At 60.9% G+C, this 208,162-nt stretch carries 193 protein-coding genes, 1 pseudogene and 1 riboswitch; of the genes and pseudogenes, 62 read left to right on the top strand and 132 right to left on the bottom strand.

All coding sequences use genetic code 11. The annotated features are described in order from the left end of the window. The 3 genes from HMPREF3147_RS05720 to HMPREF3147_RS05710 all read left to right on the top strand — a co-directional run. Positions 1-437 (top strand): HNH endonuclease signature motif containing protein (locus HMPREF3147_RS05720; protein ID WP_141740719.1); only part of this gene is annotated, 437 nt, incomplete at its 5' end. Between the two features lie 179 nt (positions 438-616). Beyond that, complete coding sequence (locus HMPREF3147_RS05715) at positions 617-1,006, top strand: VOC family protein (protein WP_070445691.1); 390 nt, start codon at positions 617-619, stop codon at positions 1,004-1,006. A 67-nt stretch (positions 1,007-1,073) separates the two neighbouring features. Continuing rightward, positions 1,074-1,676, top strand: coding sequence for an AMIN domain-containing protein (locus HMPREF3147_RS05710; protein ID WP_246815732.1), 603 nt, complete (start codon positions 1,074-1,076; stop codon positions 1,674-1,676). 96 nt (positions 1,677-1,772) lie between these two features. On the opposite strand, the gene HMPREF3147_RS05705 is transcribed toward HMPREF3147_RS05710, so the two are convergent. The 4 genes from HMPREF3147_RS05705 to HMPREF3147_RS05690 form a co-directional block, all read right to left on the bottom strand. Beyond that, complete coding sequence (locus tag HMPREF3147_RS05705) at positions 1,773-4,043, bottom strand: polyribonucleotide nucleotidyltransferase (protein WP_070445685.1); 2,271 nt, start codon at positions 4,041-4,043, stop codon at positions 1,773-1,775. A 140-nt stretch (positions 4,044-4,183) separates the two neighbouring features. Next, complete coding sequence (gene rpsO, locus HMPREF3147_RS05700; protein ID WP_010190317.1) at positions 4,184-4,453, bottom strand: 30S ribosomal protein S15; 270 nt, start codon at positions 4,451-4,453, stop codon at positions 4,184-4,186. Between the two features lie 78 nt (positions 4,454-4,531). Continuing rightward, complete coding sequence (locus HMPREF3147_RS05695) at positions 4,532-5,449, bottom strand: nucleoside hydrolase (RefSeq protein WP_070445680.1); 918 nt, start codon at positions 5,447-5,449, stop codon at positions 4,532-4,534. Continuing rightward, positions 5,450-6,430 carry a bifunctional riboflavin kinase/FAD synthetase gene (locus tag HMPREF3147_RS05690; protein WP_070445677.1) on the bottom strand — a complete coding sequence of 327 codons (981 nt, stop codon included), beginning with the start codon at positions 6,428-6,430 and terminating at the stop codon, positions 5,450-5,452. Between the two features lie 37 nt (positions 6,431-6,467). Here HMPREF3147_RS05690 and truB point away from each other — a divergent pair, with 37 nt between their 5' ends. Further along, positions 6,468-7,361, top strand: a complete 894-nt coding sequence (truB, locus tag HMPREF3147_RS05685; RefSeq protein WP_070445674.1) for a tRNA pseudouridine(55) synthase TruB — start codon at positions 6,468-6,470, stop codon at positions 7,359-7,361. Between the two features lie 9 nt (positions 7,362-7,370). On the opposite strand, the gene HMPREF3147_RS05680 is transcribed toward truB, so the two are convergent. The 9 genes from HMPREF3147_RS05680 to rimP all read right to left on the bottom strand — a co-directional run bounded on the left by HMPREF3147_RS05680 (position 7,371) and on the right by rimP (position 16,573). Further along, positions 7,371-8,045: a 4'-phosphopantetheinyl transferase family protein gene (locus tag HMPREF3147_RS05680; RefSeq protein WP_070445671.1), complete on the bottom strand. Its 675-nt coding sequence runs from the start codon at positions 8,043-8,045 to the stop codon at positions 7,371-7,373. Then, positions 8,038-8,859, bottom strand: a complete 822-nt coding sequence (locus HMPREF3147_RS05675) for a metallophosphoesterase family protein (RefSeq protein WP_070445668.1) — start codon at positions 8,857-8,859, stop codon at positions 8,038-8,040. The genes HMPREF3147_RS05680 and HMPREF3147_RS05675 overlap by 8 nt, the downstream gene beginning before the upstream one ends. 44 nt (positions 8,860-8,903) lie before the next feature. Continuing rightward, positions 8,904-10,202, bottom strand: a complete 1,299-nt coding sequence (locus HMPREF3147_RS05670) for an MATE family efflux transporter (RefSeq protein ID WP_070445665.1) — start codon at positions 10,200-10,202, stop codon at positions 8,904-8,906. Beyond that, complete coding sequence (locus HMPREF3147_RS05665; RefSeq protein WP_070445659.1) at positions 10,203-11,165, bottom strand: DHH family phosphoesterase; 963 nt, start codon at positions 11,163-11,165, stop codon at positions 10,203-10,205. It abuts the gene before it with no gap. Further along, the gene (rbfA, locus tag HMPREF3147_RS05660) at positions 11,166-11,609 is read right to left on the bottom strand and encodes a 30S ribosome-binding factor RbfA (RefSeq protein ID WP_070445656.1); all 444 of its coding nucleotides are present in this window, start codon (positions 11,607-11,609) and stop codon (positions 11,166-11,168) included. It lies immediately after the preceding gene. A 130-nt stretch (positions 11,610-11,739) separates the two neighbouring features. Beyond that, positions 11,740-14,421 (bottom strand): translation initiation factor IF-2, encoded by a 2,682-nt coding sequence (gene infB, locus HMPREF3147_RS05655; RefSeq protein WP_070445653.1) that lies wholly within the window; start codon positions 14,419-14,421, stop codon positions 11,740-11,742. A gap of 109 nt (positions 14,422-14,530) precedes the next feature. Beyond that, complete coding sequence (locus tag HMPREF3147_RS12560) at positions 14,531-14,866, bottom strand: YlxR family protein (RefSeq protein ID WP_083276446.1); 336 nt, start codon at positions 14,864-14,866, stop codon at positions 14,531-14,533. 120 nt (positions 14,867-14,986) lie between these two features. Next, on the bottom strand, positions 14,987-16,003 hold the full coding sequence (gene nusA, locus HMPREF3147_RS05650; protein WP_070445649.1) for a transcription termination factor NusA: 1,017 nt from the start codon (positions 16,001-16,003) through the stop codon (positions 14,987-14,989). Between the two features lie 3 nt (positions 16,004-16,006). Continuing rightward, positions 16,007-16,573 (bottom strand): ribosome maturation factor RimP, encoded by a 567-nt coding sequence (rimP, locus tag HMPREF3147_RS05645; protein ID WP_070445646.1) that lies wholly within the window; start codon positions 16,571-16,573, stop codon positions 16,007-16,009. Positions 16,574-16,610: 37 nt separating this feature from the next. On the opposite strand from rimP, the gene HMPREF3147_RS05640 reads away from it, so the two are divergent. Next, positions 16,611-17,450, top strand: coding sequence for a hypothetical protein (locus tag HMPREF3147_RS05640; protein WP_070445643.1), 840 nt, complete (start codon positions 16,611-16,613; stop codon positions 17,448-17,450). Here the strand turns inward: HMPREF3147_RS05640 and HMPREF3147_RS05635 are convergent. Further along, a complete protein-coding gene (locus HMPREF3147_RS05635; protein WP_070445637.1) occupies positions 17,447-19,216 on the bottom strand; it encodes a proline--tRNA ligase in 1,770 nt (589 codons plus the stop codon). The genes HMPREF3147_RS05640 and HMPREF3147_RS05635 overlap by 4 nt on opposite strands. A 32-nt stretch (positions 19,217-19,248) precedes the next feature. Here HMPREF3147_RS05635 and yaaA point away from each other — a divergent pair, with 32 nt between their 5' ends. Then, positions 19,249-19,971 carry a peroxide stress protein YaaA gene (gene yaaA / locus HMPREF3147_RS05630; RefSeq protein WP_070445634.1) on the top strand — a complete coding sequence of 241 codons (723 nt, stop codon included), beginning with the start codon at positions 19,249-19,251 and terminating at the stop codon, positions 19,969-19,971. 79 nt (positions 19,972-20,050) lie between these two features. Here the strand turns inward: yaaA and HMPREF3147_RS05625 are convergent, their stop codons facing one another. Further along, positions 20,051-21,364 carry a DUF4921 family protein gene (locus HMPREF3147_RS05625; protein WP_210384570.1) on the bottom strand — a complete coding sequence of 438 codons (1,314 nt, stop codon included), beginning with the start codon at positions 21,362-21,364 and terminating at the stop codon, positions 20,051-20,053. A gap of 51 nt (positions 21,365-21,415) precedes the next feature. Here HMPREF3147_RS05625 and HMPREF3147_RS05620 point away from each other — a divergent pair, with 51 nt between their 5' ends. After that, positions 21,416-22,231: a PhzF family phenazine biosynthesis protein gene (locus HMPREF3147_RS05620; RefSeq protein WP_070445631.1), complete on the top strand. Its 816-nt coding sequence runs from the start codon at positions 21,416-21,418 to the stop codon at positions 22,229-22,231. Then, positions 22,224-23,612: a protein adenylyltransferase SelO family protein gene (locus HMPREF3147_RS05615; RefSeq protein WP_070445629.1), complete on the top strand. Its 1,389-nt coding sequence runs from the start codon at positions 22,224-22,226 to the stop codon at positions 23,610-23,612. Before HMPREF3147_RS05620 ends, HMPREF3147_RS05615 begins: the two co-directional genes overlap by 8 nt. A 299-nt stretch (positions 23,613-23,911) precedes the next feature. Here HMPREF3147_RS05615 and mqo read toward each other — a convergent pair whose 3' ends face one another. After that, a complete protein-coding gene (gene mqo, locus HMPREF3147_RS05610) occupies positions 23,912-25,414 on the bottom strand; it encodes a malate dehydrogenase (quinone) (protein WP_070445626.1) in 1,503 nt (500 codons plus the stop codon). A 301-nt stretch (positions 25,415-25,715) separates the two neighbouring features. Here mqo and HMPREF3147_RS05605 point away from each other — a divergent pair, with 301 nt between their 5' ends. From HMPREF3147_RS05605 to HMPREF3147_RS13000, 6 genes are all read left to right on the top strand, one after another. Further along, complete coding sequence (locus HMPREF3147_RS05605) at positions 25,716-26,717, top strand: alpha/beta hydrolase (protein WP_070445624.1); 1,002 nt, start codon at positions 25,716-25,718, stop codon at positions 26,715-26,717. Positions 26,718-26,773: 56 nt separating this feature from the next. Next, positions 26,774-28,159 carry a mycothione reductase gene (mtr, locus tag HMPREF3147_RS05600; protein ID WP_070445623.1) on the top strand — a complete coding sequence of 462 codons (1,386 nt, stop codon included), beginning with the start codon at positions 26,774-26,776 and terminating at the stop codon, positions 28,157-28,159. Between the two features lie 341 nt (positions 28,160-28,500). Further along, a complete protein-coding gene (locus HMPREF3147_RS05595; protein ID WP_070445621.1) occupies positions 28,501-28,938 on the top strand; it encodes a hypothetical protein in 438 nt (145 codons plus the stop codon). 41 nt (positions 28,939-28,979) lie between these two features. Next, positions 28,980-29,378 (top strand): hypothetical protein, encoded by a 399-nt coding sequence (locus tag HMPREF3147_RS05590; RefSeq protein ID WP_070445619.1) that lies wholly within the window; start codon positions 28,980-28,982, stop codon positions 29,376-29,378. A 304-nt stretch (positions 29,379-29,682) separates the two neighbouring features. After that, complete coding sequence (locus HMPREF3147_RS05585; RefSeq protein ID WP_070445616.1) at positions 29,683-30,036, top strand: hypothetical protein; 354 nt, start codon at positions 29,683-29,685, stop codon at positions 30,034-30,036. 47 nt (positions 30,037-30,083) lie between these two features. Further along, entirely contained in the window at positions 30,084-30,518 is a 435-nt protein-coding gene (locus tag HMPREF3147_RS13000; RefSeq protein WP_246815731.1) for a hypothetical protein, read from the top strand. Positions 30,519-30,629: 111 nt separating this feature from the next. Here HMPREF3147_RS13000 and map read toward each other — a convergent pair whose 3' ends face one another. The 5 genes from map to dxr form a co-directional block, all read right to left on the bottom strand. Then, positions 30,630-31,499, bottom strand: a complete 870-nt coding sequence (map, locus tag HMPREF3147_RS05575; RefSeq protein ID WP_070445613.1) for a type I methionyl aminopeptidase — start codon at positions 31,497-31,499, stop codon at positions 30,630-30,632. Between the two features lie 69 nt (positions 31,500-31,568). Then, positions 31,569-33,419 carry a penicillin-binding transpeptidase domain-containing protein gene (locus tag HMPREF3147_RS05570; RefSeq protein WP_070445610.1) on the bottom strand — a complete coding sequence of 617 codons (1,851 nt, stop codon included), beginning with the start codon at positions 33,417-33,419 and terminating at the stop codon, positions 31,569-31,571. 57 nt (positions 33,420-33,476) lie between these two features. Then, positions 33,477-34,640 carry a flavodoxin-dependent (E)-4-hydroxy-3-methylbut-2-enyl-diphosphate synthase gene (gene ispG, locus HMPREF3147_RS05565; protein ID WP_070445607.1) on the bottom strand — a complete coding sequence of 388 codons (1,164 nt, stop codon included), beginning with the start codon at positions 34,638-34,640 and terminating at the stop codon, positions 33,477-33,479. 77 nt (positions 34,641-34,717) lie between these two features. After that, positions 34,718-35,926 carry a M50 family metallopeptidase gene (locus tag HMPREF3147_RS05560; protein WP_070445602.1) on the bottom strand — a complete coding sequence of 403 codons (1,209 nt, stop codon included), beginning with the start codon at positions 35,924-35,926 and terminating at the stop codon, positions 34,718-34,720. 15 nt (positions 35,927-35,941) lie between these two features. Next, a complete protein-coding gene (gene dxr, locus HMPREF3147_RS05555; RefSeq protein WP_070445599.1) occupies positions 35,942-37,108 on the bottom strand; it encodes a 1-deoxy-D-xylulose-5-phosphate reductoisomerase in 1,167 nt (388 codons plus the stop codon). Between the two features lie 192 nt (positions 37,109-37,300). On the opposite strand from dxr, the gene HMPREF3147_RS05550 reads away from it, so the two are divergent. After that, complete coding sequence (locus HMPREF3147_RS05550; RefSeq protein ID WP_070445597.1) at positions 37,301-37,750, top strand: DUF2631 domain-containing protein; 450 nt, start codon at positions 37,301-37,303, stop codon at positions 37,748-37,750. Positions 37,751-37,839: 89 nt separating this feature from the next. Here HMPREF3147_RS05550 and HMPREF3147_RS05545 read toward each other — a convergent pair whose 3' ends face one another. The 3 genes from HMPREF3147_RS05545 to rlmN all read right to left on the bottom strand — a co-directional run bounded on the left by HMPREF3147_RS05545 (position 37,840) and on the right by rlmN (position 41,425). After that, on the bottom strand, positions 37,840-39,429 hold the full coding sequence (locus tag HMPREF3147_RS05545) for an ABC transporter permease (protein WP_070445594.1): 1,590 nt from the start codon (positions 39,427-39,429) through the stop codon (positions 37,840-37,842). After that, complete coding sequence (locus HMPREF3147_RS05540) at positions 39,426-40,247, bottom strand: ABC transporter ATP-binding protein (RefSeq protein ID WP_070445575.1); 822 nt, start codon at positions 40,245-40,247, stop codon at positions 39,426-39,428. Before HMPREF3147_RS05540 ends, HMPREF3147_RS05545 begins: the two co-directional genes overlap by 4 nt. A 71-nt stretch (positions 40,248-40,318) precedes the next feature. Then, a complete protein-coding gene (rlmN, locus tag HMPREF3147_RS05535; RefSeq protein ID WP_070445738.1) occupies positions 40,319-41,425 on the bottom strand; it encodes a dual-specificity RNA methyltransferase RlmN in 1,107 nt (368 codons plus the stop codon). Between the two features lie 93 nt (positions 41,426-41,518). Here rlmN and HMPREF3147_RS05530 point away from each other — a divergent pair, with 93 nt between their 5' ends. Then, on the top strand, positions 41,519-41,923 hold the full coding sequence (locus HMPREF3147_RS05530) for a LapA family protein (protein ID WP_070445571.1): 405 nt from the start codon (positions 41,519-41,521) through the stop codon (positions 41,921-41,923). Positions 41,924-41,926: 3 nt separating this feature from the next. On the opposite strand, the gene HMPREF3147_RS05525 is transcribed toward HMPREF3147_RS05530, so the two are convergent. The 5 genes from HMPREF3147_RS05525 to rpsB all read right to left on the bottom strand — a co-directional run bounded on the left by HMPREF3147_RS05525 (position 41,927) and on the right by rpsB (position 46,412). Next, entirely contained in the window at positions 41,927-42,781 is an 855-nt protein-coding gene (locus tag HMPREF3147_RS05525) for a phosphatidate cytidylyltransferase (protein WP_174878629.1), read from the bottom strand. A gap of 131 nt (positions 42,782-42,912) precedes the next feature. Further along, positions 42,913-43,470, bottom strand: a complete 558-nt coding sequence (gene frr / locus HMPREF3147_RS05520; protein WP_010190379.1) for a ribosome recycling factor — start codon at positions 43,468-43,470, stop codon at positions 42,913-42,915. Positions 43,471-43,540: 70 nt separating this feature from the next. Further along, positions 43,541-44,278, bottom strand: coding sequence for a UMP kinase (pyrH, locus tag HMPREF3147_RS05515; protein ID WP_010190380.1), 738 nt, complete (start codon positions 44,276-44,278; stop codon positions 43,541-43,543). Positions 44,279-44,523: 245 nt separating this feature from the next. After that, positions 44,524-45,336 carry a translation elongation factor Ts gene (gene tsf, locus HMPREF3147_RS05510; protein ID WP_070445567.1) on the bottom strand — a complete coding sequence of 271 codons (813 nt, stop codon included), beginning with the start codon at positions 45,334-45,336 and terminating at the stop codon, positions 44,524-44,526. A 248-nt stretch (positions 45,337-45,584) separates the two neighbouring features. Continuing rightward, positions 45,585-46,412 carry a 30S ribosomal protein S2 gene (gene rpsB / locus HMPREF3147_RS05505; protein WP_010190382.1) on the bottom strand — a complete coding sequence of 276 codons (828 nt, stop codon included), beginning with the start codon at positions 46,410-46,412 and terminating at the stop codon, positions 45,585-45,587. Positions 46,413-46,806: 394 nt separating this feature from the next. On the opposite strand from rpsB, the gene HMPREF3147_RS05500 reads away from it, so the two are divergent. Then, a complete protein-coding gene (locus HMPREF3147_RS05500) occupies positions 46,807-47,313 on the top strand; it encodes a M23 family metallopeptidase (RefSeq protein ID WP_070445564.1) in 507 nt (168 codons plus the stop codon). On the opposite strand, the gene HMPREF3147_RS05495 is transcribed toward HMPREF3147_RS05500, so the two are convergent. The 9 genes from HMPREF3147_RS05495 to rplS form a co-directional block, all read right to left on the bottom strand. Continuing rightward, entirely contained in the window at positions 47,276-48,187 is a 912-nt protein-coding gene (locus tag HMPREF3147_RS05495) for a tyrosine recombinase XerC (protein ID WP_070445561.1), read from the bottom strand. The genes HMPREF3147_RS05500 and HMPREF3147_RS05495 overlap by 38 nt on opposite strands. A 15-nt stretch (positions 48,188-48,202) precedes the next feature. Continuing rightward, a complete protein-coding gene (gene dprA, locus HMPREF3147_RS05490) occupies positions 48,203-49,381 on the bottom strand; it encodes a DNA-processing protein DprA (protein WP_070445558.1) in 1,179 nt (392 codons plus the stop codon). After that, complete coding sequence (locus HMPREF3147_RS05485) at positions 49,378-50,901, bottom strand: YifB family Mg chelatase-like AAA ATPase (RefSeq protein WP_070445555.1); 1,524 nt, start codon at positions 50,899-50,901, stop codon at positions 49,378-49,380. The genes dprA and HMPREF3147_RS05485 overlap by 4 nt, the downstream gene beginning before the upstream one ends. Continuing rightward, a complete protein-coding gene (locus HMPREF3147_RS05480; RefSeq protein WP_070445552.1) occupies positions 50,888-51,325 on the bottom strand; it encodes a YraN family protein in 438 nt (145 codons plus the stop codon). Before HMPREF3147_RS05480 ends, HMPREF3147_RS05485 begins: the two co-directional genes overlap by 14 nt. Before the next feature lie 209 nt (positions 51,326-51,534). After that, the gene (locus HMPREF3147_RS05475) at positions 51,535-51,840 is read right to left on the bottom strand and encodes a DUF2469 domain-containing protein (RefSeq protein ID WP_005528899.1); all 306 of its coding nucleotides are present in this window, start codon (positions 51,838-51,840) and stop codon (positions 51,535-51,537) included. Between the two features lie 87 nt (positions 51,841-51,927). Further along, a complete protein-coding gene (locus tag HMPREF3147_RS05470; protein WP_070445549.1) occupies positions 51,928-52,569 on the bottom strand; it encodes a ribonuclease HII in 642 nt (213 codons plus the stop codon). Between the two features lie 5 nt (positions 52,570-52,574). After that, a complete protein-coding gene (gene lepB / locus HMPREF3147_RS05465; protein ID WP_070445546.1) occupies positions 52,575-53,276 on the bottom strand; it encodes a signal peptidase I in 702 nt (233 codons plus the stop codon). Then, positions 53,254-53,949 carry a signal peptidase I gene (gene lepB / locus HMPREF3147_RS05460; RefSeq protein WP_236659254.1) on the bottom strand — a complete coding sequence of 232 codons (696 nt, stop codon included), beginning with the start codon at positions 53,947-53,949 and terminating at the stop codon, positions 53,254-53,256. The genes lepB (HMPREF3147_RS05465) and lepB (HMPREF3147_RS05460) overlap by 23 nt, the downstream gene beginning before the upstream one ends. 234 nt (positions 53,950-54,183) lie before the next feature. Beyond that, positions 54,184-54,528 (bottom strand): 50S ribosomal protein L19, encoded by a 345-nt coding sequence (gene rplS, locus HMPREF3147_RS05455; RefSeq protein WP_010190405.1) that lies wholly within the window; start codon positions 54,526-54,528, stop codon positions 54,184-54,186. 173 nt (positions 54,529-54,701) lie between these two features. Then, a riboswitch (TPP riboswitch) is annotated at positions 54,702-54,816 on the top strand. Between rplS and thiC the strand changes: the two genes are divergently transcribed. The 6 genes from thiC to HMPREF3147_RS05425 all read left to right on the top strand — a co-directional run bounded on the left by thiC (position 54,812) and on the right by HMPREF3147_RS05425 (position 60,467). Beyond that, positions 54,812-56,614 (top strand): phosphomethylpyrimidine synthase ThiC, encoded by a 1,803-nt coding sequence (gene thiC / locus HMPREF3147_RS05450; RefSeq protein WP_070445541.1) that lies wholly within the window; start codon positions 54,812-54,814, stop codon positions 56,612-56,614. (Overlaps the previous riboswitch by 5 nt.) Next, entirely contained in the window at positions 56,607-57,257 is a 651-nt protein-coding gene (locus tag HMPREF3147_RS05445; RefSeq protein ID WP_070445538.1) for a thiamine phosphate synthase, read from the top strand. Before thiC ends, HMPREF3147_RS05445 begins: the two co-directional genes overlap by 8 nt. Further along, positions 57,254-58,399 (top strand): glycine oxidase ThiO, encoded by a 1,146-nt coding sequence (gene thiO / locus HMPREF3147_RS05440; protein WP_070445535.1) that lies wholly within the window; start codon positions 57,254-57,256, stop codon positions 58,397-58,399. The genes HMPREF3147_RS05445 and thiO overlap by 4 nt, the downstream gene beginning before the upstream one ends. Next, positions 58,396-58,593: a sulfur carrier protein ThiS gene (gene thiS / locus HMPREF3147_RS05435; RefSeq protein WP_070445530.1), complete on the top strand. Its 198-nt coding sequence runs from the start codon at positions 58,396-58,398 to the stop codon at positions 58,591-58,593. The genes thiO and thiS overlap by 4 nt, the downstream gene beginning before the upstream one ends. Continuing rightward, a complete protein-coding gene (locus HMPREF3147_RS05430) occupies positions 58,594-59,373 on the top strand; it encodes a thiazole synthase (protein ID WP_070445527.1) in 780 nt (259 codons plus the stop codon). A 35-nt stretch (positions 59,374-59,408) separates the two neighbouring features. Next, entirely contained in the window at positions 59,409-60,467 is a 1,059-nt protein-coding gene (locus tag HMPREF3147_RS05425) for a ThiF family adenylyltransferase (protein ID WP_070445524.1), read from the top strand. Here the strand turns inward: HMPREF3147_RS05425 and HMPREF3147_RS05420 are convergent. Next, a complete protein-coding gene (locus HMPREF3147_RS05420) occupies positions 60,464-62,629 on the bottom strand; it encodes a YhgE/Pip domain-containing protein (protein ID WP_070445522.1) in 2,166 nt (721 codons plus the stop codon). The two genes, HMPREF3147_RS05425 and HMPREF3147_RS05420, sit on opposite strands and share 4 nt — an antisense overlap. A 328-nt stretch (positions 62,630-62,957) precedes the next feature. On the opposite strand from HMPREF3147_RS05420, the gene HMPREF3147_RS05415 reads away from it, so the two are divergent. Continuing rightward, positions 62,958-64,097: an HNH endonuclease signature motif containing protein gene (locus HMPREF3147_RS05415; RefSeq protein ID WP_070445519.1), complete on the top strand. Its 1,140-nt coding sequence runs from the start codon at positions 62,958-62,960 to the stop codon at positions 64,095-64,097. Positions 64,098-64,355: 258 nt separating this feature from the next. Here the strand turns inward: HMPREF3147_RS05415 and HMPREF3147_RS05410 are convergent, their stop codons facing one another. From HMPREF3147_RS05410 to rimM, 4 genes are read right to left on the bottom strand one after another with little or no spacing between them, the layout of a single operon-like run. Then, positions 64,356-66,647 (bottom strand): Tex family protein, encoded by a 2,292-nt coding sequence (locus HMPREF3147_RS05410; RefSeq protein WP_070445517.1) that lies wholly within the window; start codon positions 66,645-66,647, stop codon positions 64,356-64,358. A 40-nt stretch (positions 66,648-66,687) separates the two neighbouring features. Continuing rightward, on the bottom strand, positions 66,688-67,056 hold the full coding sequence (locus HMPREF3147_RS05405) for a hypothetical protein (RefSeq protein ID WP_070445512.1): 369 nt from the start codon (positions 67,054-67,056) through the stop codon (positions 66,688-66,690). A gap of 1 nt (position 67,057) precedes the next feature. Beyond that, positions 67,058-67,900 (bottom strand): tRNA (guanosine(37)-N1)-methyltransferase TrmD, encoded by an 843-nt coding sequence (gene trmD / locus HMPREF3147_RS05400; protein ID WP_070445510.1) that lies wholly within the window; start codon positions 67,898-67,900, stop codon positions 67,058-67,060. Next, positions 67,897-68,397: a ribosome maturation factor RimM gene (gene rimM, locus HMPREF3147_RS05395; protein ID WP_070445508.1), complete on the bottom strand. Its 501-nt coding sequence runs from the start codon at positions 68,395-68,397 to the stop codon at positions 67,897-67,899. Before rimM ends, trmD begins: the two co-directional genes overlap by 4 nt. 33 nt (positions 68,398-68,430) lie before the next feature. Here rimM and HMPREF3147_RS05390 point away from each other — a divergent pair, with 33 nt between their 5' ends. Then, positions 68,431-68,829, top strand: coding sequence for a cupin domain-containing protein (locus tag HMPREF3147_RS05390; protein ID WP_070445506.1), 399 nt, complete (start codon positions 68,431-68,433; stop codon positions 68,827-68,829). A 23-nt stretch (positions 68,830-68,852) separates the two neighbouring features. Beyond that, positions 68,853-69,518 (top strand): TetR/AcrR family transcriptional regulator, encoded by a 666-nt coding sequence (locus HMPREF3147_RS05385; protein WP_070445504.1) that lies wholly within the window; start codon positions 68,853-68,855, stop codon positions 69,516-69,518. Positions 69,519-69,577: 59 nt separating this feature from the next. Here the strand turns inward: HMPREF3147_RS05385 and rpsP are convergent, their stop codons facing one another. Then, a complete protein-coding gene (gene rpsP / locus HMPREF3147_RS05380; protein ID WP_070445501.1) occupies positions 69,578-70,102 on the bottom strand; it encodes a 30S ribosomal protein S16 in 525 nt (174 codons plus the stop codon). 294 nt (positions 70,103-70,396) lie between these two features. Between rpsP and HMPREF3147_RS05375 the strand changes: the two genes are divergently transcribed. Next, on the top strand, positions 70,397-72,649 hold the full coding sequence (locus HMPREF3147_RS05375; RefSeq protein WP_070445498.1) for an acyltransferase family protein: 2,253 nt from the start codon (positions 70,397-70,399) through the stop codon (positions 72,647-72,649). 65 nt (positions 72,650-72,714) lie between these two features. Here the strand turns inward: HMPREF3147_RS05375 and ffh are convergent, their stop codons facing one another. From ffh to gdhA, 18 genes are all read right to left on the bottom strand, one after another. Further along, a complete protein-coding gene (ffh, locus tag HMPREF3147_RS05370; protein ID WP_070445495.1) occupies positions 72,715-74,319 on the bottom strand; it encodes a signal recognition particle protein in 1,605 nt (534 codons plus the stop codon). 50 nt (positions 74,320-74,369) lie between these two features. Further along, complete coding sequence (locus HMPREF3147_RS05365) at positions 74,370-76,469, bottom strand: [protein-PII] uridylyltransferase (protein WP_070445492.1); 2,100 nt, start codon at positions 76,467-76,469, stop codon at positions 74,370-74,372. Positions 76,470-76,471: 2 nt separating this feature from the next. Further along, complete coding sequence (locus HMPREF3147_RS05360; RefSeq protein ID WP_070445489.1) at positions 76,472-76,810, bottom strand: P-II family nitrogen regulator; 339 nt, start codon at positions 76,808-76,810, stop codon at positions 76,472-76,474. A 127-nt stretch (positions 76,811-76,937) separates the two neighbouring features. After that, positions 76,938-77,306: a Na+/H+ antiporter subunit G gene (locus HMPREF3147_RS05355; protein WP_070445486.1), complete on the bottom strand. Its 369-nt coding sequence runs from the start codon at positions 77,304-77,306 to the stop codon at positions 76,938-76,940. A 4-nt stretch (positions 77,307-77,310) separates the two neighbouring features. Further along, positions 77,311-77,601 carry a cation:proton antiporter gene (locus tag HMPREF3147_RS05350; RefSeq protein WP_070445483.1) on the bottom strand — a complete coding sequence of 97 codons (291 nt, stop codon included), beginning with the start codon at positions 77,599-77,601 and terminating at the stop codon, positions 77,311-77,313. Continuing rightward, positions 77,598-78,152, bottom strand: a complete 555-nt coding sequence (locus HMPREF3147_RS05345; protein ID WP_070445479.1) for a monovalent cation/H+ antiporter subunit E — start codon at positions 78,150-78,152, stop codon at positions 77,598-77,600. Before HMPREF3147_RS05345 ends, HMPREF3147_RS05350 begins: the two co-directional genes overlap by 4 nt. Beyond that, positions 78,153-79,694, bottom strand: a complete 1,542-nt coding sequence (locus HMPREF3147_RS05340) for a monovalent cation/H+ antiporter subunit D family protein (protein WP_070445477.1) — start codon at positions 79,692-79,694, stop codon at positions 78,153-78,155. Next, the gene (locus tag HMPREF3147_RS05335) at positions 79,695-80,132 is read right to left on the bottom strand and encodes a cation:proton antiporter subunit C (RefSeq protein ID WP_010190439.1); all 438 of its coding nucleotides are present in this window, start codon (positions 80,130-80,132) and stop codon (positions 79,695-79,697) included. Further along, the gene (locus HMPREF3147_RS05330) at positions 80,129-83,110 is read right to left on the bottom strand and encodes a DUF4040 family protein (protein ID WP_070445474.1); all 2,982 of its coding nucleotides are present in this window, start codon (positions 83,108-83,110) and stop codon (positions 80,129-80,131) included. The genes HMPREF3147_RS05335 and HMPREF3147_RS05330 overlap by 4 nt, the downstream gene beginning before the upstream one ends. A 188-nt stretch (positions 83,111-83,298) precedes the next feature. Then, on the bottom strand, positions 83,299-85,161 hold the full coding sequence (ftsY, locus tag HMPREF3147_RS05325) for a signal recognition particle-docking protein FtsY (protein WP_070445734.1): 1,863 nt from the start codon (positions 85,159-85,161) through the stop codon (positions 83,299-83,301). A 74-nt stretch (positions 85,162-85,235) separates the two neighbouring features. Continuing rightward, positions 85,236-88,739 (bottom strand): chromosome segregation protein SMC, encoded by a 3,504-nt coding sequence (gene smc, locus HMPREF3147_RS05320; protein WP_070445469.1) that lies wholly within the window; start codon positions 88,737-88,739, stop codon positions 85,236-85,238. A 10-nt stretch (positions 88,740-88,749) separates the two neighbouring features. Next, a complete protein-coding gene (locus HMPREF3147_RS05315) occupies positions 88,750-89,058 on the bottom strand; it encodes an acylphosphatase (protein ID WP_070445466.1) in 309 nt (102 codons plus the stop codon). Then, entirely contained in the window at positions 89,059-90,585 is a 1,527-nt protein-coding gene (locus HMPREF3147_RS05310; RefSeq protein ID WP_070445463.1) for an alanine/glycine:cation symporter family protein, read from the bottom strand. A 34-nt stretch (positions 90,586-90,619) separates the two neighbouring features. Then, the gene (gene mutM / locus HMPREF3147_RS05305; RefSeq protein ID WP_070445459.1) at positions 90,620-91,468 is read right to left on the bottom strand and encodes a bifunctional DNA-formamidopyrimidine glycosylase/DNA-(apurinic or apyrimidinic site) lyase; all 849 of its coding nucleotides are present in this window, start codon (positions 91,466-91,468) and stop codon (positions 90,620-90,622) included. A 14-nt stretch (positions 91,469-91,482) separates the two neighbouring features. Continuing rightward, entirely contained in the window at positions 91,483-92,253 is a 771-nt protein-coding gene (gene rnc / locus HMPREF3147_RS05300) for a ribonuclease III (protein ID WP_070445456.1), read from the bottom strand. After that, on the bottom strand, positions 92,250-92,789 hold the full coding sequence (locus HMPREF3147_RS05295) for a YceD family protein (protein ID WP_070445452.1): 540 nt from the start codon (positions 92,787-92,789) through the stop codon (positions 92,250-92,252). The genes rnc and HMPREF3147_RS05295 overlap by 4 nt, the downstream gene beginning before the upstream one ends. Positions 92,790-92,964: 175 nt before the next feature. Beyond that, a complete protein-coding gene (locus HMPREF3147_RS05290) occupies positions 92,965-93,711 on the bottom strand; it encodes a DivIVA domain-containing protein (RefSeq protein WP_070445450.1) in 747 nt (248 codons plus the stop codon). 124 nt (positions 93,712-93,835) lie between these two features. After that, a complete protein-coding gene (gene gdhA, locus HMPREF3147_RS05285) occupies positions 93,836-95,182 on the bottom strand; it encodes an NADP-specific glutamate dehydrogenase (protein ID WP_070445447.1) in 1,347 nt (448 codons plus the stop codon). A gap of 171 nt (positions 95,183-95,353) precedes the next feature. Here gdhA and HMPREF3147_RS05280 point away from each other — a divergent pair, with 171 nt between their 5' ends. Continuing rightward, a complete protein-coding gene (locus tag HMPREF3147_RS05280; RefSeq protein WP_070445731.1) occupies positions 95,354-96,472 on the top strand; it encodes a glycerate kinase in 1,119 nt (372 codons plus the stop codon). Positions 96,473-96,518: 46 nt separating this feature from the next. Here HMPREF3147_RS05280 and HMPREF3147_RS05275 read toward each other — a convergent pair whose 3' ends face one another. Continuing rightward, positions 96,519-96,917 (bottom strand): hypothetical protein, encoded by a 399-nt coding sequence (locus HMPREF3147_RS05275; RefSeq protein WP_070445443.1) that lies wholly within the window; start codon positions 96,915-96,917, stop codon positions 96,519-96,521. 36 nt (positions 96,918-96,953) lie between these two features. Here HMPREF3147_RS05275 and HMPREF3147_RS05270 point away from each other — a divergent pair, with 36 nt between their 5' ends. Further along, positions 96,954-98,162, top strand: coding sequence for an amidohydrolase (locus HMPREF3147_RS05270; protein ID WP_070445440.1), 1,209 nt, complete (start codon positions 96,954-96,956; stop codon positions 98,160-98,162). Between the two features lie 144 nt (positions 98,163-98,306). Next, positions 98,307-100,697: a glycogen/starch/alpha-glucan phosphorylase gene (locus tag HMPREF3147_RS05265; protein ID WP_070445437.1), complete on the top strand. Its 2,391-nt coding sequence runs from the start codon at positions 98,307-98,309 to the stop codon at positions 100,695-100,697. A 152-nt stretch (positions 100,698-100,849) separates the two neighbouring features. Here the strand turns inward: HMPREF3147_RS05265 and pyk are convergent, their stop codons facing one another. The 14 genes from pyk to hisD all read right to left on the bottom strand — a co-directional run bounded on the left by pyk (position 100,850) and on the right by hisD (position 113,356). After that, positions 100,850-102,271, bottom strand: a complete 1,422-nt coding sequence (pyk, locus tag HMPREF3147_RS05260; protein ID WP_070445728.1) for a pyruvate kinase — start codon at positions 102,269-102,271, stop codon at positions 100,850-100,852. 300 nt (positions 102,272-102,571) lie between these two features. Continuing rightward, on the bottom strand, positions 102,572-103,480 hold the full coding sequence (gene lgt / locus HMPREF3147_RS05255) for a prolipoprotein diacylglyceryl transferase (RefSeq protein ID WP_070445434.1): 909 nt from the start codon (positions 103,478-103,480) through the stop codon (positions 102,572-102,574). A gap of 41 nt (positions 103,481-103,521) precedes the next feature. Continuing rightward, positions 103,522-104,349, bottom strand: coding sequence for an indole-3-glycerol phosphate synthase TrpC (locus HMPREF3147_RS05250; protein ID WP_070445431.1), 828 nt, complete (start codon positions 104,347-104,349; stop codon positions 103,522-103,524). Positions 104,350-104,519: 170 nt separating this feature from the next. Beyond that, complete coding sequence (locus HMPREF3147_RS05245) at positions 104,520-105,122, bottom strand: TIGR02234 family membrane protein (protein WP_070445720.1); 603 nt, start codon at positions 105,120-105,122, stop codon at positions 104,520-104,522. Between the two features lie 79 nt (positions 105,123-105,201). Continuing rightward, the gene (hisI, locus tag HMPREF3147_RS05240; RefSeq protein WP_070445428.1) at positions 105,202-105,612 is read right to left on the bottom strand and encodes a phosphoribosyl-AMP cyclohydrolase; all 411 of its coding nucleotides are present in this window, start codon (positions 105,610-105,612) and stop codon (positions 105,202-105,204) included. Further along, the gene (gene hisF, locus HMPREF3147_RS05235) at positions 105,609-106,373 is read right to left on the bottom strand and encodes an imidazole glycerol phosphate synthase subunit HisF (RefSeq protein ID WP_070445717.1); all 765 of its coding nucleotides are present in this window, start codon (positions 106,371-106,373) and stop codon (positions 105,609-105,611) included. The genes hisI and hisF overlap by 4 nt, the downstream gene beginning before the upstream one ends. Positions 106,374-106,494: 121 nt before the next feature. Next, positions 106,495-107,298: an inositol monophosphatase family protein gene (locus HMPREF3147_RS05230; protein WP_070445425.1), complete on the bottom strand. Its 804-nt coding sequence runs from the start codon at positions 107,296-107,298 to the stop codon at positions 106,495-106,497. 4 nt (positions 107,299-107,302) lie between these two features. After that, positions 107,303-108,085 (bottom strand): bifunctional 1-(5-phosphoribosyl)-5-((5-phosphoribosylamino)methylideneamino)imidazole-4-carboxamide isomerase/phosphoribosylanthranilate isomerase PriA, encoded by a 783-nt coding sequence (gene priA, locus HMPREF3147_RS05225; protein WP_070445422.1) that lies wholly within the window; start codon positions 108,083-108,085, stop codon positions 107,303-107,305. Between the two features lie 30 nt (positions 108,086-108,115). Further along, the gene (gene hisH, locus HMPREF3147_RS05220) at positions 108,116-108,751 is read right to left on the bottom strand and encodes an imidazole glycerol phosphate synthase subunit HisH (protein WP_070445419.1); all 636 of its coding nucleotides are present in this window, start codon (positions 108,749-108,751) and stop codon (positions 108,116-108,118) included. Beyond that, the gene (locus HMPREF3147_RS05215; RefSeq protein WP_070445416.1) at positions 108,748-109,968 is read right to left on the bottom strand and encodes an MFS transporter; all 1,221 of its coding nucleotides are present in this window, start codon (positions 109,966-109,968) and stop codon (positions 108,748-108,750) included. Before HMPREF3147_RS05215 ends, hisH begins: the two co-directional genes overlap by 4 nt. Before the next feature lie 50 nt (positions 109,969-110,018). Then, positions 110,019-110,201, bottom strand: coding sequence for a hypothetical protein (locus HMPREF3147_RS05210; RefSeq protein WP_070445412.1), 183 nt, complete (start codon positions 110,199-110,201; stop codon positions 110,019-110,021). A 5-nt stretch (positions 110,202-110,206) separates the two neighbouring features. Then, positions 110,207-110,839, bottom strand: a complete 633-nt coding sequence (gene hisB / locus HMPREF3147_RS05205; RefSeq protein ID WP_070445409.1) for an imidazoleglycerol-phosphate dehydratase HisB — start codon at positions 110,837-110,839, stop codon at positions 110,207-110,209. A gap of 60 nt (positions 110,840-110,899) precedes the next feature. Continuing rightward, positions 110,900-112,003, bottom strand: coding sequence for a histidinol-phosphate transaminase (locus HMPREF3147_RS05200; protein ID WP_070445405.1), 1,104 nt, complete (start codon positions 112,001-112,003; stop codon positions 110,900-110,902). 3 nt (positions 112,004-112,006) lie between these two features. Continuing rightward, the gene (hisD, locus tag HMPREF3147_RS05195; RefSeq protein WP_070445402.1) at positions 112,007-113,356 is read right to left on the bottom strand and encodes a histidinol dehydrogenase; all 1,350 of its coding nucleotides are present in this window, start codon (positions 113,354-113,356) and stop codon (positions 112,007-112,009) included. Between the two features lie 151 nt (positions 113,357-113,507). Between hisD and HMPREF3147_RS05190 the strand changes: the two genes are divergently transcribed. Then, entirely contained in the window at positions 113,508-114,431 is a 924-nt protein-coding gene (locus HMPREF3147_RS05190) for a YbjN domain-containing protein (RefSeq protein WP_070445399.1), read from the top strand. Here HMPREF3147_RS05190 and HMPREF3147_RS05185 read toward each other — a convergent pair. Then, positions 114,390-114,974 carry a hypothetical protein gene (locus HMPREF3147_RS05185; RefSeq protein WP_246815730.1) on the bottom strand — a complete coding sequence of 195 codons (585 nt, stop codon included), beginning with the start codon at positions 114,972-114,974 and terminating at the stop codon, positions 114,390-114,392. The two genes, HMPREF3147_RS05190 and HMPREF3147_RS05185, sit on opposite strands and share 42 nt — an antisense overlap. Positions 114,975-114,982: 8 nt before the next feature. Beyond that, complete coding sequence (locus HMPREF3147_RS05180) at positions 114,983-115,729, bottom strand: hypothetical protein (protein WP_070445396.1); 747 nt, start codon at positions 115,727-115,729, stop codon at positions 114,983-114,985. 176 nt (positions 115,730-115,905) lie between these two features. On the opposite strand from HMPREF3147_RS05180, the gene HMPREF3147_RS05175 reads away from it, so the two are divergent. The 5 genes from HMPREF3147_RS05175 to HMPREF3147_RS05155 all read left to right on the top strand — a co-directional run bounded on the left by HMPREF3147_RS05175 (position 115,906) and on the right by HMPREF3147_RS05155 (position 121,992). Further along, entirely contained in the window at positions 115,906-116,493 is a 588-nt protein-coding gene (locus tag HMPREF3147_RS05175; RefSeq protein ID WP_070445392.1) for a TetR family transcriptional regulator, read from the top strand. 14 nt (positions 116,494-116,507) lie between these two features. Continuing rightward, entirely contained in the window at positions 116,508-118,733 is a 2,226-nt protein-coding gene (gene glgX, locus HMPREF3147_RS05170; RefSeq protein ID WP_070445389.1) for a glycogen debranching protein GlgX, read from the top strand. Between the two features lie 57 nt (positions 118,734-118,790). Beyond that, positions 118,791-120,176, top strand: coding sequence for a 3'-5' exonuclease (locus tag HMPREF3147_RS05165; RefSeq protein WP_070445385.1), 1,386 nt, complete (start codon positions 118,791-118,793; stop codon positions 120,174-120,176). Positions 120,177-120,300: 124 nt separating this feature from the next. Then, positions 120,301-120,936, top strand: coding sequence for a hypothetical protein (locus HMPREF3147_RS05160; protein WP_246815729.1), 636 nt, complete (start codon positions 120,301-120,303; stop codon positions 120,934-120,936). Positions 120,937-120,987: 51 nt separating this feature from the next. Next, positions 120,988-121,992: a GTP pyrophosphokinase gene (locus HMPREF3147_RS05155; RefSeq protein ID WP_070445378.1), complete on the top strand. Its 1,005-nt coding sequence runs from the start codon at positions 120,988-120,990 to the stop codon at positions 121,990-121,992. On the opposite strand, the gene HMPREF3147_RS05150 is transcribed toward HMPREF3147_RS05155, so the two are convergent. Genes HMPREF3147_RS05150 through ilvA form a run of 4 tightly spaced genes read right to left on the bottom strand, consistent with a single transcriptional unit; the run spans position 121,989 to position 124,585 of the window. Further along, complete coding sequence (locus HMPREF3147_RS05150; protein WP_010190494.1) at positions 121,989-122,375, bottom strand: RNA-binding S4 domain-containing protein; 387 nt, start codon at positions 122,373-122,375, stop codon at positions 121,989-121,991. The two genes, HMPREF3147_RS05155 and HMPREF3147_RS05150, sit on opposite strands and share 4 nt — an antisense overlap. A 6-nt stretch (positions 122,376-122,381) precedes the next feature. Beyond that, a complete protein-coding gene (locus tag HMPREF3147_RS05145; RefSeq protein ID WP_070445375.1) occupies positions 122,382-122,618 on the bottom strand; it encodes a hypothetical protein in 237 nt (78 codons plus the stop codon). A 45-nt stretch (positions 122,619-122,663) separates the two neighbouring features. Continuing rightward, a complete protein-coding gene (locus HMPREF3147_RS05140) occupies positions 122,664-123,302 on the bottom strand; it encodes a YigZ family protein (RefSeq protein WP_070445372.1) in 639 nt (212 codons plus the stop codon). Next, positions 123,302-124,585 carry a threonine ammonia-lyase IlvA gene (gene ilvA, locus HMPREF3147_RS05135; RefSeq protein ID WP_070445369.1) on the bottom strand — a complete coding sequence of 428 codons (1,284 nt, stop codon included), beginning with the start codon at positions 124,583-124,585 and terminating at the stop codon, positions 123,302-123,304. The genes HMPREF3147_RS05140 and ilvA overlap by 1 nt, the downstream gene beginning before the upstream one ends. A gap of 178 nt (positions 124,586-124,763) precedes the next feature. Here ilvA and HMPREF3147_RS05130 point away from each other — a divergent pair, with 178 nt between their 5' ends. Both HMPREF3147_RS05130 and HMPREF3147_RS05125 read left to right on the top strand, forming a co-directional pair. Further along, positions 124,764-126,689, top strand: a complete 1,926-nt coding sequence (locus tag HMPREF3147_RS05130; protein WP_141740718.1) for a choice-of-anchor I family protein — start codon at positions 124,764-124,766, stop codon at positions 126,687-126,689. 111 nt (positions 126,690-126,800) lie between these two features. Continuing rightward, positions 126,801-127,427, top strand: a complete 627-nt coding sequence (locus tag HMPREF3147_RS05125) for a hypothetical protein (RefSeq protein ID WP_070445366.1) — start codon at positions 126,801-126,803, stop codon at positions 127,425-127,427. A gap of 107 nt (positions 127,428-127,534) precedes the next feature. On the opposite strand, the gene HMPREF3147_RS05120 is transcribed toward HMPREF3147_RS05125, so the two are convergent. Both HMPREF3147_RS05120 and dnaE read right to left on the bottom strand, forming a co-directional pair. After that, a complete protein-coding gene (locus tag HMPREF3147_RS05120) occupies positions 127,535-128,731 on the bottom strand; it encodes a cobalamin-independent methionine synthase II family protein (protein ID WP_070445363.1) in 1,197 nt (398 codons plus the stop codon). 112 nt (positions 128,732-128,843) lie between these two features. Continuing rightward, positions 128,844-132,419 (bottom strand): DNA polymerase III subunit alpha, encoded by a 3,576-nt coding sequence (gene dnaE, locus HMPREF3147_RS05115; protein ID WP_070445704.1) that lies wholly within the window; start codon positions 132,417-132,419, stop codon positions 128,844-128,846. A gap of 65 nt (positions 132,420-132,484) precedes the next feature. Between dnaE and rarD the strand changes: the two genes are divergently transcribed. Then, positions 132,485-133,387 (top strand): EamA family transporter RarD, encoded by a 903-nt coding sequence (gene rarD, locus HMPREF3147_RS05110; RefSeq protein ID WP_070445360.1) that lies wholly within the window; start codon positions 132,485-132,487, stop codon positions 133,385-133,387. Here the strand turns inward: rarD and HMPREF3147_RS05105 are convergent. The 4 genes from HMPREF3147_RS05105 to lspA are packed head-to-tail and all read right to left on the bottom strand — an operon-like array spanning position 133,384 to position 135,720. Then, positions 133,384-133,653, bottom strand: a complete 270-nt coding sequence (locus HMPREF3147_RS05105; protein WP_070445357.1) for a permease — start codon at positions 133,651-133,653, stop codon at positions 133,384-133,386. The genes rarD and HMPREF3147_RS05105 overlap by 4 nt on opposite strands. Positions 133,654-133,686: 33 nt before the next feature. Then, a complete protein-coding gene (locus HMPREF3147_RS05100) occupies positions 133,687-134,286 on the bottom strand; it encodes a hypothetical protein (protein WP_070445354.1) in 600 nt (199 codons plus the stop codon). Further along, positions 134,283-135,206 (bottom strand): RluA family pseudouridine synthase, encoded by a 924-nt coding sequence (locus HMPREF3147_RS05095; RefSeq protein WP_070445351.1) that lies wholly within the window; start codon positions 135,204-135,206, stop codon positions 134,283-134,285. The genes HMPREF3147_RS05100 and HMPREF3147_RS05095 overlap by 4 nt, the downstream gene beginning before the upstream one ends. Beyond that, positions 135,190-135,720, bottom strand: coding sequence for a signal peptidase II (gene lspA, locus HMPREF3147_RS05090; RefSeq protein WP_070445348.1), 531 nt, complete (start codon positions 135,718-135,720; stop codon positions 135,190-135,192). Before lspA ends, HMPREF3147_RS05095 begins: the two co-directional genes overlap by 17 nt. A gap of 32 nt (positions 135,721-135,752) precedes the next feature. Between lspA and HMPREF3147_RS05085 the strand changes: the two genes are divergently transcribed. Beyond that, on the top strand, positions 135,753-136,700 hold the full coding sequence (locus HMPREF3147_RS05085) for a DUF6263 family protein (RefSeq protein WP_070445345.1): 948 nt from the start codon (positions 135,753-135,755) through the stop codon (positions 136,698-136,700). Between the two features lie 130 nt (positions 136,701-136,830). Here HMPREF3147_RS05085 and HMPREF3147_RS05080 read toward each other — a convergent pair whose 3' ends face one another. Further along, positions 136,831-137,475 carry a WKL family lipoprotein gene (locus HMPREF3147_RS05080; protein ID WP_070445342.1) on the bottom strand — a complete coding sequence of 215 codons (645 nt, stop codon included), beginning with the start codon at positions 137,473-137,475 and terminating at the stop codon, positions 136,831-136,833. Positions 137,476-137,581: 106 nt separating this feature from the next. Here HMPREF3147_RS05080 and HMPREF3147_RS05075 point away from each other — a divergent pair, with 106 nt between their 5' ends. After that, the gene (locus tag HMPREF3147_RS05075) at positions 137,582-138,517 is read left to right on the top strand and encodes an asparaginase (RefSeq protein ID WP_070445339.1); all 936 of its coding nucleotides are present in this window, start codon (positions 137,582-137,584) and stop codon (positions 138,515-138,517) included. On the opposite strand, the gene HMPREF3147_RS05070 is transcribed toward HMPREF3147_RS05075, so the two are convergent. Beyond that, positions 138,514-139,977 carry a DNA polymerase IV gene (locus tag HMPREF3147_RS05070; RefSeq protein ID WP_070445336.1) on the bottom strand — a complete coding sequence of 488 codons (1,464 nt, stop codon included), beginning with the start codon at positions 139,975-139,977 and terminating at the stop codon, positions 138,514-138,516. The two genes, HMPREF3147_RS05075 and HMPREF3147_RS05070, sit on opposite strands and share 4 nt — an antisense overlap. 111 nt (positions 139,978-140,088) lie before the next feature. Here HMPREF3147_RS05070 and HMPREF3147_RS05065 point away from each other — a divergent pair, with 111 nt between their 5' ends. From HMPREF3147_RS05065 to HMPREF3147_RS05040, 6 genes are all read left to right on the top strand, one after another. Next, the gene (locus tag HMPREF3147_RS05065; RefSeq protein ID WP_070445333.1) at positions 140,089-141,081 is read left to right on the top strand and encodes an ABC transporter ATP-binding protein; all 993 of its coding nucleotides are present in this window, start codon (positions 140,089-140,091) and stop codon (positions 141,079-141,081) included. Positions 141,082-141,113: 32 nt separating this feature from the next. Then, positions 141,114-142,190 carry an ABC transporter substrate-binding protein gene (locus HMPREF3147_RS05060; protein WP_070445330.1) on the top strand — a complete coding sequence of 359 codons (1,077 nt, stop codon included), beginning with the start codon at positions 141,114-141,116 and terminating at the stop codon, positions 142,188-142,190. Positions 142,191-142,224: 34 nt separating this feature from the next. Beyond that, positions 142,225-143,886 carry an ABC transporter permease gene (locus HMPREF3147_RS05055; protein ID WP_070445327.1) on the top strand — a complete coding sequence of 554 codons (1,662 nt, stop codon included), beginning with the start codon at positions 142,225-142,227 and terminating at the stop codon, positions 143,884-143,886. Beyond that, entirely contained in the window at positions 143,879-144,484 is a 606-nt protein-coding gene (locus HMPREF3147_RS05050) for a metallophosphoesterase family protein (protein WP_083276442.1), read from the top strand. The genes HMPREF3147_RS05055 and HMPREF3147_RS05050 overlap by 8 nt, the downstream gene beginning before the upstream one ends. A 126-nt stretch (positions 144,485-144,610) precedes the next feature. Next, positions 144,611-145,252: a GntR family transcriptional regulator gene (locus HMPREF3147_RS05045; protein ID WP_070445324.1), complete on the top strand. Its 642-nt coding sequence runs from the start codon at positions 144,611-144,613 to the stop codon at positions 145,250-145,252. Positions 145,253-145,434: 182 nt separating this feature from the next. Further along, the gene (locus HMPREF3147_RS05040; RefSeq protein WP_209167776.1) at positions 145,435-146,619 is read left to right on the top strand and encodes an MFS transporter; all 1,185 of its coding nucleotides are present in this window, start codon (positions 145,435-145,437) and stop codon (positions 146,617-146,619) included. Positions 146,620-146,809: 190 nt separating this feature from the next. Here HMPREF3147_RS05040 and ileS read toward each other — a convergent pair whose 3' ends face one another. Then, positions 146,810-150,007 (bottom strand): isoleucine--tRNA ligase, encoded by a 3,198-nt coding sequence (ileS, locus tag HMPREF3147_RS05035; RefSeq protein ID WP_070445317.1) that lies wholly within the window; start codon positions 150,005-150,007, stop codon positions 146,810-146,812. A gap of 363 nt (positions 150,008-150,370) precedes the next feature. Between ileS and HMPREF3147_RS05030 the strand changes: the two genes are divergently transcribed. Next, a complete protein-coding gene (locus HMPREF3147_RS05030; protein ID WP_070445314.1) occupies positions 150,371-151,444 on the top strand; it encodes an HNH endonuclease signature motif containing protein in 1,074 nt (357 codons plus the stop codon). Between the two features lie 116 nt (positions 151,445-151,560). On the opposite strand, the gene HMPREF3147_RS12845 is transcribed toward HMPREF3147_RS05030, so the two are convergent. From HMPREF3147_RS12845 to mraZ, 19 genes are all read right to left on the bottom strand, one after another. Beyond that, entirely contained in the window at positions 151,561-151,731 is a 171-nt protein-coding gene (locus HMPREF3147_RS12845) for a hypothetical protein (protein ID WP_167595650.1), read from the bottom strand. Positions 151,732-151,854: 123 nt separating this feature from the next. After that, positions 151,855-152,985, bottom strand: coding sequence for a DivIVA domain-containing protein (locus HMPREF3147_RS05025; RefSeq protein WP_070445311.1), 1,131 nt, complete (start codon positions 152,983-152,985; stop codon positions 151,855-151,857). A gap of 168 nt (positions 152,986-153,153) precedes the next feature. Next, on the bottom strand, positions 153,154-153,465 hold the full coding sequence (locus HMPREF3147_RS05020) for a YggT family protein (RefSeq protein WP_070445308.1): 312 nt from the start codon (positions 153,463-153,465) through the stop codon (positions 153,154-153,156). A 227-nt stretch (positions 153,466-153,692) separates the two neighbouring features. Next, positions 153,693-154,115, bottom strand: coding sequence for a cell division protein SepF (locus tag HMPREF3147_RS05015; RefSeq protein ID WP_012715146.1), 423 nt, complete (start codon positions 154,113-154,115; stop codon positions 153,693-153,695). A 67-nt stretch (positions 154,116-154,182) separates the two neighbouring features. Then, positions 154,183-154,893: a YggS family pyridoxal phosphate-dependent enzyme gene (locus HMPREF3147_RS05010; RefSeq protein ID WP_070445305.1), complete on the bottom strand. Its 711-nt coding sequence runs from the start codon at positions 154,891-154,893 to the stop codon at positions 154,183-154,185. Further along, positions 154,893-155,633 (bottom strand): peptidoglycan editing factor PgeF, encoded by a 741-nt coding sequence (pgeF, locus tag HMPREF3147_RS05005; protein WP_070445302.1) that lies wholly within the window; start codon positions 155,631-155,633, stop codon positions 154,893-154,895. The genes HMPREF3147_RS05010 and pgeF overlap by 1 nt, the downstream gene beginning before the upstream one ends. Positions 155,634-155,657: 24 nt before the next feature. After that, positions 155,658-157,022, bottom strand: a complete 1,365-nt coding sequence (gene ftsZ, locus HMPREF3147_RS05000) for a cell division protein FtsZ (RefSeq protein ID WP_070445299.1) — start codon at positions 157,020-157,022, stop codon at positions 155,658-155,660. A 206-nt stretch (positions 157,023-157,228) separates the two neighbouring features. Further along, a complete protein-coding gene (locus HMPREF3147_RS04995; protein ID WP_083276441.1) occupies positions 157,229-157,888 on the bottom strand; it encodes a cell division protein FtsQ/DivIB in 660 nt (219 codons plus the stop codon). After that, positions 157,881-159,371, bottom strand: coding sequence for a UDP-N-acetylmuramate--L-alanine ligase (gene murC, locus HMPREF3147_RS04990; RefSeq protein ID WP_070445293.1), 1,491 nt, complete (start codon positions 159,369-159,371; stop codon positions 157,881-157,883). Before murC ends, HMPREF3147_RS04995 begins: the two co-directional genes overlap by 8 nt. A gap of 38 nt (positions 159,372-159,409) precedes the next feature. Continuing rightward, positions 159,410-160,495 (bottom strand): undecaprenyldiphospho-muramoylpentapeptide beta-N-acetylglucosaminyltransferase, encoded by a 1,086-nt coding sequence (gene murG, locus HMPREF3147_RS04985; RefSeq protein ID WP_070445291.1) that lies wholly within the window; start codon positions 160,493-160,495, stop codon positions 159,410-159,412. A gap of 29 nt (positions 160,496-160,524) precedes the next feature. Continuing rightward, a complete protein-coding gene (locus HMPREF3147_RS04980) occupies positions 160,525-162,006 on the bottom strand; it encodes an FtsW/RodA/SpoVE family cell cycle protein (protein WP_070445288.1) in 1,482 nt (493 codons plus the stop codon). Positions 162,007-162,020: 14 nt separating this feature from the next. Next, positions 162,021-163,412 carry a UDP-N-acetylmuramoyl-L-alanine--D-glutamate ligase gene (gene murD / locus HMPREF3147_RS04975; RefSeq protein WP_070445285.1) on the bottom strand — a complete coding sequence of 464 codons (1,392 nt, stop codon included), beginning with the start codon at positions 163,410-163,412 and terminating at the stop codon, positions 162,021-162,023. Then, positions 163,409-164,521, bottom strand: a complete 1,113-nt coding sequence (gene mraY, locus HMPREF3147_RS04970) for a phospho-N-acetylmuramoyl-pentapeptide-transferase (protein WP_070445282.1) — start codon at positions 164,519-164,521, stop codon at positions 163,409-163,411. The genes murD and mraY overlap by 4 nt, the downstream gene beginning before the upstream one ends. 23 nt (positions 164,522-164,544) lie before the next feature. Further along, entirely contained in the window at positions 164,545-166,080 is a 1,536-nt protein-coding gene (murF, locus tag HMPREF3147_RS04965; protein WP_070445279.1) for a UDP-N-acetylmuramoyl-tripeptide--D-alanyl-D-alanine ligase, read from the bottom strand. After that, entirely contained in the window at positions 166,077-167,630 is a 1,554-nt protein-coding gene (locus tag HMPREF3147_RS04960) for a UDP-N-acetylmuramoyl-L-alanyl-D-glutamate--2,6-diaminopimelate ligase (RefSeq protein ID WP_070445276.1), read from the bottom strand. Before HMPREF3147_RS04960 ends, murF begins: the two co-directional genes overlap by 4 nt. Positions 167,631-167,697: 67 nt before the next feature. After that, on the bottom strand, positions 167,698-169,566 hold the full coding sequence (locus HMPREF3147_RS04955; protein WP_070445273.1) for a peptidoglycan D,D-transpeptidase FtsI family protein: 1,869 nt from the start codon (positions 169,564-169,566) through the stop codon (positions 167,698-167,700). Between the two features lie 328 nt (positions 169,567-169,894). After that, a complete protein-coding gene (locus HMPREF3147_RS04950; RefSeq protein ID WP_070445269.1) occupies positions 169,895-170,731 on the bottom strand; it encodes a cell division protein FtsL in 837 nt (278 codons plus the stop codon). After that, a complete protein-coding gene (rsmH, locus tag HMPREF3147_RS04945; RefSeq protein ID WP_070445266.1) occupies positions 170,728-171,771 on the bottom strand; it encodes a 16S rRNA (cytosine(1402)-N(4))-methyltransferase RsmH in 1,044 nt (347 codons plus the stop codon). Before rsmH ends, HMPREF3147_RS04950 begins: the two co-directional genes overlap by 4 nt. A 173-nt stretch (positions 171,772-171,944) precedes the next feature. Beyond that, positions 171,945-172,379 carry a division/cell wall cluster transcriptional repressor MraZ gene (mraZ, locus tag HMPREF3147_RS04940; RefSeq protein WP_010190539.1) on the bottom strand — a complete coding sequence of 145 codons (435 nt, stop codon included), beginning with the start codon at positions 172,377-172,379 and terminating at the stop codon, positions 171,945-171,947. Between the two features lie 525 nt (positions 172,380-172,904). Between mraZ and HMPREF3147_RS04935 the strand changes: the two genes are divergently transcribed. From HMPREF3147_RS04935 to HMPREF3147_RS04925, 3 genes are read left to right on the top strand one after another with little or no spacing between them, the layout of a single operon-like run. Next, positions 172,905-174,053, top strand: a complete 1,149-nt coding sequence (locus HMPREF3147_RS04935; RefSeq protein WP_070445264.1) for an ABC transporter permease — start codon at positions 172,905-172,907, stop codon at positions 174,051-174,053. After that, on the top strand, positions 174,050-174,739 hold the full coding sequence (locus HMPREF3147_RS04930; protein ID WP_070445261.1) for an ABC transporter ATP-binding protein: 690 nt from the start codon (positions 174,050-174,052) through the stop codon (positions 174,737-174,739). The genes HMPREF3147_RS04935 and HMPREF3147_RS04930 overlap by 4 nt, the downstream gene beginning before the upstream one ends. 35 nt (positions 174,740-174,774) lie before the next feature. Continuing rightward, the gene (locus HMPREF3147_RS04925) at positions 174,775-175,377 is read left to right on the top strand and encodes a TetR/AcrR family transcriptional regulator (protein ID WP_070445258.1); all 603 of its coding nucleotides are present in this window, start codon (positions 174,775-174,777) and stop codon (positions 175,375-175,377) included. Positions 175,378-175,488: 111 nt separating this feature from the next. Here HMPREF3147_RS04925 and HMPREF3147_RS04920 read toward each other — a convergent pair whose 3' ends face one another. Next, a complete protein-coding gene (locus HMPREF3147_RS04920; RefSeq protein WP_070445255.1) occupies positions 175,489-175,896 on the bottom strand; it encodes a DUF3040 domain-containing protein in 408 nt (135 codons plus the stop codon). Between the two features lie 153 nt (positions 175,897-176,049). Further along, a complete protein-coding gene (locus HMPREF3147_RS04915; protein ID WP_070445252.1) occupies positions 176,050-176,493 on the bottom strand; it encodes an SAV_6107 family HEPN domain-containing protein in 444 nt (147 codons plus the stop codon). Positions 176,494-176,756: 263 nt separating this feature from the next. On the opposite strand from HMPREF3147_RS04915, the gene HMPREF3147_RS04910 reads away from it, so the two are divergent. The 3 genes from HMPREF3147_RS04910 to HMPREF3147_RS04900 are packed head-to-tail and all read left to right on the top strand — an operon-like array spanning position 176,757 to position 180,004. Then, positions 176,757-177,329 (top strand): GNAT family N-acetyltransferase, encoded by a 573-nt coding sequence (locus tag HMPREF3147_RS04910; RefSeq protein ID WP_070445249.1) that lies wholly within the window; start codon positions 176,757-176,759, stop codon positions 177,327-177,329. A gap of 43 nt (positions 177,330-177,372) precedes the next feature. Continuing rightward, entirely contained in the window at positions 177,373-178,464 is a 1,092-nt protein-coding gene (locus HMPREF3147_RS04905) for a polyprenyl synthetase family protein (RefSeq protein ID WP_070445246.1), read from the top strand. Position 178,465: 1 nt separating this feature from the next. After that, a complete protein-coding gene (locus HMPREF3147_RS04900; RefSeq protein WP_070445243.1) occupies positions 178,466-180,004 on the top strand; it encodes an alpha-(1->6)-mannopyranosyltransferase A in 1,539 nt (512 codons plus the stop codon). Here the strand turns inward: HMPREF3147_RS04900 and HMPREF3147_RS04895 are convergent. Then, positions 179,973-180,371 carry an Rv2175c family DNA-binding protein gene (locus HMPREF3147_RS04895; protein ID WP_070445241.1) on the bottom strand — a complete coding sequence of 133 codons (399 nt, stop codon included), beginning with the start codon at positions 180,369-180,371 and terminating at the stop codon, positions 179,973-179,975. The two genes, HMPREF3147_RS04900 and HMPREF3147_RS04895, sit on opposite strands and share 32 nt — an antisense overlap. A 50-nt stretch (positions 180,372-180,421) precedes the next feature. On the opposite strand from HMPREF3147_RS04895, the gene HMPREF3147_RS04890 reads away from it, so the two are divergent. Further along, positions 180,422-181,672: a protein kinase domain-containing protein gene (locus tag HMPREF3147_RS04890; protein ID WP_070445237.1), complete on the top strand. Its 1,251-nt coding sequence runs from the start codon at positions 180,422-180,424 to the stop codon at positions 181,670-181,672. A gap of 12 nt (positions 181,673-181,684) precedes the next feature. Here the strand turns inward: HMPREF3147_RS04890 and HMPREF3147_RS04885 are convergent, their stop codons facing one another. Together HMPREF3147_RS04885 and HMPREF3147_RS04880 are read right to left on the bottom strand one after the other, a co-directional pair. Further along, complete coding sequence (locus HMPREF3147_RS04885; protein ID WP_070445234.1) at positions 181,685-183,073, bottom strand: class II 3-deoxy-7-phosphoheptulonate synthase; 1,389 nt, start codon at positions 183,071-183,073, stop codon at positions 181,685-181,687. Between the two features lie 73 nt (positions 183,074-183,146). Further along, entirely contained in the window at positions 183,147-183,653 is a 507-nt protein-coding gene (locus HMPREF3147_RS04880) for a polyadenylate-specific 3'-exoribonuclease AS (protein ID WP_070445233.1), read from the bottom strand. 61 nt (positions 183,654-183,714) lie between these two features. Between HMPREF3147_RS04880 and HMPREF3147_RS12995 the strand changes: the two genes are divergently transcribed. Continuing rightward, positions 183,715-184,977, top strand: a complete 1,263-nt coding sequence (locus tag HMPREF3147_RS12995; protein WP_141740717.1) for a glycosyltransferase 87 family protein — start codon at positions 183,715-183,717, stop codon at positions 184,975-184,977. Positions 184,978-185,236: 259 nt separating this feature from the next. Here HMPREF3147_RS12995 and HMPREF3147_RS12990 read toward each other — a convergent pair. From HMPREF3147_RS12990 to HMPREF3147_RS04810, 12 genes and pseudogenes are all read right to left on the bottom strand, one after another. Next, positions 185,237-185,422 (bottom strand): annotated as a pseudogene (locus HMPREF3147_RS12990) (hypothetical protein); the annotation flags it as partial. A 54-nt stretch (positions 185,423-185,476) separates the two neighbouring features. Beyond that, positions 185,477-186,223 carry a lysophospholipid acyltransferase family protein gene (locus HMPREF3147_RS04860; RefSeq protein WP_070445224.1) on the bottom strand — a complete coding sequence of 249 codons (747 nt, stop codon included), beginning with the start codon at positions 186,221-186,223 and terminating at the stop codon, positions 185,477-185,479. A 66-nt stretch (positions 186,224-186,289) separates the two neighbouring features. Further along, entirely contained in the window at positions 186,290-187,246 is a 957-nt protein-coding gene (locus HMPREF3147_RS04855) for an ROK family protein (RefSeq protein ID WP_070445221.1), read from the bottom strand. Continuing rightward, positions 187,239-188,402, bottom strand: coding sequence for a glycosyltransferase family 4 protein (locus HMPREF3147_RS04850; protein WP_070445219.1), 1,164 nt, complete (start codon positions 188,400-188,402; stop codon positions 187,239-187,241). The genes HMPREF3147_RS04855 and HMPREF3147_RS04850 overlap by 8 nt, the downstream gene beginning before the upstream one ends. Before the next feature lie 3 nt (positions 188,403-188,405). Further along, positions 188,406-189,479: a C40 family peptidase gene (locus tag HMPREF3147_RS04845; protein ID WP_070445216.1), complete on the bottom strand. Its 1,074-nt coding sequence runs from the start codon at positions 189,477-189,479 to the stop codon at positions 188,406-188,408. 158 nt (positions 189,480-189,637) lie between these two features. Beyond that, on the bottom strand, positions 189,638-190,273 hold the full coding sequence (locus HMPREF3147_RS04840) for a C40 family peptidase (protein WP_070445698.1): 636 nt from the start codon (positions 190,271-190,273) through the stop codon (positions 189,638-189,640). Positions 190,274-191,553: 1,280 nt separating this feature from the next. After that, a complete protein-coding gene (locus tag HMPREF3147_RS04835) occupies positions 191,554-193,176 on the bottom strand; it encodes a cytochrome bc1 complex cytochrome b subunit (protein WP_070445213.1) in 1,623 nt (540 codons plus the stop codon). Continuing rightward, positions 193,176-194,396 (bottom strand): cytochrome bc1 complex Rieske iron-sulfur subunit, encoded by a 1,221-nt coding sequence (locus HMPREF3147_RS04830; RefSeq protein WP_070445210.1) that lies wholly within the window; start codon positions 194,394-194,396, stop codon positions 193,176-193,178. Before HMPREF3147_RS04830 ends, HMPREF3147_RS04835 begins: the two co-directional genes overlap by 1 nt. Beyond that, positions 194,393-195,280, bottom strand: a complete 888-nt coding sequence (locus HMPREF3147_RS04825; protein WP_029159009.1) for a cytochrome bc1 complex diheme cytochrome c subunit — start codon at positions 195,278-195,280, stop codon at positions 194,393-194,395. The genes HMPREF3147_RS04830 and HMPREF3147_RS04825 overlap by 4 nt, the downstream gene beginning before the upstream one ends. 67 nt (positions 195,281-195,347) lie before the next feature. Then, the gene (locus tag HMPREF3147_RS04820) at positions 195,348-195,932 is read right to left on the bottom strand and encodes an aa3-type cytochrome oxidase subunit III (RefSeq protein WP_010190575.1); all 585 of its coding nucleotides are present in this window, start codon (positions 195,930-195,932) and stop codon (positions 195,348-195,350) included. Positions 195,933-196,517: 585 nt separating this feature from the next. After that, positions 196,518-196,949, bottom strand: a complete 432-nt coding sequence (locus HMPREF3147_RS04815; RefSeq protein ID WP_070445207.1) for an aa3-type cytochrome oxidase subunit IV — start codon at positions 196,947-196,949, stop codon at positions 196,518-196,520. A 19-nt stretch (positions 196,950-196,968) separates the two neighbouring features. Beyond that, positions 196,969-198,048 carry an aa3-type cytochrome oxidase subunit II gene (locus HMPREF3147_RS04810; protein WP_070445204.1) on the bottom strand — a complete coding sequence of 360 codons (1,080 nt, stop codon included), beginning with the start codon at positions 198,046-198,048 and terminating at the stop codon, positions 196,969-196,971. A 354-nt stretch (positions 198,049-198,402) separates the two neighbouring features. On the opposite strand from HMPREF3147_RS04810, the gene asnB reads away from it, so the two are divergent. Further along, entirely contained in the window at positions 198,403-200,325 is a 1,923-nt protein-coding gene (gene asnB, locus HMPREF3147_RS04805) for an asparagine synthase (glutamine-hydrolyzing) (RefSeq protein WP_070445200.1), read from the top strand. 68 nt (positions 200,326-200,393) lie between these two features. Here the strand turns inward: asnB and HMPREF3147_RS04800 are convergent, their stop codons facing one another. Continuing rightward, positions 200,394-200,738 carry a HesB/IscA family protein gene (locus HMPREF3147_RS04800; protein WP_010190580.1) on the bottom strand — a complete coding sequence of 115 codons (345 nt, stop codon included), beginning with the start codon at positions 200,736-200,738 and terminating at the stop codon, positions 200,394-200,396. Between the two features lie 180 nt (positions 200,739-200,918). Here HMPREF3147_RS04800 and HMPREF3147_RS04795 point away from each other — a divergent pair, with 180 nt between their 5' ends. Both HMPREF3147_RS04795 and HMPREF3147_RS04790 read left to right on the top strand, forming a co-directional pair. Then, positions 200,919-201,611, top strand: coding sequence for a DUF3043 domain-containing protein (locus tag HMPREF3147_RS04795; protein WP_070445198.1), 693 nt, complete (start codon positions 200,919-200,921; stop codon positions 201,609-201,611). 12 nt (positions 201,612-201,623) lie between these two features. Beyond that, positions 201,624-202,541, top strand: a complete 918-nt coding sequence (locus HMPREF3147_RS04790) for a nicotinate-nucleotide--dimethylbenzimidazole phosphoribosyltransferase (protein WP_070445194.1) — start codon at positions 201,624-201,626, stop codon at positions 202,539-202,541. A 9-nt stretch (positions 202,542-202,550) separates the two neighbouring features. Here the strand turns inward: HMPREF3147_RS04790 and HMPREF3147_RS04785 are convergent, their stop codons facing one another. Then, a complete protein-coding gene (locus HMPREF3147_RS04785) occupies positions 202,551-203,654 on the bottom strand; it encodes a branched-chain amino acid aminotransferase (RefSeq protein WP_070445191.1) in 1,104 nt (367 codons plus the stop codon). 165 nt (positions 203,655-203,819) lie between these two features. On the opposite strand from HMPREF3147_RS04785, the gene HMPREF3147_RS04780 reads away from it, so the two are divergent. Continuing rightward, positions 203,820-205,319, top strand: a complete 1,500-nt coding sequence (locus HMPREF3147_RS04780; protein ID WP_070445188.1) for a leucyl aminopeptidase — start codon at positions 203,820-203,822, stop codon at positions 205,317-205,319. Between the two features lie 48 nt (positions 205,320-205,367). On the opposite strand, the gene HMPREF3147_RS04775 is transcribed toward HMPREF3147_RS04780, so the two are convergent. Continuing rightward, a complete protein-coding gene (locus HMPREF3147_RS04775) occupies positions 205,368-206,642 on the bottom strand; it encodes a glutaminase (RefSeq protein WP_070445185.1) in 1,275 nt (424 codons plus the stop codon). A 28-nt stretch (positions 206,643-206,670) separates the two neighbouring features. On the opposite strand from HMPREF3147_RS04775, the gene HMPREF3147_RS04770 reads away from it, so the two are divergent. Further along, positions 206,671-207,213: an isochorismatase family protein gene (locus HMPREF3147_RS04770; protein ID WP_070445182.1), complete on the top strand. Its 543-nt coding sequence runs from the start codon at positions 206,671-206,673 to the stop codon at positions 207,211-207,213. 20 nt (positions 207,214-207,233) lie between these two features. Here HMPREF3147_RS04770 and HMPREF3147_RS04765 read toward each other — a convergent pair whose 3' ends face one another. Continuing rightward, positions 207,234-207,641, bottom strand: coding sequence for an oxidoreductase (locus tag HMPREF3147_RS04765; RefSeq protein ID WP_070445179.1), 408 nt, complete (start codon positions 207,639-207,641; stop codon positions 207,234-207,236). A 148-nt stretch (positions 207,642-207,789) separates the two neighbouring features. Between HMPREF3147_RS04765 and HMPREF3147_RS04760 the strand changes: the two genes are divergently transcribed. Beyond that, the coding region (locus tag HMPREF3147_RS04760; protein ID WP_305764417.1) for a biotin/lipoyl-containing protein at positions 207,790-208,162 on the top strand (373 nt) is incomplete at its 3' end.

Below are 208,162 nucleotides of genomic sequence, written 5' to 3'. Positions count from 1 at the left end.
TCGAAGGACGCGACGGTACCTGCCGGGTCGGCGGCTGTGGCGAGCCTGCTTTCCTTAGCCAGTTGGATCACCGACACAACTGGGCCGAAGGCGGGCCAACCCACCCGAAGAACCTAGCGTGTTTATGCCAAAGCCATCACAACATGAAAACCGATGGCACCCTTAAATACCTGCTCGACCCCTACAGCGGGGATGTCATCTGGCTATATGAAGACGGCACCTGGACTATTACCGAAGCCGACGGGCCGCTAGCACCAAAACAGAAACGCTGGGCACAAACAGTCGCCCAACACATCACCGCCACCAGGAAACGCATCCGCGAGGAAGCCCAACATTTAAAACAAGAACTCGACGACTACGCACAACAAGCCAAAACCAAAGCCGAAGCCGAGGACAACACCGACACAGATGCCAGCACCGACGACATCCCCTTCTAAACCCCGCCGTCGAATAAAACGACGACACCAATCCAGCAGAAAGGAAAGAACCCAAGAAACCAGGAACACAACCACCGTCGTCACAGACGACGACTGCACTGCCGAAGCCCAGTCAGGCTCGCCCCAACTGTTGCCATTGGGACCGGCTGGACTTAGTCATGCCGGTTAGGATGGAGTGAATGCAGATCTACATTGCCTCAGTACCCGTCGATGATGTTGCCCTCGCTCACGACTTCTATGTCAATACGCTCGGCTTTCGAGTCAAGGACGATGTAACCCACGGAGACTTTCGGTGGCTCACGGTCACCAATGCGGAAGGCCAAGGGGATATGGAGCTCCTGCTCGAGCCCAAGGCCCATTCCGCGGCCAAGGACTACGCAGCAGCACTCAAGGCTGACGGTGTCCCTGTCACCCAGTTCCTATCCGCAGACGTGGAGCGAGAATATAGCGAGCTCACTGAAAAGGGAGTGCATTTCACTATGGTGCCGACCGACGTCGGCCCCTCCATCATCGCCGTCTTCGATGACACCGTAGGCAACCTCATCCAACTGGTACAGCTCAAGAAATAGAGAATAAAGAATGTCACACTTACCTTCTTCCGTCGCTATCATCGCAGCCGTTAGCGCCCTATGCGTAATGCCTCTAACTGCATGCGCGGAGCGTGGGTCAGACACGACTCCGGCACCGCAGTTCAGTGCAATTCCGTCTAGCTCCGCTGCTATCGATAGGCCGGAGCCGCCGTCCAGTGACACGCAGAATGCTCTCTCACAACAGGATGCCAATGTTGCTGCCTTTGCGGGTATGGGGACGGCTGCGATTGATGACCAACACCACATGCCAGATCGGTTGGGCGGCCTCATTCCGACGGGCGTGCGCGTAGGTGCTCACGACGGTTTCACGCGGGTGGTGGTTGACCTCGAGGGAGAAGGTGAGCCCGGCTGGTTCACCGCCTATACCGACGATCCTCGTCAGCAGGCATCAGGTCATCCAGTCGAAGTAAAGGGAAGCACTTTTCTCAATCTGGGGGTCGAAGGAACTCCGTGGCCTTCCACACCCGATCTCGAAGAAAGGTATATGAAGCCAGGAACTACTCCCGGTACTGGTGTGGTGAGCGAAGTCGTATACACGACCTCATTCGAGGCACAAACCCAATTGATCATTGGGCTACAGAAGAAGACACCGTACTCAGTGACTTTCCTGGAGGACCCTAAACGCCTAGTTCTCGACTTCCAGGTTTGACGTGTGGTGAAACGATAAGGGCCCTGTCCCCAGCTAATTTCTGGGTTACAGGACCCTTGATCTAGGAGGTCCTAGTGGTCCTAGCTAGTCCGAGGATTAGTCCTCCTCAACCGGAACCAGGGAGATTTTGCCGCGATTATCAATGTCGGCAATTTCGACCTGAATCTTATCGCCAACATTGACGACGTCCTCGACCTTCTCAATGCGCTCGTCGCCACCGAGCTTCGAGATGTGTACGAGGCCGTCACGACCCGGAGTCAGGGAAACGAAGGCACCAAAAGCCACGGTCTTCACCACGGTGCCAAGGAAACGCTCACCCACCTTCGGCAGCTGCGGGTTAGCGATGCTATTCACGCGGTCGATCGCAGCGTCAGCTGCTTCACCGGTAGCGGCAGAGATATACACAGTGCCGTCTTCCTCGATGGAGACATCGGCGCCAGTTTCCTCAGTAATGGCGTTGATAGTCTTGCCCTTCGGGCCAATGAGCTCACCAATCTTGTTCACCGGGATAGTCACCGAGGTAATGCGCGGAGCCAGGCCAGACATCTCGTCTGGACCCTCGATGACCTCAGACATCGTGTCGAGGATGGCGGCACGGGCGTCGCGGGCCTGTTCGAGGGCGTCGGCAAGCACGTGCGAAGGAATGCCATCCAGCTTGGTATCCAGCTGCAGGGCGGTGATGAACTCGGATGTACCGGCAACCTTGAAGTCCATATCGCCGAAGGCATCCTCAGCGCCGAGAATATCGGTCAGCGCCACGAACTTTCCCTTGCCGTTGACTTCGCCCGAGACCAAACCCATGGCGATACCCGCCACCGGAGCCTTCAGCGGAACGCCCGCGTTGTAGAGGGACAGGGTGGACGCACAGACGGAGCCCATGGAGGTAGAACCGTTGGAACCAAGGGCCTCAGACACCTGGCGAATGGCGTAGGGGAAGTCCTCACGGGACGGGATCACCGGCAGCAACGCGCGCTCAGCCAGCGCACCGTGACCAATCTCGCGGCGCTTCGGGGAACCTACGCGGCCGGTCTCGCCGGTGGAGTACGGTGGGAAGTTGTAGTGGTGCATGTAGCGCTTGGACTCCACTGGGGTCAAAGAATCGATCTGCTGCTCCATCTTCAGCATGTCCAGGGTGGTCACACCCAGGATCTGGGTCTCGCCACGCTCGAAGAGAGAGGAGCCGTGTGCACGCGGGATCAGATCAACCTCCACGCCAAGGTCACGGATATCGGTCACACCACGGCCATCGATCCGGAAGCCCTCGGTGAGGATCTTGGTGCGCACGATGTCCTTCATCACGGCGTTGAAGGCGTTGCGGATCTGTTTGGATGCATCGGTCTCGTCGAGGTCATCAAAGTCTTCGATGAGCTTAGCCTCGACCTGCTCCATGTACTCATTAGTGGCGTCGTCGCGGTCCTGCTTACCCGGGATGGTAAGCAGCTTCTCCAGCTTCTTGGAGGCTGCCTTTTCGACGGCCGCGTAAACATCATCACCGTAGGGCGGGAAGAGCGGGAACTCCTGTGTCTCCTTAGCTGCACGCTCCGCCAGACCTGCCTGCGCTTCACACAGGGACTTGATGAAAGGCTTCGCAGCCTCCAAGCCCTCAGCCACGGTGGACTCCTGCGGAGCCGGTGCGCCTTCCTTGATGCGCTCGGCTACGTTCACACCAGCGCCGGCCTCGACCATCATGATGGCTACGTCGTCCTTGCGGCCCTTCTTCACGATGCGGCCGGCAACGACCATCTCGAAGAGGGCACGCTCGTGCTGCTCGTTATTCGGGAAGGCCACCCACTGGCCCTTCGGGTGCTTATCATCAGCAATCAGTGCCATGCGCACGCCGCCCACCGGGCCGGATACCGGCAGGCCAGAGAGCTGGGTGGAGGCGGAAGCGCCGTTGATGGCAACGACATCGTAGTACTCCTCCGGGTCCATGGAGAGGACCGTGACAACAACCTGAACCTCGTTGCGCAAGCCCTTAACGAAGGTTGGGCGCAGCGGGCGGTCGATGAGGCGGCAGGCCAGGATAGCTTCGGTGGAAGGGCGCCCCTCGCGGCGGAAGAAGGAACCCGGGATTTTACCCGCGGCATACATGCGCTCCTCGACGTCCACGGTCAGCGGGAAGAAGTCGAAGCCTTCGCGCGGCTGGTTAGAAGCGGTGGTCGTGGACAGCAGCATGGTGTCCTCGTCCAGGTAAGTGGTCACGGAGCCACCGGCCTGGCGAGCCAGCTGGCCCGTCTCAAAACGGATGGTGCGAGTGCCGAAATCGCCGTTGTCCAGGGTGGCGATGGCCTCGGTGATGCCGTAATCATCGTCGATAAGAAACTCGACGGAATTGTTCGGTTGCTTTTTAGCGTTCTTAGCGCTCATGGATATAACTCTCCTTGGAGCTGTCATGGCGATCTTCGGTGCCGCCTCTTCTTCGATGTTTTCTGACAACGTCCAAGGATTTTAGCAGATGAGACAAGAAAACCCCCGCACACAAGGTGCGGGGGCCAAAAGTTAAGCGCTTAGCGGCGCAGACCCAGGCGAGAAATCAGGTCGCGGTAACGGTCAACGTCGTTAGCGGCCAGGTACTTCAGCAGGCCACGACGGCGACCAACCATCAGCAACAGACCACGGCGGGAGTGGTGATCGTGCTTGTGATCCTTGAGGTGCTCGGTCAGGTTGTTGATGCGGGAAGTCAGCAGCGCAACCTGTGCCTCCGGGGAACCGGTATCGGTCTCGTGCAGGCCGTACTCCTTGAGGATTTCAGCCTTCTTCTCGGTACTCAAAGCCATGGAAAATCTCCTATTGTATTTCAGTCCACATGAAATGTTGCGCCATGAGGCGCTGCCCGTGACTACTGTGGACCGCAGTCAGCAAGCCGAAGTAGAAGTATAGAGGCTGCCGAGCTTCGACATCAAATCATCAACAAAGCGCGCGTCATCTACCGCAACGGCCACACGGGCGGTGGGGTTATCCAAGCGTTCCGGGTCACCGATTGTGCGGCCAGTATCCTCACACCGCAGATTGAGGTCGAGGCAGGTGACCAGCGAGGGATCGGCAGCCACAGCTACCGCTAAAGGGTCGTGGAGCCCGCAACCGCCAAGGTGCGGAGAGGTCGTCTTATAGGCGCGAATGTAGTAGTCCACGATGTCCGCGTAGATCTGGCCCGTCCGCGTTCCTCGCCACTGTTGCGTGTGCTCCCTGGTGAGCAACGTGCGCAGCGTGACATCGAGCCCCACCATCGTGAGGTCCTGAGCATGGCGGAATACATAGTCCGTGGCTTGGGGATCTTGGAAAACGTTGGCCTCGGCATAAGGAGTGACGTTCCCGGGTACGGTCAGCGCCCCACCCATCATCACGATGCGGGCGTTGCGGGCAAAGTCCGGGTCTTTGCGCATGGCGGCTGCAATGCTTGTCGACGGCCCCGTCGGCACGATAACCAGATCCTCGCCATGCTCACGGACCGAACGGATAAGAAAGCCCACTGCGTCCTCGTATGCCTTGCGGCGCGGCGGAGGCAGAAGTACTTCCCCAAGGCCATTGCGGCCATGGATGAAAGCAGAAATGGGAGCAACGCTAAAGCCCGGCCGCGTCGGACCGATGAAGACGGGGACATCCTCGGCGTCGAGAAGCTCGAGCAACGCCAGCGAGTTACGCACGCCCAACGCCACCGGAACGTTTCCATAGGTACCCGTAACCCCGATCAGCTCGAGATCGGGGTGCGCTAAGGCATAGGCGAGCGCAAGGGCGTCATCAATTCCGGTATCAAGGTCGAGGATGATCTTCATTTAAACCTCGCGGGCAAGAATTTCACGAACTCGGGCAACGTCACGTTCCATAGCTGTCAGGAGCTCCTCCACGGAATTGAATTTCTCCATGTCACGCACATGGTCGACGAAATGCACGGTGGCTTCGTGGCCGTAAAGGTCAGCGTCGCGGTCCAGCACGAAGGACTCCACCGAACGCTCCTCGTCACCAAAGGTAGGGTTGGTGCCTACCGAAATGGCTGCGGGATAAGGAATGCCGGGCTCCATGTCACCTTCCAGAGGGGCGCCGGTGGGCTCAACCACGAACCAGCCCGCGTAGACGCCATCGGCTGGAATGGCGACGGATTCCGGGAAATACTGGTTAGCGGTTGGGAAACCAAGCTCCTTTCCACCACGTCCTGCACCACGCACAACGGGCCCAGTCACCGTGAAATGACGCCCCAGCGCCCAATTGGCGCGCGCAATATCGCCCTTGGCAAGGGCGGCGCGAATGTTGGTGGAGCAGATGCGCTCGCCGTCGTCGTCAAGCAAGGGCACGATGTCAACGCCGAAGCCGAACTCAGCGCCGAATTCCGCCAGCGCCTCCGCGGTGCCGGACGCGCCCGCGCCAAAGGTGAAGTTCTCCCCCACCACGACGTGCTCTGTGTGCAAACGCTCCACCAGGAGATCCGTCACATAGTCGCGCGGCTCGACGCCCCGGAGTTCTTCGGTGAAGTCGATGACGAGCACGGCCTCGATGCCCATTTCTTCCGCCAGCTGCATGCGACGCTCGAAAGTAATCACGGAGAGAGGAGCGCGCTCCGGCAAGAATACGGAGACTGGGTGCGGATCGAAGGTCACCATGACCGCGCGCTGTCCATGTCTGTGTGCGTGCTCAACGGCCTTCCTCACGAGCTGTTGGTGCCCGCGGTGCAGGCCGTCGAAGACACCAATTGTCACCGAGGTCGGGCCAAGGTCAGTGGGGATGCTATCGATTCCGTACCAAATATCCACGGGCACCATGCTATCCCACTGCGGCCGGTGCCCTAGACTGCAGGGCATGACTGATCCGCTCGAACGTTCCGGCCTCGTGGTCGTCGACAAACCCGCCGGCATGACCTCGCACGACGTCGTGGGAAAACTGCGCCGCTTCTTCCGCACCCGCAAGGTGGGGCACGCAGGCACGCTTGATCCGATGGCTACTGGAGTGCTCGTCGTAGGCATCGAGCGCGGCACCAAGTTTCTTGCCCACATGGTGGCCTCCACCAAGGCCTATGACGCAACGATTCGTCTTGGCATGGCAACCCACACCGACGACGCGGAGGGGGAAGCAACGTGGGGCAAACCGGCAACCGCAGTGGAGGATTCCGCCATTGCGCGAGAAATTGCTGCCTTGACCGGCGATATTATGCAGCGCCCAGCAGCGGTCTCCGCCATCAAAGTGGATGGCAAGCGCGCGCATGAAAGGGTGCGGTCAGGTGAAGAGGTCGAGCTTCCGGCTCGGCCAGTAACGGTCAGCCGCTTCGATATTCTCGCTACGCGCCGCGAGGGTGAGTTCATCGACCTCGACGTCTCAGTGGCGTGTTCTTCGGGAACCTATATCCGCTCGTTGGCTCGGGATTTGGGCGAGGCCCTCGGCGTCGGCGGACACCTTACCGCGCTGCGCCGCACGGAAGTGGGCCCTTTCACGCTTGACGACGCCCTCCCTCTCGACGCCCTCGAAGACTCCCCGGAGTTGTCCTTAAGCCTCGACGAGGCGCTCGCTCGCAGCTATCCGGTTGTGGACGTCACCGATGATGAGGCCCAAGCTTTGGCCATGGGTAAGTGGCTGGAGCCGCGTGGGTTGAAAGGCACGTACGCGGCCGTCGACCCGCAGGGGCGGTCGATTGCCTTGATCAAGGAAAAAGGAAAGCGCTTAGCCACGGTTTTCGTCGCGCGCCCCTCGACGCTATAACTGCCTGATTTAGCGGTCAAAGTTGAGCGCAGGGACAGCGGTGGCGACGATGACATAGCCATCTCGGATGATCCAGTGCCCAGTGATGAAAGGCACTGGGGTCGGCCGCGCCAAGAGGTAGGACACCAGAGTGCCATCGAAGCGTAAATCGATTTCGGCTTGGTCAAAATCCAGCCAGCGCCGGGTCATGGGGAACCACGTCTTGTAGGTGGCCTCCTTGGCGCAGAACAACAGGCGGTCCGGACAGGAAATACCCGCCGCTTGCAACTGAGCCAACTGCGGCATCTCCCCCGGCCGCGCGATCATCGTCAGCACGTGTTCCGGCAGGGGCTCCGCTGGTTCGGCGTCGAGCCCCATGGAGCGCACGTGCGTGGCAGGAGCTGCCACGGCTGCGCGCAAACCTTCGGTGTGCGTCATCGATCCGGTATAGCCCTCCGGCCACAGCGGCATGCCGCGCTCGCCGCGCAGAATCGGCTCGTCTCCCGTGTAGTTGAGCTCCTTCAAGGCCTGGTGGGCGCACCAGCGCGCATCCCCAAACTCGGATTTGCGCACGTCCACGGCTTGGGAGACCACGGAGCGCTCTTCCGGGGAGAGATGATGATAATTGAGAAGATTGGTCATCGACTCATCCGTGCGCACATAGCAAAAACGAGCTGATTCCGGGAAGAGAGAAGGTTCAAGCATGCTCGGCCCTCCCTGTCTTCTCGTCGATGGTAAGCACTGGGTACGGCCACGGCTGAAGACCACCGTGCGCCTGCCACTCACGCGGATAGCCCAGGGACACCTCGATGTGGTCTACCCCATCGATGTTGGCGCGATTAGGCATGTGGAGGTGACCATAGATCACAGCCTTAGCGTTATAGCGCCGCGGCCAGGAGCGCGTGTGGCGGGTGCCGCACCACAAGGCCACTTCGGGCCAACGCAAGTAGAGAGTCGGCTCCTGTACCAGCGGCCAGTGGTTGATAAGAACCGTTTCGCCCTCGACCCGTGACAGCCGCTTGATCGAATAAGCCAGGCGGTCCCAGCACCACGCGCGCACATCGACGAAGGGGGCGATGGCAAATTCATCGGTCATGACGATCTGCTTCTCCTTCGCACTCGCAAGCGCTTGTTCCACCGTGGTGCCTGGTGGACGGAAGCTGTAATCGTAGAGCGTAAACAGCGGGACCACGGTGACGCCTCCGAATACCGGAAACGGATCCTCTGGGGTAATCACGCCGATTTCCCGGCAGCCTGCAACGAGGCGATCGTATTTCGAGCGTCCCTGGTAAACGTCCTGTGACCGAGAAAAAAGCTCATGGTTGCCAGGTGCCCAAATGACCGTAGCGTAGCGGTTCTTTAGGCGCGCCAGGGTGTTAATCACCAGATCAATGCGTTCGGCGACGTCTCCCGCAACAATCAACCAATCGTTGGGATTCGGCGGGACAAGTTCATCAATGCGGTCCCCGTTCACGCGTACCGCTGCATGGAGATCAGAGACGGCCCACAGAGTGGTCATAGCGCCTCCTTCGCACGAACAGTCCTTCTACTTGTACCACAGGCTTAGACCCGTGCCCACCGCATGGAGTAAAAGCGCCCAACCACGCCCACCATGCGGATGAGGATGAATGCGGCAATACCGCCCCACACCCCGGTCAGGCCGGTGCCGAAAACAAAGGCCAACCAGACCCCGGGCAGGAAGCCGAGAAGCACTGACGCGAGGGTCAGCGTGCGGAGAAAGGCTGCGTCCCCAGCACCCAGAAGGACGCCGTCCAAAGCGAAGACAACGCCGCCGATAATGACGAGGAAAGTCATAACCCACCAGGGGCCGGAGATGACCTCTAGGACCTCCGGGCTCGTGGTGAATATCCGTGGGATAAAGGCGGAGCCAAGGCCCAATACCGCTGCCAGTGCGAGGGAGAAGGACGTCGAGTAGAGCGTCACCTTGGTTCCTACCGTGCGGGCATAGCGCGCTGAGCCCGCTCCCAATGCCGCGCCGGTCAAGGCTTGGGCAGCGATCGCGAGGGAATCCAGAACGAGGGATAGGAAGTTCCACATCTGCATCATGATTTGATGCGCAGCGAGCTGCGCAGTGCCGATACGTGAGGCCACGGCCGCCGCTGACAGAAACGCCACTTGGAAGCTCAGCGAACGCACGATGAGGTCACGCCCCAGCACGAGCTGCCGACGAACCACGCTCCAGCGAATCTCCCACGAGCCGGTATGCTCGCGGCGCAGCTCCGCCACGAAGAACGCCGCGATGATCCCCATGCCCAGCACCGTGGCCAGAGCGGAGCCCGGTAGACCCCAGAAGTGCACGAAAATAGGCACCGCGATGGCGCCGGGAACCATACCTGCAAGGGTGAAGTAAAGGGGCTTGCGGGTGTTGTGAACACCGCGCATCCAGCCGTTGCCGGCCATGTTGATGAGGGTAAAAGGAATAGCGACGGCGGCAATCCGCAACCACTGTGCAGTCCCTCGCGCAGTATCCGGGTTACCTGTCAACCAGGTGGCAAAGACGCCGGCAAAGAGCCACATGATGACGGCGAGCACCATTCCAACACCCACGGCAACCCACGTTGCCTGGACGCCCTCGGCGACGGCCTCCTCGCGCTTCCCCGCGCCGAACAGCCGTGACGCACGCGCGGTCGTGCCATAAGACAGAAAGGTTAATTGGGTGGTAACCACCGAATGGAGTGTGGCCGCTGCGCCAAGCGAGGCCAGATCCTCCGCCCCTAAACGGCCTACGACCGCGGTATCCAGCAATAAATACAGCGGCATGGCCGCCAGAACGCCCAGAGCGGGGACGGCGAGGCGGAAGACCTCAGCGGCAGAAACCTTCACTGGTTGCTCGGAAGCCATCTAGGACAACGCACCTACCAGCTGTGCTATAACCTCTTCGGGCCTTCCGTGCGCGGTATAACCTGCGGCTGGAATATGCCCGCCGCCGCCGAAGGTGAGGGCCACTTCCGCACAGTTGACGGCGGAGGAACGCAAGGACACCGCCCACATTTCGGGCGCCTGTTCCTTGAAGACCACTCCGATGTCAGTGCCTTTCAAGGCCCGAACATAATCGACGAAAGATTCAATCGCGGAATCGGCGTGGGAGCTGACCTCCTCATGCGGGACGAAGAGAACAGCGAGGCGGTGCTCCCCTGCTTCCTCAATCCTGAGGCCTGAGAGCACGCGTCCAATCATCTGCAGGTCATCGGCGGTGCTGGAATCCATGAGTTCCAGCGCAATCTGCTTGGTGTCGAGACCATAGAGCATCAGGCGCGCAGCGATATCATGCATGGCTGGGCGCCCCCACCGGAAATTACCGGTATCGGTGACTAGGCCCGCGTACAGGCAATGCGCGATGACGCGATCGATCTGGATGGACAGCCTGTCCAGAATGTCCAGCAGCACCACCGTGGTGGACTCACATACCGGATCCACCACATTGATGGCTCCAAAACCATCGTTGGAGGCGTGGTGGTCGATGCACAGGACGCGGCCCACGGCGGCCATGTCTTCGATCTCCCGGGCCACCGAACCCGTCCGATCTATCGAGCCGCAGTCCACAGTGACATAGAGGTCATATCCTTGTGGAAGCTCATCCACCAACTCAATCTCATCCACCGTGGGGATGGAAAACAGGTTGGCTGAAATGTCACGGCGTTGGCCAATCACGGTGCGGGTTTGTTTCCCGCGCTGGCGGAGCGCCAGGGTAAGGGCGGCTGCCGAGCCGACCGCGTCGGCGTCTGGGCGCAAGTGCGTGATGATGCAAATGCTGCTGGCTTGCACCAGCGCATCCACTGCGGCTTCGTAATTGGTTCGCGACACTTAGTCCTCTTCCCCATCCGAGGTCTTGTACGGGTTCGCGTCGCCTGCGGGCTGTGCACCTTCCTTCAGCTTCGCTAACTCCGCATCGCGTGCACGGGCGCGGGCGAGCAGTTCCTCCATGTGCGCGGAAGCCTCGGGGACGGTATCAAGCTCAAAAGACAGCGTCGGTGTAAAGCGAACGGAGAGCTCATCACCCACAATCTTGCGCAATTGCCCCTTGGCCCTGGTGAGGGCTTCGGCCGCTTGATCATAATCTGGCTCGGTCTCGATATCCGTACCACGCACCGTGTAGAACACGGTGGCATCGTGGAGATCACCCGTGACCCGGGCATCCGTGATTGTCACCAGCTCAAGGCGGCGATCCTTGATTTGGCGCTCAATTGCGCTGGCAACGATTGTCTGAATGCGCTTTGCCATGCGTGCGGCGCGTGCGTGATCAACCATAGTGAAGCTCCTTTACGTACGGTTACTGGCAACTAGTCTAGGATACCGATTCTGCACCTTTCGGCTGAAATGAGGAAAGCCCAGCCAGAATCTTTCCTGGCTGGGCTTCACTACCTGAGGTTTCCTGCGCTTAGTCGCGCGGGACCTCGACCTCTTCGTAGGCCTGGATGATATCGCCTACCTGAATATCCGGGTAGGACAGAACCATACCGCACTCGTAGCCGGCGTTGATCTCGTTTGCGTCATCCTTCTCGTGACGCAGGGACTCGATCTTGGCATCGGAGGTAATGACGTTTCCGTCGCGGACCAGGCGCACCTTGCCATTGCGCTTGACCTTGCCCTCCGTGACCATACAACCGGCGATGGTGCCAACGGCGGAGGACTTGAACAGCGCGCGGATTTCTGCCGCACCGGTGTCTCGCTCCTCGTAGATGGGCTTGAGCATGCCCTTCAGAGCTGCCTCAACCTCTTCGATGGCGCGGTAGATCACCGTGTAGTAGCGGATATCGACGCCCTCAGCGTTGGCCTCCTCGGTGGCCTTGCCCTCAGCGCGGACGTTGAAAGCGATGATGATGGCGTCCGAAGCCGCAGCCAGGGAGACGTTGGTCTGCGTCACCGCACCCACACCACGGTCGATGATGTTGAGCTGTACCTCGTCGTCGATCTCAATGTCCAACAGGGCATCTTCGAGGGCCTCCACGGAACCTGCGTTGTCGCCCTTGAGGATGAGGTTGAGCGTCGAGGTTTCCTTGAGCACTGCATCCAGGTCCTCGAGGGAGACGCGCTTGCGAGCCTTCGCCTGCAGAGCAGAACGCTTGCGGGCATCGCGCTGTGCAGCAATCTGGCGTGCCACGCGGTCATCCTCAACAACTAGGAGGTTGTCGCCGGCGCCTGGCACACCATTGAGACCCTGCACCTGGACCGGGCGGGACGGGCCGGCCTCTTCCACATCGTGACCGAATTCATCGAGCATGCGGCGCACACGTCCGTGTGCATCACCAACCACGATGGAATCACCAATGCGCAGCGTACCGCGCTGGATGATGACCGTAGCCACCGGACCGCGGCCGCGGTCGAGGTGGGCCTCGATGGCAGAGCCCTGTGCATCCATGTCCGGGTTAGCGGTGAGCTCCAAGGCAGCGTCCGCCGTCAGGATGACGGCTTCAAGCAGATCATCAATGTTGATGTTGTTCTTCGCGGAGATATCCACGAACATCGTGTCGCCACCGTACTCTTCCGGAACCAGTCCGTATTCAGTGAGCTGACCACGGATCTTGTCCGGGGAAGCCTCCGGCTTATCAATCTTGTTGACTGCGACAACCACAGGGATGTCTGCTGCCTTCGCGTGGTTGATTGCCTCGATGGTCTGCGGCATCACGCCGTCATCGGCGGCAACGACCAGGATGGCCAAGTCGGTGGACTTAGCACCGCGGGCACGCATGGCGGTGAAGGCCTCGTGACCCGGGGTATCCAGGAAGGTGATGGTGCGAGGACCATCCTCCAGGTCCACCGTGGTTTGGTAAGCGCCGATGCCCTGGGTAATGCCACCGGCCTCGCCGGCACCCTCGTTGGTCTTACGAATGGTGTCCAGAAGGCGAGTCTTACCGTGGTCGACGTGACCCATCACAGTAACCACTGGCGGGCGCTTCTCAAGTGCCTCTTCGCCACCCTCGTCCTCGCCGAACTGCAGGTCGAAGGACTCGAGCAGTTCGCGGTCCTCATCCTCTGGGGAGACGACCTGGACCTCGTAATTAATCTCCGAACCCAGCAGCTGCAGGGTGTCTTCGGAGACAGAAGCCGTAGCAGTCACCATCTCACCGAGGTTGAACAGCGCCTGCACCAATGCTGCAGGATCTGCACCAATCTTCTCAGCGAAGTCAGCCAGGGAAGCACCGCGACGCAGGCGCACGACCTTACCGCCGCCGTCAGGCAGACGTACGCCGCCTACCTCATGCTTCTGCTGCTCTTCAAACTCATGGCGCTTCTGACGCTTCGACTTCTTACCGCGACGCGGTGCACCACCCGGACGGCCGAATGCACCAGCGGTGCCACCGCGACGACCGCCGCGTCCACGGAAACCACCGTGGCCAGGACCACCGCGGCCGGGGCCGCCACCGCGGCCGCCGCGACCACGACCACCGCCGCCACTACCAGCGGCCTTCGACGGCATGCTGGCCGGGTTCGGGTGCGAAGGCATCATTGCCGGCGAAGGACGACGTCCACCGCTACGGTTGCCATCGCCCTGCGGGCGTGCGCCGCCCTTGCCGCCACGGTTATCACCGGGCTTGCCAGCGGAGCGCTGTCCCTTGGTGCCGCCTGGGCGAGGTCCGGGGCTCGGACGATCGCTGGAGCTACCCGTGGAGAACGGGTTATTAGCCACGCGGCGGGTGCCACCAGGCTTCGGCATGCTGCGCGGAGTGACAGCGCGCTCGCCACCCTTCTCGGTGTTCTTGCGCTGTGCTCCAGGCTTCGGTGCGGCACCCGGCTTCGGTGCACCGCCCGGCTTGGGGGCGGCACCCGGCTTGGGGGCGGCACCCGGCTTGGGGCCTGGCTTTGCTGCGGCGGCAGGCTTCTTTTCTGCCGGTTTCTTGGCAGCAGAAGCTGGGGTGGCTGCTGGCGCGTTCTTCTCCGCTGCCTTGTCCTCGCCACCCTTAGCTTCGTAGTGAGCGCGCATCTTCTTGATCACCGGGGGTTCGATGGTCGAGGATGCGGTCTTGACGAACTCGCCTTGTTCCTTCAGCGTGGCGAGTAGTTCCTTGCTGGTTACGCCGAGCTGCTTTGCCAACTCGTGTACACGTAGCTTTCCGGGCACTTGTCTCCTCTTTAATCTTTCTAGGAGCCAAGGCCGCGGAATACGGCCTGACCCCTAGTTAATGGCTATGGACTTTCATCGCTGATGCTGCTTCATGGTTGTGCGCTCATCAGTGTTCGGTCTTCCTTTTTAACTCTGGGTCGCACGGGCTGTTGCCCGCCGACTGCACCTGCTGCGTGGCAGCGAGGTACTCACGTACGTGACCTGTGTCCACGTCTGTGGACAATCGGAGCGCGCGCCTGAAGGCACGGGTCCGCTCCGCCAGCTCTACTGCTTCCAGATCAGGCCTTATCCACGCTCCCCTTCCGGGAAGGCGTCGGCCGGGATCCGGAACAACACGGCATCCTGTGGGATCACCCTTATCGGCGACAACCCTCAGCAGTTCCGTGTCGGGATGCTTTTGACGCGTAGCGATACAGGTGCGGAGACGCTGTCCTCGAGACATCCAACTCCTTAGGTCATATCGCTATTGCTGCTACGCCACAGCATTCCTGCATGTGGGCCGTTGTCTAGTCTACGCGAAAATAGGCCAAACCTTTAATTCCACCGCAGGCTGCTCGGAAAGCTAGTCCCGAGCGGCGTCGGAGTGAATATCAATCTTCCATCCGGTCAGGCGTGCTGCGAGGCGTGCGTTCTGGCCTTCCTTGCCGATAGCGAGCGAAAGCTGGTAATCCGGCACGGTTACCTTGGCCACCTGCGCTTCCTCGTCGAGGATTTCTACGCGCACGACCTTCGACGGGGCGAGAGCATTGCCCACGTAAACGGCTGGGTCTTCGTTGAAGTCGATGATGTCAATCTTCTCACCCCCGAGTTCACGCATAACGTTGCTGACGCGAGAGCCCTTCGGGCCGATACACGCCCCCTTGGCGTTGAGGCCCTTGGCGTGGCCGCGAACGGAGATCTTGGAGCGGTGGCCAGCCTCGCGGGCAATGGCGATAATCTCGACCGCACCGTCGGCAACCTCCGGGACCTCCAGCTCAAAGAGACCGCGAACCAGCTCGGGGTGAGTACGCGACAGCGTGATCTGCACCTTAGCGCCGTTGCGGTTCACGCCCACGACATAGGCCTTGACGCGGTCACCGTGCTCGAGCTTCTCCCCTGGCAGCTGCTCAGCAGGCAACAGGAAAGCATCCTGGGAATCGTGTTCGGTGCCCAACTGCACCACAACGACGCCGCGCTTGTTGGCGTGGATATCGCGCTGGACGACACCCGACACTACCGTTCCGGTCAGCTCAGAATAGGAATCATAGGTTCGCTCAGCCTCGTTCTCGCGCAACTTGCGCAGAATGGCATCGCGGACCGCCTGCGCGCCGATGCGCCCAAAGTTGTCCGGGGTGTCGTCGTATTCGCTGATGACCTCTCCGGTCTCCGGATCACTTTCGGTCACAATGACAGTGACGGCGCCGCTGTCGGCGTCGATGTCTACGCGCGACTTCGTACCTTCCGCCTTTGTCTCAGCGGATTCTGCACGGTGGTCCAGGTAGGAATACAAAAGGGCACCCGCGATAGCTTCGAGCAGGTCCTTCACAGGTACGCCGCGCTCGCGCTGAATCGTGCGGAGTGCCTCTAGGTCAATATTCACTTGTTAGTCCTCTCGGGTTGCCGAGTTCTGCTCGGCGAAGTCGAACGTCTGCATAGCCGCCTCCAGCTCCATGGCTGAAGGCTGAGCAAATTCAATTTCTACCACTGCACGGCTCAAGTTTTCCAATCGCTCGATCTGGTAACGCACCTCCTTCTTCACCGTCGTGATAAGCGCCACGGATTCTTCGTCCTCAGACAGGGCGCCGATGCGCGCGACGCGAGTGGTTCCAGGTTCCTCGACAAGCGCATATCCGACCAGCCTTCCTTGGTTGCGGCGCCAATGGCGCGGGGCGCTCAGCGGGAAGTCCACACCTGGCGTCGACACCTCCAAGGTGTAGCCCGCGCCAAAGTTGAGGGTGCCCGCTTCCTCTTGGGCATCGAAAAGCTCGGAAATCTCCTGCGATAGTTCTTCTATGAGATCGGAGCTCGGGCGCTCATCGCCATCGATGCGAATGATGACCTGAGACTTCTTACCAGCTCGCGTGGTCTTCACGTCTTCGATGTCGAGGCCGCGTGCGGCGGCGACAGGCTGCAGAATTTCGGTTAGTTGCGCGGGTGTTGGGAATGCCATGCGCTCTAGACTAGGTCACCCGGGTAGGGTCTATCGCGTGAACCGCCGAGTAGTTATCCCCACCCTGCTTGTGTGCGCTGCCCCCTGGATGGGCGGCTGCCAAGCCACCGACGCGATCGTGGATTATTTTGGCCCCCACGCGGACCCCTCCCTCACCTCGCTTGCTCACACCGCCAGTGCGGATGCTCTCGCCTTGGAAGAACTTGATGCGGATGCCGCTGCCTTGCGCGCAGAGCAAGCTGAGCAGCTCTATGAAGAAATCGAGCGACTATGCGGACGCGATGAGGAAGGAGAGACTCCACGCTCCTGTGCGGTCGACCGTGACGTTGCCCCGCAGGATTCCGCGGACGTCTCCGCCGTGTTTGACGCCGCCTCCTCATTCTCCGAAGAGAACATCAGCAACGTTCCTGAAGAATCCCGCGCCCTTGTTCTGACACAAGCCATTGCGCTTAACGCGTGGAAGAACGAGGAGCTGGCAGACGCTCCCGAACTCACAGAACAGGACCGTGAACTCGGAGTCGAGCTCCTAAAATGGGAATATCAGCAGGTCTATGCCCTCGATTTCGCGCGCTCCTATGTGTCCCCCGACCAAGAAGATCATGTCGATGAGCTTCTGCGCATTCACGAGGACAGAATCCTGCAACTTCAGCTGCAACTGGAAAAGCTCGGTCCCGTGCCGCAGCCCGCGCCCGCATACGATTCACCGGCAGGTAGCCTGCCAAAGGACGCCGACTCAGCGCGCGCATTCATCGACGAGGTCGCACACAACGACACGCTGAAGTGGACCAATGCGGCCATCACGGCGGCACCGGCAACCCCGTGGCAGCACTGGCTTATCACGGTTGCGGCGCAATCGCACCGCTTTCATGCTGCCTAGCCGCGGATAAGTTCCGTGAGGGTCTCCACGATCTGATCGGCGGGAACTTCACGAGTCTCGCCGCCGCGGATGCGCAGCTCAATGATGCCATCAGCGAAAGCGCGACCCAGGATGGCGATGAACGGCATACCCAGAAGCTCAGCATCCTTGAACTTCACGCCCGGGGAGACCTTGGGGCGGTCGTCGTAAAGCACCTCGATGCCTGCGCGATCCAGATCCTCCACCAGCTTCTGACCTGCCTCCAGGGCAGCGGCGTCCTTGTTCGCTACGGCCACGTGCACCTGGTACGGGGCCACGGCCACCGGCCAGTTGAGGCCCTTCTCATCGTGGCGCTGCTCTGCCAGCACGGCGAGCATGCGCGTAACACCAATGCCGTAGGAACCCATGGTCGGCACGGCGCGCTTGCCGTTCTCATCGAGAATCTGTACGTCGAAAGCCTCGGTGTACTTGCGGCCCAGCTGGAAAATGTGGCCAAGCTCAATGCCGCGCTCCAGAGTCAGAGTGCCCTGACCATTCGGTGCCGGGTCCCCTTCCTTGACCTCGGCGGCCTCGATGAACTCATCCACAGTGAAGTCACGGCCGGCCACCAGTCCGATGACGTGACGCTGCGGGGCATCCGCACCGGTAATCCAGGAGGTACCAGAAACCACGCGCGGGTCAGCATAAATCTTCACGTCGTGGGCATTCAGGACACGCGGCCCGACATAGCCCTTGACCAGGAAGGAGTTCTTCTTGAAATCCCCCTCACCGGCGAGCTCAAACTCGGCCGGCTCCAGCGAGGCCTCGAGGCGCTTTTCATCCAGCTCGCGGTCGCCCGGAATGAGGACGGCGGCCAGCTCCCATTCCTTCTCTTCTTCCGTGGCTGCGGGGGCGGCCACCTTGATCATCATGCACTTGAGGGTGTCCGCGGCGGTGACTTCGCGGCCGTCGACAGTAATGCCGGCACCCTTAGCCCACTCCACCAGAGACTCAATGGTCTCGGATTTCGGAGTCTCATGCTCCTGTGCCTCCGGCAGGCCGTCGAAGGGGATTTCCTCCGGAGCCTGAGTGACCACGGCCTCCACGTTGGCAGCGTAATCGCCCTCGGTGGCGCGCACGAAGGTATCTTCGCCTACCTCAGACACGGCAAGGAATTCCTCAGAGGCCGAACCGCCCATCGCACCAGAAGTGGCCTTGCAAATCGCGTAATCGATCTCTAGGCGGTCAAAGATGTTCTGGTAGGCCTTGCGGTGGCGGGCATAGGACTCATCGAGCCCCTCATCCGTCATGTCGAAGGAATAGGAATCCTTCATGGTGAACTCGCGGCCGCGCAGCACGCCCGCACGCGGGCGCTCCTCATCGCGGTACTTCGTCTGGATCTGGTACAGCGTGACCGGGAAATCCTTGTACGAGGAGTACATATCCTTCACCGCAGTGGTGAACATCTCCTCGTGGGTCGGGCCCAGCAACATGTCCGCACCCTTGCGGTCCTTCAGACGGAACAGATTATCGCCGTATTCCGTCCAGCGGTTCGACTCCTCATAAGGCTCGCGCGGCAGCAGCGCCGGGAAGAGCATCTCCTGGCCACCGATGGCGTTCATCTCCTGGCGGATAACGTCTTCGATCTTGCGCATGGCGCGCAGTCCCAATGGCAACCAGGTGTACACACCCGGCGCAACGCGGCGCACATAACCTGCGCGGACGAGAAGCTTGTGGCTGGGGACTTCGGCATCAGCCGGATCCTCACGAAGAGTGCGGAGGAAAAGCTCAGAAAGACGTGTAATCATGGTTGCTCAGTCTACATCGCTAGCATGTAGCCATGCTGATCATCCTCCCTCCTTCTGAGACCAAAGCACACGGCGGCAGCGGCGCGGCCCTGAACTGGGACGAGCTTTCCTTTCCCGCGCTGAACCCGATCCGCCGAGAAATCGCTGCAGAGTTGTCGTCCCTCGACGTCGATGAAGCGCTGGAGGTGCTCAAGCTCTCTGAGAAGTTGCGTGGGGAAGCCGAGTCCAACCGCGAGTTGGCTTCCTCCCCCACCATGCCCGCGCTGGAGCGTTTCACCGGCGTGCTCTACGACGCCCTCGACGCCCCCACCCTCCCTCCAGAAGCACGGAAGTACCTAGCCGTGGGCGATGCGCTCTTCGGGTTGCTGCGCGCCGATGACCTCATCCCGCACTACCGGCTCTCCGGTAGTACGAAACTGGGCGGGCGGACGCTGAAGTCTCAGTGGGGTACGGCGATCACGGATGAGCTACGCGCGCTTGTCGACGCTGGCGAGTTCCTCATCGACATGCGCTCGGGCACCTATCAGCAGCTGGGCAAGCTCAAGGACGCCGCCACCGTGCGCGTGGAGTCAGTGCAAGAGGATGGCTCCCGCAAGGTGGTCTCTCACTTCAACAAGCACTACAAGGGGGAGCTCGCTCGCGTACTCGCTCTCAAGGGCGAGAGCGTCTCCACCCTCGAGGATGCCGCCCGCGTAGCCCAAGAGTCGGGCATGAGCACCGAACTGCGCGGCAGCGAGCTGGTGCTCGTGGTCTGATTTATCTATTTATCAATTTATCTACGCCCGCCGATTTATCTATTTATCTATTTATCTGGCTCAGGCGAAGCGGGGCCATTCAAACCAATGGGTTATAGCGCAAACTATTGCGCTTGAGCTCGCACTCAGTGGCGATAGAGATGCCGGAAGCAATCTTTCCGCGCTCGCGAAGGCGGAACATGGCGTCCACGACGCGATCACGCAAACCCCACGGATCAATGGTGTTGATGTAGACCTTCGTGCCGCCCTCAAAGCCAGCCAAGGTCGATACCCTGAGCTTGAGCATGACGCGCCACGGCTGAGGCAGGTCCACGCTGGGCGGACGGTGGTGCCACTCTTCATTGCAGGCCACGTCCGGCCCCACCGCGGCGTGGGCCGCGTGAATCAGATCCGACATTCCACGTACTTCCTCCGGGTTCTGTTCCCACGGTTCACAGCGCGGTGACTTGGAGAAGATCTCCAGTGTGGGATAGCGGTGGCCAAATCCGGCGAAGAGCACCGCATAATCATTTTCTGCGATGACGAGGTTGCGCTTTGCCGCATAGCCCACAGCCCAGTCGTTGTACATGTTGGGGTGCGCACGCAGAATCGCATTTTCCTGGTGAGCGGCCATGCCCAGGGCGTCAATCGCGACGAGCTGCTTATGCAAGTGATCGAAGGACGCGCCCGCCGGTGCCAGCCAGTTCTGAAATACAGCGACATAGGAGGCATAGCGGTTGCGCTGGTAGAGCTCGCGCGTCGATTCCGCAGTGAACGTTGTCAGCAGGAAGTGCTCATCGGGGCTCAGCGTGCCGGAGGAGGCTAGCTGACTATCATCGACGGCCCCATCCACGAAGTGCCGTGAGGAGATAATGACATCATGTCCGCCGCCGAAGAAACCATCGGCGAGGGCGAGCAGAGAATCGTCGTCCAGCGCGGTATCCTTGCCCGCTGCCTTGAGCTTGGTGCGCACCACGTTAAGTACGTGCAGGCGCCCAGCCTCGTCGCCTTCGTACTTCTCCTTGTGCTGAGCCAGGTCTGGATCCATGGTGAAGCCATAGTTCTCGTGCCAATAGTCATAAGACACGATTTCAAAAAGGTTCGGAACGCGGCGAAACAGCGGCTGGGAGTTATCCAGCTCGTGGGGAAAAAGGCCGCGCTGAATCTCCCCCGAAGCCAAGATGCGGGACTTTTCCGGCGGGGTGTCCAGCATGCGCCCGGAGCAAAAAGCACAGCTGTGCGTCAAGGCATCAGGGCCCAGCGGATGCGGTTCCTTTGCCGCATGCGCAAGCGGGCGGTTGCCGCGTCCTGGCACGGTCCACACCTCTGTTCCGGAGAAAGGGTTAACCTGTTTGACGGTCCCATCCGCCATGGTCTGGATAGGTTCGACGCGGCTAAAAAGTGCTTCGCTCATGCTGCCCAGCGTAGACCTCCCCACCCGCCGGTGCGACTAGACTTAGGCCTCATGCAGCACCGATTCTTTGAAGTAGATGTCTTCGCCACTGGGCCGTTTACCGGTAATCCCCTCGCCGTGGTTGCGGATGCCGATGGTTTGAGCACCGAAGAAATGCAGCGTATCGCACACTGGACCAATTTCTCTGAGACGACCTTCCTGTGCTCACCTACTGATCCTGGCGCGGACTACCGCATACGAATCTTCACCCCGCACGAAGAGTTCCCCTTCGCCGGTCACCCCACGCTGGGCAGTGCGCGCGTCGCGGCGGAGCTATTAGGAAAGAGCGGGACCCTGATTCAGGAATGCGGTGTCGGATTAGTCGCCGTGCGCCAGGACGAGGGCCGTTTCGCCTTCGCTACCCCGCCCTTACTGCGCCACGGGGAGCTCAGTGAGGCTGAGCGCTCCGAAGCAGCCGCCGTACTCGGAATCGATGAAGAGAGCATCGTTGACTCCGGCTGGGTGGACAACGGGCCTGGCTGGCGCTTGGTCCAGCTCGAATCTGCTGAAACCGTCCGGAAGCTTCGCCCCACGCCCACCCCCGGCGTCAAGGTCGGCGTGGTCGGCCTCACCGGGGATACGGAGCCGGCCTACGAGGTTCGCGCTATCACCGGGCAATTCGAGGACCCCGTCACCGGTTCCTTCAATGGCGGAGCCGCCCAGTTCCTCCGCGCCAAGGGCGCCGTTCCTGCCCGCTATACCGCGGCACAAGGCAGCCAAATAGGACGCGATGGCCGCGTCTTTATCGACGATGACGGGGACGAGCTCTGGGTAGGCGGCAACGTCCACATTCGCGTGCGCGGAACCCTGGGGTCCCGCGATGACTAAACAGCCCCTGCCTTTTGAGCTGCACAATGATTTTGCCCAACGCCTGCCACAGATGGTCACGGCAAGCCGCGGGGAAGAACAGCCAGCTCCACGAATCGTGGCGCTCAATGAGCACCTAGCCGCCGAGCTCGGCCTCGACCCAGACTGGCTGCGCAGCGAGGACGGAATAGAGTTCCTCCTTGGCCGTGGAGCAGTCACTCCGCACGCGATGGCCTACGCGGGCTTTCAGTTCGGGCAGTATAACCCGGCAATGGGTGACGGCCGCGCCCTCCTCTTGGGCGAAGTCACTGGCCCCACCGCCGCTCACAACCCCACGGGCCTGTGGGATCTGCATGCCAAGGGCACGGGGCTGACTCCCTACTCGCGTTATGGCTCTGATGGGCGCGGCACGCTGCGCTCAATGCTGCGTGAGTATCTCTTCTCCGAGTCGATGCATGCCCTAGGTGTGCCCACCACTCGGTCGCTGGCGGTGCTCGCCACCGGTCGCCCCATCCAGCGCCAGATGGCGGAAGAGGCAGGGGTTCTCGTGCGGGTGGCCGCGAGCCACATTCGTGTTGGTTCCTTCCACTTCGCCGCGCACTCGCAGGTGCCTGGGCTACTGCAGCGCCTTGCCGCCTACACCAGTGAACGCCACTACCCCGGCGCCGACTTCCGGGAGCTGTTCACGCACGTCATGGAGGCACAAGCCGCGACGGTCGCCGGGTGGATGCAGCTGGGCTTCATTCACGGCGTAATGAACACTGATAACACCACGTTATCGGGCGAAACCATTGACTATGGCCCCTGCGCGTTCATGGAAAGCTATGACCCCAACACCTGGTTTAGCTCTATCGATACGCAGGGACGCTACCGCTTTGGGCGCCAGCCCGACATGTTGGGCTGGAACCTTGCGCGATTGGTGGAGTCACTGCTTCCGCTTATCGACGACTCCCCTGACACCGCCCTCACCTGGGCTCAAGAGGCCATCGATACCTTTGCGGACCGCTTCGAGAAAGCACGGCGAGTCGAAGCCCTGCAGCACTTGCAGCTGCCCGAAGAGCTTTTCCAGGATTACAACGCTGCCCTCGTGCAGGCCGCCCCGGACCTCACACAAGCCAACCGCAGCCTTGTCAGTGCCGCGGCGGGCGAGCCTGCGGCGGCCTATGAACTCCTCAAGGATAGAAGTTTCGTTGATGCCTACTGCGCAAGTAGCCCCGACGTTGTGCTGCTCGAGCGAACCGTGCCGCGTGTGATTCCCCGGCCGCGGCTGGTCGAAAGCGCTCTGGGCGATGCCGAAGAGTTCGCCCGTCTTCTGCACGCCACCACGCATCCTTTTGATGCTGCGCCGGAGTATGAGCAGCCCGGCGGTACCGAAGGCTATCTCACCTACTGCGGAACCTAAGAACCACGAGCGCACACAGAAGCAAACACACCACCGCCCCGAGGTCTCCGTAGGAAAGGAAATGGAGTCTCGGGGCGGCGGTGTGTCTCTATCTTTCATTGCCACGCTCCCGGTCGGTTTCTCAGGCCGACCGCCCCGCGTGGCTGGGGTTCTCTCTATCTCTCTCGCATGCGCTCTCTCAAACGCACACCATCATTATGGGGCGCTGTCCTTGGTGAAGCGTTCCGGTGCACTGAACGCTTCCTGCCAATTACTGAGAATTACCTGCGAGGGAATCGCTGACGAGGCGAAGAGCGAGATTACTTGGTCTCCAGCTGCAGAGTCTTCTGCGTGTACTCCCACATCTCGTTGTAGAGCTTCTTGTCCTTGGACAGCTTGGTTCCGTAGGAAGGAATCATCTCCTGGATCTTGTCGCCCCACTGAATCATGTTCTCACCGAAGCAGCGCTCCAGTAGCTCAATCATGATGGCTGGGGTGATGGAAGCGCCCGGGGAAGCGCCAAGCAGACCAGCGATGTTGCCTTCTGGGTTGTTGATGAGGGTGGTGCCGAACTCCAAGGAGCCGAACTGCGGTGCACCCGCTGGCTTAATCACCTGGACACGCTGGCCGGCGATAACAGTCTCCCAATCAGCCGGATCCGCGCTCGGGACGTATTCCTTCAGGGTTTCAACGCGCTTGTCGAAGTCCTTGAGGACCTCAGTGACCAGGTACTTGGTCAGACCAAACTCCTGTGCTGCCACGCCCAGGTAAGAGGTGATGTTGTCCGGACGGATGGACTTGAACAGGTCCAGGTAGGAGCCCTTCTTCAGGAACTTCGGGGACCAGCCGCCGTAAGGGCCAAACAGCAGGCCTTCTTCACCGTCGATGACACGGGTGTCCAGGTGCGGCACGGACATCGGCGGAGCACCCACAGCAGCCTTGCCATAAACCTTGGCGTGGTGCTGCTTGACCAGCTCCGGGTTCTTGGAGCGCAGCCACAGGCCCGAGACCGGGAAACCGGCGAAACCAGAAACCTCACGGACACCAGCCTTGCGCAACAGGTCGAGTGCGTAACCGCCGGCACCAACGAAAACAAACTTGGCGTGGACAGCCTGGTAGTCACCGGTGTGGAGGTTCTTTGCCACCACGCGCCACTTGGAACCATCACGCTTAATATCAACGACCTCGTGGCCATAACGGATCTCGGTGCCGGCAGCCTTAGCCGCAGTGAAGAACTGCTTAGCCAGGGCGCCAAAGTTGACGTCGGTGCCCGCATCGGTCCACGAGATGGCAACCTTCTGGGAGTTGAAGTCACGGCCCTGGGACATCAGGGGCAGCTTCTCCTGGAAGGTGGCGTCATCGTCGCTGAACTGCATGTTCGGGAACATGTGGTTATCCTTCAGCGCGTCGAAGCGGCGCTTCAGGTAATCCACCTGGATGGAGCCCTGTGCAAAGGACACATGCGGAACCGGGTTGATGAAGGCCTTCGGGTCCGTCAGGATGCCGTTGTTGAGCTGGTGGGACCAGAACTGGCGAGAAACCTGGAACTTCTCATTGATATTCATAGCCTTGGAAACATCAATGCGGCCGTTCTTTTCTGGGGTGTAGTTCAGCTCGCACAGCGCGGAGTGGCCGGTACCGGCATTGTTCCACGGGGAAGAGGACTCAAGCGCAGGGCCGTCCAAACGCTCGAAGACCATCTGCGTCCAGCTGGGCTCGAGCTCACGCAGCATGGCGCCGAGGGTGGCGCTCATAATACCTGCACCAATGAGTGCGACCTCAACCTCGTCTACTACTTGTGCTGTCTTCTTATCGGAGGACACTGTACTTATTACCTCTTTGAGTCGATGTATTCGTTGTGGTCAAGTGCCCTGCGCATGTGGGTACACAGGGCGCGGTGAGAAAGCGCTCGACGATGCTAGGAAGCAAACCGGCATACAGACCTCCCCTACGAGAGGTCCGTCAAGCATTAATTCCACTTTACGCCCCTAAATGAGAAATAGGCATTCCTGGGAAAATAAATGCCCGAATATGAAACCACTACCCCTTTTGTGGTGCAGGACAACTGTGGCTAGCGCTCCGCCCCGACGGACGCACCTGGCTGTACGGCCTATCATGAGCTCCATGACATATGACGAACTCGAATGGTCAACAGATCTCCTCGGGCCCGATTTCCAAGCCGCCACCCTTGAACTCGGCGCCGACCCTGATGGCGAGGGCGATGTGTGCGCGACGCTCGTGCGCTACTGTCCCGACACGGATGCCCACGATGACCGCCCCGCCTTGGTGTGGGTCCATGGCATGACGGATTACTTCTTCCACGATCACGTAGCGCGCTATTTCTATGAGCTCGGCTATGCCTTTTATGCTCTCGACTTGCGCAAGTGCGGGCGCTCCCGGAGGGACGGCCAAACCTGGCATTACATCAGCGATATGAAGTATTACGATGCCGACCTCAACGCGGCTCTCGATGCACTTCCGAACGAGCGTGTCGTCATCATGGGCCACTCCACCGCCGGCACCATCATCGCACTCTGGCTTGATCGCCTTCGCCGCCAGGACCGCGAACGCTTCACCCGCATCTCCGGTGTCGTCTTCAACAGCCCCTGGTTGGCCATGATGGGAATGGCGGATAAGACTTATGAGGTGCTCAAGCACGTCATCTATGCCGGCGCTGCCATCGCCCCAAAATTCCCGATTCCCGGAGGCGATCTCACTGCCTACGGGGAATCTATCCATGCCGAGGAGCAGGGCGACTGGGATTTCGACCGTCGCCTCAAGCCACTGGGCGGGCACCCGAAATACCTGGGCTGGGTAGCAGCGGTCTTCCATGGCTTCGACGCGATCCATTCCGGCCGCATCAACATGGGACTCCCTCTGCTGACCATGACTTCAGGGCGTTCCGAGCTCAATCAGCCTTATAGCGAATCCTCTAACACCGCCGATGTTGTCGTCGATGTGCGCCAGAGCCAGCGATGGGCCAAGGAGCTCAGCGCCCGTTACACGCTCCACGTTGTAAATAATGGGCGCCACGATCTCTTTCTTTCCCGCCCCGAGCCGCTGCAGGAAGCATTCTCCACCGCCGCGGAATGGTTGCGCGCCGTGGCCCCTCTTGAGACGGATTAGACTCGCCCGCCTCGCGCTTTTCGGCCTGCACGGGTTGCGGCTAGGCAGCCTCTAGAATGGTCGGCATGACTTCCGCACAGCACTTTGACCTCGTCATCATCGGCACTGGGTCGGGAAATTCAATCCCCTCCCCTGAGTTCGACGATAAATCCATCGCCGTCATCGAAAAGGGAACCTTCGGCGGAACCTGTCTCAACGTGGGCTGCATCCCAACGAAGATGTACGTCTACGCTGCCGACGTGGCACTCGCCGCGCGCGAGGCAACCCGTCTTGGGCTCAGCGCCCACGTGGATGCTGTGGATTGGGACGGCATTGTCGAGCGCGTATTCCACAACCGCATCGATCAGATCGCCCGCGGCGGCGAAGAGTACCGCCGTGGCGAGGAAACGCCCAATATTACAGTCTTTGATCAACATGCTCGGTTCATCGGACCGAAAACCCTGCAAGCGGGCGATGACATCATCACCGGTGACAATATTGTTATTGCTACCGGCTCACGCCCTGTACTGCCCGAACCCTATGCCAGCTCTTCCGTGCCGGTCCACACCAACGAGGACATCATGCGGCTTGAGAAGCAGCCGCGTAGCCTCATCGTGGTCGGTGGCGGCTACATCGCCATGGAATTTGCCCACGTCTTCGACGGCCTGGGGACGGAAGTGACCGTGGTCAACCGCTCGGAGAAGTTCCTCCGGTTCCTTGACGAAGACTTAAGCTCCCGGTTCAACGACATCGCACGCGAACGTTTCGACGTACGCATTGGCACCGCCACAGCACTAGAGGAAACCGCAGACGGTGTACGCCTCACCTTGGATAACGGTGATGTCGTGGAGGCGGAAGCCATCCTCGTGGCCACCGGCCGCCAGCCCAACGGCGATCAGATGGATCTTTCTACCAGCGGTATTGAAATGCACGAGGACGGGCGCATCAAGGTCGACGAGTTTGGTCGCACGACCTGCGAGGGCGTGTGGGCGCTCGGCGATGTCTCCTCTCCTTACATGCTCAAGCACGTAGCCAATGCGGAGCAACGAGCGGTACAGCACAATCTGTTGCATCCTGAAGACCTCCGTCCCATGCCGCACGAGCACATCCCCGCTGCCATTTTCACCCACCCGCAAATTGCGACGGTGGGACTTACTGAGGCACAAGCCCGCGAAGAGGGCTATGACGTCACGGTGAAGGTGCAGAACTTTGGCGACGTTGCCTATGGATGGGCTATGGAAGACTCAACAGGCATCTGCAAGCTCGTGGCCGATCGTGCCACCGGCAAGCTCCTCGGCGCCCACATCATGGGCCCACAAGCGTCCACTCTTATACAGCAGTTGATCACTGCCATGGTCTACGACCTTGATATACGCGAGTTCGCTCGCTCGCAATACTGGATCCACCCGGCACTGCCAGAAGTAGTGGAAAACGCAGTTTTGGGACTAGAGTGGCAGGAGTGAAAGTTACATCGGATTGAGTGATCTTTTTCACATTGCGATTAAACTAATTTCACCAAAAGCCCTGAACCGCACTACAAGCACTTTTTAACACCAACAACATCTGTCAGCACCCTTTCAGAATTTCACCCATTTTGGGGGTGATAGCCGTGAGGGCTTAAAAGAAGACTCAAACTGACGTGCATTTTGCCTGACCGTTGGCTAGGTTAATTACAGACACCGGAACGAGCCGATACTCTCTACCGGCTCAGTGTGTTTTGGGGATACCAAAATAATCCCTATCCCTGTAAATCAAAGCCTCCTACTCTGGAGGCTTTGCACGTACGACTCTAAGGACTTTTGATATGCGTATCCGCAATGCAGCCATCGCCGGCGCTACTGCTCTCGCTGTTGCTTTCGGCGGCTCCACCGTCGCTTTCGCTGAGGACGCCAACGGCTCCGCTCAGGAGAACACCAACTCTTCCGCTTCCACCGACAACGGCTCCTCCTCCGCTGAGGACAACACCAACTCCGAGGCTTCCCTGTCCTCCAAGATTGGTGACTGGTTCTACGTTAATGAGAACGACAACAAGGGCACTGCGGCTGACGGCCGCGCCATCTTCGGCTCCTCCAAGCACGAGAACTGCGATGCTGACGAGACCGAGGAAGAGTGCACCACTCTCGGCGACCAGCCGGCTTGGGCCAAGGCTTTCTACGGCCTGGGCATCGCTAGCGCCATCGCTTCCGTAGCTGGCTTCATCGGCGTTGTGTACAACTTCTTCGTCCACGGCCCGTCCTTCTAAGACGTCTCCCTTACACACTTTTTCCGAAAGGTTTAAATTTCATGCGTAACTTCCGCACCGCTGCCGTTGCCGCTGCAACCGCCGCTTCCGTTGCTTTCGCCGGCACCTCCGTTGCCTTCGCTGCAGAGGACAACGAGACCGAGAACACCTCCTCTTCCAACCTGTCCTCCGCATACGACAAGGTCAAGGAAGACGACTCCGACGAGACCCTGTCCTCCAAGTGGGGCACCGCTACCGAGAAGGACAGGAAGGTCACCGGCGAGGACCTCTTCGGCAAGAAGCGCGCCGAGGATAACCCGCAGTGGGCTGAGATCTGGCGTGGCGGCACCTACGCTGCCCTCGGCACCGCAATTGCAGGCGCCCTGTTCGCTGCCTACAACTTCGCTGTGTACAACAACATCGTTCCGGCACACGTGCTGGACCCGATTTTCCGCCGCTAATTAAGTTGCGGGTACGCTGACTGACTCAGCGCACTTCATTAGCGCCCATCCTCGCATCGTGGGGGTGGGCGCTTTTGCATGCCTAGGCACCGATGAACTGTGGAGATACTCTAACTCTCTTAATAATTGCTGAGTGAATTGCTACAGTGGTGTGCCCGACAGGGGGATTTGGCGGCCTCAAGTAAACATCTAAGAGTGGTGCCGTTCCAGTGAATCCTGTCAATGTTTACGCTAGAATCGCTCAAGTGACTTGGGGCACCCTATAGTTACTCCAGTTCCTACGAGGTTTAAAAGGATTCACACTATGCGCATTCGCAAGGCCACCATTGCCGGTGCTACCGCTCTCGCTGTTGCATTCGGCGGCACCACCGTTGCTTCCGCTGCAGAGGGCAGCAGCAACGATTCCACTTCCAACTCTTCCGCATCTGCTGGTGAGCAGCAGGGCAACCAGAAGGCTGGCGGCTCCTCCGCACTGGGCAAGGCGCTCGAGGCCGACAAGGAAGCTAACGCCCAGAACATCTTCGGCCAGAAGTCTTCTATCTCCGGTGAGCCGAAGTGGGCACAGGCCCTGGCCGGCATCGGTATCGTCGCCACCATCATCACCATCGCCGGTGGTCTGGTTGGCCCGGCACTGAACTACCTCAAGTACGGCATGTAGTTCTCCCCTTCCCCGTCTAACCCACTTTCTGAAAGGCTTTACTTAAGATGCGTAAATTCCGCACCGCCGCCGTTGCTGCTGCAACCGCCGTCACCGTCGCCTTCGCTGGCACCACCGTTGCTTCCGCCGCTGAGGCCGTTGAGGGCTCCGGCCTGACCGAGCAGCAGGTTCAGGAGGAGCTCCAGAAGGACGCTACCTCTTCCGAGATGTCTTCCGCACTCTCTTCTGAGGGCGGCGGCTCCCTTTCCTCCAAGCTGGGCGGCGTAACCGACGGCAACATCACCGGTAATGGTGCTGACGCCTTCGGCTCCACCAAGAACCCCTCGAAGGTTCCGCAGTGGCTGGACCTCTGGCGTGGTGGCACCATCGCTATGGTTGCCGCTGCTGCTGTTTCCTCCGCTGTTGCTGCCTACAACTACGCTGTGTACTCCGGCATCATCCCGGACTACGTTGGCCAGGCTTTGAAGAACGTCTCCTTCTAGTTAGCGCTCTTTACTGGCAGCACAAAGCCCTCCACCCCACCGTGTATTGCACGGGGAAGGTGGAGGGCTTTGTTTCTTCTTGGCAATGTTTAAGTGCTTGACACTTAAACGCTAGGCCTCATCCGGCAGGGTGAGGATCTCGTTGCCATCATCGGTGATGACGATGGTGTGCTCGAACTGGGCGGTGAACTTGCCATCGGTGTTCTGGACGGTCCAGCCGTTATCCCAGATCTCATAATCCAGGGAACCCAGGTTGATCATCGGCTCGATAGTCAAGGTCATTCCGGGCTCGAGGATGTCGCGGTAGGTCATGGAATCATAGTGCAGAACGACCAGCCCGTTGTGGAAGGTGGGGCCCACACCGTGACCGGTAAAGTCAGTGACCACGTTGTAGCCAAAGCGGTGAGCATAAGACTCGATGACGCGTCCGATGACATTAATCTCACGGCCCGGCTTAGCGGCCTTAATGCCGCGCATCATCGCTTCCTTGGTGCGCTCTACCAGCAGCTTGTGTTCCTCGGTGACGTTGCCAGCAAGGAAAGTAGCGTTGGTATCGCCGTGGACACCATTCTTGAACGCAGTGACATCGATATTGACAATATCGCCGTCCTCGATCACCGTGGTATCCGGGATGCCGTGGCAGACAATCTCATTGAGGGAAACACAGCAGGATTTCGGGAAACCCAGGTATCCCAGCGTCGACGGGTATGCGCCGTGGCCACACATGTACTCGTGCGCAACGCGGTCAATCTCATCCGTGGTCACACCGGGAGCCACAGCCTTTCCCGCCTCCTGAAGGGCGTTGGCGGCAATCCGGGAGGCCTCACGCATAGCCTCAATAACCTCCGGGGTCTGCACGAATGGCTCGCCCTGAGCTTCCTGAACCGTGTCCTTCCACACATACTCGGGGCGCTCAATATCCTTCGGTACCTTGCGGATTGGGGTATCTTTTTCTTGTTTCAGCATCGCGCGCTTAGTCATAACTACTCATGGTAGCCCTCTTCCCCAGCACCCGACAAAGAGCACCATGGGCGCGCTAATGAGCGCACGCTACTGCTCTTGTGCGGGAGCAACCTCGCCGTGGCCTTCCGCGCGGAGGGCGTCGAGGCGCTGCAGGAAATTGTCCGTGATGTTGACGGAAATCGTCGATCCACCGCCCAGAACAACCAGAGTTGCGAAAGCGATATCGTCATCGCGGTAGCCGGTAAACCAGGCGTGTGAGCCACCATTGATCTCCGCCTCACCGGTCTTGCCGTAGACGGTCCCCTGGGCCTGCATTCCTGCGGCGGTACCGCTCGCCACTACTTGGCGCATCATGTCACGCACGTGAGCCAGGGTTTCCTCGCTGGGCGCGGGGACCTCCTCGGAAACCTTGGTTTCGCGTGACTCGATGAGCGTTGGCGTCGGGGTCTTGCCTGCCGCAACTGTCGAAGAGACAAGGGCCATGCCAAAGGGAGACACAAGGTCCAGGCCCTGACCATAGCCAGCTTCCGTGCGCTCCAGAGGAGTCTCGCCCTCGGGGACGGAGCCGGTAAGCGTCGACAGCCCCGGCACCTCATAGTCGATGCCTAAGCCATATTGCTTGCCCACATCGCGCAGCTCTCCCTTCGGCAGGTCCGTCGAGATCTGCGCGAAGGTGGTGTTACAAGATTGCGCGAAGGCTTGGCGCAGCGGCACCGAGCCGAGGGAGAAACCGTTGTAGTTGGTCACGGTTCGCCCATACAGGTCCATGGTTCCGGGGCACGGCACGATGGAGTCTGGCGAAAGGCCTTGCTTGTCGACGCCCGCCGAGGCCGTAATGATCTTAAACACCGATCCGGGAGGGAACTGTCCTTGGAGGGCAATATCGCCCTTCTTATCCGCTTCTGGAGTTTGGGCCACAGCAAGTATCTCGCCCGTCGAGGGGCGCATGGCCACGATCATGGCCTCGTACTCGGGGCGCAGATTGACCGCTTCTTGAGCGGCACGCTGGACGTCGTAGTCCAGCGAAACTTTGACGGAAGGGGCTGCCTCGGGTTCGTGATACTCGACGTCGGAAAGCGCGGCGCCGTGCTCGTTGACTACCGAGACGGACCAACCATTCTTGCCGTCTACGTCTTCGGAGACCAGAGAACGCACGCGGGCGAGGATATCTGGGGCCAAACCAGTATCGCGCGTAATGAGCGCCGGTTCCTCGTTAAAGCGAATCCCCTTCTGGTTCTCCAGGACTGGGCGCAGCCGCGCTGCCTGAGCCTCATTGAGCATGGTGACCGAATAAGCGCCATCAACCTCTTCAAGATTCTTGGCAAGCTCTCCGGAATCAATTTCGGGGAAGGAATCATCCTCCCGGTGCGCCTGGCTCAGCGCGCCGGATACTTTCGCGGCGACGGGGCGGGGATCGTCGACGGCGTCGGTGTCGACGACGAGCCGGTATTGCAAGCCCGGAGACATGAGTTCCACCCCATCGGAGGAGACAACGCCTGCGCGCTTCGGCGCGATCGAACGCAGCTCAAGATGCTGGTGCGCGCCGAGATCAGGATGGATAATGCTGGGCTGCCAGCGAACCGTCCAGTCTTTCTCCTTGCGGGTCAAGGCCATCGAGGTGTCATAGCGCAAGGAACGATTGCGCGGCAGGTTCCACGTCACCGAATAGTGCGCGGTGGCTTGGGCCTCTTGCTGATCAACCCCGGTCAATTCAACGTCGAGGCCCTCTGCTTGCAGGCCCGCGAAGGTTGCGTCGAGAGTGTTCGTGGCGGTGGTGCTGTCATCAACGAGCTGCGCCAAGTCCTCATTGTTGCGGGTTTCCATGTCTTCTAGGAATTGCTCAGCAACTGGGCGTGCGGACACCGGCTTGGGGGTACATCCCACCAAGGACGACGCCGCGATGCTTGCCGCACCGAGCAGCGCCACGAACTTCTTCATGACTGGGCAGCGTAGCAGCCAAGGGCGGCCTGACGGCCGCCCCACACCGCAGGTGGACTACTTGGTAACGCGAACCTCAGCCTTGGCGCCTTCCACGGCTTCCAAGCCCTGCTCTTCTGCCAGACGCATTGCCTCTTCGATGAGCGTTTCCACAATCTTGGATTCAGGAACGGTCTTGATGACCTCACCCTTAACGAAGATCTGGCCCTTGCCGTTACCGGAAGCTACGCCAAGGTCAGCGTCGCGGGCCTCGCCCGGACCATTCACCACGCAGCCCATGACGGCCACGCGCAGCGGGAACTCCATACCGTCAAGCCCCTCGGTGACCTCGTTGGCCAGTTTGTACACGTCCACCTGTGCGCGACCACAGGACGGGCAGGAGACAATCTCCAGCTTGCGCGGGCGCAAGTTGAGGGACTGCAGAATCTGGTCACCGACCTTGATCTCCTCGACCGGGTCCGCGGACAAGGACACGCGGATGGTGTCACCGATGCCTTCGGCAAGCAGGGCACCGAAAGCGACCGAAGACTTGATGGTGCCCTGGAATGCGGGGCCAGCCTCGGTAACACCGAGGTGCAGCGGGTAGTCACACTGAGCGGCGAGCTGGCGGTAGGCCTCCACCATGACGACCGGGTCATTGTGCTTCACGGAAATGGCGATATCGCCATAACCGTGCTCCTCAAATAGGCCAGCCTCCCACAGTGCGGATTCAACAAGAGCCTCCGGGGTGGCCTTGCCGTACTTCTCCATGATGCGCTTGTCCAGGGAGCCTGCGTTAACGCCAATGCGAATCGGAATACCAGCATCGCCGGCTGCCTTTGCTACCTCCTTGACGCGGCCATCAAATTCCTTGATGTTGCCCGGGTTGACGCGGACAGCAGCACAGCCGGCATCGATGGCGGCAAAGATGTACTTGGGCTGGAAGTGAATATCGGCAATCACCGGGATCGGAGACTTCTGCGCAATTGCCGGCAAAGCCTCCGCATCCACCGTCTTCGGACAAGCCACGCGAACGATATCGCAGCCACTGGCGGTCAGCTGAGCAATCTGCTGAAGGGTGGCGTTGACATCATGCGTCTTCGTCGTGGTCATCGACTGCACGGAGATGGGGTGGTCAGAGCCCACGCCAACCTGGCCAACCATGAGCTGACGCGTCTTGCGGCGCGGCGCCAAGGTGGGAGGTGGGCCGTCGGGAATACCAAGACCAATAGGGGTCGACATGTGTGCTCCTTGCTAATTGGGTTTTAACGCCCCTACTCTAGCACCGCGCACGACAGCGGGAGCAGGCAGCTAGATCACTAGCCAAACAGCCGAATTGGGTTGACCACGTCCGCAATCATGATGAGCGCACCCACCGCCATCAGAACAAAAGCCAGCACATAGGTCACCGGCATGAGCTTGGTGTAATCCGCCGGACCCTTCGGTTCCTTGCCCATAAGACGGCGCAGGGCATCACGAATCTTCTCGTAGAAAATGACGGCGATGTGACCGCCGTCAAAAGGCGGAAGCGGAATGAGGTTGAACAGCGCGAGGAAGAAATTGAGGGTGGCCAGCATCATAAAGAAGGAGGACCACAGACTGCGCTCCACCAGCTCGCCGCCCACGCGGGAGGCCCCCACCACAGACATGGGCCCGTTGACATCACGCTCCTGCCCGAAGATAGAAGCCACCACACCCGGAATCTTTGCCGGGAATTGGGCGATGCCCTGGACGGTAGCGTTCAAGGCATATCCCGAATAGCGAGCGGTGGCCGGGATAGCGTCGACAAAGGAGTAGGTCTCCCTGATATCGATAATCTGGTTGGTCATGCCGATGGCACCGACCTTCACCAGCTGCCCCTCCGCGTTGAGCCGGGTCACTGTTGCAAGCGTGATATCGAAATCACGCGGTGCACCATCCCGCTCGACGGTAAGGGTGACGGTGTCACCGGAGTAGTTCATGACGGTATCGCGAAGCTGCGCGAAGGAGTCCATAGTTTCGCCGTTGAGCGCGACAACGATATCCCCTGGTTCCACACCCGCTTCGCCGGCTGGGCCCAGCCCCTGGCAGGGTTCTAATTCGCCCTCGGCATTCTGATTCGCGGCACAGGAGACCTCCCCTACACGCGGGCGAACATCCGCGTCTGGGTTGGGCAAGCCCGTGGTCATTGCGATCATCAACAGGATAATGAATCCCAACAGCAGGTTGACTGTGATACCACCAGCCAGCACGATGATCCGCTGCCACGCCGGCTTCTTGTACATGGCATAGGGCTCTTCTTCCTCCGTGAGGAATTCATCCTGCGCCGTCATTCCCGCAATATCGCAAAAGCCACCTACCGGAAATGCCGCAAGGCCATACTCGGTGTGGCCACGTGTAAAAGAGGCGACGCGCGGCCCAAAGCCGATGAAGTAGCGTCGCACCCGCATACCGAAAGCGCGGGCAGTAAGCATGTGGCCTGCCTCGTGCAAGGCAACGGTGATGCCGATCCCCACAGCGAAGAGGACTATACCGAGGACATGTGCCATAAACTAGGGGGCTTTCTAACGAGCGAGCGAATCCACCATCGCATTAGCGCGACGGCGGGCCTCACCTTCCACGGCGAGGACATCATCGACGCTAGAGGGTACACCAGCAAACTCTGAGGCCTGCCCCACGACGTGGCTAACCACGTCCACAATTTCCGGGAAGTGAATACGGCCCGCCAGGAAAGCAGCTGCTGCCTCCTCGTTCGCGGCGTTATATACGGCAGCGTGGGTGCCTCCGGCAGCGGCCACCTCACGGGCAAGGCGGACGGCCGGGAAGGCTTCGTCATCGAGCGGCTCGAAGCGCCACTCATGCGCGGTGGAAAAGTCCAGCGCCGGCTGCGCGCCTGGCACGCGGTGCGGCCAGTCCAGCGCCAAGGAGATCGGGAGCTTCATCGACGGCGGGGAGCATTGTGCAATCGTGCAGCCATCGGTGAAGGTGGCCATGGAATGCACGATGGATTGGGGGTGGACGGTGACGTCAATGAGGTCCGGGTGGACGTCGAAAAGCAGCGTCGCCTCGATGAGCTCCAGCCCCTTATTCACCAAAGTCGCCGAATTCAGGGTGTTCATCTGCCCCATCGACCACGTCGGGTGCTGTGCTGCCTGCTGTGGGGTGACATCCCACATCTCCTCGCGTCCCCACCCGCGGAAAGGTCCACCGGAGGCGGTGAGAACGAGGCGCTCAAGCTCCACGCCGCTGCCTGCACGCAGGCACTGCGCCATGGCGGAGTGCTCGGAATCCACCGGAATGATCTGGCCCTCCCCCGCCAAGCGGGTCACGATGGAACCACCGGCAACGAGGGATTCTTTGTTCGCCAACGCCAATAGTTCGCCCTTCTCCAAGGTGGCGATGGTGGAGGCCAAGCCCATGGAGCCCACAAGCGCGTTGAGGACCTTATCGGCGTCCACCGCCTTAACCAGCTCCTCGGCAGAGTCTGGGCCCGAGAGCACGGTGCCTCCGAGGGCCTCGGAAACGGTGCGTGCCGCATCGGGCTTGGCGACGGCCACGTGGTCAAACGAAAGGTTGAGGGCACGAGCCTGCTCAATGACGAGCTGCGGGTTGGAACCGCCGGCGGCGATACCCACGACTGTGAACTTATCCGGGTTATCCGCGATAACGTCCAGAGCCTGGGTGCCAATCGAGCCTGTAGAGCCGAGAATAAGAATGCGTTGGGTATTCACCCTGTCAACCCTAGCCGGTCAACCCAAGCAAGAGTCGTGAGCGCTGCACTAGCGATAGTCGGGGGTGTTTAATCGCGGTTATCGGCAGAATCATTTAAACTACTACACAGAATAACTGGCATTTTTCGTGCGCTCGCTCGACTCAACTAGTTCTATCCCGGGTGAGCTGCATGTACACGCAAAGGAGAGCAAGTGTCTTCCCACAAGCCGGCATCGCAGGTTTTCGACGGCGTATCCACCGATGACGTCCCGTCCGCAGGTTTCGGTTGGTCCCGCATCAGCCGCTCGGGCGTACAGATCGCTGGTTGGACGTCCGTCGCCTTCCTGCTTGCTTATAACTTTGGTAACCACAAGGGCCACGTGGAGACGGTCTGGCTTATCGCACTGGCAATTCTTATTGCCCTTGGTCTGGTGATTTACGCTCTGCAGCCGAAGCTCTCCCAGGTGCGTACCCTGACCGCCCGTAACAAGCCGGTGGGCCACGCGGAGCCGGATTGGGCCTATGAGCAGAAGACCGTTGGCAACGTCTACGCTTCCCTGACCGACGATGAGCTGCGTGCCCTCAACATTGAGCCTTCCCGCGTTGCTCACCTCCGCGGCGTAACCGAAGGCCGCCACGCTGCCAAGCCGGTGGCTAACTAAAGCTTCTTCGCTTTAAACACAAGCTCCCTTCCCGCAGTTCATGAATGAACTGCACATGGAAGGGAGCTTTTGTACTGTCTGCTCAACCCCTAGCTCACGTAACGGTTTACCGTAGCGTAAATCTCCGGGGTTCGCGCCTGCGCCCTGTTTCCGGCAAACCGCCAGACACCGGCGTAGACAAGCGCCGGAACCAGCACGGAAACAATCAACGCGGCATACAACAACCAGCCGCCGCGCTCATAGCTGAAGGCAGAAATCACGATGCCGGGAAGCGCGGGCACCCACACCAACAGCATGCCGACAAACGCAGTGAGAAAAGCACCAGCAGAATAGCCAGACTTATCGTTCCACCGGTTCTGCCCAGGAGCGGACAAGGGATAAGGGTTCAGCACGGTCAGGCCCAAGCCCACCGCCGCCGTAGAGATAAACACACCTACGGCCACAGCTGTGCACAACAAGCCCAAGGTGAAGTTCTCACTAAAGACAAGAACCACTACGGCAAGCAGAACGAACCCAAGAAAAGGAATAGTCACGTGTGCGAGGTGGCGCGCATGAAGGATGGTGCGTGGGGCAACCGGCGCCACCATGTGGACCCAATTCGATGGCCCATCGAAGCCATAATCATTAGCCAAGAGCGAAGAGAGCACGATGGCGCTGAAACAGAGCATAAAATAGGCGGTGAAATCATCGCCCTTCCACAACTGATAGAGCGTCAGCACGCCAAACAAAGGCATCATGTAGAGCATCCCTGTCTGCCGCTTATCGCGCACGAGATAACGCAACGCGCGGGTATATTCCATCGCCGCAGGCCTGGAATAAGACCACGCGCCCAGCTCCAACTTGGACACACCCTTTCCTGTCACCTCGCTGGCTACGTCACCACCCGCTCCCGGATTGCGCATGAGGCTGGATATCTGGCGCGACCACACCCAGCCCAGCAGGCCAAGGCTGGCCACCGCGATCAGTAGTTGGGCTAGGGCGGTGAGGAAGTGGCCGTCGGCAAGCGCGAGCGCCCACCCCACCCCAGCACCAAACGGTGTCCAGGCGCTGATCGCGCCCACGGTATGAAGCGGCGGCAAGGACTCCAGAACGCTCTGTGCCTGCAGCATGCCAAAGACCAGGAGGCCCATAACCACCATTGCCGCAATTTGGGTGCGGGATTTCTGGGAATCTGCGATGGCGGAGGCCACTTGACCAAGGCATTCGCCGAAGATGATGGTCGTCGCGCACGATAAAACCATGCCGACGACGAAGGGCACTGCAGCCCACCCTGGCCCCGTCAGAATGAGAAAAACACTTCCGATGACCGCATACACCAGGGAAAAGATGACCGACATGATGGCACGGGTGGTCAGCAGACCTGACAAGAAAAGGCCCGGAAGAACCTCGCGGGGAGTCAGAGGAAGGGCTCCTAAGGTTGTCGGGCTCAGTTGGTTCTCCCCCGCCGGCATGAAGAGAGCGAGGAGTACGTAGATCAGCATGCCGCCTGCCACCCCGACGGTCAGCGCTTGATAACCGTGGCCCGGGGTGGTGATATCGGTATACACCATGAATGCTAGCGAAACGAGACCGATTGCCCCGTAGATCAGCATCATGAGTCCCATGATGAGCGTCGACGGGTTGGAGGCAACGCTGCGCCACCACAGGGTGCGGTGAAGTCTGAACAGAGTGGATGTCATTCAGCGTCACCTGCCGACGGGGAGCGCAGCCATCCAAACTTCGAGGCGTCCAGGTCCCGTCCCCCAACGGCCGCGATGAACAGATCGCTGAGACTTTGGCCCTGTCGAACATCATCCACGTGGCCTGCGGTGATAACTTGGCCGCCGTTGATGATGGCCACGTGGTCACACAGCCCCTCGACGAGCTCCATAACGTGTGAAGACAAAATGACTGTTCCGCCACGCGAGGCATAGGCGCGCAGCATCTGCTGGATGAGGCGTCCAGAGACCGGATCCACTGCTTCCAGCGGCTCATCCAAGATGAGCACCTCTGGGTTGTGCAGGACGGCTCCCGCTAAGAGGATCTTCTTGGTCATGCCGGCGGAATAATCCGCGATGCGCTTATCGGCGGCATCGGAGAGGGAGAGGGCGTCGAGAAGCTCCTGTGCACGGCGCAGCGATTCGGTGCGCTCCAGTTTGTGCAAAGCACCGAGGTAGTGCAAATACTCTGCGCCCGTGAGGCGATCAAAGACCGGTGCCCCATCCATGAGCAAGCCCATGGCCTGCTTGGCGGGAATGGGCTCCTCCCACACATTGTGACCAGCAATGAAGCTCTGGCCCGAATCGGGGCGCTGGAGACCACAAGCCATGGTCAGCATCGTGGTCTTGCCCGCACCGTTGGGCCCCACTATCCCGTAGATGGATCCGCGTGGAACATCCAGGTTGAGGCTATTGACAGCGATCTGAGAACCAAAGGACTTGCGCAGATCGCGCACAGCCAGAGCTTGGGTGCGCGGATCAGCGGCTAAGTCCTCTCGATAAGGATGAGTCATAAGCATTAACGGTATCAAGAACCATTAATGCTTTGTCCTCCGGCAAAACTATTGTTAGGAAACTGTAAGCAGGGCGCCTAAGCGGTCTCGCGCTCATCAGCGGCGAGCTGACCACAAGCCGCAGCGATTTCATCCCCCTTGGTATCGCGCACGGTGCACGGCACGCCTTGCGCGATGACGCGGCGAACGAACTCGTCCTGGCGCGCCCTCGGGGCAGCGTCCCACTCCGAGCCCGGTGTGGGGTTAAGCGGAATAACGTTGACGTGGACCTTAGAGCCCAGTGCCGCATGCAGCTTCCGGCCCAGCATGTCGGCGCGGAAATCCTGATCGTTCTTATCGCGGATCAACGCATACTCGATGGACACGCGGCGGCCCGACTTATCGGCGTAGTACTTAGCGGCATCGAGCACTTCTTCAACCGGCCAGCGGTTGTTGACCGGCACGAGGGTATCGCGCAGCTCATCGTCCGGGGTGTGCAGGGAGACTGCGAGGGTGCAAGACAAATCTTCATCTGCGAGTTTGCGGATGGCCGGGGCCAAGCCGACCGTCGACACCGTGACATTGCGCTGGGAAAGGCCGAAACCGCTAAGGTCGGAACCGGTGATCTGCCGCACTGCATGGACCACGCGCTTGTAGTTGGCCAGCGGCTCGCCCATACCCATGAAGACAACGTTGCTTAGGCGCCCGCCTTCCTCTTCCATGAGGCGAGCGGCGTGCCTAAACTGCTCCACGATTTCCGCGGTGGACAGGTTGCGGTCCAACCCGCCCTGGCCGGTGGCGCAGAACGGGCAGGCCATGCCGCAGCCAGCCTGGGAGGAGATACACAAGGTGGCGCGACCTGGGTAGCGCATGAGCACGGACTCCAACAGGGTGCCGTCGTGCAAGCGCCATAGGGACTTGGTGGTTTCCCCATCGTCGGTGGAGGTCTGACGAATGGGCTGCATGAGCGTAGGGAACAAACGCTCTTGGACCGCCTCGCGGGCGGCGGCCGGGATATCCGTCATCTCGGAAACATCGGCGGTGTGGTGGACGTAGTAGTGCTTGGCCAGCTGCTTTGCCCGGAACTTGGGCAGGCCAAGTTCCGCGAGCGCCTCAATGCGCTCGGCCTCGGTCAGGTCCGCGAAGTGCTTCGGGGGTAGCCCGCGGCGCGGAGCGGAGAAATTCAGTTTCAGTGGTTCAGCCATGGTAGAGCCCATTTTCCACGTTTTCGGCCACATTATCCAATCTAAACTCTGCTGGAGTGGCGAAAGTGACATCTCAACCTATTTAATAGATGCATGACGAATCCAGAAAACTCCCCTGAGGAATTCCGCACCAGCACTCCGGCCGAGGAGCCGTTGACCGATTACTCTGCGGAAGCCCCCGCCACCGAAGGCTCCGTAGAGCCGGTTCCGACCACGCCGGATTATGAGAACAAGCATGATGGCAAGGTGAAGGGCTCCTTCGCTGCCAGCACGTGGATTGCCCTGATCGTGGGCTTCCTGCTGCTCATCGTCCTCATCATCTTCATCCTGCAGAACCAACACCAGGTACCGCTGAACTTCCTTAACTGGTCCGTTCAGTTCCCGGCTGGCGTCACCTACCTCATTTGCGCTATTTCTGGCGCACTCATCATGGCCCTGGTAGGCGGCTGGCGCATGTTCGAGCTACGCCGTCAGGTGCGCAAGCAAGCTCGCCGCTAAGCCCTAAGGCGCAAGGGTGGTGAGAAAGCTCATCGCCACCCACGTCACCATCGCGGAGGGCAGCATGCCGTCCAGGCGATCCATGATGCCGCCGTGCCCCGGCAGCAGGGCAGACATATCTTTGATTCCCAGTTCGCGCTTGAACTGGGATTCCACTAAGTCACCGAGAGTGGCGCAGAAAACCAGTCCTAGTCCCATGAGCGCGCCCACCCACGGCTTGTGGTGAAGAAGGAATGCGAAAGATAGCGCACCGGTAAGGGTGCCGAAAACGACAGAGCCGGCAAATCCTTCCCATGATTTTTTGGGGCTTACAGCCGGCGCCATGGGGTGCGAGCCAAACATTACGCCGGCGATGAAACCACCGGTATCTGAGGCGACCACGCAGAGCATAAACACGACAATCGACGCCGCCCCCGAAGCAAACGGCGTTTCCACCCGTGAGAGCATCGCGGCAAACGTGCCGAACAAAGGGATCCACGTCAGCACGAAAATACCCATCGACATATCACGAAGATAGTTAATCGGCGGGCGGTGCCTGCCGTTATGGAAGAGGCGCCCAAACATGAGGGCAAGGACCGCTACCACATACACCGCAACAAGGCCTGGAGCGTTAAGGAACCACGAGACCCAGAGCATTGCTTGTCCAAGAACGATTAGTAGGGTGCGCGGGACATAGTAAGAGTGCTCCCGCAAACGGGTAAGCACCTCCCACATGCCCAAGCCCACCGCGGCGGCGACGACGAGGTACCACACAAGAGGCCCAGCCCACACCGCGAAGACGACGAGCGCGCCTAGGCCGACGCCGACGGCAATTGCCGCGGGCATATCTCGCCCCGCAGAATTCTTGGGTTTGGGCATCCGACTCGAGTGCTCAGTGCTCACGCATGCTCCTCATCTCATCGTGGGTGGTCTGGCTCTACACAGAAAAGACCGCCGTGCTGGCCGGTGCCTGGCGCGGCGGCAAATCAAAGCTCTGAAAAGTGCGGAGGCTAGACCTCCATGAGCTCCTCTTCCTTATTGGCGACGAGCTTGTCCACCTGCTCGATGTAGCCGGAGGTAATCTTTTCCATCTCCTTCTCGGCAGCGATAACCTCGTCCTCGCCGGCGTCACCATCCTTCTGCAGCTTCTTGAGCTGTTCCATCGCACGGCGGCGGATATTACGGATAGCAATCTTGCCGTCCTCGCCCTTGCTCTTGGCCATCTTGACCATGTCGCGGCGGCGTTCTTCAGTGAGCTGCGGGATGGTCACGCGCAGCACCTGTCCGTCATTGGTCGGGTTCACGCCCAGATCTGAGTTACGGATTGCGTTCTCAATCTCGTTCATCACGGACTGCTCATAAGGCTTGATAAGCAGCATGCGCGGCTCTGGGACCGAGATGGTGGCCATCTGGGTAATCGGGGTCGGCACACCGTAGTACTCAGCAACCAGGCCGTTAAACATAGCCGGGTTGGCACGGCCAGTGCGGATGGTAAGCAGCTGCTCGCGGGTGTGCTCAACCGAAGCGGTCATGTGCTCTTCAGCTTCGAGCTGGATCTCGTCGATCATGAGGGTTACAACTCCCTTGAAATAGTCAAAAGTACTGGGAAAGAATTTAGCAGGTCGCGGCCTATTTGTACTAGGACTGGACCAGCGTGCCGATCTGCTCGCCGTTGACAGCGCGCTTGATATTGCCTTCCGTAAGCAGGTTGAAGACCAAAATCGGCATATTGTTGTCCATGCACAGGCTAAATGCCGTGGCATCAGCCACCTTGAGGTTCTTCTCAATGACTTCGCGCGGGGTGATTTCGGAGTACAGCTCCGCGTCCGGGTTGGTGCGCGGGTCGGCGGAGTAGACGCCGTCGACAGCCTTGGCCAGGAAGAGGACCTCCGCACCGATCTCCAGGGCGCGCTGTGCGGCGGTGGTGTCGGTGGAGAAATACGGCATGCCCATACCGGCACCGAAGATAACTACGCGGCCCTTCTCCAGGTGGCGGTCGGCGCGCAGCGGCAGGTAAGGCTCCGCAATCTGCGCCATGTTGATGGAAGTCTGCACGCGGCAGTCAATGCCTTGCTGCTTGAGGAAGTCCTGCAGCGCCAGGGAGTTCATGACGGTGCCCAGCATGCCCATGTAGTCAGAGCGGGCGCGGTCCATGCCGCGCTGCGAAAGCTCGGCACCGCGGAAGAAGTTACCGCCACCGATAACGACGGCGATTTCAGTCCCCTGCTTCGCCACCTCGGCGATTTGGCGGGCAACATTTTCTACAACGTCAGGATCGATGCCGACCTTTCCACCGCCGAACATCTCACCACCCAGTTTGAGCATGACTCGCTTGTATCCGGTTCGCTTCGGTTCAGGGGTAGTCACGGTCTTCATCGTCTCCTTCACGCATGGCGACGCTTCAGTTAAGCGCTTGAATAATTCTGTTCCATCTTAACCATAGGAAGGCGCTGTCATATATTCAGCTGCGTGCGACCCCCACCCTCAGGGGCGGGGACAAAACGGCGAACTCCCTCCCCCAAGTTTCTTCCGCCGAGCACGCAGCCCTGGGGAGAAAGAGGAGGAGGGAGCACTCGCAGTCACGGGGCTCTACACCCGGACTGCACGAGTCTCAGGAAGGCTTAGGCGCCAACCTCGTAGCGGACGAAACCGGTGATGGTGGTGCCGGCCTCGTCTGCGACCTGCTTAACGGTCTTCTTGGAGTCAGACAGAGAAGCCTGCTCAAGCAGAACCACGGACTTGTAGAAGCCGTTGAGGCGGCCTTCCACGATCTTCGGCAGGGCTGCCTCCGGCTTGCCCTCCTCGCGGGTGGTGGCCTCAGCGATCTCGCGTTCCTTCTCAACGATCTCAGCCGGAACGTCCTCGCGGGTCAGGTACTCAGCGTTCATGGCTGCGATCTGGAGTGCGACTGCGTGAGCGCCTTCTGCGTTGCCCTCGTAGGAAACCAGAACACCTACTGCCGGCGGCAGATCAGCGGAACGCTGGTGCAGGTACACAGCGACGTTGTCACCCTCGATGGTGACGGCGCGGCGGGCCTGCAGCTTCTCGCCGGTCTTTGCGGACTCTTCGTCGACGACCTCGGAAACCTTCTTGCCGTCGATCTCCAGGTTGTTGAGCTCCTCACCGGAGTTGACCTTGGCCTCACCGGCAGCCTCAGCGATCTTGGTAGCGAAGGACTTGAAAGCCTCGTTCTTGGCCACGAAGTCGGTCTCGCAGTTGATTTCCACCATCGTGTTGCCGGACACGGCGATCAGGCCCTCGGTAGCCTCACGCTCAGCGCGCTTGGACACGTTCTTTGCGCCCTTGATGCGCAGGTACTCAACGGCCTTGTCGTAGTCACCCTGGGACTCGTCGAGAGCCTTCTTGCAATCGAGCATGCCGGCGCCGGTGGCCTCACGCAATGCCTTTACGTCTGCAGCAGTGTAGTTCGCCATAGTTGGAGCGATCCTCCTTGGAATTAAACGGTATTCGTTGAAACAGCGTAGCCGAATCACTACCACCACGTCGCGTTGAGGGGGTGGTAGTTTTTCGCCCACTCCCCCAGCGGAGGGAAACCTCTGCGTGGTGTTTCAACCCTCTAGTGTGTCACGTGCCTTAACGAGCTAAGAAAAACACGTGAGAAAAAGCCCCCATCGCCGCGGACACTGTGGGCCGTGCGGTACGGGGGCTTAAGGTATGCAGATTACTCTGCGGACTTCTCGGCGTCCTCAGACTTCTCTGCGGAAGCCGGGTCAGACGCAGCGGCAGCCTCAGCAGCGTCGCGGGCGTCCTTCTCAGCGGTGTCGCCGGCAGCTTCCTTGGCCTGAGCAAGCTGGCGCTCCTCGCGGGCCTTCTTGCCCTCGTCCACAGCGGTGGCGATGATGCCGGAGAGCAGCTTGGTGGCGCGGATAGCGTCGTCGTTGCCCGGAATCGGGAAGTCAACCTCATCCGGATCACAGTTGGTGTCCAGGATGGCAACGACCGGGATGTTAAGCTTCTGAGCTTCCTTGACCGCGATGTGCTCCTTGTTGGTGTCAACAATCCACAGTGCGGACGGAGCCTTGGTCATATCGGAGATACCGCCCAGGACGCGCTCCAGCTTGGTGCGCTCACGGGTCAGCATCAGAACTTCCTTCTTGGTGCGGCCCTTGTAGCCGTCCTCAGCTGCATCCATAGCCTGCAGCTCCTTCATGCGCTTCAGGCGCTTGGAGACAGTCTGGAAGTTGGTGAGCATACCGCCGAGCCAGCGGTGGTTCACGTACGGCATACCAACGCGGGAAGCCTCTTCAGCAACGGCTTCCTGAGCCTGCTTCTTAGTACCAACGAAGAGGATGGTGCCGCCGTGTGCGACGGTTTCCTTGACGAACTCGAAGGCCTCATCGATGTAGGTCAGCGTCTGCTGCAGGTCGATGATGTAGATGCCGTTACGGTCGGTGAAGATGAAGCGCTTCATCTTCGGGTTCCAGCGACGGGTCTGGTGACCGAAGTGGACGCCAGCGTCGAGGAGCTCGCGCATGGTTACGACTGCCATGTTTCGCTCGCTTTCTATATATTGTTTCGGTTTTGCAAGATTGTGCGGTGTTTTATCCCGCACCCTAGCAACGAAGGCCCTGGCTAACACCCCATTATCCTGGGGACCACGTCAACCACGGACTGTCTCTTCCTTAACCCAGGAAGCGACTACTTCGCCGCGCGTAGTCAATCCATGCGGAACCCTTCCGGGCATTAAACACAGACTGCTGTGGGCTAGCTTAGTACTGCACACGCGCTGATTCCAAACGGCGCGACTGTTTAATCGCCGCCGATTTGTTGACAGCCACACGAAACTTTCCCCTGGCGCACCATGGGTTACTTCTTTAACGCATTATCCACAGGTCGACCGCACGCTCTTCCCTCGGGCCGCGCTCACGCGCAGGCTTGAGGTCATGCGTCACCGTCTACTTTGTTTATCTGCCCTGCTATGCCTCTGGGCTGCGCTTGGCGACGTCCCCCTTGCCGCCGCCTTCGTCGACCCCACCACTGGGGAACCGGTTGCTTCGCGTGTCTTGCGCGGCTTCGAACCTCCTGAGAAGCGGTGGATGGCCGGGCATCGCGGTGTGGATCTGGACCTACCCGTCGGCGGTAAGGTGCGTGCCGCTGGCGACGGCGTTGTGTATTTCGCCGGCGCCATAGCGGGCAAACCGGCCCTTTCGATTGCTCATGGCAACGGTCTGCGCACCACCTATCAACCGGTGTTTGCGCGGGTTAAGAAAGGTGACCAGGTGCAGGAAGGAGACATCATCGGAACGCTCGCGCCGTCCGTGGATGGCTATCCGGGGCTGCACTGGGGAGCGATTGAGGGCCGCGAGGACTACATCAACCCACTGGATCTCCTCGGCGAACCTGTCATTCGCCTCAAGCCCGCGGGTGGGAGCGAGCGTAGACGTCCTTAAGGCGCTGGGCGGAGACGTGAGTGTAGACCTGCGTGGTCTGCAGCGACGAGTGACCAAGCAGCTCTTGCACGATGCGCAGATCCGCTCCACCCTCGAGCAAATGCGTAGCCGCCGAGTGGCGCAAACCGTGCGGGGTTAACCCCGGTGTCCCCGTCACTTGGGCGGCGCGTTCGACGACGCGGCGGACCTGACGCGCGTCGATGCGCCCGCCGCGCGTGCCCACAAACACCGCTTCCGTATCGCCAGCAAGCTCGGGGCGCCCTGTCTTCAGCCAAGCGCAGAGCGCATCATGAGCTGCATCCCCGAAAGGGACAACGCGCTGTTTATTGCCCTTACCGGTCACGCGGGCAGTGCGGCGGGACAGGTCGATATCGCCGACGTCGAGGCCGACGAGCTCAGCCACACGCACACCGGTGGCGTAGAGAAATTCAAGCATGGCGCTATCGCGTAAGAAGTGGACCTCATCGGTGGAGACGGCATTGCCCATCAACTCCCCCGCTGCGGTGGGTGACATCACGGTGGGCAGGTGCTTGCCCACCTTGGGCGTGGCGAGGCGCTGCGCCACATCCGATTGTAGATAGCCTTCGCGCGCGGCCCACGTGGAAAAAGCGCGCACCGCGGCGGTGCGGCGCGCCAGGGTGGAGCGGGACTTGCCTTCAGCAACGGCGTGGGCCAACCATTCGCGCAGTGAGTTCAGAGTAAATGCTGCGAATTCCGGGACGTCCGTTGCCAACAGGCGCAAGTCAGAGCAATAGCCGCGGACGGTCGCTTCGGAGCGGCCGCGAACGATGCGCTGGTATTCTGCGAAATCCTCGATCGCTTCCTCCAGCTGTCCCCCCACGTGCCGCTCGCTACTGCCACTTTCACCACTCATGTCTCATGAGTGTACTCAGGTGCGCTGCCACATCGCGCCCGAGCGGGTGATCACCCCCATCTTTTGCATGGCTACGAGCAGGTGAATAGTCAACGCCACTCGCATTCCTGCGGCCGCCGCGATATCTTCTGCGCTCGCGCCTTCCTCCGCGCTTTCCGGCGGGGTGGAATCATATACCCGAAGCTCATTGCGGGATAGACGCTGCACCGCAGTCGGCTGAAACTCCAGTTCGTATTGGCCGGCCACGTCCACCTCGCCCGCCTTGCCAACCAAACCCCGCACTTCATCCGCAGAGGCGACCAACTGAGCCCGCCCATCCTGGATACGTTGATGGCAACCCAAGGACCCAGATGTGGTGATGGGTCCTGGCACTGCCATGGCAACCCTGCCCAGTGCTTCCGCCCAGTTCAACGTGTTGAGCGCACCAGAGCGGAATCCGGCTTCGACCACCACGGTACCGCTCGTCATCGCCGCCACAAGGCGGTTGCGGGATAGAAAGCGAAAACGCTGTGGCCGCGTGCCCGGCGCGAACTCTGACACGATGCATCCCTTCTCAGCGATTCTGTCAAAGAGCCTTGCATTGCGCGCTGGGTAAGAAATGTCGATGCCGCAGGCCGCTACTGCTACCGTTAGGCCTCCTGCATCCAGCGCGGCTTCGTGGACTGCTGTATCGACACCCACCGCCCCGCCGGAAACCACAGTCCATTGGTGGGAGGCAAGGCCGCTAGCCAGAAGTGAGCCGGCTTCCCAGCCATATCGGCTCACCGCACGCGTCCCCACCAGCGCCACCGATTGGGATACCGTTTCGCGCAGGTTGCCTCCACGGACCCACAGGCTGTGAGGAGGAAACGCTTGGTCATCAAATGTTGCTGGGGCTTCCACCATTCCTTGGTGGTAGAAGCCAAAGGCTCGCGATAACTCTTCTCCCGGCCACTCCGCATCCGCGGGTGTGATCAGTCGAGCCCCCACCGCTTCCGCGGCGGCGAGGTCTTCTTCTTGCCGCAGCCAATCGCGCCGCGAAGCCGTCGCCTGCCGCAAGGGGCCGATCCATTCCTCGCCCTTGTAGATTCCCCGGGCGATCTCCTCAGCCGGGTACTGGCTCAGCAGCCCGTGGAGGGTTGGTGAGGGGCCCTCCACAACGCGGTTAAGGTAGGCCCACGTGTGCCGGGTACTCGATAGATTGAGCTCGCTCATGCTGCCAGCCTTTCGATGGTTCCGGCGCCGCGGAGATCCAACGCCCGACTGACATGGTCCAGCTCGGGGCGTGCGGAGCCGTCGAGGTCTGCCAAGGTCCATGCCAGACGCAGTACCCGATCTACTCCGCGTTGGCTCAGCTCACCTTCCGCTAGATAGGCAGCAAGCATAATCATCGCAGACTCCGCCGCCGGGCGGTGGCGCCTCAAATAGGAAGCGGACACGGCACCATTGACCACGCTCCCCAACCCGTCAGCCTCCCAGCGCGCTTTCATCCGTTCCCGGGCGGCAGCCACGCGCTGCGCTATATCCGCTGAGCTTTCCTCCCCTTCGGCATGAAGCACTGCGGATTGCCCCGATAGCGACACGATGATGTCGAGGCGGTCCCGCAGCGGCCCTGAAAGGTTCGACAGATAATTCATTCTGTCTGCCGCACGGCACTCGCAGCGCGCTGGTTCTTCGGCACCACACCGGCAGGGGTTCGCGGCTAGTACCAGTTGGAATTGTGCGGGGAAGATGACTTCTCTGCTCGCTCGCGTCAGGCGCACCTGTCCTTCTTCTAAAGGGGCGCGCAGGCTATCGAGAACCTGCGCTGGAACCTCACTGACTTCATCGAGGAAGAGCACACCATGGTGGGCTAGGCTCACCGCGCCTGGCCGCGGGCGCCCCGAGCCGCCACCGATCAGCGCGGCCCTTGTTACCGAAGCATGCGGTGCGATGAAGGGAGCGCGAGAAACGGCGGTACCAACGTCCCCGGCCACCGAGTGGATGGCTGTGGCTTCTACCGCCTGCTCCATGCTCAAGCGCGGCAGAATGCCCGGCAAGCGCGAGGCAATCATCGACTTTCCAGAGCCGGGCGGTCCCACCATCATCACGTGGTGACCGCCGGCGGCTGCGACTTCCGCCGCCCACTTGGCTTCTTTCTGGCCAGCGACTTCGCTGAAGTCTGCGACCTGTTCGCGGGCAGGCGCTGCCGCGTGTGCGATGAGATGTGCATCCGGCAGACAATCCCTCCCGCACGCCCAGGCAAAAGCATCCCACAGGGTTTCGGCCACGAGGACTGTCATTCCGGGCACCAATGCCGCCTCGGCCGCATTTCCCACAGGAATGATGAGGGTGTCATAGCCTTGCGAGCGCGCGGCCAGGATCGCCGGGATGATGCCAGAAACTGGGCGCACGTGCCCGTCCAATCCCAGCTCGCCGAGGACGAGCGCCCCGCTGAGCCGACTCTTCTCACTCTGCCCGGCCGCTAAGATTGCCAAGGCCATCGGGAGGTCAAAGTGAGCCCCGGCTTTAGGCAGCGACGCCGGTGACATGGACACCACGACCTTCGTCTTAGGCCATGACAAATGCGAATTGCTCACCGCGGTGCGGATGCGGTCTCGCGACTCGGAGATCGCTGCATCCCCCAGGCCCACAACGTGAACTCCGGGAAGTCCGGGGCCAACGTTGGCCTCCACTGTGACCACCCGGGCCAGGACTCCATCTAGCGCTATCGTGTCGCATCTACCGAGAGCCATGATCAACTCCCTGGAAATATTCCACTTCGAAGGCTTCCCCAGAGTGTGCCCCGGTGGCCACGAGTCCAAGCACGTCAAAACGAAGCTTGCTTAATGTCTGGTTTTCACTCCGCGCAGTACTCAGCCACTCCGCGGCTGCTTTGCGCAGGCGCTTTAGCTTGCGTGGGGTTACCGCCTCCGCGACTCCAAAGTTGCGGGTAGCCCGAGTCTTAACTTCGCAAAAGACAATGGTCCCATCGCTCTCGCGCACAACGAGATCGAGCTCGCCCACGCGGTAGTGAACGTTTGCGGCGATAACCTGCGCCCCGCGTGCGCGGTAAAAGTCAGCAGCGAATTTCTCCCCTGCTTTTCCTAGTGCATCCGCGGGGCGAATGGTCTGCCCCACGGTCGGCGAATGCAAAGAGGCTGCTAGATTTCTTGTCACTATGGTGCTCCTTGGAATTGAACGTGTACACAACACGCCGTAAGCACGACACAAGAAAATCCCCGTGCCGCACCCCCCTTACGGCACTTCCAGAACACCCCACACAACAGTCCGGTGGCGAGGGCTTCTTCCCTCGCCACCGCAAATCTGTGGATAACTAGTCCGGGGTCACCTCGATAGCGTTTCCCCGCACTCCTTTACCTAGAACTCTATTCAGGGAGAACAAAGTCCGGCTTGTCCAGCTCCTCAATATTGACGTCCTTGTAAGTGATCACACGGACATAGCGCACAAAGCGCGCCGAGCGGTACATGTCCCACACCCAGGCATCCGACATGCGGACCTCGTAGTAGACATCCGGGCCGGAGGTATGCGGGATGAGCTCCACCGCATTGGCCAGGTAAAACCTGCGTTCGGTTTCTACCACATAGGAGAATTGGCTGACCACATCGCGATATTCGCGGTACAGCGACAGCTCGACTTCAGCCTCGTAGTTATCGAGTTCCTCAGCGCTCACGGTGTGCTTCTCCTTCGCTCACAATTACCCGGGATCACGGTGTCACAGATTGAGCACAAGCTTAGTTCGCACTTGCTGCCTAAGCCTTCAGGCGCGCGCGAGGAATCGTGCATGAGCTTCAGCAACATTGCGATAGCTCATACGGTGCTCAGGCGTCGCCCCCAGCTGGGCGATGGCATCCTGATGCACAGCTGTGCCATAGCCCTTATGGGTTTCCAGAGCATAGCCTGGGTAGTGCTTCGCCACATCCACCATGAGACGGTCCCGGGAAACTTTGGCCAAAACACTAGCCGCAGCGATGCAACGTGCGGCGGTATCGCCGGCGATGATCGGCAGCTGCGGGGTGGGCAGGCCGGGGACGAAGAGGGCGTCGCTCAGCACATAGCCCGGGCGGATCCCCAGCTGCGCCACCGCACGGCGCATTCCTGACAGGTTGGCATGCTGAATGCCAAAGGCATCGATATCCTTCGCGCCTATGTGCACCACTGACCAGGCCAGCGCACGGCGTTTGATCACCGGCTCCAACTTTTCCCGGGCCGCCGGCGTGAGCTTCTTCGAATCATCAAGCCGCTCCAAGCCGGGCAGGATACGATCCGGCAAAATACACGCGGCGATAGTTATTGGCCCGCAGCAAGCTCCGCGCCCAGCTTCATCCACCCCGGCAACAGGCCCCAACCCTGCTTTGGAGAGCGCGACCTCATAGGTTCTCTTCTGTTTTAGACGGCGCATAGCGGTTAGAGGGGCATGTCCTCGATAGTGTGCGCACGGCTAATCGGAACCACCACGGCAGCGACCTTCCCGCGCACGTTCTCCACTGGAACGGTGCCCTGGAGCTTATCGCCTAGGTGCGCGCGCGAATCCAAAGAGTTTGTGCGGTTGTCCCCCATCACCCACAGGTGCCCCTCGGGAACGGTGACGGGCCCAAAGTACGCGCCGCCACAGGCCTGCGATCCCACCCGCTCATCGACGGGTATCTCCGGCGGATCGAGGACAAAGTCCTGGTTGGTGGGTTGGCCGTCCACCATGACGGCCGGATCGCCCTCCTGGCACGACACGGTCTGACCCCCGGTGGCAATGACCCGTTTGACCAGAATGCTATCGCCGTTGGGAGCCAGCCCCACAACAGCCGCCATATTTTGGATGCCGCGGAGAAACACATTGTGGGAACGCTTGACCTCAAAAGACGTGTTCCACGATTCCGGACCGGCAAAGACCACAACCTCTCCCGGGCGCGGATCGCTGAAGTAATAGCTCACCTTCTGCACCGCAATGCGGTCATTCGTACACCCCGGGCAGCCATGCAGGGTGGGCTCCATGGAAGAAGACGGGATGAGATACAGCCTTCCCACGAAGGCCTGAATCAACGCCAGCGCCACGAAGGTGACAGCCAGCGCCGAAAGAACATCGCGAACTCTAGGACTGGATGTCCGGGTCATCGACTCCACCAATACGGTTGAAGGGGAAGAAGATGAACATGACCTTGCCGCGAACATTCTCCAGGGGGATTGTTCCTTGGTACTCATCCTGCATGTGATAGCGCGAGTCCGCGGAGGCCGTGCGATTATCTCCCATCACCCAGATATTGCCCTCCGGCACGGTCACGGGGCCAAAGTACGCGCCGCCGCAGGCATAGGAACCGGTGGTTTCATCAACGCGATAGGTCGGTGGATCCTGCACATAATCCTGTTCAATGGGCTTGCCGTCCACCATGACTGCCGGATCCCCTTCTTGGCAGGACACCGTCTGGCCACCGGTGGCAACAACGCGCTTGACCAGAGTGTTCTCATCGGGCGGGGTGAGCGACACATAGCTCAGGGCATCCTGAATGCGGTGGATCACTGGGTTATCGGAACGCGGGGACACCCAGTTGCTATCCCAGTCCGGGGTGCCCTTGAATACCACGACATCACCGGGTTCCGGGCTCTTATCGCCGTAGTAGGAAACCTTTTCGGTAAAGATCCGGTCGTTATTGCAGCCTTCGCAACCATGCAATGTCGGCTCCATGGAGCCGGAGGGGATCACGTACTGCCGGCCTACAAAGTTCTGGAAAATGCCGACGACTGCGAGCACGGAGACCACTACGAGGGCAGTCTCCAGCAACCAGGGCATCTGCTTCTTTTCTTCAGCTGGGGGCGCCGCGCTTTCCGACGCCTCTCTCCCAACCCCCTGGGAACTTTCAGTAATGTCGTTTTCTTTTTCCACGGGCTAAATCCTAGCAATGTGTCTTGCCCTCACGGGCCTTGTGGCCCCGCGCGGCGCACGCTAAAAGGAGAAGGCAAAAGGAAAGCCCTTCGCCTTTCCTCACGGTGAGGATAAAGGCGAAGGGCTGTGATGCGCTGTAAATTAGCGGCGCTCCTTGATGCGGGCCTTCTTGCCGCGCAGGTCGCGCAGGTAGTACAGCTTGGCGCGGCGGACACGGCCGCGGCGGACTACCTCGATGGAGGCAATGTTCGGGGAGTGAACCGGGAAGGTACGCTCAACGCCGATGCCGAAGGAGACCTTACGCACGGTGAAGGTCTCGCGGATGCCGTCGCCCTGACGGCGGATGCAGACACCCTTGAAGAGCTGGGTACGCTCGGTGGTGCCCTCGATGACCTTGACGTTGACGTCGAGGGTATCGCCCGGGCGGAAGGACGGGATATCGTCGCGCAGCGAAGCTGCATCAACCTTGTCAATGAGGTTTGCCATTGGTGTTTTCCTTTTCAGTTTAAGACAGAGGACCCTAGCGCCACCTCGCGGCAGCTGACCGGTTCGTGCCTATTACACAGAACATCGTCATCTTTCCACACCCCACCCCGGAAGAACAAATTCCGTCAAACGCCTGACATCTCCTCATTGCGGGCTCTAAGGTGGGTGGCGCACTGACACCCCACGGGTGCCCACGGGAAGTGGGCTGAGAGTGGCGCTGATACCGCGCCTGCACCGTTCGAACCTGTCTGGTTAGCACCAGCGAAGGAAGAGAGGAGCAGCCATGACGGCTACCCATAACCCCATCCAGTCCACCAACTCCGGCGAGATCCACCCCAAGCACTCCTACTCCCCCATCCGGGAGAATGGCCTGGAGGTACCGGAGACCGAGATCCAGCTGGATGATTCCCCTACCGGCCCCAATGAGCCCTTCCGTATCTACCGCACACGTGGCCCGGAGTGTGAGCCCGAAGTCGGTCTGCCGGCACTGCGCGCCGAATGGATTGCGGAGCGCGGGGACGTTGAGGAATATGAGGGCCGCGCACGCAACCTCGCTGACGATGGCCGCTCGGCCGAGCGCCGCGGTGCGGCTTCCCAGGAGTGGAAGGGGGAGCGTCGCCAACCGCTGCGTTCTAAGGAAGGCAAGCGCGTTACCCAGATGCACTATGCGCGCCAGGGCATCATCACCAAGGAGATGGAGTTCGTGGCCCTACGCGAGCACTGCGACCCAGAGTTCGTGCGCTCCGAAATCGCCCGTGGCCGCGCCATCCTGCCTAATAACGTCAACCACCCCGAGTCGGAGCCGATGATCATCGGTCGGAAGTTCCTCACCAAAATCAACGCCAATATTGGCAACTCCGCGGTGACCTCCTCCATCGCCGAGGAGGTATCCAAGCTACGCTGGGCCACCCGCTGGGGCGCGGATACCGTCATGGACCTCTCCACCGGTGACGACATCCACACCACCCGCGAGTGGATCCTGCGCAACTCTCCGGTTCCTATCGGCACCGTGCCCATCTACCAGGCGCTGGAGAAGGTCAATGGTGTCGCGGAAGACCTGACATGGGAGATTTTCCGCGATACCGTCATCGAACAGTGCGAGCAGGGCGTGGACTACATGACCGTGCACGCCGGCGTGCTTTTGCCCTACGTGCCGCTGACCACGAACCGCGTCACCGGCATTGTTTCCCGCGGCGGCTCCATCATGGCAGGCTGGTGCCTGGCGCACCACAAGGAGTCCTTCCTCTACGAGAACTTCGACGAACTCTGTGAGATTTTCGCGCGCTACGACGTCGCTTTCTCCCTCGGCGATGGTCTGCGCCCCGGCTCCTTGGCGGATGCTAACGACACCGCCCAATTCGCTGAACTCAAAACCATCGGTGAGCTCACCCGGCGCGCCTGGGAGTATGACGTCCAGGTCATGGTGGAAGGCCCAGGACACGTCCCGCTCAACATGATTCAGGAAAACAACGAGCTCGAGCAGGACTGGGCCTCGGATGCTCCCTTCTACACGCTGGGCCCGCTGGTTACGGATATCGCACCGGGCTATGACCACATCACCTCCGCCATTGGTGCGGCACACATCGCCATGGGTGGTACGGCCATGCTGTGCTACGTCACACCGAAGGAACACTTGGGGCTTCCCAACCGCGATGATGTGAAGACCGGCGTGATTACCTACAAGCTTGCGGCCCATGCAGCCGACGTGGCCAAGGGCCACCCAGGTGCGCGCGCGTGGGATGATGCGATGAGTAAGGCCCGCTTCGAATTCCGCTGGCACGACCAGTTCGCGCTCTCCCTCGACCCAGACACCGCGCAGGCCTACCACGATGAGACCCTGCCTGCGGAGCCGGCGAAGACCGCCCACTTCTGTTCCATGTGCGGCCCGAAGTTCTGCTCTATGCGCATCAGCCAGGACATCCGGGATACCTTCTCCGACTCCCTTGGTATGCCAAGTTTTCCGGGTAAGGACGCCGTTGATCCGGAGGTCGTGGCAGCTGCCCGTGCCGGTGAGAAACAGATGTCGGAAGAGTTCAAGGCCCAAGGTTCGCAGCTCTATCAGGAGGAAGAAACCGCGCATGCCTGATCTTCGCTGCTACTTCGTCACGGGCGCGGGCACGCCTGCGGAGATCGTGCGCATCGCTGCGGCAGCGGCGCGAGGCGGTGCCGGGGTCGTGCAGGTGCGCTCCAAGCCGATTTCTGCCCGCGACCTTTTCTATTTAGGCCGCGACGTGGCCCGCGCGGTGGCGAAGGCTAACCCAGAAACGCGCGTGCTTATCGACGACCGCGTAGACGTCGCCGCCGCCCTACGCCACGCCGGCGAGCCGGTGCATGGCGTGCATGTCGGCCAAGATGATCTACCCGTCGCCGCTGCCCGCGCGTTGTTGGGTCCGGACGCGATTATCGGTCTGACCACCGGCACCCGCGAATTGGTCGAGGCCGCCAATGACGTCGCAGATGTCATTGACTACATCGGTTGCGGCCCGTTCCGCGCGACTCCGACGAAGGACTCCGGCCGCACGCCTTTAGGACTTCACGCCTACCCGGAATTGGTGAAGCTCTCCCGCGTGCCACTCGTAGCCATCGGGGATGTCACCGCTGAGGATGCAGCCGATCTTGCGGCAACTGGTGTGGCCGGACTAGCCGTCGTGCGCGGCATCATGAATGCCGAGGACCCAGAAGCTTATTGCCGCGCGCTGCTGTCCGGTTTTGACGAAGGTGCGCGATGAGTACTAGCTCTGATTCTTCAGTCATCGTCGTCGGCGCGGGCGTCATCGGTCTGGCCACCGCCGTAGAGTTGGCCGCGCGGGGCTTTAAGGTCACTGTCTTGGACCCGGCACCGGCCTCTGGGGCTTCGCACTATGCCGGGGGCATGCTCGCCCCCGCCGCGGAGGTGGTCTACCAGCAGGATCCACTCTTCCCGCTGATGCGTGCCTCCGGCGCGTGGTACCCGGAGCTTATCGATCTCGTGGCTCAGCACACCGAGGTCCCAACTGGCTACCGCGCCGAAGGTACCCTCGTCGTCTCCGCTGACCGTGCGGATGCTCAGCACCTCACCGAGCTGGCTGACTATCAATCCCTCCACGGCATGGAGGTCGAGCGCATCACCGTGCGCGAAGCCCGGCGCGCCGAACCTTTGCTCTCGCCACGTCTGGCTGCTGCGGTGAGTATTCCGGGTGACACGCAGGTTTTCCCCCGCCAGTGGACAGCTGCACTGCTCAGCGCAGCCCAAGCACTCGGTGTGCGTTTCTTCCGCACGGCAGCACAGTCGATCAATGCTGACACGGGCATGGTCACCACGGCCGTCGGCGAGTTCGAAGCTGAACAGGTGGTGCTCGCTGCAGGCCTGGGAGCACGCGACATCGAGTGGGCTGCATCAGCCGGGCTCGAAGAATCTCCGCTACACCTGCGCCCGGTATACGGCGATATCCTGCGCCTGCGCGTACCGGACGAGCTCCAGCCTCTGCTCACCCGCGTGGTGCGCGGCTTCGTGGAGGACCGCCCCATTTACCTCATCCCCCGCGGCGACGGCACCTTGGCGGTTGGCGCTACAACCCGCGAGGATCCTCTTGCCACGGCCCAGGCCGGCGGTGTCTACGCGCTGCTTCGCGACGCCATCCGTGTGCTGCCCGCCGTCGAAGAGTGCGAATTCCTCGAGGCCAGCGCGGGTGCCCGCCCCGGCACGCCAGACGATTTGCCGTACCTCGGCCGCGTCAGCGACAAGCTCGTCATCTCCACCGGCTATTTCCGCCACGGCATTCTGCTCACGGCCCTGGCCGCGCGCTGTACACGCGAGCTCATCGAAGGCACCGAATCCAGCATCGATCTCACCGCTTGTGATCCTCTACGTCACCTCAAGGAGCAGCCATGATCCTCATCCTCAACGGCCAGCCCACTGACACCTCAGCGACGACCATCACCGAATTGTTGGACGAGCAGAACATCGCCGCCGACGGCACCGCCGTGGCCGTGTCCGAACAAGTCGTACCCCGCTCGCAGTGGGAGTCCACCCCACTCACTGAAGGCGCAACCGTGGAAATCCTCACCGCAGTCCAAGGAGGTTAAATGCTCACCATCGCCGAGACCACCTTTTCTTCCCACCTCATCATGGGCACCGGTGGGGCCACGAGCCACGACGCCCTGGAGCGCGCGCTCGTCGCCTCCGGAACCGAGCTGACTACCGTGGCCATGCGCCGCCACACTGGTACCCGTGATGGTGAGAGTGTCTTCGATCTGCTGCGCCGGTTGGACATCGCCCTACTCCCCAACACCGCCGGGTGTCGCACCGCGCGCGAGGCCGTGCTCACCGCCCGCATGGCCCGCGAGGCGCTGGGGACCTCCTGGGTCAAGGTCGAGGTCATCGCCGACGAACATACGCTGCTGCCCGATGTCGTGGAAACCCTCGACGCCACCGAGCTGCTGAGCGCCGAAGGGTTCACCGTCCTGGCCTACACCAGCGACGATCCCGTAGCCGCCCAGCGCCTCGAAGACGCCGGAGCGGCAGCCGTCATGCCTCTCGGAGCCCCCATCGGCACTGGTCTGGGAATCCTCAATCCCCACAACCTCGAGCTCATCTGCTCACGTGCCTCGGTGCCCGTGCTTGTCGACGCCGGCATCGGCACCGCCTCCGACGCCACCCTCGCCATGGAGCTGGGCTGCTCCGGCGTGCTTCTCGCCAGCGCGGTCAACCGCTGCCAGGATCCCGAGGCCATGGCCACCGCCATGCGCCACGCCGTCGAAGCCGGCCGCCTAGCCCGGAGTGCAGGGCGCATCCCGCAGCGCGAGCACGCCCAGGCTTCCTCCACCTTTGAGGGCCTGGCCTCCTGGGCCGACCACGTTCTCTAGACCTGTGACATTGATCGCCGCCGCAAAAGGGACCTATGCTCAGCAAAGATGAACTCGCCCGCACCGCGCGCCAACGCCTTCTACCCGGCTTCGGTGACTCGGCCCAGGAGCGTCTCAACGCCGCGCACGTGCTCGTCGTGGGCGCCGGCGGACTCGGCTGCCCGGCGCTCCAGCAGCTGGCGGCGGCTGGCATCGGGCGAATCACGATTATTGATTCCGATACCGTCGATATCAGCAACCTGCACAGGCAGGTGCTGTTTGGTGTAGGGGACCTCGGCAAGCCCAAGGCCGAGGTAGCCGCCGCGCGCGCCCGCGAGCTTGCCCCCGAGCTCACCATCACCGCGCTTAAAGAACGCCTCGGCTCCTCCACCGTCCTCGACCTGTGTTCCGAGGCCGACCTCGTCCTCGACGGCTCAGATACCTTCGATACGAAGTATCTCGTCGCTGATGCCTGCGAGCTCACCTCTACCCCACTGGCTTGGGGAACCGTGCTGCGCTACGGCGGGCAAGCCGCGCTGTGGCACTCCGGGAATGCATGTGCTGACGGGCGCGGAGTGGGCTTGCGCGATCTCTTCCCCGCCCCGCCTAGTGGCGAGGCGCTCGAGTGCTCCACAGCGGGGGTCCTGGGGGCTACGACATCGGTCATCGCGGGGCTCATGGCCACCGCGGCACTGGGCTGGTTGGGGAAGCTTCCGCACTACGAGGAGCTGCGTGGCCGCCTCACCTCCTATGAGGCGCTGCCCGGTAGCTTCCGCACATTGCGGGTGGTCGCCGATCCCGACCGCTCCCTCGTTACTGCCCTACCTGGCCGGCACACCCTGCCGCCGGAGCTTGTCACCGGCCACGCTGCCCTCCTCGATATCTCCGAGGAGCCCAACTTTCCTCATGCCACAGTGACACTGCCCTGGCAAACTGTCACCGATGACGATGCCGTGCGCCGAGCACTATCCGCCTGCGCATCCGAACTGGTCTACGTGGCCTGCCCCTCCGGTGGACGCAGCGCTGGCTTTGTCCTGCGCTACGCCGATCTCGCCGCGGACATGGGCATCGAGTTGCGCAACCTGCCCGGTGGGCTCGCAGCACACGATTTCTAGGCGCCAGCCGCCGCCGGCGTGCGGAAGAGATGCTCGTCGAGAATGCGCGCGGTGCCATGGTGACGGGCCCGGAAAATCACGCAAGAGGCCACCAGTGCCAGAGCGGTCACGATGAACAGCACCGCGATACCGGCCCAGAACGTCCCATCGTGGATGCCGTCGGTAGCGCGGGTAAAGGCGTTTTTCGCATAAGACATCGGGTGGAAAGGATGCAGCAAACTCAGCGGGCGTGGAATGGCGGCCACGGGCCACACGCCGCCGAAGACCATGACGCCTAGGGCAAAGGCACCGACTGCGAAGACGGCACCAATCTTGCGGCCGAAGGTTACGAGGAAGAACTGGTAGGCCGCCGCACCCACGGCCGCGATGGCGGCGATGACTAACAACATCATCGGCCAGCTGGCAGGACTCCAGCCCATCGTGGAGGACATCAAGCCCATGAAGGCCAAGACCAAGAAGTTCAGCCCCGCCACCACGCCGAAGGCCGCGAGGATGCCACGCACCGGGCTCGTAACTGCCTCGCCGCGACGGCCCAGGTAGTACGGCAGCGTCATCGCCAGGAGCAGCATCACAAGGAAGCCGAAGACCAGCACGAAGAGTAGCGAGGCGCCACCCGTGATGTTCTTCTCGGTCGGGTCAACCGGGCTGACCACCGTCTGTACGGGGTGAAGGTTGGAGGAGGTGAAGTTGATGGGCACGGCCATGTTCTGTGCGGACGTATCCGGCTGGCTAATGGAGGGGGCTTTGGCGGCACCGTCGGCAAGCTTGGTAGCCAACTCATTGGAGCCCGCCTTGAGCTGGTCCATGCCATCCTTCAGCTCCGTACCACCGGCTGCCAGCTGGCTCGTGCCGTCCTTCAACGTACCGGTGCCCTCATGCAAGCGGGAAGCACCATCCTGCAGCTGGGCGGCACCGTCGCCCAGCTCGCCAACACCCGCGCGCAACTGCTGCGAGCCATCGGACAAGCGGTGCGCACCGTCATTGAGGGCCATCATGCCGCCGAGGTACTCCGAGTTGGGATCGGACAGGTTGTAGTAGAGCTGACCGGTGCCGTCAGAGAGCTTTTCCAGTTGCGCCACCATGTTTCCACTGGCGGCCGGGTCCAGCTTCGAGACCAGGGAATAGAGTTGGTCGGCTTGCTGGTGCATGCCGAGGCCACGGAGGACGTCGACAAGTTGCAGCAGCGCTGGAGCTACGGCCTGCGCCTGCTTGAGCACCGGGATGAGCATGCCCGTCAGTTGGTTGACGCCGCCATCGATCTGGCCCGCGCCATCCGCTAGGCGGCCGGTTCCGGCGAGCAGTTTGTCGGAGCCGTCGGCAAGCTGCGCGGCGCCATCATCGAGCTGCGCGGCACCATCGCTGAGGCGCCCTACTCCGTCATTCAGGCGGTTCGTGCCGTCCAGCAGCTGGCCCGTACCGTTGTTGAGATCGCCCGCGCCGGCGTCCAACTTGGCGATTCCCTCGACCGCGCGCCCGCCGCCTTCCTGCAATTTGCCCGCACCCTCATCGAGACGGCCGGCGCCCTCGGCCGCGGTTCCCAGACCATCGCTGAGTTTATTCAGCCCCTCAATAACCTGGTCGGCGTATTTCTTGGAAATCGCATTCTCCACGCTGGTCTGCACCTGCGGGATGAGGCTGGAAGAAATCACCGAGCCATTCGTGCCGTAGTAGTCATTAGTGGCGAAGTGAATCTCCGGCTTGACCGGTTTATCGCTGATGATGGTGACGGCCTGCTCGGAGAAGTTCTTCGGGATGGTCACGACCATGAGGTATGTGCCCTTGAGCAGGCCCTCATCCCCGTCGCCCTTGCTGACTTCGGCGAAATTCAGATACTGCGTCTCCATCAGGCCTTCCACAACCTGATCGCCGTAGTTGGTATAGGTGCCCTGCTTCTCGACGCCCGCGTCCTCATTCACCACCGCCAAATCAATGTTGCGCATGTACTTAGAGGGGTCCCACATGGCCCACATCATGGTGCCCGCGATGACGATGGGTGCTACGAGAAGGAAAACGATGAGCACGCGCGACAAGGTACTCGTGGGGCGCCAATCGAGGACGCGGTGCCACCCCATCGCCTCACTGTCGTGGCCTGCTGCGCTCCCCTTAGCTGCCTTGCCAGGCGAAGAAGCATTCTTCCGGCTTTCTTCCGTCTCACGGCGCATTCCCGCCTCCTCATGGTTTTAGCTCTGGCCCGCTTATAGCCTTCTGCCCAGGACTTTCAGAGGAAGTACAACGATAAGCGGGACCACTAGTTCATTTGTTTCACCAAACATACCACCTAATATGTTGGCTCTGTAAACTTATGGCTATTCGTGTCATTGCACCCCATGCCGTTACTCCCGTGCGAGCTCCGAATCACGACCTGGTGACTGCGTTTGGCCGTGTGGGTGCTGGTTACTCCCGTGTGAGCTCCGAGTTACAAGGCACATGAACAGGGCGTTTCCCCCCTCCGGTTGCGAGGCCTTAAGGCCTGTTTTAGGCTCTGTGCCCATGGGGGATATTGAGACCTACATCCGCCTTCGTAACTCGGGGATTGCGCTGGTGGAAGCAGCAACCAGCACACCCGAAAGCTTGCGCGCGCTGGGCGCCTCACGCGGCGATGCGGCAGAGCTGGCGTCACTTCATGCCATCTATTTCGGCGATACCCGCTTCACCGGCAAGCAGCGCACCGCCCGCCAAGCAGCCCGACGCCAAGGCCACGACCTGGCCACACTAAGCCTCATTGAGTCCTACGCCGCCAAACTGAAGAAGCAACTCGACGTCTGGAATGTGCGCGTAACACTTGCATCCACGCCTTCAGAACGGATTCCTTCAGTGGCGGCGGAACGTTTGAAAGAACTCAAACCGAAACGCGTGCCGTCGCCTGGGGTGCGCCTTACCTACCGCAAGAACGGCCCGCACTCACTCACGGTTACCGACTCCGCGCTGAACATCTCCACCATGCGCAGCACGCTGGAGTCCATTAACCCCACTGACCTCCTGGACGCCACCCGTCAAGTCTTCTTTAAAGAAGGTGTGGGGTCTCGGCCGGCGGTGGGAACGAACGTCGTGATAACACTCGATGAGCTCGACAAAATCGTCCGTCATGACGGCGATGACATCGAACTCGAGCTCACCAACGGCGGGCGCATGAGCGGCGCGGAGTTTCTCACCTACAAGTTCGCCGAAACTGGCTACGCCACACTGGTCCACCCCACTATCGGCCCGGTGTGGCTGCACCGTCTTTCGCGCTTTGCCAGCCTCGAGCAACGCATCATGGCCAGCGCGGAGCACCCCACCTGCGCGATCGAAGACTGCAATAAACCGGCGGACTACTGCCAGGTCCACCACATCATCCCTTGGCAGGCGGGCGGAGAAACCAACCCGCCCAACCTGACCATGTTGTGCGCTTATCACAACGGTATTAACGACGATGACCCCACCAGCCCAACCGGCCGAGGCTATGTCTTTCGGCTGAGAGGACCCGTTGACTATATCCCGCCCTGGGGAACACCGATTACCGGGCAGCCGGCCTACCAAGAAGCCATAAACCGGCAGGCCACGAGCCCGACGCGCACTCCTCCAGGCCAACCACCCGATCCGCCGGACCCACACCCATCACCACCCAGCACTGTGTCGCCGCCCGGATAGTCTTCGCGGCAGCTTAGCCGCACACGTCCACACCCCGAACCGGCTCCCCACCAGCACGGAATGTCCTCTTAACACGGCGGACTCAGCCCTGCGCCACGCGGAAACCTCAGCTTTCTTGAGGCCTTCCGAGTCTTTGGCGATCGCTCCATCCCACGGGCGTGTCCAATGCACCGTCCGTGCAGAACAGCCCGCCGAAAAACTCACAAACTCCCAACCGTTTGAACGGTCAGGGGTTTGTGGCGCGTGACTAGATGAGCTTTAAAAGCCGGCTTTCTTGAGGGCATCGGCCATCGAGCCACCGCCGCCGCGGTCCGCGCGGCCACGCCCACCGTTGCGCCGGTCGGAACGGCCGCCTCGCCCCTCGGAACGCCCGCCGCCGTTGCGGCGCTTGGGGGCGGGCTGGCCGGGTTCGTCGTCAAGCCGCAGCGACAAACCAATGCGCTGGCGCTCCACGTCGACCTCCATGACCTTGACCTTCACCACTTGGCCCGAACGGACCACATCATGCGGGTCAGAGACGAACTTGTGGCTCATCGCGGACACATGCACAAGCCCGTCCTGGTGCACGCCAACGTCGATGAAGGCACCAAAGGCCGCAACGTTGGTCACGGTGCCCTCCAGAATCATGCCCGGTTTCAAGTCCGAGACCTTGTCTACGCCTTCCTTGAAGGTAGCCGTCTTGAATTCTGGGCGCGGGTCGCGGCCAGGTTTGTCCAGCTCCGCAATGATATCCGTCACCGTCGGCACACCGAAGGTATCGTCAGCAAAGTCCGCCGGCGACAGCTTCGTCAACACGCGCGAATTGCCGATGAGCTCCGAAACCCCCAGCCCGGTCTTATCCGCGATGCGCGCCACCACCGGGTAAGCCTCCGGGTGCACGGCCGAGGCATCGAGCGGGTCCTTACCTCCATTGATGCGCAAGAAGCCAGCCGCCTGTTCGAAGGCCTTCGGCCCCAAGCGCGGCACCTTCTTCAGCTCCTTGCGTGAAGCAAACGTGCCATTCTCATCGCGATAGGCCACGATGTTGGCCGCAATCGTGGAGTTCACTCCGGCCACGCGCTCCAGCAACGGAGCCGAGGCGGTATTAAGGTCCACGCCGACGCCATTCACGGCATCCTCCACCACACCATCGAGGGTGCGGGCGAGCGCGACCTGGTTGACATCGTGCTGATACTGCCCCACGCCGATGGCCTTCGGGTCAATCTTCACCAGCTCCGCCAGCGGGTCCTGCAGGCGGCGCGCGATGGACACCGCGCCGCGCAGGGAGACGTCCATGTCGGGGAACTCATCGGCCGCCAGCTGCGAAGCCGAATACACCGATGCACCGGCTTCCGAGACCACGACCGGGTTCGGCCGCTTCCCACCCGCCTGCGCGATGAGGTCCGCGACTTCACCGGCGAGCTTCTCCGTCTCACGCGAAGCGGTGCCATTACCAATCGCCATGAGGTCCACCGAATGAGCCGCGCTTAACGACGCCAACTCCCTCACCGCCTCAGCCCACTTCTGCTGCGGCTGGTGCGGGTAGACGATGGTGGTGGCAAGGACCTTGCCCGTCGGGTCGACGACCGCGCACTTGACGCCATTACGGTAACCCGGGTCCAAGCCCAGCGTCGCGCGCTGGCCCGCCGGGGCGGCCAGCAGAACATCGCGCAAGTTGGTAGCGAAGACCTTGAGCGCTCCTTCCTCGGCCTTCTCCTTGAGACGCATGCGCACGTCGAGGCCCGAGGAGATGGAGAGTTTGGTGCGCCAGCCCCAGTGGACGGCGTCGGCAAGCCAGCGTGAGGTGGCAACGTCCAAGTCGAAGCGCTCCGCAATCATGCCCTCATACATGGCGTCATCGCCGGCATCGAGGTTGAGCTGCAGCACGCCTTCGTTCTCACCACGCAACAGCGCCAGGATGCGGTGCGAGGGAAGCTTGTCGAAAGGCTCAGAGAACTCGAAGTAGTCCTTGAACTTCGCGCCCTCGGTTTCCTTGCCTTCCACCACACCGGCATTCATGGAACCGCTGGTGTACATGCGCTCGCGCACTTCGCCGACGAGGTCCGCGTCCAGTGCAAAACGGTCCACCAAGATAGCGCGAGCACCCTCGAGGGCTTTCTTCGCTTCCTCGAAGCCTTCAGTGAGGTACTCCCCTGCCAGCTCGGCCGGATCCGCCGAAGGATTCTCAATGAGTTTGTCCGTCAGCGGCTCAAGTCCTGCCTCGCGCGCGATATCCGCCTTGGTCTTGCGGCGCTTCTTATACGGCAGGTACAGATCCTCTAGGCGCGCCTTGGTTTCGCAGCCTTGAATGAGGGCACGCAACTCGTCGGTCAGCTTGCCCTGCTCCTCAATGGCGGCGAGCACCGTTTCCTTGCGCTCCTCCAGTTCCCGCAGGTAGGTCGAGCGTTCCTCGATGATACGCAGCTGCGAGTCATCCAGCTCGCCGGTGGCTTCCTTGCGGTAACGGGCGATGAACGGAACGGTGTTACCCTCCGCCATGAGCTTGAGGGCGGCTTCGACAAACTGCTCTTTGACGCCCAGCTCTCCAGCGATGGTGGCTGCGATATTCACAAAACCTCTTTATGGGTCGGGGACTTAAGACCTTCTCACCCTATACCCCGCCCTGCCACGCGCAGGAAGTGCCCAGCCCAAACTCGGTGTGACCAATCTCTGAGGTCCCGTACCACAATGTGTGCGGCGGCAAACAGTCCGCGACGGCCGCGGTGACCTTCGTCAGCGGTAAATCTGAAGAGCCGTTGACGATGACCCTCCACACGTGCTCACCCACCGGTGGCTGACCGTGCTTATCCATGTACTCGTTGACCAGAATGTTGTCGGGTTCGCAGGTAAATGACACGACCTCGGCGTTGATGTCCTGTGGCTCGACTCCGCCTTCACGCAAACGCTGCGGCATACCTTCGAGGACCTTGTTCCATTCAGCTTCGGTCATAAGTATTGACAAGTCAGTGCTCACGTCCATCTCAATCCTCCTTTAAGGTTTCCAGGTAGGCGCGATCGGCGTCACTTAGCTCCGCTGCATCCAGCAACTCTGGGCGGCGCTGCCACGTCCGCGCCAGCGACTGCTCGCGGCGCCACCGGTCCACACGGGCGTGGTCACCGGAGGTCAGCACGTCCGGAACCTGAAGGCCGCGCCACTCGCGCGGCTTGGTGTAGCTGGGCCCCTCCAGCAGGCCATCGGAGAAGGAATCTTCTTCGTGCGAGCGCCGGTTCCCCAACACACCAGGAATGAGGCGCACGACGGCTTCAGCAATGACGAGAACAGCTACCTCGCCGCCGATGAGCACGTAGTCGCCAATGGAGACCTCACGTACGCGGTAACGGTGCTGCGCATCGTCGACGACGCGCTGGTCGATGCCCTCGTAGCGCCCGCACGCAAACACAATATGCTCCTCCGCGGACCAAGCTTGCGCATCGGCCTGAGTAAAGGGCGTGCCCGCAGGGGTCGGCACGATGAGCAGCGGTTTGTCCGAATTCTCACTTTCACCATAGGAGCGCGCCTCCACGCCATGGATATCGTCGTGGCGCGGTTTACTCAGGTGCGGCAGAGCGCTCTGCAGGTCCTGGGTGGAGGCGGTGCCGGAGGAGACGTCGTCAAGCGCGGGCCCCCACACCTCAGGCTTCATCACCATGCCAGGGCCGCCCCCATAAGGGGAATCATCGACGGATTTATGCACGTCGGTGGCCCACTGGCGCAGGTCATGCACGCCCACCGCGAGCTTGCCCTGCTCGATGGCCTTGCCCAGCAGTGCGTGGCGCAGCGGGTCGAGATACTCCGGAAAAATGGTGAGAACGTCAATCCTCATAGGTCGAGCAACCCTTCCGGCGGGGTGATGGTGCAGGTCCCCGCCTCCAGATCGACCTCCGGCACGATCTCCTCCACGAAGGGCACGAGCGCTTCTTTGCCTTCGGTGAGCGTGACTTCTAGGAGGGACTGCGTCGGTCCGTGCGTCACGCCGGTCACCTCACCCACCTCTTTGCCATCAAGGAGGACGCGCAGGCCTTCCAACTCGTGGTCATAGAAGCCGTCGTCTTCTGGGTCATCCAGAGGTTCGGCGAAGAACTGGGTGCCACGCAGGGAATCCGCGGCCGTGCGGTCCGGGATTTCCTTAAACGTGATGAGCAGACGGCCCTTATGGGATCGCACCGCTGCAATGGTGAGCTCATGTTCCTTCTTACCTTGCTTACCGTGAAGGACCTCGCCCACAGCGAATCGGGTCTCAGGGGAATCGGTGGTCACCTCGACGGAGACCTCGCCTTTAATGCCGTGGGATTTCACCACGCGACCAATGAGTAGTTCCATGCCTGCTAGCTTAACGGGCTACGCTGGGGCGGCATGACTGAGCTTCCCATCAATGATGCAACCACCTTTGGCGACGCCTCCCACAACAGCGCCGCCCTCGCAACGCTGAATCTGCTCGATGAGGCCCCCGAGCCGCACCCCACACGCCCCAGACCAGCCGTTAAGAGGGTCCTCAGTGCCGACGGCGCAAACCTCATCCTCTTCTCCTTCCTGCCTGGACAAGACCTACCTGATCACAAGGCCGCACACCCCATCACCGTGCAGGTGCTCCGGGGATCGGTGATTTTTAGTTGCGAGGAACAGGATGAGGTGCTCGCTCCCGGACGCATAGTGCACCTTCCGGCGTACGTGCCGCATGCGGTGACATGTAGCGAGGAACCTGCACTCATGCTGCTCACCATGTTGACACCACACACTAGCGCGAATGTATAGACTTTTAGTACTATTCTTATAGTGTGAGTAGTTCGAAGCCGTATCACCATGGAAATTTGCATGAAGAGATCCTCCAGGAGGCCATCAAGCTTGGCCGGGAGGGAGGACCGGAGGCGGTGACGATTCGCGCCGCAACGCGCGCGGTCGGCGTCTCCCCTACTGCCGCCTACCGCCACTTCAAGGATCAAGCCGCGCTTCTCGATGCCGTCGCGGACGTCGCCACCTACGAACTCATTACCAAGCTCAGCGAGGCCTTCGAAGAGACGGAAGGCACCATCGTCGACAAGATGATGGCGGCTGGTTTTGCCTACTACCACTACGCCTTGGAGGAGCAGAACTTCTTCGAGTGCATGATGGCCACGAGCGGTTTTGATATTCCAGCTGGACTCGCGGCCGCGGCCGAGGGCCTCGGCGAGGACCTACGCGTACAGGCCACATTCAATTTCTACGGCTACATGGAGCAGTATGCGCGCTCCATCGGACAGGAACCCAGTAAGCAACACATGATGCAGAATTGCCTGGCCGGCTGGTCCACTGTGCACGGTTTCACAGTCTTGTGCCTCAGCGGTCATTTGCGGTCGCTACCGGAGGAAAAGGTGGAAACCTTGGCGCAATCGGTCATAGCCTCCGCTGTCCGCGGCTTGGACTTCGACAATCCCCTGGAAGCGCACCACCCCGGGCGATCCTAAGCACTAAAAATCCCCGCGACCGACAGGTCAGCGGGGATAATCTTTTAGCCGAGTAGAAATTACTCTGCGGACTCCTCAGCCTCAGCGGAGTCGGCCTCTTCAGCCTTAGCGGCCTCTTCCTCGGCCTTAGCAGCCTCAGCGGCAGCGGCTTCCTCAGCAGCCTTCTCGGCGGCAGCCTTAGCCTCAGCCTCTTCCTTGGCCTTGCGCTTCTTCTCGGTGATGGCCTCGATGGTCGGGCCGTTGTTGGCCTCAGCCAGAGCAGCGTTGAAGAGGTCCAGCTTGGACGGCTTCTCCTCAGCAACCTTCAGGGTACCCTCTGCGCCCGGCAGACCCTTGAACTTCTGCCAGTCACCGGTCACCTTGAGCAGTGCGAGAACCGGCTCGGTCGGCTGCGCGCCGACACCCAGCCAGTACTGAGCGCGCTCGGAATCGATCTGGATCAGGGACGGCTCCTGCTTCGGCTGGTAGATACCGATGTTCTCGATAGCCTTGCCGGAGCGACGGGTGCGTGCATCAGCGACGATAACGCGGTACTCAGCGTTGCGGATCTTGCCCATACGCTGCAGCTTGATCTTAACGGCCATGATTGGCTCCTTTTCTAGTCACCGGGCAGTTCAGACACGCGCCGCTTGGTGGCGCGCCGGTTCAACCCTTGGATTTATCCTGCGCGTGACGTGCCGGCCGTCCGTAGGCGGTACCGGCGTTACGCAGAGATGAAGTTTTATGTGTCCTCCACGCTGTGCGTGAACAACCCCACCAACTTTAGCGGAACCCACACAAGATAGGAAATCCCCCTTAGCTCTTGCAGAGTTAGGCCTTACCCCGCGAAGGGGGTAGTCTGTAATGCGGTTATTTCGACGCCACACACTCCTCTTTTTATGAATAAACAAGCCCCCTCTACATTCCGCTACCGTTACGACCTTGACGGCCTCCGCGGCATCGCGATCGCCTTGGTTGTTCTGTACCACGTCTTCGTTGGTCGTGTCTCAGGTGGCGTCGATGTCTTCCTCCTGCTTTCCGGATACTTCTTCTTAGGCTCGCAGCTGCGCTATGCCGCACGGCCGAATGCCTCCTTGAACCCGTGGTGGCCCATCTGGCGCACGCTCCGCCGGCTGGTGCCTTCCCTCGTGCTCGTCATCGGTGTGAGCTATGTGCTTGTCCGGCTCTTCGCCCCGAAGCTTTTAAACACGGAGCTCACCAAGCAGATCACTGCGACGGTCTTCTACTACCAGAACTGGGAATTAGCACGGCAGAACGCTGACTACGCCGCCGCTTCAGCAACGACGTCACCACTGCAGCACATGTGGTCCATGGCTGTGCAGGGCCAGTTCTACCTGCTGGGTATCTTCTTCGCTCTCGGCCTGGCCGCTTTCATGCGCCTGCGCCCCAAGAACACGGGCCTACGAGAACAGCGTTTCTCTTCCATTAATTCCATCGCGGGCCCGATCCTCCTCGTAGTCACCGTCGTTTCTTTTGCCTATGCATCCCGCGACGGCCTCTTTGGCACCCCGGAAAACTACTATTCCACATGGTCGCGCGCCTGGGAGCTAACTTTGGGCGCGGTGCTCGTTATCTATGGTTCGCACCTGCGCATGCCGCAGCGCCTGTCCAACCTCGCCACGGCTCTCGGCTTGGCGGCTCTGGCTGGTACCGGCCTGCTTATTTCCGATAGCTTGGCCTTCCCTGGGCCGCTGTCTCTTCTGCCCATCGGCGGTGCAGTACTCATCATCATTGGTTCCGGCGGGTCTTTCTCACGGGTGCTCACCACCCGGGTTTCTCGCTGGCTCGGTGATATCGCCTACCCGCTCTACCTGTGGCATTGGCCGCTGCTCATCATTTCCATCGCCGCCCTCGGCCTTGACACCCCTCCGTGGTGGCTCGGGGCCATCATCATCGTGGTGTCGCTGGGCTTGGCGGACCTGACGCATCGTTTCGTCGAGAAGCCCCTGCGCCAGCACCGCAAACGCCCGCTTGCCGACGACCTCCCCGTCCACCGCGGCCTCGCCGACCTTCGCACTCGCACCGGCACTCTGCGGGGCGTTGGCGGAGTCCTCGTTGCCGCCTGCACCGTTGCGCTCGTGGCCGTTCAACCGCTGTGGCTGCGCAGCCTGCAGGAAGCGAACCACGAAATGCTCGACCCGAAGCTCTACCCAGGAGCGACGACCTTCGTCGAGAACATCACGCCGCCTGAGAACGTAGAGATCAAGCCTGACCCGATTCTCGCGCGCGGCATTCAGCCGCCAGTCGCCGACAACTGGTGCTTCATCCCGGAGCAAGAGCCAACGGACTACTTCATCGAGACCCAGAAGGACGGCGTGACGCCGTGCATCTTCGGTGATGTCAACTCCGATGTCGAGGTCTACCTGGTAGGCGGTTCGCACGCGGAGCAGTATTCTTCGGCCCTGGATCACTTGGGCCGCGAGATGGGTTTCAAGCTGGTTCCGCTCACCCGCGTGGGTTGCCCCATCGAGCTCGGCGATGAACTGAGTGTGAAGCCTTCCTGTGCCGAGTGGAGCAAGGAAGTGGTCAAGCGCATTATCGATGCGGACCCGGCCCTCGTGGTCTCTAATTCAACGCGACCCGGCCAGCCCTTGGGTCACGGCCCAGACGCCGTCCCGCCCGGCTATAAGGCCTTCTGGGACGAATTGGCCAAGCACGATATTCCCTTCTTGGGTTTCCGTGATAACCCGTGGGGATTCGATGAGCACGGCAATGGCCTCCAGTTTGATGAGTGCTACGTAGCCACCCAGGATTCTCTCGGATGCGGCATGCGCTTCGAAGAGGTCTACGCTCCCTATGACCCCGGCGCCGAAGTCCTCTCCCAGTACAAGAACATGCTGGCCGTGGACACCTCGACGTGGTTCTGCGATGCCAACGGCGATTGCCCGGTCATCATCGGCAATATCATGGTGTACCGCGATATGCACCACTTCACCAAGGCTTTCGCGGATTCGGCCATCCCGCTCATCCGTGAAGCCATCACCCCCTTCCTCAAGGGCGAGACGGTGCAGCAGCAGCCCCCGCAGATCCCGACGGACAGCCCCATAGTGCCTCAGTCCGCTGAGACGCCTCCGACCACACCGGCGGAGCCTATCCCCTATCCTGCATATCCGGCAGATAAAGCCATTTAGAACGACAAGGGCCGGCGCTTTTAGCGCCGGCCCTTACTAGCGAAGAATGCAGCAGCATTCTTCGGTTATTTCTTTTTGCCCTGCCCAAAGTCCAGGTTGTTGAGATCGATATTCTCCATGCCCTTCGGCATCTTGATATCTCCCAGCCCGGGCATGCCGCCGCCGAGCTGTTCCTGCATCTTCTGCAGTTCTTGCATCGACGGCATTCCGCCGCCCATCCCCGGCATACCGCCGCCACCACGACGCTTCGGCGGCTTACGCTTGCCGTTCTTGCCCTTGCGGCCCTTCGGCTTCTTCTTGGTAGCGGAACGCCCACCGCCCATGCCTGGCATGCCAAAACGGCCGGCCATCTGCGACATCATCTTCTTGGCTTCGGTGAAGCGCTCAATGAGCTGGTTGACGTCAGACACGCTCACGCCAGAACCGAGGGCAATGCGCTTACGACGTGAAGCGTTGAGAATTTTCGGGTTTTCCCGCTCCTCCGGCGTCATACCGCGGATAATGGCTTGGATGCGGTCAAGCTGCTTTTCGTCGACCATATCGGCGATCTGGTTCATCTTGTTGCCGCCGGGCATCATCTTGAGCAGGTTGCCCATCGGGCCCAGGTTGCGCACCATGAGCATCATGTCCAAGAAGTCATTGAGCGTCATCTCGCCGGAGCCCATCTTCTTGGCGGCTTCCTCCGCCTTAGACTGATCCAGCTTGGACTCCGCCTGCTCAATAAGTGTCAGCAGGTCACCCATGCCCAGAATGCGCGAGGACATGCGCTCCGGGTGGAAGACATCGAAATCCTCGAGTTTCTCACCGGTGGAGGCGAACATGATGGGCTTGCCCGTGACCTCACGAATGGACAGTGCCGCACCACCGCGGGCGTCACCGTCCAGCTTGGTCAGGACGACACCGGTGAAGTCCACGCCATCGCGGAAGGCCTCGGCGGTCTGCACGGCGTCTTGACCGATCATCGAGTCAATGACGAAGAGGACTTCGTCCGGATTGACGGCATCGCGGATGTTGCGCGCCTGCGTCATCAGGGTCTCATCGATGCCGAGACGGCCGGCGGTATCGATGATGACGATATCGTGCTGGGTGCGCTTGGCCTCTTCGATACCGCGCTTGGCGACGTCCACCGGATCCCCATGGGAGGTTCCCATCTCATGCTCGTGGGAATCCAGGGAGGTACCCGGATCCGGAGCGTAGACATCGACTCCCGCGCGCTCGCCAACGATCTGCAGCTGCTGCACCGCGCCCGGGCGCTGAAGGTCACAGGCCACCAGCATCGGGGTGTGTCCCTTGGAGGCCAGATGCTTAGAAAGCTTGCCTGCCAAGGTAGTCTTACCTGCACCTTGGAGGCCGGCGAGCATGATGACCGTCGGCGGGTTCTTCGCCAGGTTCAGGCGGCGGGTTTCGCCGCCGAGAATCTCGATGAGCTCCTCGTTGACGATCTTGACTACCTGCTGCGCCGGGTTCAGTGCCTCGGAAACCTCGGCGCCTGCCGCGCGTTCCTTAATGCGCTTAATAAAGCCGCGCACGACGTTGAGCGAGACGTCCGCCTCCAGCAACGCCAGACGGATTTCGCGTGCTGTGGCATTGATGTCCGCCTCGGTCAGCTTGCCCTTGCCGCGCAGGCCGGACAGGGCTGATTGCAAGCGGTCAGACAAAGACTCAAACACGTTAAAAGTGCTCCCTCAACTATCGTGGATAAATTTATAACTTCCCCAGCTTAGCCGTTGACCAGTGCTTGGGTCACATTCCGGACTAGCGTCGCGCGGAGGATGTCGCCAAGCGGCACGGCATGAAGCACCATCGTGGCACCCGGCGTGGTGGTAGATAGCCACTCGCACTCCGGAAGCAGCGCGAGCACGTGGCCGAGGGTACCCGGGTAGTCATCGATGCGAACCTCGAAGACTCCCCCAGTCCACATCGCGGTGGCCGGTCCCGGTACGAAATCAGGCAGCACGGTATAGGTCCCTGATTTATAGGACTGCACGAGGCGCTCCTCTACCGTCGCGAGGTCAATGGCACCGTGAAGAGCGCGAATATCAAACTCACCGGCATAGCCCTCCTCAGTGCGCACGAGGCGCGAGGAGAGGATGTTCCAGCCCAACGCGGCGATAAGTGCCAACGCACGCACGGCCTCCCTCTGATAGCTGCCGCGCCACAGGACGGTAAAGCTGTCATCCTCGGGGTTGTGGCGCAGTCCAATGTCGCGGTCGGCGGCAACCAGAGGACGAACTGGATGCAGAGCTTCTAGCTGTGCAAAAGCGCGGCCGCTGACCGCATCGATTCCTTTCTCCAGCCTGCGGTTCCACACGCCGGGACCGGTGGATTCAGCATCGGTGCGGGCGAGTACGACGAGGAGCGCTAGAGTCAGGTAGTCATAGCGCACGGCTTCGAGGAGCTCGTCACGGGCTTCATCGGATACAGGATCGGTACGGGAGACGATGCGCGCCAGAGTGGTGTGCTCAGCGACCACGGTTTGCACGCGGGAGCGATCCGCCAGGTCGAGGCCAAGCTTGGCCGCGGCACGCGCCACCATCTCCGCCCCCACCAGCTCGTGCGGGCGACCATATCCTTTCCCGATATCGTGGTAGAGCCCCACCAAGAGCAGCAGATCGGGCCTCGCTACGGAGGTGCGTGCTTCTGCACAGCGCGCGACGGTAAGGATGGAGTGGTAGTCCACGGTATGAGCGTGCGTGCGCTCGCGCGGCAGCAGCCCTCGGATGTGTTCCCACTCTGGGACGAGCCGCTCCCACAAGCCGTGAGCATCCATCTCCTGAATGAGGCGCGGGGTATTGAGCGGCGAGGACAATAAACTAAAGAATGCATCCGTCGCAGCGGCGGGCCAGCGTTCGGGCAGCTCCGGTAACTCGCGCAGCTGCTCCCAGACATGGGGCGGAACGCTTCTGCCCGAGCGTGCTGCGGCGGCGGCCACGCGCAAGAGCAGCCACGGCTCATCCAAGTCCGCGGTACGAGCGAGACGGATCTCGCCTCCGGCATCAACCACCCCAATATCGAGGGGCTTACGTGTGCGGTTGTGGCTGCGTTTGGATACGACTCCCCGGGCAGTCGCCAATGCCCTCTCCACGGCTCTATCTACCGCGGTAGCCGCGGTGACCACGGCCGCGGACAAGTCATAGCGGTCGGCGAAACCAAGCTCGTGGGCGATCTCCGCGGCGAACTCAGGGTCGAGAACATCGCGGTGCCGCCGGGCGGTGACGTGAAGGAGCGTGCGGACGTCGAGAAGCAAGGCCTGCTCCTCCTCAAGTGCTGGGGCATCCGCGAGGTTGCCAAGGGCGAGCGCCCGCAGGAATTGGATATCGCGCAGGCCGCCGCGCCCATTTTTAATATCCGGATGGGTCATCGTGGCCAGGGTGCCAGAACGGCGCCAGCGAGTAATGGCGAGGTCGACGAAAGCGTCGAAGTTGCTCTGCAGTAGGCGGCGCCACGAGGCATAGACCTGGGCGCGGGTGGAGTCCACGAGCTGCTTGTCGCCGGCAACGAAGGCCAGATCCAGCTGCGCGAAGCCGGCGGCGGGATCGGAACCAGCGATAGCGCCAAATTCGCTGGGGGTCCGCACCGCATAGTCGAGCCGGTATTTGGCATCCCAGATGGGGTACCAGATTTCAGCGACCACATCTTCGGGCAGCTCCGTATCATCCGGGTGAAGGAGGATGAGATCAAGATCCGAAAAAGGGGTCATCGCCCGGCGGGCGAAGGAACCCGTAGCGGCAAGCGCACAGCCGGACGGAAGCTGCAGAGACTGCGTGAGCTCTATCGCCGAGGCATAGGCATCCTCACGCAGTTGAGCGGCCGTAGACACTTCTACAGGGCTGCCTCGCCGCGCTCGCCGGTGCGCACGCGGATGACATCCTCAACAGGAGTAATCCAGATCTTGCCGTCACCGATCTTTCCGGTATAGGCGGCGTCAACGATGGCAGAAAGGATATCCTCCACCTGCTCGTCGGACGTGACTACCTCCAGCTTGACCTTGGGCACGAAGTCGGTGGCATACTCGGCGCCACGGTAGACCTCGCTGTGGCCGCGCTGCTGGCCGAAACCCTGGGTCTCGGTCACGGTCAGGCCGTGCACGTCGTGCTGCTCCAAGGCCTCACGGATGTCCGGCAGCGTGAACGGTTTGACGATGGCAGTGATGAGCTTCATCTGTTACTCCTTAGCTCCGGCGGTGTCGACCCGCGGCTGGACGGTTGGTGCAGGATTCATCCTAGCGTCGTGGGTGTGGCGGCGGTGCGAAGCCCCATGCGCCATAGACGAACTTCCAAAGTTCGCGCTAAACCTCCTCCTCAGAGGCCTCAACGGTCTGTGCACTCTTGCGCATACGCTTGGCGTACTTCACGTCAGTGACGGTCACACCGTAGATGGAGCGTCCCATGTAGAAGGAGCCCACCGAGGCGATGATCCACACGCCGAAACACGCGATCATGACTTTGATCAGCGACCACAGGGAAAACCCGTTCTCGGCAAAATCCACGACTACCTTCGCCACAAGCAGCAGCGGGACGGCCAAGCCGACCGTCGGCCCCAACAGGTTAACGCGGGTCAATGCATCAGGCGCACGCCACAAGGCGATAGCGGTCGCAATGACCAAGACCGTGGCCACGACCAACAGAATCGAGGCGATAATCTCCGGGATAGTCATGGTCTTACCTCCTGCCCTTCGAGATGATGCGGGCCATCGACAACGTCGGCAGCACGCCGGCCGCAATAGCCGCAAGCATGGCGATGTCATAGACGATGGACGCGTGATTAGTCATGGACCACGAAATATACATGCACAACATGCCGTAGAAGACCATGTCACTCATCACGGTGCGGGTGAGCTCATCACGGGAGCGCAAGGCCAAAACCAACGCCGCGCACACCGATGCGCCGATGAGGAAAATACAGACAAAGACTACCCATTGAAAGGCGCTCATCGAGGAAAAATCAATCATTTCTTATCATCCTTTCGGGCATCCTTGTTCTGCGCAACCTGGCGCAGGGGCCACACGGAATACTTCTCCACATCGTGCGCGGCAAGCGGGGTATCGTCCGCCTTCGCGATATCGGGTGCGCGCATATGGCGGCCCAGTGTATCCAGCGGATACTCGTAGAACGTAGAGGCGAGCTCCTTGGTGGGACCCTGCCCAGGAACGCCATAGTCAATGCCTTTCACCCGTGGCGCGAGGCGCTCCTCCATATCCGCCAGATCTTCCATAATGCTGGCTGGGTCATCCCCCATGACCGCTTGAACCAGCACGATACGCGGCAGGCCTTCTGCAATCGGCTCGCGCAAGCCCAAGGACAAGGTACCTGGGGTTGCGGTAATGGACGAGGTGAACCAGAAGATCTCCCACGCGCCGGTCACGCGCAAGGGGTACCGCACCACTACCGGGCGGTAGCTATTCTGCGGCTTGAAGGATTCTGCGGCGAGCGAGAAACCCGCGACAAAGATTTCCTTGATCAGCCATAGCGCGTAGACAACGGCATGCACTGCAGTCTTCATTTAACGGCCCTCCTGAAGGGAATCGATGTCGGGTAAGGCTACGGGGTCGTCGCCAAGCACTGCGTCTGCATAAGCCTCCGTATCCAACAAGTCCGCTGAGGCTTCCATCGTGACGCTGATGACCGGACCGGAGAGAATGAACATGGTCAGCGAACCCAGGATCAACGCTGCCGAGGGCGCCATCAGCTTCTTACGGATCACCAGCTCATCGGGCACCTTCTCCTTGGGCAAATCCTTGCCCCAGAAGACGCGGCGCCACACGCGCAGCATGGCTAGGAACGCGGCGAAGGAGGCGATGATAATCACCGCGATGACGGTCCATGCCCATGCCCCGCCGGTGCGCGCGACTTCCGCGACGATGAGGACTTTGCCCCACATGCCGGAGAAGGGTGGGAAGCCCACGACGGAGAAGGCACCTGCGGCGAAGATCCACGCGATGATGGGATCACGGCGCGCCAAGCCAGAAAGCTTGTTGAGCCTGCCCGTACCGTACGTCTCCTCGATAGCACCAGAAGCCAAGATGAGGGAGCCCACCGTGAGCATGTGGTGAATCGTGTACAGGATTCCGGCGGCCAGCGCGCGCTGGGCATCGTGGGTGGTGAAGGCCATCATCACCAGGATGAAAGGCATACCGTTGAGCATCTGGTAGCCCAGCACGCGGCGGATGGAGTTCTCAGCCAAACCACCGAAGGAGCCCACCACCATGGAGATGATCATGATGACGATGATGAGCGTTCCCCAGCGCTGGTCCATATCGAACAGCTGCACCCACAGGCGGTAGAGCATGTACACCGCCACCTTGGTGTGCAGGCCGGAGAACAAGCCCATGACGGCAGCCGACGTGCCCGGGTAGGTACGCGGCAGCCAGGATTGCACGGGGAACACGCCAGCCTTCGCGGCGATGGCGATAACGATGATGCCGGAAGCCACCGTCACCGGACCGCTACCGGCGGCAGCACCTGTCAGCGCCGCCAAGTTAACTACGCCAGCCACCGAGTAGATATAGCCCACGCCAACCACCAAAAGCGTGGAGGCGAACAAGTTCACCAACACGAAGGCGCGGCCGGCGGCCAAGCGTGACCACGTACCGGACATGGTGATGAGACCATAGGAGGGCAGCAGCATGACCTCGATAAACACGAAGAAGTTAAAGAGATCAGCGGTGAGCAGGGCGCCGCACACGCCGGTGATCAAGATAAGCGTCAGCGATGGGTAGTAGCGCGACTTGGTCTCACCACCCACGATGGCGAACCAGTTGGCGCCGAAGGCCACGATCATCGTCGTGATGAGCATCAGTGCTGAGAAGGTATCGGCCGCGAAGGCAATACCTGCGTTGCCCACGTAGTTACCCACGCTGTGCGCCACCACACCGTTGTTCATGGTGTAGAGCAACAGTGCAAAGGAAGCGAAGATACCCACGCCCGGAACGATGAGCATGATGGCATCGCGCACGCGGTGCCATGGCGCAAGAAGCGCCAGCGCCGCCGATACGAGGGGAACCGCCGGGAAGAGCGGGAGGAGGGCGCTTACGGTGTCATACATCTAGTTGTCCTCCTCTTGTTCGAGTTCTTTCAAACGATCCATCTTGTTGGCCGAGCGCTCCAGAATCTCCCGGTTCTGGGTGTCTCGTCCCAGCGTGGAGAAAGCGTGGTCAATGGTGTTGTCATCCACCGGCTCAACGACATCCGTGTCGTCGTTCGCGCCCATCGCCGCCATGGTCAGCAGAATGGTCGAGGTAGCCATGGAAATCACCACGGCGGTCAGCACAAAGGCCTGCGGCAGCGGGTCCGCCATCTGGTCCATGCCCACCTGCGATGGAAAGGACTCTCCGCGATAGGAGTACACGCCGGTGGCCAAGAGCATGAGGTTGGCACCGTGGCCGAAGGCCATCATGCCCAGCACGATGTGCACGAGGCCGCGCTGCTGGATGAGGTAGACGGCGCTACCGATGAGCAAAGCAATGGTCAGTGCGAGGATCATGAGTTCTTCCCCTCTTTAGCCGGAGTGTAGTGAGGCGAGGACGCGCGGCGGCGTGCCTCGGAGTCATTGAGCAGCGCCAGTGGGTCCGAAGACGGGTTGATGGATTCGGGGTACGGGTCGTCGACATCCTCCAGCACCACGCGCGGGGTATTCGGCAACGCGGAATCATCATCGTGAACCCACGGCAAGAAGTCCCGCTCAGTGCCTGGACGCAGGTAGCCACCCAAAGCATTGATGGCCATGGTGAGCATGCCCAGCACCGCGAGGTAGATGCCCAGGTCGAAGATGAGCGACGTCGTCCAGTGCTGCCCCAGGGCGTGGCCATGGATGGCAGTGAGGAAACCACCGGAGCTATGCGACGTCGGGATGTAGCCGATGAAGCCAGCCACCAGCGCCACAATGATGCCCACGCCGGTGAGGTGAATCGGGGTCATGCGACCAAAGACAATCTCATCGGTACCGCGCGAGAGGTAGGTCAAGCCGATGGCCGCACCCATGATGAGTGCCGCCGGGAAGCCGCCGCCGGAAGTCTGGTGGCCGCGGTAGAAAACGATGAAGGACATGACCACCAAGATCGGGATGGCCACAGCAATACCCTTGCGCAGCGGCACCGAGTTGAGCTGCGACTGGCCGAACGGAGCCGGGCGTGTGCCGGAGGTGAACGGGAAGCGCGGCAGCGTCGAGGTGACCGCAGCGATAACCACAGCGGCCATGCCCAGCACTGACAGCTCGCCCAGGGTATCGAGTGCACGGAACTCCACGATGATGGTGGCCACTACGTTGTCGCCACCAGTAATATCCGGAGCGTTGTTGAGGTACCACATGGCCAGGTCCGAGCGTTCGTGGCGCCCCATCAGTGCCCACACGCCCAGGAATGCGGTGAGCCCGGCGAGCACGGCTACGACGATGGAGCCCACCTTGCGGTTGGTGTCCTGCACGGGGTGGAACTTCTCCGGCAGGTAGCGCAGGACCATCATCATGACGATGACGGACAGCGCCTCCACCGTGAACTGGGTCAGGGCCACGTCGGGTGCGCCGAGAAGGAACATCTGTAAAGTCACGCCGGTTCCCGCGGTACCAATCATTACTGCACCTGTGAGGCGGTTGCGTGTACGCACCAAACCAAACATGGACAGCGCCACGATTCCCAGCGGCAGCAGGTCCCACGGATTATCAAGGCCGTCCACACGCGGGTTGAGAGCCACACCATCGACACCCGTGGACACCAGAGCGGAGCCCGCAAGGATGATGACTAGGAGGATGATCGGCAGGATCAGCTTCGACGGGTTGTGGGTATCGGACATGCGGCCAACGAAACGGCCGAAGGCTGCGCACACGTCCTGAATCCACTTCAGGATTTGGTTACCGGTGCGCGGTAGGAGCTGGCGCTCCTCCATCGCGGTCCACAGCGGCCCGCGGAAGAACAACGCGATGATGCCAGCGATAAGCACCACCACAGAAATAAGCAGCGGGACGTTCAGGCCGTGCCACAGCGCGAGGTGGGAATGGCCCTCCATGCCGATGGCCGCCACGATGTTATCGAGTGGCTTATTGAGCACTCCCATGACGAAGATAATTGGCACCGACATCACACCGGGCAGCGCCGCGGGCAGCCACAGCCTCACCGGCGCCTCATGAACATGCGACATGTTGCGCGGGCCATCGAAGAAGGCACCGAAGACGATCTTGGCGGAGTAGGTAAACGTGAAGAACGCGCCCACGCCCGCAACGATGAGCAACAAAACCTGGCCGGCCGATCCGATAGGCGCATCCTCGAAGGCCGTGAGCATGCCTTCCTTCGACACGAAGCCGAATAGCGGCGGGACCGCAGCCATGGAGGCAGCACCGATGAGCATGGAGCCGAAGGTCCACGGCATCTTGTTCCACAGCACGCCGAGGCGGCGGATGTCACGTGAACCAGCCTCATGGTCAATCACACCGATGAGCATGAAGATGGAGGACTTAAACAGCGCGTGTGCCAGCGTGTGCACGAGGGCCGCCGCGATGGCGAAGGGCGTGCCAACACCAATCGTGGCCACGATCCAACCCAGGTGGGACACCGTGGAGTAGGCAGTCAGCTTCTTCAGGTCCGTCTTCTGCACGGCGAAGACCGCCGACATCACGGCGGTCCCCATACCGGCGACGATAAGCAGCCAATTCCACGCGGCGACGTCGTGGAAGATGGTGGAGAAACGAATCAACAAGTAGACGCCGGCCTTCACGACGGCCGCTGCGTGCAGGAAGGCCGAGACCGGCGTGGCTGCTGCCATAGCCTCCGGCAGCCAGAAGTGGAAGGGGAACTGCGCGGACTTGGTGAATGCCGAGGCCGCGATGAGAATGGCAACCCCGGTGGTCAAACCTGGACGCTGGGCCCACACATCGGAGGCGAGGATACCCTCAAGGTTCGTCGTCCCCGCTGCGGTTGCGGCAATCGCCACGCCCGAGAGCAAGGTGAGGCCGCCGATGAAGGTGAGGATCAGCGTGCGCTGCGAACCGGCCTCGCCGGACTTACCGCTGCGTGCGATGAGCATGAAGGACGCCAGCGATACCAGCTCCCAAGCCAGGAAGAGCACCACGACGTCGTTAGCCAGCACGAGCAGGAGAATCGACAGTGTAAACGCTGTCATCAGCACATAAAAACTGACGTTGCCTTTGCCTTTGGGCAGGTAGGCCGCAGAGTAGGTGAACACCACTGCGCCGATGACGAGAGCCAACATGGCAAAGAAGATGCCCAGCGCATCGCCCCGGAAGGCGAGATTGACGTCGACGCCTGGCGTGATGACATCACGCACCCACGTCACGGAATAGGACAGTTCTTCGCCACGGGCCAGTGCCGGAAATTCTTTAGCCAACAGTGCCGCGGCGATAATAAAAATGCCGGCTAGCGGGTAGCCGGCTGCGCGATCAGCAACCTTGACGGCTACTGGTGCTAGCACCACTGCGACAGCTGCGAGGAGGACGACATACAAGAGTGTCACGAAAGAGTAGCCTCACGAACCGTTGTTAGGGCTGTTTAATCAGCCTCACATAGACAGGACTGTCCTAGACTACCATTGTGACCTCCCCCAAAGCACATTTTTAATGGGACGAAGATGACGAAAGCGCCCCGCAAAGGAGGCGCTGCGTCTCGAAAGAACTTAGGTCTAGCCCAGGGATCTATAAGGTCCTACTTCTCCCCCAGCAAGGCATCAACGAAGCCTTCAACCTCAAACGGTGCGAGGTCATCTGCGCCCTCGCCGAGGCCCACGAGCTTGACCGGCACGCCGAGTTCCTCCTGAACCTGGAAGACAATGCCACCCTTCGCGGTGCCATCCAGCTTGGTCAACACAACACCGGTGATGTCGACAACGTCGCGGAAGATGCGCGCCTGTGTCAGGCCGTTCTGCCCCACCGTCGCGTCCAACACGAGCAGGACCTCGTCGACCTCGGTCTTCTTCTCCACCACACGCTTGACCTTGCCCAGCTGATCCATGAGGTCAACTGAGGTATGCAGACGGCCAGCGGTATCGATGAGAACCACGTCCACGCCCTGGTCCACGCCAGCGGCAACGGCGTCGAAGGCCACGGAGGCTGGGTCCGCGCCTTCCTTGCCGCGCACGGTGGTAGCGCCCACGCGGCGGCCCCAGGTCTCCAGCTGGTCCGCGGCCGCTGCACGGAAGGTATCCGCCGCGCCGAGCAAGACGTTGTGGCCCATCGACACGAGCACGCGGGCCAGCTTGCCGGTCGTGGTGGTCTTGCCGGTGCCATTGACGCCGACGACCATGATGACGGCTGGCTTGCCATCGTTCGGCATGGCCTTGATGGAGCGGTCCATCTCCGGGTGGCCTACCTCGATGAGGGCTTCACGCAGCATGGCGCGGGCTTCGGCCTCGGAACTGACTCCGCGCTCCGCAATCTTCTCACGCAGAGAATCAGTGACCTGCATCGTGGACTTCGTACCCAAATCCGCCATGATGAGGGTGTCTTCGATTTCCTCCCAGGCATCATCATCCAGGTCACCTGCGGAGAGAATACCCATGAGGCCCTGGCCGATGGCGTTTTGCGAGCGCGACAGGCGCCCGCGCAGCTTGCCCAAGCGGCCGGCAGCCGGCGCAATATCCTCCTGCGGCTGGGCTGCCGGAGCCTCAACCACCTCAGCGTCGTCGGATACCTCTAGCTCCTCCGGCTCAGCTTCAAGTGCCGCGCTTGCCGACGCCGCCTGGGCCCCCGCCGCCGCGGCGGCCTCCTCTGCCTCTGCATCGGCATCGGCTTCTACTTCTTCTGCCTCTGCCGCTGTTTCTTCGTCGGCCTCAGACTGGACGGAAGGCTCCTCCTCAGCCGGAACCTCAGGTGCCTCCGGAGTCTCCTCCTCTACCTTTGGGGCTTCGGCTACCGGCTCCGGTTCAACAGTCTCCGGTTCGCTGGCCGGGACAGTTTCCTCCGTGTCCGCTTCATCCTTATCAACAGCAGCGGCGCCGGAAGCGGCAGCACCAGCGGCTGCAGCGCCCGCGGCACCTGCCGCGACAACGCCAGCGGAAGAATCTTTCTCTTCTTCTACCTTTGCCGACTCCTTCTGTGCAGCCGGTTCCGGCGCGCTCACCGGCTTCGCGTCTGCGACGGGTTCCGGCTTCGGCTCTGCCTGAGACTTCGGCTCTGCCTCAGGCGTCGGTTCCGCCGCAGGCTTCGCTGCCTTCGGTGTCTCCTCCTCACCCTTGAGCTGAGCGTTCGCTAGCTCGGTGGCATCACGCTGCTCAGACTTCCTCTCCGCTTGCGGCTGAGCTTTGGGCTCGGCCGGCATGGGCTCCTCGCCCTTAGCTGCCGGCACAGGCTCCTTGGTAGCGCCGCCGCCAGCCGGGGCAAAATTAAAACCAGACTTGGCCTGGTAGTTGCCGGACTTCTGTTGCTGGGTCAGCTCCTTAGGCTCCTCCGCAGGCTTTTCGAAGGAAACCTTCTTTGACTCGCCGCGCTTCTTGCCCAAGACAACGAACAAGACCACGAGCAGAATCAGGACGATGACTGCTATCGCAATCCACATAAAAGTAGTATTCATGCCCTCCATAGTGCCAGGGTTGTCCACATCCGGCACGATAAGGAGGGTGAAAAGTGCTGGGCGCAAGCCCCACCCTAGCGCGGGGCATCCACGCCGAGACGTGTGGCGTCCTCGGCGGCTTGAGCCGTGCCCGGCGCCTCACCGGCGCGAGACATGCGCTGCGAAATCACGCGTGTGACGCCATCGCCGCGCATCGTCACGCCGTAGAGGACGTTGGCCACGTCCATCGTCGGCTTCTGGTGGGTAATGACAATGAGCTGAGAATCCTTGCGCAATTCCTCGAAGAGCGCGATGAGGCGGCGAAGGTTGACGTCGTCAAGCGCGGCCTCCACCTCATCCATGACATAGAACGGTGAGGGGCGCGCGCGGAAAATAGCCACGAGCATCGCCAGCGCGGTCAGGGACTTCTCACCACCCGAAAGCAGTGACAAACGCTTGACCTTCTTGCCCGGCGGGCGAGCCTCCACCTCGATGCCGGTGGCCAGCAGGTCATCCGGCTCCGTGAGGATGAGCCGGCCTTCGCCGCCGGGGAAAAGTGTTTGGAAAACCTTGGGGAACTCCGCTTCCACGTCGTGCCAGGCATCCGTGAATAGCTGCAAGATCTGCGCGTCGACGTCTTCAATAACGCCTGCCAAGTCCTTGCGCGCCTGGATCACATCATCCAGCTGCGTGGAGAGGAAGCTATAGCGCTCCTCCAGTGCCTTGTACTCCTCCAAAGCCAGCGGGTTGACCTTGCCCAAGGAGTTGAGGTCCTTTTCGGCCTGCTTCAACCGCTTGGTTTCGGCGGAGCGATCGAAGTCCTCACCCGGCGTGTATTCCTTCAGCAGGTCGGGGATCGCAATGCCGAGCTGCTCCACGATTTTGCCCTCGGCCTCATCCACGCGCACCTGCGCCTGGCTGCGAGCGATCTCGGAGTTATGCGCGGAGTCGGTCAGGCGATCGAGCTGCTGGCGGGTCGAGGAGACCGCTTGCTTCGCTGATTGTGCACGGCCTTGCAGCACGCCGCGCTGGGTGACCAGCTCATCGCGTTCCTCGGCGGCCCGCTCGAGTGCCTGCGCGGTCCGGGCAGCCAAATCTTGGGCATGCTTGTCGACAGCCCCCGCCAACCGCACCTGTGCTTGCCGGCGGGCCATCGCCTGGTCGTGGCGGGCTTTGGCCTGGCGTTCGTGCTGGGCTTGGCGCCGCAGGGCCTCTCCCCTGCCCGCTGCTTGGCCGACCTTTTCCTCCGCACTGCGGGCCGCCATCTGGGCCTCTACCTCCATGGCCTTGACCTGTTCCAGGGCCGTCGAGGCAGCATCGCGTTCCACCGAGGAGGGTTCATCAGCCTGCTCTTCAGCGTCCACGCGCGACAAGCGGTCACGCGCCTCCGCCAGTTCTTCGCGCAGGCGGGCTAACTGCACCTCGATATCCGTGGCGCGGGCGGCGGCTTTTTCATGCTCAGCCTTGTTTGCCTCGTACTGCTTGAGCAAGCGCTGGTGATCGCGCTTCCACGCTTCGAGTTCGTGATCGTGCTCCCGCAGTGCGGCCTTGGCACTCGCCGCACCTACGCGTGCATCGTCCGCCGCCAGCTTCGCGCCTTCGAGCGTGCCGGATAGCTCCTCCAGCTCATGAGTGGCTGATTCCAGTTGTTGCTCGGCCTCCGCAATCTGGCCGCTTACCTCAACGGTGGAGACGGCGCCTGTTCCTGCCTCCACCCAGCCTTCGCCGACGAGTAGGCCCTCAGAGGTCACAGCACGCAAGCGCGGATCCTCCGCAATAAGTTCACGGGCCGCGCCATAGTCATCAACCAGGACCACGTCGGAGAGCAACCGCGTCACCGCCGCCGATACTTCCGGGACCAAGACCATGTGATCCAGCAGCCAGCTCGCCCCGGAGGGCAAGTCCGCGTCAAGGCGCCAGGCTGAACCGGTGGGTTCCGCAGCGACGTCGATCAGCGGCGTGCGGCTCGCCTGCGCCAAGTCGCGCACGATGTCCCCGCTCACCGCGCCGGCTTGGGCCTCCGCAAAGGAACCGAGTGCTGCCGCAACGGCTGTCTCATAGCGAGTAGAAATGAACTCTGCGAGAGGTTTGAATCCCTCCCCCAGCTCGAGTGCTTCCGGAACGGTCTGGCCCAGGGTATCGATCCGAGCGCGCAAACTATAGACGGTACGCTCGTGCTCCCGCTGGGCATCACGCAGCTGCTCCAAGCGTTTATCGGCCGCGGCAGATTCGCTGGCCGCGCGCACATGCGCTTCCTCCAGCGGCTCACGCTCGGCAGCCAAGTGCTCCAGCTTGTCCGCCACCTCATCGGCTTCCGCCTGCGCTCCCCTAGTGCGCGACTTCGTATTCGCTAAAGTCTCTTCCTGACGCGCTAACTCAGACTCCGCGGAGCTGACCTGACCCGCCAAGTTCTCCTCGGCGGCGATGAGGCGAACCACGCCTTCACGGCGATCCGCAATGGCGCGCAGTTGCGCCATGTGTTCTTTATCAGCAGCCTCGAAGGCTTCCCGGCGCTCGGCCACTTCCTCCCGGATAGATTCCAAGCGCTCTGCAGCCTCTTCGGCCGCGGCCAGCAACTCTTCGTGCTCCTCATCGGCTCGCTGGGCACGTGCCTCGAGCTCCTCCGGATCCTGGCCCGCGTAGGCCACCTGTGAGCCAACGTTGCTGGCGCGCTCGGCCGCGATGCGCTGCGTGGCAGAGATTCGCTCGCTGAGGGTCGATAACTCGAACCACAGCTTCTGCGCGGCCTCCGCGCGCGGCGTGACATCCCCCAACTCGGCCTCTACCTCAAGCTGGATCTCGGTCGCCTCTTCCAGCTGGGCTGTCACTTCCTCGACCTGCTCGGCGAGCACCGCCGCGCGTTTCTCAGCGTCATCGAATGTCGCGCGCAACCGCACCACACGGTCACCAGCAAGGCGCAGGCGAGCATCGCGCAAATCCGCTTGCACGGTGGCTGCGCGCTGGGCGGCCTCCGCCTGGCGGGCCAAGGGTTTGAGTTGCTTGCCCAGCTCATCGGTCAAGTCCTGCAAGCGGTCCAGGTTGGCCTGCATACCTGTGAGCTTGCGCTGTGCCTTTTCTTTGCGGCGGCGGTGCTTAAGCACGCCTGCGGCTTCTTCAATGTAGGCGCGACGATCCTCCGGGCGGGACTCCAAAATCTCCGCTAGCTTTCCCTGGCCCACGATAATGTGCATCTCCCGGCCAATGCCGGAATCAGACAGCAGCTCTTGGATATCCATGAGGCGCGCCTTCGCCCCATTGATCTCATATTCGCTCGCGCCATCCCGGAACATACGGCGGGTGACGGAGACCTCCGAATACTCGATGGGCAAAGCGCCATCGGAATTGTCAATCGTCAGCGTGACCTCAGCGCGGCCAAGGGCCTTGCGGTCCCCGGCACCGGCAAAAATGACGTCCTGCATCTTGCCGCCGCGCAGCGTCTTGGCGCTGCCTTCACCCATGACCCACGCGAGCGCATCGACGACGTTTGATTTACCCGAGCCATTCGGGCCCACCACGGCGCAGATACCGGGCTCGAATTTCAGGTTCGTCGCGGACGCGAAGGACTTGAATCCTTTGAGCGTGAGCGATTTGAGGTGCATTCGAATAAGTTTAGCGCTCGATGAAGCCCGACTCACCGCGCGGGGCGGCCCACTGCTCCACCACGGCGTTCACCACGCCTGGACGGTGGGTGGTCGACGGTTCTTCACGCAGCAAGGCCAGCAACTTCTCGCAGTCAGCACGCGGGCCTTCAGCAACCACCTGGACGCGTCCGTCCTGGAGGTTCGTCGCGTGCCCAGCCAGCCCTAGTTCGAGGGCGCGGGAACGCGTCCACCAGCGAAAGCCCACGCCTTGGACGTGTCCAAGAACGAAAGCTGTGAGGCGTTCATGGCCTGCAGAGGCTGCTGCCGTGTCTGCCATCTAGTACTCCCTCAAGTTTGTGCGGTCGCTCAAGTCAAATTCGTGATCGAGACGGCGACGGTCCTCCGCGCTGCGGCGCGTGACCGGATCCGTACCATCCCAGCATTCGACGTTCTGCAGTTCCGGCAGCATATCACGGTGGAAGACGGGATCCAGGCCCTTGCGGCGCTGCTCGTTGTAGTTCTTCAGCAGCTTGATAGCCACGCCAGACAGCGGCACGATGGCGCACACGTTGAGCAGAACCATGATGGCAGCGCCGGTATCGGCCAGGTCGAACACGGTACCTAGCGGGGCCACCGCACCGTAGAAAACAAAGGCCAGAACGATGAGACGGAAAGTCCACAGCACCCACTTCTTCCCGGAGAGGTACTCCACGTTGGACTCGGCAAGGTAGTAGTTGCCCAGAATCGAGGAGAAAGCCAGGAAGAACAGGATGAAGGTGACGAAGTGGATGCCCCACTCACCCACCACGCCGGAGAGCGCATTCTGGGTCAGCGTCACGCCCTCAATCGCATCAGAGCCGAAACGCTCGAAATCGGTGCCCAAGAGAATGATGAAGGCGGTAATTGTACACACCACCAGGGTGTCGAAGTACACGCCGAGGGTCTGCACCAGGCCCTGCTTAACGGGGTGGGACACCGTCGCCGTCGCTGCAGCGTTCGGCGCCGAACCTTCGCCCGCTTCGTTGGAGAACAAACCACGCTGGATACCTTTCAGCATCGCCATGCCCACGGTGGCACCGGCAGCTTCCCGGAAGCCAAAGGCAGAGCCCACGATCGAGACGACCATGTCTGGCACCTTGTCAAAGTTCACAATAACGACGATGAGACCCAAGATGAGATAGGCGCCCGCCATAAACGGCACGATAAACTGGGTCATCGAGGCGATGCGCTGCACGCCACCGATGATGATGAGCCCGGACACGGCGACGACTGCGATGCCCACGCCTGCCTTGAAGGCCGCGGAATCCTGGCCAAAAGAGGCCGCCAAAGAATCGGAAATGGCGTTGGTCTGGAACGCATTGTAGAACCAGCCAAAGGTAATGGCGATGGCCACGGAGAAGATGGTTGCTAAAGGCTTCCACCCCAGGCCACGGGACATGTAATAGGCCGGGCCACCGCGGTAGGCGTCCCCCTCACGCACCTTCCACAGCTGCGCCAGGGTCGACTCCACGAATGCTGTCGCACCACCCAGGATGGCGATGAGCCACATCCAAAACACCGCGCCGGGGCCACCCACGGAGATAGCCACGGCCACGCCTGCAACGTTGCCGGTGCCCACACGAGAGGCCGCTGAAATGGTAAATGCCTTGAAGGCAGAGATTCCGCCATAGTCGGCATCCTCATCGACGCCGACGCCCTTGGGCTTCTCGACGACCGCCTTGAACATGTCCGGCACCATGCGGACCTGCACCACGGCGGTGCGGATGCCGAAGAAGAGGCCCGCGGCGATAAGCAGCCATGGCAGGACATAGGACCACAGGCTGTCGTTAATGACACCAATCACGGTGCTGAAGATTTCTTGCATGGGTTACACATTAATAACTCACACCAGAATCGTCCTAGTTGGCCGCCGACTTCCTCCCCACGCCGCGGCTCTGGCAGTGCGGGCAATAGTGAGTACCACGCCCACCTAGCACGGTTTTCAGGATTTCTTCGCCACAGCGATCACAGGGCTGACCGCCCCTCCCATATACGTGCAAGGAACGATCAAAATATCCGGATTCGCCATTAACGTTGACGTACAATGCATCAAAGCTGGTTCCGCCAACGGCGAGGGCGGAGCGCATGACGTCGGCGGCCGCAGAAATCACAGCGACAGCATCACGCTGCCGCAGAGCGCTAGCCTTCTTCAGCGGAGAAATCTGGGCCGCCCACAGCGCCTCATCGGCATAGATATTGCCCACCCCGCTAAGCACCGTTTGGTCGAGCAGAGCCACCTTGACCGCCGTGCGTTTCGCGCGCAAGCGCCGCCCTGCCGCGGTCAGGTCGAAGTCTGCTTCGAGAGGATCGGGAGCGATATGCGCCATGCTCAGCCACGACCCAAAACGCCAATAACCGAAGGTGCGTTGGTCCACGAAGCTGAGACGGGTGGCGTCATCAAGCACGGCGGCGATGCGCACGTGCGGCGAATCCACCTCGCCGATCCGCACTTGCCCCGACATGCCGAGGTGGATGAAGAGCACATCGCGAGCTGGGTCGGTGTGATCCTCGTCGGCGAACTCCAGCCACATGAACTTGCCGCGGCGCGCCACCGCGGCAATCTTCCTGCCCACCAGCAGCGCGGACAGCGGGGCTTCCTGGCCCCGGTTGGCGCGCGGGTGGAGAACGTCTACTGCAGCAAAGGAGCGGCCCACAAGATAGGGCTCGAGTCCGCTGCGAACAGACTCGACTTCGGGAAGTTCTGGCATCGAATTCTCGTGGCTTAGCTCTCTTTGCCGGCGGTGCCCTGCACCAGCAAGGGTGTCTCGCGCAATGCTTGGCACGCTTCTTCCGCTGCCTGCTGCTCGGCGAGCTTCTTGTTATGCCCTGTTCCCCTACCCACGGTCAAACCGGCCACGGTAGCCACGGCGTTGAAGGTTTGATCGTGCTCAGGACCCGTCGAGGTGGCTGAGTAGACCGGCATCGCGGCCTTCAGCTCCGCGCACAGCTCCTGCAAGGTGGTCTTCCAGTCCATATGACGGCCGGACACCACGGCGTTGTCAATCTTGGCGGCGAACAGCTTCAGCACCACCCCGCGGGCAACCTCAAAACCATGCTGGCGGTAGATAGCCCCCAGGATGGCCTCGGTGGTATCGGCCAAGATGGAGTCCTTGTCACGGCCGCCGGTGGATTGCTCGCCCTTGCCCAACAGGACGTGCTCGCCCACGCCGATTTCGCGGGCGACATCGGACAGGCCATAGCGCGACACGATGGAGGCACGCATCTTAGAAATATCCGACTCGGGGCGCGAGGGGTACTTGTCGTAGAGCTTGGCCGCGATGGACAAGCCCAAGACGGCATCCCCCAGGAACTCGAGGCGCTCGTTGTTGGGCAGGTGCCCGTTCTCGTTGGCGAAGGAGCGGTGGGTCAGTGCCAAGCACAGCAGCTCATCGCTGATCTCCACGCCGAGTGCTTTTAGCAGCGGGGCGTGATCTACCTCCGCGAAGGCCGCGGCTAGTGCCTGTTCACCAGTGAGTTTCTTCTTCTTGCTCATAGGAACTTCTCCAGACCAGACCAACGCGGATCCACGCGCTCTTCTTCCCCAGAGACCCCCGTGGTTACTCCATCGGGAGCATCCACCTCGCAACCATCCTCGCACGTTGGCGCAAAGGGAAGGGATAAACCTGCCTCATCGATCACGGTCTGGAGGAGGTCGAGGATTCCATCCTTGATCTCGGGAACCTCATCACCGGAACCGCGATCCTCCTCCTCGGTCTCATCCCCGCTGACGAAGGACTCATCTGCGGAAAACACCTGGGATACGTGGAGATCCAGTTCCGGGTGCAGCTCTGCCAGGCAGCGGGCGCATTCGCCGCTGAGGGTGCCGGTGATATCAGCGTCCACCAACACACCAGAGCCCAACGGGGTCAAGGTGGCATCCACCTTAACCTCAGTACCTTCCGGGATGCCGATCATTTCCACGCCGATGCGCTCTGGCGCGGGTCCGGTCTGCACGCGGTGCTCAGGCAGCGCGTCGGTTCCTTGACTGCGGAGCAATTCCGTCACGTCGAACTTCAATGGTGATTTCATAGCGCCCACCAGCTTACCCTGTGGCGGCCCGCGCGCCCTAGACTGGCAAAGACCTGAATGCTGGGGCATAGGCGCTTAAGCACTTGGCCTCAAAGCTCGATTCTGCCCTCGGCGCTGTTCTCGCTTTTGCTGCACTCATTCCCTGGCGCGCGGAACGGCCGCGCATTAGTCCCCTCTAGTAGTCGCGGGGCGCACGCGGCGCCCGGCGTGCCGGTTCCCGGGTCTCGCGCACAGCGCCGCGTCCCTCAGTACGCGATTCACCGCGGGAGCGCACACCCGCCCCTCGACGCAGAGCGGAGCGATCGTTATTCACGGTGCGCAGGAGGTCAGACAAGGTGGTCTCGAATTCCCCGAGCTTGGCGTCAACGAATTCATCGCACTCGGTGCGCAGACGGTTGGACTCAGAGTGCGCGGTCTCCACGATACGGTGCGCCTCATCATCGGCGCGGCGCACGACCTCGGATTCGGAGACCAAGCGGTCTTGTTCAGCTTGGCCTGCAGCGACGGCACGCTGGTATTCCTCATCTGCTTGGGCGCGGGTGCGCTCGGCGTCGGAGCGTGCGTTGTCCACCAGGTTGCTGGCCTCGTCCTCTGCCTGGGCGACAAGGGTGGTGGCGCGATGTTGGGCGTCGGCCAGCATGGCGTCCGAATCCTCACGCGCACGGGTCACGGTGTCATCAGCCTCGGCATTGGCTTCAGAAATAATCTGCTCCGCGCGTTCTTCCGCACCCTGCAGGATCTCATCCTGCTTGTCCAAGACGTCCTGGGCATCATCCATTTCGACCGGGAGAGCGTTGCGGAGATCGTCGAGAAGCGCCAGCATCTCGTGGCGCGGGACCATGCAATTAGAGGTCATGGGAACGGCATAGGCCTGTTCCAGGTTGCGAACAAGTTCATCGAGGGACTCAAATACGCGGTACATGGCACCAGCCTAACCAAGCACATACGCACCGCGACGTATCCCACGCGGGAAGAAACTGCGAAAACCTCCCCACTCAGTGGGGAGGTTAAACCAAGGCATAGAGAGGAATAGAGAACGGCTGGGGCTAGATCACGCCCTGCGCCAGCATGGCATCAGCCACCTTCTTGAAGCCAGCGATGTTAGCGCCCGCGACATAGTCACCCTCCAAGCCATATTCCTTAGAGGTCTTATCGATATTGCGGAAGATATTGGACATGATCTCGTGGAGGCGCTGGTCGGTGTACTCGAAGGTCCAGGAGTCACGGGAGGCATTCTGCTGCATCTCCAGCGCAGAGGTCGCCACACCGCCTGCATTTGCGGCCTTACCCGGCGCGAAGGCGATGCCATTTTCCACAAAGTAGTGGGCGGCCTCCGGGGTACAGGGCATGTTCGCGCCTTCGGCAACATAGCGGACCTGATTCTTGACCAGGAGCTTGGCGTCCTCGCCGTCGAGCTCATTTTGGGTAGCGCACGGCAAAGCAACGTCGGCGCTGACCTCCCATACGTTGCCACCCTCGTGATACTCCACGCCCGCACCCGCTTCGCCGGCGTAGGTGGAAATGCGCTCGCGGCGGACTTCCTTAATCTCCTTGAGTAGCTCTAGGTCCACACCGTTCGGGGCGGTGATGTAGCCGGAGGAGTCAGACATCGCGACGACGGTACCGCCGAGCTGTTGCACCTTTTCGGCGGCGTAGATGGCAACATTTCCGGAACCGGAGACAATCACCTTGGCGCCGTCGAAAGACTCACCATGGGCCTTCATCATTTCCGAGGTCAGATACACCAGGCCGTAACCGGTAGCCTCGGTACGCACAAGGGAGCCACCCCAGCTCAGACCCTTGCCGGTAAGAACGCCAGACTCGTGCTTGCCCTCCAGTCGGCGATACTGGCCGAACAGGAAACCGATTTCGCGTCCGCCCACGCCAATATCACCGGCCGGGACGTCGCGGTATTCACCAATGTGGTTGTGCAGCTCCGTCATGAAGGATTGGCAGAAACGCATGACCTCGGCTTCTGACTTACCCTTCGGGTCGAAGTCAGAACCGCCCTTGCCGCCGCCGATAGGCAGGCCGGTCAGGGAGTTCTTGAAAATCTGCTCGAAGCCGAGGAACTTGATGATGCCCAGATTGACGCTCGGATGGAAACGCAGGCCGCCCTTGTAGGGGCCGAGCGCGGAGTTAAATTGCACGCGGAAACCGCGGTTGACCTGAATCTGGCCGCTGTCATCCACCCACGGCACGCGGAAGATGAGCTGACGCTCGGGCTCGCACAGTCGCTCGACCAGGCCGTAATCAGCGTAGTGAGGGTCTTTATTGAGGACGATCTTCAGTGAGTCGAGTACCTCAGCGAGTGCCTGATGGAATTCCGGTTCGCCAGCATTACGCTTGAGAAGCTTGCTGTAGTAATCGGAGATTTGCTGGTCGATGGACATGGCAATCCTTTCATTGGGCACCGTTCCTCACGGTCGGTGCGTCATCCATTGAACAAGCAATAGTTTTCTATCAATCGACCTAAATTGCAAGATGGCCGTACTGTGGCGTGCCTTAAGGGCTGGTCAGAGCGCGAAAATTTTTTCTCGTATCTCTGCCATATACTCATGGGCATGCGCATTCTTGTTGCCCCCGATTCCTTTAAAGGCACCGCTACTGCAGCCGAAGCTGCCGCCGCCATTGCATTGGGCGCGCGGCGCGCTCTCAGCTCCTCGCCCCACGCAGACACAGCGAAGGTAACGACCCTGCCCATGGCCGATGGCGGCGAAGGCACCGCGGAGGTGCTCGCCAGCGCCGCTGTTCATCGCCACGGCACGGCGGGGCAAACGATTACGCTGCCTACCACCGATGCCATTGGCCGCCTGACCGAGGCCAGCTACCAGCTCGTTGGTGACACAGCCTTCATCGACGTCGCCGCCGCCACCGGCCTTCCTGCCGTTTCCGACGCCCTCGATCCACTCCATGCGGATTCCTATGGAACGGGCGTGCTGGTGGCCGACGCCGAATCGCGCGGCGCCAAGCACATCGTTCTTGGCCTCGGCGGCAGCGCCAGCATCGACGGCGGTCTCGGCATCCTCGCCGCGCTCGGCGCCGCCGCCCACGATGCCCGCGGATACGCCCTGCCCAAGGGCGGCGCACCTTTGGTCAACCTCGACCACATCGACACCGCGCAGCTCAACATGAAGGCGGCCATGCTGGACTACACCTTGGTCACCGATACTCGCGCCGTGCCCGTCCAAGCCGCAACGATGTACGGCCCACAAAAAGGCGCTGAGGGCGAACAAGTAGCACTACTGGCGGGCGCGATGCTACGGCTCTGCGAAGTCACGGAGACCGACCCACAGGCCGAATTCTTTGGCGCCGCAGGCGGCATTCCCATCGCCCTGAGCTGGCTTTCGCGCACGCTCTGGGGCACCTCGGAGCACTGCCGTATCGTGCCGGGCGGCCAGTATGTAGCCCAAGCACTCAATCTACCCACGCGTATCGCCGAGGCGGATCTCGTCCTTACCGGCGAGGGGCGCTTCGACGAACAATCGCTTACCGGAAAGGTGGTGGGCACGCTGGCGGACATGACTAGCCCGCCAACCCTGGGCATCATCGCCGGCTCCGCAACCGCATCGGCGCCACAGGGCACACTGCTGGAAGAACTCGACGGGGAGGAAGAGGGGGACGTCGCCCAGCGCTTAAGCAACGCGGCCGAACGCCTCGTCCGCAGCGTTCTGCAGAGCTAAAACTCTCTGAGGCTAAAGCTCTCTGAGACTATAGCTTTCAGCAGAACTACGGGGTCACCTGCACCGCCCACGGGAAAATTGCCGGTCGCTCGTGGGCGAGCTCGTCCTCCAGCAACACGTGGTCCTTCGGTAGAACCGAATGGGGTGTCAACAAGCGTGCGAGGACCATGGTCAGCTGATTGACGGAGCCCTTCACGCCATCGACATCGATGGCATAGCGGTAGACATTGGCGTCCTCTAAATCACGCTCTTCATGCTCATCGCGGTAGGTCTGGCGCAGCTGTTCTTCCAGCCCCTCCGGGAGTGCAGGATCGGGCACACGGGTAACCTCAGCAGAAGCTAAGGAGCCGTTATCCACCAGCTTGTGGGTAGCAGTGCTAAAGATTTCGGCCACGCGCTCGGCTTGAGCATCCGGCACCAGAACATCAAAGTGAATCAATGGCATGTAGGTAACCCTACCCAAACTTGAAGGACAGTAACTATGGCAGATCCCACACTTTCTCGGCTGAGCTCGCTCCTCCTCGAAGATTCAGTCGATCTCAGCTGGCAACGCGCCTTCTATGAAGACATGCATGCCCACCCAGAGCTGTCCCACCAAGAGGAACGCACCGCCGGGCGGATTCTGGAACAACTAGATAAGTACGAGTGCGAGCTCGTCACCGGAATCGGCGGCCATGGCATCGTCGCTATCTTCCGCAACGGGGACGGCCCAACCGCGCTGATGCGGGCTGATTTTGATGCCCTCCCGGTGGCCGAGGAAACCGGCGTCCCCTTCGCCGCCACCAATGGCGCAATGCATGCCTGCGGGCACGATGTACACACCACGGCATTGCTCGGCGCGTGCGCGATTCTCGACGCCCACCGCGACGCCTGGCACGGCACCTTCCTAGCGCTGTTCCAACCGGCGGAGGAATCATCCATGGGCGCCAAATACATGATTGCGGACGGGCTCACCGACCGCGTTCCTGCACCGGATGTGTGCTTTGGTCAACACGTCATGCCGGGCCCCGCCGGCCAGGTGCAGTCCACCGCCGGCCCCATCCTGGCCGGCTGTGACTCCCTCCGCATCCGCATCACGGGGCGCTCCGCGCACGCCTCCATGCCGCACGAGGCCATCGATCCTTCCTACGTGGCCGCCATGGTGGTCACCCGTCTGCAGGCCATCGTCGGCCGCGAAGTCCCTCCCCATGATTTCTTTGTCATCTCGGTGGGCGAGCTGCATTCGGGCGATAAAAACAACATCATTCCGGGCAGCGCCGAACTCGTACTTAACACCCGCTATTACAAGCCAGAGTTGGCGCAGCGCGTCTATGCCTCCCTCGAGCGTATGGTGCGAGCCGAGTGCGAAGCCTCGGGATGCCCAGCAGAGCCCACCTTCGAGTACTTTGCCCATGGCGAAGTCACCGATAATGACGCTTCCACTCACGAGACCGTTCGCTCGGCCTTCGACGCAGTCTTTGCTGATCTCTCCGTGAGCGCCACCCCATCCACCGTCTCCGAGGATTTCTGCTATCTCCCACAAGCCTGGGGCGTGCCTTATAACTTCTGGTTCATCGGCTCCACGCCGGAACACCTCCTGGACAACCCGCCGGTCAACCACCAATCCACTTTCCTGCCGGATTATGAACCCACCATGCGCTCGGCCACCCACGCCGGGGCTGCAGCCGTCCTGTCTTTTCTGGGGCGCTAACCTTCCCGGCACAACGCTTTCGCTGTGTGTGATGATTAATGCACGCTGGCTGGCAGTGCTCTCTCCTGCAGCTGAATGCGGAACTGGTTAAGCTTGGGTGTTGGTATTTTTCCGCATTTTTATGCCTAAGGTGAAGGGATTCTCATGAGTCAACCCCAGCACTCCGATTTTCAGACCGCAGTTCCCGGACACGTCCGCGCCGCTGCTGGTGTCTCCCCCTCTGCCGCGACTAACCGCAAGTTCTGGTCCGGCTTGTCTTCTTCAGTAATGGAGCAGATTGCTGACAACTGGGAGGCCACCCGCACCGCCTACTCCGCCGCCCGCCAGCAGCACTATTTCTCTGCTGAGTTCCTCCAGGGGCGCGCCCTGCTCAACAACCTCACCAACGTCGGACTCGTCGACGAAGCCCGCGCCGCTTCCAAGGCCGCCGGTCACGAACTCTCCGATGTTCTCGAAGCCGAGCACGATGCTGCACTAGGCAACGGCGGCCTGGGCCGCCTCGCCGCCTGCTTCCTCGATTCTGCTGTCACCCAGAACTACCCGGTCACGGGCTACGGCCTGCTCTACCGCTACGGTCTCTTCCGTCAGTCCTTCGACAACGGTTTCCAGCGCGAGGAACCAGATGCCTGGATGGAAAATGGCTACGACTTCATCATTCGCCGTGCCTCCGAACAGCGCTTGGTCCACTTCGATGACATGGACGTACGCGCTATCCCCTATGACATGCCGATTACCGGATACGGCACCAACAACGTAGGTACGCTGCGCCTGTGGAAGTCCGAGCCTATCGATGAATTCGATTACGATGCCTTCAACTCGCAGCGCTTCACCGAAGCCATCGTGGAGCGCGAGCGCGTCATGGACATCTGCCGCGTGCTCTACCCCAACGACACGACCTACGAGGGCAAAGTACTGCGCGTTCGCCAGCAGTACTTCTTCGTCTCGGCCTCGCTGCAGCAGATGATCGATAACTACATCGAGCACCACGGCGAGGACCTCACCGGCTTCGCCGAGTACAACTGCATCCAGCTCAACGACACCCACCCGGTGCTGGCCATCCCCGAATTGCTCCGCCTGCTTCTCGACGAACACGGGATGGGCTGGGACGAGGCCTGGAAGGTCGTCACCGAGACTTTTGCCTACACCAACCACACCGTGCTGGCTGAGGCTTTGGAGAGCTGGGAAGTATCCATCTTCCAGAAGCTGTTCTGGCGCATTTGGGAGCTGGTGGAAGAGATCGACCGCCGCTTCCGTGAAGACATGGCCCAGCGCGGCCTGGATCAAGGGCGCATCGACTACATGGCTCCGGTGTCCGACGGGCATGTCCACATGGCGTGGATCGCTTGCTATGCCGCGTACTCCATCAATGGCGTCGCCGCCCTGCACACCGAAATCATCAAGGCGGACACGCTCTCCGAGTGGCACGAGCTGTGGCCGGAGAAGTTCAACAACAAGACCAACGGCGTGACCCCTCGTCGTTGGCTGCGCATGTGCAACCCGCGCCTGTCCGACCTGCTCACTGAGCAGGCTGGTTCTGATGCCTGGGTTACCGATCTGACCGAGCTGGCGAAGCTGGCTCCTGTGGCTGAGGATGAGAAGGTGCTGCGCCAACTCATCAACATCAAGCGCGCCAACAAGCAGGATTTCGCCGCATGGATTGACGCACACCAGGGCGCTACCGTGGACCCGGATTCCGTTTTCGATGTCCAGATCAAGCGCCTGCACGAGTACAAGCGCCAGCTGATGAATGCGCTTTACATCTTGGACCTGTACTTCCGCATCAAGGTCGACGGCGAAACCGTTCCGAAGCGCACCTTCATCTTTGGCGCGAAGGCAGCGCCGGGCTATGTCCGCGCGAAAGCCATCATCAAGCTCATCAACACCATCGGTGACCTGGTCAACAACGACCCGGCTACCAAGGACGTGCTCAACGTAGTCTTTGTTGAGAATTACAACGTCTCCCCCGCCGAGCACATCATCCCAGCCGCTGATGTCTCCGAGCAGATTTCCGTCGCCGGCAAGGAAGCCTCCGGTACCTCCAACATGAAGTTCATGATGAACGGTGCCCTGACCTTGGGCACGATGGACGGCGCCAACGTAGAGATCGTCGAGGCAGTGGGCGAAGACAACGCCTACATCTTCGGCGCCCGCAACGAAGAAATCCCGCAGCTGCGCGCCGAGTACAACCCGGGCGAGCTCTATAACACGGTTCCGGGCCTGGCGCGTGTCCTCGATGCCTTCACCGATGGCACGCTGGGTTCGGAGAATGCAGGCATGTTTAGTGATCTGCGCTCCTCGCTGCTCGATGGCTTCGGCGAACACGCTCAGGATACCTACTACGTCCTCGGGGACTTCGCCGACTACCGCGAGACCCGTGACCGCATGGCTGCTGACTATGAAGCGGACGAGCTGGCATGGGCCAAGAAGGCCTGGCTCAACATCTGCTACTCCGGGCGCTTCTCCTCTGACCGCACTATCGCTGACTATGCCAACGAAGTGTGGAAGCTGACCCCGACCCCCATTTCCCACGTCTAGACAGACAGGGGTTAAAAGACGCACTAGTGCCTATTAACCCCTAGACGGGGCTTTCCGGAAAGACAAAGCGCCGCCCCACCACCGTTCCCCCTTCCCACTTAGTGGGTAAGGAAGCAAGCGGGGTGAGGCGGCGTTGTTTGTCTGCGACGGTTTTACTTATCGCGCAGAGTCTGGCCCAGCTCGTGGACCTGAATCATATTGGTGTTACCAGAGATTCCAGGAGGGGTACCGGCGATGACGACGATCATGTCGCCTTCCTTGTACTTATCCATTCCCAGCAGAGCCTCATCAATGGCGGCCATCATGTCATCGGTGGACTCGACCGAGTCACTCAAGAAGGTCTCTGCACCCCAGGTCAACGCCAGCTGCGAGCGCACCGCCGGGTACGGGGTGAAGGCAAGGAGCGGCAGCGCGGAGTGCAAACGAGCCACGCGCTTCGCGGTATCACCGGAGGTGGTGAAGGCGACGATGGCCTTCGCATTCAGGCGCTCAGCAATATCGCGTGCGGAGTAGGACACAACACCGCGCTTGGTGCGCGGAACGTGCGACAGCGGAGGAACCTGGCCGCCTTGCTCAGCATTCGTCACGATGCGGGACATCGTGCGCACAACATTGTGCGGGTCGATGCCGACGGAGGTCTCACCGGAGAGCATGACGGCATCAGCACCATCGAGCACTGCGTTAGCCACGTCGGAGGCCTCCGCGCGAGTCGGGCGCAGGTTGGAGATCATGGAATCGAGCATCTGCGTTGCCACGATCACCGGCTTGGCATTCTCACGCGCGATCTGGATAGCGCGCTTCTGGAACAGCGGAACCTGCTCCAGCGGGACCTCGACGCCAAGGTCACCGCGCGCAATCATGATGGCATCGAAAGCCAAGACGATGGATTCAAGGGCATCGACCGCCTCCGGCTTCTCGAGCTTCGCAATAACCGGAACGCGGCGGCCTTCCTCATCCATGATTTCGTGGACCTTGTCCACATCGGCTGGGGAACGAACAAAGGACAGAGCGATCATGTCCACGCCGAGCTTCAATGCGAAGCGAAGGTCAGCAATGTCCTTCTCCGACAGCGCCGGCACAGAAATGTCCATGCCTGGGAGGGACACGCCCTTGTTATTGGAGACCGGTCCGCCCTCGGTGACCTCACAAACAACGTCATTGCCGTCGACTTCCTTGCAGACGACGGCGACCTTACCGTCGTCGATCAGCAGGCGGTCACCCGGCTTCGCGTCCTGCGCCAGGTTCTTGTAGGTGGTGGACACGCGGTCGTGCGTACCTTCTACGTCATCAACGGTGATGCGGACGATTTCGCCGTCCTTCCACATCTCTTCACCGTTGACGAAGCGACCCAGACGAATCTTCGGTCCCTGGAGGTCCGCCAGGACGCCGACTGCCTGGCCGGTCTCATCGGTAGCCTCACGGACCCAGCGGTAGTTCGCCTCGTGGTCCGCATGCTCGCCGTGGGACATGTTTAGACGCGCCACGTTCATGCCTGCTTCAACGAGGCCAAGGATTCCTTCCTTGCTTGCTACAGCAGGACCCAACGTACAAACAATTTTGGTTCTTCTATCCAACATGGAGTGCCTTATTCACATCGGGAGTTTCTAACGGTTCCCAAACTACCCCGCTTTGCTGGTCTCGGCCACCACGAATGAAGCTCACACCATGTTTTGACCCTCGAATCAGGCTTCCCCGGTGGCTGTTGCAGCCCCTTCCGATTCGGCAACAACCGGGAATAACCGGGCACATCTGGGCATTTTGTGTCCATGCTCCCGAAACTCGAGACTCTCGGTCAAGGCGTCTTAAAACATTGTGTGATCCCGGCTACTTCCCGAAGCCTCAGCGCGTGAATCTGTCGCTAGGCGCTGCGACTGTCACCTTTGTGAGTCAGCGACTCCTGCACTGTCACCGACGTCGGCGGCACGGGCCGGGTCCACCTCTTCTGGTGTTTCCTGGCCGCGCGGCAGCCGGAAGTACACGATGAGCGCTACAACAAAGCAGACCACTGACACGATGACGTTGACACGCAGACCAAAGATGAGCGTGGCATCGTCAGCACGCATGTTTTCTACAACGAAGCGCCCCGCTGTGTATCCGGCGACGTACAGCGCAAACACACGACCATGGCCGAGCTTGAATGCCTTGTGGGCCCACAGCAGGAACACGCACACCGCCACGTTCCACAGCAGCTCATAGAGAAATGTCGGATGCACCGAGGCGATTACTTCCCCGGTCGAGCGCCCACTGATCGGCGCGTATTCACCGCTTTCATTCACACGATAATAAATGTCGAGAGCCCACGGGACGGTGGTCTCACGACCATAGAGTTCCTGGTTGAACCAATTGCCTAGGCGGCCAATAGCCTGCGCCAATATGAGTCCAGGCGCGACGGCATCCGCAAACGGCCCCACAGGGATGCCCTTGACTTTGAACATGAGCCACACCGCGACCGCGCCCAAGGCCACCGCTCCCCAAATACCTAGTCCACCGTTGGTGATTTTCAGCGCGTCGAGAGGATCACACGTGGAGCAGAAGTACTTATCATTATCCGTAATCACGTGATAGAGGCGGCCGCCAATGATGCCGGCTGGGATCACTACCAAGGCAGCATCCCAGACCACATCCGGGTTTCCACCCCGGGCGGTATAGCGGCGCAGAGTCATCCACAGCGCAACGAGGATGCCGGCGATAATGCACATGGCATACGCACGAATAGGGACTGGTCCGAGATGCCACACGCCTTGTGGCGGAGAGGGAATGTTGGCGAGGTAGTAAATCTGCACGGGAAATAGTGTGCCTGAAAAAGACGGCCACTACAACGCGCTTAGCTTCTGCGCGAAGGGCACGCCGGATGCTGGCCGGCGGCCACTAAGGAGCGGGCCAAAGCCATCGGGTCCTGGGCCGCCATAATGGACTCACCGACGAGGATGGCATCGGCTCCCTGCGAGGCATAGGACAACACGTTACGCGGACTATTAACGCCGCCCACCGCAATACGTGTGATGCTCTCAGGAAGACCCGGTGAAATAGTAGAAAAGGCCTCCCGATTAAGTGCATCGGAGGCCAAAGACCACGCATTGATGGCCACGACAGTACCCCCTGCTTTGATAACGCGATCCACCTCAGCGCACGTGCGCACTTCCAGGATGGCTGTCATTCCAAGGGACTCCACGCGGTCGAGGAGCGACTCGAGGCGAGCCTGATCAAGCAACTCCACCTGCAAAGGAATCGCATCCGCCCCATAACAGCGCGCTTCATGAATCTGATAAGGATCAACAATGGTGTCGCGGCACAGCATAGGAATGTCGATTGCAGCGCGGGCAACACGCATGTCCTCCAGGGAGCCATGAAAGCGGCGCCTGTCTGTCTGGCAGGCCATGACGTGCACGCCTGCTTCCTCCAGCTTTCGTGCCAGGGCCGCGACGGAGTGCGGTCCGTCTAGGTGGACGATCTCTCCACCATAAGGCACGGCGCGCTTGATTTCGGTGATGATAGAACACCCCGAACGCAATAGGGCCTGTGCGGTATCGCGCGGTGCGTCCATGTCTCGAGACCGCGCTTTAACTTCCTTGAAGGGGACGCGCGCCTCCCGTGCGGCTACATCAGCTAGTACGCCGGCCACAAGGTGATCGACGGCAATCGGGGTAGGCATGGAGCACCTCCCTTCCCCGAAGGAAACTCAAAGAAAGAAACAGGGGCGTTTGAGATCACACTTAGGCTAGCGCGCCCTTGCCTCTAACAAGAAATCCGGGGCACCCGATTCCGTGCTAGGACCACTACATGAAGCGGGACATGCAGCCACGGCTCACGCCGCTGCCATACCTAGGTCGACCGGGGATCGGTGGGGTCAATATCGGCATCGAGGGCATCCCACATCACACGGCCGGAGTCCTGGGAGGTTTCGAGATCTTCCTGCAGGCGTTCCTGGCGTACCGCCGGGGTTTCATATTTGGCGGAGCGGGGCTTATCGGCCCCCGGATTGCTCGCCACCATGACCGCGCCGAAGAGGGCAAGCGCCGCACCGGCGATAGCAAGCACAGGGCCAACGGTCGACGCATCAGCGGTGAGGACAGTGGCCCAATCCGAAATGGTTGCGGAATCCACGGAGGTATCGTTCGTTCCTCCCTGCAGCAGCTCTTGAGCACGCTCCGCCTCGGGGCCGGCAGTCAACAGCGCAACCGGGCGCCATCCGGCAGCCGCCGCGGCGAGTGCGGTGAGGACAGAGACAATTCGACGGCCCGTGCGCCGCAGCGCAAAGGCTGCCACACCGCCAGCGAGAACCACGACGCTGAGTGCAATGAGCTCGAGGGACCACAAGGAACCAGATAATTCCACAACACTCGAACCGGCCTTATCGTCTTCGACCGCCGCCGTCACCCACGTCATGCGGGAAGACAGCCACAACAGGATGGCGCCGACGAACATCAGCACGGGTCCGATGCGTTTAGCTCCACTGTGCTTTGCTTCAGTGCACTTTGCTTCAGTGCGCTTTGCTTCAGTGCGCTTAGCCATTGTTCTCCTCTCCGAAGAGATCGCGTGCATCGAAGCACGTCCGGTCCCCGGTATGGCACGCGCCGCCGTGCTGACGAACGGTCAGTAAGACGGTGTCTCCATCGCAATCTAAGCGCGCACCCACCACCTCTTGGGTATTGCCGGACGTCAGACCCTTAATCCAATACTCACGGCGCGAGCGTGAATAGTAGGTCCCACGACGCGTCGCCAACGTATAGGCCAAGGCATGATCATCCATCCATGCCAGCATGAGCACTTCTCCGCGCTCCGATTGCACAATGGCCGGAACCAAACCCGCTTCGTTGCGCTTAAGCTGCTGAGCAATCTCTTCACTCAGCTCGTAGTCCCCTACGGCCTCCGAATCGGTGCTTCTGTGCCCGCTGCTTTCATTGTGTACCTTCACTGGCGGACCTCCTTCCCTGCTGCCGCAAGTGCCTCTTTAACCTCAGAGATCTCTACCTCGCGGAAGTGGAAGATGCTGGCCGCGAGCACGGCATCTGCCCCGGCATCAACAGCCGGTGGAAAATGCTCGGCCCTACCCGCTCCGCCGGAGGCGATGATCGGCACGGACACCGCCGCACGCACCGCCTCGATCAATTCGATGTCGAAGCCCGCCTTGGTGCCGTCTCCATCCATGGAGTTCAGCAGAATCTCACCAACCCCTAGTTCCTCACCGCGCTTGGCCCACTCCACGGCGTCGAGGCCTGCCGAGCGCGTTCCACCATGTGTGGTGACCTCAAAGCCGCTGGGAAAATCTTTCGCGCGGCGAGCATCCACCGAAAGCACAATGCACTGGGAACCAAAGACATCCGCCAGTTCGCGCAGCAACTCCGGGCGCGCGATGGCAGAGGAGTTTACAGAGACCTTATCCGCGCCGGCACGAAGAAGCTCGCGGACATCGTCCACCGACCTGACTCCACCGCCAACGGTCAACGGGATAAAGACTTGATCGGCCGTACGGCGCACCACATCAAGCATGGTGCCGCGGCCATCCTTTGATGCGGAGACGTCGAGGAAGGTCAGCTCATCAGCGCCCATGTGGCCATAGCGGGCAGCCAACTCCACCGGGTCACCGGCATCACGCAGGTTTTCGAAGTTCACGCCTTTGACCACACGGCCATTATCAACGTCAAGACACGGGATCACGCGCACGGCAAGTGCCATGGTGACCATCCTCCTAAAACTAAAGGTCAGATGAGAGGCAGTCCGTATGGAAACTGCCGAATACTAAAAACTACGTCCGGCTTCAGCGCCCAATTCCCACGCTGGGGTTTAGTGCCGGAGCCTAGCGCTCCCCACGAGGATTTCGGGCGATGGCATCCAGAATTGTGGCATGAACCTGCGGGGTTCCTCCCACAAAGCCCTTCGAGTTGGCGGTCCACTCATTTCCTTCTGGATCACTCACGCGGCCACCGGCGGCCTTGATCATGAGCGCACCCGCCGCGTTATCCCATGGGTGCGGCGAGAAATTCACCGCCCCATCAAACACGCCTTGGGCCACGAAGGCATTGTCCAGCCCCACCGACCCAGTCATGCGGGGACGCAACCCGGTCTCTCGGAGGTCCTTGAACAAATCGGTTGGCAGGTGTGAGGAACAGCCCACATGACCGCGGGCCTCGTCGAAGCCCTGAGCCTCCTCGCCGCCCCCGAGACCGGTCGAGGGGCCGCCGCTGGTGCGCAGTGGCATGCCTTGTGCCGCGACGACGCGACGGTTTAGCAAAGGAAAATCTGCGACTGCGACGACGGGCTTCGCTTCGTGCAAAAGCGTGACAAGAATTCCGCAGCACGGATTTCCCGCGGAATAGTTCGCGGTTCCGTCCACTGGGTCCACGACCCAGATCGTCTCTTGGAGGTCTCCCCCGTATTCCTCGCCGAGCACCGGGATTCCGGTGAGCTGACTCAGCGTTTGACGCAACTGCTGCTCAATGACCAGATCTACCTCGGTGGCAAAGTCTCCCTCGCCCTTGAAACGCGCGGGCGCTGCGCCGAGGCCACTGCGGAAGAGATCATCAACGTGATCCACCGCTGCCTCCGCAAAGGCAACAAGCTCGCGTGGGTCCGACTCCGAAGTTCCTGTCATCGGGGCCATCGGCCTACCTCTCCTCGATCGGGTCGATGTATTCCTCTCCCGGCAGCGGGGTAACCTCTGCAACGGCAGCGAGAGCTTCCTCCAGCGTGAAGCGCTCCTCATAGAGAGCCTTACCGATGATGGCGGAATCAATTCCCTCATTTTCGTAGAGGGCCAATTCACGCAGATCATCCAGGGTGGAAATTCCTCCGGAAGCAGTGACCTTGGCTTCTGTGGCGGCCGCGACCTCACGCAACAACTCAATGTTGGGGCCCTGCAGCGTACCGTCCTTGGACACGTCCGTTACTACGAAGCGAGTACAACCAGCCGCATCGAGGCGTTCGAGGACCTCCCAGAGGTCGCCGCCATCAGATACCCAGCCGTTACCTCGCGTACGCCACTCGCCATCCACCAGGCGGACCGCCAAGTCCACTGCGATGCGGTCACCGTGTTCTGCCAGAGCCTTGGCAATCCAGTCAGGGTTCTCCAAAGCCGCGGTACCAATATTGACGCGGCGCGCACCGGTGGCGAGAGCCCGGGCCAGAGATTCATCATCTCGAATCCCGCCGGTCAGCTCCACGTTCAGGTCCACGCTTGTGGTGATTTCGGCGAGCAGTTCATGGTTGGATCCGCGGCCGAAAGCCGCGTCCAAATCGACTGCATGCAGCCACTGCGCACCCTGAGCCTGCCACTTCAGGGCAGCCTCACGCGGCGAGCCATAGGATTTCTCGGTTCCGGCCTCTCCTTGATCAAGGCGAACTGCCTGACCATCAACGACATCAACCGCGGGCAACAGTGTAAAACTCATGGTGGGTAGTCTACCTTTCACGCGGACTCTTTAAAGCGTTCCTATCCAGTTCTTCAGCAGCTGCGAACCAACGTCACCAGATTTCTCCGGGTGAAATTGGGTGGCCCACAATGCGCCATTGTCTACCGCAGCGACAAAACGGTCACCGCCATACTCCGACCACGCCACCTTCGGCGGCTCTGTAATCTCGGTCTCCAGCTCCCAGCTCCGTGCGGCATAGGAATGCACGAAGTAAAAGCGATCCTCCGGGCTCACGCCTTCAAACATGCGGCTTCCGCTAGGAATCTCCACGGTGTTCCATCCCATGTGCGGGAGGACGGGAGCCTGCAAACGGGTAACCTCCCCGGGCCACTCGCCGCAACCTTCGGTGTGCACGCCGTGTTCAGTGCCTGACTCAAAAAGAATCTGCATGCCTACGCAAATCCCCAAAACGGGGCGACCACCAGCCAATCGCTGACCAATGATTCGCGGCCCCTGTGCGGCGCGCAGGCCCTCCATGCAGGCAGCGAACGCCCCCACTCCGGGGACCAAAAGGCCATCGGCCTCTACCGCCTGTTTCGGGTCCGCGGTCACCGCGACGGTGGCACCGACCCTCTCCAGCGCGCGCACTGCCGACCGGACATTGCCAGCGCCATAATCCAGGACTACTACGTCGTGTGAGCTCATCGTGCTTCCTTTCCGGGTCTCCTCGGCCTTCTAATCATGCGCAGGCGGGTTTGGATGTCATTCAGCTCGCTCACGCGGGTCTTGCCCAAGGCGAGGTCAGCCGCAGACATGAGCAGGCCCACCGCGATGATGGCGGCGCCAGCGGCGAACGCGCCATAATAACCAGACATAGCCACGACGGCGCCGAGCACCGTCGAGCCAAGGCCCGTGCCGCCGTCATAGAAAATATTCCACACCGCAGAGCCCTCCGAGAGGCGCTCGCGCGGGAGACGGTCGAACATCGACAACAGCGCCTCATTTTGCACGATGCCGAACCCCGCACCGTAGATGACCGTGCCAAACACAAGCAGCCATACTGACCATTCTTGCCACAGCACGGCGGCGATAAGCCCCACGCCTAAGACTGAAAAAGCCTGAGCGGGAATCATCAGCGTGCCTGGCTGGCCTACTCGGTCCGCCACCACACCGGCCACATAGCGCGCGATCATGGCCGAACCACCAATCACCGATAGCATGAGGCCGCCCAAGACAGCGCCGCGCTCAGGATCCAACTCACGCACCGCCGGAGAAATGAAGTTAGATGCCACGCCATAGCTCACGGAAAAACTCATCAGCGCCAGTGCTGGGACGAGCACGAGCTTCCACATCGGGGCGCGCGGGGTGGTGTCTGAGGGGTCCGGCGACCCCACTGGAGCGGCTTTGATTTGCGGCACCAGAATGCACGTGAAGAATCCTAGTAAGCCAAGACCAGCAGCCAGAAGATACACCGTGTTGTAGTTAAAGGCTGAAGCCACCGCGAGGCCCACGGGCAAGAAGGCCATTTGGGCTGCACCGATGAATAGGCCGAAAATTCCCGTGGCCTTACCCAGCAGGCGCCGTGGCGTGATTTCCGCGATGAGTGCGTTCTCCGCCACTGTGAGCGCACCGAAGCCTATACCGCGCAGAGCGGAAAAGCCTAGGGCGATCGGGGCTGCATCGCCCAGCATGTGCCCCAACGCCGGCAGCCCCAGCAACAACGCCGCGGCCGCCATAATTGGGCGGTAGCCAAAGATGCGCAGCAGCATCGGTGTTGCCATTTGGGTAAGCACTGTGGCCAGCATGAACACGCCGGTCGTGGCACCAGCCAATGTCGCGGAACCGCCGGCATCCAGCACGGCCAGCGGCACCACAGGCAGCAAGACCGACCAAGCACCAAAAGCGGAAACCACCGCGATCATGGTTTCCTTAAAGCCAGCAACCTTCCATACGCTCTGAGGGGTCTTTTCTATCACTTCGCCGCCAATCCTGCTGAGAAGATGTCAAGGAACCAGACCAAGGCGGCAGTCACGGAGATCGCCGCGAGCGCACCCGCGACCACAGTCATCAGCACCGACCCGTTCTGGTATGCCGCCCACGCACCACCGACGAGCAACCCGGCGACCAGAAAGAGAACGAGAACCATTACATTCATAAGTCTTAGAGCGCTCCCTTCGTCGAAGGAACTCCGTTCACGCGCGGATCCCGCTCAGTAGCCTGGCGCAGAGCACGGGCCACTGCCTTGTACTCGGCCTCCGTGATGTGATGCGGATCGCGGCCGTAACGCACGTTGACGTGCAAGGTCGTCGCCGAGTGCGTGGCAAAGGTTTCAAAGAAGTGTCGGTTGATAACCGTGGCGTAATGCCCACCGATAATCTGCCACTCCATGTTCTCCGGCTCGCCATTCATCACGAAGTAGGGACGCCCTGAGATATCGACGACGGCCTCCACCAGCGTTTCATCCATGGGGAGGAGCTGGGAGCCGAAACGGCGGATCCCGGACTTATCCCCCACCGCCTCCAGAAAGGCACGGCCCAGCACGATAGCGGTGTCTTCGACCGTGTGGTGAGCATCGATGTCAATATCGCCCTCAGCGTGAACGCGAAGATCGAAGGAGCCGTGGGTGCACACAGCGTTAAGCATGTGGTCAAAGAACGGCAGCCCCGTCGAAATATCCGACTGGCCGGTGCCATCGAGGTTTATTTCTACAGAGATCTTTGTCTCCCCGGTGACGCGCTCTGCGCGGCCAATGCGGTCGCCATGGTTGTGACGTACAGCGTCGCCAGCACTCATTGCCCCACGCTCCTTCTTCAAGTCATGAGCCCACAATGTGGGCTCATTTCATCATCGTTTTTAGTTAGTCATCTCTACTGTATCTGCCAAGTCCGCCGCGGCCGAAAGGAAGGCATCATTCTCTTCAGGCAGACCAATCGTGGCGCGCAAGAGACCCGGTACACCGTTATCACGAATCAGGACATCGCGGTCCAGGAATCCTTGCCACACCGCGTGCTGATCGGCAAAGCGTCCGAAGGAGACGAAGTTGGATTCGCTGGGTACGACGTAGTATCCGAGCTCCTTAAGCCGTGCGACAACCCGGTCCCGCTCCGCCGATAGTTTGGCCACAGTTCCCAAGGTCTCTTCCTTATGCGCAAGGGCAACGGTGGCCGCGATCTGGGAGAGAACCGACAGGTGATAGGGCAAACGAACGAGCATGACGGCTTCCACGAACGCCGGATCTGCCACGAAGTAGCCCAAACGTCCGCCAGCGAAGTCGAAGGCCTTGGACATCGTGCGCGAGACCACGAGCTTGGTCGGATATTTCTCCAGCAGCGTGGTCGCAGAAGGCGAAGGCGAGAATTCCATATAGGCCTCGTCCACGATGACGATGCCAGGCGCGGCCTGCACGATCTTCTCCACCACATCAATCGGGGTGACATCACCGGTGGGATTGTTCGGTGTTGTGATGAAAACGACGTCGGGGCGGTGCTTGGCGACGGCCTCCAACGCCTCCTCCTCATCAATACGGAAATCCGCATCGCGTGGGCAGGAGATGAATTCGGTTTGGGTGCCCGCGCATAGAATGGGGTGCATCGAATAGCTCGGTGTAAATCCCAGCGCACTACGCCCCGGCCCGCCAAAGGCCTGCAGCAGCTGCTGCAGAACCTCATTGGAGCCGTTAGCTGCCCAGACGTTCTCCACGCTGACAGCCACCCCGGTCTGCTCACTGACGTACTCCGCCAGTGCCGTGCGCAGCTCCACGGCATCGCGCTCTGGGTAACGGTTGAGCTGACGCGCGTGCTTCTCGACGGCCGCCACCATGTCCTTCACCAGCGCCCCCGAGGGCGGATAGGGGTTCTCGTTGGTGTTGAGCTGGTTGGTCACCGTCAGCTGCGGGGCTCCATAGGCGCTGGAGCCGCGCAATTCTTCGCGAAGGGGAAGATCCTTCAACTCAGCCATTGCTTAAGCCTCTTCTTTCTGGGTATCGGTGTCATCAGCGAATCGTGCCGCAATTGCTTCACCATGGGCGGGCAAGTCTTCTGCAGTGGCGAAGGCAATGACATTCTGAGCTACCTCGCCGAGTGCCGCGCGGTCGTACTCGATGAGGTTGACCGGCCGTAGGAAGGTGTGCGTCGACAGCCCGGCGCTAAACCGCGCGGTTCCTGAGGTAGGCAAAACGTGGTTGGAACCGGCGGAATAATCTCCGAGCGGTACGGGCGAGTATTCACCAACGAAGATCGCGCCGGCGTGGCGGATACGCTCCGCAACTGCCCGGGCATTCTTTGTGTGTACCTCCAAGTGCTCAGCGGCATAGGCGTCCGCGACAGCGATACCTGTCTCGAGGTCGTTGACCAGGACGATGCCGGACTGTTCTCCGCGCAATGCCTCAGCTGCGCGCTCGGCGTTGGCGGTGGCGGTATAGCGCTGAGCTACCTCCGCATTCACCGCAGCGGCAAAGTCCTCAGAATCGGTGATGAGCACGGAGGCAGCCATGGGATCGTGCTCCGCCTGGGAAATGAGGTCATAGGCCACGTAGACGGGGTTAGCGGTCTCATCGGCCAGGATGGCGATCTCGGTAGGACCAGCTTCTGCATCAATTCCCACCACTCCCTGCACCGCGCGCTTAGCGGCAGCAACAAAGACGTTGCCGGGGCCGGTGATGATATCGACAGGCTCCAGAGCTTCTTCACCCGTGGCGGGTTCATCATCGCCGTAGGCCAGAAGCGCGATGGCTTGCCCGCCGCCGACGGCCCAGACATCATCCACGCCCAGCATGTGGCACGTGGCCAGCACTGTCGGGTGTGGCAGCCCACCGAATTCCTTCTGCGGCGGAGAAGCCACGACCATCGCCGCAGCGCCCGCTTCTTGGGCGGGGACGGCATTCATAATGACGGAAGACGGATACACCGCCTTGCCGCCCGGGACGTAGAGCCCTACTCGCTCGATGGGCTGGAAGACCTCGGTGACCGTCGCGCCTGGTGCCAGTGTCGTCGTGTGCGAAGCCGGCTTCTGATCAGCGTGAACGGCGCGCACGCGCGCGATAGATTCTTCGATGGCTGCTCGCACACTCGGGTCCAGGTCCTCGGCAGCCTTCTTCATCTCCTCCTTAGGTACTCGCACTGCGGCGGGGCGGACTCCGTCGAATTTTTCGCCGAAATCGAGGGCCGCCGCCGCACCACCCTCGCGGACTTTCTCCACCATGGGGATGACGGTGCCCATCACTGAGGACACGTCCGTTCCCCCTCGCGGCAGGACTCGGCGCAGCCGGGAGGTGGTGAGTTCCTCTCCACGCAGGTCGATGGTTCGTAGCATGCTCAGACCCCTTTTATAATATGCAGCGGTTTCTATACCTTCCCATTACTATACCTGGACCGAAAAGCCAGCGAGCTGGCAGGTAGGGGTTATAGAATGTGCCACTAGTAACACATTCCGGGAGCCCGAATCGGTGAAGGGAGGCGGCGAGATGAGCAACGGCGCCGATGGCCTGGACAGCCAGCCTCCTTCCAACCTGCTTGCCCGCGTCGAAAACCTTGCACACCGCGAAAGCCTCGATTGCATTCGGGTCACCGCACACGAGCTCCTCTTCCCTCACCCACCGCTTGGGGAAACCCGCGCTTTCATGGACACCGAGGGCGAACCAATCCTGCGTTTCTACACCACCCATCACGGCGTTCTAGGTTTCGGCGACATTCCTGCTCTCAGTGAATTCGTCAATGACTGGAACCATGACTGCCTCTCGCCGCACCTCATCCTCAACTATTCGGCACCTACCGCGGTAGAGGTGTGGGGGCATTCCTTCCTCGTGGTTCACCAGAAACCTACAACGTCCCAGCTTTCCGCTTCGGTTCTGCCAGCACTCCACAACGCCGCGGCCTGCCTCGAAGAATTGGCCGATCACTTCCCCGTTCTCACGCTTCCCCGCCCAACGGCTCCGGAAGAAGAAACAGAACTCGACGGCCCCGTCGCCGACGTCGACACCGCTCGGCTCGGGGAACTCTTGCCGGCCCTCGGAATTACACGCTTCCAGGCGGATGCTGACGAGGCCGTCTATGCCTGGATCAATGATGTCCTCTTTGCTTTCGCCATCGATTCCGGCCCCAGCCTCATCATCAAAGGCCATTGGGATCCCAACCTGCCGGGCAGCGAGTTCTCCAAAATCTTCCTCATTTGCAATGACTGGAACCGGACCAATCACTCAGCCTCCGCCTTCTGCCACTCAAACATTGATGGGTTGCAGGTACGCATCGATTACGCGGTTATGACGGGCGCCGGGCTTTCCGACGCCCAATTGATCACCGCCCTCGGCCGCGGCATCAAGCACGTTCTCCACGGCATCGATGACATCTCACGCGATGCGGTGAGCTCCTCCCCCGTCGCGTGGCCCTAGCACGCCGTCGACCGGCACCTCATTTTCTTCCGAAACCCTCTCGCTCACAGCATCGCAAGGCGAATCGATGAATAGCGCGGACCAGTAGGCGAACATGGCCATAAACGGCCCTACCAGCCAAGCACTACCCGGCGAGAATTTCGGCACAAACTCTACATACTCTCCGGGATTCTCGGGAATATGAGTGGCGGTGGCTCCACCGAAGACATAAAAGGATGCCCCGCCAGCCAGAGCAGCCAGAGCCACCCACAGCAGCACGCCGACGCCACGGTAGCACTCACCTCGCACGTAGGCAGTAGCCCCCAGGGCCGCGCTGAGAACTCCGGTGATCAGTACGAAGGTGATATAGGAATCAAATTGCACGTCGGCAACGTTGCTCAAGGCGTAGCCGCCATCATCAACCCGGTGCCCCTTGAGAGCTGGACGCCACAGTCCCCACGCGGCGCCGGCTGCAGAGAATCCAAGGAGTGCTAACGCGAGCAACCCCGCGCCGAATCCAATGGCGCGGGGTATGCGAAGGCTAGGAGCACGCAGTCCAGGCACGATACTCTCTAGCCGCAGAAGGTCCAGTTACCGTTCTCACGCTTGAAGCGCATGGTGGAGCTATCCATGCCCTGGCTGGTGTTGACGTTCACAGTCGCGGAAGCATCGTCACCGTTAACCACAACATCGTTGATGGACTCAACACCGGTCTTGGACCAGTCAAAGCCATCCATCTGGGAGGTATCCTGGCCCGCTGCCGCCATCATGTCCTTGAGCTGGTTCATCGGAACATCCGGAACCTGGTTGTAATCAACCTGATCGAGGCCGGAGTTCGGATCGTTGCGGATAGCCGCGCAGGTGTGCTCCGGGAGGTACTTCGCAAAGGAACGCATGGTCTGCTGCTCATACATACCGCGTACTAGGGTGTTAATACCGTCGATATCCTCCTGGCTGGCAGCTTCACCCTGAACCGGTTCGACCTTGGGCATGTTCTGGAAAGGATCAGCGCCTTCTTCGAAGGGGTTGGCCAGAGTCTGGTTAGCAGCCTCGGGGTTCTCCCCCTCCGGCTTGGCAGCTTCGTCCTTATTCTCTTCGCCGTCCTTCTTGTCCTCCCCCTCCTTCTTCTCCTCAGAAGTCTTCTCTTCCGTCTTCTTCTCAGACGTCTTTTCCTTAGACTTCGTAGTCGTGGTGGTCTTTGCCGCAGAGGACGCAGTGTCACCTGCATTCTCATCATCGGAACCACAAGCAGCCAAGGAAAGCGGCGCAACGAGTGCAACAGCAACGAGGGACTTCTTGGCAGGTGTCAGAAAAGACAAGGGAAAACTCCTAAATGTACATAGAGAGCGATAGGTTAAACCACGCGGGACGCAGTGTTTGCTCTTGGGCAACTCACATAACCTTAACAAGCGCTGTTTGAAGAATTCATATTCTACACCTTGAAGCTTCCTGTGAGCCTCACGAGGGTATTCTCTTGCCGCGTAGAGTTGGTCGTGTGCACCTTTCTCGCGACGCTATCGTTTCCACCGCCCTTGAGCTTTTGACCCAATACGGCCTTGCTGATGTCACTATGCGCCGAGTCGCCACCAACCTCAGAGTCGCACCCGGCGCGCTGTACTGGCACGTGGCCAACAAACAATCACTGATCGCCGCCATGACCGCAGAAATACTCGCTCCCGTCACCGGGGAAAGCACGGCGGAGCTGGTCAGCTCGCTGCACAATGAGCTGCAACGCTGGCGCGATGGAGCTGAAGTGGCCATCGCCGGAGCATCCTTCCCTGAGTCCTCAGCGAGCGCTGACGTGGAAAAGCTATTCACCAAGGCACTGCAGAAGGAGGCACCCGATGCCTCGCCGGAGGATAGAGCCGTCGCCGCCCGCACTCTGATCCACTACACGCTGGGCGCTACTTTCATGGAGCAATCCCGCGAACAGCTCAGTGGGGCAACTCCAGGCGGGACGTCGCCAAGCACAGCGTCTACAGCTTCCGAGACCACGCCGGTGGACGCCACCTCGGTGCGCGCAGCGGAGCTGATGGTCGCCGGCTTAAGATCACTGCGAAGCGATCACATGCATCAGAATTGACTAAGCTAAGCCTCATGACTGAGACCCGTGCTGACCTAACGCCATCTCGCCAGGTGTGGCCTGGTTCCCCCTCCCCGCTCGGCTCCACCTATGATGGAGCCGGTACTAATTTTGCTATCTTTTCCGAAATCGCCGAGAAGGTTGAGCTCTGCCTCATCGACCAGGACGGTAACGAAGAACGCATCGAATTAACTGAGATCACCGCACACGTCTGGCACGCCTACCTCCCGAACGTCAGCCCCGGGCAGCGCTATGGATACCGCATCCACGGCCCTTATGAGCCAGAAAATGGTCTGCGCTGCGATCCCTCAAAACTTCTTGTCGATCCTTATGCTCGCGCCTTCGACGGCGACTTTGACGGGGATCCCTCGCTGTACTCCTACGATATCTTCGCAGAGGAACCCGGCAGCGGCCGCAACCAGGATGACTCCTTGGGCCACACCATGCTCTCCGTGGTCATCAACCCGTTCTTCGAGTGGCACGGCGACAACCGCCCGCACACCCCGGATAACGAAACAATTATCTACGAAGCCCACGTCAAGGGCATGACTATGACGCACCCGGATGTGCCGGAGGAGCTGCGCGGTACCTACGCCGGTATGGCACACCCAGCGATCATTAACTACTTCAAGGACTTGGGAGTGACGGCCATCGAGCTGCTGCCGGTTCACCAGTTCTTACAGGATGATCGCCTGCGCCAGCTGGGCCTGCGCAACTACTGGGGTTATAACACCTTCGGGTTCTTCGCCCCGCATGCTGACTATGCCTACGCCAAGAAGCCTGGCGAGGTGGTCGCTGAGTTCAAGGCCATGGTTCGTGCCTTCCATGAGGCCGGAATCGAGATCATCCTCGATGTGGTCTACAACCACACCGCCGAAGGCAACCACATGGGCCCCACCATCGCCTTCCGCGGCATTGATAACCACGCCTACTACCGCTTGGTTGATGACAACCCCGAGCACTACATGGACTACACCGGTACCGGTAACTCCCTGAATGTCCGTCACCCGCACTCCCTCCAGCTGATTATGGATTCGCTGCGTTACTGGGTGACGGAGATGCGCGTGGATGGCTTCCGGTTCGACCTCGCGTCCACTCTGGCGCGCGAACTCGATGATGTGGATAAGCTCGCCACTTTCTTCGATTTGGTCCAGCAGGACCCGGTGGTCTCCAAGGTCAAGCTCATCGCCGAGCCCTGGGACGTGGGCCATAACGGCTACCAAGTTGGCAACTTCCCGCCCATCTGGAGCGAATGGAACGGCAAGTACCGCGATACCGTCCGTGATTTCTGGCGCGGGGAGCCGGCGACAATGGGTGAGTTTGCCTCACGCCTGACTGGTTCCTCCGATCTCTATGCCAACAACGGCCGCCGCCCCACCGCGTCTATCAACTTCATCACCGCGCACGATGGCTTTACGCTTCGTGATTTGGTGTCCTATAACGAAAAGCACAATTCCGAGAACGGTGAAGACAATCGCGACGGTGAGTCCCACAACCGCTCGTGGAACCATGGCGTGGAAGGGCCGACTGACGACGAAGAGATTAAAAAGCTCCGGCGCCGCCAGGTCCGCAATTTCCTCACTACCCTCCTGCTATCCCAGGGCACCCCGATGCTGTGCCATGGTGATGAGCTGGGCCGCACCCAAGACGGCAATAACAACGTGTATTGCCAGGACAACGAGATTTCCTGGATCGATTGGTCGATGTTGGAGCAGGAAAAGAACGTCGCCATGCACGGCTTTACCAAGCGCCTGATCAACATCCGCAAGAACCACCCGGTGTTCCGCCGCCAGCGTTTCTTGGCTGGTGGCCCCTTTGGCTCTGAGGTGAAAGATCGCGATATTGCCTGGCTCGTGCCCTCCGGCAAACTCATGACCCCGCAGGACTGGGATTTTGAGTTCGGCAAGGCCCTCATGGTCTATCTCAACGGTAACGCGATTACGGAAACCACTGCCCGCGGTGAACGCATTACGGATGATTCCTTCATCATGATTTTCAACGCTCACCACGAAGACATCGAGTTCACGCTGCCCAAGAAGGACCTGGGTGCTAGTTGGAGGCTCATCGTCGACACCTCTGATTCCGGTGGCTATCCGGACGAGGAGAAGCTCATCGCAGCCGAAGGTTCCATCGTGGTACAGCCGCGCACAACGCTGATCCTGCGCCAGACTGAGCCCCCAGTTTTCGACGACAGCGATGACTCTGCGCAATCCGCTGCCACGGCAGAAGAAAGCCGATAGCTAGACTGCACTCCACCGTCTGCTGTCCACCATTAACCCCGTCCTTGAAAGGAAACCGTGTCCTATACCGCCCACGGTGCTGTCATTGATGTCACCACCGATGCACTCACCGTCCAACGCTCCCAGCTAGCCGCTTCCCTTGGCGCCCCAGCCCGCGAGGCTCTCTCCTTAGCTGATGCCACGGGCGTGGAGTGCACGGAACCAACGGAGACAGGGTTTGGGCAGGTCATAGTGCGCGGCACGAGCGATTCTGCAGGGACCGTTGGGGACACGATCATCCGCTTCGCCCCCGGCCAAGACGCGGCCGCATTTGCCCGCGCGGTTGAGGCAGCGCTGCGCGGCGAAGCACCGGCTGCCAGCAGTGGTGTGCAGGGGCTCAACTTCACCGCCGTCGATGTGGAAACCGCCAACGATAACTGGGGCTCGGTCTGCCAGATCGGTGCGGTCCGCTTCCGCGATGGCGAAGAGACCGAGTCCCGCACGTGGCTGTGCACTCCCCCACCGGGGCTCGAGCACTTCGACGAGGTCAACATCAGCATCCATGGCATCACAGCGGAGGACGTCGCTGATACTTTACCTTTCGCTGATGCCGCCGCCGAGCTCTTCGAGTTCCTCGGCACAGACACGCTAGTAGCCCACAACGCGCAATTCGATTCCACGGCCCTGCGCAGTGGCCTCAAGAAGGCCGACGCGCCGGTGCCAGAACTTCGCTTAGCGTGTTCCCTGGCACTGGCCCGCGACGCCTCCCGTGCAGGCGTCATCGACGTGGCCAACCATAAACTTCCCACCGTTGCCTCCTACCTCGGTGCCGAGGATTTCCGCCATCACGAGGCCACAGCCGACGCCCGCGCGGCGGGCGAGATTGTCAGTGCCCTAGCGCAGCGCTTTGGTCACTCCGGAAGCATTGAAGACTTGTTCACCACCCGTGATTTTGCGCTGGGCACGTTGAGCGAGGACTCCGTCATCCCGGTCCTGCGCGCCAACACCGCTCCCCTCTCCGCTGCCGACTTGGGCGCTGGTACGGATTTCCGCGACAAGACGCGCATGGCGGGTACAGCCTCGGGCTCGAAGAAGAAGGGCTCCGCCGCTAAGGAGCGCCGTGGTGCAGCCCCGTGGCAATCCGTATCCACTCCGGACACCATCCCGGATCCCAATCCTGATGCGGATCCGGAAGGCGCGCTATTTGCTCAGAATGTCACTCTCACCGGTGACTTCGAGCCTTTCGACAAGGGCCTTTTGTGGTCCAAGATTGCTGAACGCGGCGGCCAGGTGGGCAAGAATGTCACGAAGAAGACCACCATCCTGGTTGTGGGCCAGTGGGCTACCAAGACCTCTAAAGAAAAACGCGCTGAGGAGCTGCAAGGCAAAGGCCAGGACATCGCGATCTGGCAGACGGACAAGCTGTTAGAGGAGCTGCAGCTTGATGAGGCTCCGCCGTTCTAACCTGCGTAGCTCTTGAGCACGGAGGCGCTAGAACATCAAGGCTCTAGCGCGTGGTGGGTTTTCTACGAACTAGTGGGAACCTGTGGGCATAAACCCCAGTCCAATAAGGGCAAGGAATCTGCACTTGCCTACCTTTCGGAGTAAATCCACCATGACCATCGCGCTGCCCACCTCCCTCCGCATCGACCACCTGCTCCCCTCGCTCTGCCCGAGCGAGGAGCTCAACGGAATCAAGCTCTGTGATGATGGCTTCGGTGATTCACCTGCTAGCCTCCAGCTATCGCGGACGCTATCGATGTCCTTGGTCCACGGCACAGGCGCCGAAGCCAAGCGCGTGAGCCAGCGCGCTGTGGACGATATGGGGTTGACCGTGCGCCAAGCTTGGGATGCTGCCGCGCTGAATCTGCAACGCCGCGCACTGACGCAGCAGGGGCTGCGCTTCTTTACCCGGCCTGCCGAACTCGGACTGGGTAGAACGGAAAAGGGCCTAGAGGTGCGGGTGCATCGCTGCGCTGTCTCGTCGTGGTTGGCTCACCCGCAGGCCTTCGTTATCCTAGACAATCATCTGCAGCGGCTTAGCCAGGCTCGGAGTATTACCTACCTCGTGCCTGATGCGCACACTCTCTACGCACTGCTCAACATTTCCCCGCAGCGCGCCACGGAACTGGCCTACCGCGCGGCCGAATTGCGCCCGCGCCATCGACCACCGCTGAGCTTGCAACCACTAGTATTAGCTAACGGCTTTCCACTGGAGGTGTAGACACACCTCCATACTTCCTCCGCCGTGGCCGAAAGGAGTCACGTTCTTAAGATGGCTGAATCATCCATGTCCCGCCTGAGCAACCAGTACCATTCCTGGGTACACGCGCATCCTACCGCGGCGCAGGATTTCCGCGATGCCATCGAGGACTTGCTTAACGACGCCGGCATTATCTTCGACCGCGTAGCGACCCGCGTGAAGCTGTGGCCTTCTCTCAAGGCGAAAGCGAAGAAGCGCCGCGACAACGGCGAGCTGATGTACCCGAAGCCGTGGGAAGATATCCACGATGTTTTGGGGGTGCGAATTACCGTCTTCCACTCCACGGTTATCCCGGAAGCACTGGAGGTTTTGGGAGAAACCTTTACCGTGCTGCGCTCGGTGGACAAGGCGGCGGAAACGCGGATTTCTGGTGGTTTTGGTTATGGCTCGCACCATTTGGTGCTGACGGTGTCCGAGGACAGCGCCGCCACGCTGGAGGAACTTGAGCCTTATATCGGCTGGACCTTCGAGATTCAAATCCGCACCGTGCTACAACACGCTTGGGCGGAATTTGAGCACGATATCCGGTACAAGCAGGGCCCGAACCCGCCTTCCCCGCAGGTGGATCGCCTCTTCACACTGGCTGCGGGCCTGATTGAGCTGGCGGACCAGCAATTCGATGAAATCGCCGCACTCAAAGCGCCCAGTTCTGAGGCAGGCGATGACGTGGAAATTACAGCCGAGACCCTCCCTGGTGTCCTCGCCATTATTCTGGGCAGCCGCTTCCCTCGTTCACGCTCGGAGCATTATCGCTTCCTTGCCGAGTTGCTCGACAACAACGGCATCACACGCTTGAGCCAGCTCAAGCAGCTGCTCGACGATGACGCCATCGCCCACGTACACGATGCCATGCGCTACCGCTTCCGCCCGGGCCAGGTCAGGCTTATCGACGACTTGCTGCTCAACAAATTCGGTGCCCAGCACATCGAAGCCACGGCCGAGGCCGGTGACCGCAAAGACCGCAAGCGCCGCTTGAATGCTCGGCTGAAGGCCTTAAAGAACTTCCGAAATAATTAGCGGAATCCACCGCGGAATTTCTCCATCTGCCGGCGCTCCTTCTTCGTCGGGCGGCCAGCACCGCGCGGGCGGACCGGGACGGAGGGCATAAATTCCTTCGGCGGTGGCGGCGGGGCGTGGTCGATGTAGCAAGTGCGCGCAATCGGGGCGCCGACGCGCTTGGACACGGTGGCGAGCACCTCAAGGTCATGCTCGTGGTGGTTGCGCCACACGCGCACGCGGTCGCCAGGAACGACCTGCTGCGCGGGCTTAGTGGCGTTGCCGTTGAGTTTGACGTGCCCGGCGCGCACCGCCGTGGCGGCCTCCGAGCGGGTCTTGAACATGCGCACGGACCAAACCCAAGCATCAATGCGTACGGGCCGCCCGTCGGGCTGATTCACCATGGGCTTTTATAGGTTGTGGTTCTCGTTCACGATCTTCTGGATTTTGACCCAGTTGTAAGCGCCACCCACCACGGCCACGATGAGACCAATCGCCATCCAGGTCCAGAATCCGGTGAGTGCCCAGCCTAGGAGGACACCGCCGGCGACGCCGCCCACGACGCAGATAGCGCCGTTGCGTGCGTGGGTGCGCACGGCTTGCTTGCGTTGCTCAATGGGGTTGTTGGGGCGTCGCTGCATAGTCATGGGGCTTATTCTACATGGCCAAAAACTCGCGGCCTTCTCGCGGCCTTAAAGCTCCACCCAGGCAGTTCCAGCTTCCTTCGGCTCTACCCCACCCTGGGTCAGCGCGGCGAGCGTCGCCGCAAGCTCCTCCTCACCGCCGGGTTCCACAGACACGGTGAAAGTCACCGCTTGGGCGTAGGCGGTATCCACCATGTCCACACCCCGGTTGCGTAGCTCTGCCTCTAAGCGACCGGCGTCCGCGTGGGAAACCTCGACGGTATAGAGCTCGCGTAGGGCACGCGTGACGGGCTCAACCTGCTCCATCGTCTCGCTGACGGCACCGCCATAGGCGTGAACGAGCCCGCCCGCGCCCAGCTTGATACCGCCAAAGTATCGCACGACCACCGCGCAGATATCGAGCAGTCCGGAGCCCTTCAAAACATCGAGCATGGGCTTGCCCGCCGTGCCGGAGGGCTCGCCATCATCGGAGGAGCGCTCCACTGGATTCGAGCTGTCCACGTGGTAGATATAGGCCGAGCAGTGGTGGCGGGCGTCGGGGAAGCGGTCGCGGGCGGCGTCGATAAGCGCGCGTGCTTCCTCTTCCGTCGTGGCGCGGCCGATAAGGGTGATAAACCGCGAACGCTTGATCTCAATCTCGTGCTCGACAATCTCACCGGCGACGGGACGCTGATAGCTCTCCAGCATTATGCGACAAGAAAATCGTACTCGGGGGTACCTGGCTTTAGTTGCTGGCAATTAAGCTTCGACGCCTCCATGCGCTCCAGCAGTCCGTCGATACCTGCGGCACTCCCCAGCTCGATACCTACCAGCGCAGCACCGGTCTCACGGTTATTGCGCTTGAGGTACTCGAACAGCGTGATGTCATCCTCTGGACCAAGAACATCCTGCAGGAAGTGGCGCAACTGGCCGGGCTCCTGCGGGAAATTCACCAGGAAGTAGTGCTTGAGTCCACGGTGCACCAGGGAGCGCTCCATGATTTCGGCATAGCGCAGCACGTCATTGTTGCCGCCGGAAATCACGCACACCACCGTTGAGCCTGGCTGCAGGTTGAGCGTGCGCAGGCCGGTCACGCTCAGTGCGCCGGCGGGTTCGGCGATAATGCCCTCGTTTTGGTACAGCGCCAACTGCTCCGTGCACACGGCGCCTTCGGAGACGGTGTCATTGTGCAGGCGGCCCTGGTTGGCTTCCAAGATCTGGAAGGGCAGCTCACCAATGCGCTTGACGGCGGCACCGTCGACGAAGGGATCAACGGTCTCCAGGGTCACCGGCTCACCAGCAGCGAACGCTGCGCTGAGCGACGCCGCCCCGGCCGGCTCAATGCCCACCACCGCCGTGCGCGGGGCCATGTCAGCGAGGTAGGAGGTGATGCCGGAGATCAGGCCGCCACCGCCCACGGGGACCACCACGGTATCGAGGGATTTACCGATCGAAGACAGCTGGGAGACGATTTCCGCAGCCACAGTTCCCTGGCCGGTGACGGTATCGCGCGAATCGAAAGGCTCGATGAAGAAGGCGCCGCGCTCCGCTGCATCCGCGTGCGCGGCAGCTGCTGCCTCATCGAAATTGGCGCCGGTGACAACGAGTTCCACGAGGTCGCCGCCGTGGACCAAGATGCGGTCGCGTTTTTGTTTCGGGGTCGGTTCCGGCACGTAGATTTTGCCATGGATTCCCATGGTGCGGCAGGCATAAGCCACTCCTTGGGCGTGGTTTCCCGCCGACGCCGTGACGATGCCGTGTGTCCGCTGCTCTTCGCTGAGGTTGGACATGCCGTAGATAGCCCCGCGGATCTTGTAGGAGCGCACGTCTTGCAGGTCCTCGCGCTTTAAGTACACCTCATAGCCGGTTTCCTGGGACAGTCGCGGGCAGTATTGCAGCGGAGTCGGGGCAATCTCCGAGCTAATTCGCGATTGGGCCAGTTGAATATCAGAGGCGTGGATTGGCTCGAAGTCTTGCGGGGTGCTTGTCATGGTGGCTCATTTTAGCGCCCCACCATTCTTTCGTCGCACATTACCTAGCATTCGACCGATTCACTGAACGTTTACCTAGATCTCGCTTGGCCGCAACGCTCTGTTCCCCGAAAGTGTCATGGGCGGCACGTACGGTGATGCGGAATCTTTTTCGTCTCGCTTCAAGGAGTCTTTCTCAATGTCTCGCTCTATCTCCCGCCGCTCTCTCGCGCTCTGCGTGGCGACCGCAACCAGCCTCAGCGTGGCTGCACCGGCCTCCTCGGCCGCGATTGTGAACAACGTCATCGAACACTCGGCGGCAGACGCCAGTCTCAAGCTCACCCCGGTTGGCACCTATGAGTCCGGGGTATACGCGGAGTCGGCTGCGGAGATCGTGGCCTTCCACCCGGACTCCAAGCGCATCCTTACGGTCAATGCGCACGCGGGTCAGATTGATGTTCTCGACGCTTCTGCCCCAGCCAACCCCACCTTGATCGGCTCTATTTCTGCTGGTGAAGGCAAGGAAATCAACTCCGTAGCGGTGCGCCCCGACGGCCTAGCGGTGGCCGCCGTCCAACAGGCGGACAAGACTGAGGACGGCGAAGCACTGTTCTTCAACGCCGCGGCCGCGGACCTGGATACCGCCGAAGTGGGCCGCGTGATGGTGGGTGCATTGCCGGATAACGTCCACCTCACCGCAGATGGCGGCTACGCGCTGCTGGCCAACGAAGGCGAACCATCCAATGAGCTCAACGCCGAGGGCACCGACTACGTGACGGACCCGGAAGGATCCGTCTCCGTTATCAAGCTTCCGGAGGCTGTTGAGGCACCAACGCAGGCGGATGCCCGCATCGCTGGATTCACGGCTTTCGACGACCAGCCTCTGCCAGAGGGCGTGCGAGTCTTCGGCCCCTCCGGCCATGATTCTAAGCCGTCCATCGACTTTGAGCCGGAGTACATCACCTCCCAGGATGGCAAGGCTTTCGTGTCGCTGCAGGAGGCCAACGCCATCGGCGTCATCGATATTGAATCCGCCACGGTGGAGAACATCCTGCCCGCCCACATCGCGGATCACTCGCAGGTCCCGCTGGACCCCTCGAACAAGGATGACGCGGCCGAGCTGCGCACGCTCCCGGTCAAGGGCCTGTCCATGCCAGATTCCATCGGCGCCTTCACCGCTGATGGCCAGACCTACTTTGCCACTGCGAACGAAGGCGATGCCCGCGAGTGGGGTGTGAAGGAAAAGGACGGTGGCTCCGGCGTCTACACCGATGAAGTGGAACTCAAGGATCTGGTTGAGGATGGCAAGGTATGTGAGGGCGCGCTGGGCGACGTCAACGTGGAGGAACTCGCCGACAAAAAGCACGCTGGCAACCTGAAGCTGAGCAACGCCTCCGGCTGGAACGAAGAAAAGGGCTGTTTCGATGAGCTTTATGCCTACGGTTCTCGTTCCTTCAGCATCTACGACTCAGAGGGCAACGTTGTCTTCGATTCCGGCGCCGAGTTCGAAAAGATCACCGCTGAGCTCAACGAGCCGGGTATCTTCCACCACAACGCCGATAACGAAGAAGCAGAGTTCGACGATCGCTCTGATAACAAGGGCCCAGAACCAGAGGCCCTGACCATCGGCACCGTTGGGGAGCGTACTTATGCCTTCATTGGCGCCGAGCGCGTTGGCGGCATTTTCGTCTACGACGTCACCGACCCCGCCACCGCTACCTTCGTCACCTATGTCAACAACCGCGACTTCTCCACTGATGAGTTCGCTGCTGCCGGCGACTTGGGCCCGGAGGGCTTTGCCTTCGTCGACAAGGCAGACTCCCCTAACGGTGAGCACCTGCTCATCGTAGGCAACGAGGTTTCCGGAACCACCACCGTCTACAACGTTGAGGACCTGCTCAATGCCGACGAGGACAACCAAGACGATGCCGACGACCACGATAACGAAGACAAGAGCAGCCAGAGTTCCCACTCCTCCACCGCGACCATCGCCGTCGGGTCTCTCATCGGAGTCATCGCCGCTGTCGCTGCCGCGGTAGGCCTGCTGAACGCCCCGGGTGTCCGCGAAACGGTTCTCAGCTTTGCTCCAGCACCGCTGAGCGAGCAGCTGGAGAAGTTCCTATAAAACCTATCTTCGCTAAGGGGAAGGCTGCTACATTGAAGTGGGTTTGAGACAACCCTCCCCCTTTTTTTCTCGTACTTCCTTTCGCACCCTTCCCAAGGAGAACCCCTGATTATGCGCCTTTCCACCTCACTAATCGCAGTGTGTGCCACGACGATGGCATTGGTCACCCCGCTGGCCTCAGCCGCCGAATCAGCTGAGAGCAGCCAGTCCTCCTCGTCCTCCCTGAGCCAAAGCTCCACGGGCGGAAGCTCCGAGGGTCCAAACGGTGGAAGCTCGATGAACGTCGGGCGCATCGACACCTCTGATCTTTCCGAGGAGTGTGCGAACCAGGTACGCAAGGCGCAAGAGGAGCACGAAAAGGCGGTGGCTGATGGCACCGCGGGTTCTTCCTTCATGGGTCCGCAGGAGCTCGGGCTCGGCATCCTTAACGGTTATGGTTCCTCCGGTATGCCCGCAGAACCAGATTGCGTCCAGGCAGAAAAGGACGCGGCGCTGGAGAAGGAATGGGACGAGATGCCCGACTGGGTGCAGTCTGCGCGCCCCAATGACACGGCCGAGGAGGTCTTTGCCTGGGTCGGCGGCACGATCGCGCTGGTCGCCGTCGCGATTAATGCGTTGACCGTGGTCGCGCAATTCGACCCATCCGTCCTCGACGGCCTGCGTGCGTTCCTGAAGAGCCAGGGCTTCTACTGGGATAACTCCCAGAAGAAGGAAGACGAGAAGGCGGCTGCGAAATAGCCGCTGCCCCAACGAAAAGAAACGCGCGAACCTATACGGTTCGCGCGTTGTTGTTAGGGTTCGCGCGTGGTATTCAGCTGCTGGCTGAGGGGGGAGCTACTCCTTGCTTAGAACAGCTCCTCGGTAGCAATCTGGGCACCTTCCACGAGGGACTCCAGCTTGGCCCACGCAATCTGGCGGTGCAAACGGCCGCCGAGGCCGCAGTCCGTCGATGCAATCACGTTTTCCGGGCCCACCAGTTCAGCAAACTGGATGATGCGGTCGGCCACCAAGCGCGGATGCTCCACAGCATTCGTGGAGTGCGAAACCACACCCGGGTAGATCACAGTGCCCTCCGGCAGCTTGTGGTCCTTCCACACGCGCCACTCGTGCGCGTGACGCGGCGAGGCGCCCTCGAAGGAGAAGCCGCCGACCTTGGCTTGCAAGATCTCCTCAATGATGTCCTCGAAAGGAATATCCGTCACGTGCGGGCCATGCCAGGAGCCCCAGCAGATGTGCAGGCGGGTCTGCTCACGCGGGATATCCTTGATGGACTCGTTGAGAATCTCAATGCGCTCGCGCAAGAAGGCCTGGAAATCCTCGACCGTCGGCTCCGGAACCACCGAGTCCCAGGCTTCGGCCAGGTCTGGGGCGTCGAATTGCACCGTCAAGCCGGCATCGGTGATGGCCTTGTACTCCACCTTGAGCGCCTCACCGCAGGCACGCACAAGATCGGACTCATCCTCGTAGTACTTGTTGGGCAGGCGGGCCGCAGCGCCCGGGGACAGTGCGGCGACGAAGCCTTCGGTGCCTTCGGGGAGGGCATCGGCAAGCAGCTTCACGTCAGCCTCGACCTGCTCCTGACCGATGTAGGTAACCGGACCGGTGAACTCCGGGTTTGCAACCTTCTTGCGGCCGGTAAAGATACCGGAATCCGGGTCGTTATAGGCCTCCGCGAACAGGGCGCGGTCGCGGCGATCCTTCATCGAGGAGAGGCGAATCTTGCCCGGTTCGGAGCGGATCTTGTCACCGATCTCCCAGCGGTCCTTGTCCGTCATGGTCAGACCACCCAGGCGGGTAAAGGAGTAGTTCCACCAGGCGCCATAGTCCACAGCGCCAGAGGTGATGTGGCCGTATTCGCCTTCGTTAATGATGTCGATGCCGAGATCAACCTGGCGCTTGACCACGTCAGCGACCGAGCGCTCCAGAATCTCGTGGAACTTCTCATCGGAGATGGTGCCGGCGGAGCGCTCGAGGTTAGCGTCCAACAGCTCCTGCGTGCGCGGCAACGAGCCGACGTGAGTGGTACGGATCTTATTGACCATGAGGAAACGGTCTCCCTTTCAACTAGACTGTGCTGTCTAGCGTAACCCACGGGCGAAGCACAGCCCGCTTCATTCTGTACTTTTATTCAGCACACGAATGCGGGGTGTTACCTCAGCCGAGAATTCCGGCGCCCATCGTCGCTTTGAGATCACCCATGAGGTTGCTGGAGCGCTCCACGCGCAGATGTTCGCCGAGGACCATCATGGTGGACTCTTCGCCGTCGACAAGCGTGAGGTACACGTCAGACTCACCCTTGTTGTTGACCAAGACCTGCTTCAGCCGCGCAATGTTGTCCATGGTGCACTGATCCGTGCGCATGGTCAGGCGCAGCGGCAGACCGGCGCCGTTACCCGGCCCCAAATCGGGAACGCGGATATCGGAGCAGAACAGGGACATGCGCTCATCGCGGATCTTCACCTGGACCTTGGCCAGGATGATGTTGTCTTCAGCGATCTGCGGGGCTACCAGCGAGTACACCTGGTTGAACACGAGGATATCCACCTGGGCGCCGTTATGGTCTTCGATGCTCACGATGGCCCAGGGCGAGCCATCGCGCTTGGAAAAGCGCCTGTCAACGCCCGAGATAATGCCGCCAATCACGAGCTCCTGGCCATTGCCCACTTCGCCGTTGAGGATCTTGGTAATTGGGGTATCCGTCTGCGCATTCAGTGCTTCCTCGAAACCATCAAGCGGGTGACCAGACACGTACAGGCCGAGCATCTCCCTTTCCAGAGCCAGCTCGTGTTTACGGTCCCAGTTCTCCTCCGGGATATCGATGGCAAAAGCAGAAACAGAGTCACCCTGTTCATCCCCGCCTCCGAAGCCAGCGAAGAGGTCGAATTGCCCCTTGTCGGCTGCCTTTTTGGTCGTCTGCACCGAATCCACGGCGTCTTCATGAATAAGCATGAGGCCCTTGCGTGGGTGTTCCAGGGAATCGAAAGCACCGGCCTTAATGAGGGATTCGGTGACACGCTTCGAACAGGCCGCCAGCTCAATCTTGTCCAGATAGTCGGAGAAGGATGTGAAAGCCCCTTTCTCCCGGCGGGTCTTCACGATGGAATCCACCACTTCCCCGCCGACGTTGCGGATAGCGCCCATGCCGAAACGAATATCTTCGCCGACAGCCTGGAAGGTCTCCACCGACTCATTAACGTCCGGTGAGAGCACGCGGATGCCCAGGTGGCGGCAGTCAGCCAGGTAGATAGCGGACTTGTCCTTCTTATCACCCACCGAGGTCAACAGTGCGGCCATGTATTCCGGCGCATAGTAGGCCTTGAGGTAGGCCGTCCAGAAGGACACCAAACCATAACCCGCGGCATGGGACTTGTTGAACGCGTAGGAGGCGAAGGGCTCAATGGTGCCCCACAGAGCATCCATTGCTTCCTTGGAGTAGCCATTGTCCTTCATGCCGCCCCAGAACTTGTCATACTGCTGGGCCAGCACTTCTGGCTTCTTCTTACCCATGGCTTTACGGAAGCCATCTGCCTCGCCGGCGGTGTAGTTTGCCACTTTCTGCGAGATACGCATGATCTGCTCTTGGTACACGATAAGACCGTAGGTCTCATCGAGGATTTCCTTGAGCGGCTCCTCCAGCTCGGGGTGAATTGGGGTAATTTCCTTGCGGCCGTTCTTGCGGTCCGCATAATCCCAGTGCGCGTTCACACCCATCGGGCCCGGGCGGTAGAGCGCCAGTGACGCCACGATGTCCTTAAAGCCCGTTGGCTTCATGCGCTTGAGCAGCTCCTGCATGCCGCCCGAGTCGAGCTGGAACACGCCCAACGTATCGCCGCACGACAGCAGGTCATAGACCTTTGAGGCATTCGGGTCGTCGGCATGGAGGTCTTCTAGGTGGACTTCCTCGCCGCGGTTTTTCTTGATGTTTTCCAGGCAGTCACCGATCACGGTGAGGTTGCGCAGTCCCAAGAAGTCCATCTTCAGCAGGCCGATGGCCTCACAGGCCGGGTAGTCCCAGCCGGTGATGTAGGCGCCGTCGGCTGGGCGCTTCCACATCGGGATGTGGTCCATGAGCCGGACCGAGGCCATAATCACCGCGCAGGCATGCACGCCGGCCTGACGGACCACGCCCTCGAGGCCGCGGGCGGTCTCATAGATCTTCTTGACGTCCGGGTCAGTCTCAATCATCTGCCGGACCTCGGCCGCCTCCGAATAGCGCTCGTGCTCTGGGTCCGTGATGCCGGCGAGCGGGATGTCCTTGGCCATGATCGCGGGTGGCAGGGCGCCGTTGATGCGGTCCGCCATCTGGAAGCCCGGCTGGCCAAAGTGCACCTTGGCGGAGTCCTTAATGGCCTGCTTGGTCTTCACGGTACCGAAGGTGATCACCTGGGCAACCTTGTCCTCGCCCCACCGCTCGGCGGCGTAGGTAATCATCTCGCCGCGGCGGCGATCATCGAAGTCGATATCGATATCCGGTGCGGACGGACGCTCCGGGTTCAAGAATCGCTCGAAGAGCAGGCCGTGCTCGATGGGGTCAATGTTGGTAATCGTCAGCGCGTAGGCCACGAGCGCACCGGCCGCCGAACCACGGCCCGGACCAACGCGAATGCCGATGGAGCGCGCGTGCTTGATGAGCTCGGCCACGATGAGGAAGTAGGAAGGGTAGCCCTTCATATCGATGACGCTGATCTCGTACTCAGCACGGTCGATGTACTCCTGCGGCACATCCCCACCGTTGAAGCGATCCTTCAGTCCCTCCATCACCTCGTGAGTTAGCCAGGAGGTTGGGGTGTAGCCCTCGGGGACGTCGGCAATCGGCATGCGGTCATGGGTGTGCTCCTCCCAAATCGCGCCATAGTCCTGCACGCGCTCGGCAATCCACAGGGTGTTATCGCAGGCCTCCGGCACCATGTGGTCCCACAGCTCACGCATCTGCGCAGCAGTCTTAATGTAGTAGCCGGTGCCGTCGAACTTGAAACGGTCCGGGTCCATAAACGTCTTGCCCGTCTGCACGCAGAGCATGGCCTCGTGGGAGGGCGCCTGGGATTCCAGCACGTAGTGGCAGTCATTGGTCACCAACGGCGGGAGATCCAGCTTGCGGCCAATCTCCAGCAGACCGTCACGCGTGCGCTTTTCGATGTCCAGCCCATGGTCCATGAGCTCTAGGAAGAAGTTGTCCTTGCCATAAATGTCCTGCCACATGGCAGCAGCTTCGAGCGCCTCATTGAACTGCCCCAAGCGCAGGCGGGTCTGTACGTCACCGGATGGGCAGCCGGTGGTCGCGATGATGCCTTCAGCATGCTCGGCAATCAGCTCGGCGTCCATGCGCGGCCACTTACCCAACTGCCCCTCATAGGAAGCTAAGGAGGAAAGCTTGAACAGGTTGCGCAGACCGGTTTCATTCTCCGCCAGCATGGTCTGGTGGAGGTAGGCACCGGAGGCGGAGACGTCATCGCGCTTCTGGTCCGGTGTTCCCCACAACACGCGCTTCTTGTTGAAGCGCGATTCCGGCGCCAGGTAGGCCTCGATGCCGATGATGGGCTTCACGCCAGCACTAGTCATCCTTTGGTAAAAAGCATTGGAGCCGTACATGTTGCCGTGGTCAGTCATGCCCACCGCCGGCATGCCTTGGCGGACCACCTCATCAGCCAACATATCCACCTTGGCCATGCCATCCAGCATGGAGAACTCGGTGTGGTTGTGCAGATGGACGAAGGAGGAGTTTTTGGCCATGCGGCTCATCTTAGCGGGGACGTCAAACTTCGCCCGTAGGTCCTCGTTAAGGTACATTTTCTTAAATGTTCTACACCATTGCTGCCTATCTCATGTGGGGTTTCTTCCCAGCATTCTTCCCGCTGCTGCGCCCCGCCAGCCCGTTTGAGATTTTGGCCCACCGCATCGTGTGGACCGCCGTTCTCGTCACCGCAGTGTTGCTGGTAACAGGTGGCTGGCGCGAGCTGAAAGCGTTCAGCCTGCGCACTTGGGGGTGGATGTTTGCCTGTGGCGTGGCCATCACCATCAACTGGGGCACCTATGTCATCGCCATCAACAGCGATCACGTGGCCGATGCCGCACTGGGCTATTTCATCAACCCTCTCGTCTCCGTGGCCCTCGGCATTATTTTCCTCAAGGAGAAGCTGACGAAGGCGCAGGTGGCGTCGGTCAGCATCGCCTTCATCGCAGTGTTGTGGCTGACCTTCATGACCGGTCAGGCCCCCTATTATTCGCTGGCTTTGGCCTTCAGCTTCGGAATCTATGGTTTGCTCAAGAAACGCATCACGGTTTCCTCGATGGGCTCTGTGGCCGCGGAAACCTTGGCCATGCTCCCCTTCGCGCTGATCTACCTGGGCTACCTCCAGGCACAGGGCGAATCCACCTTCACTACCGAAGGGCCCGGGCACATCGCACTGCTGGTTACCTCCGGCCTCGTCACCGCCCTGCCGCTGCTGTGTTTCGCCCAAGGCGCTAAGCACCTGCGCCTGTCTACCCTTGGCATGCTTCAGTACATGACCCCCATCATGCAGATGCTGTGGGCGCTGTTTGTCACCCAGGAACACATGTCCACGGAACGCTGGATCGGCTTCGCCATCATCTGGGTAGCGGTCATCATTTACCTGGCGGACTTGGTGCGCATGGGCCGCGCTTCTCGACGCCGCGCCCGCCTCCACCCCGCAGAGAAAACAACCCCCAGCCGGGACTAGCGGCGCTTCAGCTCGTCGCGCGCCTCCCGAGCCCGGGCACGCCGGGCGGATTCCTCGCGCGCGTTGAGCGCCCACCGCGGCATGAGGATGGCCATGGCGATGCAGTAGATGGCCACCACGATGAGAATGCCGAAGGCGAGCTTGTCTGCTCCCCAGACCCCTTGCGCGATGGCGGCCCCAGAGGCGATGAACGCGCCCGCCCACATCAAGAGGTAGGCAAAGCGGTAGTTCGGTGGCCACTCGGAGGTGTTGGGAAATAGGCGCATGTCTTCTCCTTGGTTGTTCTATCGGTAGCTGTTCTAGCGGTTCTCATTCTGTCCGACGTTGGCGGGCGGGCGCACGCCGAAGGAGCCCCATGCGGCATCCTCGGGCGCGACCTCCACGGTATCGACCCGCGGGTCGGAGGCGAGGGCGCGCAACTGACTCCCATCGGAATACACCACGACGGCGTCGACCTCCGATGGTGCCTCCTCCCCCATGTCACGGGCATGGTCGGACACGCGGGACAGGACGGTATCGAGGACGTCGACGCGCGTGGCGCCAGTGACAGGTTCGGGAACTGCAATGGGGGCGGCCAGCCCGATCACGATGGCATCCATGCGCTGGATTGGTCTCAGCGCATCGGAGACCTCCTGTGCGCTCAGCGCCTCGTTAAAACCCACCAGGGCATAGGCTGGCTCGTCCGCCTGCGCTAGTGAGGCCTCCGCGCGTTCGCGATATTCAGCAGCAGTCTCGGTTCCATCCGGCCCCAGCTGGTCTCCTTGCAGCGCCGCGCGGGGCTGGGTGCCAAGGAGGCCGAAAGCGAGAACCACCACCAGCGCCAGCACCGCCAACAGCACCAGCGCCGCGGCCCGGCGGCGCCGATAGATGCGCTGGCGCGTGCTCCGTTGCGGGCTCATCCGCGCAAAACCTCCACGGCGTGCTTCAGGTCCTCGGGATAAGGTGCGGTGCATTCAAACCACCTGCCAGTACCCGGGTGGGTAAATCCGAGCTTTACCGCATGCAGCCACTGGCGGTTAAGCCCCACGCGCTTGGCCAGGTTCGGGTCACAGCCATACATCGGATCACCCACACAGGGATGCCCGGTGGCAGACATGTGGACACGGATCTGGTGGGTTCGGCCGGTCTCCAAATGAACTTCGAGGAGGCTAGCCTCGCGGAAGGCCTCCAGCAGCTTGTAATGTGTCACCGCCGGTTTGCCGTCATCGACAACCCCAAATTTCCAGCCCGCCGAAGGATGACGGCCAATGGGTGCATCAATGGTCCCCACGATGGGATCCGGCAAGCCTTGGACCACGGCGTGATAGGTCTTCTTCACGGTGCGCTCGCGGAAGGCGTTCTTGAGTTGGGAGTAGGCACGCTCACTGGCGGCCACCACCATGACGCCGGAGGTTCCCACGTCGAGGCGGTGGACAATGCCCTTGCGTTCGGTAGGGCCGGCGTCGGCAAGCGCATAGCCCGCCGCCCGCAGCCCGCCAATGACGGTGGGGCCATCCCAGCCCAACGTCGGGTGCGCGGCCACCCCCACCGGTTTGAACACACAGATGACGTCCTCGTCGACATAGAGGACATCCATGCCCTCCACCAGCTCCTCCTTGGGGACAAGTGGTTCCTCAGGCGCCGGCATCATGACGTCGATCCACCCGCCGGCGTTTAAGCGCTCGGACTTGCCCACTGCCTCGCCGTCGATTTCCACGTCACCCGCCGTGCACAACTGGGCCACTCGGGCGCGGGAAATACCCAGGAGCTTGGCCAAGGCAGCGTCCACGCGCATGCCATCGAGGCCCTCGGGTACCGGCAACCTACGGCTTTCGCGCATTACACTCCCCCGCTTCCTGCTCTTCCGACTTCTCATTCATCTCTGAGTAGAACATCGCGATGATGAAAACCACCACGCCACAGGTGATTGCCGCGTCCGCGATATTGAACACGGCGAAGCTGCCCACGGAGATATAATCCACGACGTGGCCGAACCAGAACCCTGGCTCACGGACCAGACGGTCGATGAAATTGCCCAGCGCGCCGCCAGCGATCATTGCCAGCCCGATGGCCTGCCACTTGTCGTGGATACGCGGAGCGGCGATGGCCGCGCCGACAATGAAGGCCAATTGGATTGTGGTAAACAGCCACGTCGAGCCCTCCCCTCCCATGGAGAAGGCCGCGCCGGGGTTAAACAAAAGGTAGAAGCGGAACCAGTCACCGAACACCGGTAAGGCTTCACCTTCGGTGAGGATGGACAGCATCAGCGCCTTCACGGCTTGGTCGACGGCAGCCACACCGAGCACCACCGCAACCATCACTCCGATATAACTCCTTGCTTTCACCCGTTCCATTCTAAACAGGCTCATCCGGTAATTTGGAATGCGTGTTTCGTGTGAGAGCTCTAGCAGTCCTGTCCGCCACCGTCCTAGGAGTAAGCGGCGCGCTCGCCGGCTGTTCCTATTCCCAGCCGTCCAAGCCAGTCGAAGAACCGGTCGGCTTGGCCCTCGACGCCCCGCGCGTCACCCTCTTGGAGCCCGGTGACGGTGCCAGCCGCGTTCTGGCTTATCAGGATCTCGATGCTTCTCAGGAGCTGACCTACAAGGTCGCCACGGGTTTCGACCAGCAGCTGCGCAAGGATGGCAGCGCTGCCCCTTCGCCGGCGACCGAGGATACGGTCACTCTTCCGCTGCAGGCTTCGGTGGAAGCTGCCACCGAGAACGTCGAAGGCCAGCTTCCGGCGAGCCGCAACGCCTTCGTCACCGTGGGCAAGCCCGAGGCTGACGGCACGGATGTCTCCTCCGCCGAGGGTTTCCAGTTTGGGTGGCGTGGTACGGATACCGGACAGATGAATTCTCTGCGCCTAGCGGCCCCGCAGGCAGCAACCGATCAGGCCCGCAGCACAGTCGAGCGCGCTATCACCAGCCTGACCTCCCTGCCCATCGTCTTCCCAGATGAGGAAATCGGCCCCGGCGCGACATGGATGGTGGAATCGCGCGTCACTGGCGAATCCACGCTGCTGCAAACCACGACATATACCTTGGACAAGCTGGACGGGGATACCGCCACCCTCAGCGTCAAGGTGGAGCAGCGTCCTTCCCTGGGCGCGCTGTCCTTTAACGGTGCCGACGCCCCCGAGGAACTGCAGGGCAAAGAACTCAAGGTGCTCGATCACACCTCCACCTCGGAAGGCTCGGTCACAGTTGATCTGACCAAGCCGCTTCCCACCGCCGGCGATGTCTCTGTGACCACCGCCATTTCTTATGGTGCGGAAGGCTCCGATCTTCGCGTGGTGCAGACCAGCGCCACCGAAATGGAGTTCACAACCGACTAGCTAGCGCGCTCAGCGCCTATGCCGCTGCACGCGGCAGCCGCGTCACGGGTTTCCAGACAACACAGCGCCCACCACCTGACTGGCAGAAAAGCCAGTGGGTGGTGGGCGCTGAGGTTTTTGTCGGCCGAGCTTACTGAGCTGGGGCCTCAGCGGGAGCCTCAGCGTCCTCTGCAGGCACCTCGGCAGGGGCCTGCTCGGCTGGCACTTCCTCGCCTTCAGCGGGGGCGTCGGCAGGCGCCGCTGCGTCTTCCGGCACGGAATCGGCGCACATCTCCGGAACCTCTTCCGGCGGGACGATGTTGGTGACCAAAACACAAGCCCAGGTCTTAGACAGCTTCCATGTACCACTCTCGTTGATGAACTCCACCTGGTCGGCGGTCTGCTGCTGACCATCCGGGGTATTGATGTGGACGGTCGCCAGCGCGGAATCCGGCACGAGGCCCGGAATGACCGGGGCCACGACCTCGAAGGTGGCACCGGATTCGGCCTGGGACTGCGACATGACGTCGAAAAGCTCCGGCGCCGTCTCGCTACCCTGGACCAGCTGCACCTTCTCTTCCTGGGGAAGGTTCGGGTCCGCGGCCTTGGACAGAATCTCGTTGAGCTGCTCCACAGTGGGCATCTCGGTGGAGACAACCTGCGAGGCGGAGGTTTCGCCCGAAGGCTTGGCGGCGGTGCTGCTCTCGCTCGCTGCATCCTCAGAAGACGAGCAGGCGGACAGGACAGTCGCGGCGCCCAGAGCCAAGACGGCGGCGCTCAGCTTGAAGGATTTCACAAATACTCCTCACGTAGGGGATCGTGGTTTATCCTTTTTACTTTAGCGTCCGTGAACCCAGCCCTGGGTTTCCCGCGCAGGTGCGTGGCTGTAGTAGCCTGCTGGCATGACCTTTGCCCTCATCGCCACCGGTGGCACCATCGCTTGTACGACGGTCCGTGACGGTTCCCTAGTCCCCACCGTTAGCGGCCAGCAACTGGCCGCTTCTCTGGGCACTGACGGCGGCACGCACGACATTGAGGTGGTGGAATTCCGCGCGCTAGATTCCAGCTCAATTACGTTGGCCGACCTCGATGAGCTCCTGTTGTGCGTTCGCGAACAGCTCTCCCGCCCAGACATCGACGGCGTCCTCATCACGCACGGCACCGATTCCATGGAGGAAACCGCGCTGGCCTTGTCCCTTTTTGACTTAGGCGATGGCCCTATCGTGCTCACCGGCGCCCAGCGCGCCTTCGACCACCCGGCCGGTGATGGCCCGCGCAACCTGCGCGAGGCCTATGGGCTTCTGCGCTCCGGCAAGCCGGGCGTGTGGGTGCAGTTCGGCGGCAAGACTATCCCTGGGCGCGGTGCGCGCAAGTGGCATACTTCGCAGCTCAACGGCTTTGAGGAATTACCGGTGGGAGTCTCCACCTTAGCGCCCCTCCCCCTAGCGCCCTTGGCCAATCACCCCGTTGAGATCATCGCGGCCTACCCGGGGGCATCAGCCGAGCTTGTCGACGCCTCCCTTAAACACGCCTCCGGCCTCGTCATCGAGGCGATGGGTTCGGGAAACATGGGCGCGGAGATGGGTGCCGGGGTGACCCGCGCGCTGCAGGCGGGCGTGCCCGTGGTGATCAGCACCCGAACTCCCTACGGGAATACCAAGCTGGCCTATGGCGGCGCTGGCGGTGGCGCCACCTTGGGCGAGATGGGCGCGGTGGCCGCCGGCGGATTCCGCGCCGGGCAGGCCCGCATTATGCTTGCTGCGGCACTTGCTACAGGCACGCCGGTGGCAGAGATGTTTAGTAAGGCACCAACCAGCACGGCCTATACCGCGGGCTAATTGTCCTCGCGTGGTGGGGCCTCTACCGCCCCCTCGGGGGCGACGTCACCGTCAAGCTCGGCATCATTGCCCGGCAGGACGTCCTCCCAGGCCAAGGAGTCCAGCGGATCGGCTGGGCGGAGCTCTTCATCCTCAGCGGCGAAGGAGCGCACAAACCCCGGGCCCGTAGCACGGGTTTCAAAGCGCACGCTGACCACTCCGTGGCCCGCGCCCTGAATCCAGCCGTGGCCGAAGTCGGGGTGATAAACGTCCTGAGTAGCACGCCATTTGCGGCTCGGCGATTCCTCGGAATCTGCAGTGGAGGAGACATCGACTGGGGTGGACGTGCTGCCCGGCAGATAATCGCTGACCCCGGTTTCATAGTCCGTGTCTGGGTCCTGGCGCACGATCTCACGGTCTAGTTCCGGAAAGAGCACGTCTTGGCGGGCCTGCTCCAACCCTGAGTAGCTCACGCCCACCAGCCTGATAGGACCGAGTTCTTCCGGGTAGCGCGCTAAACTCAGCGCTTTGGCTTCGAGCACCTTCAGATCATCTGTCGCATAGGGCAAGGTGGCTGAGCGTGACTCGATGTGAAAGTCCGCCATCCGCAGCTTCACCGTCACCGTGCGCGCGCCGCGACCATCCTTCAACAAACGGGAATGAGCGCCATGCGCCGCGCGAATCAGCGCCGCATCTACCTCTGCCGCCGTGCGCAGATCGGTGGGATAGGTGAACTCGGTGGAGATTTGTTTGGCAATCGCGCGCGGGGCAACTGGACGCTCATCAATCCCTTGGGCAAGCTCCCACAACTGCACACCCACCACACCGCCGAGCGAAATCTCGACTTCCTTGCGGCTCATTGCGGCCAGCTGGCCGATAGTCTCCACTCCGATGGCGGCAAGCTTCTGCTGGGTGACCGGCCCCGCACCCCACAGCTTTCCCACCGGCAGCGGGTGAATGAGCTCCTCGAAGCGCTCTCGTGGAACAACGAAGGTGCCGTCCGGTTTGGCCTCCCCCGAGGCGATCTTCGCGCTCTGCTTTCCCGCACCCGCACCAATAGAGCTGGGAAGGCCCGTCTCCGCTCGAATCACGCGGCGCAGGTTCTCTGCCCACTCACGAACCTCGTCGGCTGAGGCACCGACTAGTGCCTCAGGTTCCATGAAGGCCTCGTCGATGGAAAGCTGCTCGATGACCCCAGCGTGCTCCGCAATGATCTCAAATACCCGGCGCGAAGCCACCGAATAGACTGCTCGGCGAGGTTGCACCACCACGGCACGAAAACCCACGAGCTGCTGCGCGCGGAACATGGGCATGGCGGAATGCGCGCCATAAGCGCGCGCCTCATAGGAAGCACCCGCGACGACCCCGCGGCCGGACGTCCCTCCCACCAGCACCGGACGACCGCGCAGGGTGGGCCGAGTCAGCTGTTCCACCGAGGCATAGAACGCATCCATGTCGATGTGAAGAACCCAGCGCTGCATGCGCTCCAGTCTAAGCTCTACCCGTAGGAAACCCACTATTCATCTGCACTTACCGCTGTTGTAACCGCCCCGACTCCCCTCGGTTACTTTTTCTTCCTAACCTCTTTCGCTGTGCCTTCTCAGCTCTCGCCCCAACACCCTGCCTCCCAAGCCCACGTGGTCATCAACGGCATTAAGCGCGAGTTCGCGGACAACACCGGTCTCCATGCCACTGACCTCGTCATTAACTCCGGCGAGTTCATCTCTATCCTCGGCCCCTCCGGTTGTGGCAAGTCCACCCTTCTGCGCTGCATCGCAGGCCTCGAAACTCCTGATGCCGGCACCATCACCTTCTCCGGCAAAGAAATGTTCGGCCCACACACGAACGTTCCGGTGAATAAGCGCAACTTGTCCATGGTCTTCCAGGATCTGGCGCTGTGGCCACACATGACTGTGGAGAAGAACATCGAATTTCCTCTCACGACCGCGGGGAACAAATTGTCGTCTGCGGAACGCGCCGAACGGGTGCGCACATGCATGGACATGGTCGGTATTACCCCGAAGGCCCAAGCTCGCCCCAATCAGCTCTCCGGTGGCCAGCAGCAGCGCGTAGCTATCGCCCGCGCACTTGTCTCCAACCCTCAGTTGCTCCTCATGGATGAGCCTCTCTCAGCACTCGATGCCGCTCTACGCGTCCAGATTCGTGCTGAGCTCACCGCTCTCGCCCACGACTTGGGCCTCACGGTCATCTACGTCACCCACGATCAATCCGAGGCTCTGTCGATGTCGGACCGAGTCGTCGTCATGAAAGACGGTGTCATCGAACAGTTCGCCGATCCTGTTACCCTCTACGATTCCCCCGCCACTCCCTTCGTCGGCGGCTTCGTGGGCACCATGAACCGCCGCGCCGGGCTTCCCGACGTCCGTCCTGAAAACCTCACCGTCCTAGGCGCGGAGGAAGACATCGGGTCTTTCCCGCACCACGTGGACGGGACCGTCCGCACTGCTCAGTACATCGGCGGGCGCTACGAGTTGCACTGCGATGTCGAGGGCGCTGACGAACCTTGGGTGGCTTACAGCCGCTCCCGAGTCGAACGTGGTTCGACAGTACGTCTCGCGTACTAATCTCATCTGTTTTCTACTGTTAAGGATTCTCCATGCTGTATAAGAAGCTTTCTCTCGCTGTGGCTGCCACCGCTGCTTCCGCCCTGGCTCTGGCCGGTTGCGGTTCTGTTGATTCAGCCGACTCCACCGACGCCTCCTCCGCTGACAACACCGGCGCTGAGTCCACCGCTGAGGCCTGGGAGGCCCCGGAAGGACTCTCCGGCGAGCTGGACTACTACTCCGCGAACCCGCAGGGTCTTACCGACGCCCTCGTCGAGGCCTTCGAGGAAAAGACCGATGTCAAGGTCAACGTCTTCGCCGACACCACCGGAAAGATTACTGCCAAGCTCAAGGCGGAAGAAGCTAACCCGCAGGCTGACGTGGTCTACCTGGCTTCCTGGTCCGCTGCGTCCAAGCAGGACAAGGCCGGCGCTCTGGAAGAGTACACCCCGGAAGGCGCTGACAAGATCACCTCGAGCTGGGTGTCCAAGAACGGCACCTTCACCGGCCGCGATGGATCCGCGTTGGCGCTGGTTACCAACACCAACGTGGTGGACTCCGTCCCTCAGGACTGGGAGGACCTCGCCGACGAAAAGTACAAGGATCAGGTCATCATGCCGGATCCGCGCGAGTCTGGCACGGCTGCTGACCTCATTGCCGCCATGGTGGACCAGTGGGGCGAAGACAAGACGTGGGAGCTCTTTGACAAGCTCTTCGACAACGGCATGATTGTTCAGGGCGCTAACGGTCCGGCCTTGGATCAGGTCACCTCCGGCTCCCGCGGCATCGTCATGGGCGGCGTGGACTACTCGGCGTACTCCGCTAAAGCCAAGGGCGAGCCGCTTGAGGTTGTTATCCCGTCCTCCGGAACTACCGTCACCCCGCGACCAGTCATGATCCTCAAGACCACCGATAACAAGGACGCCGCCGAGGCTTTTGTTGACTTCATGTTCTCCGATGAGGCACAGGAGATTTCTGCGTCCAAGAACATGATCCCAGCCAACACCGACATCGCCCCGAAGAACGGACCGAAGCTGGAGGAGATTGAGACCCTTAACGAAGATCTCGATGGCATCGCCTCTTCCTCGAAGGACGTCAAGGAAAAGTTCGCCGAGCGCTACCTGAAGTAGTCCCTACTTTCTCACCACGGAGTAACCCCACCTCATGAGCACTACTACCCGCAGCCCACAGCGCACTCTTGGTATCTATGCAGTACTCATCGTGCTGCTCGTGCTTGTCGCCGCGCCGTTGGTATCGGTGCTCATCAGCGCCGTGGTGGGATACCGCGATGAGTCTTCCTCCCTCCACAAGATTGTGGAGCCGGGCATGGGAGAGGTACTACTCAATACGGTCATCCTCTCCCTCCTCGTGGTGGTATTTTCTACTCTGTTCGCCGTCCCGCTAGCCTTCTTGCGCGCGTGGACGCCGTTCTCAAAGGCGAACTGGATAGAAGTCGCCATCATGATTCCCTTCATGACTCCCCCCTTTGCCGCAGCAATGGCGTGGATGGATTTCACTCGCCGCGGTGGAGTTTCCGAATTGCTCTTCGGCCATACCGTGGGCAAGCTTGCGCATGACGCTATCTACTCGGTTCCCGGCATGGCCTTCATCATGGCGTGCGAGCTCTTCCCTTTTCTTTATCTCATCCTGCGCAACTGCCTGACATCGATCCCTGCGTCCTCTCTGGAAATGGCTCAGGTTGCTGGCGCCAGCCGTTGGCAACAGGTAAGCCGTATCATTTTGCCCCTCGTCGTGGGCCCGTATTCGCTCGGCGCGTTGATCATTTTCATTAAGGCCGCTGGCGAGTTCGGCACCCCGGTTACCTTGGGAAACGCCATCGGCTTCACAGTCTTGGTCTCCTCCATCTACCAAGACGTCACTATTGACCCGTTGAGTTTCTCTGATGCAGCAGCGTCCTCGTCAGTATTGTTCGCACTTGGTGTCGGCGCGTGGGCATTCCAGCAATGGGTCTCGCGGCGAGACCTCACCGGTGGTGGACGAGTCTCCCGTCAGGTCTCACTCCACATCGGCGCTGCTGGCAAGGCGCTCGGCGGCTTAGTCACCTTCCTCATCATCGCCTGCTCGGTGCTCATCCCGTATATCTCAATCACGCTTGCGGCGATGACCATTCTGCGCTCCGCGCCCCCGACCCCGCAGAATCTCACCTTTGATTACTTCGCCATCGTCCTCCAGATGCCCTCGGCCCAGGAAGCTTTGCTGCGTTCCATCGCCCTCGGCGCAATCGGCGCCACAACAGCGGTCATCCTCGGCATCGCCGTCACCTTGCTCACTCAGCGGACCAGGCAGGTCAGCGCCCGTGTCGCGGACTTCCTGGCGGTAGCACCGGATACGGTCCCTGGTATTGTGCTCGCCATCGGCTTCATTCTCCTATGGAACGCTCCGTGGCTGCCGTGGACACCGTACGGCTCCATGGTCATCCTCGTCATGGCTTTTACTGTTCTCTTCCTGCCCATGGCGGTGCAGAACATCAAGACTTCTGCCGGTGCTGTCTCCCCCACTGTGTACGAGGCCGCCGCCGTATCCGGTGCCTCCGTGTCCCACACGTTGCGCAGCATCACCTTGCCGCTGCTCGCCCCGGGCATCTCCGCCGGCTGGCTCCTGGCGTTCTTCGTGGGATTCCGCGAGCTGGTTATGTCTTCCCTGATCCGTCCGAGCCAGCTCAATCTGCTCGCGCCGTGGATTATGAACCAGTTTGACCAGGGGCACCGTGCCGAAGCCATGGCGATGACGCTCATCGGTGTAGGCACCTCCACTGCCGTTCTAGTCTTTATCACTTGGTGGCAAGGACGGCGGGCACGTGGCTAGCATTCTTATTTTCGCGGATCTTCACCTTGGTCGGCCTGGCGCGCCCGGCATGGAGTGGGCGCTCGACGTGCTCGAGACCACCGACGCGGATGCGTGTGTCTGTCTCGGTGACATCATTGACCGTAAAGCAGACGCAGCCACGTACGTACCCCAAGCCCAGAAGGTCATGTCCCGCGCTTGCAAGCGTTTCAGCGACGTCCATTTCATTTCCGGAAACCACGACGTCCACCACAAACTCAGTTTCCCGTCGTCTGTGACCGTTCACCCCACCGAAGTTCATTCTTTTCACTGCGCCGGCGCCATCATCATCACTGCCGCAGTGGCCACAGACCCTGACCCCCGCACGCTCGCGTTCCCCACGCGTGGAAGCAACGAGCCACACGTAGGCCTGCTGCATACATCCGCGACTGGGGAGTTTTCCAAAAGCATGTGCCTCCCCGCGACGCCTGAGGAACTACAGAGCTGTGGCTATGATGCCTGGATTCTGGGGCATGTCCATAAACCGCGGGTACTTGCGAAATCTCCCTTTATCGGTTGGGTCGGCATGGGTAACGCAGTGCTATACGACGTCCCCACTGCCTCCCTCACCTACCTCTGATACTTCTCCTGTATCCCTCACGCGGCGCACGGAGAACTAGCTCTCACTTGCCCGCCGCGTGATCGATGTCTCACGAATGGACGTTTGAGCTAGATCTTAGGTACCGCTTGCATGCATCATGTATACATGCAAAAAGACAAGGTACCTGCCGCAGAAAGGGCCTATGAGCACCTCAAGCGCCGCATCATCGATGATGAGGTCGATGACTCGGACATGCTCTCCGAAGCCGCCCTAGCCGCCGAGCTAGGGATGAGCCGAACCCCGGTACGCGAGGCTTTCCTCCGCTTGGAGGTGGAAGGGTTTTTGAAGCTCTACCCCAAACGTGGCGCGTTGGTCGTGCCGATTAGCCCCCGCGAGATCCGAGAGGTCTACGAGGCCCGTCTCCTCGTGGACGAGAACTCTGCGCGCCACATCTGCGGGCTATCCCCCGAGGAACGTGAACTCATTGCCGATGTCCTCGATGCCACCATCAAGGAACAGAATGCCGCCCTCGACGCTGGCGATCTGGGCACCTATACCCAACTAGACGCTAAGTTTCACCAAACCATCATGGACAACGGCGGCAACCGCCTGCTGGCGCACCTCGGCCACACGCTGCGCGAGCGCCAACAGCGTTTTACCGCCACCGCCATCGGCCGCAGCGTTGAGAAGGCCCGCGCCTTCGTGGCCCAGCACGCAGTGCTTGCCGACGCCCTCCGCACCGGCGACATCGACTCCTACCTGACCGAACTCCATTCCCACCTCAACTCCTCAAGGAAGCAACTGTGACTGTATCCGCGCATTCGAGCTCTGCTGTCGAGGCGCCCGCTACCCAAACCGACGCCTGTACAGAAGCCGACACCACTACCGAAAGCTCTGAAGGCACTGAAAGCTCTGCCTGCACAGGGTCGCCCATCCGCTCCCTCGAAGCGCCGCTCCCAAAGCGTGCGTGGTACCCCGTCGCTGGCTCAATGATTGCCGTGGCGTGGGGAGGAAACGAGTTCACCCCGCTGTTGGTGATGTATCGCGAGACCTCCAATTTTTCCCAGGTTACGGTCAATGGGCTCCTCGCCGCCTATGTCGTAGGTATTATCCCCGCCCTGCTGATTGGCGGCCCACTATCCGACCTGCTTGGCCGCCGCCCCCTGCTGCTCCCCGCGGCACCGCTGTCATTGGCAGGCTCTTTCTTGCTGTCCATCGCCCCCAACGAGCCACTCATCATTGCGCTGGGGCGCGTCCTGTGCGGCATGGCTTTGGGGTTGGTCATGGCCGTGGGCTCAACGTGGATTACAGAGCTCATCACGCGTGCTGGCGGGGACCCGGCGGCAGGCGCCCGCAAAGCGTCCTTGTGTTTGACCGCAGGCTTCCTCGTGGGCGCAGGTATCGCTTCGATACTCGCCCAGTGGGGCCCATGGCCGACCCACACGGCTTATATCCTCCACATGTTGCTTACGTTACTGACCGCCGTGTGGATCCTCCATACCCCGGAGACCCGCCAGCCCAGCCGAGGCGACGTCAAGACCACAGTCTTGGAGCTTCGGGTGCGCGACATGCTGGAGATGCTGCATATCCCAGCCGTTGCTCACAAGCGTTTCCTGCGCGTCGTCGTCCCCGTGGCCCCGTGGGTATTCGGTTGCGCGGGAGCAGCCTATGCGCTGCTGCCACAGCTCTTGTCCGATTCAGCAGGTGATGCCCCTATTGCTTTCTCCGGCCTGATGACTGTCATCACCCTCGGCTGCGGTGTCGCCGTCCAGATGTTGGGCCGTCTGGTGGATACCCATCAGTCTGCACGCGCCTCGGCGCTGGCCATGTTCGTCATCACCGTCGGCGCCATCCTCGGGGCCTTCGCCGCTCATTCGCTCTCCCTCCCGCTCGGCATCGCAGCCGCTGCGACGATGGGTGCGGGATACGGCCTAGCTCTCGTCGCCGGCTTGTCTGAAGTCCAGCGCATCGCGGGCGAGCGCGAGCTCGCCGGCCTGACCGCCGTATACTACTCCATTTCCTACACCGGCTTCTTCATCCCCATGGCCTTCAGCGCGCTTGCACCCTACATAGGTTTCACCGCGTTGTTCAGTATCGGCAGCTTCTTGGCGCTGGTCTGCCTCATCAACGTTATCCTTGCCTGGCGCGCGCACCTGCCCGGCACCCGCCGCTAGCGCAGACCCCCCACAATCACTGCATCTTCCCGAGACACCCCTACGCTCAGGGCAATCTCCCGAACATCCCGTAACCACGGCGTCCTTCCTTAGGCCGCCCTTCGCTTCCTGTGCACAGACGCAAAAAGCTCCGCCTCCCACATCCGGGAAGCGGAGCTTTTCTGCAACCGTTTACGTCGCTGTTGTCGCCTTAGGCCTTAGCCACCGTGGCGGTCGCGCCCTTAAGAACATCATGGACGTTCTGGCCAGCACTAGGCGCGAGAGCCTCGGTCGTCACAGCGAAGTCGACAGCGAGCACCTCCGCCGCGATGTGCTCGCGGTGGCGGTTCGCCCACTCCTCCTTCTCCGCGGGGACAGACAGGACCACGGTGATGCGGTCGGTGACCACGAAGTCCTCGGCCTTGCGGGCATCCTGCAGGCCACGGATGACATCCGCCGCCCAGCCCTCAGCCTCCAGCTCTTCGGTGACGTTGGTATCCAATACCACCAAGCCATCCACGCCGTCCACGCGCGCCGTGGACTCCGGGTTCGCAGCCTTGAGACGTTCCGTGTACTCATCCGGGGTCAAGCGGATATCGCCGTCAACGATAACCTCCTCGCCGTCACGCTCGTAGTTGCCCGCCTTCAGGTTCTTGATGGCGCGCTGTACGTCCTTGCCCAAGCGCGGGCCTGCCACCTTGGCGTTGCAGACCACCTCGAAGGTGCCAACTTCATCGACGTCATCGGTCAGCTCAACGTCCTTAACGTTGACCTCATCGCGGATGATGTCCTTAAAGTCGGCCAAGCGAGCCGAATCCGGCATCGCCACGGTCAGCTTCGGCAGCGGCAGGCGGTTGCGCAGCTTATTGGACTTGCGCACAGACGACGCCGCCGAAGCCACCGCGCGGGTGGCATCCATGGCGGCCACCAGGTCCGCGTCAGCCGGGTAGTCCTCGGCCTTCGGGTAGGAAGCCAAGTGCACAGAGCGCTCACCGGTCAGGCCGCGGTAGATGACCTCAGCCACGTGCGGCAGCAACGGAGCCACCACGCGAGAGACCGTCTCCAGGACCGTGTACAGGGTGTTGAAGGCCTCCGGGTGGGTCTCCTCGCCCTCCCAGAAGCGGTCGCGGGAGCGGCGCACGTACCAGTTGGTCAAGGCATCCGCGAAGAGACGAACCTCCTCGGTTGCCGTAGCAATATCGGTATTCGCCAGCGCATCATTCGTGTTCTTCACCAAGTCATGCGTCTTGGCCAAGATGTAGCGGTCCAGAACGTTGGTGGAGCTGACATCGAACGTCGCGTCCTGGGAAGCGTAGAGCTGCAGGAAGGTGTAGGCATTCCAGATCGGCAGGATGGCCTGGCGCACGCCCTCACGGATGCCCTGCTCGGTGACGATGAGGTTGCCACCGCGCAAGATCGGCGAGGACATGAGGAACCAGCGCATGGCATCCGAACCATCGCGGTCAAAGACCTCGTTGACGTTCGGGTAATTGCCCTTGGACTTGGACATCTTCAGGCCGTCATTGCCCAGAACGATGCCGTGGGCCACAACCTTCTTGTAGGCCGGGCGGTCAAAGAGCGCGGTGGACAGCGCATGCATGACGTAGAACCAGCCGCGGGTCTGGCCGGAGTACTCCACGATGAAGTCCGACGGCGAGTGGCTCTCAAACCACTCCTTGTTCTCAAACGGATAGTGCTTTTGTGCGAAGGGCATGGAACCGGACTCAAACCAGCAATCCAACACATCCGGCACGCGGCGCATCGTGGACTTGCCCGTCGGATCATCCGGGTTCGGGCGGGTCAGCTCATCGATGTGCGGGCGGTGCAGGCTGGTAGGACGCACGCCGAAGTCACGCTCCAGCTCATCCAGAGAGCCGTAGACATCCACGCGCGGGTACTCCGGGTCATCGGAGATCCACGCCGGGATCGGAGCGCCCCAGTAGCGGGTACGGGAGATGTTCCAATCACGAGCGCCCTCCAGCCACTTGCCGAACTGGCCGTCGCGGATGTGCTCCGGCAGCCACTCGATCTCGTTGTGGTTGAGCTCCACCATGCGGTCACGGAACTCGGTCACCTTGACGAACCATGCTGGCAGAGCCATGTAGATGAGCGGCTCGCCGGAGCGCCAGGAGTGCGGGTAGGAGTGCTCGATGGTTACGTGGCGCACCACGCGGCCAGCTTCCTTCAGGTCCTTGATGATGGGCTTGTTAGCGTCGAAGACCAGCTGGCCCTCGTAGGGTGGCACCTGCGAGGTGAACTTACCGTCCTCATCCACCGGGATGACCAGGCCCACGCCGTACTTCTGGCAGGTGAGCATATCGTCCTCGCCGAAGGCCGGAGCCTGGTGAACCACGCCGGTACCGTCCTCGGTGGTGACGTAATCTGCGAGCAGCAGCTGGTAGGCGTTCTCGACATCCGGGAAGAAATCGAAGATGGGCTGGTACTTGAAGCCCTCTAGCTCAGCGCCCTTGAACGTCTTGAGAACTTCCGCCTCACCCAGCTCCTTGGCCAGGGTGCCGGTGAGCGCTTCGGCCATGATGAAGGTGCGGCCAGCAAAGTTGCCCTCGGTGGCCTTGAACAAGACGTAGTCGACCTCCGGGTGGACCGCCAGCGCCAGGTTGGACGGCAGGGTCCAGGGGGTGGTGGTCCAGGCGAGGAAGGAGGCATCGGCAAGCTCGGCGTTATCCGCCAACGTCTTCTGCGCTGCGCTTCCCTCCACAGCGCCAGCTACCGGGAAGGTCACCGTCAGGGTCGGATCCTGGCGCATCTTGTAGGAATCATCCAGGCGCGTCTCCTGGTTCGACAGCGAAGTATGCTCAGCCCAGGAGTACGGCAGTACCCTAAAGCCCTGGTAGATCAGGCCCTTGTCATAGAGCTCCTTAAACGCCCACATCACGGACTCCATGTAGTTCAAGTCCATGGTCTTGTAACCGTTCTCGAAGTCCACCCAGCGGGCCTGGCGGTTAACGTACTCTTCCCACTCATCGGTGTACTCGAGGACGGACTTGGCGCAGTACTCGTTGAACTTCTCCAAGCCCATCTCCTCGATCTGGGCCTTATCGGTGATGCCGAGCTGTTTTTCTGCCTCCAGCTCCGCCGGCAGACCGTGGGTGTCCCAGCCGAAGACGCGCGGGACGTGGTTGCCGGCCATGGTGCGGTAGCGCGGGACGATGTCCTTGACGTAACCGGTCAACAGGTGACCGTAGTGCGGCAGGCCGTTGGCAAACGGAGGGCCATCATAAAAGACGTACTCGGGGCAGCCCTCGGTTTGCTCGAGGCTGGCTTTAAAGGTGTCGTCGCCCTTCCAGTACTTCTGGACTTCCTGCTCCATATCGGGGAAACGGGAAGACCCAGCAGTCATATCGACTTTGGGATAAACACTGCCGACGTTCGCGGGGTTATTACTCATCTAAAAATTCCTTCACTCGTTCGCTGTGGCGGGGACGCGCCTTGCGGCTCGCGGTACCACCCCGCTTGGGCACCGAGGCGCCCCGCTTCGTTGATGTGAAGGAGATGACGGTCCCTACCCGCCCGGTTCTAATAATGCTCCGCTAAGCGCGAAGCACGTTCTTCCGGAATGCTCCCCGGTGATAGCCGGCTCACTGCATATGCCTAAAAGTATAGCGAGGCGGTCAAGTTTTCACAGGCCCAGGTTCCCGAAAGCCTCAAAATAGAAACGCCAGTACATAAAAGAGGCACCTGGGATAAGGTTTTCCACAGGAACATTTTTTCTAATGCGCACAGGTCATAAGGTGTTTTAAGCTCCACAAATATGAACGCGCTACAGACTTTCCTCAACGCACTCGGGGCCGGCATCGATGTCGTCGCCGAGTGCGAAGGCATGTCTGAAGCAGACCTCATCGCCGCCGGTTCCCCAGACAAAACCGCGGCGGAGTTGGTACGGCTGCATACGAGCTTCTTTGGCAAGACCGCCATGACGCGGATGCAACGTGACGCAGTGAAGGCAGCGCGCCAACGCAGGCATTCTTTGCCTACCTTGGAGATCATCGACCGCTATGCCCGCAAAGCCAAAACACAAGCGTTGAGCTGGAAACTGCGTCTTGAACTCTGCCGGACGAGCGCCGATACCCTCGCGATGGAAACACTGGCGAAAAAGAAGCTCAAGGAACACTCGGCACCACCCACGCCGAAAGAGGGCGTGACTGTTTACCGCCGCCGCAATGCACCGTGGACGATGGCAATAACAGGTCCCTCGCACCTGATTGCAGAGCTTAGCGACGCCATCGACCGCGAACGCCCCCTCAAGTCCATCCGCGAGGCCTTCTTCAAAGGTACTGCCCCGCGCCGCGGCCTGCAGACTAATATCCTCGTACCACTGGAGGCCATGACAAAGATCCTCGACGGTGACGGCGAGGAAATCACCCTTCACATGACCAACGGTGCCACGATGACCGGCGCGGAATACCTCAACAAGGTCATCGCTGATGAGATCGATAAAGAAGGCGCACTCGCGACCCTTTTCCACCCCTATCACGGGCCGGTCAACCTCTACTACGAGGAGCGCTCGGCCAGCATCAAGCAACGCATTATGGCTATGGCCGAGTTCCCAGTCTGCGCGTGGGATAAGTGCATGAAACCAGCCGATGAATGCCAGGTTCACCATCTCATCGCGTGGAAGAACGGCGGGTACACCAACCAAGAAAACCTGGTGATGCTCTGCCCCTATCACAACGGGGTGAACCAGGACGATCCGAATGCGCCGCCGGGTCGCGGCCGCATGGCTCGGGTCGGGGGTAAAGCGAAAAGGACACACGGCCCTCCCCCACCGCCCACGCCGTTGCAAGCGCCTCCCGGGCTATTCGGCACCCCGGAAAGAAACGACTAGGAGCTACACAACTAGGAGTCTTCGCACAAGCAGCCCTCCACCCAGAATTATCACTGGACCGAGGGCTACTCGTCGTGTCCGAGATACGCGCGCTACAGGTTTTCTGCGGGACCGGGCTACTCGTCGTGCTTGCGGCGGAGTTTAATCACGGTGTCTGCGATGAAAAGAACAATGCCCACCCCGGCGGAAGCGAAGAGTAGGTACAAAGACCACTCAGCGGCAGTGAGGATGTAGTTCACGAAGGCCAAGAAAGCGACAAAGGCCAACAGCAATGCGCCGATAAGCATGCGTGCTCTCCTTCCCTCACCAATGACTAAGGGCTCTGTGCTTTACAAAGAATGTATACCTACGAACGTATACCTACATAAAAGAATAACGGCGCCCCCGCAGGGACGCCGTTCATTCACTGATTAATTGTTGGACTTGCCGGTTTCACCGTTGGGAGCAGCGGTGCCGCGGGACTCCAGCTCCTCAAGCTGAGACTGCAGCAGGGTCTTGAGGCGGGTACGGGACTCGCGCTCGAAGGTACGCAGCTCGGAAATGCGAGCCTCCAGAGCGGTCTGCTGCTGCTTGACCGTGTTCATGACCTCGGTGTGCTTCTTCTCGGCATCCGCCTGCAGGGCAGCTGCCTTCTCCTCAGCCTGGCGAATCTGTGCCTCGGCGCGGGACGTTGCGTCAGACTCAGTCTGCTTTGCCTTGTTCTCGGCATCCGCCACCAGCTTCTTGGAGCGGGTATCGGCTTCCTGCAGCTGTGCATCGTAGCGCTTCTGGGCGTCAGCAAGCTGGGCCTTGGAGTGCGAGTCAGCGTCGGCAAGCTGCTTCTCTGCAGCCGTACGAGCCTCAGCGAGCATGGACTCGGAATCAGCCTTAGCCTCGCTGGTAAGACGGTCCGCCATCTCCTGAGCCAGACCCAGCACGCGGGCGGCCTGCATGTGGGTATCCGGGGTGGCGAGGCCCTGTTCGGTGGACTGAGCAGCACCTGCACCAGCCACAGCAGCGGCGGAGGAGGCAGTGGTGGAAGCAGCCGAGTTCTTCTTTGCGGACTCCAGCTCCTTCTTGGTGCGCTCCAGCTCCTTCTTGGAGGCCTCGAGCTCGCGCTTGGCAGCAGCAGCTTCTTCGCGAGCAGTCTTAAGCTCCGCGGAGTTGTCCTGCGCCTGAGCAGCCGGTGCCTGGGCGGACTGTGCCTGAGCGGCCTTCGCCTGCTCCTGCGCACGCTTGGTCTCTTCCTTGGCCTTGGCGATCTCGTTCTTGGAGTCAGCCAGCTTTGCTTCGTACTCGGCGCGCAGCTTGGACTCGACTTCCTTACGTACGGCGGCCTCATCGACCTTTGCGGCAGAAGCGCCGCCAGCAGCGGGAGCCGGAGCCTGAGACTTCAGTTCCTCAACCTGGGCGTGGAGATCATCGTTCTCATCCTGCAGCTGAGCAAGAGCATCCTCAACGAGGTCGAGGAACTGATCGACCTCATCCTCGTTGTAGCCACGCTTGCCAATTGGCGGCTTGCTGAAAGCGACGTTGTGTACATCAGCTGGTGACAGTGGCATTGACTTCTCTTCCCCTTACGAATCGGTCAAACCTCTAGAGGGTCCAGAGGCCGGGTACATATGCGGTTAATAATACGGATTGTGGTAACTCATTGTATCCGAATCAACACATTATCTAACGCTGGCACGAGTCTCAACGTTAACAGGAGGGTTTAATACACCCGTTTATTACATTGCAAGCCCATTGGCGCTGAAAAATAGCCAGCCAATAAGTTGCGAAAGGATGGACAAAAGCAGGAACAAAACGATGATGGAAACGTCGAGCGCAATGCCTCCTAGCTGCAGCGGCGGAATAACCTTACGCAGCGCCTTAACTGGCGGGTCAGTGACGACGAAGAGCACCTCGGCAACCATCATGAACCAGCGGGGCGGATTGAATTGGCGCGAGAAAGACTGAATCATCTCGATGACGATGCGCGCCAACAAAATCCACGAGTAAAGACTCACGGCGACGAGCAGAATTGAACCTAAAGCATTCACAGTGCCCGAGCCTATCCGAACCACCCCCGCGGACGGTACTCCCCTGCCCGAGGGTTCGCCCTCGGCGAACAGAGATGGCACCGCGGCAGCCGCACCGCCGCCGAGAATACCGCTCCGCTTAGACCGCTAGGGAAATAGCGAGAAAACCAACAAACCGCCCCATCGCCCTCTCCCCCTTAGCCAACACAGGGGAGAAAAGGCGCTGAAGCGGTTAAAGCGCGAAGTTTTTAGCGCAGGTGCGCTGCACGCTCGAGCTCAACAGTGGAGATATCGGCGCCCTTCGGCACGATAGCGAAAACCTTACGGCTGGTGTCCACGCCCTTCGTCAGGTTCTTCATGCGGCCTTCCAGTGCAAAGCAGAGGCCAGCAGCGAAGTCAACGAAGCGCTTTGCGGAGCCGCGATCAGCGTCAGTGAGCTCGAAGACCACTGCGTCACCGTCACGGAAGGGGCCGCCAACCTTCGCTGCATCGTCGAAGGAAACGAGCGACAGCGCCACGATAGTCGGGACAAATTCCTCTTCCTGCTTTTCGTAGGAAGGTGCATACGCCGGAGCGCTATAAGCGCGCTCGTCTGCGTAGTAAGCATCGTCGGCGTCCATGTCCATCGGGCCTAGCCCGAAGAACTCTTTAGTCCTATCAATCAGTGACATTCTGGGTCTCCCTCTGACCTAGTGTGCTGTTCATTTGCTGTCTTATAATGCACTTTTACAATGACAATTAACCTAGCGGGCGCTCTCCCATAATTCCGGTTCCGACACGCACGACATCTGTTCCAGATGCAATCGCCGGCTCCATGTCAGCGCTCATTCCGGCGGACATTTTCAGGTCTCGCCCAAGCTTGGCCGCCACCTCATCCGTCAGCGCCCTCACCTGGGTGAAAACCTCCGCCGGATCGCTCTCCAGCGGTGGAACCACCATGAAGCCACACAGCTGCAGGTTCTCCAGATCTTCGACCAGATCCACCAGAGCGGATACCCCCTCTAGCGGGCAGCCACCACGCGCGGTATCACCGTCGGCGGAGACCTGAATATAGACCGGAAGCGTGTCCTCACGCTGGCCGCGCTCCTGGGCAAGAGCCACGCCGCGGTCGAGTACTCTGGCGAGTTTTTCTGAGTCAAGCGAGTGAACACTATGCGCCCACCGGGCCACGTGGTTCGCTTTCTTGGTCTGTACTTGGCCGATCATGTGGAACCGCATCTCGGGCAAGGCCTCCGCCTTGGCGCGGGCCTCCTGCTCGCGATTTTCCGCCACATCCGTTACCCCTAGCTCCGCTAGCAGCGCGATGTCTTCGGCCGGGTGAAACTTCGTCACAGGCAGCAGCTGCGGGGCGGGGCGGCCAGCGGCCTCAGCAAAGCGGTGAATATCCGAACGGGTGCGCGCCAGGCCGGCCCGCAATTCTTCGCGGCGCGCGGTGTTGTTATTAGTCATTAATCCTCCAACCAAATCACGCCGGCTTGGCGTCCAGTAACGCCCTCGCGGCGATATGAAAAGAAATCTGTGTCCTCAATCGTGCAGCGTGGGTCCGACTCAATGGCCGTGACTCCCATGCCCATCAGCTGGCGAATCACACCGGCGCGCACGTCGACGCCCCAGGTACCCGACGCCGTGCGGGTCTTGGAGCCGGGCAGGTGCTTCTCGACGTCCTCCGCCATCTGCTCCGGAACCTCATAGTTACGCCCAGAAGCGGCCGGCCCCATAAGCACCTGGATCGACGAAGGGGTAGCCCCCAGCTCAATCATCGCGTTGACCGTGTTCCGAACGATTCCATTGCGCGCGCCCAGACGCCCGGCGTGGGCGGCACCGATGACGCCCGCGGAGACGTCGACAAGCAGCACCGGCGTGCAATCAGCCACGAGCACGCCCAACCCCAGGCGTTTTTCGGTGGTCACCACCGCATCGGTGGCCGGCACGGGCTCCTTCGCGCCGCGGTGTTCGGCGCCCACGACCGTCACGGTATTGGTGTGCAGCTGCTCCATCCACACGATGTCCTCTAATCCCGTTGCTCGGAGAAGTCTCTCGCGATTGGCGGCCACAGCGGCGGAGTCATCGCCGACGTGATCGCCTAAGTTGAAAGAGTCATAGGGGGACGACGACGCCCCGCCAGCACGGGTTGTAAACACCATGCGGACGGGGCGTCGTGCTGCGTGTGCTTCCTCGTTTACTGGCATGCACTCCAGAGTAGCTGGCGGGGACTAGCGCATGAAGGACGGCACGTCGAGATCGTCGTCGCCATCGTCATCGAAGTCACGGCTGTTGCGCTCAGCGGGGCGCGAGAGGCGGTACTCGTCATCGGCACCACGGCGGTACTCTTCGCCACGGAAGCGATCCGAGGTGGTAAACAGTCCGCTCGACGGGGCTGGCTCAGCCGGCTGCTCGCGCTCGTAGGAGTGGCGCGGGGTGTACTCCTCGCGGCCGATGCGCTGGGACTCAGCTCGCTGCGGCTCGGCACGGGTGTACTCTTCGCGCGGGGCCTCGGTGCGCGGCGCGGCGGGGCTCTCAGGCTGTGCTTCAGCACGGTTCTCGAAGAGGGAACCCGGGCGTGCGGCCGGGGTAGCCTCCGAACCTTGCTGCTGTGCCTGGCCAGACTGCGCCGGCTGGGAGGTCATATTGGCCTGCGCGTCGAAGCCGGTGGCGATAATGGTAACGCGGACTTCGTCTCCAAGGTTGTCATCGATGATGGTGCCGAAGATGATGTTGGCGTCCTCGTCGGCGCGCTCCTCCACCATGGAGGCAGCCGCGTTGACTTCGTGGAGGCCCAGGTCGGAGCCACCAGCGATAGACAGCAGAACGCCCTTGGCGCCCTCCATGGTGGACTCCAGCAGCGGGGAGTTAATGGCCTGCTCAGCAGCGTTGAGCGCGCGGTTATCCCCGCGAGCAAAACCGATGCCCATGAGGGCGGAACCGGCGTCGGACATGACGGAGCGAACGTCCGCAAAGTCGACGTTGATCATGCCCGGGATGGTGATGAGGTTGGTAATACCCTGCACACCATTGTGCAGGACTTCGTCGGCGGCGCGGAAGGCTTCGACGATAGACAGCTCCTCGCCGCCCAGCTGCATGAGGCGATCATTCGGAATAACGATGAGGGTATCGCAGACCTCGCGCAGCTCTTCGATGCCGGCCATGGCCTGACGGGTGCGGCGCGCGCCCTCGAACTTGAACGGGCGGGTAACGACACCGACGGTCAGAGCGCCCATCTTCTTTGCGATGGAGGCAACGACAGGGGCTGCGCCGGTACCGGTTCCGCCGCCCTCGCCAGCGGTGACGAAGACCATGTCGGAGCCTTGGAGGGCGTCTTCGATTTCGGTCTTGTGATCCTCCGCGGAGGTCTTTCCTACCTCCGGGTTAGCGCCGGCGCCGAGGCCGCGGGTGGCCTCGCGTCCGATGTCGAGCTTGGTATCCGCATCCGAGAAAATCAGCGCCTGGGAATCGGTGTTGATCGCCACGAACTGGACTCCCTTGAGCCCTTCTTCGATCATGCGGTTGACAGCGTTGACACCGCCGCCGCCGACGCCGACGACCTTGATGTCCGCGAGATTGTTGCTAGATGAGATCATACGAGGGTCTCTTGCCTTTCGAATAAGGTTTTAATGTAAACGAGGAGGCGCCTCTTTTCGTGAGAGGCGGTTACATCCATCTTTAACGACAACGGGGTAATTTCGGCGCACATTTTGCCGCGTGTCGGTACCCTCAACCTCTACTTTAGGGTTGCTGACATGCGGTTTTCTTAACAAGCGCCCCACCCGTCCCACTCGCGACGCCCCTAGCGGCGAGTCACCAGCGACGGGTTAGAAATGTTCCAGGATTCGCCCTCAAGCTTGAGCACATCTTCGAAAGCAATCGCCTTGTTTTTATTGTCTTCGGATGCCCCCCAAAAGATGGTTTTCTCATCCTTTGTGTGGAAAGTCAGCGAATACCTGTCTGCGATCTCGAGGGTCGTCACCTTCTCCCGAATCGGCGCGGGGAGGGCTGCAACGGCCTCGACGGCCGCCTGCATCTCTGGGGAGCCGGAGTCTGTGCTACCGGTCAGCTCCACGGCCTCGGGTGGTGCTTCATCTTCCACAAATTCCTTACCGTGATTATCTACCAACACCGTCGTGCCACCATTGCGAACAAAGGCCACTGCCTCATGTTCGGTGATCTCAATGTGCACCGTCGACGGGAATGCCCGCGATACCGTCGCGCTTTCTACCCACGGGAGCGACGCCACGCCCTGCGCGGCCTCGCGAGCATCCAAGCGCGCAAGGTTCGAGCCCTTGGCGACACCACTAGCTTGCTCCACATCCTCAGCAGCAACGTGATCGTTTCCCACCACCTCGAAGGATTTCACCGTGAGGATAGGAAAAAGCCACACTGCGGCTGCAGCGATGACCGCTACAAGTAGCACCACGCCCACCGCGAGCGCCCCAGTCTTTTTAGACATTCGGTTCCTTCGGCTCTTCCGCCTCATCGTTGCGTCCCAGCTCGGACAAAATCTCACCGGCTACGTAGGTAACCGTGCCCGCACCAATCGTGAGGACGATATCACCGGGCTGTGCCAGGGAAATGACATCGCCAGCGGCTTCGGAGAAATCGGGTTCGAAGATGACCGGCATGTCCTCCGGCATCTTATCGGTGATGATGCGGGAGGTAATTCCTTCAACCGGTTGCTCGCGGGCTCCGTAGATGTCGAGGACGACGGCGGCGTCGGCAAGCGCCAAGGCCTGAGCAAACTCTGCGTCGAACTTCATTGTCCGGGAGTACAGATGCGGCTGGAAGCAGGCGATAACACGCGCCCCCTCATCCTCCGCATCCGCCTTCGCACGGGCCGCGTTAAGTACCGCGGATACCTCCGTAGGGTGGTGCGCATAATCGTCGAAGACGCGGATTCCGCGCTCGCTGCCGCGGTACTCGAAGCGGCGGCGCACGCCCGTAAAGTCGGTCAGGCCCGCGGCCAGTTCCGCTGGGTCTCCGCCGGCCAGCGTGCCGGCCAACAGCGCGGCCGCCGAGTTGAGCACCATGTGATGCCCGGGGACGTGCAAGTCATAAGACAACTCCTGCGGCGCCTGCCCCGGCAGGGCCAAGCGAACGCGGACGTGCGCGCCGGCGGCGGAGACGGTTTCCTCCAGAATCTCCGCTGCGAGGGGCACGGAAGAATCTTCGCCTACCGCACTGCGTGCGCCGTAACCCAGCACCTGAATACCACGCTGTGCTGCGCGTTCGCCGGTAGCGGCCGCCTGAGCGTCTTCAAGGCAAACTACCAAGTAGCCGCCCTCAACAACGCGGTCTGCAAAATCATCGAAGACCTGAAAGTAGCTTTCCGCGGTGCCGAAATAATCCAGGTGATCCGGCTCGATATTGGTAATCACCGCCACGTAGGGGCTGTAGCGCAGTAGTGAAGCATCGGATTCATCGGCTTCTGCAATGAAAGCATCACCCGTGCCGCCGTGCGCGTTGGTTCCGGCACGGTTGAGCTGGCCACCGATGGCGAAGGAGGGGTCGAGGCCCGCCTGCTGCAGCGCGGACACCGCCATGGAGGTAGTCGAAGTTTTTCCATGAGTACCAGCCAGCAGGACCTGGCGGTGGCCGTCCATCAGCTCAGCCAGCAGATCTGATCGACGGATGACCGGGATTCCGGCCTCGCGCGCAGCAATGAGCTCGGGATTGTCGTGTGGGATGGCGGCGAAGGAGGTCACGACCACGGTTGGCTTATCACCAGTCAGGTCAAGGTTTTCAGCGCCATGGCCGATGGCGATGTGCGCACCCATCGTGCGGAGGACGTCGACAGCCGTCGATTTCTTAACGTCCGAGCCGGCGACGACCGCGCCCCGACTAACCAGAATACGTGCGAGACCGGACATGCCGGAGCCGCCGATACCGACGAAGTGGACGCGGGACAGGTCCGTGGTGGCAGGGGTATCAGTCATGGTGAAAAATCCTTCTTTCATTAACCTGTACTGTGCGTCTAGCCGCGGTTCTCGGCGGCGACACGCTGCGCGATGCGGTCAGCGATGATAGCTGCAACCTCGCCGGCTGTGCTGGCGTCAGCGGCAGTACGCATGGCCGTCAAAGTTTCGGGGTGGTCAAGGATAGCGCGAACTTCGGCAACGAGGCGCTCCGAGGTCAATTCGGCGTCCGGAACTTGGACCGCGGCGCCGGATTCCACCAGCGCGCGCGAGTTCAGAGCCTGCTCGCCATTGCCGTGCGGCAGCGGCACATAGAGTGCGGGCAGACCGGCCGCGGAGACCTCTGCCACCGTCATCGCTCCGGAACGGCAGATCATGAGGTCAGCAACGGCCAAAGCGCCAGCCATGTCATCGATATAGGGCACCGCGGTGTAGTGCTCGTGCTCAGCCGGTGCCTCGTTCTTTTTGCCATAGGCGTGCAGCACTTGGAAGTCTCGGCACAGGTCATCGAGCGCGCCGGCCACGGCAGTGTTGATGCTCACTGCTCCCTGTGAACCGCCGGTCACCACGATTGTCGGGCGATACGCGTCGAGGTTCCAGTTCTGGCGCGCATCCGCCGCCTTTGCGCCGTCGGGATCCTCACCCATTCCCGGCCGCACGGGAATTCCCAGGACCTCGCCGGGCATACCTGAGCCTTCCTGCGCGTTGATGCCCGTGCCCCCGAGGCGCACCCCCAGCTTGTTGGCCATGCCAGCCAGAGCATTCGTCTCGAGCACGAAGAACGGGATACCCAGAGACTTCGCCGCCAGATAGGCCGGCGCAGCGACGTATCCTCCAGTACCAAAAACCACATTGGCCCCGACGTCCTTCAGAACCGCGCGGGTTTCCCGGACAGACTTGAGGACCCGCCACGGCAGCTTCGCGGCATCGGCGTTGATCTTGCGTGGGACTGGGACCGGCGTAATCATGCGCAAATCGACGCCACGCGCCGGCACGATATCACTTTCCAAACCTCGTGGGGTTCCTAGAGCGGTCACCCGCGCGCCATGGCGCTGGCGCAGCTCCTCCCCCACCGCGAGCGCTGGTTCGATGTGTCCGGCGGTGCCGCCACCTGCGATGACGACGGAAATCGGCGTGTCATTCATGCACTACACGCTACCAGCGCCGCGCTTTCTTACCGTCGCTCGCCGCGCCGATACTCCCGGCGATACTCCCGCCGCTGTTCCCCCTGCGGCGTCTGCGAGCGCGACGAGCGTCCCGTTACTGCACGCCCAAATCTTTCCTCGCGGCTGCGCTCAACATGGCGCTGGGAGCGGTCGCGGTGCGCGCGCTGGGAGCGCGTGCCCTCCCCTCGTTCACGCGGGGCCCGGTGTGCCCCGCCGCGACGCTCATTGGGCGGCGTAGGTTCGGGGATAAAGAAGATACGGTCGAATAGCGGGCGCCCAAAGTTCTGCATGGCGGAAACCTGCAGCGGCTCGTGGCGCGCCACATTGCACAGCAGGCCCATCGAGCCAATCGTGATCACCGCGGCCGTACCACCCGCAGAAATCATCGGCAGCTGAATACCCGTCACCGGCAGCACGCCGATCACGTAGCCAATGTTAATGAATGCCTGCACGACAACACCCACCGCCAACGTGGCGGCCAGCAGGGACTGGAATTGGTCCTGGGCGCGTGTTGCCGCCCGCAGCCCGAAGTAGCCCAGTACGGCGAACAGCCCGATGACCAAGGCACCGCCCCATAGGCCCAATTCCTCCCCAATGATGGCGAAGACGAAGTCATTCTTCGCCTCTGGGAGGTAGAACCACTTGGCGCGTGACTGGCCGAGGCCAACGCCCCAGAAGCCGCCGTCGGCAAGCGAAAGGAAGCCCTGGTAAGCCTGGAAACCGGTTCCTTGTGTGTCCTCGATATTGCCGCGCAGCGCATCGAAATAAGTGTGGAAGCGGTGCGAACGGAAGCCGCCGGCCAAGAAGACGGTGACCATGCCGATGGCGCCGAAGACACCGACGACGGTCGGAACACGCCAGTCCACACCGGCGAAGACCAGAGTGAACACGACGATGAGGGCGAAGGAGACACCCATGCCGAGATCGCCTTGGGCCACAATCAGCACGAACATGATGCCGGCGATGATGGAGTACATCATGAAAGGGTCCGTCAGGCGCATCGAACGGTGCGTTTTATCCGCCAGCGCTGAAGCGCCGTACATGCCCACGGCCACACGGGCGAACTCAGAGGGCTGGAAAGCCACGCCACCAGGCAGCATGATCCAGGACTGTGAACCGACCTCCACACGACCGGTACCAATGCCGGGCACGAGGACGAGGATAAGAAGCAGGATGGATAGCCCCAGAAACCACGGCACGAGTGCCCGGAGCGTGCGGGGCGACATGCGCAGGCCAATCCAAAACACGATGAGGCCGGCGATAACGAGCACGCACTGGCGCAGTGCAGCAGACCACGGGCTATCGGTCTCCGACAGCGACGTCGCCATCGATGAGGAGAAGGCCATGAGCACGCCGATGCCGATGAGCGAAAATATGGCGATGCGCAGCATTAAATAGTCAAGCCCGGGGTAGGCGCGGAGGCGCTCGCGGAGGTCACGCAGGTGGTATCCCAGCGTGCGTTGTGGCTTCTGGGTGCTGGTGGCGGTCACGGGTGCTCCTAGCGCTAGCGGGCGAGGCGGCGGGCAGCGGCGGCAAAGATATCGCCGCGCTGGCCCATACCGGTGTACATGTCCAACGATGCCGCAGCGGGTGCTAAAAGCACGGTATCGCCGGCGTCGGCGTGTTGCACGGCGGCGGACACTGCCTGTTCCATTGCGGCTTCCGGATCGTTGCTATCCACGATGACGACGGGTACATGTGGCGCTGCCTTCACGAGGGCTTGGGCAAGCACATGCTTGTCGACGCCCACCAGAACCGCCGCCTTCAGCCGCGCGGCATAGGTGCGCAACAGTTCCGAGACATCAGCGCCCTTCAGTTGGCCGCCGGCCACCCACACCACGGAGTCCAAGCCGCGCATAGCGACCTCCGCGGCATGTGGGTTCGTCGCCTTGGAATTGTCGATGTAGGTCACGCCAGCATGGCGGTGAACAATCTCCCCGCGGTGGCCAGCCACCACGTAGGAGCCAAGTCCTTCGGCAATGGATTCCGGCTGAGCACCGGCGACAGCCGCGACCGCCGACGCGGCAGCGGCATCCAGCACTCCGGCCAGACCGGCGGGTTGGATGGTGGGGGCATCGTCTACCACGACGGACTTCATCCCTGCCACCTCGTTGACGAGGAGGCTACCGGTGCTCACGCCCACTTCACCTGCAGCGGGCTCGGCATGGCTGAAAGCGGTTGCGCCGGGAAGAGAGGCAGCGAGCGCTCGAACGCGCTCATCTTCCTTGCCGTAGACGGCATGCTCTCCGCACAGAATCTTGGCCTTGTCTGCGGCATAGGCTTCGAAGGAGCCATGCCAATCCAGGTGGTCGTCCGCGAGGTTAAGCAGAGCTCCGACTTCTGGGCGTAGCTGGGAGGACCAGTGCAATTGGAAGGATGAAAGCTCCGCTACGAGGATGTCCACACGGGGCTCAGCGGCCAAGGCATCAAAAGATGACACGCCGATATTGCCTACGGCTTGGGCGCGCTGTCCGGAGCGTTGCTCGTCAGCAGCCATGATGGCAGCGAGCATGCCGGTGGTCGTGGTTTTGCCGTTGGTGCCGGTGATCGCGAGCCAACGGCGCGGGGCACCAAAAACTTCTGCTTGGTCGAGGCGGTAGGCCAACTCCACATCGCCGATCACCTCAAGGCCGCGGGAGGCTGCAGCGGCGAGCAGCGGTGAATCTGGCCGCCACCCCGGCGAGGTGACGACGAGCGAGTACTCAGCTAAGTCCACCGCGGAAGTGTCCACGGTGGCAACGCCCAACTCTGCAGCGATACGGCTGCGGGAGTCCGCGTTGCCATCGGCCACCGTTAAGTCCACGCCCAAGCGGGAAAGGACTGCCGCGCACCCGCGGCCAGAGACGCCAGCGCCGGCGATGAGGACGCGGCCGGAGAGGAAGTCTGGGCGCGTCATGCCCCTACTCCTATGCCGGAGGCGGTGAGCCAATCACCGTAGAAGATTGCCACGCCGGCCATCGCCGCCATGGCAGCCAGAAGCCAGAAGCGGACAACGACGGCCGTTTCCGCCCAACCACCGTTCTCAAAGTGGTGGTGGATCGGCGCCATACGGAAGAAGCGCTTTCCGGTGGAGTGGAAGACCACGATTTGGATTACAACGGAGACCGTTTCGATGACGAACAGGGCACCGATGATGATCATAAGTAGCTCGGTACGGCTGGTAACGGAAATACCCGCGACCAAACCACCGAGTGCCAAGGACCCGGTGTCTCCCATGAAGATTTTGGCGGGCGCGGCATTCCACCAGAGGAAGCCCAGGCAGCCGCCCAGTCCTGCGGCCGCAAGCACGGCGAGGTCGAGCGGATCGCGCACCTGGTAGCACCCGGCAGCAAAGTTAGTGGCGCAGGAATAGCGGAACTGCCAGAAGGTCATCAGCGAATAAGAGCCCATGACAATCGCGGTAACGCCCGCCGCGAGGCCGTCGAGGCCGTCGGTGAGGTTCACCGCGTTCGACCACGCCGCAATAAGGATGTACATGAAGATCAAGAACACGATGGTTCCGATGACCGTGCCGCCGACAGCTAGGTCGAAAGTATTCAAGTCGCGGATGAAGGATAGCTTGGTGGAGCCTGGGGTCAGCCCCGCATCGTTGGGGAAACGCAGAACCAAGAAGCCGAAGAGCAGCGCCAGCACGAGCTGGCTGACTAGCTTGGCGGTCTTATTGAGCCCGAGGTTGCGGTGGCGGAAGAGTTTGATGAAGTCATCCGCGAAGCCCACCGCGCCCAAGCCTAAGGTCAGTCCGAGGACCAGCAAGCCGGAGGCGGTAAAGGCCTCATGCCCTGTTAGCAGGCCATAGAGGCCAGCCACAACATAGGCCACCAAGATGCCCGCGAGGATGGCAAGGCCACCCATCGTCGGCGTACCGCGCTTGCGCAGGTGAGACTTGGGGCCATCCTCGCGGATCTCTTGTCCGCGGCCGGTATCGGAGAAGTAGCGGATAAGAACCGGGGTAGTAAAGATCGCCACGAGGAAGCTAACCGCACCAGCGATGATGATCTGAGTCACGAGCTTGAAGTCCTTTCTAGCGGCTAGCTGTGGTTCAGCTGTTCCGCGACCAACCAGAGACGTTGGGCATTGGAGGCCTTAATCAAGACCACATCCTTAACGTTACGGCTAGCCCAATCATCGACCCCTGCTGGGGCCACGCGCAGTATGCCGTCCACCGCCTGTGCGGCGGCCGCGGCATCGGCGCACACCACTGTATTTATACCTTGCTGCGCAGCGGCCTCGGCCATCGCCCGGCAGTTGGGATTCTCCCCTACCGCGATGAGGTGCTCGACGTGGTACTTGGCCAAAAACTCACCGAGCTGGCGGTGCGATTGCTCTGCATCGCTGCCGAGTTCTCCCATCTCCCCCAGCACCGCGATGGAACGGGCGTCGGGGCGCGCTGCTGCGGTATAAGCCAAAGCGGCAATGGCCGCTCGCATCGAATCGGGGTTGGCATTATAGGAGTCATCGATGACGGTGACGCCATCGCGGCGGGTGCGCACGTCCATGCGGTGTTCGGAAGCGAGGCGGTGGCCGGACAGGGCAGCCGCCACCGTGTCTGCCGACACCCCCAGCTCGATGGCTGCGGCGGCCGCGGCCAGTGCATTAGACACCTGATGGGAGCCAAAGACTTGGAGCTTCACAGCAACGGGTTCGGCATCCGGGCTGTGCAGGGTAAAGGAGGGACGAGCAACGTCATCGAGCACGATGTCGGTGGCATAGTACTGTGCTGCCGGGGCACCTCCGCGACGATTTTCCGTGGAGTAGTACACCACTTTGGCCTCCGTGCGTGGAGCCATGGCAGCGACGAAAGGATCATCGGCGTTAAGGACGGCTACGCCGCCTGCCTCCGCGTTCGGCAGCGCCTCCACCAACTCTCCCTTGGCCTGAGCGATATTCTCGCGCGAGCCAAATTCGCCGAGGTGCGCGCTACCAACGTTCAGGACCACGCCAACGCGCGGCGCGGTGATTTCGGTGAGGTGACGGATGTGCCCGATGCCGCGGGCCGACATCTCCGCCACCAGGTAGCGCGTGTGCTCATCGCACCGCAGAGCCGTATAGGGCAACCCGATTTCATTATTGAAGGAGCCGGGCGGAGCGACAGTCTCCCCCACCTCGCGGAAGATGGTGGCAATGAGGTCCTTGGTAGACGTCTTGCCGGCCGAACCGGTAACACCGACAATAGTGAGTTCCTGCTCTGCGGCAAGGCGCTGCGTTACTGCACGAGCAATCGCAGACAACGCTGCGACAACGGCGGCCGCAGACCCATCTGTATCGTTGGCGTAAATATCCGCGTTGGCACCGTCACCCTCGACGCGCCCGTGGGGTTCGACGACTATCGCCGGAACACCCACCGGCCGCGCCGCCAAAACGGCAACGGCGCCTTTATCAATTGCGGTGGTGGCGTAGTCATGGCCATCCACGCGGGCTCCGGGCAGCGCTACAAAGAGGCTGCCTGGGGTGACCTTGCGAGAATCGAATTCGACAAAACCAGTCACCTGGGTGTTTGGATCATCGACGCTATCCAGGCGGCCGCCCGTGATCTCAGCGATCTCAGCGAGGCTTAACGCAATCATGCTTGCTCCTTGGATTCTTCGGTACTCAGGGTAGTCGCAGTAGTCACGGCTTCAAGAGCTCGAGCCATCTCTTCGCGGTCATCGAAGTGATGGACGGTATCGCCAATGAGCTGGCCTACCTCGTGCCCCTTGCCAACAACGATGACGGCATCACCCGGCTGCGCCCACGCCACGACTTCATCAATGGCCTTGGCGCGTGAGCCTACCTCGCGGATATCAGCCGCTGGGTTTGCCTCCTGGGCGCCCGCAAGCACGGCTGCACGGATCGATGCTGGGTCTTCGGTGCGGGGGTTGTCATCGGTGACGACGACAAGGTCCGCGCCCTTCGCGGCGGCCGCTCCCATGAGCGGACGCTTGGAGGAATCGCGGTCACCTCCCGCGCCGACGACGATGCCGATGCGGCCCGTGCTGCCTTCCAACTGCGTGCGCAGGGTCTCCAGAACGGCCGCGATTGCAGCCGGCTTGTGCGCGTAATCCACCACAGCCACAAAGTCTTGGCCGCGGTCAACACGCTCCATGCGCCCAGGGACTGCCACCTTCTCTACACCCTCGAGGAAGACGTGCGGCTCGATTCCAATAGCGGCGGCCATCCCTGTGGCGAGAGCCGCATTGGCGATGTTGAAGGTACCCGGCATAGGCAGGCGGAATTCAAACGTTCCGGCATGCTCACCGGAGGCAAGCGTTAGTTCCACCTGCTGTGCACCGGTGACCTCAGTGCTGAGCTGACGGCCAGTGATATCGGCATCGCTTCCTTGCGAGGTCGTTGATACCCGGATCACCGGGCGTGCTGCGGCGCGCTGCGCCATACGCTGTCCCCATTCGTCATCGACGCAGATGACGGAGCGGTCGGCGGCGTGGGGGCCGTCGAAAAGCAGGGCCTTGGCCTCAAAGTAGTCTTCCATCGTCGGGTGGAAGTCCAGGTGATCCTGGCTCAGGTTCGTAAAGCCACCCACGTCGAAGCGCGTTCCCTGGACTCGTCCTAGCGATAGCGCGTGGGAGGAGACCTCCATCACCACGTGCGTAACTCCCTCAGACACCATGCGCGCAAAAAGCTCCTGCAAGGTCGGCGCCTCCGGAGTGGTCAAGGAAGTCGGGACCGGCTCCCGGTTAATGCGGGTACCCGTCGTACCAATGAGACCCACTGAATAGCCCGCGTGCAAGAGGCCTGCTTCGAGGAGGTAACTCGTGGTGGTTTTACCCGAGGTGCCCGTCACTCCAAGGATGGTGAGTTTCTGCGTGGGGTGACCATAAATCTCAGCGGACACGGCTCCGAGGATGGCGCGGATATCCTCCACCACAAGAAGCGGCCGCTTCTCTCCGGCGTCGTCGAGGATACGCTGGCCTTCGGCGTCAGTGAGAATGGCTGCGGCCTTAGTATCGGCGGCAAAGCGCGCGCCGTGAACCCGTGTGCCCGGAAGCGCCGCGAACAGGCCACCGGGCGGCAGTGCTGCCGAGTTCAGCCCACAGGACCTAACGGTAGTCGAGGCATCCCCGATCACTGTGCCCCCAGAAATCTCTGCTAGGCGCTTCAGGGTGGTGCTGCTGGTCACGGTGATTCCTCTTCTCTGTTTCTCTGTCTCTAGGTTTTCGATATGTGCTTTTCGGTGTGAGAGCTGACTACTCGGCGCGCAAAGTCAGTTGCGGTGCTGGCGGGGAGGGCGGGATATTGTCGCGGTCAAGGAGCCAGGATGCGATATCGCTGAAAACGGGGGCCGCTGATTGGCCGCCGGATCCATCGTCGTTGACACCGGATTCCGGCTCATCGAGCATGACGGCGACGACGAAGCGGGGATCATCGGCAGGCGCAATGCCCGCAAACGTGATCCAGTATTTGGAATTGGAATAAGCCCCAGTGTCCTCATCGACTTTCTGCGCGGTACCGGTCTTGCCGGAGAGCTGATAGCCCTCGATGTTGGCGTTGCCGGCGGTACCGTTGTTCAGGCCCTGCGGATCATCCTGGAAGACCGCTCGGAACATGTCGACGACGGTGCGTGCGGTTTCGGCGCTGACCACGCGGGTGGTCTCGGGCTCCTCCAGCTCTTCCTTCGTCCCGTCCGGCGCGGTGATCGAATCAATGATGCGCGGCTCGATGCGCTCGCCGTCGTTGGCGAGGGCCTGGTAAACAGACGCCAGCTGCAGGGCAGTCCATGACTGGCCCTGGCCGATGGGCAGGTTAGCGAAGGTACCGCCGGACCACTGCGAACGATCGGGAACCAGTCCCGGGGACTCGTTGGGCAGCTCGATTCCGGAGGTCTGCCCGAGTCCGAACTTCTTCAGGTAGTCGGCGTATTTATCTTGGCCAAGTCGATCCGCCAACATCAGCGTTCCGACGTTCGAGGACTTACCGAAGACGCCTGTCGTGGTATAAGGCTCAACGCCGTGCGGCCAAGCATCATTAACAGTCACGCCGGCCATGTCGATGGAGCCGGGCACCTGCAGAACTTCATCCGGGTCAGTCAGACCCTCCTCGATGGTCGCGGCGGCAGTAATAATCTTCGCCACCGAGCCGGGCTCGAAGGGGTGCGAGACCGCCAGGTTGTCGAAGGTCTTGTCCTTCTGGAGCTGCTTTTCGATGTCCTTGTTCGGATCAACCGTCCCCGTATTCGCCATGGCTAAGACCTGTCCGGTAGCGGCATCCAGCACGACCGCCTCAGCGCTTTTCGCCTTCGAGTTAGCCTTTGCCTTTTCCAGCTTCTGCTGCACGTAGGTCTGCAAATCAAGATCCAGCGTCAATGTGACATTTTTGCCGTCAGTGGTGGGCACCTGATCACGGAGGCTACCGGGAATCACCTGGCCATTAGCCGAAACGTCTTCGGTAGAGCTGCCATCAATACCCGTGAGGGTGGTATCACCGGAGGCTTCGAAACCAAACTGGCCTTGGCCGTCCATGGACACCTTGCCGATAACGTTCTCCGCGATAGCACCGTTGGGGTACTGGCGGATTTGCTGCTCATCGGCGGCAAGGCCGTGGTATTCCTCGGAAATAGCTACCGCGACATCTGGGTCGACATTGCGCACGAGGACCTCATACTGGGTGTCGGCACGGAGCTTGTCCATAATCTGCTCCGGTTCCACGTCGCCGGCATCGATTCCGGCCTCCTTCAGCTTGCTCGGAATCCCCTCCGACATTTCGGTGAGCCGCTCGGTCACTTTGTTGTCTAGGTAGGAATTCTTCGCGTCGGGAGCCAAGGACTCAAACTCGGCCTCCCCGGTGGCCTTCTGCTCTTCCTGCTCACGAAGCTCATCGCGCAGGCGAGTCGGTGAGACGGTCAATGACCGAGCACGCATGGTGTAGGCCAAACGTTGGCCATCGCGTGCAAGGATCTCACCCCGTCCGGCGGTGTCGACGTACACGCGGGTTCGCTGCGCTGCTGCCTTCGCTGCCAAGTCTGGACCCCATACAATCTGCACCCAGGCGAGGCGCCCCATCCAGGCCAGCATGATGACGAGCATCACCGCCGCAATGACGTGAACGCGCTGGCGCATCGTCTTTTGCTGACTCAGGAAAGGCTTGCCGGTACGTGGATTCCGGGAGCGGGTCGCGGGAACGACGCGGTCGGCGTCGTAGCGCTGCCGTGGTTGGTGAGAGGCGCCGCGTGGCTGAGCGGCACGGGCGGCGGGAGCCCGCCTCGGGCGCCGGCCACCGGAGTGTGGTGGGGTCACACGTCACCTTTCTGTCTGCAGCGAGGGTAGGTAAGTAAACAGCTGAATGTCTTGCCCCACGCTTGGCGCGGGGTAGAGACAGTCTCATCCCGAATTGTGCCCTATTATCGCCGCCTGCCCACGCAGGCACGCGCGAAGCGGGAGGGAGATTCTATCCCCGCGCCGCATAGGGAGCCTGGGCCGGAATATCCGGCAGCTCAACGCTCGCCTCCCCTGGCTGGCCGCCTTCGGGGCTATCCTCCGAATGCGCGTCCGTGGTAGCGGCACCTCCGCCTTCGCGGTTGCGCTCGCTGAGCGTCGGGCGGGCGTTGAGGTTGTCGGACATGTTGGCCGTCGCATTCGGGTCACTGGAAGCCTGCCCCGGGCGGACCGGCTCACCGTTGACATCGATGACTGATTCCATATCCGGGGTTGCCTCGCGCTTGTGCTCGATGTTGCCGTCTGCGCCAACCTCCACAACGCCCGGCTGGACCGGAATGCCCATCTTGGCTTCGTGGGCGCGGCGAGCGACATCCGAGGCCGAACGAACGTTTTCCAAGTCTCGGTTCAGGGTTTCCAGCTGGTTATCCAGCGTGGATTCTTGGGCGGTGAGCTCCTGAATCTTGAAGGTCTGGGACGTAGACAAGCCCGACAGCCACATGGCTGCGGCCACACCCGTAATCAGCAGAGCAATGGCGGTGAAGGACAGGCGCGCGAAGAGGCCGTTAACCCGCGTGGGCTGTGCGACACGACGCCCACGATTGCTTACGACCTGCTTCGAGCCAAGGCGGCTTCCCCGCAGGCCGGAGCCAACGCGGCGAGTAGGAACGGTGCCGCGGTGCGGGGTGCGGCTCGGCAGCGGGGTGGTACGACGCCCCCGTTCAAGCAGCGCGGTTCCCTGGCCCGTGGCATCGGCTCCAGTGGTGAAATCGCGGCTTGCGCCCATGGTGTGGGTCCTCTCGTGGTCGCGGCGGTGCGTTGCCTGTGCGGTACGGTCTCTCAGCGTCATGGCCTACCTCCCGGTTCATGAAAAGACGGTGTCCCCTCAAGGCGTTCGAGCGCGCGTACACGGACGGATGCCGCACGCGGGTTCTCCGCAATCTCTTCCTGGCTCGCCTTCTCCGCACCACGCGTCACCACGGAATAATGCGCCGCGGTCCCGGGCAAATCCATGGGCAGGCCCGCTGGAGTGGTCGAGGTGCTGAGCTTGGTGAAAGCATGCTTGACAATGCGATCTTCGAGCGACTGGTAGCTCATAAACACCGCACGTCCGCCAATGGACAAGGCATCCGTAATCACAGGGATAACCTGCTCAATAGCCTCAAGCTCACGGTTAACCTCAACGCGCAGTGCCTGAAAGGTTCGCTTCGCCGGGTGGCCACCAGTGCGGCGCGTTGCTGCGGGGATGGTGGCGTACAACAAGTCGACTAAGCGCGCGGAGTTGCTAAAAGGCTCCTTTTCCCTTTCCCGCAGAACCGCGGATGCGATTTTGCCGGCGAAACGCTCATCGCCATAGGTCTTTAAGATGCGAGCCAAGTCGCCGTGACTATAAGTATTGAGAATGTCGGCGGCGGTCGTTCCCTGGCGAGGGTCCATGCGCATATCCAGCGGGGCGTCAGTCTTGTACGCAAAACCGCGATCGACCTGATCCAGCTGCATGGAGGACACACCCAGATCAAATAGCGCCCCGGCTATGCCGTGCTCCCGCGCGATGGAAAAGATCTCGTCTTCCCCATCCGCGATAGCACTGCCCACCTCATCGAAACGCGCGTTGACGCCCACGAAACGGTCGGCGAAGGGGCGGAGACGTCGAGAAGCACTGCTCAACGAAGCAGAGTCACGGTCCACGCCAATGATGCGCACGGAGGGAAAGGCGGTGAGAAAATATTCGCTGTGACCACCCGCGCCCAAGGTACCGTCAACGATGACGGCATTCTCCCCTGCCGCCTCGACAGCAGGGGCAAGCAACTGGGCCATGCGAGCACGCATGACGGGGACATGGCCGTGGTTCTCGCTCACGTCGTAGTTTATGGTGCCGTCGTGCTCCACAGTTGCTGTCCCCCTTTCCGTTCAGGCGCTTAATGCTGCGGTCTGATGTTCTCGATAAAAAGCGAGTGCGTATAGGGCCCTGTCCGAGGAAGGGTTCTGATGTCGGGGAAGTACACCAGCTCATCCTCCTCGGGCAGAGTCCGTACACGCACTCTTGGTTCGCCGGGAAAGCTTTAGAGCAGCCCAGCAAGTACGTCATCGGCGTCTGCCGCCGAGTAAGCATCTTCAGTTTGCGCCTGGTATTCAGCCCACGCGGCTGCATCCCAGATTTCGAGGAAGTCGACCGACCCCACGACCACGCATTCCTTTGTCAGGTTTGCGTACTCACGGTGGCCTGCTGACAGCGTGATACGCCCGTGCCCATCGGGGCGCTGCTCGTCCGCACTCGCTGCCAAGTTACGGATGAACGCACGCGCGTCCGGGTTGGTGCGTGACACAGCCGCCGCCTTCCTAGCTCGTGCCGCGAATTCCTCCCGCGGGTATACCGCAAGCGAATGGTCCTGACCCTTGGTAACCATGAGGCCACCGGCCAGTTCTTCACGAAACTTCGCTGGAAGCGTGAGCCGCCCTTTGTCATCGAGCTTGGGAGTGTAGGTACCGAGAAACATCCCCGGGTCCACCTTCCTGCCACTCGAAAACTCCGGATTCCTCTCGCGACAAGAGAACAACTCTCTCCTCCGCTGCGCCCCACTCTACCCCACTTTCCCCCACCGCCCACACCTTTCACTCCCCTCTTCCCCGCGTGTCACAGAAAACATGCAGCTAGACAGGAGTTTTTTCGGTGGGAAGTTTTCCCAGCACACTCTTGACACGCCCCCTAAGTGCGCACTTCACACCCTTATTCACACCTGCATCTTCCACCCCTTTAGGGAGATTTCTCCCCCACATTCACACAATCCTGCGGTTTATACGTGCATTATCCCGCAGCCAAGCACCTCACACTCCACCGCCTCACCGGCCTACACGGGGCCAGTGGGGGAAAGTGGGGAATTTAGGGAAACTGCCCAGGAAGCCGTTTCTCGCGACAGCATTTTTAGAAACGCCACGTTCCTATGTTAGAAACATATTGTTGCTATCTCACATTTGACGGGGATGGCATTCCAACAGATTCCCACCCACTAGGAAGATCCACCATGTATCTAGCTTGGCGCGAGATGCTCTTCGCGCGTACCCGCTTCCTCCTCATGGGCGTTGTCCTCGCCCTGATGTCCATGCTCGTCGTCATCATCTCCGGCCTCACCGCAGGTTTGGTCAACGACGGAGTCTCCGGACTGAAGGCCATGGACAGCGACGTCGTCGCCTTCGCCGACGGCGCCCAAAAGGACTCCGCCTTCACCCGCTCCGTAATTGATGCCTCCGCAGCCGAATCCTTCGCCCGCCTCGATGGCGTAGACCAGGCCGCCCCTTTGGGCCTGACCATTGCCAATGCCCATAACCAAGAGGGCACGGCAGTGGATTTGACCCTCTTGGGAGTAAAACCCGATTCCTTCCTCGCTCCAGCTGGGCTCCCCACCATCGACACCACGCGGGTCGACGGCCAACCCAGCAACACCAAGCACGACATCATCGTCTCCTCCACCCTGCAGGATGAGGGCATCGAAGTCGGTGACACGATCACCCTTGACCGCCTGGATATCCCTCTCAATGTCATCGGCTTTAGCGATAACCAGCGCACCTTCGGTCACGTGGACGTGGCCTACCTGCCTTTGGATATCTGGCAGGAGATCCATGCCGGCGGGCGCCACGGTGAAGCCGTCAACCCGGACGCCTATGAAGAGGCTTCCGTTATCGTCGCCCGCACTACAGACAAACCCGACACCGAAGCCCTCACAGAGCAGTCCGGACTCGATGTGCGCACCCTCAAGGAAAGCTTCGACTCCTCCCCCGGCTACACCGCTGAGATGATGACCCTGTCCATGATTACGTGGTTCCTCTACGTCATCGCCGCGCTCGTCACTGGTGCTTTCTTCCTCGTCTGGACCATCCAGCGGGCAGGCAATATCGCCACTCTTCGCGCGATGGGCGCCACCAAGGGCTTCCTGTTGCGCGATAGCCTCGGCCAAGCTGTAGTCATCCTTGTCTTGTCCATCCTGGCGGGCGCGCTGGTGGCCGTCGGCTTAGGCAGCCTCTTGGAGCAGACCGCGATGCCTTATGCCACCGAATTCAGCTCTGTCATCAGTGGCGGCCTCATCCTCTTCGTCGCTGGATTGCTCGGTGCCTTCATCGCCGTCGTCCGCGTTACCCGAACCAACCCCCTCGCTGCCCTAGGAGAAAACCGATGAGCCCAGCTTTAGAACTACACGACGTCACCATCAGCTACACCGATGGCGACTCGCAAGTTAAGGCACTCGATTCCGTCAATCTCAGCATCGATCCCGGTGAATTCGTAGCCGTGGTTGGCCCATCCGGCTCTGGAAAGTCCACACTGCTCGCCGTTGCGGGCGCGCTGACAACACCCGATTCCGGCAAGGTCCTAGTCGCAGGTGAAGATATCGTGCCGCTGAGCGGCACCCAACTGGCCGAGATTCGTCGCAACCACATCGGCTTCGTCTTCCAGTCCACAGGTAACCTTCCCTCCGCGCTGACCGCGGAGGAACAAATCGAGCTGGCCACCAAGGTCATCGGCAAGACTGGGCGCTACTCCAGCGCTGAGCTGCTCGACAAGGTCGGTATGAAGCATCGGGCGAAGCACCGTCCAGGAAGCTTGTCCGGCGGTGAGCGCCAGCGTGTCGGCATCGCCCGCGCGCTCGTGGGCGATCCCCAAGTGCTGCTTGTCGACGAACCCACTGCCGCCCTTGATCGCGCACGCTCCCAAGAGATCGTGGCGCTGTTGGCAAAAGAATGCCACGACTTTAACGTCGCTGGCATTATGGTCACTCACGACTATGAAGTCCTTGAGCACTGCGACAAGGTCTATGAGATGGTCGACGGCCGCTTGACGCCTGCCTCAGCCCCAGCGTCAGAGTAGAAAAAGAATGCGCAGCTTAACGTAGAATTACGCGCATGCCGAAGATCACTGAAACGACAGTAGCCGAGCACCGCGCCGTCCAGCACCGCGCGGTGCTGGAGGCTGCCGAAAGGTTGATCATCAACAACCGTGGTGCGGTACCGACCTTGGCCGAGGTAGCTGCGGAGGTTGGGCTTGCTCGCCCCAGTGTCTATCGATATGTGTCTTCTCAACACGATTTACTGGTGCAGCTTCTCATCCAGGCCACACAGTTGTGGAATGAACAGCTCGAGGCCGCCATGAAGGTGGCTCCCCCTGAACCCACGAAACGCCTCCGCGCCTATGTGGACGCCACACTCGAGCTCTTTGTTCATGGGGCCCACGGTCATTTGATGACTGCCGCTCAACACTTCCCCCGAGCTTTTGCTGACGAGGAAGTGCAACGCTCTCATGACGGCTTCGCCTCCATCGTTGATGCGTTCTGTCCCGGTATTTCCGCGGTAGACATTTCGCTGCTCAACGCAGCCATCCTTCGGGCTTCGGAGCTAGCGGAGCGCTCTCCGGAGCAGCTCGATAGCGCGACACAGACTCTCTATGCAATGGCCGATGCCATTGTGCCCCACCCTCCTCCGCGGATGAGAGCAGACCAGGACAGATAAAACCGACTAAGAACAGCTAAGAGCAAAGCAGCCCTCCGCGAATTAACGCGGAGGGCTGCGGGGCGAGAGTACAGCTATCTATACAACGCCCATGAGCGCCTTATTTGGGGCCTAGCGTTCTTCAAAGCGACGGCGGAAATTGTCTTCCAGGCGGTTTCCAACGCCGCTGCCGCCCTTCTTGGATTGCTTGTTGTGCCCGCGCGCAGGGGCATGCGTGCCGACTGCAACCAGAGAATCTTCAGACTTTCCGCGCAGCATCCAGACACCGGAGCCGAACATAACGAGGAAGCCAAGGACGGAGAGGCTGACAAACCACAGAGATTGCTGAGCCAACGCGATACCGCCCACCATCATGCAGAGACCAACAACAATCAAGGCCACTCCGCGGAGGGTGATGGCACCCGAGTTTCCGCCGAAAGATGTTTCACCGGACACAGACGCGCCAAAATCAGGATCATTGGCCAGCAACGACTGTTCAATTTCACGCAGCGCTTGCTGTTCGTGCTCAGAAAGGGCCACAGCGTCCTCCGTAATGGGTTGGGGTTTAGGTAGTAATACTGGGAATGTGGGTTACTACCTCTATAACGTCAAGGATAGCGAGATAGTTCCCACAAAGACAGTCCATAATTTGGCCGCACTACCCCCTCACGGCCTATGACCCCGGCCCCAGTCTTAGGCCGCCATTGGCCCGAAGCCCAGCTCGGACTCAGTCGCATCCACATAACGTGCGGCAAGCGCTAAGTACTGATAAACCGAATCCGGCTCCGGGACCGGATCTAGCCCAGAGGCCACACGTGAGCGCACACGGGAGTACTCCTTAAACTCCTCTGCCCACTGCGCATCAGCCAGGCCAATGAGAGCCACCTGCTCCCAGGCGGAAGTAGGCAAGCGCCGGCGGCGCGACACCGTGGACGCCGCTACGCGTGCCCCGGCTGCACGTAGCGAGGCGCGGTAAGCCATTTCCAATGCATCCGCAAAGCTTCCCTCCGCTGCGCTTCTCCGCGCATCCGCTAAGAGGTCTAGTGCTTGGTTCACAAAACGGTCTCGCTGCACCCGCTGCATAGCCTCACGGTTCCGGCTGCGGGCCGCCGCTGTTGCTGAGATTACCTGTGCCATGTCCTCTCCCCCTTGGGCTTCTTCCTCAGTTTGTCGATAAAGACTGTGCCGTTGATGCTGTTGATTGTCTGCTGTTGTTCGTTGTTGCGATTCACCTTAAAACCACCTTCCTACATCCACCTCCAATTTTAGAGCACGTGTTCGAATTAAACAATGGTGTTAAAGCATCATTTCGAATGTTTTCGAACACGCACACCACGACGCTTGATGGAAGTTTCCCCGAGTGCTTTCACATACCGTGAGAATCTGTTGTTATTAGACATGTGAGTTACACGCTGCGCCGCTTAAGCCCCCAAGAGTTCGCCATTGCCCTCCCGCACTTGGTAGATATCTACATTGCAGCGATGGAATACAACCCCTCGGTGCGCGAGGGGTCCATCTCACGATGGCGCGCAGATCTCATACGCCCAGGGTTTTCCTGCGTTGTGGCCACCGATGAATATGGCATCGCCGGCTTTGCCTACGGCTTCCTAGGCACCCCCGATACCTGGTGGGATAAACAGCTCCGCCGTGCACTCGCCGCCTGCGGCGGCCCTACCCCAGAGCAAGAAGAGATTCTCCACAATTACTTCGAGCTGGCAGAAATCCACGTGCTCCCCGCGAAACAAGGCCACGGCCTGGGCCGCGCACTACTAGAAGCCTTAGCCTGGAATCTTCCCGCTCACTATATTTTGCTCTCCACACCGGAAGTTCCTCATGAAGCCAACTCCGCCTTTGGGCTCTACCGCAAGATGGGCTTTGGCGATTTCCTGCGCGACCTCCATTACCCCGCTGATTCCCGCCCCTTCGCAATCCTGCAATCTACTGTGCCGCTCGCGCCAACCGACACCACTTAACCTGGCGCCTTAGCCCTGAACCTGCCCAGGTAAAGTGGCAAGCGTGACTACACCGCAGATACCTTCCTTGGACGAAATTCCCGCAGCCGTACGCGAGGAGCTCGCGCTTTTTCTAGACCGCCAGCGTGATGCCATCGCATCCATCGGCGCTCCGGTAACCAACGCGATTTCCTATTTGGAATCCTTCGTGCTGGATGGCGGCAAGCGCATCCGTCCCCTCTACGCATGGGCAGGTTTTATCGGCGCACGCGGGCTGGAAGGGTCGGAGTCCCCGCAGGCCATGCTCCGCGCAGCCACATCCTTGGAGTTCATCCAAGCCTGCGCCCTGATCCACGATGACATCGTGGATGCCTCCGATACTCGGCGCGGTAACCCAACCGTTCACCGTGGCGTAGCAGCCCGCCATCGCGAACTCGGCTTCCACGGCGATGCTGATTTCTTCGGCCAGTCCCTTGCCATCCTCGTGGGTGACATGGCTCTGGTCTGGGCGGAAGACATGCTCCAAGACTCCGGCCTGAGCCCTGAGGCACTCGCGCGTGCCCGCGCCCCTTGGCGCGCTATGCGCCGCGAGGTAATCGGCGGGCAGATGCTGGATATCTGCCTCGAAGCGGAAGGTTCTGAGGACGCCACGTTGGCTGATTCCGTCAACCGTTTCAAGACCGCCGCCTACACCATTGAGCGCCCCCTGCACTTGGGTGCAGCCATAGCCGGCGCCCCCGAAAAGCTCGTCGCTGCTTTCCGCGGCTACGGCCAAGACATCGGGGTCGCCTTCCAGCTGCGCGATGATTTGTTGGGGGTCTTCGGTGACCCCGCCGTGACCGGCAAGCCGGCCGGTGATGATTTGCGCGAGGGCAAGCGCACAGTCCTCTTGTCCTTGGCACTGCAGCGCGCGGATGCCTCCGATCCCGCCGCGGCTGCGGAATTGCGTCGCCTCATCGGTCAGACAGAGGATCCCGCAGAGATTGCCCGCATGGCGCAGATTATTGCGGATTCGGGTGCACCGGATGTCGTCGAGCAGCGCATCAACGATCTCACGCGCTCGGGCCTTGACCACCTTCACAATGCTCAGGTTTCCCCCGAGGTTACGAAGACTCTGGAAGAGCTGGCTCACAAGTCCACGGCCCGCCGGATGTAGCATGACTCGTCCCACAACCACGCGCGTGCCCCTGCGCATTCCCCATCCCCTGCCTTTGGGCATCATCGCCGCTGTCGTGCTGGCGCTTGCCTCTTTCTCCGGTGGCGCTACCCGCAATCGCGGTGGATTCCTTGAGGCGCTCAATATCGGCTTTCTGGCTTATGGCCATGGCCGCAACATCGGCATGGTCCTCTATTGGGTTGGCCTTTTCGGTTTGGTTGCCGCATGGGTTTTAGCCGGCCGCTACTTCATTGCCCCGCAGTTGAAGAACCCACAACCAGACGGCACGCTGTCCGATATTCGGCGGATGCTGTTGTGCTGGGTTGCCCCTTTGTTGTGTGCGGCACCGCTGGCTTCTCGCGATGTGTATTCCTATCTCATGCAAGGTGCGATGGTGCGTGATGGCTTCGACCCTTATGTCGAAGGCGCGGCGGTGAACCCTGGTCCCTTCCTCTTGGAGGTCTCCCACGACTGGCGCAACACCACCACCCCTTATGGCCCCTTGCATCTGTGGATGGGCAATGGTGTAACCCACCTGGTAGGAGAAAACGTCGCCGCGGGCATCATCGTTTACAAGGCAATTTCGGTCCTGGGTTTTGCAGCTATCGCCTGGTCAATTCCACGGCTAGCCCGAAGCATCGGAGGCGATCCTGCCCTAGCACTCTGGTTGGGCGTGGCGAATCCAGTGATGCTCTTGCACCTCATCGGTGGAATGCACAACGAATCAGTCATGGTGGGCTTAGTATCGCTGGGCTTGCTTGCTGCAGTGCACCACAAGTTCCATGTCAGCCTCCTTCTCGTCGGTGTGGCAGTCTCCCTCAAGGCCACCGCTGTCTTCGCCACACCTTTTATCGTGTGGCTCATGCTGCACCACTGGGCCCCAAAGGGGACGAAGCCCATCAAGCGCTTCGGAGTCTTCCTCCTGTCCGGCTTCCTTGCCGTGGTGGAGGTCGCACTGGCGGTGGCGGCGATTACGTGGGCGTCGGGAAGCTCGTGGGGCTGGCTGTCACAGATCAGCGGCAATTCCAAGGTCATCAACCCTCTAGCTGGCCCTACCCTGCTGGCTGACATCCTCGTGCCGCTCATCCAGGTCTTCTCCCCCGATACCACCTATAACGGTGTGCTCACCGCGCTGCGCTCGGCTGCGATGATCCTCATGCTCCTCGGCCTCGTCCTCGTATGGTGGTGGGGTCGCACGGGCGTGCGCCGGGCTATCGCCGCCACGGCCGCGGCGTACCAGGTGGCATTCGTCTTCAACTCTGTGACGCTGCCCTGGTACTACGCCTCCGTGCTCACGCTCATGGGAACGTTCCGCCCACCATTGCCCTTGATCAAGCTCACCACCGGCGTGGCTATTTTCATCGGCGTCGCCTTTGCCGGCGACGGGAACCACCAGCTTTATAACTGGTTCTGGGATATCGCCATGGTGGTCGTAGCTTGGTCAGCAACGCAATGGATTTTCGATGGTGTTCCACGCACCACCGCGGCCCCGAAGCCCGATGAGGGTTCTAAAAAGCCGAAGCCTGTGCGCGCCGAATAACCTCGCGCGCCAGGTGGCCGTGCAGCGCGTCAATGGGGCGACCTGGCAAAGAATCATCTTCGGTAAATAGGTGCGCCAGAATCTCGTTATCGCCCCACCCGTTGTCGGAGAGGACCGTAATCACTCCAGACACATGCTTGGAAATGACGCCTTTGGCGTTGAAGAATGCTTCCGGAACGAGGCGCTCTCCCTCGGCATTGCGCCACACAATGAACTTGCGCGCATTGAGAAGATCGAAGACACGCGTGATCGGGAGATCGAGCCTTTCAGCGACCTCCTTCAGCGTCAGCAGCTTTTCCCCGGCGAGGAGCTGCGGCAGTTCTGGGTGCGGATTCTCGGTGTTTTTCTCAGACTTAGTCACGGACACAACTGTAGCCGGATCACACTTTGGGGCGCCGATCAGCCATACTGGAATCCATGACAAGGCTGAACGTGGGCGACATTCTTGAGGGACGCTACCGCATCGATCAGCCGATCGCTCGCGGCGGCATGTCCACCGTGTATCGCTGCGTTGACATGCGTTTGGGTCGCGCAGTGGCGGCCAAGGTGATGGATGAGCGCTATCACGATGACCCCGTCTTCGTCACCCGCTTCGAACGCGAAGCACGCGCGATGGCGCAGCTGAGCCACCCCAATCTCGTCGCCGTACATGACTTTTCCGCGGATGGATTACCCATTTATCTCATCATGGAGCTCATCACCGGAGGTACCTTGCGCGAGCTCCTTGCGGAACGCGGACCCATGCCGCCGCATGCCGCAGCCGGCGTCATGCACTCCGTGCTGGCCGGGCTCACCGAAGTCCACCATGCCGGCCTCGTGCACCGAGATATCAAGCCGGACAATGTTCTGATCACGGATAGCCACCGCGTCAAGGTCGGTGATTTCGGTCTGGTTCGCTCCGCCAAGGCGGAGCACGATAGCTCCGGCCAGATCGTCGGTACCGTCAGCTACCTCTCCCCCGAGCAGGTCACTGGCGCGGACATCACGCCGGCCTCCGACGTGTACTCCGCGGGAATCGTGCTCTTTGAACTCTTGACCGGCACAGTCCCCTTCCACGGCGATACCCCGCTGGCGCACGCCACCGCGCGCGTGCACGAGGATGTGGTGGCGCCCTCCTCCCGCATCGAGGGGGTGCCCATGCTTTTCGACGCCCTCGTGGCCACCGCCACTGCACGCCAGCCAGCCGAAAGGTTTGCGGATGCCGGCGAATTCCTCGATGCCTTGGATGATGTCTCCCGCGAGCTACAGCTCCCGAAGTTCACTGTCCCCATTCCGCGGAACTCAGCTGCCGCACGTACTGCTGCCGTGCCAACGGATTTTTCGGGCACGGATAATACCCGGGTCTTTGAAGCGACCTCAGCTATCCCTGCGCCCCAGCCCCCAACGCGGGAAACCCGGGTAGAGCCGCGCAACGACGCCTTCTTCCCGCCAGCCGAGCCTGTCGAGCCCCCGGCACCCTCCCCTGCGGTACCGGAGCCTTCTGCCCCCGTTCCTCCAGCCGGGGCCGAGGAAGAGCCGGAAGAACGGCCCTTGAGCAACCGCAGCGCGATAGCCCTCATTGGCTTCCTCGTCCTCGTCGGCCTCGCCACCTTGGCCGTCGCCGTGGCGGCTTGGTGGTTCGGCTCCGGAGAATACGGCACGTGGCCGATTCTCTGGAGGCCGTATTAGCCTGCGCAGCTCCTAGTTGCGCAGCATCTCAGCGATAAGGAAAGACAGCTCCAGCGATTGCTGGGTGTTTAGGCGCGGGTCCACGGCGGACTCGTAGCGGCCCGGCAGATCCACATCCGTGATGTCCTCAGCGCCGCCAAGGCACTCGGTGACGTCCTCACCGGTGAACTCCAGGTGCACGCCGCCCGGGTGGGTGCCCAGTTCACGGTGGACCTCGAAGAAGCCTTGGACCTCGTCGACGATCTTGTCGAAGTGGCGGGTCTTGTAACCGTTCGATGCCGTGAAGGTATTTCCGTGCATAGGATCGGACTGCCACACAACCTTGTGGCCGGAGTCCTCCACTGCCTTGATGATCGGGGGCAGCACGGAGCGCACCTTATCGTGGCCCATACGGGCAATCATGGTGAGGCGGCCCGGCTCACGGTTCGGGTCAAGCTTCTCCGCGTATTCCACTGCCTGCTCCGGCGTCACGCCAGGGCCAAGCTTGATGCCCACGGGGTTGCCGATGATGGAAGCAAAGGCCACGTGGAAGTCCTCAAGACCACGGGTACGCTCACCAATCCACAGCTGGTGTGCAGACAAGTCATAAAGCTTGGTTTCGCCGTTGAGATCCGTGCCCAGTCGGAGCATGGAACGCTCGTAGTCCTTCAACAACGCCTCGTGGGAGCAGTAAATCTCCGCCGAGCGCAGGGTCTCGTCCGAAACCCCACAGGCGTTCATGAAGGCCAGGCCGTTCTCAATCTCATCCGCCAGCGCCTGGTAGCGCGCACCCGCCGGGGAGTTAGCCACGAATTCGCGGTTCCACTCGTGGAGGCGGTACAGGTCTGCGGTTCCGGAGTGGGTCAGCGCCCGGACCAGGTTCATTGCCGCCGAGGAGTTCGCGTAGGCGCGAATCATGCGGGCAGGATCGTGGCGGCGGGACTCTTCGTTAGCTTCCACGCCGTTAACGATGTCACCGCGGTAGTTGTACAAGCCGTTCGCGTCCAGATCAGAGGAGCGCGGCTTCGCGTACTGGCCGGCGATACGTCCCAGCTTTACTACCGGAGTGGACGCGCCGTAGGTCAACACCACGGCCATCTGTAGCAGCGTCTTGATGTTGCCGCGGATGTGCGGCTCAGTGTTGGATTCGAAGGTCTCGGCGCAATCGCCACCCTGGAGGAGGAAGGCTTTGCCCAAGGCGACGTCGGCAAGCTTGCGCTTGAGATCCTCAACTTCCGGGGCCACGACGATAGGCGGTACGGATTCAAGAATCTTGCGCACGTTATCAGCCTGCAGCTGATCCCAGCTCGGCTGCTGTTTTGCCTCGCGGGAAATGGCGTCTTGGAACTTCTCATTGATCCCCTCCGGCAGCGGCGGCAGATCAGGAAGCACTTCTTTGGGAATATCTACTGTCCAACTCACACCCAGTATTTAACCATCTTGGGCCTGTCACGCGTTAGTTAATGGACTTTTCGGCCGCGGTATTAATTCACGATTAATGCACGCGGTTGCCCCTAGTCAGCGGCAATTGCTGCTCGCAGACTCGAAACTTAGCCAGATTATGGCGGGCGTCGACCAACGCATCGTGGTTGCCATTGGGTACTGGAGGCAGCTTAGGGCGGCCAGCAAACTCCCAATACTGCTTCAGTTCGCGGGTATAGCGCGGCATCCCCTTGGGCAGGCTAGCCATGTCTCCCCACAGTTGTGCGAGGACCACGTGGTCGTAGGCTCCTACCCAAGCCCACAGCTCAATGGGCGTGGAATGCCGGCCTAAGAATTTCAAGAGCTCTTCGCGGATGGTCTCACGTGATTTCCAAACTGGGTCTGCGGGGCTTGGCAATTTATCCAAGACGTTCTCCCGCACCCACGCATTAGCCTTCGCGGGGTCGAAATCTGTGGACACCGCGTAGTACTCGCTTCCGTCTTCCCCGACAATACCGATGGAGACCAGCTCGATGGTCGATCCGTCCTCAATGAATTCGGTGTCGTAGAAGTAGCGCACGCCCCGTATCCTAGTCTGCCGCCTAGAGCTGCCTTGCCACTGGGGGCCTATACTCAGCGGCGTGAAGAAAGCCCTTTCCTCTCCCTTTCTCCCCCTGATCATCGCTGGGCTGGCAGCCCTACCGTGGATTATCCAGCCTGCAGCGTTATTCAGCGACGGCTCCGTGCTTCCCTATTACCACGTTGACCTCGATGTATATCGTGAAGGAGGGCGCGCGCTGCTGCGCGGAGAGAATCTCTACACGCAAAGCTATGTACTCGACAACGGCGTCTCACTGCCCTTTACGTACCCGCCTTTTGCCGCAGTGCTCTTTGCCACGGTGTCGTGGATACCGCTGTGGCTACTCTCACTTCTCCTCACTGCGGCATCGGTGGCAGCGCTCTGGGGCTGCCTCTACGCCTTCCTTTCTCGGAGTTGCACCACTCACAGGCCCGGCTGGTGGTCTTCGTGGGCGCTCTGTGTGTGTCTGCTGTGCGAGCCCGTTATCGATACTCTCAGCTTCGGCCAAGTCAATCTCCTGTTGACAGCGATGGTCGTTGTCGATTGCCTGCTGCTGAACTCGCGGAGCCCGTGGCGTGGGGCCCTTAGCGGCGTGGCTATGGCTATCAAACTGACCCCGGCGGTCTTCCTTGCGGTCTTTGTCATCCGCCGCGAGTGGCGTGCTTTCACTACGGCCCTAGGTTCCTTTACGGTCTGCGGCGTGGTGGGCCACTTCGCTTCACCGGCAAGCTCCACGGTGTATTGGAGCGATACCATCCGGGATTCCTCCCGTATCGGCACACTGACCTACTCCAGCAACCAATCCCTCCGGGGCCTGCTCAGCCGCGTCATCCCTGAGCAAGCAACAGCCCTCTGGATAGTCGGGTGCCTCCTCATCGTGGCGACGTTGTGGTGGGTCATGGAGCGCACATCCTCACAGATTGAGCTTCTGCTGCTAGCCTCGTCGGCAGCGCTGATGTGTTCACCTGTCTCGTGGTCGCACCACTTCACGTGGCTGTGCTTGGCGGCGGTGTATCTGACTGCCCGCCGCCGCTGGTTCATTGCCAGCCTCACATGGCTAGTTCTTCTAGCCCGCGGTCACTGGCTTGTCCCCCACGGTGAGCAACTCGAACTGACGTGGTCGTGGTGGCAGCAGATTCCGGGCAATGACTACTTCTTGCTTGTCGTATTCCTCGTTGCGTTGAGCTGCTGGCTCAAGCTCACACCTTTGGAGGAAGGTTCCTTCTTCCGCCGACTGGCTCCGATCGGCGGTGGGGTCAGCGCCCAGCCCAAGACGGGTACCTTGCCTAGGGCCCATAGGGCCAAGGACGCAACAGCGCAATAGAGCACGCACATGCTGAGCCAGAACCAGGTGTTTTCCAGCGGCCATTGACCCGCCAGGGTGACCTCCCGCGGGTGGAGCGCCATGGGGTAGCCATAAAGAACGGTCAGGCGCTGAGTAGTTATCCCACGCGCGGCGGGTGAAAAATCCGATGGCATAGGCCACGGTCATCCCGGAATATGCCCAGAAGCTACGATGATCCCACGTTCCCTTAAACGGTGCCTCGATGGCGGAGGTGAATGCAGCAATGGCATCCCGGTAATAGGCGGCGCGTGAAAAGCTCTGCGAAGCTGAAGCGAAACACCTTTTGTGCGAAGAAGCCGCTCACCAAAAAGAACAAAGGCAAACGCAAGGGGTCCAGCCACACGTTGAAGGCAGCCAGCCACGTGTCCTTGGATTCTGGAACCGTGAGCGTGATGTGCAACAGCACGACGCCCAAGATGGAGATCCCCTTTGCTACATCGGGTCAGGCTAATCGCTGTTTGGGGGAGGAAGTCACTGATTACCGCGCCTCCGAACCGGGCTCGGCCCCTTCCGGGTAGCCGTGTCCGGCTTGCAAGGAAGCCTTGACATCGGAAGCGTACACGTCGACATAAGGTTCGCCCGTCAATTCCGAGAGTTGCTTCATCACGTAATCCGTAAAGGCACGAGCGGTGGCGTGATCTTGCGGGTCGAGGTTACGCTCAGCGGCCCATGTTCGGGGGTCGATGGGCTCTCCCACGCGCATGCCGACGCGAACTGGGCGCGGAATCCACGAACCGATCGGGTTGGCCTTCCGGGTATTGATCATGGCGATCGGAATGACCTTTTCACCCGTGGTCAGCGCGATGCGCGCCATGCCGGTGCGCCCCTTGTAGATACGCCCATCAGGTGAGCGAGTTCCCTCCGGGTAGATGCCAAAAAGATCTCCGCGGCCAATAATGCGTTCCGCGCTCGCCAGCATCGCGTCACTAGCGTCCTTGTTGACGCGGTCAATCGGCACCTGCCCGACCGAGCTAAAGAACCACTTTTGCATGCGGCCGACGAAGCCGGGGGTAGTGAAATACTCGCTCTTTGCCAAGAAGGTAATCTGCCGCGGGCACAGAAGCGGGAAGTAGAAGGAATCCATCACCGCTTGGTGGGAGGAGGCCAAGATAGCCGGTCCGGACTCCGGGATGCGATCCATTCCTTCGGACCATGGGCGGTTCCACACTCGAAGGGCCGGGCCGAAAAAGATGTGCTTGAAGGCCCAGTACCACTTGTTTCGCATCGCTTATAGTCCTATCTGTATGTGCCGAACAGGCAGTGCTGCCCGGTGAAAGAAAAATGTGCGGTGTTAACCTCGGTGCTCCTGGCGGGCGAGATCAGCGACTCCGATCATACCTGCCGCCGAACCCAACTTCGCGGTTGCGACTCGGGCCAGGGGCCTGTGACCGGCCCCGACAATCTGGCTAGCCATGGACTCCCGCGCTCGATCTAGGTAAAGATCCGCGTCCTGGGACACCCCGCCGCCGATTACAATCAGCTCTGGATCGAGCACATCTGCCACCATGGACAACCCCTGCCCGAGCCACTGGCCGAAGTTCTCCATGACGGCCAATCCCAGTGGATCACCTTGTCGAGCCGCAGCGGTGATCTCCTCGCCGGAGGGGTTTAGCGGAAGGGCGGTATCATAGTCGCCGCGCAATTCCTCGCAGGTATCCGGCAATGCGGTGCCGGAGGCGTAACGCTCGAGGCAACCACGCTTGCCGCAGGAGCACAGGCGCCCACCCGGTGACACGACAAGGTGCCCAAACTCTGGTGCGGTACCGAAAGCTCCTCGGTAGATTGTGCCGTTAGTAAAAAGCGTGGCACCAATGCCGGTTCCCACGGCAAAAAAGACCCAGTCCTTCGCACCCCGTCCAGCACCGAAGCGCCATTCCCCCCAAGCAGCCGAGTTAGCATCGTGTTCTAGGCGAACCGGGATGTCCATACGGTTGCTGAGGATCTCGCGTACTGGGGCATCACGCCACGGCAAATGCGGTGCGAAACGAACGACTTCACACTCGGGATCCAAAAAGCCTGCGAGAGCAAGCCCCACGGCCTCGATGTCATGGGATGCGGCCAGATTGTCTACGCAGCGCACGATGTCATCTTCGAGTGTTTGCGCATCCGTGGCGGTGGGCACACTCAGCGAATCCACAATCTCTCCGGAGGGATCAATCACCGCAGCACGCAGGTTGGTTCCACCGATATCGAACCCGATGGTGAGGCCAGCGTGGCCGCCTTCAGCGGAGGGAAAGTGTTCAAGCATGACTAGTAGGATATACCGCGTCCTGCCCACGATCACATTCAAGAACCTCACGCAATCGTGCGCCCATAATCTCCCACGTCCAATGCTCTTCCACGTGGCGCCGTCCAGCTTCCCCCATACGGTGGGCTCCGGGGACGTCGCCAAGCAGCGTGCACAACGCTAGCTCAAGCTCCGGCACCGAGGAACCGCGCACAACTATGCCCGTCTCCGGCGTTACTGTCTCCGGCGCACCGCCGGAATCCCCTGCAACGACTGGTAGGCCCGCCGCCTGCGCCTCTAGGTAGACAATTCCCAGGCCTTCGACGTCGAGGCCGCCACCCCGGGTGCGCGCCGGCATGGCAAACACGTCGGCGGCGTGTAGCGCCATCCTCAATTCCGCCGTATCCCGTGCTTCCTGCACCACGGCGTCCGGGCAGTACAGGCGCGCAAGCTCACGCACAGTCGACTCATAACGACCGCGCCCGATGATGAGCAACTGGGCATCTGGAATTCGCGCGCGCACTTCCGGCATTGCGCGCAGCAGCTGGTCTTGGCCTTTCCGCGGGACCAGGCGGGAGATACAGACGATGACCGGGCCTGGGCCTAGCCCGAAGTGCTCCCGTGCTGCTTGTTTCTCTTCCGTAGTAGCCGGGGTGAAATCCTCTAGGTTGACCGCCGAGGGCAGGTGCACCCACTGGGCACGCGTGCCGAACGCGGGCTCGAGCCTGTTGCGCGTGTACTCAGAGATATACGTGATGACATCGGCATTCTGACCGATTCTGCGCAAGGCTTGCCGCGCCAAGGGAAGCATGGACCACCCCACCTCATGCCCGTGCGTCGTTGCCACAATGCGGCTTGCCCCAGCCGCACGCGCGGACGGCGCCATAAGCGCCAGCGGAGCTGCAGCACCAAACCAGACTGTCCCAATGTTGTTTTCACGAATGAGCTGCTGCATACGACGAGCTGTGGCGGGCGTCGGCAACATAATGCTGCGTGGCCAGCGGACCACGGTATAGGGCAGCGTCGCGTCATACTCCGCGGCAGCGTCACTATCTTGAGTCGAGGCGAAGACCACGACATCCTGCGGGTTGAGGTTGGCTAGAAAATCTCGAAGATAGGACTGAATCCCGCCAATAGTAGGCGGGAAGTCATTGGTAACGAGGAGGGTGCGCGCCATAACCTAGTAACGAACGGCGCCTTGGACGGGCATGGAATTAAGCGGCACCACGGCCACGGGCACACCATAGGTGGAGGCGTGAACCACTTGGCCATCCCCGATATACATTCCCACGTGGGTCACGCCGGGATAGTAGCCCACGATGTCCCCTGGCTGCAGCTGATCCATCGGCACTGGTGTGCCACCGGCAAGCTGCGCCTGGGAGGTACGTGGAATGCTCTTGCCCATCTGTTGGTAGCTCCACACCATGAGACCCGAACAGTCAAAGGCATCGGGACCGGTAGCACCCCACCCATAGGGAGCGCCGATGCGGGTAAGAGCGGCCTCGACGGCGGCGGAGCCAGAGCCATCAGCCAACGCGGCTAGGTCAAGACCGGAAGACCCGCCGAAGTGCTGGATCCACGCCTCCCGCGCTTCGGGGCTGAGGCCATCAACGGTGGCTTCTAGTTCCTTCTGTTGTTCCTCCAGCTCGGCCTTTTCCTTGAGAACAGTATCCCGCTGTTCCTGCAATTCATCACGCTTGCGGCGGGCTTCCGCGGCAGCATCGACAGCTTCCTGGTGCGCATCATCTGCGGCGGCAGAGGCAGCTACCATCGCAACTTCTTCACGTTTCGCAGCCTTGGACAACGCGCCCAGGTAGCCCATGCGCTCGACCGCGCTGGCGACGTCATTGGCGTTAAGAGCAGCCGAAACTGAGGTCGATGCAGCATTCCTGCGATAACGCTTTTGCGCGAGCGCATCGATGCGTTCCTGTTGCGCAGCTACCGCCGCGGAGGCGTCCTCGGAACTGCGGTGCGCTTCCTCGGCCTTGCGGTCCAACTCTTCAATGGCCTTCTCCGACTCGGCGAGCTCATCCTCAAGCCCCTTGACCTCTTCACCCTTGGCAGACACGCGCTGGGCGACGTCCGCCATACGCTCAATGAGGCCAGGGAGATCTTCAGGCTCCTGCGCTTGCGGGGTGCTTTCTTGCTGCTCCGGAGAAACCTCCTGGGACATAGCCGATGGTGAAAGGACGGCTACTGGAACGGTGCTCAAGGCAAGTGCAGCGACCGCACACGCAAGGCCACGACGCGACATGGGTACCCCCGAAACTTAGAGAAGGTTAATAGCTGACTGGATCATACCCTCAGTCGAGCAAAAACATAACGGCTACAAGAATAGCCGAGCCCCTTCCCTACCCTCACCATCAACATGGCAAGAGCAGCGGAAGGGGTTGAAAAGACTACCCAGCGCGCTTAGAAGCGAACTGCGGAGTGAATCGGCATGTAGTGCAGGGAGCGCTCGCCCACCGGGGTGCCGGAGTTCAGAGCGTCAATGATGGTGCCATTGCCAGCGTAGATGCCGACGTGGGATGCACCGGAGTAGTACACGATGATGTCGCCCGGCTGCAGCGCATCGAGGGACACCGGGGTACCGGCGGAAGCCTGCGCCTGGGAGGTGCGCGGGATGGACACGCCAGCCTGCTGGTAGGCCCAGGATGTCAGACCAGAGCAATCGAAGGCGCTCGGACCATTAGCACCGTAGACGTACGGGGAACCGATTGCGGAACGAGCGGCTGCGAGCACCTTCTCACCAACAGACTGGGACGGTGCCGGGGCCGGGGCTGCGGCGGCCGGGGTCTCAACAGCAGCGGCGTAGCCGCCACCCTGGTTAGCCTTGAAAGCCGGGATGTAGCGGTCAACGTTCGGCAGCTGCTGAATGTTCGGGACGCTCTCCAGGCCGGCAACGTCGAAGCGGATGTCGGTGTTCGGGACGACAACCTCGGCGGCGTTGGCGGCTGCCGGGGTGACAACCGCTGCGGTTGCTGCGATAGCAGCGGTGGATGCAATGCGACGGGTGTTCAGGTTGCCCTGACGACGGTGCTTAGCCACGAATTTAAACTCCAAATCTTCCTGCGCGCCTACTTTTCTCCGCCAAGAGGACAAATCTTGTGTCTATCTTCTCTGCAACGCGGATGAAAGCTCTGACCCAAGGGACGGGCCTAGTGTTCGACGATGACCCATTCCTGTAGAGCCATCTCCACTCGGCCCCCGAATTTTTAGGAGGGGCCAGACGCGGCGCTTAAATCTTCAGTTCGTATTGAGCACCGGTGATGTGTACACCGTGTCGGTAACTCAATGTCTCGAATAGGTTACGAAACCATCACAAGCAATGTCGAGTCAGAAACGCAAAACCGACTCCGTTACCGTCCTGTTATCAAATGGCAACCTAAACGACATAGTGCACAATTCTTCCACTCCAATGCACAATAACTATCGCCGGAAGCTTGCCCTGAGCAGCGATATCAGAGCCTCAGGAACACGCGCCTCCCCCTAGACCATTGCCACACTACGCCAACAGAAAAGCTCCACAAAACTGGCTGTGTAACCTTCGTCACACCGCCGTAATGCGCTTTAACAAAAGCCCCATTTGACCCACCACCAACTCTCATCCGAGCTTCAAACGACACTAATCGCAGAAGGAAATCCGCCCTCCCAGGCCCGCACGCATTCCGCCTCCCATCACTAGCGAACAACGCTGATGCAACAGCAGCCATATATATAAAGAGAAGCACGGGAAGCGCACTGTCCAGTCACGCACGACGCTCAACGCAGCGACGACAATCAAGGGACCTAGCGCACCGTTCGAAATCAACTACTAAGGACGCGCGAAGCCGAAGAGAATCATGAACGCTGGGACTTGCCGCTTGACTCAGTAATTGCCCCTACCTCTTCCCTTGAAGTACTTCCGGCCGACGCCCAGCGCTCTATCTCGAGCGACGGTATCGCCGAAAGAACAGATTAGGGAATGCAAAAGGGCTCAACGGCCCTCTAGCCCTGCTAACACCCGCCAGCGGCCCGCATAAGCGGCAAGAACGAGAAAGCGTCCCGTCCATCGCATGGACGAGACTTACTGCTCTATATAGGTCACGCTCTACCCGCGCTGCACACGCCCAGATAGAAGGCCCCCTACCCCACTTACTTCGTGGAGATCACAGCGTGAGGGAAGCCAGGCAAGCGGAAGACCGCAAATGCCCGTCGCGGAAGGTCAGCCAAAGGCTCACGGGACTTCACCTAACTCAACTTGCAATAAAACGCTGAAAGCCCGCACCTCTCCCTATTATTCGGAAGGCGGTGCGGGCTCTGTGAGCGTGTTTCAGTGAGTGAAGGCGCTAGATGCGGCCATTCTCCTCGTCATCGCGACGGTTAGCCTCGTTGAGCTGACGGAACATCTCCGTCTCCTCAGCGTGGTTCTCGTGGCGAATCTCGTTGACGCGGGACACGATAGCCGGGTCATCGGTGGAGAAGATACCCTGCGTTTCGGAGTCAGCCAGACCAAGCTGGTTAAGCTGCTTCGGAACCTGGGCGCCAGCGTACTCGAGCGGAATCGGGTGGCCGTGGTCATCGACCGGACCGAGCGGCTGGTGAACCTCGATGAAGGCACCGTTCGGCAGCTGCTTAATAACGCCGGTCTCAATACCGTGCTCCAGCACCTCGCGGTCGGAGCGCTGCAGACCAACGCAGATGCGGTAGGTCATGAAGTATGCAATCGGCGGCAGGACAATCAGACCGATACGGCCAACCCAGGTCATCGCATTCAGCGAGATCTGGAAGAAGTGTGCCACGTGGTCGTTACCACCAGACAGCGTTACCAGCAGGAAGAAGACGATGGCAGCCGCACCGATAGCGGAGCGAACCGGAACGTCACGCGGGCGCTGCAGAAGGTTGTGGTGAGCGTCGTCGCCCGTCAGCTTCTTCTCAATGAAGGGGTAGGCGAAGAGCAGGACAACCATCAGGCCACAGAGCAGTGCGACCCAGAATGCAGACGGAATGGTGTAGTTGCCGATGTAGAGCTCCCATGCCGGCATGACACGAGCAACACCGTCAGTCCACAGCATGTAGATATCCGGCTGGGAACCAGCGGAGACCTGGGACGGGTTGTACGGGCCAAGGTTCCAGATGGCGTTAATCGTCATCAGACCGGAGATAAGAGCCAGCACGCCGGCAACCATCATGCCCATGCCGATGGCCTTCGTGGCGAAGACCGGCATAATGCGGACACCGACAACGTTGTTCTCAGCGCGACCCGGTCCAGGGAACTGGGTGTGCTTCTGGAACCAGACCATGATGAGGTGCGCTGCGATGAGACCCAGGATGATGCCCGGGATAACCAGCACGTGCAGGATGTAGAAGCGGTCCAGCATCAGGTCGGACGGGAAGTCGCCACCGAAGATGGCCCAGTGCAGCCAGGTACCGATGATCGGCAGACCCAGGATGATGGCGGACATGATTCGCAGACCAACACCGGAGAGCAGGTCATCCGGGAGGGAGTAACCGAGGAAGCCCTCGACCATGCCCAGCAGGATCAGAGCGCAACCGATAATCCAGTTGGCCTCACGCGGGCGGCGGAACGCACCGGTGAAGAAAATACGCAGCATGTGGGCAATCATGGACATCATGAACATGAGTGCTGCCCAGTGGTGCATCTGGCGAACGAACAGGCCGCCGCGCACCTCAAAGGAAATATCCAGAGCCGTTGCATAAGCACGGGACATCTCGACGCCGTTCAGCGGAGTGTAGCCGCCGTCGTAGATGACCTTCGTGATGGAAGGATCGAAGAACAGCGCCAAGTAGATGCCGGTCAGCACCAAGATGATGAAGCTGTACAGTGCCATCTCACCGAGCATGAAGGACCAGTGAGTGGGAAAGACTTTGTTGAGCTGGGTACGCAGGACGCCGGCGGCGGAGTACCGCTCGTCCATGTTGTTACCCATCTGTGCAAGTTTGTTACTCATTATGACTTACGCTCCCAGAATGCAGGTCCGACGGGCTCGATGAAGTTGCCCTTAGCAATGAGGTAGCCCTCTTCGTCCACGTCAATCGGCAGCTGCGGCAGCGCACGGGCGGCCGGGCCGAAGACCGGCTTGCCGTAGTGCAGAGCATCGAACTGCGACTGGTGGCACGGGCAAAGAATGCGGTTGGTCTGAGCCTCGTACAACGAGGTCGGGCAACCAATGTGGGTACAAATCTTGGAGTAGGCGTAGTAATCGCCGTAGTGGAAGTCTTCCTGTCCCTTGCGCTCGATGGCCTTCTTGGCGTCATCGTTGCGCAGGCGGATGAGCATCACGGCGTTACGGTTGCCATGGATGGAGTGCATGTGGTTGGTGTAGACGTCCTTGTCCTCGGAGTACTCCGCACCATCATTGACATCCTCAGCAGCCAGCGGGAAGACAGTCTCCATACCACCGGCAGCGAGATCCTCCGGGCGAACACGCACCAGGCGGGTGACGCCGCGCGTGGTGTAGTGAGAGCCGGACTCACCCTCGTGCATCTCTGCGATGGTACCGGTGTCGCGAGCGAGATAGAGCTTGACGCCCTTCTCGTGCATGGTCCAGCCGGAGGTCCACAGGGTGCCATCACCGGTGTAGTCCAAGTCGTGGCGCTTCTTCCACGGGTTGTTGATAGCGCCGCCGAGCGGAGCGATAACGGTCAGGCCGAAGAGAACGCCGGCACCACCGAGCAGACCCTTGATGGTCTTACGACGACCCAGAGTCGAGGTGGTCCAGGAATCATTCAGCAGCGCGGTCAGCGTGCGACGGTCAACCTCATCAGAGGGGCCATCGTGACGACGCTGAACGGAAATCTCCTCGGGGAGAATCTTCTTGACGTACTGAACAATGGCAAAGCCCAGGCCCAGGATGCACAGACCAGAGGTCAGGCCAAGCAGCGGGGTGTACAGGGTGTGCCACCACAGGCCATCCTCACCCAACATCTTGTACTCCCACGGCCAGAAGAGGTACACGCCGAGGAAAGCGATACCCATCAGGACGGAGATGATCAGCCAGAAGGTGACATTGCCAGCAGCGCGCTTCTCAGCGGGATCGCCCTCGACTGGGAAGCGCTCCTTGCGGAATGCGACGGTGACATCATCCAGCTCGGTACCGAGCGCTGCGAGCTCGTCGTTGCTCATAGCATCGAGCTCTTTACGAGAGTAATTCTTCTTTACGTTGCTCATGAGCGAGATCCAATCCACATAGCGGCAACGCACAGAAGGCTGATGCCGATGATCCACATTGCCAGGCCCTCAGCCACCGGACCGAGGCCGCCGAGCGACCAACCAGCCGGAGACGGGGTTTCCTTCGCAGACTTGAGGTAGGCGATGATGTCCTTCTTCTCATCTGCGGTCAGCTGACGGTCAGAGAACTTAGGCATGTTCTGCGGACCGGTCAGCATTGCCTGGTAGATCTCCTGCTCGTTGGCCGGGTCGAGCGGCGGCGCGAACTTACCGGAGGAAAGAGCGCCTCCCCTACCGGTGAAGTTGTGGCAGGACGCGCAGTTCATACGGAAGAGCTCGGAGCCCTTTGCTACGTCCTCGGCCTGGATCTGGCCGTTGTAGTTAGCGCCACGCAGGGACTCCTGCGCAACGGAGCCATCCTCGTCGTAGACGATGTCGGCACCGCCACCGTTGGCAGCGACGTAGGCGGCAAGCGCCAGGGTCTGCTGCTCGGTGTAGCGCGGAGTCTTGCGCTCGGCCTGAGCGTCGTTGGACATCATCGGCATACGGCCGGAGTGAACCTGGAAGTACACGGAGCCGGCGCCAATACCAACGAGGGAAGGACCACGGTCCTGGATACCCTGCAGGTTCGCACCGTGGCAGGTGATACAAGCGACTTCGTAGATGTCCTTGCCCTCTTGAACGAGTGCCTGGTCATCCTTTGCGGCGGTGGCCACCTGTGCGTCAGGGGTCAGGGCGGAAGCCAAGACACCTGCGCCGGTGAGCCCGATGCTCAATGCAAAGACGCCAGCAAGCGTGCGCTTCGCCTTGCGGCGACGGCGGGTCTTCTTAGCCGCGGCAGTGGTGTCTTCCACTGCGGCGGGCTGCTGGATGTTATCCATCATTTTCCTTTAGATAACTCGTACATGGAGATGAATGACTGTAGGCCGGCTATTCTCCGGCGACTACGGCCTACTGAACTAGGTAGATGACTACGAACACGCCAATCCACACGACGTCAACGAAGTGCCAGTAGTAAGACACTGCCATTGCCGCGGTGGCCTGTGCAGGCGTGAACTTGGAGCGAGCAATGCGCGCCAAGATAATTCCGAAGGCGATCAGACCCGCAGTCACGTGTGCCGCGTGGAAACCGGTCAGGATGTAGAAGACCGATCCGAAGACACTGGACTGAACAGTGAGACCTGCCATGATCAACTCTGTCCACTCGAACGCCATGATGCCCAAGAAGACAACACCCAACGCGATGGTTACCGAGTACCAGAGTCGGAGCTTGTAAACGTCACCCCTTTCTGCTGCAAACACGCCGAACTGAGAGGTCACGGAGGAAAGAACCAGGACACTCGTAATGAGGAAGCCCATGGGCACGTTGATGTGCGCCGTGTGCTCTGCCCAGTCACCCTCCTGGCCGTTCGCACGCGAGGTGAACCACATCGCGAACAGTCCAGCAAAGAACATCAATTCCTGAGACAGGAACACGATGGTGCCGACGCTGACCATGTTGGGTCGGTTCAGCGCGGCAACACGTGGTGCTGCCATACCTTGGTTAGAAACTACGCTCGTCACGCCTAACAGTATGGCTGGTCTGACCGCATAAGTCATCTCATTTCCCCCCGATTTTTTTGAGGCCACGACCTAGACCTTCACAGTTTTCACCCCGGACAGGAACTATAAATCTTCCAGGAAGTAGTCGGGAACTTTTTAGCGCGCTTTACGACGTCCCATCCCTGCAGGTAGTGAGACTTGGCAACGCATGTTGTGAAGCCAGCAACAGGACAAGAAGAGGTACGGTTCGCCCGCAATCCGGCACGGGGCGGACCTTCCCTAATGAGATAAATCACACCCACCCCCATAGGCGAAAGTGCAGGACTGCAACTTTCGGTTGACCCCCGTAAAAATGGCCGTTAACGTGCTGGAATTCTAAGCCCAGACCTCCAGGTACACGCTTTCGGCGGCAGCCTACTTCCCCCAGCGCCCCACCCATAGCGATATTTTTTCGACTTGTTGGGAACTTTCCGCAACGCAGTACGACGCAGTCTTATCAACGACAAAACCTCCGCCACGAGGTGTGGCGGAGGCTTGAGAAGTCGTGACGCTAGAAAGCGCGGCAGAAAAGGTTAAGCCTTAGTGCTTTTCCTTCGGAAGGCCATACTGCAGAGACAGGCCGGTCACGGAGGTGACCAGCAGGACTGCGCCCAAAATGATCATCCAGAAGTAGAGGAAGATAATGCCTAGACCAAGAACTGCGATTGAACCGGTCATGCACAGCGGCCAGATGGAGCTGGGAGAGAAGAAGCCGAGAATACCAGCTGCGTCTTCAGTCTCCGCTTCTTCCCAATCTTCCGGCGCGATGTCGGAACGGTTATCGGTGAAGTGCAGGTAGCCACCCAGCATGAGGCAGAGCAGCATAGCGAGGACCATGCCCACGATGCCGACCCACTCGGTGCCGTACATGTAGCCATCATCCTTGACGTAGTTAACGCCAATGATGTAGACGATGAGCGACACGAAGAGGTAGGTCGCGATGGAATAAAAGACCTTAGATGTTGCACGCATTTTCTATCAGTTCCTTTTCTTATGCCGCCTCAGCGGTGTCGACAAAGTTGTCGGCATCGCGGGTGTCGCGCAGAGAGTTGAACGGAGCGGTGGTAACTGCGTAGGGCTCTTCACCGATGTGCTCGAGAGCCTCGGCGTTGGTTGCTTGCGGGTTCTCCTCACGGAACTTGAGGTACTCGTTGAAGTCTGCGCGGTCAACGACGCGAATCTCAAAGTTCATCATGGCGTGGTAGGTACCGCACATCTCAGCACAGCGACCAACGAAGGCGCCCTTTTCCTCAATCTTCTCTACCTGGAAGCGACGCTCCTGAGAGTTGTTCTCCGGGTGTGCGTAAGCATCGCGCTTAAACAGGAACTCCGGAACCCAGAAGGAGTGGGAAACATCGCCGGAGGCGAGGCGGAACTCAATCGGGGTGTCTACCGGCAGAACCAGAACCGGAACCTCTTCGGTGGTACCAACGGTCTCAATCTTGTTGAAGTTCAAGTAAGAGATATCGCCCATGGACTTACCGTGGATCGGGTTCGGGTTCTCAGTGCCCTCCGGATCCATGGAAGATTCCTCAGCGAGCTTCTGGCGCTCAGCATCGGCACCATCGTAGTTCTCGCCATCAACCTTGTTCTCGGCGTAACCGAACTTCCAGTTCCACTGGAAAGCCGTGACATCGACGGTAACCTCAGGGTTCTTATCCAATGCCGTCACCTTCTGCTGTGCCTGAACCGTGAAGAAGAACAGGCCCATAATGATGAGAATCGGAATGATGGTCAGAGCCATCTCCAGCGGCACGTTGTACTGCAGCTGCTTGGGGAACTCGCCCTTGCCAGCCTTCTCAGCCTTCTTCGCATTCCAGCGGAAGATAGCGGTGAGGAACAGGCCCCACATAATGAAACCGATGATCCATGCAGCAACCCAGACCCAGATCCAGAAGTTGTACATCGAGGTCGCCTCAGGGGTCACGCCCTTCGGCCAACCCATACCAAGGAGGTTCTCAACGGCCGTCGGTGCTGCGACGTCACAACCTGCCAGAGCTAGACCGCCCAGAGCGATGACGCCCGCTAGGCCCGCCTTACGGCCGAGGTTGCGTTGCTTACGCTGTCCCACGTGTGTTCTGCCTTTCTGTGCACACAAACTTCTCGAATACTCACAGAGCATTCCTACCCAATCAGGATAGAGGATCCTGCCTGAATTTCAGACCTTTTCACTGGACTGATTAGACGCTGGCTCCGCTCTATAAATAGTGAACGTACGGGATGTTACCGGCCCACCTGCACAAGGTCACACCGACTACCCCACCCTCCCCCTACCCGCTATGACCCAATTCACAGAGCGTATAGCCGTACATCATCCGAAAGTTCGCACCCTAACGGGGAGCGCGGCGCGGGGTTCGCAGATCCTCCAGATTCGGCCGTAAAGTGTGTCAAAGATGAAGCTTGATATATAAGGAGAAGCAAGTATATGTGCGGACTCTGCGCGCTACTGAGCGCCGATCGCAATGCCGCCCAGCACCTGGAGGCCCTCGAGCAATCCCTCCAGTGCATGCGCCACCGCGGCCCCGACGCTGCTGGCACCTGGCATGACGAGGATGCAGCCTTCGGCTTTAACCGTCTATCCATTATCGATCTAGAACACTCAAACCAGCCGCTTCGCTGGGGCCCTGAAGACAACCCCGAGCGCTATGCCCTCACCTTCAATGGCGAGATTTATAACTACGTGGAGCTGCGCGAAGAGCTTAGTGCCGCCGGCTATACCTTCAATACTGAAGGCGATGGCGAACCCATCGTCGTCGGCTACCACCATTGGGGCAAGGACGTTGTCGAGCACCTGCGCGGCATGTTCGGTTTCGTCATCTGGGATACCGAAACTCGGACCATGTTCGCCGCGCGCGACCAGTTTGGCATCAAGCCCCTCTACTACGCCACCACCGACGCCGGCACCGTTTTCGCCTCTGAAATGAAGTGCATCCTGTCGATGGCCGATTCACTGGGTCTAGATCTCAGCCTTGATAAGCGCGCCATCGAGCACTATGTGGACTTGCAATACGTGCCTGAGCCGGAGTCCCTCCACGCCACTATTCGCCGCGTCGAGTCTGGCTGCACCGTAACGCTTCGCCCTGGCGAAAAAGTTGTATCGGATCGCTACTTCAAGCCCCGCTTCCCCATTCAACCTGTGAAGCAGGGCGAGGAGCAGAAGCTCTTCGATAGGATTGCGCGGGCATTGGAGGATAGCGTCGAGAAGCACATGCGTGCCGATGTGACCGTCGGTTCCTTCCTCTCCGGCGGCATTGACTCCACCGCCATCGCAGCCTTGGCCAAGCGCCACAACCCGGACCTCCTCACCTTCACCACCGGATTCGAGCGCGAAGGCTACTCCGAGGTCGACGTCGCGGCCGAGTCTGCCGCCGCCATTGGTGTAGAGCACATCGTTAAGATTGTCTCCCCCGAGGAATACGCCGAGGCTGTTCCGAAGATCATGTGGTACCTGGACAACCCCGTGGCAGATCCCTCTCTTGTCCCCTTGTACTTCGTGGCCCAGGAAGCCCGTAAGCACGTCAAGGTAGTGCTGTCTGGTGAAGGTGCCGACGAGCTTTTTGGCGGCTACACCATCTATAAGGAGCCGCTCTCGCTAGCTCCGTTCGAGAAGATCCCCTCCCCGTTGCGCCGCGGCTTAGGCAAGCTCTCACAGGTCCTCCCCGAGGGAATGAAGGGCAAGTCCCTGCTCAACCGCGGTTCCATGACCATGGAAGAGCGTTACTACGGCAACGCCCGTTCCTTCAACTTCGAGCAGCTCCAGCGGGTGCTCCCGTGGGCCGAGCCGGAGTGGGACCACCGCGAGGTTACCGCTCCGATTTATGCGCAGTCCCAGGACTTTGACCCGGTAGCCCGCATGCAGCACCTCGACCTGTTTACGTGGATGCGCGGCGATATTTTGGTCAAGGCCGACAAAATGAACATGGCCAACTCCCTGGAGCTGCGCGTTCCTTTCCTGGACAAGGAAGTATTCAAGGTCGCGGAAACTATCCCCTACGATCTCAAGATTTCGCACGGCACCACCAAGTACGCGCTGCGCAAAGCCATGGAGCAGATTGTCCCGCCGCACGTACTGCACCGCAAGAAGCTGGGCTTCCCGGTTCCTATGCGCCACTGGTTGGCCGGCGATGAGCTTTATGGATGGGCCCAGGATCAGATCACGGAGTCCCAGACCGAGGACATCTTCAACAAGAAGGAAGTTCTGGAGATGCTCAAGGAGCACCGTGACGGAATCTCCGATCACTCCCGCCGCCTGTGGACGGTGCTGTCCTTCATGATTTGGCATGGCATCTTCGTGGAAGAGCGCATCGACCCGAAGATTGAGCAGCGCGATTACCCCGTGAAGCTCTAATAAAAATAGAGAATAAAAATGAAGCCCTCGCCATATGGCGAGGGCTTCGGCATATCGTCTATGTGACTTTAATTGAAGGAGTCACCGCAAGCGCAGGAACCGCCAGCGTTGGGATTATCGATGGTAAAGCCTTGGGCCTCAATGGTGTCGGAGAAGTCGATCTTGGCGCCAGTGAGGTACGGGATGGACATCTTGTCTACGACGAGGTTGACACCGCCAATGGAGTCCACCTTGTCACCATCCAGGGTGCGGTCATCGAAGTAGAGCTGGTAGCGCAAGCCCGCGCAGCCGCCCGGCTGGACAGCAATGCGCAGTGACAGATCATCGCGGCCTTCCTGATCAAGCAGGGACTTTGCCTTGGCCGCAGCGGCCTCGGTCAGGATAACTCCGGTTGCAGACGCGGGAGCGGTCATGATTTCTCCTCTTATGTTTACGGAATTTTTTCTGGAGCCCACCCTACCCCCTCATACAAGAGGAAGAAAGGATGCCTCACAGTTCACTAGTGGTTCACTGGTGCCCTGTTCCCTGACCACAACGCTATCTCCCGCGGGCCTATTCCCGTTATGTCCGCGCGACCTTGTACGCTAAACAGCGTGAAACTTCCGTGGCAAAAAGATGACAAGACTTCTTCCCCCGCCGAGCACACCCCGACGCCGGAAGAGCAACCCGCCGCCGAGAAACCGCACCGCAAGGGCTACACGCCGCCGAAAGGCCGCCCCACGCCTAAGCGTGATGCGCAGGAAATCGCCCGCGGCGTCAAGCGTGATCCCCGGGGAATGTCGGACGCGCAGCGCTACCAGCACCGCAAGGAACTCAAGGCTTCCATGTCTAAGGCAGAGTGGAAGGAATATAAGCGCAAGGAGCGCCAAGAGTCCCGCGAGCGCAACAAGGTGGCACAGGAGCGCATGGCCGCTGGTGACGAGCGCTACCTCCTCGCCCGCGATAAGGGCGATGTCCGCCGCTACGTGCGCGATTGGGTAGATTCCCACCGCTTCATTAACGAGTGGGTCATGCCCTTTATGATCGTGCTGCTGGTGCTCATGTTCGTCAGCACCCGGGACCCGCGCCTGTCCCAGATCATCTCGATTGGCGCCATGGCGGTCATCGTAGTCTTCGCTGTCGAGGGATTCTGGCTCGCGCGTAAGTGCAACAACGCAGTGCGCCTGAAGTTCCCCGGCACCACCGAGGCCGGTTTTGGTCTAGGGTTCTACGCGTACTCCCGCGCCTCCCAACCGCGCAAGTGGCGCACGCCGCGTCCGCAGGTGGAGCGCGGAGCTACCGTCTAAGCCGGAGGACACATGCCTGAATTCACCGCGGTTCCCCAGCTGCGCCCTTCAACCGCAGCTCAACCAAACCGCATGGCAGAGATTGCTGCATGGCTGGCGGCAGCGCAGGATTCTCCGCAGGCCACACCTCTTGAGCGGCCCCGGGCCATCGTCTTTGAAGACGCCCGGCCCACTGCCGAACGCACTGTCGACGGCGTGGGTATCACGCAGCATTCCCCCACTGATGAGGAACGGTGGCGCGATAATCTCCTCAGCGCTGCGCAGCGGGCAGGGGCGGGCATCGACTTCGTCGAGTGCACCAGCGGCGACTCCGAAAACTCTGAACCGTACGACAGCACTACCGCCATGTCCCCTGCGGAGTGCGAGTCCTTCCTCAGCCTAGGCATGACCACGGCAGATCGGGAGATCGATTCCGGCGCCGACCTGCTCATCACGTCCGCTTGTGGAATCGACACGGAGACCGTTGCCACCAGTGTTATGGGCCGGATCACCCACACCGAACCGGTAGCGATTGTGGGGACGAATACTCTGGCCAGCGGCATCACGGATGCGATGTGGAAGGCCCGCGTGAGCGTTGTGCGCGACTCCATGTTCCGTGCCCGCAACCTAGAGGGCTGGGAGGTCGTGCAGACCATCGGTTCCCCGGCTCTCGCGGCGTTGGTGGGCTTCATCGCGCAGGCCACGGCGCGGCGAACGCCGATGCTTATCGACGGCCCCCTGGCAGCCACCGCCGCCGTCCTAGCCGAGCGCACTGCGCCCGGTGTGAAGGGCTGGCTTCGCGCGGGAACCACCACCCCCGAACCGGCGCACGCCCTCGCTCTCAAGGAGCTGGGGCTTAACCCACTGCTTGATTTAAACCTGAGTGAAGGTTTCCCCCTCGGCGCGCTCGCGGCCTTGCCGCTGGTGCAGCTGGCCGCCGAGCTCGCCTAGGCAGCCCACTTATTTCGCTTCAACCAGCGTGTGCAGCCAGCCGTGGGTATCCTCCACGGACCCGCGCTGGATGCCGGTGAGGCGCTCGCGCAGAGCCATCGTCGTGGCACCGGCCTCATCGTTGTTGATGTGGAAGTCGGTATCGGTGCCCATAACGTGGCCCACCGGGGTAATAACGGCTGCGGTTCCGCAGGCAAAGGCCTCCACCATGGCGCCGGAGGCAACATCCTGCTCCCACTCCTTGTAGGTGATGCGGCGTTCTTCCACCTTCAGCCCCATGTCTTCGGCCACCTGCAGCAGAGACTTACGGGTAATACCCGGCAGCAGCGAGCCCGACAGCTCTGGGGTGACCAGGGTCTGGTTTCCCTCTTCGCCGTAGACGAAGGCGAGGTTCATGCCACCCATTTCCTCGATATAGGTGCGCTCGATAGCGTCCAGCCACACCACCTGGTCGCAGCCCTTCTCCGCTGCCTGCGCCTGCGCGAGCAGCGAAGCCGCGTAGTTGCCGGCGAATTTCGCTGCACCGGTGCCGCCGGGAGCGGCGCGTACATAGTCGGTGGACAGCCAGACGGACACCGGCTTGATACCACCGGAGAAATACGCGCCCGCCGGGGAGGCGATGACGACATAGCGGTAAGAATGCGCCGGGTGCACGCCCAGGGACACATCGGTGGCGATCATGAAGGGGCGGAAGTACAGGGCTGCCTCGCCGCCAGCCTCGGGGACCCAGGCCTGGTCGACGTCGACAAGCTGGCGCAGGGATTCAATGAACTCCTCCTCTGGCAGCTGCGGCATTGCCATGCGCTCAGCAGAGGCTTGCAGACGCTGCGCGTTCTGCTCTGGGCGGAAGGTGGCGATGCTGCCGTCAGGCTGGCGGTAAGCCTTGATGCCCTCGAAGATGGCCTGGCCATAGTGGAAGACGGTGGAGGCCGGGTCCATGCTAAACGGCGCGTAAGGGCGTATCTGCGCGTCGTGCCAACCCTTGTCCTCAGTCCAGTCAATCGTCACCATGTGGTCGGTGAAGTACTTACCAAAGCCCGGGTTCGCCAGAATCTCCTGCAGGCGCTCCGGGGAGGTGGGGTTTTCAGTTCGCGTCACGGTGTAATTCAACATGCCTCACAGCGTACTCCCCAGACACCTATAGAAGTGCAGAAATGCCCAAGCGAAATACCGAGTGACATAGTCAGTCTTCGTGCACATTGCCCCTCCGCGTTCCACGTCATGGACACGGGTAGGGTGTGAGGAGTATCCCATTGTCATTTTCTCAAGGAGGACATCGTGGCTTCTTCCACGTTCGAACTGCCCGCACGCGGCTTATTCCCCACCGTTGAGTTGGCCAAGAAGGCCCCCAAGCAGGCAGACGCCCTGCTCATCGCTACCTTTGCTGGCGAGGAGGGGCTCGAGGTGCCGGGTACCTCTCTGCTCGGTTCCTCCGCGCTGCGCTCAACGTATGAGGCTCTCGCCGCCGTGGGCGCGACGGGTAAGGCCGGGGAGATCGTGAAGGTTCCCGCCCCGCAGAAGGCAGGTGCCGCCCAGGTCATCGCGTTGGGTTTCGGTGACGTTGAGGCGCTCGACGATGAAGCTCTGCGCCGCGCCGCCGGCAGCGCCGCTCGCGGCACTGCGGGCGTGGGCACCATCGTGACCACCTTGGCGGACTTCGGCGTTACGGCCGCCGTTGAGGGACTCATCCTCGGTGGCTATGCCTACCGCGGAATCCGCTCCACTGCGCTCACGGAACAGGAGCAGCCGGCTACCTTCATCGTGGTGGCTGATAAGTCTGTTTCCGAAGAATTCGAGGTAGCCCGCACCGTGGCTGAGTCTGTCTTGCTTGCCCGCGACCTGGTCAACACCCCGGCCAACGAGCTCTACCCGGAATCTTATGCCGACTTCCTCTCCGGCCAGGCCAAGGAGGCCGGTCTTGACGTCGAGGTTCTCGATGAAAAGCAGCTGGAGAAACAGGGCTTCGGCGGAATCTTGGCCGTGGGCAAGGGCTCGGCCCGCCCACCGCGCTTGGTGCACCTGAGCTGGAAGCCCAAGAAGGCCAAGAAGCACGTGGCCCTCGTGGGTAAGGGCATCACCTTCGATACCGGCGGCATTTCTCTCAAGCCCGGCAATGGCATGTGGGACATGATCTCTGACATGGGCGGCTCCGCTGCCATGGCGGCCACCATCATCGCCGCTGCCAAGCTGAAGCTGCCAGTCCAGATCACCGCCACCTTGCCGCTGGCGGAGAACATGCCGGGCTCTGGTGCCACCCGCCCGGGCGATGTCATTACCCACTACGGTGGCCTGACCTCCGAGGTCCTCAACACCGACGCCGAGGGCCGCCTCGTGCTGTCGGACGCCATCGCTCGCGCCAGCGAGGATAAGCCGGATTACCTCATTGAGACCGCAACCCTTACCGGCGCACAGATCGTGGCGCTCGGTTCGCGCACCTCCGGCATCATGGGCTCTGAGGTCTTCCGCGATCGCTTGGCCGAAATCGGCCGCGAGGTGGGCGAGAATGCCTGGGCCATGCCGCTGCTGGAAGAGCACGACGAGGAGATCAAGTCCCAGGCCGCGGACATCCGCAACATCAACGCCAAGCGTGAGGGAGGCATGGAATTCGCCGGCACCTACCTCAAGCAATTCGTGGGCGAGGGCATCGAGTGGGCCCACATCGATATCGCCGGCCCTTCCTGGAACGGTTCCGCCCCGCGCGGCTACACCCCGAAGCGCGCTACCGGTGTGCCGGTGCGCACCGTGGTGGCCGCGCTGCGCGAGATCGCAGAAGCCTAGATCAGAGCGTCTTCAATTCTGCCCCTCGCGTGAGCGACCTTAGGCCGCTCACACTTCTTCACCGGCGATGACGTAGTCCTCCTTGTCCGCCAGCGGGAGGACGGTGCCATCTGACATGGCGCGGTCGGTGACGAGCCCGTCATCGTCGACAAGCGCGACCTCATTGCCTTCCTCACGCAGCCGGCGTAGTCCTTCCTTGAGCATGCGCCGCCCCACCTTGTGCAGCCCAGAGACCTGCGAGAAGTCCAAGGCCAAGCGTTTGCCGGAGAATTGACGCTCCTCCAGCTCGTGGAGGATGGCTTCGGTAGCGGTGAAGTTGATATGACCCTGCAGGCGGATGATCGCCGTCTCCTCATCTTCATCAACGCTGCGTACTGGGTGCACACCGAAGCGGTTCTCTGTGGACATCAGGTGCAGACCCATGTCCGAGGAGAGCTCGCGGAAAATTGCGGTGCCGCGCACGCTATTTCCCTGCTCATCGAGGCGCGGAGAGAACGTCGCCACACCGATCTGGCCCGGCAGGGTACCGATGAGACCGCCGGCTACGCCTGACTTCGCCGGGATTCCTACTTCCGTCATCCAGCGCCCAGCGCCGTCGTACATGCCGCAAGAGCTCATCACCGCCAGGGTCATGCGGCAAACATCGGCGTCTAAAATCTTCTCTCCTGTTACCGGCTGGCGCCCACCATTGGCCAAGGTCGCGGTCATGACGGAAAGGTCGCGCACATCGACCGACAGCGCGCACTGCGAGGTATAGGACAGTACTGCGTCGTGAGCATCGTCCTGAATGATGCCATAGGAGCGCAGCATATGCGCGAGGGAGAGGTTACGCTCGGCGTGCTCAAGCTCGGAGTCACACAGGCGCTTGTCGACGTCCACCTCGCGCCCCGCCAATTGGGATATGAAGGAGCGAATCTTTTCCACGCGGTCCTCCACGCTGGAGTCCACGCCGTTGATGAGCTGGTTGACCACGATGGCACCGGCGTTAATCATCGGGTTCACAGGGCGATGATCCTTGGCCAGGGAAAGCTCGTTGAAAGCCTGCCCAGAGGGCTCGAGGCCGACGACATCACGCACCGCATCTAAGCCCAGCTCACTCAAAGCGAGGGCGTAGACGAATGGTTTTGAAATGGATTGGATGGTGAAACGGTTTTCCGCGTCACCGGCGCTATACAGGTGGCCTGTGACAGAGCACAGCGCGACGCCCAACTGGTCTGGGTTTGCGCTGGCCAGTTCCGGGATATAGTCCGCGACTTCTCCGGAATCGTGATCGTGAACGCCATCAAGGATCTTCTGTAAATAAAAAGGAATCGGTGTTTTCATCGCTTCCCAGGGTATAGAATTGCCCCGTATGACACCTGCACTCATCATTGTCGATGTCCAACATGATTTTTGCCCCGGCGGAGCCCTCGGCACCGAACGCGGCAACGAAGTTGCTGAGCGCATTGGCGCTCTCCAAGCCTCCTATGAAACTGTCGTAGCCACACAGGATTGGCATATCGATCCAGGCACCCACTTCTCTGAGAATCCCGACTTCGTCGATACCTGGCCCACGCACTGCGTAGCTGATTCTTTCGGCGCCGCCATGCACGAGGCCATCGCACCCGCCCAGGCCTGCTTCAAGAAGGGTGAGTACACCGCCGCCTACTCAGGCTTCGAGGGCGCGGCCGACGGTGTTCCCCTAGCAGAGTGGCTGCGCGAGCACAACGTCACCGCCGTGGACATCGTTGGCATTGCCACCGACCACTGCGTGCGCGCGACGGCTGCCGACGCCCTTCAGGAAGGCTTCACCGTGCGAGTTCTGGCGGACTACTGCGCGCCCGTCGACGAGGCCCGCGGCGCTGCCGCCCTGGAGGAACTGGCCAAGGCAGGCGCCACCATCGTTAGCGAATAAGCAACAGGCGTTGTGGCTGTTTAACTATCGCCCTGTTGGTTCTGCTGCTGGCGCTGCTCAAAGCGTTCGCGGCGCTCGCGCTGCTCCTCCCGCTTGCGCAGAATGCGCTCTCGCTCGATGCGCTCGCGCATGCGCTGGGGATAGCCAGTCTCTTCGACGTCATACACATCGCAGCGCAGAAGCTTGGCCACCGCGTCAATCCCTTTGGGCCCACCAATGCGGCGGCGGATGAAAGCACCGCCTTCATCAACTACTACAACCGACATCTCGTTGACCACGGTCTCCGGCTCCACAAAAGCCTCAATATAAGCGCGTCCCTGCGCCCAAGCTTGGAGCTCCTGAGCGTCTTCTGCGCGAATGGTCTCCCCCGGCGCGCGGGGCGGGCGCAGTTGGGGCTTAGAGCTATTGCGGCGGAAGGGGTTGAACATGGCTCTTTAGCCTACCGGAGGCCACCTTCGGCTTCTTCGTGCGGAGGTTGCCCCAATTCACCCCACCCATGCGCAGCTTTTATAAACACGCTGTAGAATCAATCACTAGCGTTTCACTAATTCCAACTTTCGAGGAGTCTTAACACTTATGGCACACTCTGTTGTGATGCCCGAACTGGGCGAATCTGTAACCGAAGGCACGATTACCCAGTGGCTGAAGTCCGTCGGTGACACCGTCGAGGTCGACGAGCCATTGCTCGAGGTCTCCACCGACAAGGTCGACACCGAAATCCCCTCCCCGGTCGCCGGCACCATCCTCGAAATCAAGGCTGAGGAAGATGACACCGTAGACGTGGGCGAGGTCATCGCCATCATCGGTGATGAGGGCGAGTCCGCACCGGCTGCTGAGGAGTCCGAGGATTCCTCCGAGAAGGCTGCTGAGACCCCGGACAAGCCTGCTGAGGACGCTGAGTCTGAGGCCCCGGCCGCTTCTGGTGACGCCACCGACGTAGAGATGCCGG

The sequence above is a fragment of the Corynebacterium sp. HMSC05D03 genome (assembly GCF_001807205.1).
GTDB classification, from domain to species: Bacteria; Actinomycetota; Actinomycetes; order Mycobacteriales; family Mycobacteriaceae; genus Corynebacterium; species Corynebacterium aurimucosum.
The sequence above is the reverse complement of the archived record's forward strand: the minus strand, read 5'-3'. Positions and strand labels throughout refer to the sequence as shown.

What these genes read in the sequence shown, in the direction of transcription:
- HMPREF3147_RS05715 (WP_070445691.1), top strand. Translation starts at nt 617, where the DNA reads ATGCAGATCTACATTGCCTCAGTACCCGTCGATGATGTTGCCCTCGCT.
- HMPREF3147_RS05710 (WP_246815732.1), top strand. Translation starts at nt 1,074, where the DNA reads ATGCCTCTAACTGCATGCGCGGAGCGTGGGTCAGACACGACTCCGGCA.
- HMPREF3147_RS05705 (WP_070445685.1), bottom strand. Translation starts at nt 4,043, where the DNA reads ATGAGCGCTAAGAACGCTAAAAAGCAACCGAACAATTCCGTCGAGTTT.
- rpsO (WP_010190317.1), bottom strand. Translation starts at nt 4,453, where the DNA reads ATGGCTTTGAGTACCGAGAAGAAGGCTGAAATCCTCAAGGAGTACGGC.
- HMPREF3147_RS05695 (WP_070445680.1), bottom strand. Translation starts at nt 5,449, where the DNA reads ATGAAGATCATCCTCGACCTTGATACCGGAATTGATGACGCCCTTGCG.
- HMPREF3147_RS05690 (WP_070445677.1), bottom strand. Translation starts at nt 6,430, where the DNA reads ATGGTGCCCGTGGATATTTGGTACGGAATCGATAGCATCCCCACTGAC.
- truB (WP_070445674.1), top strand. Translation starts at nt 6,468, where the DNA reads ATGACTGATCCGCTCGAACGTTCCGGCCTCGTGGTCGTCGACAAACCC.
- HMPREF3147_RS05680 (WP_070445671.1), bottom strand. Translation starts at nt 8,045, where the DNA reads ATGCTTGAACCTTCTCTCTTCCCGGAATCAGCTCGTTTTTGCTATGTG.
- HMPREF3147_RS05675 (WP_070445668.1), bottom strand. Translation starts at nt 8,859, where the DNA reads ATGACCACTCTGTGGGCCGTCTCTGATCTCCATGCAGCGGTACGCGTG.
- HMPREF3147_RS05670 (WP_070445665.1), bottom strand. Translation starts at nt 10,202, where the DNA reads ATGGCTTCCGAGCAACCAGTGAAGGTTTCTGCCGCTGAGGTCTTCCGC.
- rbfA (WP_070445656.1), bottom strand. Translation starts at nt 11,609, where the DNA reads ATGGTTGATCACGCACGCGCCGCACGCATGGCAAAGCGCATTCAGACA.
- HMPREF3147_RS12560 (WP_083276446.1), bottom strand. Translation starts at nt 14,866, where the DNA reads ATGTCTCGAGGACAGCGTCTCCGCACCTGTATCGCTACGCGTCAAAAG.
- rimP (WP_070445646.1), bottom strand. Translation starts at nt 16,573, where the DNA reads ATGGCATTCCCAACACCCGCGCAACTAACCGAAATTCTGCAGCCTGTC.
- HMPREF3147_RS05635 (WP_070445637.1), bottom strand. Translation starts at nt 19,216, where the DNA reads ATGATTACACGTCTTTCTGAGCTTTTCCTCCGCACTCTTCGTGAGGAT.
- yaaA (WP_070445634.1), top strand. Translation starts at nt 19,249, where the DNA reads ATGCTGATCATCCTCCCTCCTTCTGAGACCAAAGCACACGGCGGCAGC.
- HMPREF3147_RS05625 (WP_210384570.1), bottom strand. Translation starts at nt 21,364, where the DNA reads ATGAGCGAAGCACTTTTTAGCCGCGTCGAACCTATCCAGACCATGGCG.
- HMPREF3147_RS05620 (WP_070445631.1), top strand. Translation starts at nt 21,416, where the DNA reads ATGCAGCACCGATTCTTTGAAGTAGATGTCTTCGCCACTGGGCCGTTT.
- HMPREF3147_RS05615 (WP_070445629.1), top strand. Translation starts at nt 22,224, where the DNA reads ATGACTAAACAGCCCCTGCCTTTTGAGCTGCACAATGATTTTGCCCAA.
- HMPREF3147_RS05605 (WP_070445624.1), top strand. Translation starts at nt 25,716, where the DNA reads ATGACATATGACGAACTCGAATGGTCAACAGATCTCCTCGGGCCCGAT.
- mtr (WP_070445623.1), top strand. Translation starts at nt 26,774, where the DNA reads ATGGTCGGCATGACTTCCGCACAGCACTTTGACCTCGTCATCATCGGC.
- HMPREF3147_RS05595 (WP_070445621.1), top strand. Translation starts at nt 28,501, where the DNA reads ATGCGTATCCGCAATGCAGCCATCGCCGGCGCTACTGCTCTCGCTGTT.
- HMPREF3147_RS05590 (WP_070445619.1), top strand. Translation starts at nt 28,980, where the DNA reads ATGCGTAACTTCCGCACCGCTGCCGTTGCCGCTGCAACCGCCGCTTCC.
- HMPREF3147_RS05585 (WP_070445616.1), top strand. Translation starts at nt 29,683, where the DNA reads ATGCGCATTCGCAAGGCCACCATTGCCGGTGCTACCGCTCTCGCTGTT.
- HMPREF3147_RS13000 (WP_246815731.1), top strand. Translation starts at nt 30,084, where the DNA reads ATGCGTAAATTCCGCACCGCCGCCGTTGCTGCTGCAACCGCCGTCACC.
- map (WP_070445613.1), bottom strand. Translation starts at nt 31,499, where the DNA reads ATGACTAAGCGCGCGATGCTGAAACAAGAAAAAGATACCCCAATCCGC.
- HMPREF3147_RS05570 (WP_070445610.1), bottom strand. Translation starts at nt 33,419, where the DNA reads ATGAAGAAGTTCGTGGCGCTGCTCGGTGCGGCAAGCATCGCGGCGTCG.
- ispG (WP_070445607.1), bottom strand. Translation starts at nt 34,640, where the DNA reads ATGTCGACCCCTATTGGTCTTGGTATTCCCGACGGCCCACCTCCCACC.
- HMPREF3147_RS05560 (WP_070445602.1), bottom strand. Translation starts at nt 35,926, where the DNA reads ATGGCACATGTCCTCGGTATAGTCCTCTTCGCTGTGGGGATCGGCATC.
- HMPREF3147_RS05545 (WP_070445594.1), bottom strand. Translation starts at nt 39,429, where the DNA reads ATGACATCCACTCTGTTCAGACTTCACCGCACCCTGTGGTGGCGCAGC.
- HMPREF3147_RS05540 (WP_070445575.1), bottom strand. Translation starts at nt 40,247, where the DNA reads ATGCTTATGACTCATCCTTATCGAGAGGACTTAGCCGCTGATCCGCGC.
- rlmN (WP_070445738.1), bottom strand. Translation starts at nt 41,425, where the DNA reads ATGGCTGAACCACTGAAACTGAATTTCTCCGCTCCGCGCCGCGGGCTA.
- HMPREF3147_RS05530 (WP_070445571.1), top strand. Translation starts at nt 41,519, where the DNA reads ATGACGAATCCAGAAAACTCCCCTGAGGAATTCCGCACCAGCACTCCG.
- HMPREF3147_RS05525 (WP_174878629.1), bottom strand. Translation starts at nt 42,781, where the DNA reads ATGCCCAAACCCAAGAATTCTGCGGGGCGAGATATGCCCGCGGCAATT.
- frr (WP_010190379.1), bottom strand. Translation starts at nt 43,470, where the DNA reads ATGATCGACGAGATCCAGCTCGAAGCTGAAGAGCACATGACCGCTTCG.
- pyrH (WP_010190380.1), bottom strand. Translation starts at nt 44,278, where the DNA reads ATGAAGACCGTGACTACCCCTGAACCGAAGCGAACCGGATACAAGCGA.
- tsf (WP_070445567.1), bottom strand. Translation starts at nt 45,336, where the DNA reads ATGGCGAACTACACTGCTGCAGACGTAAAGGCATTGCGTGAGGCCACC.
- rpsB (WP_010190382.1), bottom strand. Translation starts at nt 46,412, where the DNA reads ATGGCAGTCGTAACCATGCGCGAGCTCCTCGACGCTGGCGTCCACTTC.
- HMPREF3147_RS05500 (WP_070445564.1), top strand. Translation starts at nt 46,807, where the DNA reads ATGCGTCACCGTCTACTTTGTTTATCTGCCCTGCTATGCCTCTGGGCT.
- HMPREF3147_RS05495 (WP_070445561.1), bottom strand. Translation starts at nt 48,187, where the DNA reads ATGAGTGGTGAAAGTGGCAGTAGCGAGCGGCACGTGGGGGGACAGCTG.
- dprA (WP_070445558.1), bottom strand. Translation starts at nt 49,381, where the DNA reads ATGAGCGAGCTCAATCTATCGAGTACCCGGCACACGTGGGCCTACCTT.
- HMPREF3147_RS05485 (WP_070445555.1), bottom strand. Translation starts at nt 50,901, where the DNA reads ATGGCTCTCGGTAGATGCGACACGATAGCGCTAGATGGAGTCCTGGCC.
- HMPREF3147_RS05470 (WP_070445549.1), bottom strand. Translation starts at nt 52,569, where the DNA reads ATGCGCCGTCTAAAACAGAAGAGAACCTATGAGGTCGCGCTCTCCAAA.
- lepB (WP_070445546.1), bottom strand. Translation starts at nt 53,276, where the DNA reads ATGACCCGGACATCCAGTCCTAGAGTTCGCGATGTTCTTTCGGCGCTG.
- lepB (WP_236659254.1), bottom strand. Translation starts at nt 53,949, where the DNA reads ATGCCCTGGTTGCTGGAGACTGCCCTCGTAGTGGTCTCCGTGCTCGCA.
- rplS (WP_010190405.1), bottom strand. Translation starts at nt 54,528, where the DNA reads ATGGCAAACCTCATTGACAAGGTTGATGCAGCTTCGCTGCGCGACGAT.
- thiC (WP_070445541.1), top strand. Translation starts at nt 54,812, where the DNA reads ATGACGGCTACCCATAACCCCATCCAGTCCACCAACTCCGGCGAGATC.
- HMPREF3147_RS05445 (WP_070445538.1), top strand. Translation starts at nt 56,607, where the DNA reads ATGCCTGATCTTCGCTGCTACTTCGTCACGGGCGCGGGCACGCCTGCG.
- thiO (WP_070445535.1), top strand. Translation starts at nt 57,254, where the DNA reads ATGAGTACTAGCTCTGATTCTTCAGTCATCGTCGTCGGCGCGGGCGTC.
- thiS (WP_070445530.1), top strand. Translation starts at nt 58,396, where the DNA reads ATGATCCTCATCCTCAACGGCCAGCCCACTGACACCTCAGCGACGACC.
- HMPREF3147_RS05430 (WP_070445527.1), top strand. Translation starts at nt 58,594, where the DNA reads ATGCTCACCATCGCCGAGACCACCTTTTCTTCCCACCTCATCATGGGC.
- HMPREF3147_RS05425 (WP_070445524.1), top strand. Translation starts at nt 59,409, where the DNA reads ATGCTCAGCAAAGATGAACTCGCCCGCACCGCGCGCCAACGCCTTCTA.
- HMPREF3147_RS05420 (WP_070445522.1), bottom strand. Translation starts at nt 62,629, where the DNA reads ATGCGCCGTGAGACGGAAGAAAGCCGGAAGAATGCTTCTTCGCCTGGC.
- HMPREF3147_RS05415 (WP_070445519.1), top strand. Translation starts at nt 62,958, where the DNA reads ATGGGGGATATTGAGACCTACATCCGCCTTCGTAACTCGGGGATTGCG.
- HMPREF3147_RS05405 (WP_070445512.1), bottom strand. Translation starts at nt 67,056, where the DNA reads ATGGACGTGAGCACTGACTTGTCAATACTTATGACCGAAGCTGAATGG.
- trmD (WP_070445510.1), bottom strand. Translation starts at nt 67,900, where the DNA reads ATGAGGATTGACGTTCTCACCATTTTTCCGGAGTATCTCGACCCGCTG.
- rimM (WP_070445508.1), bottom strand. Translation starts at nt 68,397, where the DNA reads ATGGAACTACTCATTGGTCGCGTGGTGAAATCCCACGGCATTAAAGGC.
- HMPREF3147_RS05390 (WP_070445506.1), top strand. Translation starts at nt 68,431, where the DNA reads ATGACTGAGCTTCCCATCAATGATGCAACCACCTTTGGCGACGCCTCC.
- rpsP (WP_070445501.1), bottom strand. Translation starts at nt 70,102, where the DNA reads ATGGCCGTTAAGATCAAGCTGCAGCGTATGGGCAAGATCCGCAACGCT.
- HMPREF3147_RS05375 (WP_070445498.1), top strand. Translation starts at nt 70,397, where the DNA reads ATGAATAAACAAGCCCCCTCTACATTCCGCTACCGTTACGACCTTGAC.
- HMPREF3147_RS05360 (WP_070445489.1), bottom strand. Translation starts at nt 76,810, where the DNA reads ATGAAGCTCATCACTGCCATCGTCAAACCGTTCACGCTGCCGGACATC.
- HMPREF3147_RS05355 (WP_070445486.1), bottom strand. Translation starts at nt 77,306, where the DNA reads ATGACTATCCCGGAGATTATCGCCTCGATTCTGTTGGTCGTGGCCACG.
- HMPREF3147_RS05350 (WP_070445483.1), bottom strand. Translation starts at nt 77,601, where the DNA reads ATGATTGATTTTTCCTCGATGAGCGCCTTTCAATGGGTAGTCTTTGTC.
- HMPREF3147_RS05345 (WP_070445479.1), bottom strand. Translation starts at nt 78,152, where the DNA reads ATGAAGACTGCAGTGCATGCCGTTGTCTACGCGCTATGGCTGATCAAG.
- HMPREF3147_RS05340 (WP_070445477.1), bottom strand. Translation starts at nt 79,694, where the DNA reads ATGTATGACACCGTAAGCGCCCTCCTCCCGCTCTTCCCGGCGGTTCCC.
- HMPREF3147_RS05335 (WP_010190439.1), bottom strand. Translation starts at nt 80,132, where the DNA reads ATGATCCTCGCACTGACCATTGCTTTGCTCATCGGTAGCGCCGTCTAC.
- ftsY (WP_070445734.1), bottom strand. Translation starts at nt 85,161, where the DNA reads ATGAATACTACTTTTATGTGGATTGCGATAGCAGTCATCGTCCTGATT.
- smc (WP_070445469.1), bottom strand. Translation starts at nt 88,739, where the DNA reads ATGCACCTCAAATCGCTCACGCTCAAAGGATTCAAGTCCTTCGCGTCC.
- HMPREF3147_RS05315 (WP_070445466.1), bottom strand. Translation starts at nt 89,058, where the DNA reads ATGGCAGACACGGCAGCAGCCTCTGCAGGCCATGAACGCCTCACAGCT.
- HMPREF3147_RS05310 (WP_070445463.1), bottom strand. Translation starts at nt 90,585, where the DNA reads ATGCAAGAAATCTTCAGCACCGTGATTGGTGTCATTAACGACAGCCTG.
- mutM (WP_070445459.1), bottom strand. Translation starts at nt 91,468, where the DNA reads ATGCCAGAACTTCCCGAAGTCGAGTCTGTTCGCAGCGGACTCGAGCCC.
- rnc (WP_070445456.1), bottom strand. Translation starts at nt 92,253, where the DNA reads ATGAGCAAGAAGAAGAAACTCACTGGTGAACAGGCACTAGCCGCGGCC.
- HMPREF3147_RS05295 (WP_070445452.1), bottom strand. Translation starts at nt 92,789, where the DNA reads ATGAAATCACCATTGAAGTTCGACGTGACGGAATTGCTCCGCAGTCAA.
- HMPREF3147_RS05290 (WP_070445450.1), bottom strand. Translation starts at nt 93,711, where the DNA reads ATGTACCGCGTATTTGAGTCCCTCGATGAACTTGTTCGCAACCTGGAA.
- gdhA (WP_070445447.1), bottom strand. Translation starts at nt 95,182, where the DNA reads ATGTCCATCGACCAGCAAATCTCCGATTACTACAGCAAGCTTCTCAAG.
- HMPREF3147_RS05280 (WP_070445731.1), top strand. Translation starts at nt 95,354, where the DNA reads ATGCGCATTCTTGTTGCCCCCGATTCCTTTAAAGGCACCGCTACTGCA.
- HMPREF3147_RS05275 (WP_070445443.1), bottom strand. Translation starts at nt 96,917, where the DNA reads ATGCCATTGATTCACTTTGATGTTCTGGTGCCGGATGCTCAAGCCGAG.
- HMPREF3147_RS05270 (WP_070445440.1), top strand. Translation starts at nt 96,954, where the DNA reads ATGGCAGATCCCACACTTTCTCGGCTGAGCTCGCTCCTCCTCGAAGAT.
- HMPREF3147_RS05265 (WP_070445437.1), top strand. Translation starts at nt 98,307, where the DNA reads ATGAGTCAACCCCAGCACTCCGATTTTCAGACCGCAGTTCCCGGACAC.
- HMPREF3147_RS05250 (WP_070445431.1), bottom strand. Translation starts at nt 104,349, where the DNA reads ATGCCTACCCCGATTGCCGTCGATCACCTTGTGGCCGGCGTACTAGCT.
- HMPREF3147_RS05245 (WP_070445720.1), bottom strand. Translation starts at nt 105,122, where the DNA reads ATGTTCGTCGGCGCCATCCTGTTGTGGCTGTCTTCCCGCATGACGTGG.
- hisF (WP_070445717.1), bottom strand. Translation starts at nt 106,373, where the DNA reads ATGGCACTTGCCGTGCGCGTGATCCCGTGTCTTGACGTTGATAATGGC.
- HMPREF3147_RS05230 (WP_070445425.1), bottom strand. Translation starts at nt 107,298, where the DNA reads ATGGCCCCGATGACAGGAACTTCGGAGTCGGACCCACGCGAGCTTGTT.
- priA (WP_070445422.1), bottom strand. Translation starts at nt 108,085, where the DNA reads ATGAGTTTTACACTGTTGCCCGCGGTTGATGTCGTTGATGGTCAGGCA.
- hisH (WP_070445419.1), bottom strand. Translation starts at nt 108,751, where the DNA reads ATGAGCTCACACGACGTAGTAGTCCTGGATTATGGCGCTGGCAATGTC.
- HMPREF3147_RS05215 (WP_070445416.1), bottom strand. Translation starts at nt 109,968, where the DNA reads ATGATCGCGGTGGTTTCCGCTTTTGGTGCTTGGTCGGTCTTGCTGCCT.
- HMPREF3147_RS05210 (WP_070445412.1), bottom strand. Translation starts at nt 110,201, where the DNA reads ATGAATGTAATGGTTCTCGTTCTCTTTCTGGTCGCCGGGTTGCTCGTC.
- hisB (WP_070445409.1), bottom strand. Translation starts at nt 110,839, where the DNA reads ATGAGTGCTGGCGACGCTGTACGTCACAACCATGGCGACCGCATTGGC.
- HMPREF3147_RS05200 (WP_070445405.1), bottom strand. Translation starts at nt 112,003, where the DNA reads ATGGCTGAGTTGAAGGATCTTCCCCTTCGCGAAGAATTGCGCGGCTCC.
- hisD (WP_070445402.1), bottom strand. Translation starts at nt 113,356, where the DNA reads ATGCTACGAACCATCGACCTGCGTGGAGAGGAACTCACCACCTCCCGG.
- HMPREF3147_RS05190 (WP_070445399.1), top strand. Translation starts at nt 113,508, where the DNA reads ATGAGCAACGGCGCCGATGGCCTGGACAGCCAGCCTCCTTCCAACCTG.
- glgX (WP_070445389.1), top strand. Translation starts at nt 116,508, where the DNA reads ATGACTGAGACCCGTGCTGACCTAACGCCATCTCGCCAGGTGTGGCCT.
- HMPREF3147_RS05155 (WP_070445378.1), top strand. Translation starts at nt 120,988, where the DNA reads ATGGCTGAATCATCCATGTCCCGCCTGAGCAACCAGTACCATTCCTGG.
- HMPREF3147_RS05150 (WP_010190494.1), bottom strand. Translation starts at nt 122,375, where the DNA reads ATGGTGAATCAGCCCGACGGGCGGCCCGTACGCATTGATGCTTGGGTT.
- HMPREF3147_RS05145 (WP_070445375.1), bottom strand. Translation starts at nt 122,618, where the DNA reads ATGACTATGCAGCGACGCCCCAACAACCCCATTGAGCAACGCAAGCAA.
- HMPREF3147_RS05140 (WP_070445372.1), bottom strand. Translation starts at nt 123,302, where the DNA reads ATGCTGGAGAGCTATCAGCGTCCCGTCGCCGGTGAGATTGTCGAGCAC.
- ilvA (WP_070445369.1), bottom strand. Translation starts at nt 124,585, where the DNA reads ATGACAAGCACCCCGCAAGACTTCGAGCCAATCCACGCCTCTGATATT.
- HMPREF3147_RS05130 (WP_141740718.1), top strand. Translation starts at nt 124,764, where the DNA reads ATGTCTCGCTCTATCTCCCGCCGCTCTCTCGCGCTCTGCGTGGCGACC.
- HMPREF3147_RS05125 (WP_070445366.1), top strand. Translation starts at nt 126,801, where the DNA reads ATGCGCCTTTCCACCTCACTAATCGCAGTGTGTGCCACGACGATGGCA.
- HMPREF3147_RS05120 (WP_070445363.1), bottom strand. Translation starts at nt 128,731, where the DNA reads ATGGTCAATAAGATCCGTACCACTCACGTCGGCTCGTTGCCGCGCACG.
- dnaE (WP_070445704.1), bottom strand. Translation starts at nt 132,419, where the DNA reads ATGGCCAAAAACTCCTCCTTCGTCCATCTGCACAACCACACCGAGTTC.
- rarD (WP_070445360.1), top strand. Translation starts at nt 132,485, where the DNA reads ATGTTCTACACCATTGCTGCCTATCTCATGTGGGGTTTCTTCCCAGCA.
- HMPREF3147_RS05105 (WP_070445357.1), bottom strand. Translation starts at nt 133,653, where the DNA reads ATGCGCCTATTTCCCAACACCTCCGAGTGGCCACCGAACTACCGCTTT.
- HMPREF3147_RS05100 (WP_070445354.1), bottom strand. Translation starts at nt 134,286, where the DNA reads ATGAGCCCGCAACGGAGCACGCGCCAGCGCATCTATCGGCGCCGCCGG.
- HMPREF3147_RS05095 (WP_070445351.1), bottom strand. Translation starts at nt 135,206, where the DNA reads ATGCGCGAAAGCCGTAGGTTGCCGGTACCCGAGGGCCTCGATGGCATG.
- lspA (WP_070445348.1), bottom strand. Translation starts at nt 135,720, where the DNA reads ATGGAACGGGTGAAAGCAAGGAGTTATATCGGAGTGATGGTTGCGGTG.
- HMPREF3147_RS05075 (WP_070445339.1), top strand. Translation starts at nt 137,582, where the DNA reads ATGACCTTTGCCCTCATCGCCACCGGTGGCACCATCGCTTGTACGACG.
- HMPREF3147_RS05070 (WP_070445336.1), bottom strand. Translation starts at nt 139,977, where the DNA reads ATGCAGCGCTGGGTTCTTCACATCGACATGGATGCGTTCTATGCCTCG.
- HMPREF3147_RS05060 (WP_070445330.1), top strand. Translation starts at nt 141,114, where the DNA reads ATGCTGTATAAGAAGCTTTCTCTCGCTGTGGCTGCCACCGCTGCTTCC.
- HMPREF3147_RS05055 (WP_070445327.1), top strand. Translation starts at nt 142,225, where the DNA reads ATGAGCACTACTACCCGCAGCCCACAGCGCACTCTTGGTATCTATGCA.
- HMPREF3147_RS05045 (WP_070445324.1), top strand. Translation starts at nt 144,611, where the DNA reads ATGCAAAAAGACAAGGTACCTGCCGCAGAAAGGGCCTATGAGCACCTC.
- HMPREF3147_RS05040 (WP_209167776.1), top strand. Translation starts at nt 145,435, where the DNA reads ATGATTGCCGTGGCGTGGGGAGGAAACGAGTTCACCCCGCTGTTGGTG.
- ileS (WP_070445317.1), bottom strand. Translation starts at nt 150,007, where the DNA reads ATGAGTAATAACCCCGCGAACGTCGGCAGTGTTTATCCCAAAGTCGAT.
- HMPREF3147_RS05030 (WP_070445314.1), top strand. Translation starts at nt 150,371, where the DNA reads ATGAACGCGCTACAGACTTTCCTCAACGCACTCGGGGCCGGCATCGAT.
- HMPREF3147_RS12845 (WP_167595650.1), bottom strand. Translation starts at nt 151,731, where the DNA reads ATGCTTATCGGCGCATTGCTGTTGGCCTTTGTCGCTTTCTTGGCCTTC.
- HMPREF3147_RS05025 (WP_070445311.1), bottom strand. Translation starts at nt 152,985, where the DNA reads ATGCCACTGTCACCAGCTGATGTACACAACGTCGCTTTCAGCAAGCCG.
- HMPREF3147_RS05015 (WP_012715146.1), bottom strand. Translation starts at nt 154,115, where the DNA reads ATGTCACTGATTGATAGGACTAAAGAGTTCTTCGGGCTAGGCCCGATG.
- HMPREF3147_RS05010 (WP_070445305.1), bottom strand. Translation starts at nt 154,893, where the DNA reads ATGACTAATAACAACACCGCGCGCCGCGAAGAATTGCGGGCCGGCCTG.
- pgeF (WP_070445302.1), bottom strand. Translation starts at nt 155,633, where the DNA reads ATGCCAGTAAACGAGGAAGCACACGCAGCACGACGCCCCGTCCGCATG.
- ftsZ (WP_070445299.1), bottom strand. Translation starts at nt 157,022, where the DNA reads ATGATCTCATCTAGCAACAATCTCGCGGACATCAAGGTCGTCGGCGTC.
- HMPREF3147_RS04995 (WP_083276441.1), bottom strand. Translation starts at nt 157,888, where the DNA reads ATGTCTAAAAAGACTGGGGCGCTCGCGGTGGGCGTGGTGCTACTTGTA.
- murC (WP_070445293.1), bottom strand. Translation starts at nt 159,371, where the DNA reads ATGACTGATACCCCTGCCACCACGGACCTGTCCCGCGTCCACTTCGTC.
- murG (WP_070445291.1), bottom strand. Translation starts at nt 160,495, where the DNA reads ATGAATGACACGCCGATTTCCGTCGTCATCGCAGGTGGCGGCACCGCC.
- murD (WP_070445285.1), bottom strand. Translation starts at nt 163,412, where the DNA reads ATGACGCGCCCAGACTTCCTCTCCGGCCGCGTCCTCATCGCCGGCGCT.
- murF (WP_070445279.1), bottom strand. Translation starts at nt 166,080, where the DNA reads ATGATTGCGTTAAGCCTCGCTGAGATCGCTGAGATCACGGGCGGCCGC.
- HMPREF3147_RS04955 (WP_070445273.1), bottom strand. Translation starts at nt 169,566, where the DNA reads ATGCGCCAGCGCGTTCACGTCATTGCGGCGGTGATGCTCGTCATCATG.
- HMPREF3147_RS04950 (WP_070445269.1), bottom strand. Translation starts at nt 170,731, where the DNA reads ATGACGCTGAGAGACCGTACCGCACAGGCAACGCACCGCCGCGACCAC.
- mraZ (WP_010190539.1), bottom strand. Translation starts at nt 172,379, where the DNA reads ATGTTTCTCGGTACCTACACTCCCAAGCTCGATGACAAAGGGCGGCTC.
- HMPREF3147_RS04935 (WP_070445264.1), top strand. Translation starts at nt 172,905, where the DNA reads ATGTATCTAGCTTGGCGCGAGATGCTCTTCGCGCGTACCCGCTTCCTC.
- HMPREF3147_RS04930 (WP_070445261.1), top strand. Translation starts at nt 174,050, where the DNA reads ATGAGCCCAGCTTTAGAACTACACGACGTCACCATCAGCTACACCGAT.
- HMPREF3147_RS04925 (WP_070445258.1), top strand. Translation starts at nt 174,775, where the DNA reads ATGCCGAAGATCACTGAAACGACAGTAGCCGAGCACCGCGCCGTCCAG.
- HMPREF3147_RS04915 (WP_070445252.1), bottom strand. Translation starts at nt 176,493, where the DNA reads ATGGCACAGGTAATCTCAGCAACAGCGGCGGCCCGCAGCCGGAACCGT.
- HMPREF3147_RS04900 (WP_070445243.1), top strand. Translation starts at nt 178,466, where the DNA reads ATGACTCGTCCCACAACCACGCGCGTGCCCCTGCGCATTCCCCATCCC.
- HMPREF3147_RS04890 (WP_070445237.1), top strand. Translation starts at nt 180,422, where the DNA reads ATGACAAGGCTGAACGTGGGCGACATTCTTGAGGGACGCTACCGCATC.
- HMPREF3147_RS04860 (WP_070445224.1), bottom strand. Translation starts at nt 186,223, where the DNA reads ATGCGAAACAAGTGGTACTGGGCCTTCAAGCACATCTTTTTCGGCCCG.
- HMPREF3147_RS04855 (WP_070445221.1), bottom strand. Translation starts at nt 187,246, where the DNA reads ATGCTTGAACACTTTCCCTCCGCTGAAGGCGGCCACGCTGGCCTCACC.
- HMPREF3147_RS04850 (WP_070445219.1), bottom strand. Translation starts at nt 188,402, where the DNA reads ATGGCGCGCACCCTCCTCGTTACCAATGACTTCCCGCCTACTATTGGC.
- HMPREF3147_RS04845 (WP_070445216.1), bottom strand. Translation starts at nt 189,479, where the DNA reads ATGTCGCGTCGTGGCCTTGCGTGTGCGGTCGCTGCACTTGCCTTGAGC.
- HMPREF3147_RS04835 (WP_070445213.1), bottom strand. Translation starts at nt 193,176, where the DNA reads ATGAGTAACAAACTTGCACAGATGGGTAACAACATGGACGAGCGGTAC.
- HMPREF3147_RS04830 (WP_070445210.1), bottom strand. Translation starts at nt 194,396, where the DNA reads ATGAGCAACGTAAAGAAGAATTACTCTCGTAAAGAGCTCGATGCTATG.
- HMPREF3147_RS04825 (WP_029159009.1), bottom strand. Translation starts at nt 195,280, where the DNA reads ATGATGGATAACATCCAGCAGCCCGCCGCAGTGGAAGACACCACTGCC.
- HMPREF3147_RS04820 (WP_010190575.1), bottom strand. Translation starts at nt 195,932, where the DNA reads ATGGCAGCACCACGTGTTGCCGCGCTGAACCGACCCAACATGGTCAGC.
- HMPREF3147_RS04815 (WP_070445207.1), bottom strand. Translation starts at nt 196,949, where the DNA reads ATGCGTGCAACATCTAAGGTCTTTTATTCCATCGCGACCTACCTCTTC.
- asnB (WP_070445200.1), top strand. Translation starts at nt 198,403, where the DNA reads ATGTGCGGACTCTGCGCGCTACTGAGCGCCGATCGCAATGCCGCCCAG.
- HMPREF3147_RS04800 (WP_010190580.1), bottom strand. Translation starts at nt 200,738, where the DNA reads ATGACCGCTCCCGCGTCTGCAACCGGAGTTATCCTGACCGAGGCCGCT.
- HMPREF3147_RS04790 (WP_070445194.1), top strand. Translation starts at nt 201,624, where the DNA reads ATGCCTGAATTCACCGCGGTTCCCCAGCTGCGCCCTTCAACCGCAGCT.
- HMPREF3147_RS04785 (WP_070445191.1), bottom strand. Translation starts at nt 203,654, where the DNA reads ATGTTGAATTACACCGTGACGCGAACTGAAAACCCCACCTCCCCGGAG.
- HMPREF3147_RS04775 (WP_070445185.1), bottom strand. Translation starts at nt 206,642, where the DNA reads ATGAAAACACCGATTCCTTTTTATTTACAGAAGATCCTTGATGGCGTT.
- HMPREF3147_RS04770 (WP_070445182.1), top strand. Translation starts at nt 206,671, where the DNA reads ATGACACCTGCACTCATCATTGTCGATGTCCAACATGATTTTTGCCCC.
- HMPREF3147_RS04765 (WP_070445179.1), bottom strand. Translation starts at nt 207,641, where the DNA reads ATGTTCAACCCCTTCCGCCGCAATAGCTCTAAGCCCCAACTGCGCCCG.